Below are 199,899 nucleotides of genomic sequence, written 5' to 3'. Positions count from 1 at the left end.
TCGGGGGCGGCGCGCGGGGCGGCGGGCCGCGGGGCGCGCGCCCCCCCCCCCCGCCCCCCGCCACTACCGCCTTGGAACCGGCCGCTGGCCGGCACCATTCCGCGGCGGTCCTGACCGGCCGGTGAAGTCCGCCCGCGGCCGGGGTGGCAGCGGCCACCGGAAACCCGGATAATGCACAAAAGCCGGACGGGCACTCTGTTTCAGAGTCACTCGTCCGGCTTTTTCCGTGTCTGGGTACCCCAGCGTCGGCGCGCTCCCCGCTGGAGCCCGCCACCCCGCGCTGATCGGCCCCCCCGGCATGGTCCCAAACCCGCGGCCCCGATGGCCGCACAAAAACCAGGAGTTACCCGTCATGGGTCAGTCAGTTGTCGTGTTGGGTGCCCAGTGGGGCGATGAAGGCAAGGGCAAGATCGTCGATCTGCTCACCGAGGAAATCGGCGCTGTCGTGCGCTTCCAGGGCGGCCACAATGCCGGCCACACGCTGGTCATCAATGGCAAGAAGACCGTCCTGCACCTGATTCCGTCGGGCATCCTGCGTGAAGACGCGCTGTGCCTGATCGGCAACGGCGTGGTGATCTCGCCGGCCGCGCTGCAGAAGGAAATCGCCGAGCTGGAAACCTCCGGCGTGGAAGTGCGTTCGCGCCTGAAGATCTCCCCGGCCGCGCCGCTGATCATGCCGTACCACATCGCCCTGGACCAGGCGCGCGAACGCGCTGCCGGCGGCAAGGCGATCGGCACCACCGGCCGTGGCATCGGCCCGGCGTACGAAGACAAGGTGGCGCGTCGCGGCATCCGCATCGCCGACCTGCATTACCCGGCCCAGCTGGAAGAACTCCTGCGCACCGCGCTGGATTACCACAACTTCGTGCTGACCAATTACCTCAAGACCGACGCGGTCGACTTCCAGAAGACCTACGACGAAGCACTGGCCTTCGGCGAGTACGTCGAGCCGATGAAGTCCGACGTCGCCGGCATCCTGCACGACCTGCGCAAGCAGGGTAAGCGCGTGCTGTTCGAAGGCGCCCAGGGCGCGCTGCTGGACATCGACCACGGCACCTACCCGTACGTCACCAGCTCCAACACCACCGTCGGTGGTGCACTGGCCGGTGCCGGCGTGGGCGCCGATGCGATCGACTACGTGCTGGGTATCGCCAAGGCCTATGCGACCCGCGTCGGCGGTGGCCCGTTCCCGACCGAGCTGGACGATGAAGTCGGCCAGGGCATCCGCGACCGTGGCGCCGAGTACGGTGCCTCGACCGGCCGCCCGCGTCGCTGCGGCTGGATGGACATCGTCGCGCTCAAGCGCGCCGTGGCCATCAACGGCATCAGCGGCCTGTGCATCACCAAGCTGGACGTGCTCGACGGCATGGAAAAGCTGAAGGTCTGCATCGCCTACGAATACCGCGGCAAGCGTACCGAGTACGCCCCGCTGGACGCGCAGGGCTGGGAAGAATGCACGCCGGTGTACCTGGAGTTCCCGGGCTGGACCGAGAACACCCACGGCATCACCAACTGGGACGACCTGCCGCCGGCCGCCCGCGCTTACCTGCGCGCGCTGGAAGAGCTGGCCGGTTGCCCGGTCAGCATCGTCTCGACCGGCCCGGACCGCGACCACACCATGGTCCTGCAGGATCCGTTCGCCTGATCAGGCGCGTAGTGCCGGGCCATGCCCGGCATTGTGTGGAGCAGTAAGAAGAAGCCCCGCGCAAGCGGGGCTTCTTCGTGGGCCGCGAAAACGTCATCGTTGACCGATGCCCATCCGCAGCTCCGACAGCTCCAGATTGCCGTCGCGGTTCGCATCCAGGCGCTGGAAGCGCATCTCGGAAGAGCGACGCATCTCTTCGGCACTCAGTTCGCCATCGCCATTCTGGTCGGCGATGCGCAGCAGTTCCGCCGCCGGCAACTCACCGTCGCGTTGCGGGCCGAGCACCGCCTGCACTTCCTCCACGCTCACCCGGTAATTGTGGTCCGCATCGACCAGGCGGAAGAAAGCATCTCCGTCGTACTCATCGCGGCTGACCTTGCCGTCGCCATTGCGGTCCAGCATCGCGAAACGATCCGGCGCGGTGGCGGGCAGGTCCTGCGCCGCGGCGGTACTTGCGGCGACTCCGCCGCAGAGAAGGAGCAGGGCAACGCGGTGCGCGAGCATCATCACGGGTGTCTCCAGACCGCAGGGGTGGGGCATGTCTTCAGCACGCAGTGTCCGCCGCGTCGATACCCGGGGCAACGGCAATTTCCCGCATTCGCACCAGTAGTTTTACTGGTTGCCCGCGTCCATCGGACCGCAGTGACCACGCCCGCCAGCGCGGCGCCATGGCATGCTGTGCAGCCTCACCAATCAGCAGGGGCGACGCAGGGTGTCTGACGATCACGTGACCACCGGCATGAGCAGCGCGGACCGCGCGTTGCATGCGGTGGTGTCCGAGCTTGAAGCGCTGTTGCGCGGCGACGGGGAAACCCACTGGGCCGACTGGATGCAGCGGGTCATCACCCAGCTTGAGCAGGGCGATCCAGGCGCGCCGGAGAGCGTGCTGCGCGCCTATGGGGGCATGGGGTCGTTCAATGATGTTGCGTTGGGCCTGGATTACAGCAACGGCCACTTCCAGTGGCGCGCAGACGCGGGTGAACTCAATGAGCGCCTGGATGCACTGCGCGGTCGCGCCTGGCAACTGGCGCGGGCGATCCGGGACGCATCCCCCGGCGCGCGTTGATCAGAGCGCCTGCTGTCCCTTCAGCACCGGATACGGATTGATCGATTCGCCTTTCCACCACTGCTTTTCCGGACCCAGTACATGGATCTCGAAATGCAGGTGGGGCGCCTCCGGACTCGCGTTGCCGGTGCTGCCGACATAGCCGATCACCTCACCGCGCTTGATCGTCTTCTTCTCGGCCAGCCCGTCGGCGTAGCGGTCCAGATGCGCGTAGTAGTAGCAGTAGCGACCGCTCGGCTCGAACTGGTACACCGTCAGACCGCCCCGCACGCTGTCGAACAGTTTCTCCACCGTCCCGTCGGCGACGGCCAGCACCGGCGTCCCGGTCGGCGCCAGGATGTCGATCGCATCATGTACGCGGCCTTCGCTGCGCGCATCGGTGAAGGTGTCCTGCAGCTGATCGGCACCGATGCCCTGCACGGGCAGCAGCAGCGCGCCCGCCGCGCCGCTTGTCGGTGCGGGTGTCGAAACGCCCGCGTCCGGCGCGGGCGGTGTGGCTGAGGTGTCGGCGGGCACCGGTGTCGTGGCCGGCGCCGGTGGCGGCGGGGCATCAAGCGCAGCGCGGGCCGAACTGGTGGCCGATCCCACCTTGGCCGGTTCGGCGGCGCCAAGCCGGGATGAGGGGCCCGGCCCCAGCAGCCAGTACCCGACCACGCCGATTACCAGTCCTACTGCCAGTAGTCGAAAGGTCTTCATCCATTACTCCTGCATCACGACCGGCACCGAGGCGTCGACCGCAGCGGCGACCTGCAGCGCATCCCAGTTGGTCATGCGCACACAGCCGTGCGATTCGGTCTTGCCGACATGGCCGGGTTCGGGCGTGCCGTGCAGGCCGTAGTGGGGCTTGGAGATGTCGATCCAGACCACGCCGACCGGATTGTTCGGGCCCGGCGGCAGGACCGCCTTGCTGTCGCCCGCCTTGGCGTCCCAGAACAGCTTGGGGTTGTAGTGGAAGGTGGGATCGCGGGAGATGCCCAGGATCTTCCATTTCCCGATCGGCAGCGGGTCGTGCTTGCTGCCCGAGGACACCGGGAACTGCGCGTAGACTTTGCCGTCCGCATCGAACAGCCGCAGCGTGGAGTCGGATTTGTCGATCACCAGCTTGCTGGCCTTCGGCAGCGGGGCGGCCGCGATGTTCGGCACCTGGATCACGCTGCCGGCCTTGCCCAGGTCGACGCCCGGGTTGAGCGTCTTCAACAGCTCGGGGGAGGCATGGAAGCGCTCGCCCAGCGCTTCTTCGATCGAACCGAAGCCCAGGGTCTTCAGCTTGGCCTGCGCGGCCGGACCCTTGGGCACCGGCTGGAACGGACCGGCCACGTCTTCCGCGGTGAGCGTGTAGCGCACCAGGGGCGGGGCGGCATCCGGCTGCAGCGCCTGCCAGGTGGCATCGTCCAGTTCGCCGGTCACCTTGACGCCATGGGCGGCCTGGAAGCCGGCCACGGCGCGCTTCTGGTTGGAGCCGCGCTCCCCATCGATCTGGCCGGGGGAGAAGTGCGCGCGGTCCAGCAGCACCTGCGCATGCAGATCCGAGCGTGGACCGGTCGCCAGCGGCGTCGCGTCGGCGTCCGGGATCGCGGCGGGCGCGGGTGCCGTCTGTGCGACCGCCCAACCGGAGGAGACCCCCAGGGCGAGGGCGAGCGCGGTGAGGCGGGCGAGACGGTGCAGGCGAAGGGACATCGGCAACTCCAGCGGGAACGTGTTTCCACCATGCCTGCCGGGCGTGCGCACTTGCCGTGAAAAGCCTGACGGGGGGCTGAGCGGCGACGCGAGGGTAACGCCGACGTTATGTGAATCCATTCACAGCGGGCTCACGGCCGTCGGTCAAGGCGCTGCCACTGCCGCCGATACCAGCCCACCCCCCCACGTTTTTCGGATGTCTCATGGAATTTTTGCGGAACGTCAGCGTCGTCTGGCGTCTAGGTATGGGCTTTGGCCTGTTGTTGCTGCTGGTCGCGGCCGTGGTCGCCACCGGCGCCACCGGGAGTGCGGTACAGAAGCGCGCGATGCAGCAGGTGGTCGAGGTCAACGTGGCCAAGGTGCGGCTGCTCTCGGACATGCTCGATGCCAACAACCAGATGATGGTCGTGCGCCGGGAGATGCTGATCCGCCAGGGCGACGGTCTGGCCGAGGATGAGGCGCGCATCGCCGCGCTGGTCGCGCGCTATGAAGCCAGCTGGGCCGCCTACCAGGCCTTGCCCGCGCAGCCGGAAGACAAGGCCGTCGGCGACGCCATCGCGGCCGCCCGCGCGGTGGCGCGTCCGCTCAACAAGCAGATGAGCGAACAGCTGCAGCAGGGCGATTTTGCCGCTGCCACGGCCCTCACCCTGGGCGCCGTGCAGGCCGCCGCCAAGGGCTGGAACCAGGCGCTCAGCGAGGGTGTGGTCTACGAGGAAAAGGAAAGCCGCGAGGCCGCTGCCGAAGCGATCCGGCTCGGCGAGCGGACCCTGCTGCAGCTGCTGGTGCTGGGCGCGATCGCGCTGGTGGTCGGCATCGCCGCCTCCGTGCTGATCGGCCGCAGCCTGACCGGTCCGCTGGCCCGCGCCGTCGGCCTGGCCACCCGGATGGCCAAGGGTGATCTGGCCCATGACGTCCATCTGGGCGGTCGCGATGAGATCACCCAGCTCGGCAACGCGATGGCCACGGTCCGCCAGAGTGTCCAGGGCGCGATCACCGCACAGCTGGACATGGCCCGCCAGCATGAGGCCGGTGCCATCAGCCATCGCATGGACGAAACGGCCTTCCCGGGCGATTTCGGCCGGATGATCCGCGCCACCAACGAGCTGGTCGGTTCGCACGTGGCCGTCGAGTTCCATATGGTCGAGGTGATGCAGCGCTACGCGATCGGCGACCTGAGCCGTGATCTGGACAGCTACCCGGGCGAGAAGGCCGTGCTGACCACCACCATGGCCACCGTCAAGGCCAGCCTGATGGCGATCAACCAGCAGATCGAGACACTGGCCTCGGCCGCCCGTGCCGGCGACTTCTCCGTGCGCGGCGACGAGCCGGCGTTCCAGTTCCAGTTCCGCGCGATGGTCGCCCAGCTCAACGGGATGATGGCCAGCTCGCAGGCCAGCATCGCGGACCTGTCGCAGGTACTGCGCGCGATTTCCACCGGCGATCTGACCTCGCGCATGGACGGCCGGTACGAAGGTGTCTTTGCGCAGATGCGCGACGATGCCAACGTCACCGCGGTGCAGCTGACCGGCATCGTGCAGCAGATCCAGGGCGCGGCCGGCAGCATCAACGATGCCGCGCAGGAACTGGCGGCGGGCCACAATGACCTGTCGCGCCGTACCGAGCAGCAGGCAGCCAACCTGGAAGAAGCGGCGGCCTCGATGGAGGAGCTGACCTCCACGGTCCGGCAGAACGCCGAGCTGGCCAACCAGGCCGACCATGAAGCCCATGCGGCGGGTGCGGCGGTCAAGGCGACCGAGCAGGCGATCGCGCAGATGGCCGCGGTGATGAGCGAGATCGACCAGTCCTCGGCGCGTATCGGAGAGATTTCCTCGGTGATCGACGGCATCGCCTTCCAGACCAACATCCTCGCCCTGAACGCGGCCGTCGAAGCGGCGCGTGCCGGTGAGAACGGGCGCGGCTTCGCGGTGGTGGCCACCGAGGTACGCACGCTGGCGCAGCGCGCCGGCACGGCGGCCAAGGAGATCAAAGACCTGATCGATGAGTCCAGCAGCAAGGTCAAGACCGGACTGAGCGTCACCGTGCAGTCCGAAGCGGCGATCGCCCGCCTGACCCAGGCCAGCTCGCGCACCAATCAGCTGATGAGCGACATTGCCGCGGCGACCAAGGAACAGGCCGCCGGCATCGAGCAGGTCAACCAGGTGGTCGTGCAGATGGACCAGGTGACCCAGCAGAACGCGGCGCTGGTCGAAGAAGCCACCGCCGCCAGCCGCGCGCTGGAGCAGCAGGCGCACGCACTGACCGAATCGGTGGCGGTGTTCACGCTGGAGGACCCCGCGGCAGGCCTGCGGCGCCGGGGGGCACTGCAGGCCGCGTGACGGCACCTGCGCGCTGAGTTGGACGGAAAAGCCCCGCATCGGCGGGGCTTTTTTCATGCCGATCCAGCCGCCCGACGCAGCGGCGTGCCCCGCTCAGTCGTCGTTTTCTTCGGCGGCTTCGCGACCTTGCTGGCGGATAAGCGCTTCTTCGCGCGCATCGTTGATGGCGTGGCGCACGCCGTCCAGGTCGATGGTGCTTTCATCCTGCTCGAACTCGCCGGTCAGCACGCTGTCCGGGAGCAGATCGCCGGCCTCGAACAGCGCCCACATCTCCTCGCCGTACCAGGTCTCCAGCAGCTCCGGCGCCCAGCGGCCGAGGTAGGCGGTGAGGTTGTTGACGTCGCGCAGCAGCATCGTGCGTGCGGCGTTGTTGCCTGCCGCGCTGACCACCTGCGGGAAATCGATCACGACCGGGCCTTCCGGGCCGACCAGCACGTTGTACGGCGACAGATCGCCGTGGATCAGCCCGCAGCACAGCATGCGCACGACCTGGCGGACCAGGATCTGGTGGAATGCGCGCGCCTGTTCCGGGCTCAGTTCGACCTCACCCAGGCGCGCGGCGGAATAGCCCTCGGCATCGGTGACCAGCTCCATCACCAGCACGCCATGGAAGTAGCCATACGGCTCGGGCACGCGCACGCCGGCATCGCGCAGCTGGTACAGCGCATCGACCTCGGTGTTCTTCCAGGCCGCTTCCTGCTGCTTGCGGCCGTAATTGCTGGCCTTGCCCACGGCGCGCGCTTCGCGGCTGCCACGGACCTTGCGGCCTTCCTGGTACTGCACGCGCTGCTGGAAGCTGCGCTGGGCCATGTCCTTGTAGACCTTGGCGCAGCGCACATCGTCGCCGCTGCGGACCACGTATACCGCTGCTTCCTTGCCGCTCTTGAGCGGGCGGAGCACTTCATCGATCACGCCGTCGTCGATCAGCGCCTGCAAGCCTTGGGGGGTCTTCACGGTATCTCGGGAATCGGCGGGCGCGGGGCCTGCCCTGGAGGGGGAGGGATTTTCGCATCTTCGGGCCGAGGGAGCCATCGACACGGCACCCGGCGGCCGGGTTGTTCAGCTGTGTGCACGCCGGCGCCGGCTTGAAATCTGCTTCACATCCGCGCGGCAGGCTGGGGTCACTTCCCAAGGAGTGCCGCTCATGATGCTGTCCCTGCTGCGCCGCACCGGTGCCGTCCTGGCCCTGCTGCTGGCCGTCCCGACACTGCACGCCCACCCCGCGGCGTCCGATACGGTGCTGATCGTGGTCAGCGGCGAAGGACGCGATCACGGCAAGACCCGGCCTGGCTTCGAGATGGACGAGTTCGCCCAGGCCTACCTGATCTTCCGCGACAACGGCCTGGCCGTGCAGGTCGCCAGCCCGCGTGGCGGGCCGGTGGAAGCCGACAGATTCGATCCGAAGGAACCGTTCAACGCGCGGGTCCTGGCCGATCCGGCGGCGACCGCGTTGCTGGCCGATACCCGCGCCACCGCGACGCTCAGCGCGGCCGACTACGCGGCGGTCTACGTGGTCGGCGGCAAGGGCGCGATGTTCGACCTGCCCACCGATGGCGCACTGCGCGCTCTGCTGGGCACGGTGCACGACAGCGGCGGCGTGGTCGCGGCGGTCTGCCATGGCCCGGCGGCGCTGGTGGAGGTGCGGCAGGCGAACGGATCCCGGCTGGTCGCCGGGCGCCGCATGACCGGCTTCACCAACGCGGAGGAGGGCGTGTTCGGCAAACGCTGGGCGAAGGAGTTCCCGTTCCTGCTGGAAACCGCGCTGCGTGAGCGCGGTGCGCACTGGGAGCAGGCGCCGCTGATGATGCCCAAGCTGGTGGTGGACGGTCGGCTGATCACCGGGCAGAACCCGTACTCCACGCCCGCGGTCGCCGAAGCGATCGTGCGCGCCATCGGTCGCACCCCGGTCGCCCGCACCCCTTGGCGCGATGAAGCCAGCATGGCGCTGGTGCAGCGCCTGCTCGACGGCGAGGGCGACGCGGTCAGGCGCACGCTGGCCAGCGACCGCACCGGCTATCACGACCAGTTGATCGGGGTGCTCGGCTACTACCAGCTGCAGGCCGCGCAGGACGATGCCGCGGTGCGCGATGCGCTGGCGATCATGCAGTTGGCTGCGCCCTACATGAGCGAGCCGCAGCTGCCGCTGGGCATCGCGCAGGCACATTGGCGGCTGGGCGAGGTGGCGCAGGCGCGCAGCGTGCTCGGCAAACTGCTGGAATCCCACCCGGACATGGCCGAAGCTAAGCAGCTCAAGGCCACGATCGAAGGCTGACCCGATGCACGACGGCCTGCACATCCTGGTCATCGAGGACAACCCGGCGCTGCGCGCCGGCATGGCCACGCTGCTGGAGGCGCGTGGCCATCGCGTGGCCTTTGCCGCCGATGGCCGCAGCGGCCTGCAGATGGCGCTGGACGAACCGCCCGACGTACTGGTGCTGGACCTGACCCTGCCGGGCATGGACGGCCTGCGCGTGTGCAGTCATCTGCGCGAACAGGCCGACCGCCACATCCCGATCCTGATGCTGACCGCGCGCGATACGCTGGGCGACAAACTGATCGGCTTCCAGGCCGGTGCCGATGACTACCTGGTCAAGCCGTTCGCCGGCGAGGAACTGTTGGCGCGATGCTTGGCGCTGGCCCATCGGCACGGCCGACGCGACGGGCACGTGCTGCGCATCGGGTCGCTCGGCATCGACCGCCGCAGCGGCGCCGTCTGCCGCGGTGGGCAGACGATCGAGTTGCCGCAGACGGCCTATCGGCTGCTGGTGCTGCTCGCCGAAGCCTGGCCGCGCACGGTGACCCGCAGCGAGTTGATCCGCCGTCTCTGGGGCGATGAGGCGCCACCGTCGGACCCGTTGCGTTCGCATCTCTACCTGCTGCGGCAGGCCCTGGACAAGCCGTTTGAGTGGCCGATGCTCAAGACCGTGCACGATGTCGGCTTCAAGCTGGAGGCCGACGCATGACCGCACCGGTGCACGGCCTGCGCAACCGGTTGATGCTGGCTTTCTCGGTGTTCGCGCTCGCGGTGGCCAGCCTGTTCGGCCTGTACGTGGCGGTGTTCGTGTACAGCGTGGAGGATCGCTTCTTCGAGGCGATGCTCGAACAGGAAGCACGGCAGCAGCTGGACCAGCGGGCTGCGAGTGGCACGTGGTCGCCGCCGCGCAATGCCTTCATGACGATCCACGACAGCCCTGCCACGTTCCCGGCGGACCTCAAGGTCGCCTTCGATACTGAGCCGTGGCGCCGCGAGATCGCCGGCACCGAGGAACGGCACTATCACCTGCGTGCGCTGCAGCCGGGCGGATCCGGTGCACCGGGGTGGCTGGTCGCCGAGGTCAGCCAGCAGCTGGTGGTCCGGCCGATGCGCCGCCAGATACTGGCGTTGCTGGCCTGGTCCGGCGTGGCCGTGGTCGTGGTCGCCGTGCTGGCCGGTGCGTGGCTGGCGCGACGTACCACGCGGCCGTTGTCGAAACTCGCGGCACTGGTGGATGACATGGCACCGGATCGTTTGCCGGTCGGGTTCGCGGCTGATTTCCCCGATGACGAGGTCGGTGTGCTGGCCCGTGGCCTGGACAGGCTGAGCGGGCAGGTGCGCGCCTTCGTTGCACGCGAACATGCGTTCACCCGCGATGCCAGCCATGAGCTGCGCACGCCATTGGCCGTGATCCGCAGCGCGACCGAACAGCTGGCCCGCGAACCGGGGCTGTCTGCGGCCGGGCGGTTGCAGCTCGACCATGTACAACAGTCCGCGCGTCACCTCGAACAGACCGTGATCACTCTGCTAACGCTGGCCCGCGAAGAGAACGTGGAACGGGACGCGACGCCGCTGGCGGTACTGCCGGTGCTGGAACAGGTGGTGGTCGAGCAGGCGGCGCTGCTGGAGGGCAAGCCGGTGGCGGTGCGGGTCGATGTGCCCGGCGACGCGCGCCTGACGGTGCCCGGTCCGGTCCTGCACATGCTGCTGGCCAATCTGGTGGGCAATGCATTCGCGCACACGCGGGCCGGGGAGGTGCACATCGACGTCGCAGCCGGACGGCTGCGCATCCGCAACACGGCGCCGGCAGGCGACCCCGACGCGATCGTGCGGCCCTTCGCGAAAGGGGAGGGCAGTGCCGGCTTCGGGCTCGGCCTGGCGATCGTGCACCGGCTGTGCGACCGCTTCGCCATCGACCTGCGCATCGAAGGCACCGAGCACGCTACGGTCGCCAGTTTCAGCGTGCAATAAGGCCGCGCTCAGGGCTGCCCCACGCAGGGCGTGGCGCCGGGGGCCGGCCCGCTTCCGTCGACCGCAAAAGTACGCGATGCTCTGCCGAACGGGGGAGGGGCGCATGGGAAACAGGGACGAGGGCAGCATCCACGGTGACGTACCGGCGGGCATCGCGACCACCGCTGGCGGTGAGTCGCGGGCACCGGTGGATGATCAGGCACCGACCGACTGGTCGCTGCTGCCGGTCACGCACGGCAATGAAGATTCGATGGTCGCAGTCATCTGGCGCCTGCTGCGGCAGGAGCCGGCGCTGATGGTGAGTGCGGGCTACGTGTTCCTTTCCTTGCTGGGGCTGTGGTCGAGCTACTTCTTCTACTTCAAGTTCCGGCTGTCGATCCTGGACTACCTGCAGGTCAGCGACTTCCTGGTCGCCGGGCTGCGCGATCCGGCCTACGTCCTGATTCTGCTGCTGGGGGCGCTGCTGGCAGTGCTGCTGGGCTGGCCGGAAACACTGCGGCGGCGCAACCCGGCCAGGGTGGCACGCCTGCGTGCGCGGCACTGGGGATGGCGGATGCTGTTCTCGGAGTCGCCGTGGATGAACTGGGAATTCTCCGGGCTGCGTCCGCTGACCGGTATGTGCATTGCGGTGGTCTGCTTCATGGCATTCGGCGCGGCGCTGTATGCCCTGAGCTCGGCCGAGAAGATCCTCGAGGGCCGGGGCGGTACGTCGGTGCAGGTCGTGCTCGGTGATGACGCGGCGGCGCTTCCGGGCACCGCGAAACTGCTGGGATCCAGCAGTGCCTTCGTGTTCCTGTGGTGGCCGGAGCAGCGGCGCGCCGAAGCAGTGCCGATCGGCTCGATCCGTCGACTGCAGTCGATGCCTGTGCCGGGCAAGCCCGTTGCGGCAAAGGTCGCACCATTGCAGACACCGCTGGCGCCGTCCGCAGCAGCGGAACCGCGATGAACGCAGCATTGGCGGTACCGCGTGCTGCCTTGGAACAGCACGCGGTAGACCTGCGAGCGAGCGAGCTGCTGATGCTCAGCGCTGGCTCCGGGCCGCTTTGCGGGCGGCCGTCTTCTTCGTCGTCTTTTTAGCGGTTTTTTTCGCTGCTTTTTTTGCTGTTTTCTTTGTTGCCGTCTTCTTTGTTGCTTTCTTCGCGGTTTTCTTTCCGGCGGTTTTCGTTGTCGCCTTCTTGGCGACCTTCTTCGTCGCTTTCTTCGCCGTCTTCTTTACTGCCTTCCTGGTCGTCTTTGTCGCTGATTTCGTTGCCGCACTCTTCGCGGCCGCCTTCTTGGCTGGGGCCTTCTTTGCCGCCGACTTTTTCGTTGTCTTCCTGGTGGACTTCTTCGCGCCGCTACTTTTCTTGCCGCCACCATCCTGTTTGTTGACGGTGGCCCAGGCGATCCGCTCGGCGGCGGTCTCGCTGCGGCCCTTCTCTTTCTCGCTTTCTTCGATATGTTCTGCCTGGCGCTTCTGCTTGTCGGTGTAGCTGGATTTGTCACCACGGGGCATGGCAGTTCTCCTGTCTACTGTCAAAGAGGGGGAGCGCTCAGGCGAGCGTGCGCACCTTCGGTTCGCGGGCCCACTGGCGGGTGGCGGCAGCAGCGAGGAAGGCCTTGGCATCCTCGGCCTCGACCACGCCGGCATCGTTGCCGACGCGGGCCACCTTCAGCAGCGCCTGTGCACCGTCGTCGGCGGCGATCGCCTTCAGATGCGCCCACGCGTCGCTGACGAAGTCGATCGCGGCCGACTCCCTGCTCAGCTTCTTGGCCGCGTCATTGCTGAGCACGACGGCGACCGCATCGAAGATCACCGACGGCGTGCCTGCCAGCTGACCGTCCGCCGCCAGCGTCTTGCCGTCACTGAGCTTGGCGCCACCGATCTTCGGCGCCACCAGCTTGACGCTGGCGCCGGCCTTGTCGGCGGCCTTGCGCAGGTTGGCGATCAGCGCCGCATCGGAGCCCTCGTCGAACAGGATGCCGATGCAGCGGCCCTTGAGCAGGTCCTTGGTGCGGCCGATGATGCGCACTTCCGGCGCCTTCGGGAAATCCTGCGCCGGGGTCTGCGTGGCGGCCGGCTCGGGCAGGGCGGGCATCGCCAGGCCGTCGGCCACGCGCTTGGCCAGCGTCTCGTCGATGTTGCGCAGGTGGCTCACGGTGCGCTCGCGCACCTTGACCGTCTCCACCTTGGACAGCTCGAACACCAGTGCCGAGGCCAGGTGCGCCTGCTCCGGGGCTTCCAGGCTGCGGAAGAACATCCGGGCCTGGCTGTAGTGATCGGCGAAACTCTCCGCACGCACGCGGCCTTTGCGGCCATCATCCGGCGCGGTGGCGTGGCTGGGGAAACCGTCGGGGGTTTCGCGCGGGGTGTCGCCCTGCAGGGAGCTGGGATCGTAGGCAACCCGCCCCTTCGGGATGTTCATCTGCATGTGGCCGTCGCGCTGGTGGTTGGCGAACGGGCACTTGGGGGCGTTGACCGGAATCTGGTGGAAGTTCGGACCGCCCAGGCGGCTGAGCTGGGTATCCAGATACGAGAACAGGCGCCCCTGCAGCAGCGGATCGTTGCTGAAATCGATGCCCGGCGGCACGTTGGCCGGGCAGTAGGCGACCTGCTCGGTCTCGGCGAAGAAGTTGTCCGGCCAGCGGTCCAGCACCATGCGCCCGATGACGGTCAGCGGGACCAGCGACTCGGGGATGATCTTGGTCGAATCCAGGTGGTCGAACGGGAACGATTCGGCCTGTTCCTCGCTGAACAGCTGCACGGCCAGCTCCCACTCGGGGAAGTCGCCGGCGGTGATCGCCTCGAACAGATCGCGCCGGTGGAAGTCGTTGTCCGCGCTCTGCAGCTTGACCGCCTCGTCCCATACCGTGGACTGGATGCCCAGCTTCGGCCGCCAGTGGAATTTGACGAAGGTCGATTCGCCGGCATCGTTGATCAGCCGGAAACTGTGGATGCCGAAGCCTTCGATGGTGCGCAGCGAGCGCGGGATCGTGCGGTCGCTCATCGCCCACATGATCATGTGCATCGACTCGGGCATCAGCGACACGAAGTCCCAGAAGGTGTCGTGCGCGCTGGCCGCCTGCGGGAAGGCGCGGTCCGGCTCCATCTTCACGGCATGGATCAGGTCCGGGAATTTGATCGCGTCCTGGATGAAGAACACCGGGATGTTGTTGCCGACCAGGTCCCAGTTGCCTTCCTTGGTATAGAACTTCACCGCGAAGCCGCGCACATCGCGCGGGGTGTCGACCGAACCGGCGCCGCCGGCCACGGTGGAGAAGCGGGTGAACAGCGGGGTGCGCACCCCCACTTCGCTGAGGATGCGGGCACGGGTGTACTCGCCGAGCGAGCGGGTCAGCTCGAAGTAACCGTGCGCTGCGCTGCCGCGGGCATGCACGATGCGCTCGGGGATGCGCTCATGGTCGAAGTGGGTGATCTTCTCGCGCAGGATGAAGTCTTCCAGCAGGGTCGGCCCGCGCGGGGTCGCCCGCAGCGAGTTCTGGTTGTCACCGACCGGGATGCCCTGGTTGGTGGTCAGCACCGGGTGGCCGTTGCCCGCACGCTGGTGCAGTTCATCCCCCTCGCCGCGGACATCGGTGGCGGGTGCAGGGGCGTTCTTGGTGCTTTTCTTGCTGGCGGCCATGAGGCGACTCCGGGAGCTGGCGGGAAGGGGATCGCTTCACACTGGCGGCCGGGGCGTTAATCGAGGGTGCGAATACGCGGCCCTGCTTGCACCCGCGCTTCACATGCCGCGTCCGGCGGCTGTGTGGGCGGGGCCCGGGCAGGTATCCTTGGGCGCGTCTTCTCCTGTGTTTCCCAGCCGCATGCGCGTTGAACCCGCCGACATCGAAGCCCTGTTTGATGCGATCCCCGACGTCCTGTTCTTCATGAAGGACTGCGACGGGCGCTATACGCACATCAACCAGACCATGCTGCGCCGGCTCGGCCTGAAGTCGCGCAAGGAGGTGATCGGGCGCACCGCGGCGGAGATCTATCCCACCGGGCTGGGCGCGGATTACGCGACCCAGGACGAACAGGTGCTGGCCGGCAAGGTCATCGAGAACCTGATGGAGCTGCATCTGTTCGCCAACCGCGAACCGGGCTGGTGCCTGACCTGCAAGCGGCCGCTGCTGGTCGACGGGCAGATCCGCGGGCTGATCGGGATCTCGCGCGACCTGGGGCAGAAGGACAGCCTGGGCACCCAGTACGAACAGCTGCGCCTGGCCCTTGCCCATCTGAATGCGCATTACGCGGAGAACGTGCGCATGCAGACCCTGCTCGACATCACCGGATTCTCGCTGTCCAAGCTGGAGCGCACCTTCCGCAAGGTGTTCCAGATGACCCCGCAGCAGGTCCTGACCCGCCTGCGCATCCAGATGGCGGTGCACCTGCTGCATGGCCCGGACAGCATCGCCAGCATCGGCCAGGCCTGCGGCTTCACCGACCAGAGTGCCTTCACCCGCAAGTTCAAGGCCGAAGTCGGGCTGTCGCCCCGGGCCTACCGCGCCCAGATCGGCGAGCGCGCCGCCGCCTGAGGCGGGGAGGGGCTTCCGGCCTATGCCGCCGCGCGGCCGACAGGGTATGGTGTCGCACTTGTTGCCCGCCAATCGATTCCGATGCCCGCATCCCAGACTCCGGCTCCCGCCACTCCGCCCGCCGCTGCCCGCCTCGGGCACGCGCTGAAGCCCCGCCAGTTGATCATGATGGGGCTGGGCAGCGCGATCGGCGCCGGCCTGTTCCTCGGCTCCGGTGTGGGTGTCCAGGCCGCCGGCCCGGCGGTCCTGTTGTCGTATCTCGTCGCCGGCGCGCTGGTGATCATCGTGATGAACGCGCTGGGCGAAATGGCCGCGGCCAAGCCGACCAGCGGTGCGTTCTCGGTGTATGCCGCCGACGCGATGGGGGCCACCGCCGGCGCAACGGTGGGTTGGCTGTGGTGGGTGCAGCTGGTGATCGTGATCGCCGCCGAGGCGGTCGGTGCGGCCGGCCTGCTCGCCACGGTATGGCCGGCGATTCCGGTCCCGATGGCGGCGCTGGCCTTCATGCTGTTCTTCACCGCGATCAACCTGCTCGGAGTGAAGAACTTCGGCGAGTTCGAATTCTGGTTTGCGATCCTCAAGGTCGCCGCGATCGTCGGCTTCATCCTGATCGGCGTGGCGCTGCTGATGGGCTGGCTGCCGGACGTGGCCTCGCCGGGCCTGCGCAACTTCACGGAGCACGGCGGCTTCATGCCCACGGGGCTGGCCGGCATCGGCGCGGCCCTGCTGGTGGTGATATTCGCCTTTGGCGGCACCGAGATCGTGGCGGTGGCCGCGGCCGAGACCGAGGATCCCGAGCGCAGCATCGCCCGGGCGATCCGCACCGTGGCCTGGCGCATCCTGGTGTTCTACATCGGCTCGTTGAGCGTGATCATCGCGGTGGTGCCGTGGACCAGCGAGGCGCTGAAGTCGCCGTTCGCGGCGGTGCTGGAAGCGGCCAAGATTCCGGGCGCGGCGACGGCGATCACGCTGATCGCGGTGATCGCGCTGTTGTCGGCGTTGAACGCCAATCTCTACGGTGCGTCGCGGATGATGTATTCGCTGGCGCAGCGTCGCGAGGCGCCGGCGGTGCTGGGCTGGGCCGACCCGCGCCAGGTGCCGATCATCGCGGTGCTGGCCAGTGTGCTGTTCGGTTTCGCGGCGACGGTGATGGAGCTGCTGTTCCCGGACAAGGTGCTGCCGGTGCTGCTCAATATCGTGGGTTCGACGTGTCTGCTGGTGTGGACGATTTCGCTGTTGTCCCAGTTGATCCTGCGCCATCGTGCGAACCGCGATGGGACGCGTCTGCCGTTCCGGATGGCAGGGTATCCGTATCTGACGGTGTTCGGGTTGGGGGTGCTGGCGCTGATCTTCGGTCTGTTGCTGTCCGAGGCGCACACGCGGGTGCAGTTCCTGTCGATGGCGGCGCTGACGGTGGTGATTGCGGCGAGCAGTGAGATTTCGCGTCGGGTGCGTGCTGGTCGGGGCAGCTGACGGCCGACAGCCAACGGCCAAAAGCCAACAGCCAACAGCCAACAGCCAACAGCCAACAGCCAACAGCCAACAGCCAACAGCCAACAGCCAACAGCCGCAGGTTTAAGCCTCCGCTCGCTTGGGCGGGCACGGGTGGGTTGTCGGGACCCGCTGCAAGTACGTCCATGTAAGCTCGTATGCCGCCATCCATGGCGGCATACGGTCCCGCCAACCCACCCGTGCCCACCCTTTGACAGGGGGCTGGTGGGCAAGGGAAAGCCCAACGCAGAACGCAGCCAAGCTGGCGCTGCGCTGCTCGCTTCTCGAATCTGGATACTCAGCGCTCAGCGCTCAATGCACGATGCACGACGCACGACGCACGACGCACGATGCTCAGTGCTCAACGCCAACGCCAACGCCAACGTCGATGCAGATGCTGATGCTGATGCCTAGGTGATTGACTGCAACGTGACGCGACGACTGCATGACGTACTGACGCTCGTCTCCGTCGCGCAGCATCTGCGTTTGTTTTCTCATAGGCGCCCGACCCACTGTCGAGGGGCGGGGGTGTGTGGGTTGGCGGGACCATGAGCGCCATGGATGGCGCGACATGAGCCTCCATGGATGGATTCACGGCGTGTCCCGCGAACCCACACACCCCCGCCCAGCCTGCAGAATCTGAGGGCCGCTCTCCTTCAAAAGCGCGCGGGAACCGGGAGTCGGGAGGCGGGGAGTCGGCAGCAGCCCATAACAAAAACGGCCCGCTTGCGCGGGCCGTCTGCTGTTGCCTCAGGGCAGGAGGGCTTAGACCTCCACGCCCTCGTCTTCCTTGTACGCATCGACCGGGATGCAGGCGCACATCACGTTCTTGTCGCCGTAGACGTTGTCCACGCGCGCCACCGGCGGCCAGTACTTCTGCTGGCGCAGGCTGGCCAGCGGGAAGGCCGCCAGCTCGCGCGGGTAGGCGTGGGCCCACTCGCTGGCCGAGACCGCCGTGGCGGTGTGCGGGGCGTGCTTGAGCGGGTTGTCCTCGCGATCCAGGCGGCCGTCTTCGATCGCGGCGATTTCCTCGCGGATCTGGATCATCGCGTTGATGAAGCGATCCAGCTCGTGCAGCGATTCGCTTTCGGTCGGTTCCACCATCAGCGTGCCGGCGACCGGGAAGCTCAGGGTCGGAGCGTGGAAGCCGAAGTCGATCAGGCGCTTGGCCACGTCCTCGGCGCCGATGCCGGAGGTCTTCTCCAGCGGACGCACGTCCAGGATGCACTCGTGTGCCACCAGCCCGTTGCGGCCGGTGTACAGGGTCTTGAAGTGCGGGGCCAGGCGCTTGGCGATGTAGTTGGCGTTGAGCAGGGCGACCTGAGTCGCCTTGCGCAGGCCGGCGGTGCCCATCAGCGTGATGTACATCCAGCTGATCGGCAGGATCGAGGCGCTGCCGAAGCTGGCCGCGCTGACCATGCCGACATCGCCTTCGCCGCCCAGCACCTTCGGCAGGAACGGGGCGAGGTGCGACTTGACCGCACACGGGCCGACGCCCGGGCCGCCGCCGCCGTGCGGGATGCAGAAGGTCTTGTGCAGGTTCAGGTGCGACACGTCCGAGCCCCACTTGCCGGGCTTGGCTACGCCGACCAGGGCGTTCATGTTGGCGCCGTCGGTGTACACCTGGCCGCCGTGCTTGTGCACGATCTCGCAGATGTCCACCACCTCTTCCTCGAACACGCCATGCGTGGACGGGTAGGTGATCATCAGCGCGGCCAGGCGGTCGCTGTACTTCTCCGCATTGATGCGGATGTCGTCCAGGTCGACGTTGCCGTTGGCATCGGTCTTGGTCACCACGACCTTCATGCCGCACATCTGCGCCGAGGCCGGGTTGGTGCCGTGCGCCGAATCCGGGATCAGGCAGACGTCGCGGTGGCCTTCGCCGCGCGAGCGGTGGTAGGCGCGGATCGCCAGCAGGCCGGCGTATTCGCCCTGCGCACCGGAGTTCGGCTGCAGGCTGACCGCGTCGTAGCCGGTGCACTCGACCAGCATCGCTTCGAGGCCGTCGATCAGTTCCTTGTAGCCGGTGGCCTGGTCGGCCGGGGCCAGCGGATGGATGTTGGCGAACTCCGGCCAGGTCACCGGGATCATTTCGGCGGTGGCGTTGAGCTTCATGGTGCAGCTGCCCAGCGGGATCATGGTGCGATCCATGGCCAGGTCCTTGTCCGCCAGCGAACGCAGGTAACGCAGCAGTTCGTGTTCGCTGTGGTGGGTGTTGAACACCGGGTGGGTCAGGAAGGCGCTGGTGCGCACCAGATCGGCCGGCAACGCATCGGCGGTGGCCGCATCCAGTGCGTCCACGTCGACGGTCGCACCGAACAGCTGGCCGAGCGCGACGATGTCGGCGCGGGTGGCGGTTTCATCCAGGCTGATGCCGACCGCGTCGCTGTCGATCGCACGCAGGTTGATGCGCGCCGCGGCGGCCTTGGCGTGGATCGCCTTGGCGTCGATGTCCTTGACGTGCAGGGTGTCGAAGAAGTGCTCGCCCACGTTGACGCCGGCGCTGCGCAGGGCAGCGGCCAGGATCGCGGCCAGGCGGTGGGTGCGGCGGGCGATGCGGGTCAGGCCTTCCGGACCGTGGTACACGGCATACATCGAGGCCATCACCGCCAGCAGCACCTGGGCGGTACAGATGTTGGAGGTCGCCTTCTCGCGGCGGATGTGCTGCTCGCGGGTCTGCAGGGTCAGGCGGTAGGCGGCATTGCCCTGCGCATCGACCGAGACGCCGATCAGGCGGCCCGGCATCGAGCGCTTGTACGCATCGCGGCAGGCCATGAAGGCGGCGTGCGGGCCGCCGAAGCCGAACGGCACGCCGAACCGCTGCGAGTTGCCGACCACGATGTCCGCGCCCCATTCGCCGGGGGCGGCGATCAGGGTCAACGCCAGCAGGTCGGTCGCCACCGCGACCAGGCCGCCGCGCGCGTGCACGGCATCGGCCAGCGCCTTGTAGTCGCCGATATGGCCGAAGGTATCCGGGTACTGCAGCAGCACGCCGTAGGCTTCGGCGTCCATCGCCTCGGCCGGGGTGCCCACGCGCAGCACGATGCCCATCGGCTCGGCGCGGGTGCGCAGCAGTTCCAGCGTCTGCGGGTGCACCGCGTCGTGCACGAAGAAGGTGTCCGACTTCGACTTGGCCGAGCGCTTGGCCAGCGTCATCGCTTCAGCGGCGGCGGTGGCTTCATCCAGCAGCGAGGCGTTGGCGATCTCCATGCCGGTCAGGTCGGCGCACAGGGTCTGGAAGTTGATCAGCGCTTCCATGCGGCCCTGCGAGATCTCGGCCTGGTACGGGGTGTAGGCGGTGTACCACGCCGGGTTTTCCAGCACGTTGCGCAGGATGACGTTCGGGGTAAGCGTGCCGTAGTAGCCCTGGCCGATGAAGGTGCGGAAGACCTGGTTCTTGTCGGCGATGGCGCGGATCTTGGCCAGTGCCTGCACTTCGGTCAGCGACTCGGGCAGGTCCAGCGGTGCCGGCGACTTGATCCCGGCCGGGACGATCGCATCGGTCAGCGCGTCCAGCGAGGCGTGGCCGACCACGTCGAGCATCTGCGCGATTTCGGCGTCGTTGGGGCCGATGTGGCGTTCGACGAACGCGTGGCTGTGTTCAAGCTCGCGCAGGGAGGGGGTGTTCTGGGACATGGCTGGCATCTCGGAGAGTGGGCACGCACGTTCGGAAGGCGGTCGGGCCAGGGCGCGTCGCGGGCGACAGCGATCCACCGGACCTTGCGGTCTTCCTGGGTGCCCCTCTGTCCTTTTGCCTGAGAGTTTAAAAGCGCGCATCTGCGTGCTTCGTGCCCCTTCGGCGCCGGCATTCGCCGGTCTCTCCAGAGTTTTGATGCGGGTGGTATCGGGCCTGAGCGATTACGGGCGTTGCGCCTTCGGCAGCGGGTGTCCGCTTCTCCCACCATGTAGCCCGGCGATTATAGCCCAGCGCTTTCGGCCGCTGGGCCTTTCCAGCACATGAATACGGGGCCATCCGAACCCCGGAAACGTGCCCCCGGGCATGGTGCCGGGCGCGGCAAAGGCCTATGATCGCTGGATCCTCGTATTCATCTGGCGCCGCCCGTACCGGGCTGGCGCCCGCCGCGCATTGCGCACGGCCGCTGACGGAAGCCCGCATGACGCCCGCCTCACCCTCGACCCGCCGTCTGGCCCTGCTGCTTGCAGGCCTGGCGATGTTCGGTCCGTTCTCGATCGACACCATTTTCCCGGCCTTCCTGCTGCTGGGCGACCGCATGCAGGTGGACCAGGTCGCGGTGCAGCAGACCATCAGCGTGTACCTGCTGTTCTACGGCCTGATGAGCCTGGCGCACGGCCCGCTCTCGGATGCGTTCGGCCGCCGGCGGGTGATCATCGGCGGGCTGGTGCTGTTCATCGGCGCCTCGATTGGTTGTGCGCTGTCGCGCGACATGACCACGCTGCTGGTGTTCCGCGCGCTGCAGGGCGTGACCGCCGGTGTCGGCGTGATCGTGGGCCGCGCGGTGATCCGTGATCTGTACCACGGTGCCGATGCGCAGCGGTTGATGAGCCAGGTCTCGATGATCTTCGGTGTCGCGCCGGCGATCGCGCCGATCATCGGTGGCTGGATCCTGCTGGGCGGCGGCGACTGGCCGTTGATCTTCTGGTTCCTGGTGCTGTTCGGCGTGGTGCTGCTGCTGGCCACCAGCAAGTGGCTGCCCGAAACCCACCCGGTGGAAGCACGCACGCCGCTGTCGATGCGCGAACTGCTGCGCAGCTACGCGCGCATGGGATCCAACCCGCGCCTGCTGCGCCTGGCCGCGGCCGGTGCGTTCAATTTCTCCGGCATCTTCCTGTACATCGCCTCGGCGCCGGTGTTCGTGATGCAGCACCTGCAACTGGGCGAGGGCGGCTTTGCGTGGCTGTTCATTCCGACCATCGGCGGCATGACCGTGGGCTCGTTCCTGTCCGGTCGCATGGCCGGGCGGATCGTGCCGCAGCGGCAGATCGCGATCGGCTTCGCGCTGTGCGCGGTCTCGGCGCTGCTGAACTTCGGCTACGTGGTGTCGGTGCCGCAGATCGCATTGCCGTGGGCGGTGATGCCGATCTTCCTGGGCGGTGTCGGCATGGCGCTGATCTTCCCGATCCTGGCGCTGGCCGTGCTGGACATGTATCCGCATCAGCGCGGCCTGGCCTCGTCCATGCAGATGTTCATCCAGCTGATGATCAACACGGTGGTGGCCGGCGTGGTCTCGCCGATGCTCAGCAGCAACCCCCTGCATCTGGCCCTGGGCTACGCGGCGTTCTTCGCCATCGGTGGCAGCTTCTGGTACTGGGAGCGGCACGCCGAGCGCCGCCGTGAAGTACTGACGCCCATCGAGTGACCCCCCTGCCGCACAGGCCCGCCAGGGGCCGTGCGGTATCCTTGGCGCTTTGACGCAGTCCGGATTTTCCCATGTCGACCACCTCCAAACTGCGCCGCGACATCCGCCGGCGCCGCGAAACCCAGGCCGCCAACCGCGAGCAGGCCACCGCCACGCCGGTTGAGCCGCATGCCGAACTGCGGGACCAGCAGCGCACGCTGCTGGCCGGCATCGTCCGCCGGGACGGCGAGTGGGTGCTGGGCATGGATGGTCGCATCGCCGGCCAGACGCCGAGCGCGGCGCGGGTGCTGGCCCTGATCATGCAGGCCGCCGAACTGCACGAACGCCAGGGAACGCCGGTGCGCCTGGTGTATTCGGATGCACTGAAGGACGCCGCGCATGCCGAGGCGAAAGCGGACGGCATGGATTTCGAGCAGTTCAAGGTCGAGCTGGCGGCAGCCCTGAAACCGAAGTCATAACGCCGCGCCCTGCGCGGATGCGTTGGGTGGCCGTGCCCGTCCCCCGGCTGCAGTCCCCGATGTGCGCATAAAAAAACCGGCCTTGCGGCCGGTTTTTCGTTTTACCGCTGTCGCCGGGCGGGCCCCGGCGGCAGCCGTTACGGTGCCTTGGGGGCCACCGGTGCAGCCGCGGCCGTCGGAGCCTGCCAGCCACACATCTGGCCCTGGTTCTGCTGCTTGAGCCACTCGTTGACCGGGGTGAAGTACTCGATCATCGGGCCGGCATCGAGCTTGTCGCCGCCGGTGATTTCCTTCAGCGTGGCCTGCCACGGCTGGCTGGCGCCCTTGCTCAGCATCGCCCAGAACTTCTGGCCGGCTTCCTTGTTGCCGTAGAAGCTGCACTGGTGCAGCGGGCCCTTGTAGCCGGACGCATCGCACAGGCCCTTGTAGAACTGGAACTGCAGGATGCGCGCCAGGAAGTAGCGGGTGTAGGGGGTGTTGCCCGGCACGTGGTACTTGGCACCCGCGTCGAAGAATTCCTCACCGCGCGCGCTGGCCGGGGCCACGCCCTGGTACTTGGCCTTCAGGTCCCACCAGGCCTGGTTGTAGTGGTCCGGGGTGATCGAACCGTCGAACACGCCCCAGCGCCAGCGGTCGATCATCAGGCCGAACGGCAGGAACGACACACCGCTCAGGGCCATGCGCATCTGCGCGTTGATGGTGGCTTCGCGGCTTTCCTGCGGCGTGTCGACCAGGCCGATCGAGTTGAGGTACTGCGGCGTCATCGCGAGCACGATGGTGTCGCCGATCGCTTCGTGGAAGCCGTCGTTGGCGCCGCCCTGGAACAACGGCGGCAGCGGGTTGTAGGCCAGGTCGTAATAGATATGGCCCAGCTCGTGGTAGATCGTGGTGAAGTTCTCTTCGTTGGGCTTGATGCACATCTTGGTGCGCACGTCGCCGTCCATGTTCATGTCCCACGCGCTGGCGTGGCAGACCACATCACGGTCCAGCGGCTTGATGAACTGGGTCTTGTCCCAGTACGACTTCGGCAGGGCCGGCATGCCGAGCGAGACGTAGAAGTCCTGCGCGCGCTCGGTCATCTGCTTGGCGGTGCGCAGTTCGGCCTCACGCTGCGCCTTGTACAGCGCCTCCACGTTCGCGCCGCTGCCGGCCTTGGCCAACGCGCCGCTGAGGTTGGTCTGGTACTGCTTTTCCAGTGCGGCGGTGATGTCCAGGTTGCCGGCGCCGGGGTACGGTTCCAGCTGGTCCCACAGGTTGGACCAGTCCTGCTGCCACATGTTGCCGGTCAGGTGCGCGGCGATCAGGCCGCCGTTGACCTCGGCTTTGTCCTTGCCGTAGGTGGCGTCGAGCTTGGTACGTGCATAGCAGTGCAGCTGCTCGTACATCGGCTTGACCTGGTCCCACAGGCGGTCGGTTTCCGGTCCGATCTGGTCGGCGGGCATGTCGTAGCCGCTGCGCCACATCTGGCCGGCGTCGGCGAAGCCCATTTCCTTGGCCCCTTCATTGACCAGGCTGACGAAGCGTTCGTAATCGGCGCGCATCGGCTTGGTGGTGCCGTGCCAGCCCTGCCAGGCGTCGAGCTGCGCGTCGTAGTCGCGGCTGCGGGCGAGCACCTGTTCCAGATCGCCGAGCTGGCGACAGGTCTGCGGGTTGGCTTCGTCGGTGCAGTACTTGCCGGAGCCGTAGGCGCCTTCCATGCGGCTGGCGATGCGGGTCAGCTCGGAGAGCTTGGCCGGGTCGCGCGGGGCGGGCATGGAGGTCATCAGCTTGAGCAGGTGGATCTGGCGCTTGGTGTCTTCGCTCATGGGCTGGCCGTCGTACTGGCCGGCCTGGGTGATCCAGCCGTTGAGGACGGTGAGCCAGCGTTCGTTGGCCTTGGCCGCGACGCGCTCGGAATCGTCATTGATGTAGGTGGAGGACAGCCACTGCGCCGAGGTCATTTCCGGGTACATGGCCTTGTACTCGGCGTTGACGCGGGCGATGAACTGGTCCGCGGTTTCCTTGGACTGGGTGGCGCCCGCAGCCGGTGCATCGGCGGGGGACGGTTCCTTCTGGCAGGCCGCCAGCGTCAGTGCGGCAGCACTGACTGCCAGGGCCAGCAGGAGCGGGCGGTGGTTCACGGGCACATCCTTGGGTGGTGACAGACCGGCGAAGGCTAGTGAAGCGCCGGGCGCACCGCAAGGGGCAGGGCAGCAGGGTTCGGTTCAATCGTCAACGTCAACGTCAACGGCGAGGAGTCATTGCATCGTGGTTTGGGTCGGTGCGGGTGGGTTGTCGGGACCCGCCGTGAACCCGTCCATGGGGGCTCGATATGCGCCATCCATGGCGCATAACGGTCCCGCCAACCCACCCACACCGCCCCGTCGACAGTGGGTCGGTGCTCATGGGAACAACAACGGCGCTCAGAGCGAAGGTTGGCTGTCTCAGCGAATGTTCTGCCTTTGCCTGCCTCGACCCAAACGGAAGACCGAAAAGCTGGGCAGCTCTTCGCTGAAGGCACCGGACCCTATGCGCCGAACGGATCAAACCTCGCACGACGCAAACAGATCCCGGTCACGTTCATACACCGACGTCTTGACCTGCATCAGTCCGAGTACCGACGGGAACAGATTGTCGTGATCGGTGTACTTGCCCGCGCGCTCCCGCACGCAGGCCAGGTTGAGCCCACGGTTGGCGGCGAAGGACGGGGAGAACCACATCGTCATCGGCACGCGGGTCTGTTCCTGCGGCGCGATCGCGTACGGAACGCCATGCAGGTACAGACCCTTCTCGCCCAGCGATTCGCCGTGATCGGAGAGGTAGATCATCGCGGTGTCGTAGTCGTCCATGCCCTTGAGGGTGCCGATCGTGCGCGAGAGCAGGTGATCGGTGTACAGCAGCGCGTTGTCGTAACTGTTGGTGATCTGCGCGCGGCTGCACTTGCCGAGGTCCGGTGTATCGCAGGTGGGGGTGAAGCGGCGGAAGCGTGCCGGATAGCGTTCGAAGTAGCTCGGCCCGTGGTTGCCCAGCTGATGCAGCACCACCACGCGGTCGCCGGGTCTGGCGCGGACCTGGGCGGCGAGGTCGTCGATCAGGATTTCATCCATGCAGCGCCCGTTGGTGCACAGGGTCGGGTGCTTGGCATCGTCCAGTGCCTGCATCTCCAGGCCCTCGCAGACGCCCTTGCAACCGGACTGGTTGTCGCGCCACAACGTGGCGATGCCGGCGTGGTCCAGTACGTGCAACAGCGACTGGTGCGCGCGGATCTTCTTCTCGTCGTAGTCGTGGCGACCGTAGGGCGAGAACAGGCAGGGCAGCGAGACTTCGGTGCTGGTGCCGCACGAATGCATGTCGGGGAAGTTGATCACCCCGGCCTGGGCCAGTTCCGGCGTGGTCTGCCTGGTGTAGCCGTTGAGCCCCCAGTTCTGCGCGCGCGCGGTTTCACCCATGACGATCACCAGCAGGCGCGGGCGGCTGCCGGCGGCATGCGGGGTCGCCTTGGCATCCATGCCGATCGGCAGCTTGGGGGCGCGCTGGATCGGATTGTCACCGCGCAGTGCCTTGGGCAGGCCGAGCAGGACGTTGCCGGGCGTGGCCAGGTAGCGCACTTCGCGTTGGTTGCGCATCAGCGACGACATTTCCTGGAAGGACAGCATCGCCCCGCCGAAGGCGATCAACGCCGAGAGCAGCAGAAAACCGATACGCCACAGCAGCGCCGCGCCCAGCGTGCGCCGGCGCAGCTGCACGCGCCACAGCAGCAGCATGGGTGCGAAGGCCAACAGCAGCAACGGCAGGATCAGGGTGGGCGTGATCAATTCCCGGCTTTCCTTGTGATCGGTCGCCAGCACGTTGCGCAGCATGTCCGCATCCAGATAGATGTGGTAACTGCCCATGTAGTGCGCAGCCAGTGCGGTGCAGATCAGCAGCACGCTGAGGACCACTTTGGCATTCCAGCGCCAGACCAGCAGCCCCATCAGCAGGCTGTGCGCGCCGACCAGGAACAGGAACAGCGAGAGTGCGAATCCAATGCTGCCCGGGTGGGTCGCCATCGCGCTGTGCCAGAACAAGCCGTTGCAGGCGACCGCGAAGAACACGCTGGTGAGCAGGATCAGGGTCTCGGTGGTGCACTGCGGGCGCCAGGCGCGCAGGGTGGCCAGCGCCGGGAAGCGTGTAGCACGCGGGAGGGCGGCGCTCATGCCACGTCTCCCTGCGCACTGACGGGCGCCGCGCTGCGTTCGAGCACGCGGATGCGTTCCACCAGCAGGTACAGGGCCAGCGACACCCCCCAGCAGGTGGCCAGCGTCCACAGATCATGCGAGAGGAAATGCGCGCCACGCAGCTGCTGCGAGATCCCGAACACGCCGCCGGCCAGCAGGCCGACCGCGAGGCCGCGCCAGCGCCAGGCGGGGCGCACCATCAGGGCGAAGAAGTACAGGCTGATCCATGCAAAGCCTGCGCTGGAGTGCCCGCCCGGGAAGCACACCCCGCGCGGCATGCCCGGTGGGCGGGTGGCGAATAGGCCGATGAACGCGCGGGTGCCGCCGTAGCGGGTCAGATCCCACGGGCAGTCCATGTTGGTGAATGACTTGAGCAGCGAGACCAGACCGGTGCCCAGCGCGACCGCCAGCACCAGGTACAGCAGCGGCCAGCGCCACCCGGCCGCACGCTCGCTGCGCCACGCGTGGAAGCACAGCACGATCGCCACGAGCGCCGCCACACTGCTGGCCCATTTGCCGGCCTGATGGATCAGATGCGTGGTGAGCCAGGCGTTCTGCAGCGCCCACTGCTGGCCTTCCAGGCGATACCACTGGTCGGCCAGCCACTGGTCGCCCCCGGCGCCCATCAGCACCGCACTGGCGAGCAGGGTCAACGCCAGCGGAGCCCAGAGGTGGTTGCGGAGGAAACCCGGCGTGGCCGTGGCAACGGGCGCGGAGGAAAGAGCAACGGTGGACGCTGGGAACATGGACAAAGGGGCCGGCGGAGATTCCGGCGCCATGGTCGTCAGCGGGGTGTCGGAGAGCGGTCGGAGCGATGTTGGCCGCCGGTTAAGCGCGACCGGCCGTTCAGTCTTCCTCGTCCTGCGCGGTGTCGGTCGCGGTCACCGCCGCGTGGCAGTCGGCCTGCCACGCGGTGCCCGGGAACAGCAGCCAGCGGTTGCGGTTCGCGCTGCCGATCTCGATCACGGCCGCGGGGTCCACGCAGGGACTGATCGCTTCATCCAGCACCAGCAGCCAGCGCTGCGCGGGCGCCTGCGCCAGCCACGGGCCGGCGGCCTGCCATTGCTGCTCCCACGGTGTCTTGAAACCGAAGTCGGTGACGGGGCGGTCGGCCTGCAGCAGGTTCTGCTCGCGCCAGGCGACCACGCCCAGTTCGGCCTGCGGGCCGATCCGCGCGCCCACCTGCCGCATCACGGCGGAGGCGGAGCTGTACGGATCCAGCGTGGGCATCAGCACCCAGCCATACAGATTCCAGAGCAGGCATGACGTCGCCACCACCAGCGCGCCGACACGGCGTGGCCGCCACCACAGTGCCAAGGCCAGCAGCAGCACGCCGAAGGCGAGCAGCCAGCCGCCGAGCACCGGCAGCAGGCTGTCGGGCATGGCGCGCCGTGCCAGTTGCGCATGCGCCCACGCACTGCCGTTCCAGAGCTGCAGGCCGATGTACAACCCGGCCGCGCCAAGCAGAACGACATAGGCCCACAGCAGCCAACGCAGCCCGGCACGACGCAGCAGCCCGGGCAGCAGGGGCGCGGCGGCCACGCACAGCGCGGGCAGCATCGGGAAGATGTAGACCTCGCGCTTGCCAGGGCTGGCGCTGAAGAAGGCCAGCACCAGCAGGGCCCAGCCCAGCAGCAGCCACCAGCGCCCGTCCAGGCGCTTGAGTCGCCGCCACAATGCCGGCATCAGCGCGGGCAGCAGCAGGCTGCCGGGCAGCCACAAGGTCGCCATCACCTGCAGGTAGTACCAGGCCGGCTTTACGTGGTGCCAGGCGTTGGCGTAGCGGGTGCCGGTCTGTTTGAACAGCAGTTCACGCGCATACGCGTGCAGGGCCGGATCGGGCGAGTGCAGCAGTGCCACCCCCAACGGCGCCAGCCAGACCGCGGTGCCGAGCAGGAACGCCGGCAGCAGCCACCACAGATCGCGCGCGGCGCCCGGCGGCAGCGCCGTGGCACGGGTGCGCCAGCGCCAGAGGGCAAACGGCACCAGCACCAGCAGAGGCAGGAAGCCGACGCCCTTGGTCACCGTGCCGAGACCGGCCGCGAAGCCGGCCAGCCACAGCGCCGGCCGGTTGCGACCCTCCAGCAGGTGGCGCAGCAGCCCCCACAGCGACAGGGTGGTCATCGCCACCAGCACCATGTCGATCTGGGCCCGTTTGGCCATCAGGCCGAACTGCAGGCAGCTGAACAAGGCGAGCATCGCCCACCCGCCGACGCGCCGGCTCCACAGCCGCCGACCCAGATCCCAGGTCAGCCACAGGGTCAGCAGGGCAGCCAGCAGCGAGGGCACCAGGAAGGCAAGGGACCAGCCGCCGAACAACTGGTGGCTGGCCGCCTGCATCCACATGAAAACAGGGGGTTTTTCCGCATACAGTTCGCTGCCGCGGTGGGGCAGCAGCCACTGGCCGGAGTCGACCATGGCACGGGCCGCCAGCACGAAACGCGGCTCATCCGGCGGCGAGGGCTGGCGCAGGCCGATGCCGGCCGCCAGCGCCACCAGCAGGGCAAGGCAGACCAGCACACGCGGCCAGCGCCGCAGGAAGAAGGATTCGGTCACGCCCAGGCTCATCGGCAAAACAGCCACTGTCTCCCCGACAGCGTAGGAAAAGCGTCGTAACCACCCCATTGCGACCGGATTCCGACACGGTTCCCGCTACCATGCGCCCAACCGGTCAAGAGAGTCTCCCATGCGGCTGCTGGTCATTGAAGACAACCGTCAGCTGGTTGCCAATCTTTTCGATTACTTCGAATCCCGGGGCCATGTGCTCGATGTCGCGCCCGACGGCGTGACCGGGCTGCATCTGGCCGTGTCGCAGCCCTATGACGCGCTGATCCTGGACTGGATGCTGCCGCGCATGGAAGGCCCGGAAGTGCTGCGACGGCTGCGCGCCGACCACGGTTCCGAAGTGCCGGTGATCATGCTGACCGCCCGCGACGAGCTGCCGGACAAGATCGCCGGTTTCCGCGCAGGCGCCGATGATTACCTGACCAAGCCGTTCGCGCTGCCGGAGCTGGAAGTGCGCCTGGAAGCATTGATGGTGCGTGCCAAAGGGCGCAACCCGCGCAAGCTGCTGGAGGTGGCCGACCTCAGGCTGGATCTGGCCACGCTGGAGGCGCAGCGCGACGGCAAGCCGCTGCACCTGTATCCGGCCTGCCGCAAACTGCTGGAAGTGCTGATGCGTGCCAGCCCGGGGGCGGTCACCCGCCAGCAGCTGGAGTTCGCGCTGTGGGGCGACGAGCTGCCCGACGGCGACCTGCTGCGCTCGCATGTCTACGAGCTGCGCCGCAGCGTGGATGGCCCGTTCCAGCAGAAGCTGATCCATACCCTGCCGCGGGTGGGGTACCGCCTGGGCGTGTCGGCTGCGGACAGTTCCGATGCAGTGGCATAAGCGCGTGGCCAAGCCAGCGCCGATGCACCGGCGCATGGTGTGGTGGCTGCTGGGCTATCTGGCGCTGATCTCGCTGGCGGTGTTCAGCGTGGGCAACTATGTGCATGAACACGCCGAGCACTCGGCATGGCGCGCGCTGCTCAATTCCGAGCTGGACAGCATCGTCAACCACATCGAACACGAGCCGCACTACCGCTGGCAGGATTCGGACACCCTGCGGCTGTTCCATATCAACGGCAGCCCTGCGGTGCCGGAGAGCCTGCGCACGCTGCACCCGGGCCTGCACGACGGGGTGATGGTCAATGACCGCCAGAGTGCGGTGATGATCCGCGAGACCCCGCAGCTGGGGCGGCTGGCGCTGGTGCTGGACATCAACGATTTCCATGAGCTGGAACAGTTCGCCACGCGCTGGGTGTTGCTGGCCGGCGTGCTGATGATCATCGTCACGGTGCTGATGGCGTCCTTCGGCGTCGGCCGGTTGGTGCGCCCGCTGAGCTCGCTGGCCAGGCGCATCGATGAGCTGCACCCGGGTGTTCCCGGGCAGCGGGTGGAGGTGGACCCGCGTGCCAGCTCGGAGCTGTACGTCATCGCCAATGCGCTCAATGACTACCTGGCGCGCAACGAACAGTTCGTCGAGCGCGAGCGCGTCTTCATCAGCACGGCCAGCCATGAGCTGCGTACGCCGATCGCGGTGATCACCGGGGCCTCGGAGCTGGCACTCGGCCAGCCTGACATCCCGGAGCGTGCACGACAGCAGATGCAGCGCGTGCATCGCACGGCCCAGGGCGTGGAGCAGCTGATCCAGCTGCTGCTGGTGCTCGCGCGCGATCCTGCGCGGTTGGCCGCACTGGGCGAACGCATTCCCTTGGACCTGCTGGTACCGGACATCATTGAAGACCATCGTCACCTGATGGGCGACAAGGACCTGCGCATCGAGATCGATGGCCTGGCGCGGGTGGACATCATCGCCCCGCTGGGCGTGGTGCAGGCAGCGATCGGCAACCTGCTGCGCAACGCGATCGAGAACAGTGGCCGCGGCACCATCCACATCCAGGTCTCCGACCAGGCGGTGGTGACCCTGCAGGATCCGGGGCTCGGCATGAGCCCGGAGGAGATCGCGGCGGTGCACGCGCGCATGGCGCGGGGCGACCGCAACGAACTGAGCGGGATCGGCCTGGAGCTGATCGCCCGGCTCTGCGAACACCTGGGCTGGGCGCTGCAGATCCAGCCCTGCGTGCCGCGCGGAACCTGCGTGATCCTCGATCTGGGTGCTTCGCTGCCGGAACGCAGTGACAGGGGCTCGCTGCCAGCGTCGTCACCGCCCTGATCGCTGCGCTGCAAAGTGTGGCCTCGTGAAGACAATGTTAAGCTCCGGAGGCGCCGCTCTATGCGGCGCTTTTTTTTATCCCTTCGATCGACAGAGGATGGCGTGATGCCGACCGAACCCAGTACTGCCCTGATCACCAATGACATCGTCGGCCTCGGCCTGATCGCCGCCACGCTCGCCGTGATTTTCTGGGCCGCCAGCGGCCCGACGCCGTTGCTCAAGAAGGTGTTTGCCTGGGTGCCGGCGCTGCTGCTGTGCTACTTCATCCCGGCCATCTACAACACCGCCGGCCTCATCGACGGCCATAACACCTCGCTCTACAACCCGATCGCCCGTGACGTGCTGCTGCCCGCCGCGCTGGTGCTGCTGACGCTCTCGATCGACCTGAAGGGCATCATGAAGCTCGGCCCGAAGCTGCTGGTGATGTTCTGCGCCGGCACGCTGGGCATCATCCTCGGCGCCATCGTGTCGTTCCAGGCGATGTCCTGGATCCACCCGGCCACCGTGGCCGGTGATACCTGGAAAGGCATGGCGGCCCTGGCCGGCAGCTGGATCGGCGGCGGCGCCAACATGGTGGCGATGCGTGAAGTGTTCGGCACCGATGCGACGACCTTCGGCCAGTTCGCCGTGGTCGATGTGGCCTGCGCGAGCCTGTGGATGGCGGTGCTGCTGTTCCTGGCCAACCGCGCCCAGCAGATCGATGCGCGCAACGGGGCCGATACCCGCGCCATCGATGAGATGAAGGCCCGGATTTCCGCTTACGAAGCGCAGAACGCGCGCATTCCCAGCCTCACCGACCTGATGGTGATCGTCGGTGTGGCACTGGGCGGTGTCGGCCTGGCGCATGCCATCGCGGCACCGCTGAGCGGCTGGTTCAAGGCCAACGTGAGCTGGGCCAGCCAGTTCAGCCTGGACAGCGCGTTCGTCTGGGTGGTGCTGTTGTCCACCGCGCTCGGCCTGGGCCTGAGCTTCACCCGCGCGCGGCGCCTGGAGTCGGCCGGTGCGTCGCGTCTTGGCACGCTGTTCCTGTATTTCCTGATCGCCTGCATCGGCATGCAGATGGATCTGCTCTCGCTGCTCGACCGTCCGTGGCTGTTCGCGCTCGGTGCGATCTGGATGCTCACGCACATCCTGGTGCTGTGGATCGCCGCCAAGCTGCTGCGCGCACCGCTGTTCTTCTTCGCGATCGGCTCGCAGGGCAACATCGGTGCAGCCGCATCGGCCCCGGTGGTCGCCGCGGCATTCCATCCGTCGCTGGCCCCGGTCGGCGTGCTGCTGGGCACCGTGGGCTATGCCACCGGGACCGGGCTGGCCTATGTGACCGGCCTGATCCTGAAGTGGATGGCCGGCGCGTAAGGCGGGATCGAGGCGTCACGACCCCACGGTCGTGGCGGGTCCCGGCCGCAGGGCGGCCCAACAAAAACGGCGGCGCTTTCGCGCCGCCGTTTTTTTGTAGCGGTGATCCCGATCAACGGTCGGGACCGTGCGGACGCTGCAGCCTCAGCAGCAACGTCCTCCGTTCTTGCCGCTGTAACGCGCCTCCTGGCGCTCGCGGAAGAACGTCTTGTAGTCCATCGGCACGCGGTCCGGATGCTTCTCCAGCACATGCCGGACGTAGTTGTCGTAGTCGGGAATGCCGCAGCACAGCCGCGCGGTCTGCACCAGGCGCCGCCAGATGCGGCGGTGGGCCTGGTACTGACCGGCGGGGACGAGTTCGGTACTCATCACAGGTCCGCCATCTGGTGCGGCTCAAGTGCCACGTACGGGGTTTCCCTGTCGGTCCGCTGCGGGGTGCGGCGGGCCATGAAGATGGTCTTGATCGCGTAGAACAGGATCGAGAACACCACGAACAGGAACAGCACGGTCAGGCCGGTGTTGACGTAGGCGTTGACCACGATCTGGTGCATCTGGCCGACGGTCTTGGCCGGCGCGGTCAGGGTGCCGGTGGCGATCGCGTCCTGGTACTTGTGTGCCTGGGCCAGGAAGCCCTGTGCCGGGTTGCTGTCGAAGATCTTGATCAGGCCCGCATAGGTGGTGCAGATCAGCAGCCACACCGCCGGCACGCCGGTCACCCAGGCGAAGCGGTCACGCTTCATCTTGAACAGCACCACGGTGCCGAGCATCAGTGCGATACCCGCCAGCATCTGGTTGGAGATGCCGAACAGCGGCCACAGGGTCTGGATACCACCGAAGGGATCGACCACGCCCGTATAGAGCAGGTAGCCCCACAGCGCCACGCAGCCGGCGGTGGCGATGATGTTGGCGGTCCACGATTCGGTCTTCTTCAGGGCCGGGATGAAGTTGCCCAGCAGGTCCTGCAGCATGAAGCGACCGGCACGCGTACCGGCATCGACCGCGGTGAGGATGAACAAGGCTTCGAACAGGATCGCGAAGTGGTACCAGAACGCCATCATCGCGTTGCTGCCGCTCGGGATCGCCTCGTGCAGGATCTGCGCGATGCCCACCGCCAGCGTCGGTGCGCCACCGGCACGGTGCAGGATGGTCGGCTCACCGATGGCCGCGGCCGTCGCCTCCAGCTGCTCGGGGGTGATGATGAAGCCCCACGTATTGCTGATGTAGGCCGCAGCGGAGACCGCATCCGGACCGATCACGGCGGCCGGCGCGTTCATGGCGAAGTAGATGCCCGGATCGATGATCGAGGCGGCCACCAGCGCCATCACCGCGACGAACGATTCCATCAGCATGCCGCCGTAGCCGATGTAGCGCATGTGGCGCTCATTGGCGAGCAGCTTGGGCGTGGTGCCCGAGGCGATCAGCGCATGGAAACCGGACACCGCGCCGCAGGCGATGGTGATGAACAGGAACGGGAACATCCCGCCTTTCCAGACCGGGCCGTCGCCACTGGCGGCGAACTGGGTCAGCGCCGGCATCTTCAGTTCCGGCATGACGATCAGGATGCCGATCGCCAGCGCCACGATGGTGCCGATCTTGAGGAAGGTGGACAGGTAATCGCGCGGCGCCAGCAGCAGCCACACCGGCAGCACCGAGGCGACGAAGCCGTAGCCGATCAGCATCCAGGTGATCTGGATGCCGGTGAAGGTGAAGGCCGGGCCCCAGACCGGATCGGCGGCGACCTTGCCACCGAACCAGATCGCGGCCAGCAGCAGGATCAGGCCGACCACGGAAATCTCACCGATCTTGCCCGGGCGGATGTAGCGCATGTACACGCCCATCAGGATCGCGATCGGCATGGTCGCGATGACCGTGAACATGCCCCAGGGGCTTTCGGCCAGCGCCTTGACCACCACCATCGCCAGCACCGCGAGGATGATGATCATGATCAGGAAGGCACCGAACAAGGCGATGGTGCCGGGCACCGGCCCCATTTCCTCGCGCACCAGATCGCCCAGCGAGCGACCGTTGCGACGGCTGGAGAGGAACAGGATCATGAAATCCTGCACCGCGCCGGCCACGACCACGCCCACCACCAGCCAGAGCAGGCCGGGCAGGTAGCCCATCTGCGCGGCCAGCACCGGCCCGACCAGCGGGCCCGCACCGGCGATGGCGGCGAAGTGGTGGCCGAACAGCACGTGCTTGTTGGTCGGGACGTAATCCAGGCCATCGTTGTTGATCACCGCGGGCGTGGCCCGGGTCGGATCGAGCTGCATCACCTTGTCGGCGATGAACAGGCTGTAGAAGCGATACGCGATGAGATAGATGGAGACCGCAGCGACGACGATCCACAGCGCATTGATGGGTTCACCCCGGCGCAGCGCGACGGTGCCTAGACAGAATGCGCCAAGCAGTGCGATGACTGCCCAACCCAGTTTCGAAAAACCTTTCATGAGATTGCGTCTCCCTGGAGATCGTCGTAAGAGTCCGCCTTGGCACTGACGGGGTCAATGCAATGGCGGGGGCTTGCCGCTAGTACTTTGGTCGTAGGGTGGGTGGGGAGCGTGCCCGTGCACGTCATCGGAACATCACGCTTGGAACAATCGGTTGCGGGCATGACGGTTGGCCGGCGGGGCCGGCGAGGCCATCTTGTCGATAGATCACCGACCCTGGAGTCACCATGAGCAGCCCAACCCCGGTGCGCGTGCTGCGCACCATCCGTGGCATGGCCACCTCCGATGGCGCCGGCGTCCGCCTGACGCGGGTCATCGGTGGGCCATCGCTGCCCGACCTGGATCCGTTCCTGCTGCTGGATGAATTCGGCACGGACCGTGCCGAGGACTACATCGCCGGCTTCCCCAGCCATCCGCACCGCGGGTTCGAGACCGTCACCTACATGCTCGACGGCCGGATGCGGCACAAGGACAACCACGGCAACGAGGGCCTGCTCACGCCGGGCAGCGTGCAGTGGATGACCGCCGGACGCGGCCTGATCCACTCGGAGATGCCCGAGCAGGAATCCGGCCAGATGCGCGGTTTCCAGCTGTGGGTGAACCTCCCGGCGCGCGACAAGATGACGGACCCGAAATACCAGGAGTTCGCGCCGGACCACATCCCGGTGACGGCGCCGGCCGAGGGCGTGCAGGTCAAGGTGATCGCCGGGCAGGTGGGTGACACCGTCGGGCCGATCGTGCAGCCGGCCACCGACCCGGTGTATCTGGACATCACCCTGGAGGCGCGCGCGGGCTGGAGCTACACGCTGCCTGATGGCCACAACGCGTTTGCCTACGTGTTCGAAGGGGGGCTGGAGATCGGCGAGGGCGACGATGCGCGCCCGGTGGCCAAGCAGGAAATGGCGGTGCTGGGCGGCGGTGAGCAGCTGACCCTGCGCGCGGGCGAAACCGGTGCGCGCCTGATCCTGGTGGCGGGCCGTCCGCTGCGCGAGCCGGTCATGCGGCACGGGCCGTTCGTGATGAACACCAAGCAGGAGCTGATGCAGGCCTTCGTGGATTTCCAGGAAGGCCGCTTCTGAGACACATGCGCACCGGTCGCAGGCCGGCAGCCGCATGACACCTGACAGGGTGGGAGGCGCCGACCAGCGGTCGGCGCTACCGTTGCTTCCGGGATGTGTGCGGTGCACCGTCCCGGCCTCTTCCTCAGCGCCCGGCGGCGACAGCCGAGGGCGTCAGGTTCATGCCCTGCGCCAGCGACTGCAGCGAACCCAGTTCGCTCCTGTCGCCCGCGTACAACGCAATCTGCGCGAAGCGGTTCCTGTCGAACTTCACCACGGTAATGCGGCGGGTGTCGTAGCCCGGCGGTTTCTGGCCGCCCAGGTCGGGCTGGTACCAGTACAGCGTTTCACCCGCGAAGCTGCCTTTTTCCTGGCGCAGCGCGCGGTTCAACGGCAGCTCGGGGTTGCGGGCACTCAGGGTGAGGCTGAGCACTTCACGCCCATCGGCGGTCCTGGCCTTGCACAGGATCAGGTCCCGCTGGGCCAGTTCCTGCCACTGCAAGCCGCTGCTGGCGGGCAGGGACGGACACTCGCTGGTTGACTGCGCCGCAACGGCGCCGGCAGACATCAGCAGACACACACACACGACAGCGCGCAGGACGTTCATGGTTCCCCCAGGGTCGATGATCGCGTCCGTCGCTGACAGGCATTCCGGCGGCCGTCGACAACCCAGGCCGTGGTGGCGCATTCCCCGCGCGCATACCGGATGACTCGCTGCCGTCAGTGTCGGACGAGTGATCCGGACCTTAACGGAATGTGACTCAGTGTACAAATAACGGTTTCAGGTGAACCTTTCCGCACCGCGGGCCGGGAAGCGCGAGGCCGCCCGGCCGGATCCTCAGCGGGGCGCCGCGCCCATCCATTTGTAGACGATGCCGCCGATCAGGCCGCCCAGCAGCGGCGCCAGCCAGAACAGCCAGAGCTGGCTCAGCGCACCGCTGCCGGCGAACAGGGCCACGGCGGTGGAGCGGGCCGGATTGACCGAGGTGTTGGTGACCGGAATGCTGATCAGGTGGATCAGGGTCAGGGCCAGCCCGATCGCGATCGGGGCAAAGCCCGCCGGTGCGTTGCCGTGGGTCGAGCCCATGATGACGATCAGGAAGAAGGCGGTCAGCACCACTTCGCACAGGAACGCGGCCGCGAAGCTGTAGCTTCCCGGTGAGAGTGCGCCATACCCGTTGCTGGCGAACGCGCCGGCTTGGCTGCCATCGATCTGGAAGCCGGGCGCGCCGGAGGCGATCTGCAGCAGGATGAAGCCCGCAAGCGCACCGCCGAGCACCTGCGCGACGATGTAGGGGAGCAGGTCACGGGCCGGGAAGCGGCCGCCGGCCCACAGGCCGACGCTGACCGCCGGATTGAAGTGCGCGCCGGAGACATGCCCGAACGCATAGGCGCCGGTCAGCACGGTCAGGCCGAAGGCCAGGGCGACGCCCACGAAACCGATCCCCAGCGGATTGCCATCGCCACCGAAGTTGGCGGCCAGTACCGCGCTGCCACACCCGCCCAACACCAGCCAGAACGTGCCCAGGAACTCGGCGGCCAGACGTTTGCCCATGCTCATCGACGTGCTCCACGTTATGCCCGGGGTGGGCAGGCGCAACGTAGCTGAATCCGGGTTCATCGGGGTGACGGTCGCGTCAAGACCCGACGAACGGTTGGCCGCCGGGTGTGCGGTTCAGTACGTGGGCAGCGGAATGAACTCTTTGTCGTCCCCCGGGATCGTGCCGAAGCGGCCGGATTCCCAGTCGTGCTTGGCCTGCTCGATCCGCTCGGTGGAGCTGGAGACGAAGTTCCACCAGAGATGGCGCGGGCCATCGAGCGGCTCGCCGCCCATCAGCATCGCCTTGATCGGGGTCTTGGCGCGCAGGCGGCCGCGGGCGCCGGGTTCGGGGATGATCAGGTGCTGGGCGGGAACGTCCACGCCGTCGAGCTGGGCCTGGCCTTCGAGGATGTACAGCGAACGCTCGGCGTGGCCGGTATCCAGGTCGATTTCCGCATCGGCATCGAGATCGATGGCGACGTTGAGGGTATCGGCGAACACCTTGACCGGGGATTCTTCGCCGTACGCGCGGCCGGCGATGACGCGCAGCCACGCACCGTTGCGGCGCTGCTGGGGCAGGGTGTCGGCGGCATGGTGGTAGAACGCGGGATCGGTCTCTTCGGCACTCTTCGGCAGCGCCAGCCAGGTCTGCATGCCGTGCAGCGGATGGTCGTGTTCGCGCTCGATGGCGGGCGTGCGTTCGGAGTGGGCGATGCCGCGGCCGGCGGTCATCCAGTTGACGTCACCGGGGCGGATGACCTGGTCCGAGCCGAGCGTGTCGCGGTGGCCGATGGCGCCGGACCACAGGAAGGTGACGGTGGCCAGGCCGATGTGCGGGTGCGGGCGCACGTCGATGCCGGTGCCGGGGGAGAGCACGGCCGGGCCCATCTGGTCGACGAAGACGAAGGGGCCGACGCTGCGCGCCTGCAGGGTCGGCACGGCGCGGCGCACCTGCAGGCCACCGATGTCATGGATACGGGGGGCGATGATGGTCGTCATGCGGGCGGTCTCGCTGGCGGGGACAGAGCGGGAGGATCGCATGCGGGGTGTGGGGGTGGGAGGCCTGTATCGGTAACAGGGTGTTCTGGTTGCGCGCCGGCGGCGGAAACAACAACGCCACCCTGCGGTGGCGTCGTCGTTTCAGGTCACGGCGATCCTCAGATCACCGGTTCGCGCAGCACCGGCGAATCCCAGCCCGGTCGCGGGGCGAAACGGTCGCCATGGCGCTGCTGCAGGACCTTGAGGCGTTCGACCAGGGCGTCGGCACCGGTGGCGCGGATGTACTGGATCGGGCCGCCGCGGAACGGGGCGAAACCGGTCCCGAAGATCACGCCGGCATCGAGCAGATCGGCGTCGGCGACGACGCCGTCGTGCAGGCAGGCCACCGCTTCGTTGAGCAGCGGCAGGATCAGGCGGTCCTCCAGATCGGCCGGCACCTCGTAGTTGGCGGGAACGTCCGGCTTCTGCGCGCGGCCGTTCTCCCACTTGTACAGGCCCTGGCCGTCCTTCTTGCCGCGCTTGCCCTGTTCCACGGTCGCCAGTGCGGCCGGCACCTGCAGGCCGAGGAAGGGCGCCAGTTCCTTGCCCACGCCGGCCGCCACATCCAGGCCGACGGTGTCGAGCAGTTCGATCGGGCCCATCGGCATGCCGAACTTGACCGCGGCCTTGTCCAGCACCGGGCCCGGCACGCCTTCGGCATACGCGGTGGCGGCTTCAAGCATGTACGGGAACAGCACCCGGTTGACCAGGAAGCCGGGCGTGCCGGCAACCGGTACCGGGAACTTGCCCAGCGCCTTGCAGAACGAGGCCAGGCGACGCTCGGTCTCCGGCGCCATGCCGTCGTGATGGATGATTTCCACCAGCGGCATCTGCGCGACCGGATTGAAGTAATGCAGGCCGGCGAACTGCGCCGGACGCTGGATGTGGTCGCGCAGTTCGTCCAGCGGGATCGAGGAGGTGTTGGTGGTCAGCAGCGCATCGGCCTTCATCTTCGGCTCCAGCGACTGGTACAACTCGCGCTTGGCCTCCGGGTTCTCGATGATGGCTTCGATCACCAGATCGGCCTGGGCCACGCCCTCGCCGGCGAGATCGGCTTTCAGGCGCGCGGCCACGGCCGGGCGCTTGCTGTCGTCCTTCACCCGCTTGGCGAACAGCGCCTGCGCGCGTTCCATGGCCGGGTCGATGAAGCGCTGCTCGCGATCCTGCAGGGTCACGTTGAAGCCCTTGTAGGCCGACCACGCGGCGATGTCGCCGCCCATCACACCGGCACCGACGACGTGCACGTGCTGGATGCCGTGGTCCTTGCCTCCGAGGGCCTTCAGGCGTTCGGTCAGGAAGAAGATGCGGATCAGGTTGCGGGCGGTCGGGGTGCCGGCCAGCTTGACCACCGCGCGGCGTTCGGCATCCAGACGGGTCTGGATCGGGCTGCCACCGGTGCGTGCCCAGGTGTTGATCAGCGCGTACGGCGCCGGGTAATGCTCCTTGCGCGCCTTGCGGGCGACCTGCTTGGCCATCTGCGGGGCGAGCAGCCTGCGGGCCAGCCAGGTGTTGGTGATCCAGGCGGTCGCGCGCTGTTTGAACGGGCGGGTGGTGCCCTTCAGCGCGAGCGACACGGCGGTATCGAGCAGCACGGCCGGTGCGACCACCTTGTCGACCAGGCCGATGTTGCGTGCGGCCGAGGCCGACAGGTTGCGGCCGGTCAGCATCATGTCCATCGCGGCCGGTGCGCCGACCAGTTGCGGCAGGCGCGAGCTGCCGCCCCAGCCCGGGAAGATGCCCAGCTGGGTCTCCGGCAGGCCGATCCGGCTGGAGGGATCGTTCGACGCCACGCGGTAACGACAGGCCAGGGCCAGCTCGGTGCCGCCGCCCAGGCAATGGCCGTGGATCGCGGCGACGGTCGGGCAGGGCAGCTCGGCCAGCTTCTGGTAGGTGCTCTGGCCCCGGCGGATCGCGTCATTGACGGTGCCGCGGCGGTCGAATTCCTGGAATTCCTTCAGGTCCGCCCCGGCGATGAAGCCGGCCGCCTTGATCGACTGGATCACCACCGCCTTCGGCGGGTCCATCGCGATCCGCTCGATCAGGTCGCCCAGTTCGAGCAGCACGTCCTGCGACATCGCATTGACGCTGCTGTCCTGGCGGTCGAGGCTGAGCACGACGACGCCATCGTCACGGATCTGCGGGTGCCAATGCGAGAAGCGGAGCCCATCGAAGCCTGAGAGCATGGGAACGTTCCATCCGGTTGTGTATGGAGAAGGGGGCTATGATCCAGAGGTTGTTTCCTCCCCGTCAAATCCCTATAGCTGGGGGAGAGAAGCCGTCGATCCATTGCCTGGATCGGAAACCTTAACGGAACGGTGGTTAAAAGCTGGTGCGGCGCGGTGTGATCGCGCGCTGAACTTTTCCCGGGATTGGCAGTCTCATTGCCCGACGTCGGTTGGGCTGACAGGAGTGCGGCCCCCCATGGCCGAGGTTGAAACACCACAGGAGCTGGACCTGGAGCTGGTCCGACGTGTGCAGCGTGGCGAGAGCGCGGCGTTCGATGTCCTGGTACGCAAGTACCAGCATCGGATCATCGCGCTGATCGGGCGCTACATCGCGGACTGGAGTGAATGTCAGGACGTGGCCCAGGACACTTTCGTCCGCGCGTATCGCGCGATCGGCAGTTTCCGGGGCGACGCCCAGTTCTATACCTGGCTGCACAGGATCGCCGTGAACACTGCCAAGAACCATCTCGCCGCCCACAACCGCCGCCCGCCCACCGATGACATCGAGATCGGGGACGCCGAGCAGTACGACAGCGGCACGCGCCTGCGCGACACCGACACGCCCGAGCGCGAGTTGATGCGCCAGGAGCTGGAGCAGACGGTGATGAAGGCGGTCTCCGCGCTGCCTGAAGAACTGCGCTCGGCCATCACCATGCGCGAGGTGGAGGGTCTGAGTTATGACGAAATCGCGCAGAAGATGGGGTGCCCGATCGGCACCGTGCGGTCGCGGATCTTCCGTGCCCGCGAGGCGATCGACACTGAACTTCGGCCGCTGCTCGATGTGGGCAGCGCCACCCGCGAGAAGAGCCGCGCATGAGCCACGATATGTCCAATGATGCTTCCCGGGGCGCGTCCCCCGATAAATTCGACGCCCATTACCGGCAGCAGCTGTCGTCGTTGATCGACGGCGAGCTGTCGGCCGATGAAGCCCGTTTCATGCTGCGTCGGCTGGAACACGATGAGACCTTGTCCAGCTGCAACGAGCGCTGGCAGATGCTCGGTGATGTGCTGCGCGGGCAGGCCTGCGCACCGGCGCCGGTCGATTTCGCCGAGCGGGTCCGCGTTTCCGTGGTCGCTGAGCCGGCACCAGCGATGCAGGCCAATGTCGAGCGCAGCCAGGACCGCAAGGAACGCCGTGGCGGCTGGCGTCGTTGGGGCGGTGGCGCGGCACTGGCCGCTTCCGTCGCGGCCGTGGCGATGTTCATGACCCGCGAGCAGCTGCCGGACCCGGCGCTGGACGCGCCGACCACCATCATCGCCAGCCAGGCCGAGCTGCCGCCCGCGCCCGCGCCGGCGACCGAGGCCTCTGCCGCCGAGCAGGCGCTGGCGGTAGCGGCGGTTCCGGCTGCAGCCGTGGCGGCCGCCAGCCGCCGCCAGGACGTGGCCAATGCGCGCCGCGCCAGTGCCACCCGCACCCAGCAGGCGGCACGCAGCGCTGCCGAGCGCAGTGCCGAGCCGCAGCGTGCGGTCGCCAGCCAGGCGCCGCTGACGCCGGCCGTACCGGCGGCCACTGCGCGCCAGTTCCCGTTCGGTGAGGTGGGCAATCTGCAGGCCAAACCGTGGCCGCGCTCCAGCCTGGCCCCGGCCGCGGGCGGCGCGCTCAATGCCAGCTTCTCCACGCAGGCACCGCAGGCCGCGTTCTATCCGTTCGAGCCGCGTCTTCAGGAATCGGCCGACACGGCCGAACCTGCGCGCCGGCACCGCGACTGAACATCGTTGCCCTGACGTTCCGCTCCGGCCTGTGCGCCGGAGCGCTCCCCCCCGCTTTGTTCCCTGACCCGGAGGTTCGTGTCTGATGACCGCCCGTATCCGTACCCATGCCCTGGCGCTGATCGCCATGACCCTGCCGCTGGTGGCCTGCGCTCAGTCGCCATCGCCGACGACCCCGGCCGCACCGGCCGCCGCCGCACCGCGGGCACCTGCGCCGCAGTTGGTCAGTGGCCTGCCGGACTTCACCAACCTGGTCGAACAGGTCGGGCCGGGCGTGGTCAATGTCGAAACCACCATCGTGCGCAGCAACCGCCAGGCCCGGACCATGGGCCCGGGCGGCGACGATGAAATGCCCGAGTTCTTCCGCCGCTTCTTCGGGCCGGACTTCCAGATGCCGGGGCAGGGCCCCGGTGGCCAGGACGACAGCCCGCGCATCCAGGGCCGTGGCATGGGCTCGGGCTTCATCATCTCGGCAGATGGCTATGTGCTGACCAACTATCACGTGGTCGCCGACGCCAGCGAAGTGAAGGTCAAGCTCGGCGACCGCCGCGAGTTCACCGCCAAGGTGATCGGCAGCGATCAGCAGTACGACGTGGCGTTGCTCAAGATCGACGGCAAGAATCTGCCGACCGTGCGTGTGGGGGATTCCAACACCCTCAAGCCGGGCCAGTGGGTGGTCGCGATCGGCTCGCCGTTCGGCCTGGATCATTCGGTCACCGCGGGCGTGGTCAGCGCGGTCGGCCGCAGCACCGGCGGCCCGGACCAGCGCTACGTGCCCTTCATCCAGACCGATGTGGCGATCAACCAGGGCAACTCCGGCGGCCCGCTGCTCAACACCCGCGGTGAAGTGGTCGGCATCAACTCGCAGATCTTCTCCGCTTCGGGCGGCTACATGGGCATCAGCTTCGCGATCCCGATCGACCTGGCCATGGGCGCGGTCGAACAGATCAAGAAGACCGGCCGGGTCAGCCGCGGCCAGCTCGGCGCGGCGGTCGGCCCGATCGATGGCCTGAAGGCCCAGGGGCTGGGCCTGCCGGACAGCCGCGGCGCGCTGGTCAACGAAGTGGTCGCGGGCAGCGCGGCGCTCAAGGCCGGCATCGAGCCGGGCGATGTGATCCGCTCGGTCAACGGCAGCCCGATCACTACCTTCAGCGATCTGCCGCCGGCCATCGGCGCGCTGCCGCCGGGCAGCAAGGTGCGCCTGAGCGTGCTGCGCGATGGCAAGGAGCGGGAGATCACCGCCACCCTGACCGAGCTGGCCGAAGACGCCGAGCGCGGTCCGGCCCGTCCGGCCGCGGAAGCGGCCAAGCCGGAGACCGGTGCCAATGCTCTGCTGGGGCTGGAGGTGGCCGATCTGACCGCCCCGCAGCGCCAGCAGCTGGGCCTGTCGGCGGGCGAGGGCGTGCGCATCACCCGGGTCAATGGCCAGTCGGCGCGTGACGCCGGGCTGTCGCCGGGCCTGGTGGTGCTGCAGGTCGGCCGGACCCCGGTCGGCAGCGTGGCCGCGCTGAACAAGGCGTTGGGCGGTTACTCCAAGGGCGATGTGGTCATGCTGCTGATCCGCGCCAACGGCAACAGCGCCTTCGTGGCGGTCAAGGCCGGGCAGTAAGCCCCGCCCCGCCTGCGTTTCCGGGCCCGCTTCGGCGGGCCCGGTCGTTTCTGGCGGGCCGATCACGCCAATCGCGGGCGGCCGCACGCGGGACCGGGCCGGCCATGCGATAATCCGCAGTCATCCTGACGACGCGACGCGCCGCCGCCACCTATGTCTTCTGATTCGATGCGGTTCATCCGCAACTTCTCCATCATCGCCCACGTCGACCACGGCAAGTCCACGCTGGCCGATCGCATCATCCAGCTTTGCGGCGGCCTCCAGGCCCGTGAGATGGAGGCGCAGGTGCTCGACTCGAACCCGATCGAGCGCGAGCGTGGCATCACCATCAAGGCCCAGTCGGTCTCGCTGCCGTATGTCGCCAAAGACGGCCACACCTACCACCTGAACTTCATCGACACCCCCGGGCATGTCGACTTCTCCTATGAAGTCAGCCGCTCGCTGGCCGCCTGCGAAGGCGCGCTGCTGGTGGTCGATGCGGCCCAGGGCGTGGAAGCGCAGTCCGTGGCCAACTGCTACACGGCGGTCGAACAGGGGCTGGAAGTGGTGCCGGTGATCAACAAGATCGACCTCCCCACCGCCGATATCGACCGTGCCAAGGCCGAGATCGAGGCCGTGATCGGCATCGATGCGACCGACGCCGTGGCGGTCAGCGCCAAGACCGGCCTGAACGTGGGCGACGTGCTGGAAGCGATCGTGCATCGCATCCCGCCGCCGGTGCCGCGCGATACCGACAAGCTGCAGGCGCTGATCATCGACTCGTGGTTCGACAACTACCTGGGCGTGGTCTCGCTGGTGCGCGTGATGCAGGGCCAGATCAAGGCCGGCGACAAGCTGCAGGTGATGTCCACCGGCCGCAACCACCAGGTCGACAACGTCGGCGTGTTCACCCCCAAGCGCAAGGTGCTGCCGGCACTGAACGCCGGTGAGGTGGGCTGGGTGACGGCCAGCATCAAGGACGTGCACGGTGCGCCGGTCGGCGACACCCTGACCCTGGCCGCCGATCCGGCCGCCAAGCCGCTGCCGGGCTTCCAGGAAATGCAGCCGCGCGTGTTCGCCGGCCTGTTCCCGGTCGATGCCGAGGATTACCCGGACCTGCGCGAAGCGCTGGACAAGCTGCGCCTGAACGATGCCGCGCTGCGCTTCGAGCCGGAAAGCTCCGAAGCGATGGGCTTCGGCTTCCGCTGCGGCTTCCTGGGCATGCTGCACATGGAAATCGTGCAGGAGCGCCTGGAGCGCGAGTACAACCTGGACCTGATCAGCACCGCGCCGACCGTGGTCTATGAAGTGCTCAAGACCGACGGCACCATCATCAACATGGACAACCCGGCCAAGCTGCCGCCGGTGAACATGGTCGATGAGATCCGCGAGCCGATCATCCGCGCCAACGTACTCACCCCCGAGGAGTACATCGGCAACATCATCAAGCTGTGCGAGGAAAAGCGCGGCAGCCAGATCGGCATCAACTACCTGGGCAGCCAGGTGCAGATCAGCTATGAGCTGCCGATGGCCGAAGTGGTGCTGGACTTCTTCGACAAGCTCAAGTCGGTCAGCCGTGGCTATGCCTCGCTGGATTATCACTTCGTGCGCTTCGATGCCGGCCCGTTCGTCCGCGTGGACGTGCTGATCAACGGCGACAAGGTCGATGCGCTGTCGCTGATCGTGCACCGCAGCCATGCCGACCGCCGCGGCCGCGAGCTGTGCGAGAAGATGAAGGAACTGATCCCGCGCCAGCAGTTCGACGTGGCGATCCAGGCTGCCGTCGGCTCGCAGATCATCTCGCGCACCACGGTCAAGGCGATGCGCAAGAACGTGCTGGCCAAGTGCTATGGTGGCGACGTTTCGCGCAAGAAGAAGCTGCTCGAGAAACAGAAGGAAGGCAAGAAGCGCATGAAGCAGGTCGGCCGCGTGGAAATCCCGCAGGAAGCCTTCCTGGCCGTGCTGCAGATGGACAAGTAAGGCCGGATGGCTTTCCCGGCAGCGGCGGGCGGCACCGGATCGGTGTCGCCGGACGCGCAGGGGCACACCACACCGCTGCAATCGTTCCCAAGGACACTGCATGAAATTGTTTGAGCTCCTCCTGGTCGTACTGACGTTGGCCTCGGGCCTGATCCTGCTGGCCGAGAAGCTGTACTTCGCCAAGCGCCGCGCCCAGCGCGCCGGCCTGCTGGACACCGAGCCGGTGATGGTCGACTACGCGCGGGCGTTCTTCCCGGTGCTGGCGATCGTGCTGGTGGTGCGCAGCTTCATCGCCGAACCGTACAAGATCCCGTCCAGCTCGATGATGCCCAACCTGCTGATCGGCGATTTCATCCTGGTCAACAAGTTCTCCTACGGCCTGCGCCTGCCGCTGAACAACGCCAAGGTGATCCCGTTCGGCGAGCCCAAGCGTGGCGACGTGGTGGTGTTCCACTTCCCGGGCCATTCGGACAACGATCCGGCCAAGGGCGAGAACTTCATCAAGCGCGTGATCGGTGTGCCGGGCGACCAGATCGAGTTCCAGGGCAACGGCCTGATCCTCAATGGCGAGCCGGTCAAATACGACAACAAGGGCCTGTACGCCGGCCACAACGGCCAGGGCGAGGGCAGTTCGCTGCTGGTCGAGCACCTGCCGGGCCGCACGCATACCGTGCTGGAGACCGATTACGCCCGCGGCGAAGGGCAGTGGACCGTCCCGGCCGGCAGGTACCTGGTGATGGGCGACAATCGCGACAACAGTGACGACGGCCGTTTCTGGGGCCTGCTGCCGGAAGAGAACCTCCGCGGCAAGGCGTTCCTGATCTGGCTGAACTGCTCGGGCTGGTTCTGCAAGGACGGCTTCGAACCGTCGCGGATCGGCACGGCTATCCATTGATTCATGGCACACGCGTATCTGGGGAGAACGCAATGAAGAACATGACATCGCAGCGCGGCATCACCTTGATCTCGTTCCTGGTGGTGCTGATCGTGGTCGCCTTCGGCCTGTACATCGGCATGAAGCTGTTCCCGATGTACCAGGAGTACTACGCCGTCCGTTCGGCGATGAAGAGCCTGGCCAAGGAGCCCGGCGTGGGCAACATGGAGCCGCGCCGCATCCAGGACATGTTCTTCAAGCGCCTGTACATCAACTACTCCGAAAACGTGAAACCCGCCGACGTGAAGTTCGATCGCATCGATGGCGGCTGGAACATGAAGGTCTACTACGAAGTGCGCCGTGAAATGATCGGCAACCTGGACGTGGTGGGCAAATTTGATTCAAACCAGGAATTGACCCGTAGCGGTGCCGACTAAGACCTTCCAACGCGGTGACCTGATCGGTCACGCCTTCAACGATCCGGGCCTGCTCCAGCAGGCGCTGACGCATCGCAGCGCCGGCACGCCCAACAATGAGCGGCTGGAATTCCTCGGCGACAGCATCGTCAACATGATGGTGGCCCAGGCGCTCTACGAACGCTGGCCCAAGGCCGACGAGGGCGCGCTGACCCGTGCCCGCGCCGAGCTGGTGCGTGAAGGCGCGCTGGCGGTGATCGCGCGCGAGCTGCAGCTGGGCGAGCGCCTGATCCTGGGCCCCGGCGAGATGAAGACCGGCGGCCATCGCCGCGACTCCATCCTGGCCGATGCACTGGAGGCCGTCGTCGCCGCGATCTACCTCGATGCCGGGTTTGCCGCCTGCGGCACGGTGGTGCTGCCCTGGTTCAGCGCCTCGATGCAGGCCCTGCCGGCCACCGGCAAGCCCGAGAAAGACCCCAAGACGCGGCTGCAGGAATGGCTGCAGGCCCGACAGAAGGCGCTGCCCCAGTACGAGCTGGTGTCAGAATCGGGTGACGATCATGCCAAGACCTTCCGGGTACGCTGCGGCGTAACCGACCCCGCTGTCAGCACCGAAGGCGAAGGTGCCTCGCGACGGCTGGCCGAACAACAAGCGGCTGCCGCCGCCCTTGAGCAACTGGATTCCAAGTGAACGAAGCAACCCCCCATCGTTCCGGCAGCGTGGCCGTCATCGGTCGCCCCAACGTCGGCAAATCCACCCTGACCAACGCCCTGGTGGGCGCCAAGGTCAGCATCGTCTCCAACCGCCCGCAGACCACGCGGCACCGGTTGCTGGGCATTGCCAGCTACCCGGACGGCCAGATCGTACTGGTCGACACCCCCGGCCTGCACCGCGCGCAGAAGCGCGCTATGAACCGGGTGATGAACCGCGCCGCGCGCGGCTCGCTCGAGGGCGTGGACGCCGGCATGCTGGTGATCGAGGCCGGCCGCTGGGATGACGAAGACACCCTGGCCTTCAACGTGCTCAGCGACTCCGGCATCCCGGTGGTGCTGGTGGTCAACAAGATCGACCGCCTCAAGGACAAGGGCGCCCTGCTGCCGTTCCTGCAGCAGGTCACCGAAGGCCGCACGTTCGCGGCCGTGCATCCGATCTCGGCGCAGAAGCGCAACGGCCTGGAGTCGCTGGTCCGCGACCTGATGAAGCTGTTGCCGGAAGCCCCGCCGATGTTCGGCGAGGACGAGATCACCGACCGCAGCCAGCGTTTCCTGGCCGGTGAACTGGTGCGCGAGCAGCTGATGCGCCAGCTCGGTGAGGAACTGCCGTATGCGACCACGGTCGAGATCGAGCGCTTCGTCGAAGACGGCAACCTGCTGCGCATCGGCGCGGTGATCTGGGTCGAGCGCGAAGGCCAGAAGGCGATCGTGATCGGCAAGGCCGGCACCCGCCTGAAGGAAATCGGGGCCAAGTCGCGCCTGCAGATGGAGCGCCTGTTCGGGGCCAAGGTCTTCCTGGAAACCTGGGTCCGCGTGCGCGAAGGCTGGTCCGACGACGAAGCCGCGCTCAAGGCGTTCGGCTACGAATAATGCCTCCCTCCGCGGGCGGTTGAGTCATGCGCATCGACGATGAGCCGGCGTTCGTACTGCATGCCCGGGCGTGGCGGGAGACCAGCCTGCTGGTTGAAGTGCTGACCGAGCAGTACGGCCGGATCGGGGTGCTCGCCCGGGGTGTCTCCAGCCCGCGCAGCCAGGCGCTGCGCGCGGCCCTGCAGCCGTTGCAGTGGATCCGCCTGACCGCCGTGCAGCGGGGCGAACTGGCCCAGCTGCGTGGGGCCGAAGCGCTCGATGCCGCGCCGCGGCTGACCGGCGAGGCGATGCTGGCCGGGTTCTACATCAACGAACTGATGATGCGGCTGGCGCCCCGCCAGGACCCGCTGCCCGAGCTCTATGACCACTACGCGCAGGTGCGTGCCCGGTTGCGCGATGGCGAGCCGTTGGCCTGGACGCTGCGGCGCTTCGAGCGCGATCTGCTGGAGGCGCTGGGGTTCGGCTTCGATCTGCTGCATGGCAGCGATGACGAGCCGGTCGACCCGGCCGCGCGCTACGAACTGGACCCGCAGGAGGGGCCGCGTCGGCTGCTCAGCGACCGCGGTGTCGATCAGCGCCGCGGCACGGCAACTGGCAGCGCCTTGCTGGCGCTGGCCGCCGACGCGATGCCCGGGCCCGAGGATCTGGGCAGCCTGCGCAGGCCGATGCGCGCGGTGCTGATGCACCACCTGGGCGGACGCGGCCTGAAATCCTGGGAAATGCTCGAGGATCTGGCCCGGCGCCGCCCGTAGCGCCGGCGGGGATCTACTGCAGCAGCGCGTCGACCGCGACGCGGAAGCGGCCCTGGGCACCGGTGGATTCCGGGGCCTGGTGCAGCTGGCGGACCGCCCGCGCCAGGCGTGCGGCGCCGACGAACCCGCAGCTGGCCTGCAGCCGATGCAGCTGCCCCCGCAGGGCCCGCACATCGTCCTCGCGCAGGGCCTGGGCCACGGCGTCGCGCACCCCCGGCAACTCGGCCAGGAACAGTTCGCGCAGGGCGATCAGGTGGTGGCGCTGCCCATTCAGCGCAGCCAGGGCAGTGGTCTCGTCCCAATCCTGGCGCAGGCTGTCGGCATCGTCCGCGTCCGGGTCGAGCGGGGCCGACAGGCTGCCGGCGGTATGTACCAGCGCACGACGGACCGCCTTGAGCAGGTGTTCGCGGCTCAGCGGCTTGACCAGGGTCTCGCTGAAGCCGGCGTCGCGCAGGCGCGAGTGGATCGAGGTATCGCCGTCGGCAGTATGCGCCAGCGCCGGGGTGTCCGGCCGCGAGCGGCGCAGTTCCTGCAGCAGCTCGGTGCCGTTGCCGTCGGGCAGGTTGACGTCGATCAGCCACAGGTCATGCTGGCTGCCGCGGGCGCGGTCCATGGCCGTGGCCAGTGAATCGGCGGTATCGACCTGGGCCGGCAGGGTTTCCAGCGCGGCCTTGAAGAAGCCGCGGCTGATGGTGTCGTCCTCGACGAGCAGGAATCGGGGCATGGGATCCCTCGGGGTCATCTGCATATGGGCTGCCTCCATGTCAGCTGCCTCCATAGTAAACGCGAAGGCTCGGCCTGCAAGCGGTTTCATCGGGCGGCAAGTCAGTTGGCAGTTGGTATCTGCGACAATACGCACCCTTTTTGCCCGCAGCCTGTTGCCACGTGGCCCGAACCCGCTCCCGCCTCGACCGTACCCCCTTCCAGACCGACATCCTCGACCTCAGCCATGATGGCCGTGGCGTTGCCCGCCGCGACGGCGAGGGTGGCAAGGTCACCTTCATCACCGGCGCGCTGCCGGGCGAGGTGGTGACCGCCGAACCGACCGCGCGCAACCGCCATTTCGATGAAGCCCGGACCCTCGAGGTGGTACAGGCCTCGCCGCAGCGGGTGACCCCGCGCTGCCCGCATTTCGGCGTCTGCGCCGGCTGCGTGCTGCAGCACCTGGAGGAGTCGCAGCAGATCGTGGCCAAGCAGCGCGTGCTGATCGACAACCTGACCCGGATCGGCCACGTCAGCCCCGGCACCGTGCTGCCGCCGCTGGTCGGCGACAGCTGGGGCTACCGCCGCAAGGGCCGCTTCTCGGTGCGCCGCGTCGAGAAGAAAGACAAGACCCTGGTCGGCTTCCGCGAGCTGGATCCGCGTTTCGTCGCGGACCTGAGCCAGTGCCTGACGGTCATTCCCGAGATCGGCATGAAGGTCGGCGTGCTGTCCGAGTTCATCGAAACGCTCGATGGCAAACGCGATATCCCCCAGATCGAATTCATCGCCGGCGATGACGCGATCGTCCTGACCATCCGCCACATGCAGCCGCTCAGCGACGCTGACCGCGCGGCCTGGACCGCCTTCGGGCAGGAGCACGGCTTCGCGATCTCGCTGCAGCCCGGTGGCGTGGAGTCCGTGCATCCGCTGTGGCCGGCCGAAGTACCGCTGTCGTTCAAGCTGGCGCCGTGGGACGTCGAGCTGGCGTTCCGCCCGCTGGACTTCATCCAGGTCAACGCCAAGCTCAACGTGCAGATGATCGCGCACGCGCTGGCGCTGCTGGATGCCGGCCCGGACGAGCGCGTGCTCGATCTGTTCTGCGGCCTGGGCAACTTCACGCTGCCGCTGGCGCGTACCGTACGCAACGTCGTCGGCGTGGAAGGTGATGCCGGCCTGGTCGCGCGTGCGAAAGAGAACGCCGTGCGCAACGGCTTGGAGAACGCCGAGTTCCATGCCGCCGACCTGACCCAGGACCAGCGCCAGGCGTCGTGGATGCGCCAGGGCTTCGACAAGCTGCTGCTGGATCCGCCGCGCTCGGGCGCGATTGAAGTGCTGCAGCAGCTGCCGCTGAAGCAGTTCAAGCGGATCGTCTACGTGAGCTGCCATCCCGGCTCGCTGGCGCGCGACGCCGGCTACCTGGTCAACGAGCAGGGTTTCACCCTGGTCTCGGCCGGCGCGATGGACATGTTCCCGCACACCGCGCACGTGGAAAGCATCGCGGTGTTCGAAAAGCGCTGACCGCGTTCGGGCTCAGCGGCGGTCTTCCGCCGCGGCGTTCTGCCACAGGCCCTGTGCATCGAACACATAGGTCTGCGGGTCGGTACCGCGCTCGGTGCCGTCCCCGGCGGTGACATCGCAGCGGATCTCCGCGGCCTCCGTGCTGCGCAGTTCGCAGTCGTCGATCGCCAGGATCTGCAGGCGCTGCTGGAAGGCACGCAGTTCCTCTCGGGCAGCGGCATCGTCGATGGCCGCGGCACGATGATCGAGCTGCTCGATGAGCAGTTCGCGGACACGCTCACGCGGCGGCACCGGCGCGTCGACATCGGCGCGCTGCATCGCCCAGCCCATCCCCTGCGGGACGAAGCGCAGCATCCGGTAGCGGTTCTTGAGCCCGATCTCCATGCCGACCAGGCACTCGTACGCGCCGGTCACCGTCGTGCTGGCAAAGCATGGCCCATGCTCGAACCCGCGCGGGGTGAACATCGACTGCAGCAGCAGATCCTGGGCGGAGGCGGCCGGTTTCTTCTCGGCCTCGATCATGGCCATGATGGCCGCTTCGATCTGCGCGTGCGTGGGCGGCGCGGCGGCCGACACGGTCAGGGGCAGCAGCGACAGCAGCAGGGTGGGGAAAAAGGGTTTCATCGGGCGTCCTTGCAGGGCAGCCGGCCAGTATAGAAGCAGCACGTGGCCGCCGTGCCGGGATCGCCGCATACTGTGCGCATGGGCATCGAAATCGAACGCAAATACCTCGTCACCGGCGAAGGCTGGCGCACCGCCGCACACGCGGTGATCCCGATGGCGCAGGGCTATCTCAACGACACCGCCTCGCTCGACAGTGGCGCACAGAAGGCCTCGGTGCGCGTGCGCATCCAGGGCGAGCAGGCCTTCCTCAACATGAAATCGCGCGAGATCGGGCATACCCGGCAGGAGTTCGATTACCCGATCCCGGTGGACGATGCGCGCGCGCTGCTGGCGCTGTGTGTCGGCGGGCTGATCGACAAGCGCCGGCATCTGGTCGAGCACGAAGGGCTGCTCTGGGAAGTGGACGAGTTCCTGGGCGAGAACGCCGGGCTGGTGGTGGCCGAAGTCGAGCTCGAGCACGCCGATCAGGCGATCACGCTGCCCGACTGGGCCGGCGCTGAAGTGACCGACGAGGTCCGTTATTACAATCTGGCGCTGGCCGCGCACCCGTTTTCACGCTGGTCCAGCGCTGGACGCGGCTGACCGCCAGACCTTGTAAACGCCCCGCGGCACCCACAGTCTGGCCAGATGAAAATCGATATCTGGTCGGATGTGGTGTGCCCCTGGTGCTGGATCGGCAAGCACCGGTTCCAGCAGGGCCTGGCGTTGCTGGGCGATGATGCGCCCGAGGTGGAGGTGCACTGGCACCCGTTCCTGCTCGACCCCGACGCGGGAACCACGCCCGTCCCGCTGCGCGAGGCCTACGCGGCCAAGTTCGGCAGCGCCGAGCGCACCGAACAGATCCTGGCCCAGACCCAGACCGCGGCGCGCGCCGAAGGCCTGCCGATGAACTTCGACCAGGGCCAGGTCCGGGTCACCACGCTGCCGGCGCACCGTCTGATGTGGCTGGCCGGGCGTGAAGGCGTCCAGGCGGCGGTCGGCGAGGCGCTGTTCCGCGCGCATTTCGTCGAAGGCCGCAACCTGGCCGACCCGCAGACCCTGATCGCCGCCGGCGCTGCCGGTGGTCTCGACGCCGGGCGCATCACCGCGCTGCTGGCGGGCGAGGAGGGGCTGGAGGAAATACAGGCGCAGCTGGCACAGGCGCAGCGGTTTGGCATTCAGTCGGTGCCCACCTTTGTGATCGACGACACGTATGCCATCCAGGGCGCCCAGCCGCCGGAGGCCTTCGCCCAGGCACTGCGCCAGATCGCGGCGGAGCGTTCGCCCGCAGGGGCTGCCGGGCAGGGCGACGGCTGCGGCCCGGACGGCTGCGAGGTCTGACGCTGCGCGCGGGTTCTGCGACAATGCGGCGGTGCGCCATGGTGGCGCCCCGTATTGGAGACACCCCATGCTCGTGATCGGCGTTGCCGGGACCGAACTCACCGCCCAGGAACGCGAATGGCTGCAGCACGACGCCGTGGCCGGCGTCATCCTGTTCAAGCGCAACTTCGCCTCGCGCGAGCAGGTGGCCGAGCTGTCGGCGGCGATCCGTGCCGCCGCGCCGCGCCCGCAGTTGATCTGCGTGGACCAGGAGGGCGGGCGCGTGCAGCGCTTCCGTGAGGGCTACAGTGCCCTGCCGCCGCTGCAGGGCTTCGATGCGCTGCATGCCACCGATCCGCAGGCTGCGCTGGCCTTGGCCGAGCAGCACGCCTGGCTGATGGCCAGCGAAGTGCGCGCCAGCGGCGTGGACCTCAGCTTCGCCCCCGTGGTCGATCTGGGTCGCGGCAACCGGGCCATCGGCGATCGCGCCTTCAGCGCCGATCCGAAGGTGGTGGCCGCGTTCACCGCGGCCTATGTGCGCGGGATGCACAGCGTCGGCATGGCCGCCACGCTCAAGCATTTCCCGGGCCACGGCACCGTGCTGGAAGACACCCATTTCGACGATGCCAGCGACCCGCGCACGCTCGATGAACTGCGCGCGCTGGACCTGGTCCCGTTCGCGGCCGGCATCCGCGCCGGCGCCGATGCGGTGATGATGGCCCACGTGGTCTACCCGCAGGTCGCGCCGGAGCCGGCCGGCTACTCGCCGCGCTGGATCCAGCAGATCCTGCGCGAGGAGATGGGTTTCGGCGGCGTGGTCTTCTCCGATGACATCGGCATGGCGGCCTCGTTCTCGGCCGGTGGCGTCAAGGCGCGCGTGGATGCGCACCTGGACGCCGGCTGCGACGTGGTGCTGGTCTGCCACCCCGAACTGGTGGAAGAATCGCTGCGCGCGGTCGAAGGCCGCACCCTCAACACTGCTGCGCTGCTCGGCCTGATCGGTCGCGGCGCGCTGGGCTGGGACGGCCTGCTGGCCGATTCCCGCCATGGCACCACCCAATCCCGTTTGCTTGACACCCTTGGAAGAACCGTCTGATGCCCAACCTCACCATTTCCCAGGCCCTGGCCCAGGCCGACCTGCTGGTCGACCGTCCCACCATCGACAAGGCCATCGCTGGCATCGCCGACGCCATCGCGCGCGATTACAAGGGCGAGGTCCCGCTGTTCCTGTCGATCATGCACGGTGCGCTGCCGTTCGCCGGCCAGCTTGCGCTGGAACTGGGCGCACGCGGCCAGGATGTGCAGTTCGATTACCTGCACGCCACCCGCTACCGCGGTGAAACCACCGGCGGCGACCTGGTCTGGAAGCACAAGCCGGCCACCGCGCTGTTCGGCCGCCGCGTGCTGCTGGTCGATGACATCCTCGACGAGGGCTACACGCTGCAGGGCGTGCGCACCTGGTGCCTGGAGCAGGGCGCGACCGACGTGCGCATCGCCGCGCTGACGGTCAAGCTGCACGACCGCGCGCTGCCGGACGTCAAGGCCGACTACGCCGGCATCGACCTGCCGGACCGCTATGTGTTCGGTTTCGGCATGGACGTCAACGAGACGCTGCGCTGCGTGCCGGCCATCTACGCGATGAAGGAATGATGGAACACATTTCCCTCGCCGTCATCGGCGGCACCGGCGTCTACAAGCTGGCCCAGCTCGACGACGTGAGCAGCCACCAGGTCGAGACCCGTTACGGCACGCCGTCCGGTCCGATCCGCGTCGGCACGCTGCTGGGCCAGCGCGTGGCCTTCCTCGCGCGCCATGGCGAAGGCCATTCGCTGCCGCCGCACAAGATCAACTACCGCGCCAACCTCGCTGCGCTCCAGCAGATCGGCGCGCAGCGCGTGCTTGCGCTCAACACGGTCGGCGGGATCACCGAGCACTTCGGCCCGCGCGTGCTGGCCTGCCCGGACCAGCTGATCGACTACACCTGGGGGCGCATCTCGACCCTGTGCGAAGAGCCGGGTACCGACGTGCTGCATGTCGACTTCGGCCATCCGTACACGCCGATGCTGCGCAGCAAGGTGCTGGCCGCGGCGAAAGTCACCGGCGTACGCCTGCAGGACGGGGGCTGCTACGGCGCCACCCAGGGCCCGCGGCTGGAAACCAATGCGGAAATCGCGCGCATGCGCCGTGATGGCTGCGATCTGGTCGGCATGACCGGCATGCCCGAAGCCAGCCTGGCCCGCGAGCTTGGGCTGGACTACGCCTGCCTGGCGATCGTGGCCAACTGGGCCGCCGGCTGTGGCGATGGCGATGAGATCACGATGGCCGAAGTGCTGGCCAATGTGGACGCTGCCTCCTCCGGCCTGCCCGAATTGATCGGTGAATTGGCACGGGGGTGATTGTCATTCCGGTACAAGGTTTGCATACTCCGCCAGTGCGCTGGTTGAGCGTACACCACCCATTCATAGAAGAAGGTCTCGCATCACCATGCCGAACGGTACCGTCAAGTGGTTCAACGACGCCAAGGGATTTGGCTTTATCTCGCCGGAGGACGGCAGCGCCGACGTCTTCGCGCACTTCTCCGCGATCAACTCCAAGGGCTTCCGCAGTCTGCAGGAAGGCCAGAAGGTCACCTATGACGTGACCCAGGGCCCGAAGGGCGCCCAAGCCTCGAACATCGTGCCGGCTGAGTGATTTTTTCAGCTGCGCATTGAAAACCCCGCTTCGGCGGGGTTTTTTTTATCAGTGAGTCCGCGCATGACCCCTCGTCGCACCATCGCCATCGTCGGCTACGGCACGGCTGGCCAAGCCTTGTCGATCCTGCTTTCACGTGACCATCACGACGTGCACGTCTTCGAACGTGCCACCACGCCCGGTCCGGTCGGGGCGGGGTTCCTGCTCCAGCCCAGCGGCCTGGACGTGCTGTGGCAGATGGAGCTGCTGCCGGCGGTGCTCCGTCATGGCGCCGCCGTGCGCCGGCTGTACGGCGAGACCCCGTGCGGACGCGCGGTGATGGACATGCGCTATGCCGACCTGGATCCATCGCTGCACGGGGTGGGCATGCAGCGCGGCGCGCTGTTCTCGCTGCTGGCCGACGCGTGGGAGCACCCGGGCAACCTGCAGGCCGACACCGCCATCGTCGCGGTGGACGCCGCACAGGGGCGCCTGCGCGACGCACGCGGGCACTGGCATGGCCCTTACGATCTGGTGATCGCCGCCGATGGCGCCGCCTCGTCGCTGCGCGCGCAGGTGCAGGGCACCACGCTGGACCGCGAATACCCGTGGGGCGCGCTGTGGTGCCTGCTGCCGCGCGGCGATTGGCCGCACATCGATGAACTGCGGCAGCGCTACGTGGCCGCGCGCAGGATGATCGGCCTGCTGCCGGTGGGGACGCGACCAGGCAACGACACGCCGCAGCTGAGTTTCTTCTGGAGCCTGCCCCGCGACCGGTTCGCGCAGTGGGAGCGTGACGGCATGGCGCGCTGGCTCGATGAGGTTGCCGCGCTGTGGCCGCAGGCGCACGAGCGGCTCGCCGGCGTGACCGGACCGGCGCAACTTGCCCGCGCCGGCTATCGCGATGCGGTGCTCTCGCGTTGGCATCGCGAGCGGCTGGTGCTGGTCGGCGATGCCGCCCACGCGATGAGTCCCCAGCTGGGGCAGGGCGTGAACATGGCCCTGATGGACGCGATGGCGCTGCGCGATGCGCTGCGCACCCATGCCGATCGCGACACCGCGCTGCAGGCCTACCAGGCACAGCGCCGGGCCCACGTCGCGATCTACCAGTACTGGAGCCGCTGGCTGACGCCGTTGTTCCAGTCCGAGCGCGACGGCTGGGCGCGCGCACGCGATCTGCTGTTCCAGCCGATGGGCCGCGTCCCGGGCGGGCGCGGGCACATGCTCCGCGTGCTCAGCGGCACCCAGCACGGCTGGCTCGGCAGACTGCCGTTGTCGCCCAGCTTCGCGCAGGCGATGCGCGCGTTGCACGCACCCGATGGCATCCGCTGATAACGCGGCGTAGTGGTGCCTGCGCGCCGATGTGAGGACGTGAATAACATTCATTGACGGTGGACTCACCGTCGGCATGGGACAACAGCGTGGCAAACGCAGCGTACGCGGCTTTTCATCCTGCGCCCCGTGCTGCTCACGCCGAAGCGGTGTCCGATTCCTGATCGCTTGGAGGCCCGCGACTGACGGGTGGTAGGGTGGTGCTGCGTTTGCGACCTACGGTCCGGTGGACCGATCGCAACCCAAGGAGATTGAAATGCTGTTCTCGGCCGAAACTCTGGAAAGTGAAATCCGCAAACTGCGCGGACTACTGCAGATGCTGCATGAGGATCAGCCGGACGTGATGGAAGACGTGTTCGAGTTCCATGTGACCAGCCTCATCACGCACGCGGCGCCGGAGCACCATCCGCGCATCCGTGCCGCCGCCCACGAGATGTTGACCGCGATCCAGCGGCAACCGGTGCGTCCCAATCCGCACGCGCCGGACATGCGGTTGATGCCGGACCTGCTGGTCTCGGCGGCCTGATCCACACACGTTGACTGAGTGACTGTTGTCGCGCGCTGCTCGACCTAGCGCGCCGGCAACGCGATGGCCTGGTTTTCGACGCAGGCCACCAGTCTTTCGCCCGTGCCCAGCACCGGCGCGATACCTGCGGTGAATCCCGAGAAAGCGGGCAGGATCGTCATACCCTCGCGCAGCCAGAACGATGGCCAGCGCCGCTGCATGCCCGGCAGCCGGGCCAGCGGATGCAGGTGGCCGCACAGCACGTGCAGGCCGGGCTGACGCTGCGGTGCGTGACGCAGCAGGAACGGTCCCTCCTCGACACGTTCACCCAGCAGGTCGATGCCCAGATCGGCCTTGGGCAGCACACGGTCATGATTGCCCTCCAGCGCGCCGATCCAGAGCCCGGGATGTTGTTCGCGCCAGCCCTGCCATTGCCGGTACCACGCGGCGCGGTGTGCAGCGCCATGCAGTACATCGCCGAGTATCCACAGCTGGCGCACCGCGTGCTGCTGCACCATCGCGCCGAGACGCTGCAGATCATCGGAGGTGCCCCCGCTGGGCAGGCCGATGCCCGAGCGCCGGAACAGGTCCGCCTTGCCCAGGTGCAGATCGGCGATCATCAGGCCCTGCCGCGCGGGCCAATACAGCGCACGCGCGCCAAGCAGCTGGACGGTTTCGCCGGCGAGGGTGATCGGCAGTTCAGGCGCCATGGCGTTTCTCCAGTTGCTGTGCGGCGCGCAGGACGCGGGTCTTCCAGTCTTCGTTGCTGAGCTGGCCGCGCAGTCGTTCGGCCCACAACGGGAAGGACAGCGGGCCCAGGCTGGTAGGGTGCTGCAGGCTCAACGTGCGTGCCTGGCAGGACGCCAGCGCACGCGCCAGGCTGTCGAGATCGAGTTGATCGTGCAGCACCTCGTGTTCGGCCAGCGTCAGCAGGATGTGATCCGGATCATGCTGGCGCAGCACGTCGTACAGCAGCCCGCTGGAGGCCTGCAGCTGGCGCAGGCTGCGTGGCGTACGGCCGGGCAGTGCCGGCACCAGCATGCCGGACACGCGCGCGATGTCGCGGAACTGGCGTCGCGCCAGTTCGCCCAGGTTGAGGCTCTCGCGCAGATCCGTGAGCAGTCCTTCCGGTTCCAGCAGGGTGCGCACGCGCGCGGCATCGATCTCGACGGCACGCGCCGGCGCCAGCACGAACCCGTAGTCGTTGGCCGCGTAGCCGAACGTATTGGTGTGCACGCGCGTCCAGCGCATTGCCATCAACGCGGCCAGCCCTTCATTGACCTGGCGGCCGGCGAAGGGATACACGAACACGAACTGACCTTCGCGGCGGCGGACGTGTTCCACCAGCAGCAGCTCGGGCGCGGGCAACGCCGACAGGCGCGTCTGCAACGACAGCAGCGGCGCCAGCCACTGCATCTCCGGGCTCTCCGGTGGGCGGGCCAGCACCGCTTCCATTTCATGCCCGAGCGCCTCCGAGAGCGGCAGCCGCCCGCCCTGCCAACGAGGCACCACACCGTCGCCGCCGCGTGCCAGCCGCACGTACGCGGTCAGATTCTCCAGGCGCACCAGTTCGAGCAGGCGCCCGGCGAACTGGAAGCGATCCCCCGGGCGCAGCCGGCTGAGGAACTGTTCCTCCACCGCGCCGAGCCGGCCGCCGCGCAGGAACTGGACCATGACGCTGCCATCGCTGGTGATGGTGCCGATCGACAAACGATGTCGCAGCGCGACGCGACGGTCATGCACGCGGTAGATGCCATCGTCATCGCGCACGACTTTGTGGAAATCCGGATACTGCGACAGCGCGCGACCGCCCTGCACGATGAACTCCAGCACGCCCTCCCAGTGCGCGTGGTCCAGCGCGGCGAAGGCATGCGTACGTCGTACCTGCGCGAACAGCGCATCGGGATCGAAGCCACCGCCGAGCGCGCAGCTCACCGCGTGCTGCGCCAGGACGTCCAGCGACAGCCGCAGCGGCCGGCGGGCCTCGATATGACCCTGGGCCAGCGCACGTCGCGCCGCGGCGTACTCGACCAGCTCCAGCGCATGCGAGGGCACGCACACGATGTGCCCGGATTCGCCGGGGCGATGTCTGGCGCGGCCGGCACGTTGCAGCAGCCGGGCAATACCCTTGGGGCTGCCGATCTGCAGGACCTGGTCGACACTGGGGAAGTCGACGCCGAGATCAAGGCTCGACGTGGCGACCACGCAGCGCAGCCGGCCTTCGCGCAGGCCTTGTTCCGCGGCGCGGCGCAGGGCCGGGTCGAGCGAGCCGTGATGCAGGGCGAGGGTATCCGGATCTTCCGGCCACACCGCCGACAGTGCCTGGTGCCACAGTTCGGCGTGGGCGCGCGTGTTGGTGAACAGCAGGCTGGTGCGCACCGCCAGCAGTTTTTCCAGGACGCGCTGCAGCTGCGACAGGCCCAGGTGACCGGCCCAGGGGAAACGCTCGCCCTGGGCCGGCAACAGCGTCTCCACGCTGACCGGGCGCGGCCGCGCGCCGGCCACCAGCGGCGCGTCGGGCACGTCGGGCAACAACACCTCGCGTGCCTCGTCCAAATTGCCGAGCGTCGCCGAGAGCCCCCACACCTGCAGGGTGGGCAGGGCATCGCGCAGCCGGCGCAGGTTCAACTGCAGCAGCACGCCACGCTTGTTGCCCAGCAGTTCGTGCCACTCATCCACGACCACGCAGCGCAGGTGCTGCAGGCGCGCCATCGTGTCGGGATAGCTCAGCAACAACGCCAGCGACTCCGGTGTGGTCACCAGTACATCGAGCCGGCCCTCGCGCGCCAGGCGCTTGTCGCGCGCGCTGGCATCGCCGGTGCGCAGGCCCACCTGCCAGTCCAGCCCGAGCGCGTCCAGCGGCTCGCGCAGCGCGCGCGCGGTGTCGGCGGCCAGCGCACGCAGCGGCGTGATCCACAGGACCTGCAGGACCGGCACCGGTGTCTTCGCACGGCCGCGGGTCGTCCGTGGTGGCGGATCGTGCAGCGCCTGCAGCAGCGGGCCGCCGAACATCGCCAGTGTCTTGCCGCTGCCGGTCGGTGTGTGCAGCAGGCCGGACTCGCCGGCCAGATAGTGCCGCCACATCGCTTTCTGGAAGGGCAGCGGCGCCCAGCCCCGGCTGGCGAACCACGCCGTCAGGCGGGCCATGGCCTCCCGTCGCGTCACCGCGCCAGCGCCTGCAGCTGGGCCAGGGTGTCGGCCTCGCTGGCCGGCTTGTCGTGCCGCCAGCGCAGGATGCGGGGGAAGCGCACCGCGATGCCGGACTTGTGGCGCTTGCTGCGGTTCACCGCTTCGAAGCCGAGTTCGAACACCTGTTCGCCACGGACACTGCGCACCGGCCCGAACCGTTCGATCGTGTTCGCGCGGATCCAGCGGTCCAGCGCGAGGATTTCCTTGTCGTCCAGGCCCGAGTACGCCTTGGCCACCGGCACCAGGGTTTCGCCATCCCACACCCCGAAGGTGTAATCGGTGTACAGCGTGCTGCGCCGGCCATGGCCGGACTGCGCATAGATCATCACCGCATCGATGGTCAATGGATCGATTTTCCATTTCCACCAGTCGCCGCGCCGGCGTCCCGCCTGGTAGACCGAATCGCGGCGCTTGAGCATCAACCCTTCCACACCACGCTCGCGGGCGAGATCGCGGCGCAGGGCGGCGGCGCTCCAGTCCGCGACGCTGACCTCCGGCGACAGCATCAGGCGCGGGTCGTCCAGCGTGGCGAGTACGTCGGCCAGGCGCGCACGCCGTTGCGAAAGCGGCAGCGCGCGCAGGTCTTCACCGCCCAGCTCGAGCAGATCGTAGGCGAGCACGCGTACCGGTGTATCGCGCAGTGTCTTCGGCCCGGGCTTGAGCCGCTGGATGCGGGTCTGCAGCGCGGTGAACGGCAGCGGCAGTGCGTCGCCGTCGGCCCAGGCCAGCAGCTCGCCATCGATCACGCAGCCATCGGGCAACGCCATCGCCGCCGCGTCGATTTCGGGGAAGCGGCCATCCAGCCGCTCTTCGCCGCGCGACCACAGCGCGACCTCGCCCTGGCGACGCAGCACCTGCAGGCGGATGCCGTCCCACTTCCACTCCAGCAGCCAGTCCTCGATCGGACCGAGCGTGTCGACCTCCGCCTCCAGCGGCGAGGCCAGGAAGAACGGGTAGGGCTGCTGGCGATCTTCAGGGCGCTCTTCGGGTGACAGCAGGGCCGCCAGCAATCCGGGCGTCGGCACCCAGCTGCCGAGCATGCGCTGGGCGATGCGCGCGATATCGATCCCCGACCACTCCGCCAGTGCCTGCTGCACCAGCCGCTGCGACACGCCCACGCGCAGCGCACCCGTCAGCAGCTTGTTGAACACCAGACGCTCGTCGAAGGCGAGCTGTTGCCATGCCCCGGTGATGGCTGCGTGGCGTACCGGTTCGGGTTGATTGGCGACCGGCAGCAGTTTCTGCTCGATCCAGTCGGCCAGCGCGATATCCGCGCCGACCCGCAGCGGATCGTCCATCAGCAGGGTCAGCGTCTCGGCCAGGTCGCCGACCTGGTCGTAGCTGTCGTCCACCAGCCAGGCCGGCGTGTCGGAGATTTCCGCGACCCACGCGCGCAGCTCGGCGTTGCCGGCGATCTTCCGGCGCGCGCTGGTGACCTTGCCGCCGGCCAGCAGGAACAGCGCCCACGCCGCGTCGTGCGGGGGCGCCTGCTGGAAGTAGCGCACCAGCGCGGCGCGCTTGTCGCCGGTGGCGGTGCTGCGGTCGAGTTCGCTGTAGAGCGCGGCGAAGCGTTTCATTCTTCGTCCCCGTAGCCGGTGGCGAAGGCCTCGGCGGCGACGCCGCGCTCGCGCAGGAACCGGATCAGCGCGTCGGTGTTGCCGTGGGTGGCGATGACGCGACGGGCACCGGTCTCGGCGATGGTGCGCAGCAGGTCGGGCCAGTCGGCATGATCGGAGACGACGAAGCCACGGTCGTAGTTGCGGCGGCGGCGGTTGCCACGCACCCGCATCCATCCGGACGCGAAACCAAGCTGCGCGCGCTTGAAGCGGCGCATCCACGCACTCCCCGCCGCCGAGGGCGGGGCCAGGATCAGCTTGCCGGCGAACTCCGCACCGCGGGCCTGCTCGCTGACCGGCTCGGTGGCGAGCATCGGAATCCCGGCCTCACGATAGACCGCCACGCCGGTGGCGATCGCGCCATGCAGCAGCGCCGGCTGCGTATCCAGCGGCAGCAGTTCGGCCAGGATCCGCTGTGCCTTGCCCAGCGCGTAGCAGAGCAGCACGGCCGCCTCGCCGCGCGCTTCGCATTCGCGCCGCCAGGCCACGATGTCCGCCGCGACCTGCGACGTGTCCGGCCAGCGGTACACCGGCAGGCCGAAGGTCGCCTCGGTGATGAAGGTGTCGCAGGGCACCACCTCGAACGGGTCGCAGCTTGGATCGTGCTGCCGCTTGTAGTCGCCGGAGGCGACCCAGACCCGTCCCGCATGCGCGATCCGCACCTGGGCCGAGCCGAGCACGTGCCCGGCCGAATGCAGGGAGACCTCGGTGTCGCCGAGGGTGAAGCGTTCGCCGTATGCGTGCGCGCTGCAGTCCACATCGCCCAGCCGCCAGCGCAGGATCGGCAGGGTCTGCGTGGTGCAGTGGTAGTGGCCCATGCCGTTGCGCGCGTGATCGCCATGGCCGTGCGTGATCACCGCCCGCGGCACCGGTCGCCACGGGTCGATGTGGAAATCACCAGCCGGGCAGTACAGCCCCTCGGGCCGGAGCACCACCAGGTCGTCGTTGTCGGCATCCGCGTTCATGCCTGCACTGTGCCGCCGCGCTCGTGCAGGAGGTGAGAATCCGCATGAACGGCAGCCTGCAGGGGGATGCGGCAGAATCGGTGCATCTGTCTGCAAGGAGCTCGCCGTGATGACGTCAGCACTGCCCGCGTTCGAAACGCACGAGGTGGGCAACCAGCCGCCACCTTTCGGGGGGCGCAATCTGTGGGCCGACGACGTCGCACTGGCCGAGGCAGTGCAGCGCGAAGGAGGCGCCGCGTTCACGGGCCAGCTGGCGCGCTATGGCGGCCTCGCCGGCGATGAGCTGTACCGGATCGGCTTCGATGCCAATCGCGATCGGCCGCGCCTGCGCACCCACGATGCGCAGGGCCATCGCATCGATACGGTCGAGTTCCATCCGGCGTACCACCAGCTGCTGACGGCGGCGAAGACGCACGGCGTGGCCGGGCTGTCCTGGCACGACGGGCGGCCGGGTGCGCATGTCGCGCGCGCGGCATTGAGTTACCTGCATCACCAGGCCGAGGCGGGGACCAGTTGTCCGCTGACGATGACCCACGCCGCTGTCGCCGTGCTGCGCCAGGATCCTTCTCTCGCCGCCTGGGCGGACAAGGCGGCGGCCCCGCATTACGACCCGCGTGACGTGCCGATCGCGGACAAGGCCGGGATCACCCTGGGCATGGGCATGACCGAGAAGCAGGGCGGCTCGGACGTGCGCAGCAACACCACGCGGGCCGAGCCCCAGGCCGATGGCAGCTATGCGCTGGTCGGCCACAAGTGGTTCTTCTCCGCGCCGATGTCCGATGGCTTCCTGGTGCTGGCGCAGGCGCCGGGCGGCCTGAGTTGCTTCCTGATGCCGCGACGCCTGCCCGATGGCAACCGCAACGCGTTCCGGCTGATGCGCTTGAAAGACAAACTTGGCGACTGGTCCAACGCCTCCAGCGAGGTGGAGCTGTGCGGTGCCTGGGCGCAGCGTGTCGGCGAAGAAGGGCGCGGGGTGGCCACCATCATCGGCATGGTCATGATGACGCGGCTGGACTGCATGCTCGGTGCCGCCGCCGAGATGCGCATGGCCCTGGCCCAGGCGCTGCACCACACACGGCACCGGAGCAGCTTCGGCACGCGGCTGAGCGAGCACCCGCTGATGGCCAACGTCCTGGCCGATCTGGCGATCGAATCCGAAGCGGCCACGGTGTTCGCCATGCGTGTGGCACGCGCGGTGGACCAGTCCGGGGCCGATCCGCAGCAGGCCGCGTTCGCGCGCATCGCCACGGCCGTGGGCAAGTACTGGGTGTGCAAGCGCGCGGCCGTGTTCGTCAATGAAGCGCAGGAGTGCCTCGGCGGCGCGGGCTATGTGGAGGAGTCGATGCTGCCGCGCCTGTACCGGCAGGCGCCGTTGAATTCGATCTGGGAAGGCAGCGGAAACATCCAGTGTCTGGACGTACTGCGTGCCTTGTCACGCGAACCGCAGGTGCTGCACGCGCTGGATGCGGAATTGAATGCGGTGGCCGGTGCCGATGCGATCTATGACGCCGCACTGCGGGCGTTGCGCGTCCAGCTCGCGGCCACGCCGGAGCAGGCACAGGCCCGCCGTATCACCGAACGCCTGGCGCTGCTGTTGCAGGCCGCGGTCCTGCTGCGGGCGCAGAGTCCGAACACATCCGCCTTCATCCGTTCACGGCTTGGGGCCGAGCACGGGATGGCCTTCGGCACGCTGCCGGCGGATATCGATGTCGCGGCCGTGCTGGGCCGCGCACTGCCCTGACGCAGACGCCCCCTCCAAGGGAGGGGGCGTCGTGACCCACGTGATGCCCTTGAAGGGGCGGCCGGACTCAGCGCTTGGCTTCGTTGGCGTTCTTGTTGGCATCGTCCGCGACGTCGCGCGCCTTGTCGGCGACCTTCTGCGCGGCATCGGCGGTGGACTCGCTGGCGTGGGCAGCCGCATCCTTGGCGGCGACCTTGGCTTCGCCGGCAGCCTCGGAGGTGGCCGCAGCAGCGCGGTCGAGCGCCTGTTGGGTATCGGCGGCAGCGCGCTCGGAGGCGGCCGCGGCATCATCGGCAGCACTGCGGGTGGCCGCAGCAGCCTTGTCGACGGCTTCGCGCGCGGCGGCATTGGTGCTGTCGGCGGCCTGCGCGGCGTCACGGCGGGCCTGTTCGGCCTCCGGGCCCTTGCACGCGGCCAGGCCGAGCAGCAGGGAAGCGGCCAGCAGGGAGGTGGTCAGCGGACGGATCTTCATGTGGCGCTCCAGAACGGCGATGGATGGGAGGCCAGCCTAGTCATGCGCCTGTGAAGACGCGGTGCGCGCGGCAGCGCGGCAAAGAACACCCAAAGAAAAAGCCGCTGGCGAACCAGCGGCTTCTTCAGACGTGCTTGAAGAAAGAAGTGATTACTTCTTGGCTTCTTCAGCAGCGTCCTTGGCCTGCTCAGCGGTGTTTTCCGCAGTCTTGGCAGCGTCCTTCGCCTGCTCAGCAGCAGCGTCGGTGGCAGCGCCAGCAGCCTGGGCAGCGGCATCAGCCGAAGCGTCAGCAGCGGTGGTGGCGGTGTCAGCAGCAGCCTGGGCAGCGTCAGCAGCCGGGGCGCCAGCAGCAGCGGCCTGGTCAGCAGCGGCCTGGGCGTCAGCGGCGGCTTCGTTGGCCGAAGCGGCGGCGTCAGCAGCCTGCTCCTGCTTCGAGCAGGCGGTCAGAGCCAGGCCCAGGGCCATTGCGATCAGCAGCTTGTTGATGCTCATTGTTGTGAATCCTCGTCGTTAGATTAGGCAACGCGCTATTGCGCGCCCGGCAACATGATGACAAGCCACGATTTGCTGTCAAGCGATCGCGCATTCAGTTTTGAGAAATGCGCGTTAAACCAAATCAAATCAATTCGATAGCGATGGCGGTTGCTTCGCCGCCGCCAATGCACAGGGTAGCAATTCCGCGCTTGGCGTCGCGCTTGCGCAACGCGTTCACCAGCGTGACCACCAAGCGTGCACCCGACGCACCGATGGGATGACCCAATGCGCAGGCACCGCCATTGACGTTGACCTTGTCATGCGGAATGCCCAGCTCGCGGATCGGCGCCATCGCGACCACGGCGAAGGCTTCGTTGATCTCGAACAGATCCACCTGGTCCAGCGTCCAGCCGGTCTTTTCCAGCAGCTTGTGGATCGCACCGATCGGCGCGGTGGTGAACCACTCCGGCGCCTGCGAATGGGTGGCGTGGCCGACGATGCGGGCCAGCGGCTGCAGGCCACGGGCGGCGGCGTCTTCCTCGGCGAGCAGCACGACCGCGGCGGCGCCGTCGGAGATGCTCGAGGAGCTGGCGGCGGTGACCGTGCCGTCCTTCTTGAACGCCGGGCGCAGGGTCGGGATCTTGGCGATGTCCGAGCGGCTCGGCTGTTCGTCCTGTGCGTACTCGACCTCACCCTTGCGGGTGCTGACCTTCACCGGCACGATTTCACCGTCGAAGGCGCCGTTGGCCTGCGCGGCCTGCGCGCGGCGGACCGATTCGATGGCGAAGGCATCCTGGTCCTCGCGGCTGACCTGGTACTTCTCCACCGTGCATTCGGCGAACTCGCCCATGGCCTTGCCGTCGTAGGCATTGACCAGGCCGTCGTGCGCCATGTGGTCGATCACCTGGAAGTTGCCGAAGCGGTTGCCGGTGCGCGAGTTGGGGATCATGTGCGGGGCGTTGGACATCGACTCCATGCCGCCGGCGACCACGATGCTGGCCGAGCCGGCCTTGATCAGGTCATGCCCCAGCATGATGGCCTTCATGCCCGAGCCGCACACCTTGTTGAGGGTGGTGGCGCCGGTGGAGACCGGAATCCCGGCGGCGATCGCGGCCTGGCGGGCCGGCGCCTGGCCGAGATTGGCCGGCAGCACGCAGCCCATGATCACTTCGGAAACGTCCGCAGCCGGTACTCCGGACTGCTCCAGGGCCGCTGCGATCACGGTGGCCCCCAGGGTCGGGGACGGCACGCCGTTGAACTGGCCCAGGAAGGAGCCGATGGCGGTGCGCTTGGCGGCGGCGATGACGATGTTGGACATGTGCAATCTCTTTGGTGCGTGAGCGAAGAGCGGAATGGGAACGCGGGCGTTGGAAGCCGACGCATTTCCCGGCAGACTGCGTGGGGGTCGGTCCAGTATAGAGGGTCGGCATTGACTGCCGGTGTCTGCCCGGGAGGCAGGCAGGTGGGGAAGGTCCATTCACAAGGGGAGCAGGGATGAAGCAGGTTGTGATCGGCAGGTCGGCCTTGGCCGCGGCATTGGCGTTGGCACTGAGTGCCTGCGGAGGCGGAGGCAGCAATGTCCGCGGGGATCTGGAGCCGTCGCCGCCTCCGACCCAGCCCCCGTCGCCGCCCCCCACCACGCCACCTTCTCCACCACCGCCGACGGCGCCGACGCCGCAGCCGGCGATCGACGCGCACCTGGCCATCGTCCAGGCGGGGCCGGCGCAGTCCGCCGGCTGGACCGGTGCCGGCGTGCGCATCGGCATCGTCGATTCGGGCGTGAACCGTGAGCATCCCGCGCTCAGCGGGCGGGTGCTGGCGAACTACACCTACGTCGATCCGCGCGTGAACAACGTCAATGTGGACGACGTGGTCGGCCACGGCACCGTCGTCGCCGAACTGGCCGCCGGTCGCAGGGTAGGCAGCTGGCCGGGCGGCGTGGCCAGCGAAGCCCAGATCGTCTCGGCGCGGATCATCGCCGACAAGCGCCCCGTCGATGACGGCTCGGGCAGTGGCAACGAAGTGAACGGTGCGATCGGCCTGGACGGCGTGCATCAGGACCTGATCGCGGCCGGCGTCAAGATCATGAACAACTCGTGGGGCGGCCTGTACTGGACCAACCCGTCGGCCACCGCGCCGATCGCCCAGGAATACCGGCCCTTCATCATCAGCAACGGCGGCCTGGTGGTGTTCGCCACCGGCAACGAGAGCAAGCCCAATCCCTCCAGCATGGCTGCGCTGCCCAGCCAGGTTGGGCCGGGCGGCAGCCTGCCCGCGGCGGATCTGGAACGCGGCTGGCTGAGCGTGACCGCGGTCGATACCGCAGACCCGGGCAAGCTGGCTTCGTATGCCAACGCCTGCGGCGTCGCGGCGCAGTATTGCCTCGCCGCACCGGGCACGGTGGCCTATGTCGATCCGGCCAACAAGGGCGGCACGCCGGAGTACTACTATGGCTCGGGCACGTCCTATGCGGCGCCGCTGGTCTCCGGCGCGGCGGCCCTGGTGTGGCAGAAGTATCCGTATTTCACCAACGACCTGGTGCGCCAGACGCTGCTGGGCACCGCGACCGATCTCGGCGCGGCCGGCGTGGACCGGACGTTCGGCTACGGCCTGCTCAACATCGCCAAGGCGATCAATGGTCCGGCCAGGCTGGACTGGGGCGATGTGACGGTCAACGTCGCCACGCTGGGGCTGGATTCGGTGTGGAGCAACGACATCAGCGGCAACGGCGGCCTGACCAAGCAGGGTGCGGGTGCGTTGACCCTGGCCGGCGCCAATACCTACACCGGTGACACCATCATCGAGCGCGGCACCCTCGCGCTGCGCGGCGGTGCGTCGCTGCGGTCCAACGTGCTCATCGCGCCGCAGGCCGGCAATCCCAATGCCGCGGCGCTGCAGTTCATGAACGGCACCACGCGGGTCAGCGGCAACGTGGACAACGGCGCCAGCGTGATCCTGCGCAGCGACAACATCGATGCCGCGATCGAGGGCAATTACCTCCAGCGTGCCGGCGCGCAACTGGTGGTCGCACTGGGTGCCAACGCGCTCATGGTGACCGGCACCGCCACGCTGGCCGGCACGGTGCGTGTGGACAGCATCATCGCCGGTTACGTCCCCCGGGATGGACGCACGCAGCCGCTGCTGCACGCGGATGGCGGGGTGACCGGCAGCTTTGACAGCGTCACCAACGGGCTGGCGCCCGGCACCCTGCTCCAGGCCAGCCTGCTGCATGCGAACAACGACGTCACCCTGGTCATCGACCGCGTCAGCGTGACCAGCGCGAGCCTGCAGGCCGGCCTCGGTGGAACCGCGCTGGCGTCGGCGGCGCGCGTGGAATCCGCGTTCGAGGTGCTCGATGGCAACGGGGCGGCGCTGGACGGGTTCGCGGACGCGGCCGGCCAGCTGCAGCAGGTCGATGGGGCCAGCGCCTTGCAGGCGAGCCTGGACAGCCTGTCCGGCAAGGCGCATGCGCTGGCGACGGCGGCGACCTTCGACAGCATCGACATGAACCGTCGTGCGCTGTCGGCACGGGTCGGTGACGTGCAGGCCGCACCGCGCCTGCGCGGTGCCTGGCAGAGTGCGTTGGGCGAGGCGGGGCAGGGCAGCTTCGCCGGCAACGGGGTGGCGACCCGAGGCTGGATGATGGGCCAGGACATGGCGCTGGGCAGCTACGGCATGCTCGGTTTCGCGTTCGGTGAAACGCGCAGCTACGGCAGCCGGGAGTGGGGCAGTGACCGCGGCCGCGATCGTCAATCGCAGGCGCAGGTCTATGCGGGCTGGGGGACCGGCCGTGCGTATGCGATGGGCCAGATCGGCGCCGGCCAGTTCACCCGTGAGATCGATCGCCAGCTGCTGCTGGGGGCCGGCCAGTACGGCGTCAACGCGCGCTACGGCGGCAGCTTCAGCGCGGCCAGCGTGGAATCGGGCTACCGCTTCGGCAGTGCCACCGCCTCGCTGACGCCTTACCTGGGTGCCGAGTACGCCCGGGTGGACAGTGACGGTTTCAGCGAAGCGGGCGGCATGGGCTTTGGCCTGCGCGCGCACGATACCGTGAGCACGCGCAGCCAGGCCCTGGCCGGTCTGCGTGCCGAGCGTCGCTGGGGCGGCTGGTCGCTGCGCGGCTACGCCGAGTGGCAACAGCATCTGTCCAGCGACGGCCTGGCCTTGGACGCCAGCTTCGTCGGGGTCGAGGCCTGGGCACCGGTGGCCGGGTTGCAGCCGGCCCGCTCGGGCGGTCTGTTCGGGCTTTCGGTGGAATCGTGGCTGAGCCGCACCAGCCGCCTGGCCTTCGGCTACGACCAGCGCTTCGGCCCGCGGGGCGATCTGCGCCAGGTGCAGCTGCGCTATTCGGCCGGGTTCTGACAGCCGGTCTCACTGTGACGTGTGTAAAAAAAGAGGGCGCGATCGATGATCGCGCCCTCTTTCGTTGTATCGCCCAACGGCTCAGTTGCCGCGCAGGGTGCCCCGGCGCGGCGTGCTGGGACCCAGCGGCATCTTCAGTTTGCCGATCGACAGGATGCGCGATTCGGCGATCTGGTCGGCGGCGCGCTGCGGAGCGATGCCCTCGCTCTGCGACAGCGCGAAGATGCGGCCGAGGTTGTGGTAAATGCTGCGGATCAAGCGCATCGCACGCTCGCGGTTGTAGCCGTCGATTTCCAGCGAGACGTTCATGACACCGCCGGCGTTGACCGCGTAATCCGGTGCGTAGAGGATGCCGCGCGCATGCAGTTCGTCACCCACTTCCAGGCTCGAGAGCTGGTTGTTGGCGGTGCCGCAGACGATCCTGCACTTCAGGCGCGGCAGCGTGTCCGGATTGATCGCCCCTTCCAGCGCGCACGGGGCGAAGATGTCCGCGTTGACGTCGTAGATGTCCTCGGGCCTGACCGCTTCGGCACCGTATTCGGTGACCGCGCGGTCAACGCGCGCGCTGTCCAGGTCGCTGACGTACAGCTTGGCGCCGCGGTCGCGCAGCAGCTTCACCAGTTCCATGCCGATATGGCCCAGGCCCTGCACCGCGATGCTGGCCTTGCCGACTTCCTCGTGGCCCAGCTTGTGCTGCATCGACGCCATCAGCGCCTGCAGGGCGCCATATGCGGTGAACGGTGCCGGATCGCCGGAGCCGCCATGCACCTGGTGTACGCCGGTGACGTACTCGCTCTCCAGGTAGATGTTCTCCATGTCGTTGACATCGGTGCCGACGTCCTCGGCAGTGATGTAGCGGCCACCCAGCGAATCCACGTAACGGCCGAACGCGCGGAACAGCACCTCGGACTTGTCGCGCTTCGGGTCGCCGATGATCACCGCCTTGCCACCGCCCACGTTCAGACCGGCCAGCGCGTTCTTGTAGGTCATGGTGCGGCTCAGCCGCAGCGCGTCGGCGAGGGCCTCGTCGGTGCTGGCGTAGGGGCGCATGCGCACACCGCCCAAGGCCGGGCCGAGCGTGGTGTTGTGGATGGCGATGATCGCCCTCAGACCGGCGTCGCGGTTGTGGCAGAACACCACTTGTTCGTGACCGGTGGTTTCGAGGGTTTCAAATAACATGGTGGCTCCGATGGTGCGAACGGTGGCGAACAGCGGCGAACGCGCCAGCAAAAGGTGGGTTGTAAAACAAAAAAAGCGACGTCGTCGGGTCTCGGACGGGTCGCGCGGCGCCATTCTAGTGCATTCCGGCGGAGGGTGTTGTCAGGGCTCTCCCGTCGCGTCGCCATTAAAGTTGCTGAAGCGCAGGCCGATGCCGTGGCAACGGTGTGGATGGCCGGTCATCGCAGGAAGGATCACGTGGGCGCAGTCGCAACAAGGCAAGTGCGGGATCCGGCGTGTCCAGGGCCATGGGCGTGATCGGCGTGATGCTGGTTGGCGCCGCCGTGCTGGCCTTGCTGGGGGTGATCGGCCTGGTCCGCCACCGGCGTGCCGTGGCGCAGCCATCGAGGGCGCGTGTCGCCGCCGGGCAGGCGGGGGCGACGGCAGTGCCTGCCGCCGCTCTGTCGCCGGGCACCGATCCGGTCGCGGTGCTGCAGGGCGGGCTGCACACGCTCGCGCTGGTGCCCCGCAGTGGCGATGCCGCCGATGCCGCGGCGCCGCACACGGTGGAGCTGCGCGATGCCGTCACGGCGTCGCTGCTGGCCCGTGACTGGTCGGCCAAGCACCTGCCGCGCCGGCCGCAGCTGCTGCCGCAGCTGATCCAGACCGTCAACGACAGCGATGCATCGGCACGTGCGATGGCCGCGATCATCAGCCAGGATCCGGTGCTGACCGGCAACCTGCTGCGCATCGCCAACAGCCCGGTCTACCGGGTGCAGGCGCGCCCGGTGGAGACGCTGCAGCGCGCGGTCACTCTGGTGGGGACCGATGGCATCCGCCAGATCATCAGTGCGGTGCTGGTGCAGCCGGTGATGCAGCTGCAGTGCGATGCGTTTCCGCAGTTCAGTGCGGTGATCTGGGAGCACGCGCTGCTGGCCTCGCGCGCGGCCGCCGACCACGCCCGCACGGTGACCCACGAAGATGGCTTCGCCGCGCAGTGGCTGGGCCTGACCCAGGGCCTGGGGGCGGCGCTGGTGATGCGCCACCTGCTCGATGCCTGTGCGCAGCAGTCGGTGGCCGCGCCGCCGCGTGCGCTGGCGGCGGACCTGCTCGACAGCTGGACCCTGCCGGTGGCCAGTCGCATCGCGGCGGCATGGGAGCTGCCCAAGGCCGTGCACGACGCCTTGATCCGCCAGAGCGGCAGTGGACTGGCGGCGAGCCTGCGTTTCGCCCGCGCGGCGGCGGCGGCCAGCCTGCTGTGCCGGCACGGCCAGATCGGCCAGGTCCAGGCGCTGGCCCTGCTGGAACAGCTGGACGGCACGCCGCCGCATGCGCTGCAGTGGATCTGGCGGCGCGTGCACGGGCGCGCGGTGGAGACCCTGGACGGTGAAGAAGCCGAGCTCGAGGTCGCCGGGGCCGGCTGAGCTAGAGCTGCGATTCCAGCGGCAGCCAGCTGATCGCGCGCGCGCTGGCGCGCAACCAGAACCCGGTGTCCGGTTCGGTATACAACCACTGCGGTGGCTGGGCATCGCGTTCCAGCCAGCGGACGTCACCGTCCGGCCCCAGGGCCACCCAGTAGCTCTGGCTCGGGCTGGCCAGGCGCAGGTACTCCTGGCGCAGCTGCCCGGCCAGCACGGGGTCGTCGAACAGCACGCCCATCTCGGTGTTGAGATAGGCCGAACGCGGGTCGAGGTTGAACGAGCCCACGAAGCCCCGCCGGTCATCGACCATGAAGGCCTTGGTGTGCAGGCTGGCGCCGCTGCTGCCGAACAGGCCGCCGCCATCGACGTTGCCGCGCGATTTGAGTTCGTACAGCTGCACGCCACTGCGCAGCAGCGGCGCCCGGTAGTGCATGTAGCCACTGTGCACGGCGGCCACGTCATTGGCGGCCAGTGAGTTGGTGACCACCCCGACCTGGGCACCACGCGCGACCATCGCGCCCAGCCCTTCGGTGCCTTCCTCGCCGGGCACGAAGTAGGGCGAGATCAACAGCGCCTTGTGCTGTGCGCTTTCCAGTTCCTGGACCAGGCGCGTCACCAGCCAGCCGGCCTGGTCGTCGCGGCGATGCTTCATCGGCGGATCCGAGGCGATCTCCACGTTGGGCGTCCAGTGCAGGTCGAGTGCGTCGCGGTAATATGAGCGCTCCGCCTGCGAACGCGCTACGCGCGCCAGGTACGGCTTGGCACTGTCCAGCCGCGCTTCGTGTTCGCTTTCGCGGATCAGCAGGCGCAGCTGCGGTTCGGTGTAGAACGCCAGGGCGCGGATCGGCACCGCGGTGTCGCTGTTCCAGTAGTCGTCGAAGATCGTGTTGGCCTGCTGCACCGCTGCACCGGCCACCAGCAGGTCCAGGTCGCGGAAGTTGACGTCGGGGCGTGCGCTGAAATACTCCTCGCCGATGTTGCGGCCGCCGACGATCGCCACGCGTCCGTCGGCGATCCAGGACTTGTTGTGCATGCGGTGGTTGACGCTGAAAACGCGCTGCACCATCTCGACCAGGCGCCAGAGCCCGCTGCGGTTGCGGAAAGGGTTGTACAGGCGGATCTCGATGTTGGGATGCGCATCGAGCGCCATCATCAGCGCGTCCTTGTCCTGCGCGTTCATGTCGTCGAGCAGGATCCGCACGCGTACGCCGCGCTCGGCCGCGCGGTACAGCTCGTTGGCCATGAGATGGCCGATCAGATCGTCGTGCCAGATGTAGTACTGCAGGTCGAGGCTGCGGCCGGCGTGCTGGGTGATCACCGCGCGTGCGGCGTACGCGTCCAGCCCGTCGGACAGGAAGGCCACACCGGTCTGGCCGGGGTGTTCGGCCTGCAGGCGGACCAGCTCTCGATCGATCGGGGTCTGGTCGGCCTGGGTGGGCAGCACCATGGAACGCTCGCCCACGGCCCGCGGGGTCAGGTGATCGGCCAGCAGCAGGCCGCTGAGCACCAGCAGGATCAGCAGGGCGACAACGATCCCCAGCCAGCGCAGCAGCCGGCGCCAGAACGGTTTTTTCTCGGTCATGCCCCGATCGTAAGCGGCCGGGGCGTGCAGGGCGAGTGCTGGCGCGGTTTAGAAGCGCTCGTCGGGCGCCAGGTAACGCCACTGGCCCGGTACCAGCTTGCCCATCGCCACGCGGCCGATGCGCAGGCGGCGGATGCTGATGACCTCCAGCCCGACCTGGGCGCACATGTCGCGCAGCTGGCCCGGATGCACCGGCTTGATCGCAAAGCGCAGGCGGGTTTCGTTCTGCCAGCTCACCTTGCACGGTGGCAACGGCCAGCTGCGGAAGCTGAGGCCGTGCGCGAGGCGCTTCATGCCGTAGGGCGCCAGTTCGCCACTGACTTCGACCAGGTATTCCTGCTCCAGCGTCGCACCGCGATCCTTCAGGTGCGAGATCACGCGTCCGTCCTGGCTGACCACCACCAGGCCGCTCTCGTCGTCGGACAGCGGCATCACCAGCTGCAGGGCGTGGAAATGCCGCTGCAGCAGGGTCACGCCGGTGGCATCGAGGTCGCTGCGGCTCTCCGGGGTGACCAGCGCGCACAGTTCGTCCGAGCGCATGCCGGCCGGCTTGTGCAGCAGCATGCTCACGGTTTCGGTACGGGTGGCTTCGGCGTTCTCGCGCAGCACAATCGTCTCGTCGGTGACCATCGTCTGCGGTTGTTCGACCACCTGGCCGTTGACGGTCACCCAGCCGCCCTCGATGTAGCGCTGGGCGTCGCCACGGGAGCAGCCGATCAGGCTGGTCAGGCGTTTGTCGAGTCGGATCGGGTCGGTCATCGGGCAGGCAACATAAAACGGGAAGCGGGCGGGGAGTGTACTGGCTGGGGCGCGGCGCTGCGCGATGACGGCCGCCGCAGCTCAGCCCGGCGTGCGTTCCAGGTGGGTCAGGTACAGGCGCAGGTCGAACTCCAGCTGGTGGTAGTCCGCTTCCATGTGGGTGCACAACTGGTAGAAGGCCTTGTTGTGGTCCGATTCCTTCAGGTGGGCCAGTTCATGCACCACGATCATCTTCAGGAACGGCGCCGGGGCCTCGCGGAACACCGTGGCGATGCGGATCTCGCGGCTGGCCTTGAGCCGGCTGCCCTGCACCCGCGAGACCGTGGTGTGGGTGCCCAGTGCGTGCTTGAGGACCTGGAGCCTGCTGTCGTAGATCACCTTGGACAGCGGCGCGGACTGGCGCAGGTAGCGCTCTTTCAGGCCCTGGGTGTAGTCGTACAGCTGGCGGTCGTTGCGCACCGTGTGCAGCTCGGCGTAGCGGCGTTCCAGCCATGGCCCCAGCCGGTCGCCCGCGATCAGCTCGCGCACCTGCTGCTGCAGGGCGTCGGGATAGCCGGCGAGGTACTTCAGGGCGGTCATGCAGGCGGTTGGGGCGGGGCGGGCAGACCAGTATGATGGGCTCCGGAATCCCGCAACAACAGATGCTAGGCGTATGGCGAAGGCAAATCCCCTGCAGGAGCAGCTGCTCAAGGCTGGGCTGGTCAAGAAATCCCAGGTCTCCCAGGCCGCCCGTGAACAGGTGAAAGCCCGTCACGGCAAGGCTCCGGCCGCGCCCAGCGAAAGCCAGCGCGAGGCCGAGCGCCTGCGCGCCGAAAAGGCCGAGCGCGATCGCGCGCTGGAAGCCGAGCGCAAAGCCAAGGCCCACGCCCAGGAACTGCAGGCCCAGGTCCGCCAGATCGTCGAGGCGCACAAGGTCAAGCGTGAAGGCGAGAGCGAGTACCGCTTCAACGATGGCACGCTGATCCGCACCCTGCTGGTCAACAACGTGCTGCGCCGCCAGCTGGCCTCGGGCAGCCTGGTGATCGTGCGCCATGGCGACGGCTTCGAACTGCTGCCGCGGGCGGCGGCCGAGAAGGTCCGCGAGCGCGATGCCAGCGTGATCGTGCTCGACAACAGCCAGCCCGGCAGCGAGCCCAGCACCGGCAACGCCGAGGACGATGCGTACTACGCCCGGTTCCAGGTGCCGGACGACCTGGTCTGGTAAGCCCCGTCTGAAGCGTTCACCCGGCGCCGCGGGCGTTCAGCCCCACGTCGGCTGGACGTCGTGGGCCGGGTCTATGCTGGTGGCCTGACACCGGCATGGGAGACACATCATGGCGACAGGTTGGGCAGGCGACGGCGCCGTCCAGGATCAGATCGACGCCACCGTCGATGACGCCATCCAGCGGGCCCGCGCACAGTTGCGCGACGGCCCCGGATTGACCCACTGCGAGCACTGTGACGCGCCCATTCCCGAGGCGCGGCGGAAGGCCGTGCCCGGCGTACGACTATGCGTGCGCTGCCAGGAAGACGAAGACGCCGCCCAGCACGAAGGCAGCGGCTACAACCGCCGCGGCAGCAAGGACAGCCAGCTTCGGTAGGTGCCGACCGTTGGTCGGCACGCAATAACGCATACCGACCAACGGTCGGTATCTACAACCGGCGTGGCACGCGCCCTCAACCGTCCCCCTGGATCCCGCCGGGTGCCTGCGACGGATCCCGCCACCGGCGTACCGTGCGCTGGAAGAACATGTTGTTCGGCATCTGCAGCACCGTGCCTTCATGGCCGTTGCCGGTTTCCTGCAGCGTGGTGTAGATCAGGTTGATGTCGATCACCCGGCCCTTGAGCCCGGGTTTCTCGCCGTTCTCCAGCAGCTCGATGTAGTCGTGCAGGCGGAACGGACGGGTGGTGAAGATCAGCAGCGTGCAGAAGATGTTGGACAGCACGCTCCACGCGGCGAAGAACGCCACCGCGCCGACGGCGGCGAAACCGGTGAAGGCAGTCCACAGCACCGAGGCCGATGCGCCGACGATGCTCAGCACGATCAGCACCGCACCGAAGTTGATCACGAAGCTGCTGATGCGGCGCGCGCCCATCACCATTTCCGGCGGCAGGGTGTAGTGCTCGCCGAGGCGGCGGATCAGCCGACGGGCGATCAGGCGCAGCAGCCAGGCCACCAGCACGGTCACCAGGATCTGCAGGGCAGGGACGCCGTATTGCAGCCAGTCGTGGGTCCAGGCGGGCAGATGGTCTTTCATGGGGGCGGAATTCCTTTGCAGCGATAGTGCCGATCCCGCCATGGTAATGCCGATGCGCATCAGCGCATCGTGGTGCCCGCTTACTGCACGGGCCTGCCGTACACGTCGAACGCAGCGATCATGGTGGAGACGCACAGCGGCGCATTCTGTGCGTACTGCACACAGACATCCGGCGCCTCGGGCGCCAGCGTGACCCGGATCTGCAAGGGGCTCCACGGCAGCGTGCAGCCGGTGGCCAGTGAGAGCAGCAGGGCCAGGCAACTGGAAGGCATGGGGATACTCCTTGGCGGGGCCGGTAGTGACAAGGGATTGGATGCCGCTGCCACCGGAAAGGTTTAAAGACCGCGCGGAAAAAGAAATCCATCGGCGGCTTAAACCTTTTCCATGCCCCCCGCATCCAACGGATATGCTCGACACGACCATGCCCACTTCCAGCGCCCCGACCGAGGCCGATGCCGCCGATGACCATGCCCTGGTGCGTGCCGCGGCAGCCGGTGACGTCACGGCGTACGAGCGGATCTACCGGCGCCATTCGCCACGGGTGTACGCCGTGCTCTGGCGCCTGTGTGGCGGCCATGCGGCCCGCGCCGAGGATGCCCTGCAGGAGGCCTTCCTGCAGGCATGGCGCGCGCTGCCGGGCTTCCGTTTCGAAAGCAGCCTGGGCACCTGGCTGCACCGCCTGGGCGTCAACGCCGCACTGATGGAGCTGCGTGCCAACGCCACCGGCGATGCACGCGATGCCGGCGAGGAGGGCTGGGAGTCACTGGCGATGCTGCCGGCCCAGGACCGCTGCGCCGGCACCTCGATGGACCTGGAGCGGGCGCTGGAAACGTTGCCGCCACGGGCCCGGGCGGTGCTGGTCCTGCATGACATCGAAGGGTGGAAACACCAGGAAATCGCCGACCAGCTGCAGATGGCCGTCGGCAGTTCCAAAGCACAGTTGCACCGTGCGCGCGGCCTGCTGCGTGCGCGCCTAGGAGAAACCGCATGAACCCCCATGATTCCGATCACGACGAGCTGACTGCACGCCTGCATGCCCTGCCGGCCGAGCGCGTCCCGCCGGCGCGGGTGTGGCAGGCCATCGCCGCCCAACTGCCGGCCCAGAGCGCGGCCCCGTCCCCGGCGGCGACCGTGCCCACGTTGTCAACGCGTCACCGGCGTCGGCGCTGGCCGCTGCGCATCGGGCTCGGCCTGGCGGCCGCGCTGGCGGTGCTGATGGTGGTGCCGACCCCGGTCCCGCATACGCCGGCACCGTCGCTGCTGCAGCGCCAGGCCGATGCGATGGCCGGCGAGTACCAGCAGGCCATCGCGGCCCTGCCCAATGCCGAGGTCACCGAGGAATGGCGCCCGGCCCTGCACGAACTCGACGCCAGTGCGGACAACATCCGTGCGGCCATCGCTGAAAATCCCCGCTCGCGCTATCTGCTCGGGCAACTGCAGCGTACCTATGCGCTGCGGCTGGAACTGACCCAGCAGGCGGTGTTGTCCACCGGCCTGCCCACCTGAAGGAGAACCCCATGCGTATTCCTCTGTCCCTGATCGCCGCGCTCGCCCTGTGCCTGCCGCTTGTCGCCCAGGCCGCTACCAGCATCAACGAGCGCCATCCCCTGGGCGCTGGCGGGCGCGTGGAAATCAGCAACATCTCCGGCAAGGTCACTGTCCGTGGCTGGGATCGCAGTGACGTGGCGCTGACCGGCTCATTGGCCGACGGGCTCACCCTCAAGCAGGACAAGAGCAGCAACCGCGTGCGCTGGGAAGTGGAGTATCCGCGCGGCCGCAGCAACGGCGGGGCGACCCTGGAACTGCGCGTGCCGCGTTCGGTGGAAGTGCAGCTGGGCACCGTCAGCGCCGACATCGACGTGGCCGATATCGACGTGCGCCGCCTGCAGGCCAACAGTGTCAGCGGCAGCATCACTGCGGCCGGGCGCAGTGGCGAGACCACGTTGAACACGGTCAGTGGTGGCATCCGCTCGCAGCTGCAGACCGCACGCCTGGATGCGCGCACGGTCAGTGGCCAGTTGCTGGCCGGCGGTGGGGCGTCAGGGGAAGTGGCGGCCGAATCGGTCTCCGGCCGGGTCAATGTCAATGCCGGGCGGATCCAGCGGCTGGCGGTGGAAACCGTCTCGGGCAGCCTGGACGTGAGCGCGACCGGCATGGCGCCGGGCGGCAAGGTGACGATGCAGACGGTCAGCGGTTCGGTCGCGCTGAAGCTGCCGGTGAACGTATCGGCGCAGTTGAACGTCAAGACGTTCAGTGGCGGAATCCAGTCCGATGCCGGGCAGGTGGAGAAGCCGCGCTATGGTCCGGGCAGCAGCCTGGATGCGCGTCTTGGCTCGGGCGATGGGGATATTTCGATCAACGCCCATTCCGGGAGCGTGCGGGTCAGCCTGGGCCGCTGAGTGCGGCCACCGCACCGGCCGATGCCGGTGCGGTCGGCAGCAATGTCAGCCGGCTTTTTTCAGCGCCAGGGTATTGCCCAGCACTTCTATCTTGCCGCCACCCTTGCGGAAGGCAGCCAGATCCGCAGCGATGCTCTGGCTGCTGACGGCGGAATTGGACCCTTGCTTGCGGTCGACGCGAACGGTGTTGCTTGCCTTGGGGGAGGTCTTTGGCGTACGAGCCATGGATGCTCCTGCTATGGATGAAGCGTGGAAGAAAACGTCGACAGATCCTGCTGTTGTCGACGGTAGTCCTGCCGCACGAGGCGGCAATCATCGCCGCCCATGTCGAACTGGCGGCAGATCGCGGGTCGCTGCGAGTAGATCGTGCAGCGCAGGTGATAGGGGTCGATCGCGGCGCACCAGCCTTCTTCGTTGCGTGCCATCACCGTGCCGCCACGCGCATCGGTGTCCAGCAGATAGCCGGGCACGTTGTCGTCGGGCATCACGGTGACGGTGAGCCGGCAACACACCGCATCGCAACGACGGCAGTCGATGGGGTCGGGCTCGGACGATGTAAGGAGTGCAGCCAGGCGTTCGCCCAATCTGAGTGTCTCTTTGGCGGCTCGGGGTGAAGCATGCTGTGAACGAGCCGGATCACAGCGATGAGCGATCCCGGCACCGCGGACAGGCCGACGGTGGCAGTATCGAAGAGGACGGTGGCCAGTCAGGCCCGGAAGACGATGCTGGGTGCGTCAAGCGCATTGCGCTTTGAAGCCGAAAGATGATAGCGCTTTCGGCGTAACGTTTTGTTAATAAGGCCTTTCACGCCTCTTCAGGCCTTGTGGGACAAGGCCTGGCGCAACAGCGGGGTCAGTGGGCGGCGGCCAGTGCCAGCCCGTGGACCACACCGAAGGACGGATTGCCGCGGACCAGGGTCGAGCCCGGGAAGGCGTTGGCTACCGCCTGCTGCAGATAGCCGGCGCGCGACATGCCGCCGGTCAGGAACACGGCGGCCGGGTCGTGGCCGATATCGCTCCGCACCTGCTCCAGCAGGGCGGTCAGCTCGCCGAGGTAGCCGCCGGCGGCGGTTTCCAGCCGCGCGGCGTCGATCTGCACCTGCAGGCCACGCTCGATGAAGTCCAGCGCACTGTCATGGCGGGTCACGCTGCTCAGGGCGATCTTGCAGCGCTCGACCTCGCGGTACAGGCGCGCGGTATTGCCGGTGTCCTGCAGGGCGGTCAGGCGCGGGCCGAACGGCGCATCCACGTCGCGGTAGGTGTGCTGGCGGAAATCGCGCTGGCGGGTCATGTCCTGGACCATCGCCGCCTCCACGTAATGGTGGGCCGGCACCCGGGTGATGCCGCGGCCGAACAGCGGCATGTAGCCACCCAGGCTGAGGGCCAGGTCGATATCGGTACCGCCGCGGGCGATGCCCCAGGCGCGGTGGATGGTCGGGGCCTGGCCACCGCCGACGCGGGCATGCGCGACGTCGGTGGTACCACCGCCGATATCCACCACCACCGCGTCGTGCTCCTGCGGGCTCTCGGCGTGGTAATGCATCGCGGCGGCCGCCGGCTCTTCGAGGAAATCGATGCTGTCGAAGCCGGCTGCGATCGCCGCGCCGTGCAGGATCTCCAGCGCCTGCGCGTTGCCGGCCTCGCCGATCGAGCTGCGGAACTGGACCGGGCGGCCCAGCGTGGCGGTGCGGATCGGCGTGTCCAGCTGGCGCGAGGCGGTCAGGCGGATGTGCTCGAGGATGTGCGTGGCGATGCCGGCAATCGTCTGGCGCGCACGCGGGTGCAGGTTGTAGCCGAGCATCGACTTGGGGCTCTGCACCAGGTTGCCTTCGTTCTCTTCGAAGTAGGCCTCCAGCGCGTCATCGCCATAGACCGCGTTCTGCAGCAGGGTGGTGGAGCTGAGCGGCGCGCGCATCTGCTCTTCCATCCACTGCCGGCGCACCACGCGCAGGGCCTCGCGGCGCAGTGCATCGGGCGTGCGCTCCTGGCCGGCGGCGCGGGCATCGCGCGCGGCCGCATCGACCAGCCGGGCCAGATCGTGCTCCAGCGCCGGGGTCAGTTCGAAGTCATTCGGGTCGCGCATCACCTCGGGGAAATACACGGTGGTGCGGAACTGTTCGGCCTGGCCGAACTGGATCGGCACGACCTTGCCGTCGATCACCACGGCGGCGGCGGAGTTGCTGGTGCCAAAGTCGATGCCGAGTTTCATGCGCGGGCCGGGCCGGTGGTCAGGGGGCGCGCACTTTGCGGCAACAGGACCGCCGACGCAAGGGCAGGGGGTAACGGGCGGTTACAATGGCGGCCGTTTCGTTACCGAAGAGCTGTCGATGTCCGCCATTCCCGCCTGCCCGCAGTGCACCCTGGAAAACACCTATGCCGATGGCGCGCTGTTCATCTGCGCGGACTGCGGCCACGAGTGGGCGGCCGGCGACGGCGCGGGCGAGGCCCTGGTGGTACGTGACAGCAACGGCAACGTGCTGGCCGCCGGCGACACCGTCACCGTGATCAAGGACCTGAAGGTGAAGGGCTCCTCGATCCCGCTCAAGCAGGGCACCGTGATCCGCAACATCCGCCTGGTCGAGGACGATGCCGAGCACATCGAAGGCAACTCGGAGAAGATCAAGGGCCTGGTCCTGAAGACCTGCTTCCTCAAGAAGGCCTGATCGGCCTCAGTCGGCGTGGGTGCCGCGCTGGCGCCAGCGCTGCAGGCTGTCCAGCTTGGCCTGGTAGCGGGACTGCAGCGCATCGCCGTTTTCCGCGGCCAGGTCGCGCGCGCGCTGCATCTCTTCCGAGGCGCGGTTCGGGTTGCCGGCGAGGAAGTAGGCGCGGGCCAGGGCGAAGTGGAACGGGTGGGCCGTGTCATACAGGCGCACCGCGCGGCGGTAGTAGCGGACGGCCCCCGCATAATCGCGTCGCTGTTCCGCGCGCGCCCCGAGGATGTACTGCGCGAAGGGGTCGCTGTGCTGCACCCGGGCCAGGCGGTCGTCCAGCCGCTCGGCCTCGCGGGTGTCGCCCAGCCGACGGTAGAGCGCGCTGGCGTTGCTCAGGCTGACGCCGTGCCGCGGCTGCAGCCGCAGCGCGGTTTCATAGTCCCGGCGGGCCTGGGCCATGTCGCCCACGCGCGCATCGAGCACGCCGAGGTTGTTCCAGCTCCCGACGAAGTCCGGCGCCATGCGCAGGGCGGCCTGGAAGTAGGCGCGCGCGCCGGCGGCATCCCCGGCGGCCATCCGGTCGGCCCCCCGGTTGTTGTAGAAGTGGGCCAGCGCCCGTTGCCGGGTGATCTTCTGCGGCCCGTACCGGTCATACAGCACGCTGTGGTCCAGATCGACGGTGCCGCTGCGCCCGTCCAGCGCGATGCCGGCATTGACGTGGCCGACGCTGTAGATCACCCCGGAGGCCTGGTACCAGCTCACCACCTGGGCCACCTCCTGGACATGCGCGTCGATGCCGGCCAGGTTGGCCAGAGTGACGAACAGCAGGGTGAACGACAGGCAGTTGGCGCGCCGGGTCTGCCAAGTCTCGCCGATCGTGTAGGTTGCATCGGCGTCGTAGGCCAGGTGCAGTCCCTGCGCGTCGAAGATCATCTCGACCAGCCGCTCCAGGCGGCGCTCGCGCGAGTAACCGGGATCGATGACCCGCTCGTGCAGCAGGGCCAGCAGCGGGGGCGGCACGTCCAGAATCTGCGCCGGCGTGGGCAGGGCGGTGGCGGCGCCCGGTTCGGTGGCGATGGACGGCGGCGTGGTGTTTGCCGCCCAGACCGGCGCGGCGGCCAGGGCCATCCACACGATAAGTACTCTGCATGCGGTCATCGCCGTCACCTCGCGGGGCGCTGGGGTCCGTCAGGCCCAGTCTAGGCGCGTTGTCGGGCGGCGGCGCGCCGTTCATCGGCTGTCGGCGCCATCCACAGAGGATGTGGACCAGCGGTCGACAAACATGTGGATAACCGTGTGCAGCCACTGCGCGGCAACGGGTCTTTGAGGGTGGTCAAAAAAACACCGCCCGGCTTGCCAGCGTCGCCGAGACGACCAATCATGGCGGCATGCACTTTGAACCGATCCCCCTCCCTGCCGGACAGCTCGCCGCGCTGGAAACCGCCTACGCCGTGCCGCCGCGGGCGTACCACAACTGGTCGCACGTCCAGGCCGTCCTGCAGCACTGCCGCACGGTCGCCGACGCCGGCCCCGGCTGGAGCCGGCCGCGCGAGGTGCAGCTGGCCGCGCTCTACCACGACGCCATCTACGACGCGGGCCGTGGCGACAACGAAGCGCGCTCGGCGGCCATGGCGCGCGAGGCCATCGCGCGCTGGTTGCCGGATGCCGGGATCGATGCGGCGCGCGTGGTCGAGCTGATCGAACTGACCGCGCGCCACAGCAGACTCGCGCCTGGCGATGTGGACCCCGAGGCCGCGCTGTTCCTGGACTGCGACATGGCCATTCTGGGTGCGCCGGCGGCGGTGTTCGATGCCTACGACCGGGGCATCGCGGAGGAATACGCCGGCCACGTGCCGGGCTTCCTGTTCCGGCTGAATCGACGACGCTTCCTGAGGCAGGTGCTGGGCCAGCCGCGCATCTTCCTGAGCGACTTCTTCCACCAGCGCCTGGATGCGCCGGCGCGCGACAATCTGCGTCGCCGGGTTGAGCGCTGAACCACGCCCGCTACACTGTGCGCGCTGTTTTCCCTCCGTGTGTGGCCATGCCCGTGTCCGTTCCAGATCCCGATCCGCGTCCGCAGCCGCCGGAAGAACCCGGCCCCAACGAGTGCTGCGGCAGCGGCTGCCCGCTGTGCGTGCTGGATCTGTACAGCGATGAGCTGCAGCGCTACCGCGCTGCGCTGGCGGCGTGGAAACAGCGCCACCCCGAGGCCACCGACTGAGCAAAGGTGCTGCGATGTCGCTACCCCTGCCACGCCCCTCCCGCTGGCCGCCGACGCATCACGCACGGGTCGCCCTGGCCACGCTGCTGGCCTTGGGACTGTTCATAGGCACCGCGCTGTGGACGCAATGGGCACGGGATGACCTGGACTGGGTGCAGGCCACGCTGAGCCTGTACCTGCACGGGCCGTGGGGGCTGGCGTTGCGCAGCGCCTACTGTGTCCTGGCGCTGGCGATCATGCTGCTGGCCCTGTCCCTGCATGCCAACAGCCGTTCACCGCGCCGCAGTGCGGCCGCACCACTGCTGTTCTCGGTCGCCGCGCTGGGGCTGATGGGGGTGGCGATCGGCGACAGCTGGTTGCCCGGGCGCGCGCCCCTGCTGGCACCGCTGGTGCACGGGGTGTCGGCCAATACCGCCTTCCTGTGCGTGAGCGTGGCGATGCTGCTGCAGAGCTGGTACCTGCGCGCCGACCCCCGCTGGCGCGACTGGGCCGGTCCCGCATGGTGGTGGGCCTGGCTGTGCTTCGTGCTGTTGTGGCTGCACGTGCTCTGGCGCGGGCCGCCGCGCGGCGCCGGCCAGAAACTGGTGATCGCGGCGGTGCTGGTCTGGCTGGTGTCGGTGGCCTGGCAGCTGTGGCGGCAGGCACGCCGCGACGCGCGCTGAGCGTCCGGCCACGCTGTGTACATGCCCTTGGCAGGGCAGGGGCGTATCGTTGGTGCACTAGTCATGGGATGCGCGACGATGCGGCGAGCCGGTTGGGGGATGATGCTGGGTGTGGTGCTGGCGGGGATGTCCGGACAGGCGCTGGCCGCGCCGCCGCAGCAGCTCAGTCACGGGCGTTTCGAGAACGTGCCGGTGTACCTGCCGGACGGTCGTCCGCAACGGGTGGTGGTGTGGTTCGACGGCACCGCCGGCCATGCCGACAGCCAGCAGCGCATCGATGCACTGCGCGCCGAGGGCGCCCTGGTCGCGCAGGTCGATGTCGCGCATCTGCGCCAGGTGCTGGCCCGCGAGAAGAGCGGTGACTGCGCGTTCGGTGCCGGTGATGTGGAGAATTTCTCGCGCTGGTTCCAGGCCTACCTGCACGTGCCGGGCTACCACCTGCCGCTGATCGGCGGCGATGGCGAGGGCGCCGCGCTGGCCTATGCCGTGGCCGCCGAGGCCGACACCCAGGTGTTTGCCGGGCTGCTCACCACCGGCTTCTGCCCATCGGGGGTACGCGAGCGCAAGGTCTGCGGCGCCGGCAGCAGCCATGGCCGCCTGCAGCCGGCCGAACTGAATTTCCCGTGGTTGAACGCGGGCGGCGATGTGCATTGCCCGGCCGGCGAATCGGCCGCGTTCGTGCGCAGGGTCGGCATGGGGCGCCAGTTCGAGCGCACCGCACGGGGCGATGCGTTGCCCGGCCTGTTGGCCGCGGCAAAGGTGATCGGGGCACAGAAGGGCGTCAGCCTGGCGCCGCCGCCGGATGATCTCAAGGGCCTGCCCGTGGTCGACGTGCCCTCGAGCAAGGCCGGCGATACCTTCGCCATCTTCGTCTCCGGCGACGGCGGCTGGGCAGGCCTGGACAAAGAGGTGGCCGCCTCGTTGAGCGAGGCCGGGGTGCCGGTGGTCGGCGTGGATTCGCTGCGTTACTTCTGGACCGCACGCACCCCCGAAGGCTTCGCGCGCGACCTGGAGCGCATCGCCACGCACTACAGCCGCCAGTGGCAGCGCCGCAACGTGGTGCTGGTCGGTTTCTCGCAGGGCGCCGATGTGCTGCCGGCGGCGATCAATCAGCTGTCACCGGCCACGCGGGAGTCGGTGTCGATGATTGCGCTGTTGTCGGTCGGCAAGACCGCGGACTACGAATTCCATGTCAGCAACTGGCTCGGCGGCGGTGGCGATGGCCTGCCGATCGCGCCGGAGGTGGCCCGGCTGCCGGCCGGCAGGACGTTGTGCGTGTACGGCCAGGACGATGGCGACGCGCTCTGCCCGTCGCTCCCGCCCGGTGGCAACGCGCAGATCATCGCGCTGCCCGGCGACCACCATTTCAAGGGCGATTACGATCGTCTCGCGGATACCATCGTGCAGCACCTGCCCGCGCGTTGAGCGCCAGCGGCAGCGGACAGCACCCACGCTGCGTGCCGGCACGGGATCAATCGTGCCGGCGCGGGTCCAGCGAGATCAGCCGGGTTGCATCGAGCAGGGCGGCAGGCAGGTGCACGCCGCCTGGCGCGGCCAGATAGCGGGCCCGCCAGACCGGCGCGAACTTCGACTTGAAGCGACGCAGCCCGCTGAAGCCATAGAAGCGCTCACCGTGCCGCGCCACCACATTGGCGAAGCGGTTCCAGCGCCCGGCCAGGCGATGCTGGGCGAGCCCGGACAGCGGCGCCATGCCCAGCGAGAACCGGTGGAAGCCCTGTTGGCGCCCCCACAGGAACAGCTCGATGAACAGGAAATCCATGGTCCCCTTGGGCGCGTCATCGACATGTCGCATCAGGTCGACCGACAGTTCGTTCCCGGCCGGCGCCTGCCACAGATTGGCGAAGGCCACGATACGCCCCTCGGCCTCGACCAGCGCCACCGGGAAGCGTGACAGGTAGGCCGCATCGAAGCTGCCCAGCGAGAAACCCTTTTCATCGCCGGCCTTGTCATCCAGCCACTGCTGGGAGACCACCGACAATGCAGGCAGCAATGCAGGTACGTCCTCGGGCGTCGCAACCCGGAAGCTCAAGCCACCGCGCTTGCCGCGGTTCCAGGCCTGGCGCAGATCGGCGCGATCGCGGCCTTCCAGCGTGAAGTCCTGCAGCGGCACCATTGCCTCTTCGCCAAGCTTGACCAGGGTCAGGCCCAGGTCGAGGTAGGTCTGCCAGTGCGCTTCACCGACCTGGTAGAACACCGGGCGCAGGCCCAGCCGGTCGGCCTCCTCGCGGAAGCGCCAGATCAGCGCGCGCACCACCTCCGGTGGGCCGACCGGATCGCCCATCGCGATCAGCGAACCGCCGTAGCGCTGCATCATCACGAAGCCGCGCTGCGAATCATCACGCAGCACCGCCTTGTCCGCGGTGAGCACCAGGCAGGCCTGGGTGTCCTCGGCGGCGGCCAGGATCGGGGCGAGCGCGTCCAGCGTGGACGCATCGGCGGCTGGCAGCGGACTGCGCGTGCTGTGCAACAACCGCGCCAGGCCGAAGATGGTCAGCGCGATCGCCACCAGCAGCAACGCACGCAACGCACGTGGCGCGTTGCCCTGCAGCGCGAACTGCCACCACAGCTCGTTCTGGTATTCCACGTGGCTGTAGACGAAGAACAGCAGCCAGATCACGGCGACCAGGACCAGCCCGAGGTTGCGGATCCACGGCCATGACCAGGCTTCATCCAGCAACGCGCCCTGGCGGTAGAACTCGCGGCGCGAGGCCCACAGCGCCGCGGCCACCAGCAGCGCCGACAGCGCGATCAGTACCTGCCCACCGCGCAGCCAGATCGGCAAGGGGGAGAGCACACAGATGCCGAGTGCGAGCATCCACGCGGCATGGCTGCGTCGCTGCAGGCCCTGGCCGATCAGCAGCAGCGCGACACCCGCCAGACTGCCCAGCAGGTGCGAGGTCTCCAGGATCGGCAGCGAGGCGGTGACCAGGTGCCGGCGCGACGTCGGCAGTGTGCCGTCGATCACCAGCGCGGCGCCGACGCTGAACACCGCCAGCGCGATGATCTGGGGCAGCCACGGGCGCAGCGCGGTCCAGCCGACCCGGGTCGCCCCGGCACCGGCGCGCAGCGGGCGGCGCAGTGCGGGCGCGACCGCCAGCACCGTGGCCAGCAACAGCGGCAGCACGTAATAGGTGACACGGTAGATCAACGCGGCGGCCAGCACCGCGGCCGGGGCCACCTGCGGCAGCAGCTTGAGCAGGCTCCACTCGAACACGCCCAGGCCGGCCGGCACGCTGGAGATCAGGCCGGCCAGCACCGCGACCAGATACAGCCCGACGAAACCGGGCAGACCGATCGGGGTATCCATCGGCAGCAGCACATAGAAGGCCGCGCTGGCCAGCACCAGCTCGACCACGCTCAGCGCGGTGACGCCCAGCATGGTGCGCCGGTCGGGCAGCCACAGCGCGTGCCCGCGGATCTGGAAACTGCGGCCCTCGCGGCCGACCAGCAGCACCGTGCCCGCATACGCGAGCAGGCCCGCAATGCCGATCGCGCGCACCGCCTGCACCGGGATCGGCAGGGCCAGCGCCGCCGCACCCGGTTCAAGCACGAAGGCCAGCGCCAGCAGCAGCCACGCGCCGAACACGAAGCCCAGGGTGCTCATCAACACGACCTGGCCGATCTCGCCCAGGCTCAGGCCGGCACGGCCATAGCCGCGCAGGCGCACCGCACCCCCGGTGAGCGCGGCAAAGCCCAGCGTCTGCCCCAGCGTATGCGCGAGGAACGCGGTGATGCCGACCCGTGCCGGATGCAGGCGCTTGCCGCTGCGGCGCAGGCCGATCGCATCGAAGCCGATCAGGCACGCATAGCTGGCCAGCCCGAGCAGCACGGTCAGCGCGATCTGTCCGGCGCCGAGATGGTGGAAGGCCTCGCGGATCGCGCGGTAGCCGTGCGCGTCGAATTCGTTGGCAAGGCCGCGCAGGGCCAGGGCCAGGATCACCAGCGGGATGACGACGGTGGCAGCGCGGCGCCAGGGGGCGCGGGCCGGGGTCGGAGCAGGGGCGGTGTCGGTCATCGGTACAGCGTGCTCCGGGGTGGGCGATGAAGGAGTCAACGCAGGCGTGGCCGCCTGGCCGGCAAATCGTGCGCCTGATGCCGACGCTTGCCAAGCGGGTGCGCTGTGCATGCTGTGGCCGCTTTGCAGGCAGGGCCCGGCACGCGCGCGCCGCATCGGTGACAATGCCGTTTCATCCAGAGGAGCAATCGCCATGTTGGAACGTTTCGATGTCGGCCCGCGCATGTCCGAAATGACCGTGCACAACAAGGTCGCCTATCTCTCCGGGCAGATCCCCGAAGACACCAGCCAAGACATCACCGGGCAGACCCGCCAGGTGCTGGAAGAAATCGACAAGCTGCTGGCGCTGGTGGCCAGCGACAAGCAGCACATCCTGCGTGCGGAGATTTTCCTCGCCGACATCGGCGATTTCGCCGGCATGAATGCCGCGTGGGATGAGTGGGTGGTGGCAGGCATGACCCCGGCACGCGCCACGGTGGAAGCCAAGCTGGCCGATCCGAGCTGGAAAGTAGAGATCGTGGTGACGGCGGCCCTGCCGTAACCGTACCCTCCCGCCGCCGTCGCGAGGCGTCCAGCGCCCCGCGTTACGGCCGGGGCGCGCTGACCAGGTCGATGCAGTCCACCGGACACGGTGGGATGCAGAGCTCGCAGCCGGTGCACAGATCGGCGATGACGGTGTGCATGTACTTGGCGCCGCCGACGATCGCATCGACCGGGCAGGCCTGGATGCATTTGGTGCAGCCGATGCAGTCCGCTTCGATCACCACCGCGACCTGCGGTGCCTTGTGTTCGCCGCGCGAGCGGTCGAATGGCACCGCCGGCACGCCCAGTACATCCGCCAGCGCGCGCGCGCCGGCATCGCCGCCGGGCGGGCAGTGATCGATGCCCGCCGCGCCACGCGCCATGGCCTCGGCATACGGGCGGCAGCCGTCGTAGCCGCATTGCCCGCATTGGGTCTGCGGCAACAGTCGATCGAGGCGTTCGGTCAGGGTGTCGATGGTGGGGCTCATGGCGTGGCGGTGGCTGCGCGGCGGGGCATCAGGCCCGGCTGTGCCGGGCAGGGGGCGTGCTCGCCGGTTCCGCCCGACGGGACTTGATGGGCTTGCCGCGATACCAGGGCTCGTGGGCGAGCGCGAGCATCGGGCGGTCTTCGCGGCTGTCGCCGTAGGCGTGGATGCGCAGGTAGCGCGCGAGGTCGTAACGCCGGCGGATGTGCTCCACCTTGCGCGGCCCGCAGTCGCCCTCGGCATAGCGCCCGGTGAGGCGTCCGTCGCGGCTTTCCAGCCGGTTGCAGATCAGGTCCAGCCCCAGCGCCTCGCACCACGGGCGCAGATACAGGTCCAGCGAGCCGGACACGATCACCACGGTGTGCTGCTGCGTGAGGTGCCAGTGGATCTGGTCGAGCATCTCCGGCCGCATCAGCTCGGGCAGCACGTCACGCGCATAGCCCGCGGCCTGGGCGGTGATGTCCTCGACATGGCGGTCGGTGAAGGTCAGGCGGGTGACGCGCGCGCGCAGGCGCTCGGCCGAGATCAGCTTGAGGCGGTAGGCCAGCAGCCACGGACCCACTTTCCACCAGGCCCGTGCAAGCTGTTCGGGGGTGGCCACGCGGCGCAGGAAGCGGCCGTAGGTATCGCAGGTGGTGACCGTGTGGTCGAAATCGAACAGCGCCAGTTCCAACCCACACCTCCAGGCAGAAGAGCGTGGCAGGGCGACCGCGTGGCCGCCCTGCCGCCGCGGTCAGCGGACCGGCATGCCCGGCAGCGCGGCGCTGTCGGCGTCCAGCAGGGCGAGCGCGCCACCGTCGAAACCGGCCGACAGGATCATGCCTTCGCTCAGGCCGAAGCGCATCTTGCGCGGGGCCAGGTTGGCGATGAACACCACGCTGCGGCCCACCAGCTGTTCCGGCTCGCCGTAGCTGGCGCGGATGCCGGAGAAGATCTGGCGCTTGCCCAGGTCACCGGCATCGAGTTCGAAGCGCAGCAGCTTGTCCGAGCCTTCCACGAATTCGCAGACCAGCACCTTGCCGATGCGCAGATCCAGCTTGGCGAAGTCGTCGATGCCGATGTAGGCCGGTGCGGCCTCGCCATCGGCCGCAGCGACCGGTGCCGGTGCGGCAGCGGGCTTGGCCGGTTTGGCCGGGGCGGCGGGGGCCGGGGTGGCGGCCTGCAGGGTGTCTTTGGAAGCGTCGGTCATGGCGTCGATTTTTTTCGGGTCGATACGGGTAAACAGGGGCTCGTACACCGCGATGGTGTGCGCGGTCAGCGGGGCGGCGATGTCGGTCCAGGCGTGCACCGGCGCGGCCAGGAAGGCCTCGGCCTGCGCGGCGGTGGCCGGCAGTACCGGCTTGAGCGCGGTGACCAGCACGCGGAACAGGTTCAGGCCCTGGGTGCAGACCGACTGCAGCTGCGCGTCCGCGCCCTCCTGCTTGGCGATCACCCACGGCTTTTCATCGTCGATGTAGCGGTTGGCCTCGTCGGCCAGTGCCATGGTCTGGCGCAGCGCGCTGGCCGGATCGTTGCGCTCGTACGCCTCGCGGATCGGCGCCAGTGCGGCGACGAAGCGGTCGTACTGGGCCGCATCGGGCAGCGCAGCGGCCAGGCGGCCTTCGAAGCGCTTGCTGATGAAGCCGGCGCAGCGGCTGGCCAGGTTGACGAACTTGCCGACCAGGTCCGCGTTGACGCGCGCGATGAAGTCGCCCAGGTTCAGGTCGAGATCGTCGACGCCGCCGGAGGACTTGGCCGCGAAGTAATAGCGCAGCGCTTCCGGTTCAAGCCCTTCATCCAGGTAGGTGCGGGCCATCACGAAGGTGCCGCGCGACTTGGACATCTTGGCGCCGTCCACGGTCAGGTACCCGTTGACGTGCAGGCGGGTCGGCGCGCGGTGGCCGGTGCCCTGCAGCACCGCCGGCCAGAACAGACCGTGGAAGTTCACGATGTCCTTGCCGATGAAGTGGTGCAGCTCGGTGCTGGTGCCGGCGCGCAGGTGCGCGTCGAAGTCTTCGCCGGTCTTCGCGCAAAGGGCCTGGAAGCTGGACAGGTAACCGATCGGCGCGTCGAGCCAGACGTAGAAGTACTTGCCCGGGTGGCCCGGAATCTGGAAGCCGAAGTACGGCGCATCGCGCGAAATGTCCCACGCGCGCAGGCCGCCTTCGGCGTTGAGCCACTCACCCAGCTTGGCCTTGACGCCGGGCAGGGCGACGTCGCCGGCCAGCCACTCGCGCAGGAAGCCTTCGAAGCGGCCGACCTCGAAGAAGAAATGCTCCGAATCGCGGATTTCCGGCGTGGCGCCGGAGATCACCGATTTCGGGTCCTTCAGGTCGGTCGGGCTGTAGGTGGCGCCACACACTTCGCAGTTGTCGCCGTACTGGTCCGGGGTGCCACAGTTCGGGCAGATGCCCTTGATGTAGCGGTCCGGCAGGAACATGCCTTTGGCCGGGTCGTAGAACTGGGCCACGGAGCGGCGCGCGATATGGCCTTCGGCCTCGAGCTTGAGGTAGAAGGCTTCGGTCAGCGCCTTGTTGGCCGCCGAGTTGGTCGAGTCGTAGTGGTCGAACGCGACGCCGAACGCGGCGAAATCGCGCTCATGGCTGGCCTGGATGTTGGCGATGAAGGCCTCCGGGGTCACGCCGGCCTTTTCGGCCGCGAGCATGATCGGGGTGCCATGGGTGTCATCGGCGCAGACGAACCAGGTCTTGCCGCCGCTCATTCGACGCGCGCGCACCCAGATGTCAGCCTGGATGTAGCCGACCAGGTGGCCCAGGTGCAGCGGGCCGTTGGCGTAGGGCAGGGCGGTGGTGACGAGAGCGGTGCGGGTCATGATGGGCGCTGTTGCCAGGGGAACCGGGGATTATCGCACGCCAAAACGCAGTAACCCGGCCGAAGCCGGGTTACGGCGGCTGGAACCCGCGCGGGGCTTACTCGCGGACCCAGGTCTGGGCGCGGCAGATGAAGGCCACGCAGCCGGACACGTCCAGCTTGGCGCCGCCGGTCTGCAGCTTCATCTTGGACTTGTAGGTCTTGCCGTTGCCCGGGTCCAGGATGGTGCCGCCGGACCAGGCGTTGGCGCCATCGGCCTTCAGGTTCCACAGGATGGTCATGCCCTTGACCGGCTTGTTCTTGTTGGCGCCCTCGCAGCCGTCGCAGACCGGATTGGGGCCCTTGTCCGAGTGCAGGATGTCCACGACCTTGCCGGTCAGGGTGCCGTTGGTGGCCTGGGTGATCTCCACGATCGACTTCACCTTGCCGGTCTTGTCGTCGATGGTCTTCCAGCGGCCGACGGCGCCGTCGGCGGCGCTGGCCGACATCGCGGCCATCATCAGCGGCAGCGCCAGCAACAGGGTCTTGAAAGTCTTGCGCATGTTCCCCTCCCAGGGATGTCCGTGAACGCCGGCGCAGGCGGCCGGTACAGGGCCGACTGTATACCCATTCGCTCCGGTACGGAACGTGCCCGGCGCACGGTTCAGCCGGCGTCGGCCGGGATCTCGTACAGCTCCAGCGGCAGGTCGTCCGGGTCGGCGAAGAAGGTGAACCGGCGGCCGGTGTACTCGTCCACCCGGATCGGCTCGCAGGCCACGCCGGCCGCGGTCAGCCGCTCGATCATCGGTTCCAGCGCGTGCACGCGGAAGGCCAGGTGGCGCAGGCCCTGCGCCTCCGGGCGGCTGGGGCGGGGCGGTGCGCCCGGGAAGGAGAACAGCTCCAGCTGGCTGCCGTCGGGCAGGGCCAGGTCGAGCTTCCAGGAGTCGCGCGCCTGCCGGTAGTTTTCGGCGATCACCCGCAGCCCGAGCACGCGCGTGTAGAACGCCTTCGAGCGCGCGTAGTCCGCGGCGATCAACGCTACGTGGTGCACGCCGATCAAGGAAGAAGCATGCGTATCGTTCATTGCAGGGTGTCCAGCCAGCGCCGGGCGATCTGCAGCGCCAGCGGATAGGGTTCGGGGGCGTTGCGGTTGCTGAGCACGATCACCGTGAGGCGCTGCGCCGGATAGCGCAGGATCACGTTGCGGAAGCCGATGCTCTCGCCGCTGTGCCACTGCGCGCCACCGTTGAGCCGCCAGCCGAAACCGTAGAACGGCACGTCCGGCTCGGCGGTGCGCGTGGCAGGCGAGAACATCTGCTTCAACGATGTCGCCTTCAGCAGGCGCTGGTCATACAGCGCCGCGTCCCAGCGGGCCAGGTCATCCAGCGACGAATACACGCCGCCATCGCCGAGCACCGCACTGGTCGGGCTCTGGTCGGTGCGCTGCCAGCGCCCGTCGCGCTCGGTGTAACCGTAGGCGCGGCGCGCGATGTCGTCCACGCCGTCCTGGTGGGCAACGCTGTCGCGCATGCCGAGCGGCAGGAAGATGCGCTGGCGCAGGAAGCGGGCGAAATCGGTGCCGGAGGCCTTGCCGACGACCAGCGCCAGCAGCGCGTAACCGCTGTTGCTGTAGCGGTAGGCCGTGCCCGGTGCGAAGTACGTTCGATCCTGCCCTTCCAGTAGATGCAGGACATCCTGGTCATGCACCTGCGCGGTCGCGTCGGCGGCCATCAGGTCTTCGTAGTCGAGCAGGCCGCCGGTGTGGCTGAGCAGCTGGCGCAGGGTGATGGCATCCGCCGCGGCCGGCAGCGAGGGCAGCCAGCGCTTCACCGGATCGTCCAGGGTCAGCGCGCCATCTTCGGCCAGCAGCAGGATCGCCGCGGCGGTGAACTGCTTGCTGACCGAGGCCAGGCGGAAATTGGTCTGCGCGGTCACCGCGGTGCCATCTTCCAATACCGCCAACCCGTAGCCGCGACGGAACACCGGTTTGCCGTCGTGCAGCACCAGCACCGCCGCACCCGGAACCTGGCCGTCGTAGCGCTGCATCAGCGCATCGATGCCCGGGTCCGGTGGCGTCAGCACCGGCGCTGCCGCGACAGCACCGCTCCCGGCGATGCACATCGCACTGATCCACACACGCAGATGCCGGACGATGTGCATGCTCGTTTCCTTCGGGGGTCAGGGCGCAGGTGTTGTCGCACCATTTGGGCTGGCGATCCAGCGGGCGATCTTGGCATCCAGGATGTCCAGCGGCATCGAGCCGTCGCGCAGCACTTCCTCGTGGAAGCGACGCGCATCGAAACGTGGTCCCAGCGCCGCCTTTGCCTTGTCGCGCAGCTCCATCATCTTCAGCTCGCCCAGTCCATTGGCCAGGGTCTGGCCGGGCAGGGCCATGAAGCGCTCGACTTCGGCGGTGGCATCGGCGGCGCTCATGTCCGCGGTCTTGACCAGGTAATCGACCGCCTGGCGCTTGCTCCAGCCCTGCGCGTGCACGCCGGTGTCGGCGGACATGCGCGCGGCGCGGGTCAGCGCGGCCTGCAGGTAGCCGATGCGCTCGTACGGATCCCGGTAGACGCCCAGTTCCTCGCCCAGCGATTCGGCGTACAGGCCCCAGCCCTCGACGAAGGCGATATCGCCGCCCAGGCGACGGAAGCGCGGCAGCTTGTCCAGTTCCTGCTGCAGGCCCAGCTGCACGTGATGGCCCGGGATGCCCTCATGCAGGAACTGCATCGGCGCGGACCAGCGGCGGCGGCTCGGCAGATCGCCGGTGTTGATGTACAGCACGCCCGGGCGCATCCCGTCCGGCAGCGGCTGCTGGTAGCTCACCGCGCCGGCGGTGGCCGCGCGCTCGGGCTCGACCGCGCGGATCTCCATCGGTGCCTTCGGCAGCGTGCCGAGCAGGGTCGGCAGGCGCGCATTGACCTGGCTCTGCAGCTGCTTGTACCGGTTGATCAGCGCATCGGCGTTGGCGTACTGGAAATTGCGATCAGTACGCATGGTGCGCAGCAGCTTCTGCTGCGAGCCGCGGAGCCTGTTCTCTTTCATGATCGTGGCGATCTGCGCCTGCAGCGAGGCCACGCGCTGTTCGGCCAGTGCATGGATCTGCTCGGGCGTCAGCGTGGAGGCGGTGCTCTGCACGATGGTCTGCGCATACCAGGCCTTGCCGCCGGGCAGGCCGGCCAGGCCATCGGTGCTGCGCGCGGCGGGCAGGTACTCGGTGGCGATGAAACCGCGCAGGGCGCGGTAGGACGGCATGATGCGGAACTCGATCATGCGCTTGTACTCGGCGGTGATCCGCGCCTTGTCGGCCGCCGGAAAATCCTCGGGCAGGTTGCGCACCGGCGCCCAGAAGATGCTCTCTTCGGCGGTCGGCTTGATCACCGCATCCAGCTGCGGCAGCACTTTTTCCATCAGATCGCGCGGCTGCACCACGCCGGCGGCCATGCCCTGGCGCATGTTCGCGATGGCCTGCTCGAACAGGGCGGGAATGCCCAGCGAGCGGCGCGACCAGCCGTCGTAATCCTGCACCGTGTTGAACGGTTGCGCGCCGGAGCCGGAGCCGAGGATGGCCATGATGCTGCCCAGGTTGTAGTACTGGCTCACCGGCAGCATCCAGCCGGGGAACTGCTCGGCCGCCAGCGACATGCGCGCATCGCGCACGAAGATCTCGTAGCTGAGCAGGTCCTGGCCGGTCAGGCCGTCCGGACCGATCTTCTCGACCTTGCCCAGCCATTCCACGGTGAAGTCATGCGACTGCTGCCGATAGGCGGCCGAGAGGATGTTGGGGAGCTGGTCGTTGTGGCGGCTGTCGCCCTGGAAGGTGGCCTGCAGCGGATTGAGCCGCATCGAGGCATCCCAGTACTCGTCGTAGATGCGGTCCAGCTGGGCGGCCTTGCTCTGCTGGCGCACCAGCGGCTGGCGGGCCGGGGCGGCGGCCGGGCGTGCACGCGGCTTGGCCTTGGGCTTGGCGGCGGGCCGGGACTGCGTCGCGGCGGGCCGGGTGGCCTTTTTCTTGGCAGCTTCGGCCGGGGCGGCGGCGCTGAAGGCCATCAATGCGGCGATGGCAAGCGCCAGGGCGCGGGCGGGGTGGGGCATCGGCTGTTTCCGTAAACGCACAGACACGGGAGCTTGCCCGATTCGCCTGCGTACGGCCAGCATCGCTCCCCGGTCAGCTTTGTCATGTACGGCGCCCAGTCAGCTGCGGCAGCGCAGGGCTGCCGCAGGAATCAGCGATCGCCGGCGCGGGTGAACGGCATGGTTTCCGGGGCGACCGCGCCGCCGGAGATGATGAAGCTCATCGCCTGGTCCACGGTCCAGTCGGTGGGCGTCAACAGCTCGACCGGCACGATTTCCAGATAGCCCGAGGTCGGATTCGGGGTGGTGGGTACGTAGACGGCGGCCAGCTCGCGGCCGCTGCCTTCTTCCTTCATCACCCGCGTCACCAGGCCGACCGACTTCATGTCGCGATGCGGGAAGTCGATCAGCACCACGCGCTGGGTGCTGCCCGGTTCGGTCTGCAGCATGTCCAGCAGCTTCTTGGCGCTGTCATAGATGATGCTTGCCAGCGGGATGCGCTTGATCACCGCACCGAACCAGCGCAGCAGGCGCTGGCCGATCACGCGGCGGCTGAGCACGCCCACCGACAGGATCACCAGCAGGGTGGCGGCCAGGGCGATGATGTCCTGCATCCATTCGACCTTGATCCAGCCCAGGTAATGCGGGAACGAGGCGGCGATCTGCTCGGACAGCGGCACCACCAGCGGGCTGGAAATGCCCGAAAGCAGCACGAACACGAATTTGACCACCACCCAGGTCAGCCAGATCGGCAGCAGGGTCAGCAGGCCGGTCAGGAACAGCCGCTGCAGGGAGGGACGCGGAACGAGTTGGGGGGCTTCGGGCGACATCCGCGCATTGTAGCGGGGGCGATGCCCGGTTTACGCTGCCGGTCCCCGCAGGACGCGGGGTCCGGGGAGAACACTGTGGTGAGGAATGGACTGAAATGGGTGGTCGTCTCGATCCTGAGCCTGCTGTTGGCCGTGGTCGGACTCTGGGCGGCCTCGCGGTTCTGGCCGCTGCCGGCCGAGCAGCGCGAGGCGATGCGGCTGCTGCAGGCACCGTTGCCCACGCCCGGCGCGAATGGCTTCAGCGCGTTGTGGACCCTGCGCCATGACGGCCTGGATGCCGCCGGCCGCGAGGCCGTGATGGCGCAGGATGCCGCGCGTTGGCGGCAGGGGACGCCCGGCCAGCGGCCCCAGGACTCCAGCGCGGACGGGCGCTACCCCACGACCGCGCTTTCGGGCTCGGCGAGCTGCGGCCGCCGGGCCGTCGGCTGTCTCGAGGCGGTGCGCGCCGACCCCGACCGTTTCGAGGCCGCGCACGCCGGCCATGAAGCGCTGCACCAGCGCGTGGCCGCGATCGCCGGCTACGGTCACTTCGTCTCCCCGTTCGCACTGTTCGACACCGACCCGATGGCGCCGCTGCCGGCCTTCCAGCCGGTGTTCGATCCGGTGTCCGCGCATGCGCTTGCCCATGTGCGTGGCAACAGTGGCGCCGCACTCGCCGGTGCCTGTGGGGACATCCTCAGTGGGCGCCGGATGGCGGGGCAGGGCGACACCCTGGTCACCAGCATCATCGGCGCGGCGATGGTGGAGAGCAACGCGCGGGTGCTGGCCGACATCCTGGTCGAACTGCCCGCCGATGCGCCCGTGCCTGCGGTCTGCGACGCTGCACTGGCGCCAATGACGCCCGACGAGCAGAGCCTGTGCACCGCGATGCGCGGTGAGTTCGCGCTGGCCGGGGCGGGCCTGCGCCTGTCGAGTGGGGATGTGGAGGGAAATCGCCTGCTGTTGGATGTGCCACGCACCCAGGCACGGATCGCGCCGCGCTACGCGTGGGCATGCGCCGCCAGCGCCGAGCTGGTGGCCGCGCGGGATGCGCCCATGCCGATTCCCGGACCGGCACAGGATCGCTTTGCCTGCATCGCCAATCCGCTGGGCTGCACCCTGGCCAATATCAGCGGACCGGACATGCGGCAGTACGCGGGCCGCCCGCAGGACGCCGCCGCGATGCTGCGCCTGGTGGCGGCGCAGCGCTGGCTGCGGCAACAGCCGGTGGCGGTGTCCGTGGCGCTGCAGACGTTGCCCGAGGCGCTGCGTTCGCCCACGCGCACGCCGGTACTCAGCGAAGAGGGGCAGTGGTTGCAGGTGGATCGGCGCGTGGTCGTGGGCGAGCTGGGGCCGACGCTGCGGGTGCCGATGCGCGCGCCGGCACGATGAGCGGCGCGCGGTTGGCGGTGTTCTAGCGGTCGTCCATCACTTCCAGCGGCTGGAATGCACTGCCATCGCCCACCGTCTCCAGCGTCCAGCGGCGTGGCGAGGTGAGCGTCTCCCAGCGCACGCTGTCTTCGTCCGAGTCGATGCTGCCTTCGGTGTAGCGCACGCGGCGGGTCGCGTAGTTGATGCTCAGGCTTTCGGTGTGCCCCGAGTTGCGCATCAGCGAGCTGTTGTCGTAGCCGATCAACGCAAAGGCGCCGTCCTGCCAGCGGAACGTGAAGCTGGCCGAACCGGTCGACCAGCTGCCGGCATTGGAGAAGAAGAACAGCGTGGTGCGCAGCGTGCCGCGCACGATCGAGACGCCGGGGCCGTCTTCGAAGACATCGGACAGGTTGGGCGCCTCGTGGCGGGTGATCAACGTGTGGTTCTGCGCGGCGAGCGTGTACCCCCCCGCCGGACCGGCGAACGCAATGGCGAGCATGCGCGGGTTGCTGTCCAGCGGGCTGATGCCGAAGCCATCGTGTTCGACGATGTTGCGCGGATCCTGCTGGCGCAGCACCAGCACGAGATCATCGCGCTGGTCGCCGTTGAGATCGCCGCTGAGCTGTTCCTCGATGCGCCACCCGGACGGCAGGAAATCCTCGGCCGTGGTGGCGCGCGCCGGCAGCACCGGATAGTCGACCGGCGGTATCAGCAGTTCCTGCGCAGACGCGGTCAGGGCGGTGAGCAGCAGCGGGGTCAACAGGAGCAGGCGCATGGTCTTCCGGGGCGTGGATCAGGCGCGCGAGCATAGCAAGCGCGACATGACTCACCCCGCGCGCTGGCGTGCTTCGGGCTTGAGCCGCAGGTAGACCTGCTTGCGCACGCGGGCGATCACCTCGCCGTTGGCATCGACGATGTCATTGCTGAACCAGTGCAGGTATTTCCCGCCGCTGGCGGTGGCGGCACGCAGCTGGTCCAGCAGTGTCTCGTCCAGCCGGAACTCGGCCACCACCGTGCCGCGGCCCGGCTTGAGGAACTCGATCTCGCCGGCGCGATCCCAGACGTAGTAATCGCGTCCCAGGTTCTGCATCACGGTGAGCATCCAGAATGGATCGGTCATCGCGAACAGGCTGCCGCCGAAATGCGTGCCCACGTAGTTGCGGTTCCACGGGCGCATGCGCAGCTCGACGCGCACATGGCGGTAGTCCGGGCTGACATCGGTCACGTGGATGCCGGTGAACAGGAACGGCGGCCATAGATTGATGCCGTGGCGGAAGACGGAGGCCTTCATTCGGATCACGTCACGCTGGGGAGGTGACCGGAGTCTACCATTCGCTTGCGTATGGTGGGCGGTGGGAGCTCAGCCGGGGCCGCCGTCGTCGACCGCATAGCCGTTGCGCCCCGCGGCCTTGGCCTGGTACAGCGCCGCGTCGGCCCCTTCGAAATAATGCCGCGGTTCCGTGCCGGGGCTCGGGACGCGGGTGAACACGCCGGCGCTCAGGGTGATATGCGTGGTCGCGCCACGGCCGGCCGGAATCTCCAGGCCCTGCGCCCGCGCCACCAGGTCCTGCACCACCTGCACCGCGCCTTCCGGCGTGGTGTCGGGCAGGATCAGCGCGAACTCGTCGCCGCCGAAGCGGGCGGCCATGTCACGCGGTCGACGCGCGTGCGCACGGATTTCCTGGGCGATCCGGCGCAGCACGGTGTCGCCGGCCTGATGACCGAACTCATCGTTGTGGCGCTTGAAGTGGTCCACGTCGATCAGCACCAGGCTCAGCGGCCGCCCGCTGCGGCGGCCGGCGTCGTGCTCGGCCTGCAGGGTCTGCTCGAAGCGCAGCCGGTTGCCCAACCCGGTGAGCGCATCGCTGTTGGCCTGGCGCCGCCAGGCGCTCACCCGCCACAGCGTCCACCCCAGCAGGACGGTCAACATGCCGGTCAAGGCCGCGGCCGGTGCGAACCACAGATGGCCCGCACGCAGCAGCACGAAGCTGAGCAGCAGCGTCAGCGGCAGGGCGAGCACCCCGCTCAGCCACGCCCGCGGCAGCGTCAGCAACAGGCAGCACAGCGCCACCAGCAGCCCGGTGAGGGCGCTCTGCCACGCCGGCGGCAGCGGGTTGATCACCTTGTCGGCAAGCAGCATCGAGGCGACATTGGCCTGGTACTCGCTGCCACTCATCCAGCGCTCGCGGGTGGTCGGGGTGAGCAGTCGCGTCGCGACGCCGCTGGCGGTCATGCCGACCAGCACCAGGCGCCCGCGCAGCAGCGCCGGGTCGACGTCGCCGTCGAGCACATCCGCGTAGGACGCCTGCGGGAAGCGTTCGGGCGGTCCGGCGTAGCGCACGCGCACGTAATGGTCGCGGCGCCACTGGTAGGGTGAGGCCACCGTCGGCTGGTCGTCGTGCAGGCCGGGCAGCGGACCCTGCGTGTCGGCCAGTGCCAGTCCAAGCGCCGGCCAGTGCGGTGCGCCGATCCCGGCGGTGAGGTACAGCCCACGCGCGACGCCATCGCCGTCGACTTCGATATCAGTGTGGCCCAGGCCGGCTGCGTTGGCGGCGATCAGCGGGATCGGCAGCAGTTCCTCGGCCATGCGCGGGCCACTGGCGGGCGCGGCCAGCACCGGCAGCACCACGTGTCCGTTGCGGCGGATCGCCGCCGCCAGTTCCGCATCCTGGGTGCTGTCCTGGCGGTCCGGTTCGGACAGCACCAGGTCCAGCACCACGCGCTCGGCGCCGGCGTCGGTGAGCCGGTCCAGCAGGCGTGCGTGGGTGCCGCGCGGCCACGGCCACTGCCCAAGCTGCTGCAGGCTGTTGTCGTCGATCGCCACGATCAGCAGGCGCGCATCCGGCGTGTACTCCCAGCCGCCGACGTACGCGTCGTAGACCGCCTCATCCTGTTTCCAGAACCACTGCCCGTGACTGGCCACGACCGCCAGCGCACCGACCAGGGCGGCCAGCACGATGCGTTGCGGCCAGGGCAGGTGCAGGGGAGTCACAACAGCAGCCACAACAGCAGTGCACCACCCCCGGCGGCGTAACAGGTGCGGCACGGCAGGGCGATCTGCTGCGCCGGCGAAAACGGACCGGCGTACCCGTCCTCGTCGATGTACTGGACGCGCACGTGCAGCGTGCCGCGCCAGGGGCGCTTGATCGACACCTCCGGCTGGTCGAGCTCGCGGTCGAGCAGCGGCGCGCTGAAATCGCCGCGACGGTCCAGCTGCACGCGGTAGCGCTGGCCGGGTTCGCCGGCCTGCCAGCGCAGGGTCAGCTGGCCTTTGGCGGCTTCGGGCGGCTGCAGGGCCGGGTCGACCGGCAGATCGGTGAGGGTCAGCGGGAGGGGCTGGCCGAACCGGCCGCGATGGCCGTTGCGGTCCACCGACGCCACCCGCCAGACATAGTCACCCGGCGCCAGGTCCTGGCCCGGGCGCAGCTGCGTGCCGCGGCCGTCCTGCTCCAGCACCGGGGCGAGGAACTGCGGATCGCGGGCGATCTGCAGCACGGTGCGCTCGGCATCGGCAACGCGGGCCCACTCGAAGCGCGGTCGCGCGCTGTTGACGGTCTGGCCATGCAGCGGGCGCACGGTCAGCGGTGCGACCGGCTGGTCACGCACCTCGAAATCCTGCCCGGCATCCAGGCCTTCCACCTGCGCCGCGCTGACCGCGCGCACCAGCACGCGCAGATCGCCCGGCGGCAGGTCGGGCAGGGTGAGCGCGGTGGCGTCGGTGTCGCGCGCGAACAGCAGCACGTCGGGTTGATCGGCACGGACGACTTCGATCCGGTAGCCGACGGCGTCCGTCACCGGCTGCCAGGCCAGGGCTGCGGGCAGGGTGGCCAGCCGCTGCGGATCGGTGGAGAGCACGGGCGCGGGCAGCAGGGCCTCCAGGCCAGCGGGTCGCGTATCCAGCGAGGGGCTGCGCGTGGCCTGGCCACGGGTGACCAGGCGCTGGCCGCGGCGGTTGCCGACCTGCACGCGCCCTTCCAGCACTTCGGTCGCCGCGCCGCGGCCCTCAAGGCCGGCGCTGACCCGGAACACGGTGCCACGCACGCTGCTGGTCGCGGTGGGGGCATCGATGATGTAGCGCGACGCCGGGCCGTTGGCCGGCGTCACCCGGTTGCTGGCGCGGCCCTGCTCCAGGCGCAGGCGGGTGTCGACCATGCCGGTGTGACCGTAGCGGGAGAGCTGATCGAAGCGCAGGCGCGAACGTTCGCGCAGCTGCAGGCGCGAGTCATCGGCGAACACCACGGTGACGCTGGCATCCTCGCCGGTGACAAGTTCCTGGCCGATCCGCAGCAGATCGCCTTCCAGCACATCGCGGCGAGGCTGACCGTCGGCCTGGCTCTGCACCGGGCCGCGGACGGCGAGCACCCGCGCCGGGGCGGGCTGTACCTGCAGCCAGGCCACCGGGAAGCGCAGCTGGCTGCCGGGCGGCAGGCGGTACGGATCGGCGATGCGGTTGTGCGACTGCAGCTGTTCCCAGGCGATGGTCGGCTTGAGGTAGCGGGCGCTGAGGTCCCAGATCGTATCGCCGGGCCGGACCCGGTAGGTCCAGTCCTGGGCCAGGAGCGGCGCGGCGGACAGCATCAAGGCCACCAGCACCAGCAGGCGGGCAACCAAAGAGAAACAAGGCAATCGGGTCAATCTCACGGTCGTTCACGGCCCTGCAAGGCGGGGCGCAGCCAAGTAGGCCGCCATGGCCCAGACCTCATCCTCCCCGATGGATCGCGGCCTCCAATGGGCCGCGGCGGCATTATTGCCCGGGAGCCGTGCAGGGTTTCTGAACGTGATTCACGTCACACATCGAACAAGAGTGTTCGGATAGGCATCTTCGCTAGGCCAGCGCCCCGGCAGGCGCCGGCCCTGATCGATCAGAACAGCAGCGACGCCATCCGGCGGCGGTACTGGCCGACAAGATCTTCATCCTCGATCACCTTGAAGGCGTCGATCAGCAGCTTGCGCGGGCGACCGTCGTCATACGTGCGGTCCCTGCGCAGCATGTCCAGGAACTGCTCCAGCGCGGCGGCGTCCTGTCCGGACAGCAGCAGTTGCACGCCACGCAGATGGCGGGCCTGCAGGTCATCGCCATTGGCCGCGATGCGGGCGTCCAGTACTTCGGCGGCCGGGGCATCCTGCAGCGCGCTGGCGAACTCCAGGCGGGCCCGGGCGCGCACGGCGCGATCATCGGTGGACAGATTGGCCGGCAGCGCATCGATCAGTGCCGTGGCTTCGGCGGTGGCGCCGGTCTGCAGCAGGGCCAGGGCAAGGTCGAGCTTGAGTTCTTCCTTGTCCGGCTCGGCGGCGATGGCCGCGCGCAGCACGTCGACCTGCGCCTGCGGATCGAGCGGGGCGGATTCGGCTACCTCCTCGGCCTCGGGAGCGGCCTCCAGCGGCACCACGCCATGCTGGCTCAGGAACTCGCGCAGTTGACCTTCCGGTACCGCGCCGGGGAAACCATCGACGATCTGCCCGCCCTTGACCAGGAACACGGTCGGCACCGAGCGGATCTGGAAGGCGGCCGCGATCTGCTGTTCCTTGTCGACATCGACCTTGGCCAGCTCGAAGGCACCGTGGTATTCGCCGGCCAGCTTTTCCAGCATCGGGCCCAGGGTCTTGCAGGGGCCGCACCAGGTGGCCCAGAAATCGACCAGCACGGGGGTCTGCAGGGATTTCTGCAGGACCTCGGTCTCGAAGGTCTCGGTGGTGGCGTCAAATACGTGCGGCAGATCGCTCATGGTTTCAGATCAACGGGAAACTGGAGAGGAAGTGTATGGTGCCGCCCGCCGCCGGACGCAACCCCACGGGCGGAATCGGCCGGGAACGGCGACAATGCAGGCCTTGTGAACAGGCCGGGTGCAGCATGTCGGGACTTCATCGTTGGGAACGTGCGCTCGGCATTGCCGCCGCCGTGTTGTTCGTGGGCGCAGTGCTGGGCTTCGGCGCAGCGCTGCCGCTGTTCGATCCGATCGGCCACCCGGTCGCGCTGCTCGGCGCGATGGGCGTGCCGCATGCGCTGGCGTTCAACATCGTCGGCTTCGCGCTGCCGGGCCTGCTCGCCAGCCTCGTCGCCCTGCGCCTGCTGCTGCGTGTGCCGCGGACGGCGCCGTGGTCGATGCGGGTGGGCGCGCAGCTGCTGATGCTGGCCGGGGTCGGCTTCACCGCGATGGGGGTGTTGCCGCTGGATACCAGCGATCTGGACAATCCCGCCAGCCAGTACCACGCCAGTGCGTGGATGGTCTGGGTGCTGGCCTTCGTGCCCGGGGCGGTGATGTCCGGGATCGGCGCGCTGCGGCTGCCGGCGTGGCGGGCCGTGGGCGCGCTGCACCTGGCCTGCGGGCTGGGCGTGCTGCTGTCGGCCTTCGCGCTGCAGGTGCTGCTGCCGGCGCCGCTGGCCCAGCGGGTGGCCTTCGGTGTGTGGCTGGTCTGGCTGGTCGCGGTGCTGCCGCTGGCCCCGGGCGCGCGCCGCGCCTGAGCGTGGTTCGCCTGCCGCTGCGCCCCGGCACCGCGCCGGAGCCGGGGCAGGGCGATGACGTATTCGGCCAATCTCCAGTCAATTCAATGAGATGACGGGTTTGGGCGATGCGGTGGGCACCGTCGATTGGAGCCCTTTGCCGCACTGCGGTACCCTGTGCCGCTTTGCCGCCGCACTAGCGTTTTTATGACCAGCGTCGAACCCAACGTTTACGATCCGCAGCAGGTTGAATCCGCCGCCCAGCAGTATTGGGATGCCACCCGTGCCTTCGAGGTCACCGAGACTTCGGAGAAGCCGAAGTTCTACTGCCTTTCGATGCTGCCGTATCCGTCCGGTGCGCTGCACATGGGCCACGTGCGCAACTACACGATCGGCGACGTGATCAGCCGCTACAAGCGGATGACCGGTCACAACGTGCTGCAGCCGATGGGCTGGGATGCGTTCGGCCTGCCGGCCGAGAACGCGGCGATCAAGAACAAGACCGCGCCGGCCAAGTGGACCTACGCCAACATCGAGCACATGCGGGGCCAGTTCAAGGCCATGGGCTATGCGATCGACTGGTCGCGCGAGTTCGCCACCTGCACGCCCGAGTACTACGTGCACGAGCAGCGCATGTTCACCCGCCTGATGCGCAAGGGCCTGGCCTACCGCCGCAACGCGGTGGTGAACTGGGACCCGATCGACCAGACCGTGCTGGCCAACGAGCAGGTCATCGACGGCCGTGGCTGGCGCTCCGGCGCACTGGTGGAAAAGCGCGAGATCCCGCAGTGGTTCCTGCGCATCACCGATTACGCCCAGGAGCTGCTGGACGGCCTGGACGAACTGCCGGGCTGGCCGGATTCGGTCAAGACCATGCAGCGCAACTGGATCGGCCGCTCGGAAGGGCTGGAGATCCAGTTCGACGTGCGCGATGCCGACGGCAGCACGCTGGACCCGCTGCGCGTGTTCACCACCCGTCCGGACACCGTGATGGGCGTGACCTTCGTGTCCATCGCCGGCGAGCATCCGCTGGCCCAGCACGCGGCGAAGTCCAACCCGGCGCTGGCCGCGCTGCTGGCCGAGATGAAGCAGGGCGGCGTGTCCGAGGCTGAACTGGAAACCCAGGAAAAGCGCGGCATGGACACCGGCCTGCGTGCCATCCATCCGGTCACCGGTGCCCAGGTGCCGGTGTGGGTCGCCAACTTCGTGCTGATGGGCTACGGCACCGGCGCGGTGATGGCCGTCCCCGGCCACGACCAGCGCGACAATGAATTCGCCAACAAGTACGGCCTGCCGATCCGCCAGGTCATCGCGTTGAAGTCGCTGCGCAAGGAAGAAAGCGCGTACGACGCCACCCGCTGGCAGGACTGGTACGGCGACAAGACCCGCGAGACCGAGCTGGTCAACTCCGAAGAGTTCGACGGGCTGGATTTCCAGGGCGCCTTCGAGGCACTGGCCGAGCGTTTCGAGCGCAAGGCCCAGGGCCAGCGTCGCGTCAACTATCGCCTGCGCGACTGGGGCGTGAGCCGCCAGCGCTACTGGGGCTGCCCGATCCCGGTGATCTACTGCCCGAAGTGCGGCGCCCTGCCGGTACCGGAAGAGCAGCTGCCGGTGATCCTGCCGGAGAACGTCAACTTCGTCGGCACCGGTTCGCCGATCAAGGCCGATCCGGAATGGCGCAAGACCACCTGCCCGGACTGCGGCGGCGCGGCCGAGCGCGAGACCGACACCTTCGACACCTTCATGGAGTCGAGCTGGTACTACGCGCGGTACACCTCGCCGGGTGCCCGTGATGCGGTCGACAAGCGCGGCAACTACTGGCTGCCGGTCGATCAGTACATCGGCGGCATCGAGCACGCGATCCTGCACCTGATGTACTTCCGTTTCTTCCACAAGCTGCTGCGTGATGCGCGCATGGTGGACAGCAACGAGCCGGCGCAGAACCTGCTGTGCCAGGGCATGGTGATCGCCGAAACCTACTACCGCCCGAACCCGGACGGCTCCAAGGACTGGATCAACCCGGCCGATGTCGATGTGCAGCGCGACGAGCGCGGCCGCATCGTCGGCGCGACCCTGATCGCCGACGGCCAGCCGGTGGTGATCGGTGGTACCGAGAAGATGTCCAAGTCCAAGAACAACGGCGTGGACCCGCAGGTGATGGTGGGCAAGTACGGCGCCGATACCGTGCGCCTGTTCTCGATGTTCGCCGCGCCGCCGGAACAGTCGCTGGAGTGGAACGAAGCCGGCGTGGACGGCATGGCCCGCTTCCTGCGCCGCCTGTGGGCACAGGTGCAGAAGCACGCCGCCGACGGTGCCGCCCCGGCGCTGGACGTGGCCGCACTGAACGCCGAGCAGAAGGCGCTGCGTCGCAAGACGCATGAAACCATCGGCAAGGTCGGCGACGACTACGGCCGCCGCCACAGCTTCAACACCGCGATCGCCGCGGTGATGGAACTGATGAACGCGCTGGCCAAGTTCGATGACGTCAGCGAGCAGGGCCGTGCGGTCCGCCAGGAAGCGCTGCGTGCCACCGTGCTGCTGCTCAATCCGATCACCCCGCATGCCAGCCACGCGCTGTGGCAGGTGCTGGGCCACGCCGAGGAACTGCTGGAAGACCAGGCGTTCCCGCAGGCCGATCCGGCCGCGCTGGTGCGCGACGCGGTGACGCTGGCGGTGCAGGTCAACGGCAAGCTGCGCGGCACCATCGACGTCGCCGCCGATGCCCCGCGCGACCAGATCGAAGCACTGGGCCTGGCCGAGCCGAACGCAGCCAAGTTCCTGGAAGGTCTGACCGTGCGCAAGATCATCATCGTGCCCGGCAAGATCGTGAACATCGTGGCGGCCCCGCAGGGCTGATCCTGTCGTGCTACCGGGTGCCTGCGCGCCCGGTGGCACGGATCTCCAGGGACCGATACGGGCGGCGCCGCGCGGGCGGTCCGGTATCAAGTCCTGTTCACGCGGCATCCGGCACGATCACTGCTTGTTGCCGCGACCGCCCGGCTCCTACAGACTGTGTCCATGACCCGATTCCTGCTTGCCCTTGTCCTGACCGCAACCCTCGCCGGGTGCGGCTTCCATCTGCGCAACAAGTTGATGCTGCCGGCTGATACCGCGGCGGTGCAGGTGGTCTCCACCGCGCCTTACAGCGAACTGGTCAAGTTGCTGCGCCGTGGCCTGCAGGCCTCCGGGGCGCAGATCGCCGACAGCGACAGCAGCGAGCCGGCGGCCCAGCTGCAGGTGCTGTCCGAGCGTTGGGGCGATCTGCCGATCGCGATCGATGCCCAGGGCCGTGCCCAGGAATACAGCCTGCGCTACGCGGTGATCTTCATCTTCCGCCGCGAAGATGGCAGTGAACTGGTGCCGCAGCAGGTGATCGAACTCTCGCGCGATTATGTGTCGCCGCCGACCGACGCCACCGGTACAACCACCGAGCGCGAAATCCTCGCCGACGAACTGCGTCGCGAGATGTCCGCCTCGATCATGCGCCGCATCGACAGCGTGGTCCGCGCCGAGCTGGAGCACGGTCGTGCCCCGGCCAAGCCGGGTACCGCGCCGGTGGAGACGCCGGTCGAGCTGCCGGCGGCCACCCCGGCCACCCCGACGTCGACGACCCCGACGCCGGCGGTACCCGCCGACGTTCCGCAGGGGCGCTGAGTCCGGTCCGCCTGCGGATCGGCCTGCCCGCATGGAACTTCGCCCCGAACAGCTCGCCAGCCAACCGGCCAGCCAGCCGTTGGCATCGGTCTACCTGATCGCGGGGCCCGAGACGCTGCGCGTGCTTGAAGCGGCCGATGCCGTGCGGGCACGTGCCCGCGCCGATGGCGTCAACGAACGGGAAGTGTTCGATGCCGATGGCCGCGACTTCGACTGGAACCAGCTCGATGCCAGCTTCAACGCGCCCAGCCTGTTCAGTGCGCGTCGCCTGATGGAACTGCGCCTGCCCAGCGGCAAGCCGGGCAAGGAAGGCGCGGAGGTGATCAGCCAGTTCTGCGCCAATCCGGCCCCGGACGTGATCCTGCTCATCACCTGCAACGAATGGAGCAAGGCGCACCAGACCAAGTGGGCCGATGCCGTCGGCCGCGCCGGGGTGATCTCGGTGGCCTGGGCGATCAAGCCGCATGAACTGACCGAGTGGATCGAACGCCGCCTGCGCGGCAAGGGCCTGCGCGCCGATCCACAGGCCGTGCAGCGCCTGGCCGAGCGGGTGGAGGGCAATCTGCTGGCCGCCGCCCAGGAAATCGACAAGCTGGCCCTGCTGGCCGATGGCCAGACCCTGGACGTGGAGACCATGGAGTCGCTGGTGGCCGATGCCGCCCGTTACGACGTGTTCCGCCTGGTCGAAGCGACCTTCTCCGGCCAGCCCGCCGCGGTGCTGCGCATGATCGCCGGCCTGCGTGCCGAAGGCGAAGCCGTGGCCGCGCTGACCCCGATCGTGATCCGCGAACTGCTCTCGACCGCCGGCCTGGCGCGGGTGCAGGCGCGCGGTGGCAACCTGGCCGCGGAAATGAAGAGCCGTGGCATCTGGGAATCGCGGCAGGCGCCCTTCAAGCGCGCGCTGCAGCGTCACCCCGAGGTCAAGCGCTGGGAGCGCTTCGTGGCCGAGGCCGGGCTGGTGGACCGCATCGCCAAGGGGCGCGCCGACGGCGATGCCTGGCTGGCGCTGGAGCGGTTGCTGATCGCCGTGTCCGAAGCCCGTGCCGTGCGCCTGCTCGCCCGGGCCTGAGCCCATGGGGCTGCGCATCTATTACGGCGGGACCTTCGATCCCGTCCATCTGGGCCACCTGGCCATCGCCCGTGCCGCACGCGACCAGCTGCAGGTCGCCGTGCGCCTGCTGCCGGCCGCCGATCCGCCGCACCGCGCCACCCCCGGCGCCGACGCCGCGCAACGCCTGGCGATGCTGGGCCTGGCCATCGGCGACGAGCCCGGCCTGCTGCTCGACCGCCGCGAGCTGGACCGGGCCGCGCGCAGCCCCGGCGTGCCGTCCTATACCGTCGATACGTTGCGCGAGCTGCGCGCCGAGCTGGGGCCGCGCCAACCGATCGCCTGGCTGGTCGGCGCCGACAGCCTGCTCGCCCTGCCCAGCTGGCACGCGTGGACCGCGCTGTTCGATCTGGCGCATTTCATCGTCGCCGACCGCCCCGGCAGCCCCTTGGCCGACACGCCCGACCCGGTCCTGGCACAGGCCCTGGACGGGCGCTGGGCCAGTCACGAGCGCGCGCTGTTCACCGCCCCGGCCGGGCGCCTGCTGCGCCTGCAGGCCCCGCTGCGCGAGGAATCGGCCACCGCCGTGCGGACCCGGATCCAGGCCGGTGGCCCCTGGCAGCAGCTGCTGCCCGAGCCGGTGGCCGGCTATATCCTCGACCACCGCCTGTACGGCGCAACACCGTCGTGAATACGCGCGGGCGCGCTGCCCCGTATAATCGACCCCACATTTATCGAGTTGACCCGCTTTGAGCAACCAAGCCCAGCCCCAGACCATCAAGGTCCAACTGCCCAATCCGGCGCCCTCCGTTCTGCAGCTGCTCGAGTGCGTGCGCGGGGCCACCGAAGAACTGAAGGCGAAGGATCTCGTTGAGATCGACGTCATCGGCCGCTCCAGCGTCGCCGATTACATGGTGATCGCGTCGGGTACCTCCAGCCGTCACGTCAAGTCGATCGCCGACGAAGTGGTGAGGTTCGCCAAGAAGCTGGGTGTGATGCCGCTGGGCGTGGAAGGCGAGCGCGAAGCCGAGTGGGTGCTGGTCGACCTGGGCGACGTGATCGTCCACGTGATGCTGCCGCGCGTGCGCGAGTTCTACGCGCTCGAGCGCCTGTGGACCGTGGGCGACCAGCCGCCGATCGAACTGCTCGACGATGCGGACGACGACTACGACGCGCGCTGATCGCAGCGTGCAGGGTCACGACGACGGCGCCGATGGCGCCGTTGTCTTTTGCGGCGCCGCGTGCGGTGCCTGCCGAGGACAGAGATGAAAGCCAAGTTGATCGCCACCGGCGAACGTGCCCCGTCCTGGGTCGCGCAGGGCTTTGCCGAGTACCAGAAGCGGCTCTCGCACTGGTTGCCGTTCGAGCTGGTCGAGATCGAGCCCGGCCTGCGTGGCAAAGGGCGCGACGCGCGCCGCGCCACCGATGACGAAGGCAAGCGCGTGATCGCGGCGCTGCCGAAGAATGCCTACGTGGTCGCGCTCGATGTGCCGGGACGCCCGCTCAGTTCCGAACAGCTGGCGCAGCGCCTGGAGCATTGGCGCGGGCAGGGCAGGGACCTGGCCTTCCTGATCGGCGGGCCGGAAGGCCATTCCGCCGAGGTGTCGGCGATGGCCGACGAGAAATGGTCGATCGGGCCGCTGACCCTGCCGCACATGCTGGTGCGCCTGGTGGTCGCCGAGCAGCTGTACCGCGCCGCGGCGATGCTGGCCAACCATCCGTATCACCGCGCGTGAAATAGTTGTCGCCAGATGGGTTACATCCCGCGAAAAACGGGCTACAATGCGCACCCCGCCCGAATAGCTCAGCCGGTTAGAGCACTTGACTGTTAATCAGGGGGTCGTTGGTTCGAGTCCAACTTCGGGCGCCAAGATTTGAAAAAAGCCTCGCAGCGATGCGGGGCTTTTTTTTGTCCGCGATCCGCGCGGCACGCATGACCGGCCAACAAAAAGCCCGGGCACTGCCCGGGCTCCTTGTTCCCCAAATGCGGCTACCTCATTCGAAGGTGTACTTGGCACCGACGGTGAAGTAACGGCCGATCGCGCCGCTGAAGTGCAGCGGGTTGTAGTTCACGCCACCGTAGGTGGTCGGATCCAGCGGAGCGATGCGGTCGAACAGGTTCTGCACCGACGCGTTCAACTCGAAGGCCTCGGTGATGTTCCAGCGACCGGAGAGGTCGAAGGTGGTGAACGAGGAGATCTTGGTGACGTCGGTACCGTCGGCGTAGGAGAACTGGTATTCGCCGTCCGGACCGCGGAAGTCGGTGTTCTCCATCTTGGAGATGTAGTTGGCCACGCCGCTGACGCTCCACGGGCCCTGCTTCCAGGTGGTGCCGAAGTTGATGCGGTCCTTCGGCGTGCCGATGCAGTTGGTGACGTCGCAGTTGCCGTGGGTACCGGCGTAGTCGACGGTCACGTCCGAATCGGTGCGCTCGAACTTGAGCACGTGGCTCCACTGCAGGTCCATTTCCAGCTGGCCCGGACCGATGTCGAAGGTCTGGCGGATGTCGGTATCGATACCGCGCACGCGGGTCGATGCGGCATTGATGTACGCGGTGTTGACCGCCAGGATGGTGCCGGTACCGGGAATGCCGTTGATCAGGTCGCTGTCACGCAGCACGTTGCCTGCTGCGATCGCGTCGGCGGTGGAGCCCTGCGCGATTTCATTGGTGCGTTTGATCTGCCACGCATCGACGGTCATCGAGGTGCTGGAGGTGGGCTGCAGCACCACGCCGAACGAGTAGCTCTTGGATTCCTCCGGCTTCAGGTCGGGATTGGGGCGGGTGATGATCGCCACCGGTCGCGAACTGCAGTTGGTCCCGTTCGGCTGCAGGTCGCAGCGAAGTGCATCGCGGGCATTGGAGAAGGCGGCCAGGCCACCGTCACCATTCTCGGCCGGGTTCGGTGCACGGAAGCCTTCGGCATAGCTGCCGCGGACCGCGATCCAGTCGGCCGGCGTCCACTTCACACCGAGCTTCGGCGTTGCCTTGCCTTCACCACTTTCATATTTGTCGTAGCGGACCGCGCCGGACAGCTCCAACTGCTCCAGTACCGGGGCGGACAGTTCGACATATCCGGCATACACATTCTGCGTGCCGTCGTAGGCCGAGTAGCCCAAGCCGATGATCTGGCCCTGATCGGTGAACGTCTGCGGAGTCAGGCTGTTGCTGGTCTTGCGCCATTCGGTACCCAGCGCCAAGCCCAGCGGGCCGCCCTTGAGGTCGGCCAGGCTGCGCGACACGGTGAAGTCGAACATGTCCAGGCTGGATTTGGCGCGTGCGCTGATGTCCGGCGAGATGTAGTCATACAGTGCCTGTGAGTTCAGGCCTGCGTTGTCGCCGATGCGCCACACACCTGCCGGGCAGGCCGGGTTGCCGAGCACGCAACGAACCGCGTCGTAATTCAGGAAGCCGGTGCGCTTGTTGACCAGATCGGTGCCCGAATGCAGGTAGGCGGTGTCGTAGCTCCACTCGCCCCAATTGCCCTTGACCCCGACCAGGAAGCGGTTGAACTCGTTGGTGTTCTCGGTCACGCGCGGACCCACGTCCCAGGCCGAATAGCGCAGGCGCGAGGCCTGGCCCGGGATCGGGTTGTCCGGATGGGTCGGGCTGAGGACGGTGGCGCCGGGGCCGCTGTTGGCGTTGACCGGGCCCTCGGGATAGCCCCAGCCACCGGACACGCCGGAAGGTGTGTTACTGAAGGTGGTTTCCTTCTTCGAGTAGCCGATCTCGGTGTAGATCTCACCGCCCTCGCCGAAGGCGAAGCTGGCGCGGCCGAACACGTTGACGTACTTCTCTTCCGGGGTCAGGTCACGGTACAGCTGCGCGGGATCCCAGAGGCAGCCCTGCTGCTGCGCGGTGACATCGTTCTGGCCGGGGATGGTGGTCAGGCCAGCACACCCCGGCAGCGCAACGAGGAAGGCGGGATTGTCATCGGTCACGGCACGGTCGTCGAACACCGAGCCGTTCGGCCCTACGCCACCGCTGGTGCCGCCATTGAGGAAGGCACCGCCCAGGAACTGCGCATTGTTGCCATAGCCGTAGCGACGGATGTCACCGGTGCCGATCCACTTGCGGTCCTTGCGGTCGCTGATCTTGATCGCGTCGGTCTTGCCCACGTCCAGGCTGAAGAACGCATTCCAGCCGTCGGTGGCCAGATCGCCGGTACCGGCGGTCAGGGTGGCCTTCTTGGCATCGCCGTCGCTGTCGCCGGACAGGCCGTAGGAGGCGCGCAGGATGGCGCCGTTGAAGTCGCTGCGCAGGATGATGTTGACCACGCCGGCGATGGCGTCCGAACCGTAGATCGCAGAAGCGCCGTCCTTGAGGACTTCAATGCGCTCGACCGCATCCAGCGGAATGGTGCTCAGGTCGGTGAAGACTTTCTGGCCGTCATCGGCCAGGCCGTAGGTCGCCATGCGGCGGCCGTTCAACAGGACCAGCGTGGAGCCGGCGCCCAGGCCGCGCAGCGAGATGCCCGCGCCGCCGCCGGCAAAGCCGTTGCCGAAGGTCTTGGGAATGGAGCCCGAGCCGTCCGCGGTCAGGGTCTGCAGGTACTCGGCGACCGTGGTCTTGCCGGTGCGGTCGATTTCCTGGCGGGTGACCACCTGGACGGGGGAGGGGGTTTCGGTATTGGTGCGGGGGATGTTCGACCCGGTGACGGTGATCCGGTCAAGGTTGGTCGCCTGCTCCTGCGCGAACGCGGAGGACGACGCCATGGCGCCCACCAGCAGCAGCGCGCCGCCGGCAAGGATCGTGGAAATGGAATTGGCCAGGCTGGTGCGGCGGCTGTCGTCGCGGCGTTGGATCGGGTGTTTCACAGCTTCTCTCCTGACTGGGAAAACCTAGATGTCAATAAGTCGACACCAGAACGGTGGCAACGGCGCCAATCTAGGTTTCCGGCAGGTGACGCAAGTGTGAAAAATTGCTTAATTCGCGAAAGAGCGTGTGATGACCCTGGATGAATGGGGAGAGCCCATTGCAGGCTCTCCCCGGCACATTCAACGCGGCAACGTGAATTCCACCGGGACCAGGCCATCGGCCTCGACGACCTGGCCATTGACGGTGGCGGGCACGAAGCGCCAGCGGCGCAGGACCTGCTGGCGCGCGGCCTGGTCGAGCACGCGCGAGCCGCTGCTCTTCTCGATGTCGACCGCCAGCGGACGGCCATCGGTACCGACCCGGATGCGCAGCACCACCGTGCCCTGTTGGCCGAGGCGGATCGCGGTGATCGGATACGGCGGCGGCGGGGCGCTGCGGTACTGGAGCTGGGCCCCCTGCGCCGGTGCGGCCGGGCCAGGCGCTGGCGCCAGCAACGGCGGTGACGCCTCGCTGGCCGGTAGCGGGGACACCGCCAGCGCGTCATCGACGGCGGCAGTGGGCGTCGGCAGGGGCGCCGGCGGTCGCTGCGTGTTCACCGGTGCCGTCGGAACCTTCGGCGGTGCCGGATCGGCATGGATCGGTCTCGGCGGTTGCGGAGGCGGCGGCAGCACCCAGCTCACCCGCATGCGCTCGCGCGGGGCCGTGATCAGCGGCTGTGCGGCAGGAATCAACAACAGCATCAGGGCCAGCGCATGGACCGCGATGGCAGTGCTCCACCCGAGCACGCGGGACGCTTCGATGTGCAGCGGGACAACCGGGGACGGGGTACGGACCATGCTCCACTCTCCTTGCCAGATGTGCGGAAACACCAACGTGCCTGCGCGGCGGATGGGGTCGGGCGGGGCCGCGCAATGACAGCAATACCCGAGCCCGGCACGGGCCGGAAGTCAGGGGCAGGGTGGGGAGTTGGCTGGCAGTCAGAATCGGACCGCGCACAGCATGACGGCGCCCCGCGGGCGCCGTCATGGAAAACGGGTGGCCGCGCGGATCAGCGGCCCAGATCGAACACCACGTCCAGGTTGACCGACACGGTGGATTCGCCCGGCGAAACCGGCGTCGACACATCGGCCGCCATCGGCGCCGCCTGGGCACGCATCATCACCGGACGGAAGTTGCCGCCACCGCTCTCGGAGATGCTCACGATCCGGCGCACGCGCAGGCCCAACGATTTGGCGTACGTCTCTGCGCGGGCCTGGGCCTTCTTCAGCGCGGCGAGGCGGGCCTCGTCATAGACCGGTTCGGGCTGGTCGATCTCGAACTGCGGGCCGTTGATCTGGTTGGCGCCCTGGGCGGCCAGCGCGTCGAGCACTTTGCCCAGCTTGGCGATGTCGCGCACCTTCAGGCTGACCGTGTTGCTGGCCTGGTAACCGGTGATCTTCGGCGCTTCGTTGTCGGCGTAACGGTACTGCGGGCTCAGGTTGACGCCGCTGGTCTGCACATCACGCTCGGCGATGCCGGCCGCCTTGATCGCGGCCAGTACCTTGGTCATCTGCTCGGCGTTCTGGCGCATGGCGGTGTTGCCGTCCACGGCCTGGGTGACCACACCGGCCGAGAGCGTGGCCACGTCCGGCACGCGCCGGGCCTCGGCGTTGGCCGAGATGTTGAGCAGGGTGCCGTCGGCCGGCACGGCGATGGTGGGCTGGGACTGGGCGTGGGCGGTCATCGAAGCTCCCAGGGCAAGGGACAGGGCGAGCAGCAACGGGGACAGGGACGGGCGGCGCATGTACATCTCCTTGTGAAGGCGTTGAGGTTGGTGTCGGGGCGATGAACGCGTCGTGAGGTTTGATGGGGTCGATCACGATTCAAGCGTGTTGCTCGCGATTCAGACAGTAGGCTCAGGTTATGCTTCCTCGATGCTTTATCTCGCCTCTCGATCCCCCCGACGAAACGAACTGCTTGCGCGCCTGGACCGACCGTTCCAGGTGCTCGACCTTCACGTGCCCGAAGTCCGTGCCGCCGACGAGTCGGCCGCCGACTACGTGCAGCGCGTCGCCGCCGACAAGGCGCGCGCCGGGCTGGCGCTGGTCACGCACGACCCGGACGCGGTGGTGCTGGGCTCGGACACCGAGGTGGTGCTGGACGGGCGCGTGTTCGGCAAGCCGGCCGATGCCGCCGACGCCTGCGCGATGCTGCGCACCCTGGCCGGGCGCACCCACCAGGTGATGACCGCCGTGGCGCTGGTCGCCGCGGGCCGGGAGCAGGGCGTGCTGGTGGTCTCGGAGGTGACGTTCGCGGCGATCGATGAGGATCGGATCGCGGCCTACGTGGCCAGCGGCGAGCCGATGGACAAGGCCGGCGCCTATGCGATCCAGGGCGGCGCCGAACGATACATCCGCCATCTGGCGGGAAGCTATTCGGGTGTGATGGGTTTGCCCCTGCAACAGACCGAGCAGTTGCTGCAGACGTTTGAACTGAAGGGAGTCGCCCATGTCTGAAGAAATCCTGGTCAATGTCACCCCGCGGGAAACCCGCGTCGCCGTCATCGAAAACGGCATGCTGCAGGAACTGCATATCGAACGCGGCTGGCGCCGTGGCGTGGTCGGCAACATCTACAAGGGCAAGGTGCAGCGGGTGATGCCGGGCATGCAGGCGGCCTTCGTCGAAGTCGGGCTGGAGCGCGCGGCGTTCCTGCACGCCAACGATGTGATCCGGCCGGCCCCGGTGGCCAGCCCCGATACCGAAGGCACGACCCTGCCGCCGCCGTCCTCGGTGCCGATCGTGGAGCTGCTGCGCGACGGCCAGGACATCGTGGTGCAGGTGGTCAAGGACCCGATCGGGACCAAGGGCGCCCGCCTGACCACCCAGATCAGCATTCCCTCGCGCTACATGGTGCTGCTGCCGCAGTCCAAGGTGGTCGGCGTGTCGGCCCGGATCGAGGACGAGACCGAGCGCGCGCGCCTGAAGACGCTGGTGACCGAGCTGTCGGCCCAGCACGGCGGCTATGGCTACATCGTGCGCACCAATGCCGAAGGCCAGCCGGCCGAGGCGATCGCCGAGGACGTGGCCTATCTGTCGCGCGTCTGGAACGTGGTGGAGCGCCGTGGCCGCGATGCCGCCCCGCTCAGCGTGATCTATGAAGACCTCAGCCTGCCGCTGCGCTCGGTGCGCGACCTGATCCGCAAGGACGTGGACAAGGTCAAGGTCGATTCCAAGGAGACCTTCAACCAGCTGCAGGCGTTCGTGGCCAAGTACATGCCGGTGCTGGCCGAGAAGATCGAGCTGTACAGCGGCGATCGCCCGATCTTCGACATGTTCGGGGTGGAGGACGAGATCGGCCGCGCGCTGGACAAGCAGGTGCCGCTGAAGTCCGGTGGCTACCTGGTCATCGACCAGACCGAGGCGATGACCACGATCGATGTGAACACGGGTTCCTTCCTGGGCCAGCGCAACCTCGAAGAGACGGTGTTCCGCACCAATCTGGAGGCCGCGCAGGCGGTCGCGCGCCAGCTGCGGCTGCGCAACCTGGGCGGCATCATCATCATCGACTTCATCGACATGGACGATGCCGAACACCGCCGCCAGGTGCTGCGCACGCTGGAGAAGGCGCTGGCCCGCGACCATGCCAAGACCACCGTCTACGATTTCTCGCCGCTCGGCCTGGTCGAGATGACCCGCAAGCGCACCGTGGAAAGCCTGGAGCGCCAGCTGTCCGAGCCGTGCCCGGAGTGCAGCGGGCGTGGCTCGATCAAGACCGCGGAAACGGTGACTTACGAAATCTTCCGCGAGATCACCCGGGCGGTGCGCCAGTTCGATGCGGCGCGCCTGCTGGTGATCGCCTCCTCCAAGGTGGTGGCGCGCATCACCGACGAGGAATCCTCGGCGGTGGCCGAACTGGAGGAGTTCCTGGGCAAGAGCATCCGCTTCCAGGCGGACGAGCAGTACCTGCAGGAGCAGTTCGATGTCGTGCTGCTCTGATCGCGGCCGGTCCGGCATTCCCACGTTCCGATGAGCACACCGCTCCGCCTGCGCCTGCGCCGGATTCGCCGCCATGCCGTGTATGCGGTGGCGATCCTGCTCGTGGGCGTGGCCCTGCTGGTCGGCACTGCCAGCCAGCTGCTGCCCCTGGCCGAGCGTCACCCGGACAAGGTGGCGGCGTGGTTGAGTGCGCGCGCCGGGCAGCCGGTGCGTTTCGACGCGCTGGATACCGCCTGGACCCGGCGCGGTCCGCTGCTGCAGCTCAAGGGGCTGCGCATCGGTGAAGGCCAGGGCCTGCGCATCGGCGAGGCGGAAGTACTGGTGTCCATGTATGCCGGCCTGCTGCCGGGGCACTCGCTGACCGAGCTGCGCCTGCGCGGCCTTGCACTGGTACTGCAGCGTGCCGACGACGGCCGCTGGTCGGTGCAGGGCCTCCCGCAGTCCACCGCGGGCGACCCGCTGGACACCCTGCGCCGGCTGGGCGAGCTGCAGGTGATCGGGGGCCGGCTGAGGGTGGATGCGCCCTCGCTGGGCGTCAACGCGACGCTGCCGCGGATCGACCTGCGCCTGCGCGTCAACGGCCAGCGCCTGCGCGTCGGCGCACGTGCCTGGGCCAACCCGGCCGCGCAGCCGCTGACGGCGGTGCTGGACTTCGACCGCAAGCGCGGAGACGGGCAGGCGTGGCTCTCGGCCGACCCGGCCGATTTCCGTGCGTGGTCCTCGCTGCTGCAGTTCGGTGGCATCGGACTGCAACAGGGCACCGGCGAGTTCAATGCATGGGTGGACCTGCGCGATCATCGGGTGGTGATGGTCACCACCGACGCGGACCTGCAGAACGTACAGGTGCGTGGCGTGAAGCTGGCGGACGGCACGCATCCGCAGCTCGCGCTGCAGACGCTGGAGCTGCGCGCGCGCTGGCGCTGGGTGCAGGGCGGCTGGCGCGCGGATGCACCGCGCCTGCGGATCGGCCTGGAGGGCAGCACCCAGCAGCTGGATGGCCTGCTGCTGGCCGGCGGCCAGCACTTCGCGCTGTCCGGCGACAACATCGATGCCACCGCGTTGCTGCGCGGGCTGGCACTGACCGACCGGATCGACCCGGGCCTGCGCGAGTGGCTGCATGAGGCCGCACCGCAGGTGCGCATGACCCGCGTGCGGATGGCGGGCGAGCAGGGCGGCGCGCTGTCGATCGAGGGCGACCTGGAGGACATCCGCTTCGCCGCGGTCGGCCATTCGCCCGGACTCAGCGGCGTGGGCGGACGCTTCAACGGCGATGCCGACGGCTTCACGCTGGATCTGCAGCCGCAACGGGTGATGCATTTCGATTGGCCGAGCGGGTTCGGCGAGCGCCACGACGTGCGCCTGGGCGGCCAGCTGGTCGGCTGGCGTGACGAGGCCGGCGGCTGGCGGATCGGCACGGCGGCGCTGCGCGTGCAGGGCACCGACTACGCCGCCGACGTGCGCGGCGGCATCTGGTTCCAGAACAACGGCACCCGCCCGTGGCTGGAACTGGCGGCCAAGATCGACGATGTGCCGATGACCGCCGCCAAGCGTTTCTGGATCCATTCCAAGATGAGCAGGGCCGCCACCGACTGGCTGGATGCCGCGCTGGTCTCCGGGCAGGTCCGCGGCGGCGTGGGCCTGGTCACCGGCGATCTGGAAGACTGGCCGTTCGACAAAAACAATGGCCGCTTCGAAGCGACCGGGCACATTGACGCCGGCAGCATCCGTTTCCAGCACGACTGGCCGACGATGGACAAGGTGGACGCGGACATCGCTTTCATCGGCCCGGGCTTCGAGCTGCATGGCAAAGGCGATCTGGCCGGCGTGGCGGTGGACCACTTCGATGCCGGCATTCCGGATTTCGGCGTGACCGCGCTGTACGTCAAGGCGGCCAGCCGCAGCGATGCCGGTGCACTGCTGGCCATGCTCAAGCAGAGCCCGCTGCAGGCCACCTACGGCGAGACGCTGGACAACCTCACCGCGAAGGGGCCCGCAGCGGTCACCTTCGACCTGCTGCAGCCGCTGCACCATGTTGAAGGCAGCGGTCACCTGCAGGGCACGGTCGATCTGGATGGCGCGACCCTCGCCGAGAAACGCTTCGATCTTCTGTTCGAGAACATGCGCGGCACCGCCCGCTATGGCCATGGTGGCTTCGATGCGGAGCACCTGGCCGTGCGCCACCAGGGCCAGGACGGGCTGCTCAGCCTGCGCGCCGGCGAATTCGTGCGCGATCCGCAGCAGGCGTTTGAATCCGAACTCACCGCCTCGCTGGAGGCCGGTGCGCTGCTCGACCGCGCGCCGGAACTGAACTGGCTCAAGCCTTACATCCAGGGCACCTCGCGCTGGACCATCGGGGTGACCCTGCCCAAGGTCGCGGCCGGCAGCAAGGTCGAGCCGCCGACCGTGCTCAAGCTGCATTCGGATCTGGTCGGCACCACGCTGGAACTGCCCGCACCGCTGGACAAGCCCGCTGCTACACCGCTGGCGACGGACGTCACCGCGCAGCTGCCGATGGGCAGCGGCCGGGTCGATGTCGCGTTCGGGCAGAGGCTGGCCTTGGCTGCGCGCACACGTGACAACCAGACCGGCGTGCAGGTCACCCTGGGCAGCGACCATGTGGATCGCGATCCGCCGGCCAGCGGGCTGGTGGTGAATGGTCGCAGCGGCTCACTGGATGCGCTGGAGTGGATCGGCCTGGCGCGCTCGCCCGAGGGCGGCGATGACAAGGACCCGATGCCGCTGCGGCATGTGGATGTGCAGGTGGGCCAGCTGCTGCTGGCCGGCGGTGTCTTCCCGCAGACCCGGCTGCAGCTGCGTCCGACCGGCAACAGCGTGGACGTGCGCATGGACGGCCCGTCGCTGGCCGGCACCCTGAGCGTCCCCAATGCCGAGGGCGGCACCATCGTCGGCAAGCTCAGCCGCGTGCACTGGCAATCGCTGCCCACGCCGGTGAAAGCGCCGAGCGACGGCGCGCCGATCCTGCTGCCGCCGGACGTGACGCTGCCGGCACGGGTCCAGGCCAGTGCCAACGACACCAACCCGGCCAAGGTGCCGCCGCTGTCGCTGGACATCGACGACCTGCAGTTCGGCAAGGCCAAACTGGGCCAGGCGGTGCTGCGCACCCGCCCGATGGCCAACGGCCTGAGCGTGGACCAGCTGCAGTTCCGCGCGCCCAAGCAGGAGATCGACGTCAGCGGGCGTTGGATGGGCATGGGCGAGACCGCGCGCAGCCAGTTCAACGTGCAGGTCAACAGCGAGGACCTGGGCGGGCTGATGCAGAACCTCGATTACGGGGGCCAGCTGCGGGGTGGCCAGGGCCAGCTGACCATGACCGCCGGCTGGCAGGGCGGCCCGTCGGACTTCCAGCTCGGCGCGCTGCAGGGCCAGCTCGACGTGCAGGCCCGCAACGGCCAGCTGCTGGAACTGGAACCCGGCGCCGGGCGCGTGCTTGGCCTGCTCAGCGTGACCCAGCTGCCGCGCCGGCTCATGTTCGATTTCCGCGATTTCTTCTCCAAGGGCTTCGCCTTCAACCAGGTCGAGGGCCGCGTGGCCTTCAGCGACGGCATGGCCACCACCGACAAGGTGCTGATCGAAGGCCCGGCGGCCAACATCACCATCCGTGGCCAGACCGACCTGCGCCAGCAGCGCTTCGACCAGACCATCGACGTCAACCCGCGCGCGGGCAACCTGCTCACCGTGGTCGGTGCGGTTGCCGGCGGCCCGGTCGGCGCGGCGGTGGGCGCGGCGGCCAATGCGGTGCTGTCCAAGCCGCTGGGCGAGATCGGTGCCAAAACCTACCGCGTGACCGGCCCCTGGGCCGAACCCAAGGTCGACGTGATCGACCGCGACGCAGCGCCCAAGCCGGCCCCGGCCGCACCGCCGGCACGCTGACCCCTTTCCCGCGCCCGGGTTGCGATCGCGCCCGACGCCCATAGATCAAAGAGCATGAACAACAACGCACTTTCGCTGGCCACCGACCGTCTGCTGCTGCCCGCCGGGCTGGATGCGAACGGTCTGGAACGCACGTTCGGCACCCTGCTGGGGCCGGGCATCGACTTCGGGGATCTCTATTTCCAGCACGCCCGCCGCGAGAGCTGGAGCGTGGAGGACGGCATCGTCAAGGACGGTGCGCATTCGATCGAGCAGGGCGTGGGCGTACGCGCCATCGCCGGTGAGAAGACCGGCTTCGCCTACTCCGACGACATCCACAGCGACGCGCTGCTGGCCGCGGCCCACTCGGCCCGCGCCATCTCCCGCGAGGGCGGGGCGCAGTCGGCCCGCTCGCTGGTGCGCGGCAGTGGCCGCGCGCTGTACCCGGCGCTGGACCCCATCGACGGTATGGGCAACGAGGCCAAGGTCGAGATGCTCAAGCGCCTGGACCGCTACCTGCGCGCCGCGGACCCGCGCGTGCAGCAGGTGATGGTCAGCCTCTCCGGTGGCGTGGACACGGTGCTGATCGCGCGCAGCGATGGCGTGCTCGCGGCCGATGTCCGCCCGCTGGTGCGGTTGAACGTGCAGGTGATCGTCGAGCAGCACGGCCGTCGCGAGTCCGGCTACTCCGGTGGCGGCGGTCGTTACAGCTATGAAGAACTGTTCGCCGACGGGCGCCCGGAGGGCTTCGCGCGCGAGGCGCTGCGCCAGGCGCTGGTGAACCTGGAGGCGATCCCGGCCCCGGCCGGGGTGATGACCGTGGTACTCGGCCCGGGCTGGCCCGGCGTGCTGCTGCACGAAGCGGTCGGCCACGGCCTGGAAGGCGACTTCAACCGCAAGGGCACCAGCGTCTATGCCGGCCGGATCGGCGAGCGCGTGGCCGCACCGGGCGTGACCATCGTCGACGACGGCACCCTGGACGGTCGTCGCGGCTCGTTGAACATCGATGACGAGGGCCACCCGACCCAGTGCACCACGCTGATCGAGGACGGCATCCTGGTCGGCTACATGCAGGATTCGCTCAATGCGCGCCTGATGGGCGTGGCGCCGACCGGCAACGGCCGTCGCGAGTCGTTCGCGCACATGACCATGCCGCGCATGACCAACACCTACATGCGCGCCGGCCAGCACGATCCCGAAGAAATGATCCGCTCGGTCAAGCGTGGCCTGTACGCGGTCAACTTCGGGGGTGGCCAGGTCGACATCACCAGCGGCAAGTACGTGTTCTCGGCCACCGAGGCCTACCTGATCGAGGATGGCAGAATCACCGCGCCGGTGAAGGGCGCCACCCTGATCGGCAACGGCCCGGAGACCATGCAGAAGGTGCGCATGATCGGCAACGACCTGGCCCTGGACGAGGGCGTGGGCATCTGCGGCAAGGATGGCCAGAGCGTACCGGTCGGTGTGGGCCAGCCGTCGCTGCTGATCGATGGCATCACCGTGGGCGGCACCCAGGCCTGAGCCGGATGCGTACGCCCGTGCTGACCGATCACGCGGCCGCCAGCAGGGTGCTGGCGCCGCCGCGTGAGCGCCGGGACTCAGTCCTCGGCGTTCTCGTCGCTGTCGCTGTCCGTGTCGGCCACGTCGTCCAGATCGTCCTCGGACGCGGCGTTCACGCCTTCCAGACCCAGCGCGGCGGGCAGCAGCAGCGTACGCAGCACCTGGAAGATCTCACGGTAGGCGCGCGGCGGCTTGTTCTTGGCCTTTTCGGCCTGGGCGTTGCGCACCAGCGTGCGCAGCTCCTGGCGGTCGGCATGCGGGTACTCGTCCAGCAGGGCGCCCAGCGCCTTGTCGCCGTCCTTGAGCAGGCGCTCGCGCCAGTCTTCGACGCGGTGCATGGTCGCCACTTCCCGGCGCGAGGTCTCGCTGTTGGCGTCGAGCGCGTCGCGGATCGCATCCAGCACGGCGTCGTCTTCGCGGCGCATGTGCTTGGCCAGGAACGCCAGCTGGCGCTTGTGGGCGATATGCGCGGTGATGCGCTTGGCCTCGGCGATGTGCGGCAGCAGATCTTCGGGCACCGGCAGGCGCGCCAGCTGGGCCGGGGTCAGCGAGACCAGCTTCTCGCCCAGGGCCAGCACGTCCAGCGCAGCCCGGCGGTTCTGGCTGCGGCTGATATCAAGGAATTCACCGGTTTCTTCGTCGCGTCCGCGCATCGTCTTATTTCCACATCCGTAAACTGTGCCGGCGTCGCGCCGGGCACTCACCTGTACAGGATAAAGCATTGAACGTGATCTCCCCTGAAGTCTCCCCGGCCGACGACAGCCTGCAGCGCCTGGAGCAGCTGGCCGACATCTCCCAGCGCCTGCTGGAGCGGGCCAAGGCCCTGGGCGCCACCCAGGCCGAGGTCAGCTGCAGCGATGAGCGCGGTCTGGATGTGAACGTGCGCCTGGGCGAGGTCGAAACGGTCGAATCCACCCGCGACCGCGGCATTGCCGTGACCGTCTACTTCGGCCAGCGCAAGGGCAGTGCCAGCACCGCCGACCTGCGCGAGAGCAGCCTGGAGTCGACCGTGGCCCAGGCCTGCGCGATTGCCCGCCACACCGAGGACGACGAGGCGGCCGGCCTGGCCGAGGCGGCGCTGATGGCCCGCGAGTTCCCGGACCTGGACGGCTGGCACCCGTGGGAGCTCAGCGCCGATGCGGCGCTGGACCTGGCACTGGCCTGCGAAGCGGCCGGCCGCGAGGCCGACGCCCGGATCAGCAACTCCGACGGCGCCTCGGCCGCGACCGCGCAGAGTCTCTCCGTGTATGCGAACTCGCATGGCTTCATCGGCCGCGAGCGCAGCAGCCATCACTCGATCGGCTGCGCGCTGATCGCCGGGCAGGGCGATGGCATGCAGCGCGACGGCTGGTACAGCAGCGCGCTGGCCCGCGAGGATCTGGACGATGCGGCCTCGATCGGCCGCCGGGCCGCCGAGCGCACGGTCGCCCGGCTGGACCCGCGCTCGATGGCCACCGCGCAGATGCCGGTGCTGTATTCGCCGGAGGTGGCCCGCTCGCTGATCGGCCATCTGCTCGGCGCGGTCTCCGGTGGCGCGCTGTACCGCCGCGCCAGCTTCCTGCTCGACAGCGTCGGCACCCGCCTGTTCCCGGACTGGTTCGGTATCGAGGAGCTGCCGCTGCTGCGCCGTGGGCTGCGCTCGGCCGCCTTCGATGGCGATGGCGTGGCCACCCGCAACTCCTCCCTGATCCGCGACGGCATCCTGGAGCGTTACATCCTGGGCAGCTATTCGGCGCGCAAGCTCGGCCTGCCGACCACCGGCAACGCCGGCGGCGTGCACAACCTCAAGGTCCGCGCCAATGCGGGCGACCTGGTCTCGATCGCCCGCCAGATGGGCAACGGCCTGCTGGTCACCGAGCTGATGGGGCAGGGCGTCAACAGCGTGACCGGTGACTACTCGCGAGGCGCCGGCGGCTTCCGCGTGGAGAACGGCGAGATCACCTACCCGGTGGACGGCATCACCATCGCCGGCAACCTCAAGGACATGTTCGCCAGCATCGAGGCGGTGGGTACGGACATCGACACGCGCTCGCACGTGCATACCGGCTCCATCCTTGTAGGACGAATGACCGTTGCCGGTAACGATTGACGTATTCTATGGAGGCTGCCCTGGCAGGCGGGGAGCCTGCCGCGTGCACTACCCATTACCTCGAACAAGGAGTTTCACGTGAGCGATTTCGATACCGTCACCCCGCCGCCTGTCGGTGCCCCGGCCCCGGCCGACCAGCGCACCATGGCCCTGGTGGCGCACCTGCTGGGCATCTTCACCTGGTTCATCGGCCCGCTGATCATCTGGATGATCAACAAGGACGACAGCAGCAAGGGCTTCGTCATCGACCAGGCCAAGGAAGCGCTGAACTTCCAGATCACCATCACCATCGCGATGCTGATCTGCATCGTGCTGATGATCGTCATCATCGGCGGCCTGTTGGCCCCGCTGGTCGGCCTGCTGAACCTCGTGTTCTGCATCATCGCCGCAGTGAAGGCCAACAACGGTGAGTACTACCGCTATCCGTTCACCCTGCGCCTGATCAAGTAATCGATCCGCAGCGCTGGAACGAAAAACGCCCGGGATTCCCGGGCGTTTTTTTTATGTCTCGGCGTTGTAGAGCCACGCCACGCGTGGCTGCCCTCACGATCGATCAATGATCCCGCTCGACCGCCAGCTTCGCCAGCGCCCGCAGTGCATCCGCCGCGTCGCCATACCCGGCCAGACCGTCGAACATCTGCTCGCTCAGCGTGCGCAGATGCGCCTTGGCACCGTCCATGCCCAGCAGCGCCGGGAAGGTCGACTTGGCCTGCGCCTCGTCCTTGCCGGCGGTCTTGCCGAGCTGTTCGGAACTGGCCTCGACATCGAGGATGTCGTCACGCACCTGGAAGGCCAGGCCCAGCGACGCGGCAACGGTATCCAGCGTCGCCAGATCGGCGTCAGCTGCCTCGCCACACAGCGCGCCCATGCGAACCGCCGCGCGGATCAGCGCGCCGGTCTTGAGCGCATGCATGCGTTCCAGATCCTGCAACGGCTGCTGATGGCCGGTGGCATCGATATCCAGCGCCTGGCCGCCGCACATGCCGGCCGCGCCGGAGGCGTGCGCCAGGGTCTGCAGGCAGGCCACGCGCAGCGCGGCCGGCTGGGCCGCATCGGCGATCAGGCCGAACGCACGGGTCTGCAATGCATCACCGGCGAGGATGGCGGTGGCCTCATCGAAGGCGATGTGCGTGGTCGGTCGGCCGCGACGCAATGCGTCGTCGTCCATCGCCGGCAGATCGTCGTGCACCAGCGAATAGGCGTGGATCAGTTCCACCGCCATCGCAGGGGCGTCCAGCGTGCTTTCATCCGCACCGAAGATCCGGCCGCTCGCATACACCAGCAGCGGCCGCATGCGCTTGCCGCCACCGAGCACCGCATAGCGCATCGCCTGGTGCAGGCCACGCGGGGCATCGGTCGGGGAGGGCAGGCTGGCGTCTAGATGATGTTCGATCCGGTCGCGCCAACGCGCGAACGTGGCCTCAACCGTCATGGCCGGGCGGGTCGAACGGGACGGCGGTGTCGGGCTGGGCCGGATCGCTGAGCAGGCGCACGCGCAGTTCGGCCTGTTCCAGCGCCTGCTGGCACTGGCGGTACAGACCGACACCACGTTCGTAGGCGCTGAGCGATTGTTCCAGGCTCATTTCGCCGGTTTCCATCTTCTCCACCAGCTGCTCCAGCTCTTCCAGCGACTGCTCGAAGTGGGCGACCGGGGAGGTTTCATTGGGGGACTTCTTTGCCATGCGCCAAGTGTGGGCCGCCGGCCCGGCGGGGTCAATTCACGCCGCGCCCGGCGTCCACTGCAACTGCGCATGATGGGCGTGCAGCCACGGCTGCAGGGCGGCACCGATCACGCGGTCGCCGGCCGCCAGCAGCGTGTCTTCATCGAACAGCAACGGCAGCTGGCGGCGTTGCCACGGCGGCAGGCCCTGCTGCTGCAGGAGGTCTTTGAGGGCGTGCGAATGCGCGCGCCCGGGCAGCTGGATGCGCTCGCCGCCACGCCGCGCACGGATCTGCACCGGCGTATCGAAGCCATCGACTGCACCGATCAGGCGCAGCTCACCGCCATCGGGCAGGGCCAGCGGCACGCGCCCATCCCAGTGCACGCTCCAGTCGGCCGGCAGCGCCAGGCTGGCCGAGAGCAGGTGCAGTTGCCCGCGCCAGCGACGGATGCGGGCACCCTGCCAGGCGAACTGCGCATCGGCATGGTGCGCGGCCGGCAGCAGCTCGCGTTCGACCGCCTCGACGCCCGCGGCCGGCAGCGGTGGCAGGCCGCTGCCACGCACCCAGTGCCGCAGCAGGCGCGCACGCCGTTCGACCGGCTGCCGCATCAGGCGCGCGCAGTCGATCACGCCGGGGCCCACGCTGCAGCGTTCCAGCGCGTCGCGGTCGGCACTGTCGAGCAGATGCTGGGATTGCGCGCACAACGCCGCGCTGCGCGCGAAGGCCGCGTCCGCCTGCGGCCAGCGCTGGCGCAGTTGGGGCAGCACGTGCAGGCGCAGGAAGTTGCGGTCGGCGTCGTCGCTGGCATTGCTGGGGTCTTCGATCCAGTCCAGCCCTTCGGCCTGCGCATGCGCGCGCAGGCTGCCGCGCGGAACCTCCAGCAAGGGCCGCCACACGGTGCCGGCGCCGAACGCGCTGGTCACCTGCATGGAGGCCAATCCATCCACGCCGGAGCCGCGCAGCGCCCGCAGCAGGAAGGTCTCGGCCTGGTCATCGCGATGATGGGCCAGCGCCAGCTGTTCGCCGGGCAGCAGCTGCGACGCGAAGGCGTCGCGCCGCGCATGCCGCGCGGCCGCTTCCAGCCCCTGTCCCCGGTTGCGCGGTACCTGCACGCGGATCACCCGCAGCGGGATGTTCCAGCGGGCGCAGACCTGCGTGCAGTGCACGGTCCAGGCATCGGCCTGGGCCTGCAGGCCGTGATGGATATGTACGGCGCGCAGGCCAGCCGTGCGTTGCGCCGGCGAGGTGGCCAGCCAATGCAGCAGCACGGTGGAATCCAGCCCACCGCTGAAGCCCACCAGGACTGGATGGACGACAGAGGGCGGTGACGGAAGCAGGGAAGTCATGGGGAAAGCAGCCTCAGGCAGACCGGCAGTATCGGCGCTGCGTGGTGGCGATGCCACGCGGAGCCTTCATGGCGTCTCTGCGTCCATTGCCGAGCGGCCCTGGCGGTCGATGCGATACCAGGTGCCGCCGACCATGGCGGTATGGCCGTGATCATCCGGCGTCCCCTTCCGGCAGCCCTCGCAGACGCGGGCCACGCCGTCTTCGAAGGCCCAGCCGAAATCGAACGTGGCCGGGAAGGCCTGACGCAGCTCGGTATCGAAGTAGCCGATGCGCGCGCCGACGCGGCCGCGCACCAACCCTTCCACCACATAGTCCGGGCCGTTGTCGAAAGTGATCACCGGCAGCTGCCGGCCATCGGCGCGGACATAATGGAATCCGCCGCCCGCATGGACCGCCGCCAACCCGTCCTGATCGTAGGACAGCGAGGCCAACGCCTTGGGCGCGAGCGCAAGACGGCCGTCGGCCCACTGGCACCCGGCCAAGGGTTGCAGGCCGTCTTCCTCGGTGAGCGCGGTGCACCCGGTGTCGGCGCCCCAGGCGATGCCGGAGGCGAACAGGCCGGCCACCAGCAGCAGGGACCGCTCATGGCGGCCCCTGTGCGTTGCGTTGCGGAGAGGCAGACGCATTACTTCGTATCGCCTGCCTGGCGCTCGAACGCGGTCGGCTTGGGCAGCTCCACCGGCACGCCCTTGGCGTCGCAGGTGCCGGCCTCGCACAGGCGCTGGCGCAGGCGCGGGGTGGCCTGCACGATCATGTGGTAGATCGCGTTCTGCTCCATCGTGCCGCGCACCGCCTTGCTGCCCGGGCCACGTGCCCAGATGCCCACGTCTTCGCCGCCATGGGATTCGCTCTTGGCCGGCACCAGCGCTTCCTGCATGTAATCGGGATGCTCGGTATCCACTGCGGTGAGGTCAGGCCGGCCGGTGGTCGGATCGAAGCTGCTCGGGTTGTGCGGATATCGCTTCGGCCCGATCGGCTGCTGGTTGGTGGCACCGGTGTAGCCCGGGCCGTTGGCGTAGGTCAGCGTCGTGTAAGGCAGGCCCAGGCCATCGCGGGCCAGCTCCAGCTTGCCGGCGCCGTCTTCGCCCCCCTTGTCCTTCACCTTGCCGAGGATCGGATTGCCACGCGCCGGATAGCCGACGAAGTTCAGCGTGTGCGAGTGGTCGGCGGTGACGATGATCAGGGTTTCCTGGTCCGAGGTCGCCTCGACCGCGGCACGCACCGCATCGGACAGCGCCACCGTGTCGGTCAGGGCGCGGTAGGCATTGCCGCTGTGATTGGCGTGGTCGATGCGCGCGCCTTCCACCATCAGCACATAGCCTTCCTGGTGGCGCGACAGGTTGGCGATCGCCGCCTTGGTCAGCTCGGCCAGACTCGGCTCACCGGCCGGATCCTCCTTGCGCTCGGCCTCGTAACGCATGTGGTCCGGCTCGAACAGGCCGAGGATCGCCGGTGCGTTCGCGGCGGCCTGCAGCTGCGTGGCGTTCCAGACATACGCACCCTGCGGGTGGGCCTGCTGCCACTCGGTCACCAGGCTGCGCCCATCCAGGCGCTGGCCGACCTTGTCGTCGTATTCCGGATCGCGTTCTTCCACGGTGGTGAACTCGCCGCGGCCGCCGCCGAGGGCGACCAGCGGGCCGCGCCCGAAGCGCGCGGTCGACAGCAGCTGCTGGGCGATATCGCGGCAGCCGGCAGCCTTGGCCTCCTCGGGCACGTCGGTATCGTTTTCCCAGTTGCGCTCCGGGGAGTGCGCATAGGTCGCTGCCGGGGTGGCATGGGTCAGGCGCGCGGTGGAGACCACGCCGGTCGCCATGCCGGCGCTGTCGGCCAGCTGCAGCCAGGTCAACAGCCCCTTGTCCAGGCTGTCGGCGCAGTCATTGCGGGTGCCTGCGCTCACGCCGATGGCGCCCATGTGGGTCTTCACGCCGGTGGTGATCGCCGTCATCGTGCCCGCCGAATCCGGCGTCTGCGAATCGGTGTTGTAGGTCTTGCTGAACGCCGTGGCCGGGAAGCGCTCCCAGGACAGGAGGTTTTCCTCGCCCGGGTGGCCGTTGCGCTGGCCCTCGAAGATGCGCGCCGCCGCCACTGTGGTCAGGCTCATCCCATCCCCCAGGAACAGGATGACGTTCCTGGCCTTGCCGTCCATCGCCCCGGTACTGGCCGCACGTGCCGCTCCGCTGCGGTACCACCACTGCGGGGTCTCCCCGGCGGGGTGGGCAATGGCCGGCACATCGACCTGGACCGCGCCGGCAGAGGCGCTGGAGGAGGGAGCGGTACTGGCGCAGGCGCCGAGCAGCAGGGTGGTGACGGCGGCCACCAGAGGCGTGAAACGGGACATGGACAGGAAAATCTCACATGTGAAACGGGCGTTCATTATGCAGAACGCCGCAAGGCACGCCGATGACACGCTGATTTTCCGTGCGCGCCTCGTTCCAGGGCCCCGCTTGGGCTAAGGTGCCTAGCTGTCAAATTACCTCTGGAACGCGCATGAAGCTGGTCTCTGCCTGGTTGCGGATCCCCTTCTGGCAACGGGTCCTCGGCGGCTTCGTCCTCGGCGCACTGGCCGGCTGGCTGCTCGGGCCGGCCGCTGAAACCTGGTTCGGGCCCCTGGGCGACCTCTACGTCACCCTGATCAAGATGATCGCGGTGCCGCTGGTGTTCTTCGCCGTGATCAACGCCATTTCCTCGCTGCACGGGCAGAAGTCCGTGGCGGCCCTGGGCGGGCGCACCTTCCTGTGGTTCATCATCACCGCCGCGCTGGCGGTCTGCGTGGGCCTGGCCGTCGGCACCGTCATGCAGCCCGGCAGCGGCGCGCTCAGCCTGAGCATGGACCACAGCTACACCCCGCGCGAAGTGCCCAGCGTGATCAAGGTGCTGATGGATGTCGTGCCCTCCAACGTGTTCTACGCGTTGACCGGCATCGGCACCCGTATCAATGCCGCCGGTGAAACCGTCCTCGCCGCGGGCCGTGGCTCGATCCTGCCGGTGATCTTCTTCGCCGGCCTGCTCGGCTTTGCCATGGTCAAGCTGGGCGACAAGGTCAGCGAAGCACGCAAGCTGACCGGGCAGATGAGCGAGATCATGATCCAGGTGACCCGCTTCGTGCTGGAGATCACTCCACTGGGCACCTTCGGCCTGATCGCCGGCCTGGTCGGCAGCTACGGCTTCGAGAAACTGCTGCCGCTCGGCAACTTCGTCCTCGCCCTGTACATCGCCTGCGCCGTGCACATCGTGGTGGTCTACGGCAGCCTGCTGCTCATGCATGGCCTGAACCCGCTGAAATTCTTCCGCGGCGCCGCACCCGGCATGCAGGTCGCCTTCGTCAGCTCCTCCAGCTTCGCCGCGATGCCTGCCGCGATGCGCTCGATCACCCACAACCTCGGCGTCAACAAGGACTATGCCTCCTTCGCCGTTCCCTTGGGCGCCAGCATCAAGATGGACGGCTGCGGCGCGATCTATCCCGCCCTGTGCGCGGTCTTCATCGCCCAGTACACCGGCGTCCCGCTCACCCCCGAGCAGTACATCGTCGTACTGATCGCCTCGGTGCTGGGCAGCTTCGGCACCGCCGGCGTCCCCGGCACCGCCGTGGTCATGGCGACCGTCGTCCTCAGCGCCGCCAATCTCCCGCTGGAAACCATCGGCTACCTCTACGCCATCGACCGCATCCTCGACATGATGCGCACGATGACGAACGTCACCGGCCAGATGCTGGTCCCGGTCATCGTCGCCAAGGAAACCGGCCTGCTCGACCGCGCGGTCTACGACAACCCATCGACCAACCTCGGCGTGGATGAAGGCGAAGAACGAACGTCCTGATGCAGGCACCAACGCAGCACCCAAAGACCGGCGAGAGCCGGTCTTTTTTTTCCGCTTGGGGTCGCCGCGAGCGTTACGCCCCGAAGCGACCGGCAGGCCCCTCGGCAAATGTCCCCCGGCCGCCGCCTGGCGGCGACGGCCTCCTCCTTGATTTTGCCCAGGAGCCTACCGGCCGCTTCGGGGCTCGTGCGCGGTGCTAGGCGTACTGCAAACCTGTGCTTGCTGAGGGGGGGCGCCAGTGGCTGGACACGATGGGCCTCGCTGCGCTTGTGGGCGAAATCAAGGAGGAGGGGACGGCCGCAGGCCGGTACCGGGGGACATTCGCCGACAAGCGTAGCGAGGCCCAGCGCTCGACACACCGGCCGCCCCGCCAATGAACAGTTGAAGCGTTGCGCGCGCCAGGCAACCACCCTGAATCCGCACCGTAAACCCCTGTATCACCCGGTGTAACACCCGTGATACACCCGCACCGCGCCTACCTGTCAGCGCCACGTGATCACCGCACCAACCCATTCATCCGCTCCAACGCCAACGCCCCTGTAACAGCAATGTTGCGTGCGGATAACACGAACGCACAGAAACCCCGCAAACACAGGCGTTCCGAACTTGGCACGAATGCTGCTCCATCCCTCCGCATGTCATCGGAGGTCGCCATGGACAGCGTTGCCGCATACCGCATACGACACACCACACTCTGGCTGCTCGCCGCCGCACTCATCCTGCCGGCCGCCGCCCACGCCTCCGGCGCGCGCCAGGGCGTCAAAGCCCAGCCCGGCGAAATCGTCCTCCTGCGTGACGTCTCCGCACGTCCCGCCTACCGCCCCGCACCGCCGGGCATGGCCCTCATCGCCGATCCCTCACCGCGGCGCGAAGTCGGCCAGGCCCTGGGTACCTCCACCGGCATGGACGAACTCAGCGACGACGACTACGCCTCGCTCGGCTCCAATACCGGGGCCGGCATTCCCCGCGGGGCCACCACGATCGAACGCGTCACCGGCCACACCGTCAACAGCACCCTGGGCAAAGCCACCGACAGCGGCATGCTCTCCAGCGGCCAGTTCAGCAACACCATCGGCGGGCCCATGGGCGCGGTCGGCAACGCCACGCGCGGCATCGGCGACCAGGTCCGCGGCGCACTCGCGCAGTTCCCGCTGGGCCAGCCTGCCGGTGGGCCGGGCAAATGAACACCGTCCTGCGCGCCAGCCTGCTCAGCTGCCTGCTGCTCGCTCCGCTGGCCGTGCATGCCCAGCAGAGCAACGACTACGCCGCGATGCTCTCCTACCTCAACCAGAGCCGCATCGACGGGCGCACGCTGGCCGGCGCCGATGGCGCCATCACCGTCAACATGGCCGCCGGTGATCTCAACCAGCAGGCCAACCTGATGGGCATCGCCAACGGCCGCAATGCCCACATCACCGTGGACGCGCGCCAGCAGCAGTCCAACAACGTCAGCCTCAGCGACACCGCCATGGACGCCAGCGCCACGCTCGGTGGCCAGGCACTCAATGGCGCCCGAGGCGTGGCATCGATCAACCAGGCCAGCGGCAACGGCAACGCGACGCTCAACGTCGTCACCGCCACGCTGGCGCAACAGGGCATACGCGAAACGAACGACGAGGCCTTGGCCGCGTCGGGCGCGCTCGCGTCAGCAGGGGGGCAGGGGGCCGTCAACAGCGGTCGGTCGGCCGGAACTCGCAGGGTGGCGGTCGAAGCCTCCGCGCTGCAGGGATTCGACGGCGTCCTGCAACTCAATCAGATCGCGGGATCCGGCAACGCCACCGCAAACCAACTGAGCATCTCGGTGCAGTCCACCCCGTGAGTAGTCACATCCACCCGATTGTCTGTGATGAGAGAGAGGGCACCATGAACACCAACATGAAACGGACCGTACTGGCCATCGCCGTTGCCGCCGCATCCGCCTCCGCCGGCGCCAATGGCTGGGGCAATGACCGCGACAACCAGAACCAGAGCGCCAACATCAACCACCTGCACAACGTGGCTGAAACGCGCACCAACACCAACACCGATACCAACACCGAAACCAATACGAACACCAACACCGATTCGCGTACCTGGAACCGGACCTGGAACAACACCCGCAACAACAACAGCACCACCAACACCACCATCAACGACAACGTGACGAGCAACACCAACGTCACCAGCAACCGCGACGTGACCAGCAATCGCAACGTCACCGAGAACGTCAACAAGACCAGCAGCATCCAGGCCGACGAACGCCAGGAAAAGAACAACCACGGTGTTGACGTCAACATCGAAAAAGACCTGCGCCTGAGCTCGGACATCCGCTTCTCGGGTGATCCGGAAATCACCGGCTCGATCGATATCGATTCGGCCGCCATCGCCGTCATCGACAACCGCCAGTCCGTCACCAACAACCTGGCTGGCAACAGCCTGGTGACCAACAGCGCCTCGATCGCCGACGACGTCGGTGCCGATGCCTCCGGCAACCTGGGCTTCAACGTCGCCGCCGGTGACAACAACGCGCAGGACAACGCTGCTTCGCTGTCCGCGGCGGACGCGTCCTTCAGCTTCGGCATGGCCGATGCGGAAGTCTTCGTCAACCAGTTCGGCGGTGGCAACACCACCCTCAACTCCGGCGTAACCAACGCCGCGGGCCTGGGTGGCAATGCCTTCAGCGGCGCGTCCGGCAACATCGGCGCCAACGTCGCCTCCGGCAACAACAACGAGCAGAAGAATGCGCTCGCTGCGTCGGTGGCCACCAGCGCCTATGCGACCTCGAGCATCAGCTCCAACCAGGTGTCCTCCGGCAACACCGTCAGCAACGCCGGCTACCTGCAGTCGATGACCGACACCGTGGACGTGAACCTCAGTGGTCGCGTTGCCGGTGCGACGTTGGCCGTGGGTGCAGGCCGTTACAGCGGCTCGGGTAGTGCCTACCAGAAAGACAACTACTACCTGGATACCTGGAGCGGCGCGCTGGACCATCCGAGCGGCAGCGAAACCGGTCATATCGACATGGATAGCGATATCCAGAATGCCACCGCCAACCCGAATCGTCCGGGCGTGGGCGGCATTGCGTTCGACACCGATGAGCGCGGCACCAGCCAGTTCGTTGAACTGGGCGTGGCCGACCTCTACGCGAGCCTGAGCGGCACCGTGTCCACCACCCGCTGGGTGAACGTGGATGCGACCAATACCGCGGCGTTGTCCGGCAGTGCGTTCTCCGGCGCCTCCGGCAACATCGGGGTGAACGTGGCCTCCGGTACCGGCAACCTGCAGGCCAACAGTCTGGCCCTGGCGGTTGCGCAGCCCTCCACCGGCGGCGGTGGTGGCGGCGGTCCGGAACAGTAAGTCTGTCCGTTTTCGCAAGCAGTACGCGTTGAGCGCAACAAACCCGGTCATCCGCCAATGACCGGGCTCCCCGGGAGCCCCTGTCCCTTCTCCCCCTTGGGGCAGGGGCTCCTTCCTGAGCCGGAGTACACGATGTCCACCCGAATGCGCACCTGGATGCTGGCCTGGGCACTGTCGATGCTGATGATGCCGATGGGTCTCGTGCGTGCCGGCGATGTCGGCTTCAGTGGCGTGCTGCCCAACGGGGCGGTGCTCACCCAGCGCGTGGAAAGCATGCAGGAACGGCGCTTCCGCAACGTGGTGAGGCAACACACCGATTACAGCTGTGGCGCGGCTGCGCTGGCCACGATCCTGCGCTACGCCTACCACCTGGAGGCGGATGAGGGCACGGTGATCGAAGGGATGATGGGGGTTTCGGATCCACAACTGGTCCACCAGCGCGGTTTCTCGCTGCTGGACATCAAGCGTTACGTCGAATCGATGGGCATGCGCGGCCGCGGCTACCGCGTCAACGAAGAGCGCCTGCGCTCACTGCGCGTGCCCGGGCTGGTGCTGATGGATGTGCGGGGCTTCCGCCATTTCGTGGTCCTCAAACAGGTCCGTGGCGATGTGGTGGATGTAGCCGACCCGATCCTGGGCAACCGCAGCATTCCCGTCAGCGAATTTCTCCAGGCGTGGCCGTCGCGCGCCGTGTTTGTCGTGATCGGCAGTGACTTCGATCGCAACACGGTACTGCTGCAGCCCGGTGAACGGCCGAGTGCCCGTTCGCTGTATGCCAGGCAGGGACCGATCACCGATGCCGAACTGGTCGACTTCGGATTCACCCATGCCGATCTGTTTTAAGGAGGCACCATGAACATCGCAACCTGGACGCCCGGCATCGTGTTGCTCGCGCTGCTGGGCATCGCGCCGGCGCACGCCGACGACAGCCGGCCCGGCAAGGGATTGAGCGAGATCCCCGATCCGGAATTGAACCTCATGCGTGGCCGCTACACCGTCGGTGGCAACACCGTGGCGTGGTTCGGCGTCACCATGGTCTCGCAGTGGCAGACCGCCGGCGGGCAGTCGGCGCAGAGCGCGCTGAAGCTGGGCATGGACTTCAGCCACGGCGGCAGCACACCGAAGATCAGCTTCGCACCAAGCGTGAGCGTGACCGCCGCCGATGCGCCGCTGCCGGTGACACCCGGGCGCAGCGTGGAGTCCAGCGGGCTGCAGAACGTGGCCGGCCTGAGCCAGAGCATCCAGGTCGCCGGTGACGGCAACCTGGCCAGCAACGCCACCCAGTTGACCGTACGCGAAGGCACCGCACCCACGCCCACCGGCGAAGGCGCGCACCTGGCCAGCGTGCAGCAGGGCGGTGTCAGTGCGTTGGCACAACTGGAAGGCAACACCGCCAGGGTGCAGCTGCAGATCGAGGGTGTCGGTGCGGTCCAGCAGTGGATCCGCAACGGCAGCGTCGGCCAGAGCATCGCGCTGGGCAGTGATGGACAGTCGGTCACCAACCGGCTGCAGATCGACCTCGTGAGGCAGTCGCTGGCCAACAACGTTCCGCTCAACCAGAACGTGGCGCAGGCGATGACGCTGGTACGCGGGGTAGGCATGGGGCCGGGCCAGTGATCCATCGGCACGGCAGGGGGAGCGTCAACACAACGGTGGGCCAAGGCAATGCACACGATGATCCGCGCAACACCGCTGGCGCTGGCGGCGCTGGCACTCATGGCGGCTGCGTCCGCCCATGCACAGGCGCAGCAACCTGCGCCGAATGACGCGGCCGACGTCAAGGCGCCGAATGACGCGGCCGACGTCAAGGCGCTGATGGCGCAGCTGGAAAGTCTCAAGGCCAACTACGCGCAGGAAGTACGACGCCTGCGCGAACTGGACATGCAGGTGCAGGCCATGCAGGCACGACTGACCGGCAAGACCGCACCGGTCGCCGGTGCCGAACCTTCACCCCAACAGGCACTGCCGGCCGGCACGCCCGCGGCACCGGCCAGCGCCGACGGCTATGCCAGCTCGGCGGCCGAAGCGCAGCAGGCGAAGCAGGAATCGCGGCGCAGCGTGGACGACGTCAAGCAGCAGCAGGCCGCGCTCTTCAGCCGCCGCTTCACGCTGGAAAACAGCCTCTCCTACGCCCGCTATGACCGCAAGCAGCTCAGCCTCAACGGCTTCCTGGCGCTGGATGCGATCTTCCTGGGCAACATCGCCATCGAGAATGTCGAGTCGGACACGTTGACCTACAACCTGGCCGCGCGCTGGGGCGTCAGCCCACGCCTGACCTTGAACCTGGACGTCCCCTATCTGGCGCGCAAGACCGTGTTCCAGAAGGGCGGCGCCGGCGGTTCGGCCGCGGCGATCGCGCAGGAAGAAACCACCGGCAACGGCATCGGCGATGTGGGCGTGAGCGCCAACTACCGGCTGTTCGCCGAACGTGGGCGGTTGCCGGAAACCGTGCTGACCGTGGGCGCGACCGCACCGACCGGGCGTGCACCGTACGGGCTGGACTGGAAGGTGCTCGAGCGCGACGACGATGACTTCATCCGCTTCGCCGTGCCCGAGCAGCAACCCACCGGCAACGGGGTGTGGCAGGCCAACGTCGGCCTGTCGGCGGTGAAGACCGCCGATCCGGCGATCCTGTTCGCCAACATCGGCTACATCCATTCCTTCCCGCGCAGTTTCGACGACATCGACGCCAACCCGGACACCACCAACCCGGGCGACGTGAAGCTCGGCGGCTCGTACTACTTCGGTGCCGGCGTGGCCTTCGCGTTCAACGAGCGCACCAGCCTGAGCATCTCCTTCAGCGACAAGCTGAGCGCGCGCGCCTCCACCCGCTACAAGAATGGCCAGTGGCTCAAGGTGATCGGCAGCGATGCCAACGCGGGCACGCTCAACCTGGGCATCACCTATGCCCTCAACCAGAAGACCACCCTGGTGAGCCTGCTCGGCATCGGCCTGACCCCGGACGCACCGGACTTCACCCTGGCCTTCAAGGTGCCGTACAGCTTGTGAGCGCGACTGCTCACACGCTGTACGGTCGGCGTCAGCGCAGTTCGGGCAGCGCGAGCTGGTGCTTGCGGCACAGCCGGTAGACCGTCACCCGCGAGACCTGCATGTGGCGGGCGCAGGCGGTGATGTTGAAATCGCTCTGGCGCAGCGCATGCAGCAGGGTCTCGCGTTCGGCGACCTGCTTTGCCCCCTGCAGGCCACGCTCGGCGGTGGGCAGCAGCGGTTGGCTCAGCTCCAGGTCGGCCGCGCTGATGAGCTCGGCATCGCTGACGATCGCCGCACGCTGCACCCGGTTGAGCAGCTCGCGCACATTGCCCGGCCAGGCGAAGCATTCCAGCGCCTGGATCGCCTCGGCGGTGAAGCCGCGCGCACGGGTGACGTGCCGGTGCCGGAAGCTGGCGAGGAAGTGGTGGGCCAGCAGCGCGATGTCGCTGCCGCGCTCGCGCAGGGTCGGAAGGGGCAGGCGCAGCACATTGAGCCGGTAGAACAGGTCGCGACGGAAGTGGCCCTGTTCGACCGCCTTCTCAAGGTCCACGTGGGTGGCGGCGAGCACGCGCACGTCCACCTTCAGCGGCCGATTGCTGCCGATGCGCTCGACCGTCCCCTCCTGCAGCACGCGCAGCAGGTTGGTCTGCGCATCCAGCGGCAGGTCGCCGATTTCGTCGAGGAACACGGTGCCGCCACTGGCCGATTCGAACAGGCCCAGGCGCCGCGTGGCCGCACCGGTGAAGGCGCCGCGCTCGTGGCCGAACAGCTCGGACTGCACCAGCGCGGCCGGGATGGCGCCGCAGTTCACCGCCAGGAACGGGCGCGCGTGGCGTGCCGACAGCGCATGCAGCGCCTGGGCAGCCAGCTCCTTGCCGGTGCCGGTTTCGCCGGTGATCAGCACCGGCAGGTCCACCGGCGCGTACTTGCGGATCGCCGCGCGGGTCACCTGCAGCACGGCGCTGTCGCCGATCAGGGACTGCGGGCCATGTTTGGCGGGCAGCGGGTCCGCGCCCGCCAGTTGCTGCAGCCGCTGCACGACCCGCGGCAGGTCGATCGGCGCGGTGTAAGTATCCACGCAGGCAGCGAGCAGCGCGTCCAGCACCGGCGAGGCGCGCAGGGGGGCGGCCGGCAACAGGGCCAGCAGGCTCATGTGGCGGTGGTCGACCAGCAACTGCTGGAGATGGGCCAGGTTGGCCGGGACCGCGGTGCGCAGGTCCAGCAGGCCCACGATCTGGTCGCTGCCGCGCATGCCGATGCCGGCGCACTGTTCGGGGGCCACGCCGCGGACCTGCCAACCGGCCGCAGCGAGGGTCGCCCGTTCAAGCGTGAGGGGGTGCCCAAACCAGATCACACACCGGGCAGGAAAATCGGGGACAGCCGCCATGCGTCACCTTGTCGACGAGGATCGCGGGCGGTGTCTGCTGCCTGATCGGTTGCCACGGACGTGCCGCCCCACGTCCGGGTCCGTCCCCCGCCACGGTGCACAAGCGCCGGGCGCGTCGCCGGCCGGGAAAACGGCGGTGACAGAGAAGGGAACGCGGGTTGGGCCGGTCAGCGGCCAGTGCCGGTCGCCCGACGAAAAAGGCCGCTGCAGGGCAGCGGCCTTCGATCGGGCGGTTCAGCAGGGCGCGTCAGAGGTCGACGCGGCGGGCCTGCATGAACTTGCCGCCCCAGTAGCCGCTGACCAGGCTGTCGACGCGGACGTCCTTGCCGGTGCTCGGGGCATGCAGGAAGCGGCCTTCGCCGACATAGATGCCGACATGGTCGACCCGGCCCTTGCGGCCGAAGAACACCAGGTCGCCGGCCGCCAGCGCGTTGCGGTCATTGATCAGTTCGGCAGCGCCGTCATGGGCCATCTCGCGGGAAACGCGCGGCAGTTCGACGCCCAGCGCGGTCCGGAACACATAGCCGACCAGGCCACTGCAGTCGAAACCGCTGTCCGGCGAGGTGCCGCCCCAGCGGTACGGCGTGCCGAGCAGGGTCATCGCACGGCGCAGCAGGGACTGGACCTTGCCGTTGTCGGCGGCGTCGCCGACCACGGCAGTGGCGCCGGTGCTGGCGTCGTAATTGGCGAGCAGGCGGCTCAGATCGCCGGCGAACATCGCCGAGCGGTCCATGAGCGGGATGGTGTCGTTGGCCGCCAGGTGCGGAAGCAGGGCGGCGAGGGTGGCGCTGGCAGCGGCATCGGCCTTGCTGCGGGCCGGCGCATCAGCCTTGGGCTTGGCCGGCGCGGAAGAATCAGGGGTGACAGTGACGGGGGATGCAGCAACCTCGGGAGCGGTCGTCGGTGCGGACTGCGCCCAGGCCGGAAGGCTGGCCAGGCAGAGTGCTGCAGCGAGGAAAGCAGGTCGGGCGCGTCGCCGGGTTGCGGCGGTCTGGCCTTTGCACGTCAGGTCGTCTGTCGTCACGCGGCGGTCACTGAATAAAAACGATGGGTGATGATGCCGTGTAAGCGCAGTGATTAGGTACAAATTTCGTTAATTTTTCGTTTACAACTACGTGACTTCGGTCACAAATTTGGACGTTACCCCTGTTCAGCTTAGTTAAGGACGCGTTTCGCTCCCGTGTAGTGGTCTTTCCAATAGGGGCCGCCGAGCGAGTCCAGCCGCACCGTGCCGCCGGTGCTGGGGGCGTGCACGAAGCGGCCTTCCCCGACATAGATGCCGACATGGAAGACGTTGCCCTTGTTGCCGAAAAACACCAGATCGCCGGGCGCCAGGCGTTTGGGATCTATCTTCGGCCCCTGCACGGCGGCCAGATCGCGCGAGGTGCGCGGCAGGCGCAGGTCGAGCATCTCGCGGTACACGTACGCGACCAGCCCGCTGCAGTCGAAACCGGATTCGGGGGTGTTGCCGCCGTAGCGGTAGGGCGTGCCGACCAGGCCGATCGCGCGCATCAGCACGGCGTTGGCGGCCTGCGGATCGTTCGGGGCCACGCTGGGCCAGACCTGGGTCGAGGCGGGCGGCGGGGCCGGGCGGGTGGTCTTGCCGCCGCCGCAGGCGCTCAGCAGGGCGATGATCGCCAGCAGGGCCAGCTGGCCGGGCAGGCGGGTCAGGCGCGAAACTGGCGTCATGTGCATGTTGTCCGGATAATGCGCGACCTTAGAAGGCCGTCATGATGGCGGCGTATCCGGCAGGCCACAACCCGCCTCACCCGTCTGCCCTCGGCAGTCTCCAGACCAGAGTTGCGCATGAAGATCGAAAAAGACCGCGTCGTCCGTTTCCATTACACCGTCGCCGAGCAGGGCCAGGAGCCGATCGAGAGCTCCAAGGACCGTGATCCGCTGGCGATCCTGATCGGCCACGGCAACATCATCCCGGGCCTGGAAAACGCCATGATGGACAAGGAAGCCGGTGCCACCTTCGAAGTGGACGTCAAGGCGACCGACGCCTACGGCGAGCGCCGCGAAGGCCTGACCCAGCGCGTGCCCAAGAAGCACTTCGGCACCAGCAAGCTGGTCCCGGGCCAGCAGGTCGTGCTGCAGACCAACTTCGGCCCGCGTGCGGTCACCGTCGAGAAGGTCGGCATGAGCGTGGTCGACGTCGACCTGAACCATCCGATGGCCGGCAAGGACCTGCACTTCAACGTCGAGATCGTTGACGTCCGCGAAGCCAGCAAGGAAGAAATCGAGCACGGCCACGTGCACGGCGACGGCGGCCACCAGCACTGAGTGCGGTGACCCTTCGTTGATCCAACGGCCCGCTTCGGCGGGCCGTTTTCGTTTGTGCGGCAGGCCCGCGCGCGCACGGCATAATGGCGGACCTGGTCAGCGGATTGCCTGTGAACGCAGCTTCTTCTCCTTTGCAGCCGGTGGGCGCCCACGAGCGCATCGCCGTCATCGACATCCTGCGCGGGTTCGCGCTGCTGGGCATCCTGCTGATGAACATGGAGGCGTTCAGCAGTCCGCTGGATCTGTCGTTCACCGGCATCGATCCGCATTGGCAGGGCGCCGACTACTGGGCCGACGCAGCCATCTACGTGCTGGTCCAGGGCAAGTTCTTCACCCTGTTCTCGCTGCTGTTCGGCGCGGGGTTCTCGGTGATGGCGCAGCGCGCCGATCTCGCCGGCCGCGCGTTCGCGCCGTTCTATCTGCGCCGCAGCGCGGCGCTGCTGCTGATCGGCCTGTGCCACGCGCTGCTGGTGTGGTCGGGCGACATCCTGGTCATCTATGCGCTGATCTCAGTGCTGTTGCTGGCCTGCCGCGAGGCGCCGCGCAGCTGGCTGCCGGCGATGGGCGCGATCAGCTACCTGGGCGCGGCCGCCCTGGTGATGGTGCTGGGTGCCTTGATGAGCTGGATGGCCAGCATGGAGCATACCCAAGCGCCGCTGCGCGAAGCCATGGCACAGGCCGAACAGACGATCGAACTGCAGCGTCAGGCCTACGCGCACGGCAGCTGGGCGCAGGCCGTGGGTCAGCGCCTGCGTGATCTGGGCGCGATGCTGTCCGGGATCTTCGTCATCGGCCCGGAAGTACTGGGCATGTTCCTGATCGGCAGCTGGTTCGCCCGCAGCGGCGCGCTGGCCGAGCCGGAGCGTTTCGCGCGGCTGTATGCACGGCTGCGCTGGGTTGCGCTGCCGAGCGGGCTGGCACTGATGCTGGGCAGTGCGATCTGGCACCCCTACCAGGCGCCCGGCACCCTGGATCTGCCCGGTGGCGCAGCGTATGCGATCAGTGCGCTGGCCGGATTGCTGATGTGCCTGGGGTATCTGGCCTGGATCGTGCACTGGCGCGCGCGCCTGCAGCTGCTGGCACCGATGGGGCGGATGGCGCTGACCCATTACATCGGCCAGTCGCTGGTCTGCACCTGGGTGTTCTACGGCTACGGACTGGGGGCGTTCGAGACGATGCCGCGGCTGTGGCAGATCCCGTTCGCGCTGGCACTGTTCGCGGTGCAGGTCGCGATCAGCCATGCGTGGCTGCGATATTTCCGCTTTGGTCCGCTGGAGTGGATCTGGCGCGCGATGACCTATCTGCAGTGGCCGCCGCTGCGTCGGGCCTGACACGGCGGCGCCACGTCCCCTCACGTCTGGATCGCGGCCGGTCGTGGCATGCTGGAGATGCGCATGAGCGTCGGCACCGGCCCGTTGATGGCAGACCTGATCAACGACGCACGCCGGCGTTTGATCCTGCCCCTTACCGAGTTGAGCGATGCCAATGACGACGCAATACGACTATGACCTGATCGTGCTGGGCGGTGGTTCCGGCGGCCTGGCCGCGGCCTTCCGCGCGGCGCAGCACGGCCAGCGGGTGGCGATGCTGGAGCCGGGTGAACTCGGCGGCACCTGCGTCAACGTCGGCTGCGTGCCGAAGAAGGCGATGTGGCTGGCCGCCGATCTGTCCGGGCGGATCGGCCTGGCCGCGGCGATGGGCTTCGATGTCCCGGTGCGCCCGTCGCTGGACTGGAAGGAACTGGTGGTGCATCGCCAGGCCTACATCGCCAACATCCATGCCAGCTATCTCAAGCGCCTGGATGAAAACAAGGTAGTGCGCGTGCCGCGCCGCGGTCGGCTGGTCGATGCGCACACGGTGGAATGCAGCGATGGCGTGCGCATCAGTGCCGCGCACCTCCTGATCGCGACCGGCGCACATCCGCAGCGCCCCGATATTCCCGGTGCCGGACTGGGGCTGGTCTCCGATGATTTCTTCAACCTGTGCAGCGCGCCGGCGCGGGTCGCGATCGTCGGCGGCGGCTACATCGCGGTGGAACTGGCCGGGCTGCTGCAGGCGCTGGGCAGCCGCGTGAGCCTGCTGGTGCGGGGTGAGCGCCTGCTGGAGCGTTTCGATGCGGAACTCACCGCGCAGCTTGCCGAAAACCTGCGGCATCAGGGCGTGCAGGTCCACTTCGGCTATCGCCTGCGCGAGCTGCAGCGTGACGGCGAGGCCGTGGTCGCGCTCGGCCATGACGGGCCCGCCGACGGTCACTTCGATGCCGTGTTCTTCGCCACCGGCCGACGCGGCAACAGTGCCGATCTGGGGCTGGAAGCGGTGGGCGTGGTGGTGGGTGACAAGGGCGAGGTGGAGGTCGACGAGTGGCAGACCACCGCGGTGCCGAGCATTCATGCCGTGGGCGATATCGCCGGGAAGGTGGGCCTGACCCCGGTCGCGATCGCCGCCGCGCGCAAGCTGATGGACCGCCTGTTCGGCGGCCAACCGCAGGCGAAGATGGACTATGAGCACGTGGCCAGCGTGGTGTTCTCGCACCCGGCGCTGGGCGCGGTGGGGCTGAGCGAAGAAGAGGCCTGCGCGAGGTACGGCGACGTCCGCGTGTACCGCAGCAATTTCCGCCCGATGCTGCAGGCGCTGGCCGATGGCACCCAGCGCAGCCTGTTCAAACTGGTCTGCGTGGGCGAAGAGGAGCGGGTGGTCGGTGTGCACCTGCTCGGCGAGGCGGCGGATGAAATCCTGCAGGGGTTCGCGCTGGCGGTGAAGATGGGCGTGACCAAGGCCCAGTTCGACGACACCGTGGCGATCCATCCGACCTCCGCAGAAGAAGTCGTACTGATGCGGTAGCAACGCGCATTCGCGCATCGCTCCCAAGGTTTGCGATGCAATCCTTGGGCCCCGCCTCACCATCACCCACATCCCCGCGCCTGTCGGCGCGCCCCCTTGACTCAAGGGGGCTGCTCCACCCGCCTGGTATCCGTGGGTGTCGAGCATGCGACAATTCCAGTTCCCCCGCTGCCCAGCCGCCTCCGTGCGGCTGTCCGCCGTCCTGATGTCGTCACCCGTTTCCCCGCTGCCCACGTCCTCCAGCCGCATCGCCGCCGGCGGCATCGCCTTGGCCGCGATCGGCGCCATTGCCGCCTCGGGCAAGGCGGTCATCGTCAAGCTGGCGTATCGGCATGGCGTGGATGCCACCACGCTGCTGGCGCTGCGGATGTTGATGGCCTTCCCGCTGTTCGCCCTGCTGGCCGTCTGGTCCGCGCGGCGCGCGCCGGCGCTGTCATGGGGCGATCGCGGGCGGGTGGTGTGGCTGGGTTTGACCGGCTATTACCTGTCCAGCCTGCTGGACTTCCAGGGCCTGCAGTACATCAGCGTTACCCTGGAACGGCTGATCCTGTACTTGAACCCGACGCTGGTCCTGCTGATCAGCCTGGTGCTGCTGAAAAAACGCCCCGGGCGCTGGCAGGTCGCCGCACTGGTGCTCAGCTATCTCGGCGTACTGCTGGCCTTCGGCCATGACCTGCAGCTGGAAGGCGGGCGCATCGTGCTGGGCAGCGCGCTGGTGTTCGCCAGTGCGCTGAGCTATGCGTTGTATCTGTTCGGCAGTGGCCAGGTGGTGGCGCGGATCGGTGCCATCCGGCTGACCGCCTATGCCAGCTGCGTGGCCTGCGTGCTGTGCGTGCTGCACTTCGCGGTGCTGCATCCGATGTCGGCGCTGGGCCAGGCACCGGTGCCGGTGTACTGGCTCTCGCTGATCAACGCGACGCTGTGCACGGTCCTGCCGGTGATGGCGATCATGCTCGCGGTGAAGCGGATCGGCTCGTCGCTGGCCGCGCAGGTGGGTATGCTCGGTCCAGTCTCCACCATCGTGATGAGTCTATGGCTGCTCGACGAACCCATGGGGCCGTGGCAGATCCTCGGCACGGCGCTGGTCCTGCTCGGCGTGCTGCTGGTCAGCCGGGTCCGCGCGTGAACGCGGCCGCGATGATCGGCGATGACCCGGCGGCACAGGCGCGTGCGCGCATCCTGGCGGTGATCCGCGCGATCCCGCGCGGGCAGGTGATGGGCTATGGCCAGGTCGCCGCCAAGGCGGGGCTGCCGGGCAGGGCGCGGCTGACCGCGCGCGTGCTGGGCATGAATGACGACCCGGAACTGCCATGGCACCGCGTGCTGCGCTCGGACGGGCGCATCGCGATGCCGGAAGGCTCGGCCGGCTGGAAGGAACAGAGCCAGCGGCTGCGCGCCGAGGGCGTGGCGATCGAGCGGGGGCGGGTCAAGGGCATGCCGGCGGCCGGCGCGGACGATCTGGATGCCGCCCTGTGGGGACCGGGCTGACACTGCCTGGGCGTTGAACAGGCGCGCTGGCGCGCAGCGTGCGGTCGGGTGCTGCGGCTATGATGGGCGCAGTTCCAAAGGATGCCCCCATGTTTCCGCGACTGCCTACCGTCACCAAAGCGTTGTTGATCGCCAACGTCCTGCTGTTCCTGCTGCAGCAGCCGTTCCTGCTCGGCAATGCCACGTTCGAGCCCTTCATGCTGCAACCTCTGGGCGGCGGTTTCGATCCGTTCTCGCCCGGTGGCAACTTCCAGCCCTGGCAGCTGCTCACCTATGGCTTCCTGCATGGCAGCTTCGGCCATCTGTTCTTCAACATGCTCGCGCTCTTCATGTTCGGGGCGCCGCTGGAACAGACCTGGGGCGAAAAGCGCTTCCTGACCTATTACCTGGTGTGCGTGGCCGGTGCCGGCCTGTGCCAGCTGCTGGTCGGGATGATGCTGGCCGACCCGGCCACGGTGCTGGGCGCTTCCGGTGGCGTGTTCGGCCTGTTGCTGGCCTACGGCATGCTGTTCCCGAACCAGCGGGTGATGCTGCTGTTCCCGCCGATCCCGATGAAGGCACGTACCTTCGTGATCGTCTTCGGCGCGATGGAACTGATGCTGGGCGCCACCGGCTGGCAGCCGGGCGTGGCCCACTTCGCCCACCTGGGCGGCATGCTGTTCGGCTGGCTGTTGATCCGCTACTGGCGCGGCCAACCGCCGTTCAACAACCGGCGTCCACCGGGACCTCCGAAGCGCCCCAACCACCTGCGCAGCATCAAATAACAGGGACGGAGGTGGTTAATAACCACCTCCGTCCCCATTAAAAAAAAGGGCGCCCCGTGGGCGCCCTTTTTCGTTGACCAGTGCCAGGGGCAGGACTCAGCGCCAGACCTTGATCTGGTCGTTGTCCACGCGCTGCATCGGCTGGCCCGGCTTGCAGGTGAAGGTCGCACCGAAGGCCGGCAGGTTGGACAGCGGGCCGTTGGTGCGCCAGCGGCCCGGGGCCAGGATGTCGGAGGTCACGCGCTGCGCGGCGACGTTCGGCGACAGCTGCTGCGGCCACAGGCTGGCCCAGGCGCGGAAGAAGCCCTGCTGGGCGGCCGGCTTGGCAGCTGGTTCGACGGCCTTGTAAGCCTCCCACGCCAGTTCGAGGCCGGCCAGATCGGCCAGGTTCTCTTCGCGGGTGAGTTCGCCGTTGACCTTGGCCCCCTTGACGCCCGGGTAGTCGTAGCCGCTGTACTGCGCGGCGACGCGGTTGCCGAACAGGGTCCAGGCGGTCTTGTCGGCCGGGGTCCACCAGCTGCGCAGTTCGCCCTTGGCATCGACCAGCGCGCCCTTCGCGTCGATCGCACGGGTCAGCTCGTGGGCGACCAGCGCGCCGTAGCTGCCGAACAGCTCGGCGGTATCGCCCTTGGCGTTGAACACCGGGCCCTGCAGCACGGCGGCGGTGACGATCAGGCGGTTCTGCGCGATGTCATAGGCCAGCGCCGGCTGCTGCGGCAGCACGTCCCAGCGGCGGTCGGCGTTGCCCTTGCCAATGCGCTTCATTTCTTCGCGGTGGCGCCAGGTGGAGGCGATCAGCATGTTGCCGCCGAAGCTGCCACGGCCCATCGGCTGCACGGTGTAATCCAGATCGCGCAGCGGGGTGCCGATCTCGATCTTCAGCGCGGCCAGCTTGGCCTGCGCTTCGGTCTTGGCTTCATCGCTCATCCAGGTGCTGCGCTTGACCGCGTCGATCTGCACTTCGCGGATCTTGTCCACGACCAGGGCGGCCTTGCGCCGGTCGTCGGCGGACAGATGCCTGGCCGCGTACTCACGGCCGACCATCGGACCGGCAGCGACGTTGATCGCGTCCAGCACCTGCTCCCAGCGCGCCGGCGGCAGGGTCTGGCCACGGATCACGCGGCCGCGGAATTCGAACTCGGCGTCGCGGTAGGCCTTGGACAGGTACGGTGCCATGGCGTCACCCACGCGCCAGCGCAGGTAGACCTTCCACTGCTCCGGCTTGATCCGCGTGACCATGCCGTCGAGCTGCTTGAACAGCGCCGGATCGGCCAGCGAGACCAGGTCGTCGTTGACGCCCTGTGCCTTCAGGAAGGCATCCAGCTGCAGGTTGCGATAGCGGCTGTTGAGCTCCTTGGTGGAGATCGGCGCGTAGTTGTTGAACGGGTTGTTGATGCCGGCCAGCGACTGCGCGTTGCGCGCCAGTTCGGTTTCCAGCGCGATCACCGACTGCGACTCGGCATCGAGCTTGTCGGCCGGGGTGCCGGTCAGGGCCAGCACCTGCTTGACGTAATTGCGGTAGCGCCCCATCAGCGCGACGGTGTCGGCATCGGTGCGGGTGTAGAACGCCGGGTCCGGCAGGCCCATGCCACCCTGCATGAAGTAGCCGATGTGGCGGTCCAGCGCCTTCAGGTCCACGTCCGGCGCGAAGTTGAAGGCCACCGGGATACCGACCTGGTGCAGCGCGGCGATCGAGGCCGGCACGTCCTTGGCCTTCTTGATCGCGTTGATGCGGGTCAGCAGCGGGGCGATCGGGTTGGAGCCGTCGGCTTCCACCGCCGCTTCGTCCAGGCCGCTGGCCCAGAAATCGCCGAGCAGCTTCTGCACGTTGCCCTGCGGTGCGGTCATCGCCGCATCCAGCAGTTCACGCTGCTGCTGGCGGGTACGGTCGGCGAGCTGGCCCAGCGCGGTGGTGGCGCCGGTCTGCGGTACCGGGTTGGCCTTCAACCAGGTCGCATTGGTGGCCTCGTAGAAGTCGCTGCACTGCGCGCTGACGGCCGGCGCGCGGGCGGCGGCCTTCTTCTTCGGCGCGGCATGCGCATCGTGTGCGATGACCAGGGAGGCCAGGCTCAGGCCCAGGGCAATGGCGAGCGGACGGAGGTTGGACATGTAAAGCGAATCCAGCGGGGATGAGATCGCGCGAGTGTACCAAGCAAAGCGAAACGAGCGTGATGGCAAGCGCGCGCCCCAAAAAACAAAGGCCCGGGAAAATCCCGGGCCTCTGCATGGATCACATCACGCCGGGGCGCGATGGCTTACCAGATCACGACCTGCTGGTCGCCTGCGCGCACCATCGGCGAGCCGGCCTTGCACTGGAACGCAGCGGCGAAGGTCGGCAGGTTCGACGGGGCACCCATCGCACGGAACTGCGCCGGGGCATGCGGGTCGGTCGCCAGACGGACCTTCATGTTCTCCGGGGTGTACTTGGTGCGCCACACGGTGGCCCAGTTGAAGAAGAAGCGCTGGTCGCGGGTGAAGCCGTCGACCTTCGGGTCATCCTTGCCGGCCGAGGCCTTCTGCAGGGCGTCGTAGGCGGTCGCCAGGCCGCCCAGATCGGCGATGTTCTCGCCCAGGGTCAGCTTGCCGTTGACCGCCTGGCCGTCCACCTTGTAACCGTCGAACTGCTTGATCAGCTTGCCGGTCAGGCCGCTGAAGTTCTTGGTGTCGGCGTCGGTCCACCAGTTCTCGAAGTTGCCGGTCGGCCCGAAGCGGCTGCCCTGGTCGTCGTAACCGTGGGTCATTTCGTGGCCGATCACCGCACCGATGCCGCCGTAGTTCAGCGCGTCATCGGCCTTCGGATCGAAGAACGGCGGCTGCAGGATGGCGGCCGGGAACACGATCTCGTTCTGCAGCGGGTTGTAGTAGGCATTGACCGTCTGCGGGGTCATGCCCCACTCGGTCTTGTCCACCGGCTGGCCGATCTTGGACAGCGCGAACTTGTAGTTGAACGCGTTGGCGGCGCGGACGTTGCCCAGGTAGCTGTCGCGCCCGGTGCTCAGGCCGCTCCAGTCACGCCACTTGTCCGGGTAGCCGATCTTCGGGGTGAAGGTCTCCCACTTGGCGATCGCCTTGGCCTTGGTCTCGTCGCTCATCCAGGTCAGGCCCTGGATACGCTCCTTGAGCGCGGCGGCGAGATTCTTGACCAGTTCTTCCATCTTCGCCTTGGCTTCCGGCGAGAAGGCGACCTTGACGTACAGCTGGCCGAAGGCATCGCCGGCATCGTTCTCGATGGTGCCCAGCACGCGCTTCCAGCGCGGCTTCTGCTCCTTCTGGCCGTTGAGGGTCTTGCCGTAGAAGTTGTAGCTCTCGTTGACGAACGCATCGGCCAGGTACGGCGAGGCGCTGTCCACGGTGTGGAAGCGCAGGTAGGCGCGCCACACCGACGGATCGGTATCACCCAGCGCCTTGCTCACTTCCTGGTGGAAGCTCGGCATGGCCAGCGAGAATTTCTCCGGCGTGGCGATGCCCTGGGCCTTGAAGAACTCGCTCCAGCTGAAGTTCGGGGTCAGCTTGTCCGCATCGGCCACGGTGACCGGGTTGTAGAACAGCGAGACATCGCGCGACAGCTCGACGCTGGACTTGGAGGCCTTGGCCAGGCGGGTTTCGAACTTGACCACGTCGGCGGCCTGCTTTTCAGCATCGGCGGTCGCCACGCCGGCCAGTTCCAGCACCTTGGCCACGTGGGCCTGGTAGGCCTTGAGCTTGTCGGCGTTCTTGGCGTCGGTGTAGTAGGTGGTGTCCGGCAGGCCCAGGCCGCCCTGGCTGGCGTAGGCCAGGTTCATGCTGGAATTCTTGAAGTCCGCTTCCGGACCGAAGCCGAACAGCACGTTCTCGCCCTTGGCTGCGCTGGTGCGCAGGTAGTTGGCGATCGCGTCCTTGTCCTGCAGGCCGTCGATGGCGGCCAGGTCGGCCTTGATCGGCTCGATGCCCTGGGCATTGATCTTGGCTTCGTCCATGCCGGTGGCCCAGAAGTCGCCGACGATCTTCTCGATGCCGGCCGGGTTCTTGACCGCCGCGACCTGCTCGGCGAGCTGGTGCTGCACGGCGACCGAGCGCTCGTCCAGGATGGTGAAGGCGCCCCAGCTGGTGCGGTCGGCCGGGATTTCATTGGCGGCCAGCCACTTGCTGTTGACGTAGTCGCCGAACGCGCCGCAGGCGTCCATGCTGGTGTCCAGGTCGGACGGGTGGAAGGCGTTGTAGGCCGGCAGCTTGCTCTCGTCGAGCTTGTACTCGGTGGCGGCCGTGGCGGCCGGCGCGGCGGTGGAGGCTGCGCTGTCCGTCGCCGGGGTTTCGTTCTTGCCGCAGCCGACCAGCGCGGCCGAAACGGCCAGGGTCAGCAGTACCAGTTTGGGTGTACGAGCGATCACGTGATTGGCCTCCAGGCCGGAAAGTCATGCAGGAATGGCCCGCAAGGGCCTGTGGGCCAGACGATACGCCGCTGGCCCGGCCTGCAAGGGTGTCGAAGGTCATGGCCGATGGCAAGCGGCCTGATCCGGTCAATCGCGGACCGGCGCCCGGCCCGGTGACGGCCAAGGAAAAGCCCCGCCTTGCGGCGGGGCCCGGGGGTGTCATCCCTGGTGCGGCTTAGTTGGTCTTGGTGCCGAAATCGTACTTGGCCTGCACGTACACCGCGCGACCGTACGGGTTGTAGATGCTGCTGTTGTACGGCGAGGCGACGTTGCCGGCGTAGCTGTGGGCCTGGCCGTCGGGCATCTTGTTGAACACGTTGTTGACCATCAGCGAGAGGGTCAGGTTGTCCAGCGCCTGGTAGTTCACGCTCAGGTTGTACGTGGTGTACGAGCCCCACTTGCCCGCCTTGTAGCCGGACGAATGCACGTAGTCGTAGCTCTCGCCCAGGTAGGACATGTAGTTCGGCGTCTTGCCGATGTAGTTGAAGTACAGCGTGGTGGTCCAGCGGTCCTTGGCCCAGCCCACCGAACCATCGGTACGGACCTTGGCGTAGGCGTCGTAGTACCACATCGCATACGGGTCGCGCAGCAGATCCAGATAGCCGTCGCCCGGCTGCGGCTGCAGCTCGCGCTTGAGGATGTTGGTGTAGTTGCTGGCGAACTGCAGCGAGCCGAAGCGGCCGATGTCCTGCACGTACTTGAAGCTGGCCGTCAGGGCCTGCAGGTTCTGGCGCGCCACGTTGAGCTTCGGCGTGAAGATCTGCTCGATGTTGCCGGCCGCATCGCGGGTGATCCAGTCGGCGACGTTGTCGCAGCTGGCCGAGGTCGGGTTGTCCTGCCCGTTGCGGCAGTAGTACTCCGCACGCAGCAACTGGTCCGAGCTCAGGGTGTCGACTTCGTTGTCGATCTTCCAGTTGTAGTAGTCCACCGAGACCGACAAATTGTTGATCGGTGCCCAGACCACGCCGGCATTCCAGACATCGGCGGTGATCGGTTCCAGCTCGGTGTTGCCGGCCTGCACGCCGAACACCGACTCGTTGCCGTACGGGCAGGCGAGGGTATCGGCCGGCGCATAGCCGAGCTGGCCGCAACGGTAGTAATCGACCGCGCCGTTGGCGTAGTAACCGCTCTCGCCCTGGAAAGCGTCGGGCAGGGTGGGGGCACGGAACGCGGTGCCGTACTTGCCGCGGAACAGCAGGCTTTCGATCGGCCGGAACTCGACACCCACGCTGTAGGTGGCCTTGTCGACGGTGTTGTCGGCGATCTTGTAGGCGTCATAACGGCCGGAACCGGTGACGGTCAGCGAATCGATCAGCGGCAGGCGCAGTTCGGAGGTCAGCGCGTAGTTGCTGCGATGGCCATTGCCGGCCACCGAGGTGGTGCCCCACACGCTGCCGTCCATCAGCCGCTCGTCCGGGCGGTAATCCCAGCCTTCGCTGCCGGCTTCGGCGACGAGGGCAAAACCGGCATCGCCACCGGGCAGGGTGAACAGCGAGCCGTTGGTGATCTGGAAGCGGCCCAGGTTCTGCCAGGTCTTGCTCTCGTTGTAGGTGTAGCCGGTGAAGCTCTGGAAATCGCCGGCCGGCAGCTGCGAATAGAACGCGCCCCAGTTCGGGCTGTAGATGTTGTAGCCGTCATCGGTGGTGCCGAGCACCGGACCGAGCACGCGGTTCTCGAAGTAGCTGTCGATGTCATCGGCCCAGCGCACGAAGCCGCGCTCGGTCAGCTTGTATTCGCCACGGCTGAAGCTGGCGCTGTAGTCCCAGTTGCCGAACGTGCCACGCCCGCCCAGAGTGACCTGGTAGGCCTTGTTGCGGTCGGTGTTGAGGATGTCCTTGTAGCCGTTCGGCCCGATGTCCTCCGGCGCGAACGCGCGCTGCAGGTTCATGTACTGATCGGTGTCCTGGTCATAGAACGCGCCGAAACTCAGGTCGCTGCCCCAGAACGTATAGCCCGAACCCGGGGTGTACTTGACCTCTTCAAGGCTGTACAGCGCATCGGCGAACAGGGTGAAGTTGTCGTTCACATCGAACGTCATCGAGCTGTAGAACTGGCTGCTTTCCTTGTCGTTCTTCAGCGTGCGGTAGCCGGCGCCGTAGGCCGAACCGCACGACTCGCCCGCCGCGCGGGTGCCGAGCACGGTGGTGCCGCCGAACTGGCCGGCGACGCTGGCGCAGCGGGTCGGATCCATCATCACGAACGCGTTGTTGTCCGCCGGCAGGTAGACCAGGAAGTCATTGGCCGGCACCTGCGCGCTGTAACCGACGCGGTTGTTGGTGCGGGTCAGGTCGCGCTGGTAGCCCCAGATCGGGTTGCTCTTTTCGTACTGGACGTTGACCAGCGCATTGAAGCGGTCATCGGCACTGTTGAAGCCCTTGGCGCCGCTGACGCGGATGTTGTTGCCACCGCCCTCGGTGGTGGCGCCGCCACGGACGTTGAGCACACCGCCTTCCATGCGCTCTTTCAGGATGATGTTGACCACGCCGGCGATCGCATCCGAACCGTACAGCGAGGACTGGCCGCCCGGCAGGATTTCAATGCGCTCGACGATGTCGATCGGGATGCCGCTGAGGTTGTTGAACGCATCGCTGCCGTTGTAGAGCGCCGGGTACTGCAGCATCGGGCGGCCATTGATCAGGTACTTGGTGTACCCCGGATCCAGGCCGAACATGCCGGCCGCTTCGGCGCCCTGGGTGAAGGAGGCCGCGGTCTGGCCGCCCTGCAGGCCGCCGGTGGTCAGCGAGGACTGCTGCAGGACTTCGGAAATGCTGGTGAAGCCGCGGGTCTGGATGTCCTCGGCGGTGACGGTCAGCACCGGCGTGTGGTTCTCGATCTCGGTCTGCGGGATCAGCGAACCGGTGACGGTGACGCGGTCGAGATTGGTGGCGCCGTTGTCCTGTGCGAAGACGGTAGCGCTGGTGAGCAGCAGGCCGGTGAGGACGGCGGCGGCAAGCGGGTGACGCGAGATCGAAGTACCTTGGCGAGACATGTGTAACCCCGTGTAGTGGTGATGTCGTGGCTTTCCCTTCCGTGGGACGTCTTGATGGTGTTCAACGGTGACCGGTCCCAGGCCTGTGACCATCCTTGGCTGTTTCATTCTGCGTTCAGTTGAAACCGGTGTGCGGCGAACGTAACACACGCTTAACGTGAAATTCGCTGAATGGTCATCCTCGGACGGTGAGGAATATCGACCCGCTCTGAAATCGTTTGAAAAACAATCGCCTGGGCATGCATGAAATTTTATTCATGTTGCGCGGATGAGCGAGTGCTGAATATGGCGATGTTTAACAAGTGAGATTAAAAGCCGATTCGCATTTCGAAACCCGGGGTCCGGACATGAAAAAAGCCCCGCCTTGCGGCGGGGCTCCAGGGTCCATCCCGGGACGTGGAACTTACTTCGCGCCGAATTCGTACTTGGCCTGCACATACACGGCACGGCCGTAGATGTTGTAGAAGTAATTGTTGTACGGCGTACCCGAGGTGCCCGGGTAGTTGCTCGCCTGGTTGTCGGGCATCTTGTTGAACACGTTGTTGACCATGACCGAGAAGGTCATGTTCTCCGCCGCGCGGTAGTTCACGCTCAGGTTGTAGGTGGTGTAGGAACCCCACTTGCCGGCCTTGGCGCCCGAGGAGTGCACGTAGTCATAGCCGTTGCCGGCGTAGGCCAGGTAGTTCGGGGTCTTGCCGACGTAGTTGAAGTACAGCGTGGTGGTCCACTTGTCCAGGGCCCAGGCCAGCGAGCCATCGGCGCGCACCTTGGCGTAGGAGTCGTAGATCCACATGTTGTACGGATCGCGCAGCAGGTCCAGGTACTCATCGCCCGGCTGCGGCTGCAGCTCGCGCTTGATCATGTTGGTGTAGTTGGTGGAGAACTGCAGCGCACCGAAACGACCCAGTTCCTGCACGTACTTGGCGCTGGCGGTGATGGCCTGCAGGTTCTGGCTGGCCACGTTCATCTTCGGGGTGTAGATCTCGTCCAGCACGCCGGAGGCATCGCGGGTGATCCAGTCGTTGACGTTGTCGCAGCTGGCCGACGTGTTGTTGACCTGGCCGTTGCGGCAGTAGTACTCGGCCAGCAGCAGCTGGTCCGAGCTCAGCGTGTCCACTTCGTTCTTGATCTTCCAGTTGTAGTAGTCGACCGAGAAGGACAGGTTGCTGAGCGGTGCCCAGACCACGCCGGCATTCCACACATCGGCGGTGATCGGCTCCAGGTCCGGGTTGCCGGCGCGCTGGCCGAACACCGAGACGCTGTCATACGCGCAGCCGGTGGTGTCGGTCGGCGCGTAGCCGAGCTGGCCGCAGCGGTAGTAATCGGTCGCACCGTTGGCGTAGTAGCCGCTCAGGCCCTGGAAGGCATCGGACAGGCTGGGCGCGCGGAACGCGGTGCCGTACTTGCCGCGGAACAGCAGGCTCTCGATCGGGCGGAACTCGACGCCGATGCTGTAGGTGGCCTTGTCGACGGTGCTGTCCCCGATCTTGAACGCGTCATAGCGGCCCGAGCCGGTGACGGTGAGCGAGTCGAGCAGCGGCAGGCGCAGCTCGGAGGTCAGCGCGTAGTTGCTGCGGTGACCCGCGCCGGCGACCGCGGTCGTGCCCCACACGCTGCCATCCATCAGGCGCTCGTCCGGGGTGTAGTCCCAGCCTTCGCTGCCGGCTTCGGCGACGACGGCGAAACCCGCATCACCGCCCGGCAGCGAGAACAGCGTGCCGTTGGTGATCTGGAAACGACCCAGGTTCTGCCAGGTGCGGCTCTGGCTCTCGGTGTAACCGGTGAATGTGGCGAAGTCGCCGGCCGGGATCGGCGCGTAGAAGGCCTCCCAGTTCGGCGCGAACACGGCGTAACCGCTGCGGGTGCCGAGCTGCGGGCCCAGCACGTGTTCTTCGAAGTAGCTGTTGATCGGGTCGGCCCAGCGCACGAAGTTGCGCTCGGTCAGCTTGTACTCGCCGCGGGTGAAGCTGGCGCTGTAATCCCAGTTGCCGAGCGTGCCGCGGCCGCCCAGGGTGACCTGGTAGGCCTTGTTGCGGTCGGTGTTGAGGATGTCCTTGTAGCCGTTGGCGCTGATGTCTTCCGGCGCGAACGCGCGCTGCAGGTTCATCCACTGGCCACTGGTCTGATCCCAGAAGCGGCCGTAGCCCGACGCGGTGCCCCACCAGGTGTAGTTGGAACCGGTGGCGTACTTCACGTCTTCATAGCTGTAGAGCACATCGCCGAACAGCTGCAGGCTGTCGTTCGCGTCGAAGGTGAACGAGCTGTAGATCTGCGCGCTGTCCTTGCCGTTCTTGACCGTCTTGTAGCCCGGGCTGTAGATCGAGCCGCAGGACTGGCCGGCCGCACGCGTGCCGAGCACGGTGGTGCCACCGAACTGCCCGGCCACGTTGGCGCACAGGTTCGGGTCCATCATCAGGTAGGCGTTGCCGGCGGCCGGATTGACGACCAGGAAGTCGTTGGTCGGCACCTGCGCGGTGTAGCCGTTGCCGTTGGTGGTCCTGGTGACGTCGCGCTGGTAGCCCCAGATCGGATTGCTCGATTCGAACTGGGCATTGACCAGTACGTTGAGGCGATCATCGGCGCTGTTGAAGCCGGTGGCCCCGCTGACGCGGAAGGTGCTGCCGCCGCCTTCGGTATAGGTGCCGCCGCGCACGTTCAGCACGCTGCCGTCCATCCGCTCCTTCAGGATGATGTTGACCACGCCGGCGATCGCATCCGAGCCGTACAGGGAGGACTGGCCGCCCGGCAGGATCTCGATGCGTTCGACGATGTCGATCGGGATGCCGCTGATGTTGTTGAACGTGTCGCCGCCGTTGTACAGGGCGGGGTAGGACAGCATCGGCCGGCCGTTGATGAGGTACTTGGTGTAGCTCGGGCTCAGGCCGAACATGCCGGCCGCTTCGGCACCCTGGGTGAACGAGGCGGAGGTCTGGCCGCCCTGGAGGCCGCCGGTGGTCAGCGAGGACTGCTGGAGCACATCGGCCACGCTGGTGAAGCCGCGCGTCTGGATGTCTTCGGCGGTGATGGTCACGACCGGGGTATGGGTTTCGATCTCGGTCTGCGGGATCAGCGAACCGGTGACGGTGACCTTGTCCAGGTTGGTGGTGCTGCTGTCCTGGGCGAAGGCGGTGACGGCGCTGGTCAGCAGCATGCCGGTCAGTACGGCCGCGGTCAGCGGGTGGCGCGAGAGAGTGGAGCGGTGGCGAGACATGGGCATCCCCGAGTGCAGTTTCGACGTGGGTGAGGCCATCCGTGGGGGCGGTGACATGCGATGTGAAGACTTCCTTGCTTCGTCATCGAACGTAACACAGCCTTAACGAGGCTTACACGAAGCGGTCACATGACGATCAGGAATAAGGGCGGATTTCCAGTAAAAAATCCTTGATAAACAATCGTGTACAAAAATGTATCAATTTGTAACGCCCTGGTTGCTGACTATGAAGTGAATGGTTCCGGCTGAAAACGATTCCTGTTTGCGGTGCTTCCGGTGTTTCGTGTGACGTCTTACAGGCATGGGCGTTTCTCTTCCTGAGCCGCCGGAGCCGGAAACGAACAAGCCCGGCATCAGCCGGGCTTGTTGGTGTTGCCGTTCTGGATGGATCAGAACTTGTAGGACGCGCCCATGTAGAAGTAGCGGCCGACGTTGTCGTACATCGAGTGCCCGACATCGGCACCGAAGTAGTTGCGCGGCGGATCCTTGTCGAAGGCGTTGTCGATGCCCAGGTACACGTCGATCTTGTCACCCGGGAACTGATAGCCCAGCTGGAAGTTGTGGTACGTGTACGAGCCATTGCGGATCGGGCTGGCCGAGCCGGGGTTGCTGGCGTAGCTGCTCGGGGTCACGCGCAGGTTGCCGTCGACGTAGTTCAGGTCCCACGAAGCGCGCCACTGGCCCAGCGAGTACTTGCTCTGCAAGGTGGCGCGCCAGCGCGGATCGGTCACGTAGGTGACGTACTCGTTGTACTCGTCCGGGAACTCCTGGAACGCCCATTCACGCGACTGGATCAGACGGCTGCCGACGAACCGGACGACGGCATCGCCGCCGGCCATGTTCCAGCGATAGTCCATCTCCACGTCCACGCCGATCCGGCGCGAGCGTGCCAGGTTCTCGTTCAGTGCGCTCCAGCGGACGATCGAGTACTCGGGGAAGAACCGGCCCTGTGCATCGGTGAAGCCGCCGACCGGTGCACGCACGACCTGGCCGCAGAACGAGTTGCCCACGCCGCCGGGGGAATCCACGCAGCGGCTGGCGTTGGTCTGCGCCGTGACCGCGCCGATGGCGTCTTCCAGGTTGATGTTCCAATAGTCCACCGACATGCCGAAGCCCGGCAGGAAATCAGGCTGCCACACGAAGCCGTAGGTGAAGCTGCGCGCACGTTCCGGCTTCAGATCCGGATTGCCGCCGCTGACGCCCGGGCGAGTAGCACTGTAGGTATCGATCCAGCCCACCGGCACGCCCAGCGCGGAGCAGTTGGCCTGGCGCAGTGCCGGGTCCTTCGCGGTCGACGGACGGTTGGTGTTGGTCACCAGGTAGTTGCAGGGATCGTTGATGGTGGCGAAGTTCTCGCTCTGCGGGTTGTACAGCTCGCCGATGCTCGGCGCGCGTACGGCCTGCGACAGCGTGCCGCGCACGCGCAGCGAGGGGATCACGGTCCAGTCCAGGCCCACCTTCCAGGTGGTGGTTTCGCCGATGCTGCTGTAGTCCGAGTAACGGCCTGCGGCATCCACGGTCAGCGAGTAGATGCCCGGGATGTCGGCCAGCAGCGGAACGCTGGTTTCGAGGAAGACTTCCTTGACGTTGTACTGGCCCATCCGGTTCGGGATGGCGTTGAGGAAGGTCAGGCCCTGGGCGGCCAGCGGATCGGTGATCTCGCGGCTCTTCTCCTTGCGATACTCCACGCCGCCGGCGATGCCGACGTCACCCGCCGGCAGGCTGAACAGCGATGCATTCGCCACGGAGGCGCTGAACACCGACTGCTGGATGCGCGAGAAGTTGAACGAATCCACGTTCATCCAGTCCTGCGCGGCCTGCGTCACACCGCCATTGCCGAGCACGCTGAACGGTACGCAGCCTTCGCGCGCGAAGCCGGAGTACACGCGGCCGGTGTGCGGATTGACCGCGTTCGGGTTGAGCGTGGTACGGCAGGCGACATTGCCGGTGGCCGGGTCGATGACCGCGTCCAGGCCGGCCTGCCAGCGCTCATTGATACGGTTGTTGAGGTTCCAGCGCTTGACCTCGGTCTGGCCCCAGTTGCCGTAGGCTTCGTAGGTCCAGTTCTCGCTCAGGTTGCCTTCAATGCCGAACACGAAGCGCTGGGTGGTGCGCTCGACATGCTCGCCACGCTGGCCGGCGTCGACGTTGAAGCGGTTCAGCGTCAGCTGGGACACGCCGTTGGCCGCCATCAGAGCGCGCAGCTCCGGGGTGACGAAGGCATTGTCGCGCTGGACGCGGATGGTGGTATCGAACGACGGCTGGCCCAGGAAGTCGGACACCGTTTCGGTGTACTTGCCTTCGAAGTACAGGCGGTGATTGTCATTGAGGTCGAAGTTGACGACCGTATTGACGCTCTTGCGGTCAAAGCCCGGCTGCAGATCGGCGACCGAGTTCAGGTCGGCAAAGTCGCAGTTGACGCACGAGTTGTTGCTCACCATGACGCCGTCATAGCGCTGCTTGCGGAACGTGCCATCCGGGTTGAACTGGTAACGGTTGCCCCAGGTCGACTGGTCGCGGGAGTCGAACGCGCCCAGGGTGAAGGTGCCGCCGAAGGAGATCGAGTGGTTGCCGCCCGGGCCGCTCAGAACGGTCTGCGGATTGCTTTCGCTCGGTGCCTGGCTGGCGTCGTACGCCGGATTGGGGACCGCGACGAGGAATTCATTGCCGATCGCGCGGTCGCTGCGACGGAAACGGTCCTGCTTGCTGTATTCCAGCGCGATGGCGGCGTTACCGCGACCATCGGCGAAATCGGTGCCGGTGGAGAAGCTGACGAACGAACGGTTGAAGCCGCCTTCGTCGGCCATGCCGGTCTGGGCGCGCAGCTCTGCGCCGTCGAACGACTTCTTCATGATGAAGTTGACCACGCCGGCGACTGCGTCGGCGCCGTACACGGCGGATGCGCCGCCGGTGATGACTTCAACGCGTTCGATCCACTCGACCGGAATGGTGTTCACGTCAACCGAAGTGGAGCCGGAGGTGGCGCCGACGTGGCGGCGGCCATTGACCAGCACCAGGGTGCGCGAGGTGCCCATGCCACGCAGGTCCATCAGGCCAACGCCTGCGGTACCGATGAAGCGCGTGGAGTTGCCCAGCGTGTAGGTCGGGGACAGGGCGGGCAGGCGCGACATCAGGTCGCCGATATTGGTCGCGCCGGTGGCGCGGATCTCTTCGGCGGTGATGGCGGTGGTCGGCGAGGGGGTGACGAAGCCGGTACGCGCGATGCGCGAGCCGGTTACGGTGACTTTGTCGAGCTCGGTCGTGGCGCTGCCGGCTTCCTGTGCCATGACGGGTGCGACGCCGAAGGCCATCAGGCCGGCCATCAGCGCGGACGTGAGCGGATGGCGCAGAGGCGCAGAACGTTGATTCATCATTTGGATCCCCACTGGATAATGTGCATGTCTCTCTTCCCTGAGTCCGTTACGGCGACGTTCATGAGCATTCCCTGCTCTCACTCGAACGTAACACAACGTTAACGATATTCACATGATGTCGTCACGTGATATCCGTAATTGAGACGTGTTGCCGCGCAACATCTCATTGATTACAGTCGGTTACCGAGCGTTGGCTGTGCGGAGTTTGCCCGTCTGAGCTTTGGCTGAATGTGCGTCGCCTTTGAAAATGCGTGAAATGCGACGTACGGCTTCACCAGCGGCCGCCGGCCCTGTGGCCCGGCAGGACCGGCTGTCCGGAGCTTGTATAGTGTTCTGTTCCCAGAGCCCCTTCCGGAGCCCCCGCAGTGAGTGCCAACCAACCCCGTCGTCCCCACGCCAGCCAAGTGCAGAAGGGCCTGTCGCCGCACCCGCGCGTCCGCAACGTGATCGCGGTGGGCTCGGGCAAGGGCGGGGTGGGCAAGTCCACCACCGCGGTCAACCTGGCGGTCGCGCTGGCCAGGCTCGGTGCGCGCGTGGGCCTGCTCGATGCCGACATCTATGGTCCCAGCGTGCCGGCGATGCTCGGCCTGAGCGGCCGCCCGGAAAGCCCGGACAACAAGTCGATCGAGCCGATGCGTGCGTTCGGGGTGGAGACCATGTCGATCGGTTACCTGATCGAGGACGAGACGCCGATGATCTGGCGCGGCCCGATGGCGACCTCGGCGATGACGCAGTTCTTCAACGACACGCTGTGGGACGATCTGGACTACCTGCTGATCGACCTGCCGCCGGGCACCGGTGACATCCAGCTGACCCTGACCCAGAAGATTCCGCTGGCCGGCGCGGTGATCGTCACCACGCCGCAGGATATCGCCACGCTGGATGCGAGGAAGGCGCTGAAGATGTTCGAGAAGGTCGAGGTGCCGGTGCTGGGCATCGTCGAGAACATGGCCGTGCATACCTGCAGCAACTGCGGGCAGGTCGAGCATCTGTTCGGCGAAGGTGGCGGCGAGCGCATGGCCGCCCAGTACGGCGTGCCGCTGCTGGGTTCGCTGCCGCTGGAGATCGGCATCCGCGAGCAGGGCGATGCCGGCACGCCGATCACCGCCGCCGCGCCGGAGTCCCTGGCCGCCCAGGCTTACGTGCGGGCCGCCGAGCGCCTGATCGAGGAAGTGGCCAAACGCCCGCGGGCCAGCATCCCGATCCTGTCTTCGCTGATCTGATTAGAATCGACACCCGGGCGCCCGTTGGCGGTGCCGTTGTCCCTTTACGCACCCAGGACCCCCCATGAGCATCAAGAGTGACCGCTGGATCCGTCAGATGGCCGAGCAGCACGGCATGATCGAGCCGTTCGAAGCCGGCCAGGTCAAGCAGGCCAACGGCCAGCGCATCGTCAGCTACGGCACCTCCAGCTACGGCTACGACGTGCGTTGCTCGCGCGAGTTCAAGGTGTTCACCAACATCAATTCCACGATCGTGGACCCGAAGCACTTCGATCCGGGCAGCTTCGTGGATATCGTCGGCGATGAGTGCATCATCCCGCCCAACAGCTTCGCGCTGGCGCGCACCGTGGAGTACTTCCGCATCCCGCGCGACACCCTGGTGGTGTGCCTGGGCAAGAGCACCTACGCGCGCTGCGGCATCATCGTCAACGTGACCCCGCTGGAGCCGGAGTGGGAAGGCCACGTCACCCTGGAATTCAGCAACACCACGCCGCTGCCGGCGCGCATCTATGCCAACGAAGGCGTGGCGCAGATGCTGTTCTTCCAGGCTGACAAGGACGATATCTGCGAGACCTCCTACAAGGATCGCGGCGGAAAGTACCAGGGCCAGACCGGCGTCACCCTGCCGCGTACCTGAGCCCACGTCCCCGGTAGTGCCGGCCGCTGGCCGGCAGCCGACCAGAAACACGTAGTGCCGGCCGCTGGCCGGCAGCAGGCAGCAGACAAAAAAAAGCGCGGATCGCTCCGCGCTTTTTTTATTTCACCGGTTGCCGGCCAGCGGCCGGCGTTACTTGCGGCCGAACAGCAACCCGATGCCGACCGCCACCAGGACCACCGGCCACCAGGTGAGAATCAGCTTTCCCATGTTCATGTTGGTCCAGCCCAGATTGCTGGCCAGCAGGAACAGGCCAACGAGGATCAGGACGATGGCGGCGACAAGGTTGGAACGCATCAGGGGCAGGGTCCGCTAGGGCTGGGGCGAATATCCTAGCCGTTCCTTCCAGTGTGCGACACGCTCGGCCAGCACGCCCGGATCAAAACGGTGCGCCTGCCCCTGGCCCCAGACCGGGCCCGGCCACGCCGGATCGCCGACATGGCGGCCGATCACGTGGAAATGCAGCTGGCGGACAATGTTGCCCAGCGAGCCGATGTTGATCTTCTCGACCCCATCGGTGCCTTTGAGCGCCTTGCACGCCCGGTTCAATTCGGTGCGCAGCTTGTCCTGCTGCTCGCCGTCCAGGTCGATCCATTCGGTCACGCCGGCCAGGCGCGGGACCAGGATCAGCCAGGGATACCTTTCATCGTTCATCAATCGCACTTGCGATAACGGCCCTTCTGCTACCAGTACGCTGTCGGTGGCCAGGCGTGAATCCAGTTCGAACTCGCTCATCCAAGATGCTCCGCAAAGAAGTCCAGGGTGCGTTCCAGCGCCAGGTGGGCGCTGTCTGGATCATACGCATGTCCGACGCTGCGGTTGAAGGCGTGATCGGCCGGGTAGACGAAGGTGGCCATCTGCGGGAGCTTTTCGCGGTGGGCCTTGATCGCCTCCGGCGGGATGCTCTTGTCCTGGGCGCCGAAGTGGAACATGACCGGTGCCTTGGGCGTTTCGTCCAGGTACTTCACGTTGCGGGCGCCGTAATAGCTGACCGAGGGCAGCCCCAGCCGCAGTGCGGAGAGCAGGGCGATGCTGCCGCCCCAGCAATAGCCGACCGTGCCGACCTTGCCGGCCGGGGCCAGCCGCGAGGCGGCCGCGCGGACAATCTCCAGCGCCTTTTCGACCCCGAGCGCGTCGACCATGGCCAGGCCGGCGGCCACGCCATCGCTGTCGTAAGGCAGTTCCGGCGGTTCGGTGCCGTCCGGGGCCGACGCGGCCAGATCGAAGAACGACGGGGCCAGCACTGCATAGCCCTTGGCGGCGTAGTCGTCTGCCACCGCGCGGATGTGCGGGTTGGCGCCGAAGATCTCCTGGATCACCACCAGGCCCCCGCGCGGCTTGCCTTCCGGCGTTGCCTGCCAGGCGCGGACCGGTCCGTAATGCGTATCGAGCGTGACCCACTCACCCATGGTGCGAGACTCCAGTTGGTTCAGGCATTCATTATCGGCCCCGCGCGGGTTAGCGCGATGTCAGGGGGGATGCCGCATCTGGCGGGATCGGCCCGATCCGGTTCAGGGGCGCGGACTGAACGCCGGTATACTTGCCGCCGTTTCCGGCCCCAGGTCCCCACGCCATTCCGGCATGGGCCCAGGCCCCCAGAGTCCTTGCGATCCATGTCCCAGCTGAACCCCAAAGTCGGCTTCGTCAGCCTTGGCTGCCCGAAGGCCCTTGTCGATTCCGAGCGCATCCTCACCCAGCTGCGGTCCGAGGGTTACGACATCGTTCCCTCCTACGACTCGGCCGACGTGGTGGTGGTCAACACCTGCGGCTTCATCGATTCGGCCGTGACCGAGTCGCTGGATGCGATCGGCGAGGCGATGAACGCCAACGGCAAGGTGATCGTCACCGGCTGCCTGGGCAAGCGCCCGGAGCAGATCCGCGAGGCCTACCCGAACGTGCTGGCGGTCTCCGGTCCGCAGGACTACATGAGCGTGATGGAGGCCGTGCATGCCGCGCTGCCGCCCAAGCACGATCCTTTCGTGGACCTGGTGCCCGATTACGGCATCAAGCTGACCCCGCGCCATTACGCGTATCTGAAGATTTCCGAAGGCTGCAACCACAAGTGCAGCTTCTGCATCATCCCCTCGATGCGCGGCAAGCTGGTCTCGCGCCCGGTCGATGAGGTGCTGCGCGAGGCCGAGCGGCTGGTGCGCGGTGGCGTCAAGGAACTGCTGGTGGTCTCGCAGGACACCTCGGCCTACGGCGTGGACGTCAAGTACGCTGAACGCATGTGGCGCGACAAGGCCTACCAGACCCGGTTGAAGGCGCTCTGCGAAGGCCTGTCCGAGCTCGATGCCTGGACCCGCATGCATTACGTCTACCCGTACCCGCACGTGGACGAGATTGTGCCACTCATGGCCGAGAACCGGATCCTGCCGTACCTGGACATCCCGTTCCAGCACGCCAGCCCGCGCATCCTCAAGCTGATGAAGCGGCCGGGCGCGGTCGACAAGACCCTGGAGCGCGTGCAGCGCTGGCGCCAGCTGTGCCCGGACATCACCGTGCGCTCGACCTTCATCGTCGGCTTCCCGGGCGAGACCGATGCCGAGTTCGAGGAGCTGCTCAGCTTCCTGGACGAGGCGCAGCTGGATCGCGTCGGTGCGTTCGCCTACTCGCCGGTCACCGGTGCGACCGCCAATGACCTGCCCGGTGCGGTGCCCGAAGAAGTGAAGCAGGAGCGGCTGGCCCGCTTCATGGAGCGCCAGGCGGAGATTTCCGCCGCGCGCCTGGAAGCCAAGATCGGCACCGTGCAGCAGTGCCTGGTCGATGCCATCGAAGACGGCATCGCGGTGGCGCGTTCGAAGGCGGATGCGCCGGAGATCGACGGCCTGGTGCATATCCAGAATGCCGACGAAGCCAAGCTGCGTGTCGGCCAGTTCGTCGATGTCGAGATCACCGAGAGCGACGATCACGACCTCTTCGGTGACGCGATCATCGCCGCCGAAGCGCGCAAGCCGTTCGATCTGCAGGTGCTGTGACCGCATCGGCGTCGACGGCCGATAGCGGCGGTCGACGCCGTTTCATCGCGCCGCCGTGCGATGCGGTGGAGGCGGCCTGCTTCGCACAGCCGATCTACGCGGGGCTGGGCGGGTTCCAGGACCTGATGGTCGCGCCCGACTGGCCCACCGTCGCCGCGCTGGACGCGCGCCTCGCATTGCCGGACAAACAACTGGTCGAGCAGGACGCGGCGCTGCTCGCCGACGGCATGCACTATGAAACGCGCATCGCCGGGCGCGGCCGGATCGCTACCCGTGCGGATAACTGGCACGACCTGTTCAATGCCCTGGTCTGGGCGCGTTACCCGTCCATCAAACAGGCGCTCAACCGGCAGCAGTGCCGGCATATCGCGGCGATGGCACCGGGGCAGCGCAACCGCGCGCAGGCGGCACTGACCCAGTTCGACGAGACCGGCGTGATCGTGCGTGTGCGCGATCCGGCGCTGCTGGGCGCATGGGACCGGCACGACTGGCCGGCGCTGTTCGTGGAGGGGGCAGGGCACTGGCGCACCGGTGGGATCGCGGTCGCGGCGGTGATCGGGCATGCGCTGATGGAGCAGGCCCTGTTGCCGGAGCGCCTGCTGGTCGGCAAGTGCGTGGTGGTGCAGGGCGATGACGATGCCGCCGCGATCGCTGTGGCAGCGCGGGCGATCACGGACGGTGCGGTGCTCACTGATCCGCTGGAGCTGCGGCCCTTGCCGCTGGCCGGGATACCCGGGTGGCACGTCCACCAGGATGGGGGGTTCTACGCGCAGATCGAGTACTTCCGGCCGCTGCGCGAAGGGCGCGTGTATCCCGCAGCGCTGCGGTAGATCCACGCCATGCGTGGATGCGCTCCCGGTCAGCCCGGATACGCCACCGACAGGATCGCGAACCCGTGGCGCCCGCTCGGCAGCTCCACCTCGAACTCATCGTCCACGCGCTTTTTCAACAGCGCACGCGCCAACGGCGAATCGATGCTGATCCAGCCCGCACCGGCGTCGGTCTCGTCCGGGCCCACGATGCGATACACGTGGATGTCGCCCGAGTCGACGTTCTCCAGCTCGACCGTCGCACCGAAGAACACCGCGTTCGGATCGGTCGGCGCGGTGTCGACGATCCGCAGCGCCTCCAGCCGCTTGGTCAGATAGCGCACGCGCCGATCGATCTCACCCAGCTGCTTCTTGCGGTAGGTGTACTCGGCATTCTCGGAGCGGTCGCCTTCCGCGGCGGCCGCCGCCAGTGCCTTCACCACTTCGGGGCGCTTGTGACGCCACAGCTCATCCAGTTCGGTCTTCAACCGCTGGTGGCCCTGTGCGGTGATCAGGGCCGTGCTTTTTTCCGCGGGGGGACGCCAACGCGACATCAGGTCTGCTTGTGCTCGTCAAAAGGTGCCGCGCCACAGGGCGCGACACGCAGTATCAACGCTTTCCGCCGAAAATGCCGCCGAGCAGGCCGCGCACGATCTGGTTGCCCAGCCGGGTGCCGACGGTGCGCGTGGTCTGCTTGGCCATGGTTTCAATCATGCCCTGGCGGCGCTTGGTGCCGAAGATCGCATCCTTGATCGACTGCCCGAAGCCCCCTTCCTGCGCCTCGTCCTGCTGGCGGGTGCGGGCCTTCGGTGCATCGGCCTGCTCGACGGTCTTCTGCGCGCGCTGCGCCAACAGTTCCGCGGCGGATTCGCGGTTGATCGCGGTGTCGTAACGGGTGCCGGCCGGGCTGCCGGCGCGTACCTGGGCACGTTCGGCCTCGGTGATCGCGCCCATCCGGCAGCGCGGCGGTGCGATCTGGGTCTGCTGCACGGGCGAGGGAATACCCTTGTCCTGCAGCGTGGACACCAGCGCTTCACCGGTACCCAGCTTGGCCAGCGTTGCGGCCACATCCAGTTTCGGATTGGGCACGAAGGTTTCGGCGGCGACCTTCACCGCTTTCTGGTCGCGCGGCGTGAACGCACGCAGCGCATGCTGCACGCGGTTGCCGAGCTGGCCGAGGATGTTGGCCGGCACGTCATCCGGGAACTGCGAGCAGAAGTACACACCCACGCCCTTGGAGCGGATCAGCCGGACCACCTGCTCGATGCGCTGCACCAGCGCCGGCGGTGCGTCATCGAACAGCAGGTGCGCCTCATCGAAGATGAAGACCAGCTTGGGCTTCTCCAGGTCGCCGACTTCCGGCAGCGTTTCGAACAGCTCCGAGAGCAGCCACAACAGGAAGGTCGAATAGAGCCGCGGCTTGAGCACCAGCTGGTCGGCGGCGAGGATGCCGATCACGCCGCGGCCATCATGGTTGACCCGCATGATGTCGGCCAGCTCCAGCGCCGGCTCGCCGAAGAAGGCTTCGCCGCCATCCTGGGACAGGCGCAGCAGCGAGCGCTGGATCGCCGCGACCGTCTGCGCACTCACCAGGCCGTACTCGGTGGAGATGTCCTTGCGCTCCTCGGCGACCAGGCCGAGCAGGGCGCGCAGGTCATCCAGGTCGAGCAGCAGCAGGCCGCGGTCGTCGGCGAGCTTGAACACGATGTCCAGCACGCCGGCCTGGGTGTCGTTGAGCTCCAGGATGCGGGCGAGCAGGGTCGGGCCCATTTCGCTCACCGTGGTGCGCACCGGGTGGCCGAGCTTGCCGTACAGATCCCAGAATATGGTCGGGCTGGCGGCAGGCGCATAGTCGGCCACGCCCAGGTCCTTCGCGCGCTGCAGCAGTGCATCCGTCCCGGCACCGGCTACGGCGAGGCCGGAGACGTCACCCTTCACATCGGCCAGGAACACCGGCACGCCGATCCGCGAGAAGCCCTCGGCCAGCGTCATCAGGGTGACGGTCTTGCCGGTGCCGGTCGCGCCGGCCACCAGGCCGTGCCGGTTGCCCAGCCGCGGCAACAGGGTGACGGGGATATCGTCGGTGATGCCTTTGCCGAGCAGAATCGGATCCATGGTCAACTCGCAGTGTGAATAGGCGGGATTCTAAACGTCGGCATGGGCCGGCCGGCAGACGGGTTGCCCCGATGCAAGCGGCACGGCTACTCTGCCCCATCGTTCGCACACAGTGCCAAAAATGCCCGTTCCTGTCTTGCTTGTCCGTGGTTGGCCGTTGCTTGCCGTCGCCGCGATGCTGTCGTTCGTCCCCGAGGCCCATGCCCAGCGCGTCTCCGCCCGCGACAAGGCCAAGGTGGAAGCGCTCGATCAGCGCATGACGGCCGCCGAGAAGCGCTACAACGCGGCGCTGGTGCTGGTGAACAACGCCGACCCCAAGGGCACCAACGAGGCTGACGCCGCGCTGGAGGACATGGAGGATGTGATCAGCGCCTGCGTGGCCCAGAAGGGCTGCCAGGTCAGCAATCTGCTGCCGACCTACAAGCGCCTGCTCAAGAGCAACGCCGACAGCCAGCAGGACAGCGAAGACGGCGCGGCGATCGCCGACGGCACCCTGCTGGAGGCCGACCCGGACCATGTCGGGCCACTGGCTGCCGATGTCCCCGAAGCTGCCCGCGCCGCGGCGCTGCTCAATGACAAGCGGCACGCCTTCGACACCATGGTCGAGTACAACCCGGCCGTGCAGGCCGGCATCCGCCGCTGGCTGACCGACATGCGCCCGGCGCTGCTCACCAGCTACGAGAATTACCAGAACCTGCGCGCGGTGATGTGGCCGGAGTGGGAGAAGCGCGGCCTGCCCGAGGCGCTGCTGTTCGGCATCCTGGCCAAGGAATCCAACGGCCGCGTGCATGCGTCCTCGCGCGCCGGCGCGGCCGGGCTGATGCAGTTCATGCCGGCGACCGGCCGTCGTTTCGGGCTGGGCCCGGACGGTACCGGCTTCGATACCCGGTTCGATGCGCGCAGTGCCGCCGAGGCCAGCGCGACGTACCTCAACGAACGCATGCGCGAGCTCAACAACAGCGTCGAGCTGTCGCTGGCCGGGTACAACGGCGGTGAAGGCCGCGCCATCCGCGTGTTCCGGCAGTACCCGGGGCAGGGCTTCTGGACCGACAGCGTCTACAACCAGTTCCCGGGCGAGACCAAGGACTACGTGCCGATGGTGATCGCCGCGGCATGGATCTACCTGCACCCGCAGCAGTACGGCGTGGAGTTCCCGAAGATCAGCGCGCAGCCGGCCACGATCCGCCTGGCCAAGTCGACCACGATCTACGAGCTGACCATCTGCCTGGGCAGCAGCGGCACCCGCGACGGTTACATGCGCGCGCTGCGCAACCTCAATCCGCGCTATGAGGCGGACGGCTGGATTCCCGCTGGGACGATCATCAACGCGACCACCCGCATCGCCGGCCTGTACAACCGCTTCTGCGTCAGCGGTCCGCGCGCCGATCTGGCCCGCACCCTGATCACCGCCGATCTGAATGCCGCGATCGTGCGGCCCACCGCGGTCAGCTATACCGGCAACGTGGCGGTGGGCAGCGTGGTCCCGGTCGCCCAGGCCCAGGCCATGCCGGCCGTGACCCCGGCCGCGCCTGTCGCCGTTCCGGCCGCCAAGCCGAAGGCCAGGCCGGCCCGCAGTTACAAGGTCGGCAAAGGCGAGACCCTGGGCAGGATCGCGGCAAAGTTCCAGTGCGATGTGCCCACCCTGGCGCGGGCCAACGGCCTCAAGGCACCGGCCTATTCGCTCCGGCAGGGCCAGAGCATCAAGCTGCAGGGCTGCGACAGGGACAAGTAAGCCATAACCGGGTAGGCTCGCCGGCATCACGCCTGCGGCCGCCCGGCCCAGCACATCCATCGCAGCGCCGGCCGTGCCCGGCGCTCACCGCAACACGCATACAGGACAGCAAGATGGATATCACCGCGATCAACGAGATGTTCGCCAACATCCGTGAAAACACCGACTGGGACCTCAACGGCCCGATGCTGTGGGGTTACTTCTTCGTCAACACCACTCCGGAGCCGCTGCACGGCCTGGGCGAGAAGCTGGTCGAGCTCGGCTACACCCTGGTGGAAGTGTTCGAACCGGACCTGGAAGAGGGTGAAGCCCCGTACCACGTGCTGCACGTGGAGCGCGCCGAGGTGCACACCGAAGCCTCGCTGGACGCCCGCAACCATGAGCTGCAGGCCCTGGCCGAAGCGAACGGCGTGGAAGACTACGACGGCATGGATGTCGGCCCGGTCGAGATCTGATCGGCGCGATCCGATCGAACCGGACACAACGAAAAACGCCCCGGTTTCCCGGGGCGTTTTTTTGTGGGCGCCGATCGCGCACTTGTGCGATGCCGGCCAGCGGCCGGCACTACCGTTACTTCAGGGTCGCCAGCGCCTGCCCCAGCTGCACCGCATGCTCGGCATCCAGATGCGGCGCGAACTCGGCGACGCCGGGCGGCAGCAGCACGATCACGGTCGAGCCGTAATTGAAGCGCGCCATCTCCGCGAAGCGCTCCAGGGTGATGCCCTTGCCGCGGTAATCCTTGCGCGTGATGGTATCGCCGTAGGCCGGAATCTCCTCGCCGCCCCACACCGTCTCCACGCCGGAGACCAGCAGCGCGCCGACCATCACCGAGACCATCGGGCCGAAATCGGTATCGAAGTGGCAGACCAGGCGCTCGTTGCGGGCGAACAGCCCCGGTACCTTGTTCACCGCAGCCGGGCCGACACTGAACAACCGCCCCGGCACATGCACGGTCTCGCGCAGGGTGCCGGTCCACGGCATGTGCACGCGGTGGTAATCCTTCGGCGACAGGTACACCGTGGCGAACAGGCCGTGGTGGAAGACTTCGGCATCCTTGGCGTCACCCAGCAGTTCGGCGGCGGTGAAGGACTGGCCTTTGGCCTGGAAGATGCGCCCGTCTTCGATCGTGCCCAGCTGGCTGATCCGGCCATCGGCCGGCATCACCAGCGTGCGCGGATCGGCATCGGCCACGCGCGCGCCCGGCTTCAGCGCCCGGGTGAAGAACTGATTGAAGGTCGGGTAGCTGCGCGGGTCCGGATGGGCCGCTTCAGCGAGGTTCACGCCGAACTTCGTGGTCACGGTGTCGATCAGCCAGCGCGAGATCCGCGGGTTGCTGGAATACGCCAGTCTGCGCGCCATGGACGACAGCAGGCGGTGGGGCAGGGCGTAGCTCAGCGTGGTCATCAGACTCATGGGGCGGATTTCTCGGTCAGCAGGTGCAGGTCGCGGGCGATGGCCTGCGCTTGGAAAGGAGGGCGGATCAGGCCGGCCAGGCGGCCTTGCGGGTCCAGCACGGCCAGGCTGGCCGAGTGTTCGAGGGTGTAATCCTCGGGATTTTCATCGAAGTGCTTGCCCGGCACCTTCTGGAACACGAAGCCCAGCGAGGTGGCGAAGCGCTCCAGCGACGGCACATCGGCGGTCGCGGCCAGGGTGTCCTTGTGGAAGGCGTGCACGTACTCGCCCAGCCGTGCCGGGGTGTCGCGCTCGGGATCGACCGAAATGAAGACCAGCCGCGGACGCAGCGTCTCGGGCAGGGCTTCCCACTGTTTCTGGGCCTGGGCCAGGTCGGCGAGGGTGGTCGGGCAGACGTCCGGGCAGAAGGTGAAGCCCAGGAACACCAGGGTCCAATGGCCCTTCAGCTCGCCCGGGATCAGGCGGGTGCCGTCGGACTGGCCCAGGTTGAAATCGGGCAATGGGCGCGGTTGCGGATAGAACGTGATCGACTCGGTGGCGGGGCGGTCACCGCCCGGCGTGGGCGCGAAGACCTTCTGCGCCACGACCAGGCCCAGCCCGGCGGCGAGGGCGATCAGCAGGATGATGCCGACATTGCGATTGAACATAAGGGCCCCGTCCCGGAAGTGGCCACCATGATAGAGGGATGGGGGCGGCGGCGTCCTGTGGGTGGCCCGTCCACCGTTTCGACTGCAACGGATGCCCCGGCCCGCCCCAGCGCCTATAATCGAGGGCCACATTGTCTGTTGCCCCGCCATGACTGCCGAAACGGCCGCCGAACTCCACACGATCATCGATCTGATCCGCTACGGCACCAGCCGTTTCAACGCCGCCGGGCTGACCTTCGGGCACAGCTATGACAACGCCCTGGATGAAGCCACCCAGCTCGTCCTGCACAGCCTGCACCTGCCGCATGACCTCGGCCCGGCCTATGGCCAGGCGCGGCTGCTGCAGGAAGAGAAGGTGCGCGTGCTGGACCTGTTCCAGCGTCGCATCGACGAGCGTGTCCCGGCCGCCTACCTGACCGGTGAGGCCTGGTTCGCCGGCCTGAGCTTCAAGAGCGACACGCGCGCGCTGGTGCCGCGCTCCCCGATCGCCGAGCTGATCGAATGTGGCTTCGAACCCTGGCTGGCGGGCCGCGACGTCCATCGCGCGCTGGACCTGTGCACCGGCTCGGGCTGCATCGCCATCGCCATGGGCCACTACTACCCGAACTGGGAAGTGGACGGTGTCGACCTCAGCGACGAGGCGCTGTCGCTGGCCGAAGAGAACAAGGAACGTCTCCAGGCGCACAACGTCACCCTGCTCAAGTCCGACCTGTTCAACGGCCTGACCGGCCGTCACTACGACCTGATCGTCACCAATCCGCCGTACGTCACCAACGACGAGACCGATGCCCTGCCGCGGGAATACTCCTACGAGCCGGACATGGGCCTGCGCGCCGGCGACGATGGCCTGGACCTGGTGCTGAAGATCCTGCGCGACGCCCCGCTGCACCTGAGCGAGGACGGCCTGCTGATCTGTGAAGTGGGCGAGTCCGAACAGCACCTGATCAAGCTGCTGCCGGAAGTCGACTTTGCCTGGGTCGAGTTCAAGGTCGGCCAGATGGGCATCTTCGCGGTCGAGTGCCGCGAACTGATCGCGCACAGCGCCCGCATCACCGAGCTGGCGGCGCAGCGGCCGTGAGTTCCAACAGCTTCGGCAAACTGCTGACCGTCACCACCTTCGGCGAATCGCACGGTCCGGCGATCGGCTGCGTGGTGGACGGCTGTCCGCCGGGGCTGGAGATCAGCGCCGACGAATTCGCCCACGACCTGCAGCGGCGGGCCACCGGCAAGAGCCGGCATACCTCCGCGCGACGCGAAGCCGATGAGATCGAGATCCTGTCCGGTGTGTACGAAGGCCGTACCACCGGCACCCCGATCGGGCTGCTGATCCGCAATACCGATCAGCGCAGCAAGGATTACACCACGATCGCCCAGCAGTTCCGTCCGGGCCATGCCGACTACAGCTACTGGCAGAAGTACGGCATCCGCGATCCCCGCGGCGGCGGGCGCTCCTCCGCGCGCGAAACCACCATGCGCGTCGCCGCCGGCGTGATCGCCAAGAAGTGGCTGCTGCAGCGTCATGGCGTCACCGTGCGCGGCTACCTCTCGCAGCTGGGCGAGATCACCCCGACCGGTTTCGACTGGTCGGCGGTGGAAGACAATCCGTTCTTCTGGCCGGTCGCCGATCAGGTGCCTGCGCTGGAGAGCTACATGGACGCGCTGCGCAAGTCCGGCGACTCGGTCGGCGCGCGTGTCAACGTCGTGGCCGATGGTGTGCCGCCGGGCTGGGGTGAACCCATCTACGGCAAGCTCGATGGCGATCTGGCGGCGGCGCTGATGAGCATCAACGCGGTCAAGGGCGTGGAGATCGGCGACGGCTTTGCCAGCGCTGCGCAGAAGGGCACCGAACACCGTGACCTGCTGACCCCGCAGGGCTTTGCCAGCAACCATGCCGGCGGCATCCTCGGTGGCATCTCCACCGGCCAGCAGGTCACCGCCTCGATCGTGCTCAAGCCGACCTCGAGCCTGCGCCTGCCCGGTGCCACGGTGGACGCCAGCGGCGCCTCGGTCGAGGTGATCACCACCGGCCGTCACGATCCCTGCGTCGGCATCCGCGCCACCCCGATCGCCGAGGCGATGATGGCGCTGGTGCTGATGGACCAGGCGCTGCGCCACCGCGCCCAGTGCGGCGATGTCGGCGAGATCACGCCGCGTATTCCGGGCACGATCGATGGCTGATCGGCGCCCCAAGGTCTGGGTCAGCCAGCCCCTGTTCGACGATGTCGTCGAACAGCTCGGGCAGCATTTCGACCTGACCATGACCGGCGACGTCACCCGCTATACGCCGCAGATGCTGGCCGAACAGCTGGCCCACGTCGACGGCGCGCTGATCACCCTCAACGAACGCATCGGCGCGGCCGAGATCACGCATGCGCCGCAGCTGCGTGCGATCGCCAACGTCGGCGTCGGCTACAACAACCTGGATATCGACGCGCTCAGCGCCGCCGGCATCCTGGCCAGCAATACGCCGGATGTGCTGACCGAAACCACCGCCGATCTCGGCTTCGCGCTGTTGATGGCCACCGCGCGCCGCATCACCGAATCCGAACGCTGGCTGCGTGACGGCCAGTGGGGGCAGTGGTCGTTCCAGACCATGCTCGGCGCCGACATCCACGGCAGCACACTGGGCATCCTCGGCATGGGCCGCATCGGCCAGGGCATCGCCCGCCGCGGCGCGCACGGCTTCGGCATGCGCGTGCTGTACCACAACCGTTCGCGGCTGCCCGAGGCCACCGAGGCCGAGGTCGGCGCGCAGTACGTGGACCTGGATACCCTGCTGGCGCAGGTCGATCACCTCGTGCTCGTGCTGCCCTACAACGCCTCCTCGCACCACATCATCGATGCCGATGCACTGGCGAAGATGAAGCCGACCGCCACCCTGGTCAACATCGCCCGCGGCGGCATCGTCGACGAGCTGGCGCTCGCCGATGCGCTGGCCAACGGGCGCCTGGCCGCCGCCGGGCTGGACGTGTTCGAAGGCGAGCCCACGGTGCGCCCCGAACTGCTCGCCCTGCACAACATCGTGCTGACCCCGCATATCGGCAGCGCCAGCCAGGCCACCCGCCGGGCGATGGTGCAGCTGGCCGTGGACAACCTGACCGCCGCACTGGGGCAGGGCCCGGATGCCGGCCACCCGCCGAGCGCGATCAACGCCGATGCTGTCGCCGTCGCGAAAGCCGGCGGCGCGACCGTGGGCGGCAAAAAAATCGACGACGCAAAACGATAGGGAACCGCGCCGGCCAACAGGCGAGGTTCCCGAACCGGTAGGTACCGACCGTGGGTCGGTGCAGATCTCCAAGGCATGGCAGGTACCGATCGTTGGTCGGCACGCACATTCAACATTCCGGCAGGTACCGACCGTGGGTCGGTACACATCCCCAAACAAGGTAGCTACCGACCGTTGGTCGGTGCACATCCCCAAATCAAGGTAGGTACCGACCGTTGGTCGGTACACCCAACAGAGGTTCTCATGAGCAATCCAGATCGTCGTTTCCACGTCGCCGTCGTCGGCGCCACCGGTGCTGTCGGTGAAACCATGCTGGCCATCCTGGCCGAGCGCAACTTCCCGATCGCCACGCTGAGCCTGCTCGCGTCCTCGCGTTCGGCCGGTGGCGAGATCGAGTACCAGGGCGAGAAGATCAAGGTCCAGGACCTGAGCACGTTCGATCCGAACGGCGTGGACATCGCGCTGTTCTCCGCCGGTGGCAGCGTCTCCAAGGAGTTCGGTCCGAAGTTCGCCGCCGCCGGTGCGGTGGTCATCGACAACTCGTCGGCCTTCCGTTACGACGATGACGTGCCGCTGGTCGTCTCCGAAGTGAACCCGGAGGCGCTGAAGAACCGCCCGCGCGGCATCATCGCCAACCCGAACTGCTCGACCATGCAGATGCTGGTCGCGCTCGCCCCGCTGCACCGCCAGTACGGCATCGAGCGCATCAACGTGGCCACCTACCAGTCCGTCTCCGGCGGTGGCCGCTCGGCGCTGGAAGAACTCGGCAAGCAGACCGGCCAGCTGCTCAGCTTCCAGGAAATCGACCCGCAGCGCTTCCCGGTGCAGATCGCGTTCAACCTGATCCCGCACATCGATGATTTCCAGGAGAACGGCTACACCAAGGAAGAAATGAAGCTGGTCTGGGAAACCCGCAAGATCCTCGGCGATGACAGCATCCTGGTGAACCCCACCGCCGTGCGCGTGCCCGTGTTCTATGGCCACTCCGAAGCGGTCACCATCGAAACCCGCGACAAGGTCACCCCGGATGCCGCGCGCGAGCTGCTGGCACGTTCGCCGGGCGTGGAAGTGGTCGACCGGCATGAAGCCGGCGGCTACCCGACCCCGGTCACCCATGCCTCGGGTACCGATGCGGTGTATGTCGGCCGCATCCGCGAGGATCTGTCGCATCCGCGCGGCCTGAACCTGTGGATTGTCTCGGACAACATCCGCAAGGGCGCGGCCCTCAATGCCGTGCAGCTGGCCGAACTGGTCGCTGCCGAAGGCTGATCGCAGGGCGGCCGGCGGCATGGGGATGCCGCCGGCCGCCCGCATCGAAACATCGCCGATCACGGGGGGAGCCGCTATATTGGCCGCCATGAAGAACCGGGCTCCGGGCGCAATGCGTCCGCTCAAGTATGTGTCGACGCTGTTGCTGGCCCTGGCCAGCAGTTCCGCCCTGGCCCTGGGCCTGGGCGATATCCGGGTGCTGTCCAAGCCGGGGCAGCCACTGCTGGCCGAAATCCCCGTCATCTCCGCCGATCCGGCGGAGCTGGAAAACCTCCGTGTGGCGCTGGCCTCGCCGGCGACCTTCGCCCGGGTCGGGCTGGAACGGCCGTCCGGGCTGGTCAGCGAGCTGCAGTTCGAGTTGACCCGCAATGCGCAGGGTCGCGCCGTGGTGCGTGTCAGCAGCCAGAGCTCGGTGGTGACCCCGTCGCTGAACTTCCTGATCGAAGCCGATTGGGGGCAGGGCCGTCTGATCCGTGAATATTCCGCGCTGGTGGACGCGCCCAACAGCGCGGCCGCCGTGGCCGAACCGGAGATCGTCGCCCCGGCGGGCGCGATGTCCAATGCCATCATCCGCGAGCCGGCACCGGCGGCAGCACCCGTCGCTGCGACGCCGCCGCGCCGTGCGGAGCCGGCTGCCACGCCGCGCCCGGCCGCGCCGCGCGCAGCTCCCGGCACACCGGCGGCCGCTGATGGCAGCGTCACCGTGCAACGGGGACAGACGCTGTCGCAGATCGCCGGTTCGCTGGCGCGCGAGCAGGGCGTCAACCGCGACCAGGCGATGATCGCGCTGCTGCGGGCCAATCCCGAAGCCTTCATCCGGGGCAACGTGAACCTGCTCAAGCAGGGCGCCGTGCTGCGCACGCCGGGCGCCGAGGGCGTGGCCGAGATCGATGCACAGCAGGCCGCGGCGATCGTCCGCGAGCACACCGCGCAGTGGCGGCAGTCGCGCGCCGCCATCCCGCAACCGGCAGACAGTGGCGTCGCCGCTGCGCCGACACCTGCCACCGCGACCGCGGCAGCGAGCCAGGGCGCGCGCCTGGAAATCGCGCCGGCCGTCGCCGCCGCCGGCACCACCGCAGGCACAACCACCGGCACCGCTGCCGGCACCGAGGGCGACATGCTGGGTAACGAACAACTGCGTCAGGCCAAGGAAGACGTCGCCACGCGCGATGCCGAGATCCAGGAACTGCGCGAGCGCGTGGCCGAGCTGGAAAAGCTCAAGGCCCAGCAGCAGTCGCTGATCGCAATGAAGGACAACGATCTGGCCGCCGCGCAGCAGCGGCTGGAGCAGGCACCCGGGGCGCGCGACAGCGCCAGCGGTGGCTGGTACTGGCTGGGCCTGGTGGTGCTGCTGCTGGTGGTCGGAGGCTGGGCGCTGGTTCGCCGGCGCAAGCCATCGCCATTGCCGCCGCTGTCGCGTGATGGGCTCGATGGCGCCTCGCTGGCGGCGGCCGTGCCGGCCGTCGATCCTGCGGATGCGCTGGCCGAGCAGCAGGATGATGCGCACCGCGCGCCCGACGAAGAGGCCATTGCGGAGGCCGACGTCTACGCCGGGCTGCGTCGCGAGCCGGTCTTCGCGCGCGCTGCTTCCTCGGATGAAACCGTCCCGCAGGACCGCATCGACGATACGCGCTGGAGCACCTCCGCGACGGATGAGGCGCCGGTGCTGCCGGAGGTCGAGGCAACTGCTGCGTCGGCCTACGGCATCGACGCCGATGCCCAGCATGTGAACGTGGACGACGCGCTGTTCCGCGAGCCGGCTCCGCTGATCGAGCCGCCGGCCCACGCGTTGGAAGCTGCGGCGCAGCCGTCGTTCCGCGGTGTGTTCGAGTTCCCGGACGAGTCGGTCACCGCCGAAGGACACGCTTCTGAGGCGAACGACGATCGCGCTGGCCACGACCCTGCGCCGGACGTCGCCAGCGCGGACGACACGCTCGACGTAGCCGATCCGGTCGCCGACGAGGCGCCCATCGCGCCCATCGGCAGTCCCGGCCGTGATCGCCTGGAACTGGCCATCGCGTACCTGGACCTGGGGGATGCGGAAACCGCGCGCACCCTGCTGCATGAAGTGGCCGTCGGCGCCGATCCGCACAGCCAGGCCGAAGCGCGCGAACTGCTGGCGCGGCTGGGATGAGCGACGCCCCCCCGGCAGCAGTGCGGGAGCGCCGCCTGGACTACGTGGAGTTCGCCTCGCGCGATCCCGCCGCCAGCCGCTGCTTCTTCGAACAGGTGTTCGGCTGGTCGTTCGTGGATTACGGCCCGGACTACACCGCCTTCGACGACGGCCGCTTCCAGGGCGGTTTCTTCCGTGCCGAGCCGCAGACCGCCTCCGCGGGTGGCGCACCGTTGCTGGTGATCCATGCCGACGACCTGCCGCCCATGCTCGAGGCCGTACTGGCCCAGGGCGGGCAGGTGGTCAAGCCGGTGTTCGCTTTCCCGGGCGGCAGCCGGTTCCAGTTCCTGGAGCCTGGCGGCAACGAGCTGGCCGTGTGGTCCGAGCGCGACGCCGCCTGATGCACTACCCGGCGCCCGCGCCGGTTCTCCCGAAAACACAGAGGTTCACCATGCGCTACGCACTGGGCGTGGAATACGACGGCAGCGAATTCAAAGGCTGGCAGCAGCTCGGTGAGAGTGGCTGCCCCAGCGTGCAGGCCAGCCTGCAGGAGGCGTTGTCCTCGGTGGCCAATGCGCCGATCCAGGTCGTGTGTGCCGGGCGTACCGATGCCGGCGTCCACGGCGAATGCCAGGTCGTGCACTTCGATACCGATGTCGTGCGCGATCCGCGCAGCTGGATGCTGGGGACCACCACCCGCCTGCCACGTTCCATTGCGGTGCGCTGGTGCGTGCCGGTGGCCGACGAGTTCCATGCGCGTTTCGCCGCGCGTGCGCGCCGCTACCGTTATCGCCTGCTCAATCGCCAGGTCCGCCCGGCGCTGTACCGGCAGACCCTGAGCTGGGAGCGCCGGCCGCTGGATGCCGGGCTGATGCACGCGGCCGGCCAGGCCCTGCTCGGCGAGAACGACTTCAGCGCCTTCCGCAGTGTGCAGTGCGAGGCCCTGCACGCACGCCGGAACATGCAGTCGCTCTCGGTGACCCGTCAGGGCGAGGTGGTGGAGGTCGCCGTTCAGGCCAATGCATTCCTTCATCACATGGTGCGCAATATCGTCGGTTCATTGATCCTGGTCGGTTGTGGTGAGCAGCCGGTCGCGTGGATGGGGCAACTGCTGGCCGGGCGCGACCGCACCGTGGCCGGCCCGACGGCTCCGCCACAGGGATTGGTCTTCGTTGGTCCCCTGTACCCCGACAACTGGCAGCTGCCTGCCGAGGTCACCTTATGAGCCGCTCCTTCTACCGCACCCGTATCAAGTTCTGCGGCATGACCCGTGCCGGCGACGTGCGCCTGGCCGGCGAACTCGGCGTGGACGCGGTCGGTTTCATCTTCGCCCGCGAGAGCAAGCGCCGGGTCGCGCCGGCCGAGGCCCGGGCCATGCGCCAGGCGATCGCGCCGATGGTCGACGTGGTGGCCCTGTTCCGCGACAACAGCAAGGAAGAGGTACGCGAGGTGCTGCGCACCGTGCGGCCGACCCTGCTGCAGTTCCATGGCGAGGAAGACGAATCGTTCTGCCGCAGCTTCAACATGCCGTACCTGAAGGCCGTGGCGATGGGCGGCAAGGACGAGGTCAATGCCCGCCAGCTGCAGCTGCGTTACCCAAGCGCGGCCGGCTTCCTGTTCGACAGCCATGCGCCCGGCGGTGGCGGTGGAACCGGCGTGGCCTTCGACTGGACCCGCCTGCCGACCGGCCTGCATCGGCCATTCCTGCTGGCCGGCGGGATCACCCCGGACAACGTGTTCGACGCGATCGTGGCCACCCTGCCGTGGGGCGTGGATGTGTCCAGTGGCATCGAATCGGAACCGGGCATCAAGGACGGCTACAAGATGCGCAAGTTCGTGGAGGAAGTACGGCGCGCCGACTGCCACGAAGCAGATTGATCAGCCGGCCCTGCGGGTAGGCCACGACCGTCGGTCGTGATGCGGTAGTGCCGGCCGCTGGCCGGCAACCTGATACATCTGCGGCCCACCGGTTGGCCCACGACCGTCGGTCGTGGCGCACTCATCCCTGCAGCTGCGCCTGCAGCCACCCGGCCAGCGCATCCACCCGCGGATCCGCCGCGCCCTCGGGCGTGGCCAGCACCCAGAACCCGCCGGTGGCGCCAAATCCCCAGGGGGCCAGCAGCCGCCCGGCCGCCAGTTCATCGGCCACCAGCGGCTCCGGCGCGATCGCCACGCCCAGTCCGGCCACCGCCGCTTCCAGCAGGTAATACAGATGCTCGAAGCCGCTGCCCACCTGCAGCTGCGCAGGCTCCAGCCCATGCGACAACGCCCACGCCGGCCACGCCTGCGGGCGTGAGGCGGTGTGCAGCAGCGGTTCGCCCAGCAGCGCGGAGGGCGGTTGATGCCGCAGCCGTGCTGCGGCCGGGTGCTGTGGACTGACCACCACGCCCACCCGCTCCGGCGCCAGCTCCCGCACCTGCCAGCCGCGCGGCCACGGTGGCTGGGCCAGCAGCAGGACCGCATCCAGACCCTGCTGCCCGGGGGTGAAGCTGCCGTCCTGCGCGGACCAGTGCAGCGGCAGCTGGGGCAGGGCAGTCTGCAGGGCCTGCAGGCGCGGGATCATCCAGCGCGCCAGGATGCTGCCGCTGCAGCCGAGCACCAGCGCTTCGGGCCGCTGTTGGCGCTTGAGGGCCACCACCGCCTCGCGGATCTGCTCGAAGGCGCCCTCGCAGGCGGCCTGCAGATCCTCGCCGGCGCGGGTCAGGCGCAGCCCACGCCCTTCGCGCTGGAACAGCACGACGCCCAGGTGGTCCTCCAGCAGGCGCAGCTGGCGGCTGATCGCGCCATGGGTGACATGCAGGGCGTCGGCGGCCCGACCGACGCCGCCCAGGCGGGCGGCCGCCTCGAAGCTGCGCAGGGCGTTGAGCGGAGGCAACGGTCCGTCGGTCATGTGAGTTTTCCTGACAGGTCGTGGCAGATATTATCGATATTCCTGTCATGACAGGTGCGTTAAATTGGCAGCCTGTCTCCACCGGCTGTCGCGCTATGTCTGCTTCCCCCGTCTCCCCCATCGTCGATTTCCACGCCTACCCCGATGCCAGCGGCCATTTCGGCCGCTACGGCGGGAGTTTCGTCGCCGAGACCCTGATCGGGCCGCTGCAGGAGCTGGCCGCCGCCTATGACGAAGCACGCCGTGATCCGGCCTTCATCGCCGCCTACGACAAGGACCTGACCCATTACGTGGGCCGTCCCAGCCCGATCTACCACGCCGAGCGGCTCAGCCAGCAGGTCGGCGGCGCGCAGATCCTGCTCAAGCGCGAGGACCTGAACCACACGGGCGCGCACAAGATCAACAACACCATCGGCCAGGCGCTGCTCGCCGCACGGATGGGCAAGACGCGCATCATCGCCGAGACCGGCGCCGGCCAGCACGGCGTGGCCAGTGCCACCGTGGCCGCGCGGCTGGGCCTGGAGTGCGTGGTGTACATGGGGGCCACCGACATCGAGCGGCAGAAGATCAATGTCTACCGCATGAAGCTGCTCGGGGCGACGGTGGTGCCGGTCACCTCCGGCTCCGCCACGCTGAAGGATGCGCTCAACGAAGCGATGCGCGACTGGGTCACCAACGTGCGCGACACCTTCTACATCATCGGCACCGTGGCCGGCCCTGACCCGTACCCGCGCATGGTGCGCGATTTCAATGCGATCGTCGGCCGCGAGGCGCGCGCGCAGATGCTCACCGACTACGGCCGCCTGCCCGATGCGATCACCGCCTGCGTGGGCGGTGGCAGCAATGCGATCGGCCTGTTCCATGCGTTCCTCAATGATCGCGATGTCCGCATCGTCGGTGCAGAAGCAGCCGGCGACGGCATCGAGACCGGGCGCCATGCGGCCTCGATCGCGGCCGGTCGCCCGGGCGTGCTGCACGGCAACCGCACCTATGTGATCTGCGACGACGACGGCCAGATCACCGAAACCCACTCGGTCTCGGCCGGCCTGGACTATCCGGGCGTTGGTCCGGAGCACGCCTTCCTGGCCGATGCCGGGCGCGCCGAGTATGTCGGCATCACCGATGACGAAGCCTTGGCGGCGTTCCACCAGCTGGCCCACAGCGAAGGCATCCTGGCGGCGCTGGAGTCCAGCCACGCGGTGGCCCAGGCGATCAAGATCGCGCGCGATCTGCCGCGCGACAAGCTGGTGCTGTGCAACCTGTCCGGGCGTGGCGACAAGGACGTGCACACCATCGCTGCCCGGGAGGGTCTGGTCCTGTGAATCCGCTGCTGCGCCAGGGAAGTGCGCTGCTGATGGTGGTCGGCCTGACCGGATGTGCGCCGCCGGACCCGCCGGTGTTGCCGGCCCCTGCGGCACCGCTCGGTGTGGTGGCGCCGGCACGCGAACAGGCCAGCAATGACGATGACATCGCCAACCGTCCGATCGAGGACGCACCGGCAGCGCCACCGGCCGCCGAGGCAGCCGTGGCGGACGACGCCGTGCCGTCGGTGGTCTCGGTCGCGCTGGATCATGCGGGCGATGTCGTGATCGGGCAGCGGTTCACTGAGCTCGCCGCCGACGGCCCCTGGCATTCGGCCGGCCTGAGCGAGGACGAGCCCGCCGGCGCCTGCGAGTATTACGAGCGGGGCAACCTGCCCGAAGGCGTGTCGATGATGGTCGAGGACGACCACGTGCAGCGCTTCGAGCTGGCCCCGATCGAAGATTCCTACGAGGCCATCACCCAGCCCGGGCCGTTCGGCCTGCGCCTGGGCATGACCCGTGACGAGGCGCTCCAGCGGTTGCCGCCCGGCAGTACGCGCGCACCGCACGCCTATGACCCGGAAACGGGCGAATACCTGACCTGGCAGGATCCCGGTTCGGATCTGGCGATCCGGCTGGAGATCTTCGACGGGGTGATATCGAAGCTGTACTGGGGCGCCAGTGGCGCCGTTGAACTGATTGAAGGATGTGCCTGAGATGTCCGTGGACCGTATCGATGCCTGTTTTGCCCGCCTGCGCGCTGAGCGTCGCAAGGCGCTGATTCCCTTCATCACCGCCGGTGATCCGGGCCTGGATGCCACCGTGCCGGTGATGCATGCACTCGCCGCCGCCGGCGCGGACGTGATCGAGCTCGGGGTGCCGTTCTCCGACCCGATGGCCGACGGCCCGACCATCCAGCGCAGCTCCGAGCGTGCGCTGGCCCGTGGAGCAGGGCTGCGCTATGTACTGGAGACAGTCGCCACGTTCCGCAAGGACGACGCCACCACCCCGGTGGTGCTGATGGGCTACCTCAACCCGATCGAGATCCACGGCACGGCCCGCTTCGCGCAGTCGGCCATCGCCGCCGGCGTGGACGGCATCCTGCTGGTCGACCTGCCGCCGGAGGAGGCCGCCGAAACCCGCGAGATCTTCACCGCCGCCGGCCTGGCGCTGATCCTGCTGGCCTCGCCGACCACGGCCGATGCGCGCCTGGATGCGCTGTCCGCGATGGCACAGGGCTATCTGTACTACGTCAGTTTCGCCGGCGTGACCGGGGCGTCGGATCGTTTGGACAGCAGTGCCGCCAGTGCCCGCCTGCGCGACCTGCGCAGCCGGTCGGCGGTACCGGTGGTGGCCGGCTTCGGCATCAAGGATGCGGCCAGTGCCGCGGCCATGGCCGTGGAGGCCGATGGCGTGGTGGTGGGCAGCGCGCTGGTGGCTGCGTTGGGCGAGGCCCCCGATGCCACGGCCGCCGCACAGGCCGCGGAGACATTCCTCACGCCGCTGCGACGCGCACTCGACGCCGCCTGAAGCACGCAAACGTACGTACCAGAATGGTTTACGCCAGCCCCCCGGCAACCGCCGGGGGGTGCCCGAGCATGGAAACGGTGAGCTAGACTGTCCGCCTTTGCGGCCCCCGGGCCGCCCTGAACGGAAGTAGCATCCCGCATGAGTTGGCTCAGCAAGTTGATGCCGTCTGGCATCCGCACCGACAACGTCCCCAGCAAGAAGCGCAGCGTCCCCGAGGGCCTGTGGGAGAAGTGCAGCAGCTGCGGCAGCGCGCTCTACCGTCCTGAGCTGGAAGAGAACCTGGAAGTCTGCCCCAAGTGTGGCCATCACATGGCCATCCGCGCGCGCGCGCGCCTGGCCGCGCTGTTCGACGCGGACAGCACCACCGAGATCGGTGCGCGCCTGGGCCCGACCGACCTGCTCAAGTTCAAGGACCAGAAAAAGTACAGCGAGCGGATCAAGGCCTCGCAGAAGAACACGGGCGAGTACGATGCCCTGATCGCCATGCAGGGCCTGATGAAGGGCCGCCCGCTGGTCGCCTCGGCCTTCGATTTCGCCTTCATGGGCGGCTCGATGGGTTCGGTGGTCGGTGAGCGCTTCTCGCTCGCCGCTGAAAAAGCGCTGGAGATCGGCGCCCCTTACGTGTGCTTCTCCGCCAGTGGCGGCGCGCGCATGCAGGAAGGCCTGTTCTCGCTGATGCAGATGGCGAAGACCTCGGCCGCGCTGGGTCGCCTGCGCGACGCCGGCCTGCCGTACATCTCGGTGCTGACCCATCCGACCACCGGCGGCGTGTCGGCCTCGTTCGCGATGCTGGGCGACATCAACATCGCCGAGCCGCAGGCGCTGATCGGCTTCGCAGGCCCGCGCGTGATCGAACAGACCGTGCGCGAAAAGCTGCCGGAAGGCTTCCAGCGCTCGGAGTTCCTGCTCGAGCACGGCGCGATCGACCAGATCTGCGACCGCCGCGAAATGCGTGATCGTCTGTCCGAGATCCTGGCCATGCTGGCGCGCCAGCCGGCGCCCGCACCGGATGCGGCCGCCTGATGGCCTCGCGCAAGTACTTCGGCACCGATGGCATCCGCGGCAAGGTCGGTGAAGGCGTCATCTCCGCCGATTTCGTGCTGCGCCTGGGCAATGCGCTCGGGCGCGCGCTGACCGAGCGCAACGGGCGCCGCCCGGTGGTGGTGATCGGCAAGGACACGCGCATCTCCGGCTACATGTTCGAAGCCGCACTCGAGGCCGGGCTGGTGGCGGCCGGTGCCGATGTGCAACTGCTCGGCCCGATGCCGACGCCGGCGGTGGCCTTCCTCACCCGCACCCTCGGTGCGGATGCGGGCATCGTCATCAGCGCCTCGCACAACCCGCACTACGACAACGGCATCAAGTTCTTCTCCGCCGATGGCGAGAAGCTGGATGACGCCACCGAGCTGGCGCTGGAAGCCGCGCTCGATGCACCGTTCACTACCGTCGAGTCCGAACGTCTGGGCAAGGCCATGCGCGCGCGCGATGCGGTCGGCCGCTACATCGAGTTCTGCAAGGCCAGCGTGCCGCGCGGCTTCGACCTGCGTGGCCTGAAGATCGTGCTCGACTGCGCGCACGGTGCCACCTACCACGTCGCCCCGCTGCTGTTCCGCGAGATGGGCGCCGAGGTGATCAGCATCGGTGATGCGCCCAACGGCCTGAACATCAACGATGGCGTCGGCTCGATGCACATCGACAATCTGGCGGCCAAAGTGCGCGAGGTCGGCGCCGATTTCGGCATCGCCTTCGACGGCGACGGCGACCGCGTGCTGATGGCCGACGACCAGGGCAACCCGGTCGACGGCGATGACCTGCTGTTCGTGCTGGCCCAGGCCTGGCAGCGCAGCGGGCGCCTGCATGGTCCGGTGGTCGGCACGCTGATGACCAACTTCGGCCTGGAGCAGGCACTGGAACGGTTGAACATCCCGTTCCAGCGCAGCAACGTCGGCGACCGCTACGTGCATCAGGCGCTGGTGGAAAACAACGGCGTGCTCGGCGGCGAAGCCTCCGGCCATCTGCTGTGCCTGGACCGTGCCACCACCGGTGATGCGATCGTCAGCGCGCTGCAGGTGCTGGAAGTGCTGCGTCGCGACGGTACCTCCCTGCGCCAGGTGCTGTCGGTGCTCACCAAGGTGCCGCAGAAGACCGTCAACGTGCGTCTGCAGGGCGCTGCCAAGGCGACCGTGCAGGCCGAGAGCGTGCAGGCCGCGCTGGTGGCCGCGCAGCAGGCGGTGAAGGGACGCGGTCGCGCGTTCCTGCGCCCCTCCGGCACCGAGCCGGTGGTGCGCGTCACCGTCGAAGCGGACAGCGCCGAGCTGATGCAGGCCACGCTGGACAGCCTGTCGGCGGCGGTGAAGGCGGCGGCTGCGGCCTGAGCCAGCCGAAACACGGCTGAATTGAAAACGCCCCGGGAGACCGGGGCGTTTTCGTTGCGGACCCGCTGCGGATCCGCTGCGGGTCAGGGCCCTGCCACCATCTTCTTTTTCTTCGCCTTGAAGCGGTTGAACAGCGGCGCGATCAGCGGGTGGTAGCTATAGGCGATGCGCTTGCGCAGCCAGCGGGCAGGACGGTCGCGGATCGCGAACCGGTAGATGTGCTCCGGATCGCCGCCGACCACGTTGCGGCCGAACGGGTGGGTGGTGTGCAGGTACTTGAAGCCCTGCGCCCGCGCGATCTGCACATAGTCCTCGTCGAAATCGCCGTAGGGCCAGCACAGCGTGTCCGATACGTCGCCCAGCTGCTGCCGGAGCACGTCGCGTGCCACCGACAGATCGCCGCTGATGCCCTGGCGCTTGTGTTCGCGGGAGATGTCCTGCTTGAGCCAGCGGGTATGCGTGTGCGTGTGGCAGTGCACCTCGAAGGTGCCGGCGGCGATCATCTCGCGCGCTTCGCTCCAGCGCATCATGACGTCGTCGGGGCGGTTCTCGTGCAGGATGGCCGCCTCGCATCCGCGATGGTCCGGCGTCGCGGGCAGGATAGCGCCGGGTTGCCCGGCATGCGGGCGGACCGCGCCTTCGCCCATCCAGCCGGTGACCACGAACACCACGGCGTGCATCCCGTACTTGGCCAGGATCGGGTGCGCGTAGACCCAGTTGTCCAGGTAGCCGTCATCGAAGGTGATCACGATCGACTTGGCCGGCGTCGGCTTGCCGGCGAGGAAACCGGCGTACTGGTCCAGGGTCAGCGAGGTCCAGCCGTTGGCTGCCAGCCAGGCGATCTGGCTTTCGAAGTTTTCCGGCGAGACCGTGATCATCCCCGGCGACGGGGAGACGTGGTGGTGCATCAGCACCGGGACGGATCTAGCGTTGGCCATGGCCCAGTTCCTTCAACCACTGGTGGTAATAGTATTCGGTCGCTTCAGTGTGACCGGTCGGGGTGAAGCGGTGGGCGCTGCGCATCCATTCCCAGCCGGCCAGCCCCATCTGCTGGCGGCGGTCGGGCTGTTCGATCAGCGTGCGCAGCGCGCCGGTCAGCGCGGCCTGGTCGCCCAGCGGCGCAAGCAGGGCATTGCTGCCTTCCACCACCATTTCCGGGACCCCGCCGACACGCGTGGCGACGATCGGCACGCCAACGTAGGCGGCCTCGAGAAACACCGTGCCGGCCGCTTCCTTGTGGGTGGCGAGGGCGAAGATATCGAAGGCGGTCATCAACCGGCAAGCACCCTGGCGGTAGCCGAGCAGGTGGACCTGCGCGGTGATGCCGAGCTGCTCGCGCAGGGCGATCAGGCGCTCCATCACCGGCTGGCCGTCGCCCACGATCACCAGCTGCACGCGTGGATCGGCGCGGCACAGCGGTGCCATGGCCTGCAGCAGCTCGAGGTGGCCCTTGGGTTCGCGCAGCACGGCGACGCAGCCGACCACGATCTGGTCGTCGCCGAAGCCCAGTTCGGCGCGCGTTTCCGCACGGGTATCCTGCCGACACTGCCACGGATCGCGCTTGGCGATCTGCGACCACTGCGGCGGCACCGCGATCGGCGGGACGATCCCCACGTGCGCGTCGTCGATGCCGCGGCTGACCATCAGCTTCTTGACGAAGCTGCTCACCGTCATCACCCGGTGCGGCAGGCCGGTATAGGTCAGCAGCGAGTTGATCGGGCTCATCAGGTGACGCGAGCGCACCACCAGTGGCGTACCCCCGAGCCGGGCGCCGGCCGCGGCGATCAGGCTGTCGCGGCGGCTGGTGGTGTTCACCACGTGGTAACCATGGCGGCGCACCAGGCGCGACACCGACCAGATCCCGCGCAGCATGCGCAGCAGGCCGCCCATCTTGAGCGCGTGGACGGTGAAGCCGGCTTCGCGCGCCAGCTCACCCAGGCGCGCGTCGGGCTGGCACAGCAGGGAGACGTCGTGGCCGCGGTCGCGCATCGCCAGCATGTGGCGGTAGATGTAGATCTCCTGCCCGCCAAATCCCTTGGCAGCCTCGGTATGGAGAATTTTCAGTGGAACGTTCATCGGTGGACAGTCCATGTGTGGAAACGCGCCCGCGGCGTGCGCGGGCGGCCGTCGTCATTGCCTGCGGGATCGCGCCAGCGCATCCCATGCGCTGTGCGGTGCCGTGGGTGGGAGGTCGTGCGGGGTCGGCAGCCACGGGCGCGGCCCTGCCGGCGTGGGCCAGCGCAACGCCGTCGGCGATGAGGGGGAGGGCAGGGCAACCATGGGGCGGACCGGGCGACGCAAGGAGTAAAGGGGGCGGCGCGTGAGCGTCGCCGGTGGCCCGTTGTGGCCGTCCGGGCGCGCGCATTGTATCGGTTTGTATCAATGTATCGGTGGCGGGGGTGGCCCGATCTGGCACAATGTTCAGCCGGGCCACAGCTGGCCCACCGACCACCATGAACAAGCAGGAATCGCTGTGAGCCAGATCCCCACCCTCGACATCACCCGTTTTGACACCGACCGCGACGCGTTCGTGGCCGAGCTGGGTGCGGCCTACCGCGAATGGGGCTTTGCTGGCATCCGCAACCACGGCATTCCGCAGGCCGACATCGACGCCGCGTATGAGGTCTTCAAGGCCTTCTTCGCGCTGCCGGAAGAGACCAAGCGCCAGTACCACGTGCCCGGCAGCGGCGGCGCCCGTGGCTACACCGCCTTCGGCGTGGAGACCGCCAAGGGCTCCCAGCACTTCGATCTGAAGGAGTTCTGGCACATCGGTCGCGAGATCCCGGACGACTCCAAGTACCGTGACGTGATGGCCCCGAACCTGTGGCCGAGCGAGGTCCCGGGCTTCCGTGAGCGTGGCTACGGCCTCTACCAGGCCCTGGACAAGCTGGGTTCGCGCGTCCTGTCGGCGCTGGCCCTGCATATCGGTCTGCCGGAAGATTTCTTCGCGGACAAGACCAACAACGGCAATTCGATCCTGCGCCCGATCCACTACCCGCCGATCACCGCGGAGAACATCCCGAATGTGCGCGCCGGTGCCCATGGCGACATCAACTTCATCACCCTGCTGGTCGGCGCCAGTGCGGCCGGGCTGGAAGTGCAGTCCCGCGAGGGCAAGTGGGTGCCCTTCACCTCGGACGCGGACACCATCGTGGTCAATATCGGCGACATGCTGCAGCGCCTGACCAACCATGTGTATCCGTCCACGATCCACCGCGTGGTCAACCCTCCGGGTGAGCAGGCGCGCCAGCCGCGCTATTCGGTGCCGTTCTTCCTGCACCCGAACCCGGATTTCCTGATCGACGTGCTGCCGACCTGCATCACCCCGGAAAACCAGAGTCGCTACCCGGAGCCGATCACCGCCCACGGCTTCTTGGAAGAGCGCCTGCGCGAGATCAAGCTGAAGTAAGCGATCCTGCCGGGACAAGAACGAAGGCCGCCGAAAGGCGGCCTTCTTCATTCCGTGTCATGCCGGCCGCTGGCCGGCTCCAGACATACTGGCCCTGCTGCATTCAGCTATTCGCTGCAACGTGTTGGGCGATCGCTGCCATGCCCAGCCGGGACGCGCCGTAAACCCCGCTCCGCGGCCCGGCCCAGCCGCTGGCGGCTGTGCGTTCGAACGCATGCGAGGCAGTGCCTCGCAAGCAATGCGCTCTCACCCATGGGGGCTCGACGTGCGCCATCCATGGCGCCCGACGGTCCCGGCTGGGCACGGCAGCGCTCGCCCCCGGCAGATTGCCTCGGCGGAGGGCAGGGCAGATTCAACGCCGCCCCGCCGCTTCGTCGCCGTCCCATGCAAGCCGACCCACTGTCAGAGGGTGGGCGTGGGTGGGTTGGCGGGACCGTTTTGCGCCATGGATGGCGCATAACGAGCCCCCATGGACGGGTTTACGGCGTGTCCCGCCAACCCACCCATGCCCGCCCAGCCCGGGGACGTCTCCCGCTGCCGTCGCCGTTGCTTTTGACTCGAGCCCGCAGCGAAAAATAAATATCCAATTGAAATGTAAGCGTTTTCCCGCCCACGCCATTTCGTTGCATCCGTTATCATGGCCGGCTGATACCCAAAGGAGCCATCGCCATGCGCCGCAAGATCGTCGCCGGTAACTGGAAGCTGCACGGCAGCCGCCAATTCGCCACCGACCTGGTCAGTGACCTGGTTGCCGACCTCCCGCTGCAGGGCGTCGAAGTCGTGGTCCTCCCGCCGCTCCCGTACCTGGGCGAACTGGTCGAAGCCTTCGAAGGCCGCGCCGTCGCCTTCGGCTCCCAGGATGTCAGCAGCAACGAAAAGGGCGCCTACACCGGTGAAGTCTCGGCCACCATGCTGGCCGAAGTCGGCGCCCGCTACGGCCTGGTCGGTCACTCCGAGCGCCGCCAGTACCATGCGGAAAGCAGTGAACTGGTCGCGCGCAAGTTCGCCGCCGCCCTGCATGCCGGCCTGACGCCCATCCTGTGCGTGGGCGAAACCCTCGAGCAGCGTGAGGCCGATCAGACCGAGGCGGTCATTGCGGCCCAGCTCGCCCCGGTGCTGGAACTGGTCGGCGCCGCCGGCTTTGCCCAGGCCGTGGTCGCCTACGAGCCGGTCTGGGCCATCGGTACCGGCCGGACCGCCTCCAAGGAGCAGGTCCAGCAGGTCCACGCGTTCATCCGTGGCGAAGTGGCCAAGCTGGATGCTAGAATTGCGGATTCACTGTCGATCCTCTATGGCGGCAGCGTGAAGCCTGACAACGCCGCGGAACTGTTCGCACAGCCCGATGTCGATGGTGGGCTGGTGGGCGGCGCCTCGCTGGTGGCCGCGGACTTCCTTGCCATCGCTGCCGCGGCGGCGGGGCGCTAATTAGTAATGTTGCCGGCCCAACCGCCGGCACGACATGTCCGAGGACGGATTCGAAATGCTGATGTTGATCCTCAATGTGGTCTACGTGCTGGTCGCAGTGGCCATGATCGCGCTCATCCTGATGCAGCGTGGTTCCGGCGCGGCCGCAGGGTCGGGTTTCGGTGCCGGCGCCTCGGGTACCGTGTTCGGCGCGCGTGGCGCGTCCAACTTCCTGTCCAAGTCGACCAAGTGGCTGGCCGTGGTGTTCTTCGGCATCAGCCTCTTCATGGCCTGGTACGCCAGCCATGGTTCGCGCCCGGCGGCGCAGCAGGACCTGGGTCTGATGTCGGCTCCGGCCGCATCCGCGCCGGCCGCACCGGCAGGCGAGCTTCCGGCCGTGCCGAAGGCCCCGGAAACCCCGGTCCAGCAGCCTGTTCCGTCGGCCACTGTGCCGGCTCAGGCGGAAACTCCGAAATCTGGTGAAGAAAAGCCTTCGGAAGGCACCCAGACTCGCTGAAGACGGTTACAATATGCGGCGCACTGGAGAACAACCGGTGCGATCGTAAGCCCAGGTGGCGGAATTGGTAGACGCACTACCTTGAGGTGGTAGCGACGAGAGTCGTAGGGGTTCGAGTCCCCTCTTGGGCACCATTTGTTTGTAAGCGGGTTCGTCTGGCGCGCAAAGCGCCAGGTAGCGGTATCCGTCCACTCCCCCATGCCAAAGCGCCTGCAGGCGCAGCGGCAGAGGCAAGAGAGAATCGCTGTGCTGGCCGAATATTTGCCGTCTCTGCTGTTTCTGATCGTTGCCACTGGTATCGGCGTTGCGCTGATGCTGGTTGGCCGATTCCTCGGTCCCCGACGTCCTGATCTGAAAAAGCTCTCGCCGTACGAATGCGGCTTCGAGGCTTTCGAGGACGCGCGCATGAAGTTCGATGTGCGCTACTACCTGATCGCGATTCAGTTCATCGTATTTGATCTGGAAATCATCTTCATCGTGCCGTGGACCCAGGTGTTCATGGAACTGGGCGCGCGTTCGCTGGTCACGATGGGCCTCTTCGTAGGCATGCTTTTCCTCGGTTTCATTTACGTCTGGAAGAAGGGAGCGCTGGAATGGGAGTAATTCAGACGCTCGACGGCCTGATGAACAACCCGGTCCCGGAAGGGCGGGTCGATGACATCCTGCGCCCCGAAGGCGACAACCCCCTGCTCGAAAAGGGCTACGTGACCACCAGCGTCGATGCGCTGTTGAATTGGGCGCGTACCGGTTCGATGTGGCCGATGACCTTTGGTCTGGCCTGCTGCGCAGTGGAAATGATGCACGCCGGCGCGGCGCGCCTGGACCTTGACCGCTACGGTGTGGTGTTCCGCCCGTCGCCGCGTCAGTCCGACGTGATGATCGTGGCCGGCACCCTGGTCAACAAGATGGCTCCGGCCCTGCGCAAGGTCTATGACCAGATGCCGGACCCGAAGTGGGTCATCTCGATGGGCAGCTGTGCCAACGGTGGCGGCTACTACCACTACTCGTATGCAGTAGTGCGTGGCTGTGACCGCGTCGTGCCGGTGGACATCTATGTCCCCGGCTGCCCACCTACCGCCGAAGCGCTGGTGTACGGGATCCTGCAATTGCAGAAGAAGATCTGGCGTACGCAGACCATCGCCCGCTGACATCCCTCCTGACAAGAGCACGCCAAGCCCCCATGGCAGAGCAAGCACCTTCCTTCATCGACCGACTTTCCGCACGTTTCGCAGGTGCGCAGGTCTTCGTGGTCGAACCCCGCGGCGAAGTGACGCTGGAAGTGCCCGCTGCTGACTGGCATGCCACCGCTCTGGCGCTGCGCGACGAATTCGGTTTCGAGCAGGCGGTTGACCTGTGCGGCCTGGATTACCTCGGCTATGGCAGCGACGAATGGGATACGGCCGATGTGTCGTCCCAGGGCTTCAGCCGTGGCGTCGAGGGCAAGTCCGTCGGTCGTTTCGCCTGGGGTGAATTCCCCACCCGCGAAACCAGCGATGGCGCCCAGCCGCAGCCGATCCCGCTACAGCGTTTCGCCGTGGTCGCCCAGCTGCGCTCCTACCAGCACAATCTCACGATGCGCATCCGTTGCTTTGCGCCGAACGAGGAACTGCCGGTGGTCGCGTCGTTGACCAACATCTGGCCGGGCCTGAACTGGTTCGAGCGCGAAGCGTTCGATCTGTTCGGCGTGATCTTCGAAGGCCACCCGGACCTGCGCCGGATCCTGACCGACTACGGTTTCGTCGGGCATCCGTTCCGCAAGGATTTCCCGCTGATCGGCAACGTTGAAGTGCGTTACGACGAAGAGAAGCAGCGCGTGATCTACGAGCCGGTGACCTCGGTCGAGCCGCGCGTCGGCGTGCCGCGTGTCATCCGTGACGACGCCCGTTTCCAGACCGCTGCCGGTGAATCCGCGCAGTCGGAGGCAAGCAAGTGAGCGAATTCACCCAGGCCCACCAGGCCTTTGCGAGCAACCCGGCCGAACTGCGCCAGGAAATCCGCAACTACACCATGAACTTCGGTCCCCAGCATCCGGCCGCGCACGGTGTGCTGCGCCTGATCCTGGAAATGGACGGCGAAACCATCATGCGTGCCGATCCGCACGTGGGTCTGCTGCACCGTGGTACCGAAAAGCTGGCCGAGTCCAAGCCGTTCAACCAGTCGATCGGCTACATGGATCGCCTGGATTACGTGTCGATGATGTGCAACGAGCACGCCTACGTGCGCGCGATCGAGACCCTGATGGGGATCGAGGCGCCGGAGCGTGCGCAGTACATCCGCACCATGTTCGACGAAATCACCCGCATCCTGAATCACCTGATGTGGCTGGGGTCCAACGCGCTCGATCTGGGCGCGATGGCGGTCATGTTGTACGCCTTCCGCGAACGCGAAGAGCTGATGGACTGCTACGAAGCGGTCTCCGGCGCGCGCATGCACGCGGCGTATTACCGTCCGGGCGGCGTCTACCGCGACCTGCCGGACCACATGCCGAAGTACAAGGAATCGCGCTGGCACAAGGGCAAGGCCCTGAAGAACCTCAACGCCTCGCGCGAAGGTTCGCTGCTGGACTTCCTGGAGAACTTCACCGTCGAGTTCCCCAAGCGCGTCGACGAATACGAAACCCTGCTCACCGACAACCGTATCTGGAAGCAGCGTACGGTCGGCATCGGCGTGGTCACCCCGGAACTGGCCCATGCGTGGGGCATGACCGGCGTGATGCTGCGCGGCTCGGGCGTTGCCTGGGATCTGCGCAAGAAGCAGCCGTATGCCAAGTACGACGCGGTCGAGTTCGACATCCCGCTCGGCAAGGAGGGTGACTGCTACGACCGTTACCTGTGCCGCGTGGCCGAGATGCGCGAATCCAACCGCATCATCAAGCAGTGCGTCACCTGGCTGAAGGCCAACCCGGGCCCGGTCATGGTCAAGAACTTCAAGGTCGCGCCGCCGAGCCGCGAAGACATGAAGGACGACATGGAAGCGCTGATCCATCACTTCAAGCTGTTCAGTGAAGGCTACTGCGTCCCGGCCGGCGAAACCTACGCCGCCGTCGAAGCGCCCAAGGGCGAGTTCGGCTGCTACCTGATGTCCGATGGTGCCAACAAGCCGTTCCGCGTGCACCTGCGCGCGCCGGGCTTCGCCCATCTGTCCTCGATCGACTCGATCGTGCGCGGGCACATGCTCGCCGACGTGGTGGCCATGATCGGCACCTACGATCTGGTGTTCGGTGAGGTGGACCGGTGATCGCATCCGCCTGCACGATGCCTGACACCCGCCGGCTGCTGCCGGCGCTGCAGGTTCTGGTTTTTAACGATTTCGTATTCGCTGAGGTCGGCCGATGAAGGCGACAGGTAATTTCGAGGCGGCGCGCGACGTCGACCCGATGGTGGTCTTGAATGACAAGACCCGTGCGCACATCGATCACTGGCTGGCCAAGTTCCCGCCGGATCGCAAGCGTTCGGCTGTCCTGCAGGGCCTGCACGCCGCACAGGAACAGAACGCAGGCTGGCTGACCGACGAGCTGATCGCCGGCGTCGCCAAGTACCTGGACCTGCCGCCGGTGTGGGCCTACGAGGTCGCCAGCTTCTACTCGATGTTCGAACTGGAGAAGGTCGGCCGCCACAACGTCGCCTTCTGCACCAACATCAGCTGCTGGTTGAACGGTGCCGAAGACCTGGTCGCGCACGCCGAGAAGAAGCTCGGCTGCAAGACCGGTCAGTCCACCGCCGATGGCCGCATCTACCTCAAGCGCGAAGAAGAATGCCTGGCCGGTTGCGCCGGTGCGCCGATGATGGTCATCAACGGCCATTACCACGAGCGCCTGACCGTCGAGAAAGTCGACGAGCTGCTGGACGGGTTGGAGTAAGACATGGCACATCATCACGCACCCAGTGGTCCGGTCGGTCCCGCACCGTTGCCGCACCAGGTGGTCTACACCACCCTGCATTACGACACTCCGTGGTCGTATGAGAGCTACCTCAAGACCGGTGGCTATGCCGCCCTGCGCAAGATCCTCGAAGAGAAGATCTCGCCGGAGCAGGTCATCGAGATGGTCAAGCAGTCCA

At 67.8% G+C, this 199,899-nt stretch carries 178 protein-coding genes, 2 tRNA genes, 1 pseudogene and 1 riboswitch (1 of these 182 cut by a window edge); of the genes and pseudogenes, 104 read left to right on the top strand and 77 right to left on the bottom strand.

Annotated elements, in window-relative coordinates:
* The first annotated feature begins 352 nt into the window (after positions 1 to 352).
* Positions 353 to 1,645, top strand: a complete 1,293-nt coding sequence (locus ABE424_RS09410; RefSeq protein WP_088432983.1) for an adenylosuccinate synthase — start codon at positions 353 to 355, stop codon at positions 1,643 to 1,645.
* Between the two features lie 93 nt (positions 1,646 to 1,738).
* Here the strand turns inward: ABE424_RS09410 and ABE424_RS09405 are convergent, their stop codons facing one another.
* Positions 1,739 to 2,152, bottom strand: a complete 414-nt coding sequence (locus tag ABE424_RS09405; protein ID WP_346492900.1) for a hypothetical protein — start codon at positions 2,150 to 2,152, stop codon at positions 1,739 to 1,741.
* A 205-nt stretch (positions 2,153 to 2,357) separates the two neighbouring features.
* Here ABE424_RS09405 and ABE424_RS09400 point away from each other — a divergent pair, with 205 nt between their 5' ends.
* On the top strand, positions 2,358 to 2,711 hold the full coding sequence (locus ABE424_RS09400) for a hypothetical protein (protein WP_346492901.1): 354 nt from the start codon (positions 2,358 to 2,360) through the stop codon (positions 2,709 to 2,711).
* Here the strand turns inward: ABE424_RS09400 and ABE424_RS09395 are convergent, their stop codons facing one another.
* A complete protein-coding gene (locus tag ABE424_RS09395; protein WP_346492903.1) occupies positions 2,712 to 3,407 on the bottom strand; it encodes a M23 family metallopeptidase in 696 nt (231 codons plus the stop codon).
* 3 nt (positions 3,408 to 3,410) lie between these two features.
* Positions 3,411 to 4,388 (bottom strand): L,D-transpeptidase, encoded by a 978-nt coding sequence (locus ABE424_RS09390; RefSeq protein ID WP_346492904.1) that lies wholly within the window; start codon positions 4,386 to 4,388, stop codon positions 3,411 to 3,413.
* A 203-nt stretch (positions 4,389 to 4,591) separates the two neighbouring features.
* Between ABE424_RS09390 and ABE424_RS09385 the strand changes: the two genes are divergently transcribed.
* Positions 4,592 to 6,724 (top strand): methyl-accepting chemotaxis protein, encoded by a 2,133-nt coding sequence (locus tag ABE424_RS09385; protein ID WP_346492905.1) that lies wholly within the window; start codon positions 4,592 to 4,594, stop codon positions 6,722 to 6,724.
* Between the two features lie 93 nt (positions 6,725 to 6,817).
* Here ABE424_RS09385 and ABE424_RS09380 read toward each other — a convergent pair whose 3' ends face one another.
* Positions 6,818 to 7,678: a PA4780 family RIO1-like protein kinase gene (locus tag ABE424_RS09380; protein WP_319212000.1), complete on the bottom strand. Its 861-nt coding sequence runs from the start codon at positions 7,676 to 7,678 to the stop codon at positions 6,818 to 6,820.
* Positions 7,679 to 7,868: 190 nt separating this feature from the next.
* Between ABE424_RS09380 and ABE424_RS09375 the strand changes: the two genes are divergently transcribed.
* The 4 genes from ABE424_RS09375 to ABE424_RS09360 all read left to right on the top strand — a co-directional run bounded on the left by ABE424_RS09375 (position 7,869) and on the right by ABE424_RS09360 (position 11,895).
* Entirely contained in the window at positions 7,869 to 8,996 is a 1,128-nt protein-coding gene (locus tag ABE424_RS09375; protein ID WP_346492906.1) for a DJ-1/PfpI family protein, read from the top strand.
* 4 nt (positions 8,997 to 9,000) lie between these two features.
* Entirely contained in the window at positions 9,001 to 9,687 is a 687-nt protein-coding gene (locus tag ABE424_RS09370) for a response regulator transcription factor (RefSeq protein ID WP_346492907.1), read from the top strand.
* Positions 9,684 to 10,949, top strand: coding sequence for a HAMP domain-containing sensor histidine kinase (locus ABE424_RS09365; protein WP_346492908.1), 1,266 nt, complete (start codon positions 9,684 to 9,686; stop codon positions 10,947 to 10,949). Before ABE424_RS09370 ends, ABE424_RS09365 begins: the two co-directional genes overlap by 4 nt.
* 103 nt (positions 10,950 to 11,052) lie before the next feature.
* Entirely contained in the window at positions 11,053 to 11,895 is an 843-nt protein-coding gene (locus ABE424_RS09360; RefSeq protein WP_346492909.1) for a hypothetical protein, read from the top strand.
* 75 nt (positions 11,896 to 11,970) lie between these two features.
* On the opposite strand, the gene ABE424_RS09355 is transcribed toward ABE424_RS09360, so the two are convergent.
* Complete coding sequence (locus ABE424_RS09355; protein WP_346492910.1) at positions 11,971 to 12,444, bottom strand: HupB; 474 nt, start codon at positions 12,442 to 12,444, stop codon at positions 11,971 to 11,973.
* 37 nt (positions 12,445 to 12,481) lie between these two features.
* Positions 12,482 to 14,572 carry a catalase gene (locus tag ABE424_RS09350; RefSeq protein ID WP_346492911.1) on the bottom strand — a complete coding sequence of 697 codons (2,091 nt, stop codon included), beginning with the start codon at positions 14,570 to 14,572 and terminating at the stop codon, positions 12,482 to 12,484.
* A 181-nt stretch (positions 14,573 to 14,753) separates the two neighbouring features.
* Here ABE424_RS09350 and ABE424_RS09345 point away from each other — a divergent pair, with 181 nt between their 5' ends.
* Together ABE424_RS09345 and ABE424_RS09340 are read left to right on the top strand one after the other, a co-directional pair.
* The gene (locus tag ABE424_RS09345; protein WP_019183477.1) at positions 14,754 to 15,464 is read left to right on the top strand and encodes an AraC family transcriptional regulator; all 711 of its coding nucleotides are present in this window, start codon (positions 14,754 to 14,756) and stop codon (positions 15,462 to 15,464) included.
* 75 nt (positions 15,465 to 15,539) lie between these two features.
* A complete protein-coding gene (locus tag ABE424_RS09340) occupies positions 15,540 to 16,937 on the top strand; it encodes an amino acid permease (RefSeq protein WP_346492912.1) in 1,398 nt (465 codons plus the stop codon).
* 783 nt (positions 16,938 to 17,720) lie between these two features.
* Here ABE424_RS09340 and gcvP read toward each other — a convergent pair.
* Positions 17,721 to 20,600: an aminomethyl-transferring glycine dehydrogenase gene (gcvP, locus tag ABE424_RS09335; RefSeq protein ID WP_346478666.1), complete on the bottom strand. Its 2,880-nt coding sequence runs from the start codon at positions 20,598 to 20,600 to the stop codon at positions 17,721 to 17,723.
* Positions 20,601 to 20,688: 88 nt separating this feature from the next.
* Positions 20,689 to 20,790, bottom strand: a riboswitch (glycine riboswitch).
* A gap of 280 nt (positions 20,791 to 21,070) precedes the next feature.
* Between gcvP and ABE424_RS09330 the strand changes: the two genes are divergently transcribed.
* Both ABE424_RS09330 and ABE424_RS09325 read left to right on the top strand, forming a co-directional pair.
* Positions 21,071 to 22,294: a multidrug effflux MFS transporter gene (locus tag ABE424_RS09330; RefSeq protein ID WP_346492410.1), complete on the top strand. Its 1,224-nt coding sequence runs from the start codon at positions 21,071 to 21,073 to the stop codon at positions 22,292 to 22,294.
* A 71-nt stretch (positions 22,295 to 22,365) separates the two neighbouring features.
* A complete protein-coding gene (locus ABE424_RS09325) occupies positions 22,366 to 22,752 on the top strand; it encodes a hypothetical protein (RefSeq protein WP_176989172.1) in 387 nt (128 codons plus the stop codon).
* Between the two features lie 137 nt (positions 22,753 to 22,889).
* Here the strand turns inward: ABE424_RS09325 and ABE424_RS09320 are convergent, their stop codons facing one another.
* From ABE424_RS09320 to ABE424_RS09305, 4 genes are all read right to left on the bottom strand, one after another.
* The gene (locus ABE424_RS09320; RefSeq protein WP_346478669.1) at positions 22,890 to 24,872 is read right to left on the bottom strand and encodes a M2 family metallopeptidase; all 1,983 of its coding nucleotides are present in this window, start codon (positions 24,870 to 24,872) and stop codon (positions 22,890 to 22,892) included.
* A gap of 402 nt (positions 24,873 to 25,274) precedes the next feature.
* Positions 25,275 to 26,927 (bottom strand): phosphoethanolamine--lipid A transferase, encoded by a 1,653-nt coding sequence (locus tag ABE424_RS09315; RefSeq protein ID WP_346492411.1) that lies wholly within the window; start codon positions 26,925 to 26,927, stop codon positions 25,275 to 25,277.
* Positions 26,924 to 27,574 (bottom strand): phosphatase PAP2 family protein, encoded by a 651-nt coding sequence (locus ABE424_RS09310; protein WP_346492461.1) that lies wholly within the window; start codon positions 27,572 to 27,574, stop codon positions 26,924 to 26,926. The genes ABE424_RS09315 and ABE424_RS09310 overlap by 4 nt, the downstream gene beginning before the upstream one ends.
* A gap of 220 nt (positions 27,575 to 27,794) precedes the next feature.
* Positions 27,795 to 29,516, bottom strand: a complete 1,722-nt coding sequence (locus ABE424_RS09305; protein ID WP_346501884.1) for a glycosyltransferase family 39 protein — start codon at positions 29,514 to 29,516, stop codon at positions 27,795 to 27,797.
* 118 nt (positions 29,517 to 29,634) lie between these two features.
* On the opposite strand from ABE424_RS09305, the gene ABE424_RS09300 reads away from it, so the two are divergent.
* The 3 genes from ABE424_RS09300 to ABE424_RS09290 all read left to right on the top strand — a co-directional run bounded on the left by ABE424_RS09300 (position 29,635) and on the right by ABE424_RS09290 (position 33,019).
* Positions 29,635 to 30,336 carry a response regulator transcription factor gene (locus tag ABE424_RS09300; protein ID WP_346492413.1) on the top strand — a complete coding sequence of 234 codons (702 nt, stop codon included), beginning with the start codon at positions 29,635 to 29,637 and terminating at the stop codon, positions 30,334 to 30,336.
* The gene (locus tag ABE424_RS09295) at positions 30,323 to 31,663 is read left to right on the top strand and encodes a HAMP domain-containing sensor histidine kinase (protein ID WP_346492414.1); all 1,341 of its coding nucleotides are present in this window, start codon (positions 30,323 to 30,325) and stop codon (positions 31,661 to 31,663) included. Before ABE424_RS09300 ends, ABE424_RS09295 begins: the two co-directional genes overlap by 14 nt.
* 105 nt (positions 31,664 to 31,768) lie before the next feature.
* Positions 31,769 to 33,019, top strand: coding sequence for a DUF819 family protein (locus ABE424_RS09290; protein WP_346492415.1), 1,251 nt, complete (start codon positions 31,769 to 31,771; stop codon positions 33,017 to 33,019).
* A gap of 144 nt (positions 33,020 to 33,163) precedes the next feature.
* On the opposite strand, the gene ABE424_RS09285 is transcribed toward ABE424_RS09290, so the two are convergent.
* Entirely contained in the window at positions 33,164 to 33,388 is a 225-nt protein-coding gene (locus tag ABE424_RS09285) for a CstA-like transporter-associated (seleno)protein (protein ID WP_019183464.1), read from the bottom strand.
* The gene (locus ABE424_RS09280) at positions 33,388 to 35,469 is read right to left on the bottom strand and encodes a carbon starvation CstA family protein (RefSeq protein ID WP_346478676.1); all 2,082 of its coding nucleotides are present in this window, start codon (positions 35,467 to 35,469) and stop codon (positions 33,388 to 33,390) included. Before ABE424_RS09280 ends, ABE424_RS09285 begins: the two co-directional genes overlap by 1 nt.
* Before the next feature lie 227 nt (positions 35,470 to 35,696).
* Here ABE424_RS09280 and ABE424_RS09275 point away from each other — a divergent pair, with 227 nt between their 5' ends.
* Positions 35,697 to 36,548, top strand: coding sequence for a pirin family protein (locus ABE424_RS09275; protein ID WP_346492416.1), 852 nt, complete (start codon positions 35,697 to 35,699; stop codon positions 36,546 to 36,548).
* 124 nt (positions 36,549 to 36,672) lie between these two features.
* Here the strand turns inward: ABE424_RS09275 and ABE424_RS09270 are convergent, their stop codons facing one another.
* The 4 genes from ABE424_RS09270 to ABE424_RS09255 all read right to left on the bottom strand — a co-directional run bounded on the left by ABE424_RS09270 (position 36,673) and on the right by ABE424_RS09255 (position 41,288).
* Entirely contained in the window at positions 36,673 to 37,134 is a 462-nt protein-coding gene (locus tag ABE424_RS09270) for a hypothetical protein (protein WP_346492417.1), read from the bottom strand.
* A gap of 231 nt (positions 37,135 to 37,365) precedes the next feature.
* Positions 37,366 to 38,088 (bottom strand): aquaporin Z, encoded by a 723-nt coding sequence (aqpZ, locus tag ABE424_RS09265; protein WP_346492418.1) that lies wholly within the window; start codon positions 38,086 to 38,088, stop codon positions 37,366 to 37,368.
* A gap of 114 nt (positions 38,089 to 38,202) precedes the next feature.
* The gene (locus ABE424_RS09260; RefSeq protein ID WP_346492419.1) at positions 38,203 to 39,066 is read right to left on the bottom strand and encodes a pirin family protein; all 864 of its coding nucleotides are present in this window, start codon (positions 39,064 to 39,066) and stop codon (positions 38,203 to 38,205) included.
* A gap of 158 nt (positions 39,067 to 39,224) precedes the next feature.
* Positions 39,225 to 41,288 (bottom strand): 3-hydroxyacyl-CoA dehydrogenase NAD-binding domain-containing protein, encoded by a 2,064-nt coding sequence (locus ABE424_RS09255; RefSeq protein WP_346492420.1) that lies wholly within the window; start codon positions 41,286 to 41,288, stop codon positions 39,225 to 39,227.
* Between the two features lie 238 nt (positions 41,289 to 41,526).
* Here ABE424_RS09255 and rpoE point away from each other — a divergent pair, with 238 nt between their 5' ends.
* The 9 genes from rpoE to recO all read left to right on the top strand — a co-directional run bounded on the left by rpoE (position 41,527) and on the right by recO (position 50,234).
* Positions 41,527 to 42,147, top strand: coding sequence for an RNA polymerase sigma factor RpoE (gene rpoE / locus ABE424_RS09250; protein WP_176989186.1), 621 nt, complete (start codon positions 41,527 to 41,529; stop codon positions 42,145 to 42,147).
* Positions 42,144 to 43,040, top strand: coding sequence for a sigma-E factor negative regulatory protein (locus ABE424_RS09245; protein WP_346492421.1), 897 nt, complete (start codon positions 42,144 to 42,146; stop codon positions 43,038 to 43,040). Before rpoE ends, ABE424_RS09245 begins: the two co-directional genes overlap by 4 nt.
* Before the next feature lie 85 nt (positions 43,041 to 43,125).
* Positions 43,126 to 44,649: a DegQ family serine endoprotease gene (locus ABE424_RS09240; RefSeq protein WP_346492422.1), complete on the top strand. Its 1,524-nt coding sequence runs from the start codon at positions 43,126 to 43,128 to the stop codon at positions 44,647 to 44,649.
* A gap of 168 nt (positions 44,650 to 44,817) precedes the next feature.
* Positions 44,818 to 46,608: a translation elongation factor 4 gene (gene lepA, locus ABE424_RS09235; protein ID WP_176989513.1), complete on the top strand. Its 1,791-nt coding sequence runs from the start codon at positions 44,818 to 44,820 to the stop codon at positions 46,606 to 46,608.
* Between the two features lie 100 nt (positions 46,609 to 46,708).
* Positions 46,709 to 47,503 (top strand): signal peptidase I, encoded by a 795-nt coding sequence (gene lepB, locus ABE424_RS09230; protein ID WP_176989189.1) that lies wholly within the window; start codon positions 46,709 to 46,711, stop codon positions 47,501 to 47,503.
* A 32-nt stretch (positions 47,504 to 47,535) separates the two neighbouring features.
* Entirely contained in the window at positions 47,536 to 47,919 is a 384-nt protein-coding gene (locus tag ABE424_RS09225; protein ID WP_346492423.1) for a DUF4845 domain-containing protein, read from the top strand.
* Positions 47,909 to 48,589: a ribonuclease III gene (rnc, locus tag ABE424_RS09220; protein ID WP_179458247.1), complete on the top strand. Its 681-nt coding sequence runs from the start codon at positions 47,909 to 47,911 to the stop codon at positions 48,587 to 48,589. The genes ABE424_RS09225 and rnc overlap by 11 nt, the downstream gene beginning before the upstream one ends.
* Positions 48,586 to 49,482, top strand: a complete 897-nt coding sequence (era, locus tag ABE424_RS09215) for a GTPase Era (protein ID WP_176989192.1) — start codon at positions 48,586 to 48,588, stop codon at positions 49,480 to 49,482. Before rnc ends, era begins: the two co-directional genes overlap by 4 nt.
* 26 nt (positions 49,483 to 49,508) lie before the next feature.
* Positions 49,509 to 50,234: a DNA repair protein RecO gene (gene recO / locus ABE424_RS09210; protein WP_346492424.1), complete on the top strand. Its 726-nt coding sequence runs from the start codon at positions 49,509 to 49,511 to the stop codon at positions 50,232 to 50,234.
* Positions 50,235 to 50,247: 13 nt separating this feature from the next.
* On the opposite strand, the gene ABE424_RS09205 is transcribed toward recO, so the two are convergent.
* Positions 50,248 to 50,982 carry a response regulator gene (locus tag ABE424_RS09205; protein ID WP_346489577.1) on the bottom strand — a complete coding sequence of 245 codons (735 nt, stop codon included), beginning with the start codon at positions 50,980 to 50,982 and terminating at the stop codon, positions 50,248 to 50,250.
* Between the two features lie 137 nt (positions 50,983 to 51,119).
* Between ABE424_RS09205 and rlmD the strand changes: the two genes are divergently transcribed.
* A complete protein-coding gene (rlmD, locus tag ABE424_RS09200) occupies positions 51,120 to 52,454 on the top strand; it encodes a 23S rRNA (uracil(1939)-C(5))-methyltransferase RlmD (protein WP_179458249.1) in 1,335 nt (444 codons plus the stop codon).
* 12 nt (positions 52,455 to 52,466) lie between these two features.
* Here rlmD and ABE424_RS09195 read toward each other — a convergent pair whose 3' ends face one another.
* Complete coding sequence (locus tag ABE424_RS09195) at positions 52,467 to 53,078, bottom strand: hypothetical protein (protein ID WP_346492425.1); 612 nt, start codon at positions 53,076 to 53,078, stop codon at positions 52,467 to 52,469.
* Positions 53,079 to 53,156: 78 nt separating this feature from the next.
* On the opposite strand from ABE424_RS09195, the gene ABE424_RS09190 reads away from it, so the two are divergent.
* From ABE424_RS09190 to ABE424_RS09155, 8 genes are all read left to right on the top strand, one after another.
* The gene (locus ABE424_RS09190) at positions 53,157 to 53,660 is read left to right on the top strand and encodes a CYTH domain-containing protein (RefSeq protein ID WP_346492426.1); all 504 of its coding nucleotides are present in this window, start codon (positions 53,157 to 53,159) and stop codon (positions 53,658 to 53,660) included.
* 45 nt (positions 53,661 to 53,705) lie between these two features.
* On the top strand, positions 53,706 to 54,398 hold the full coding sequence (locus ABE424_RS09185) for a DsbA family oxidoreductase (RefSeq protein WP_346492427.1): 693 nt from the start codon (positions 53,706 to 53,708) through the stop codon (positions 54,396 to 54,398).
* A gap of 67 nt (positions 54,399 to 54,465) precedes the next feature.
* Positions 54,466 to 55,473, top strand: coding sequence for a beta-N-acetylhexosaminidase (gene nagZ / locus ABE424_RS09180; RefSeq protein WP_346492428.1), 1,008 nt, complete (start codon positions 54,466 to 54,468; stop codon positions 55,471 to 55,473).
* The gene (locus ABE424_RS09175) at positions 55,473 to 56,027 is read left to right on the top strand and encodes a hypoxanthine-guanine phosphoribosyltransferase (protein ID WP_019183441.1); all 555 of its coding nucleotides are present in this window, start codon (positions 55,473 to 55,475) and stop codon (positions 56,025 to 56,027) included. The genes nagZ and ABE424_RS09175 overlap by 1 nt, the downstream gene beginning before the upstream one ends.
* Positions 56,027 to 56,773 carry an S-methyl-5'-thioinosine phosphorylase gene (locus ABE424_RS09170; RefSeq protein WP_176989199.1) on the top strand — a complete coding sequence of 249 codons (747 nt, stop codon included), beginning with the start codon at positions 56,027 to 56,029 and terminating at the stop codon, positions 56,771 to 56,773. The genes ABE424_RS09175 and ABE424_RS09170 overlap by 1 nt, the downstream gene beginning before the upstream one ends.
* A gap of 88 nt (positions 56,774 to 56,861) precedes the next feature.
* The gene (locus tag ABE424_RS09165) at positions 56,862 to 57,068 is read left to right on the top strand and encodes a cold-shock protein (protein ID WP_019183439.1); all 207 of its coding nucleotides are present in this window, start codon (positions 56,862 to 56,864) and stop codon (positions 57,066 to 57,068) included.
* A gap of 63 nt (positions 57,069 to 57,131) precedes the next feature.
* Positions 57,132 to 58,379, top strand: a complete 1,248-nt coding sequence (locus tag ABE424_RS09160) for an NAD(P)/FAD-dependent oxidoreductase (protein WP_346492429.1) — start codon at positions 57,132 to 57,134, stop codon at positions 58,377 to 58,379.
* A gap of 256 nt (positions 58,380 to 58,635) precedes the next feature.
* Positions 58,636 to 58,905 (top strand): hypothetical protein, encoded by a 270-nt coding sequence (locus tag ABE424_RS09155; RefSeq protein WP_346492430.1) that lies wholly within the window; start codon positions 58,636 to 58,638, stop codon positions 58,903 to 58,905.
* A gap of 44 nt (positions 58,906 to 58,949) precedes the next feature.
* Here ABE424_RS09155 and pdeM read toward each other — a convergent pair whose 3' ends face one another.
* Genes pdeM through ABE424_RS09135 form a run of 4 tightly spaced genes read right to left on the bottom strand, consistent with a single transcriptional unit; the run spans position 58,950 to position 64,654 of the window.
* Positions 58,950 to 59,594 carry a ligase-associated DNA damage response endonuclease PdeM gene (gene pdeM / locus ABE424_RS09150; RefSeq protein ID WP_346492431.1) on the bottom strand — a complete coding sequence of 215 codons (645 nt, stop codon included), beginning with the start codon at positions 59,592 to 59,594 and terminating at the stop codon, positions 58,950 to 58,952.
* Positions 59,584 to 62,031 carry a ligase-associated DNA damage response DEXH box helicase gene (locus tag ABE424_RS09145; RefSeq protein WP_346492432.1) on the bottom strand — a complete coding sequence of 816 codons (2,448 nt, stop codon included), beginning with the start codon at positions 62,029 to 62,031 and terminating at the stop codon, positions 59,584 to 59,586. Before ABE424_RS09145 ends, pdeM begins: the two co-directional genes overlap by 11 nt.
* 14 nt (positions 62,032 to 62,045) lie before the next feature.
* On the bottom strand, positions 62,046 to 63,650 hold the full coding sequence (locus ABE424_RS09140; protein WP_346492433.1) for an ATP-dependent DNA ligase: 1,605 nt from the start codon (positions 63,648 to 63,650) through the stop codon (positions 62,046 to 62,048).
* The gene (locus ABE424_RS09135) at positions 63,647 to 64,654 is read right to left on the bottom strand and encodes a ligase-associated DNA damage response exonuclease (protein WP_176989205.1); all 1,008 of its coding nucleotides are present in this window, start codon (positions 64,652 to 64,654) and stop codon (positions 63,647 to 63,649) included. The genes ABE424_RS09140 and ABE424_RS09135 overlap by 4 nt, the downstream gene beginning before the upstream one ends.
* A 109-nt stretch (positions 64,655 to 64,763) precedes the next feature.
* On the opposite strand from ABE424_RS09135, the gene ABE424_RS09130 reads away from it, so the two are divergent.
* Positions 64,764 to 66,395, top strand: a complete 1,632-nt coding sequence (locus ABE424_RS09130; protein ID WP_346492434.1) for an isovaleryl-CoA dehydrogenase — start codon at positions 64,764 to 64,766, stop codon at positions 66,393 to 66,395.
* Positions 66,396 to 66,462: 67 nt separating this feature from the next.
* Here ABE424_RS09130 and ABE424_RS09125 read toward each other — a convergent pair whose 3' ends face one another.
* From ABE424_RS09125 to ABE424_RS09115, 3 genes are all read right to left on the bottom strand, one after another.
* A complete protein-coding gene (locus ABE424_RS09125; protein WP_176989207.1) occupies positions 66,463 to 66,867 on the bottom strand; it encodes a hypothetical protein in 405 nt (134 codons plus the stop codon).
* Between the two features lie 150 nt (positions 66,868 to 67,017).
* On the bottom strand, positions 67,018 to 67,359 hold the full coding sequence (locus tag ABE424_RS09120; protein ID WP_019183430.1) for a hypothetical protein: 342 nt from the start codon (positions 67,357 to 67,359) through the stop codon (positions 67,018 to 67,020).
* 124 nt (positions 67,360 to 67,483) lie between these two features.
* Positions 67,484 to 68,659, bottom strand: coding sequence for a thiolase family protein (locus ABE424_RS09115; protein ID WP_346492435.1), 1,176 nt, complete (start codon positions 68,657 to 68,659; stop codon positions 67,484 to 67,486).
* Positions 68,660 to 68,835: 176 nt separating this feature from the next.
* On the opposite strand from ABE424_RS09115, the gene ABE424_RS09110 reads away from it, so the two are divergent.
* Positions 68,836 to 71,703, top strand: coding sequence for a S8 family serine peptidase (locus ABE424_RS09110; RefSeq protein ID WP_346492436.1), 2,868 nt, complete (start codon positions 68,836 to 68,838; stop codon positions 71,701 to 71,703).
* An 81-nt stretch (positions 71,704 to 71,784) separates the two neighbouring features.
* Here the strand turns inward: ABE424_RS09110 and ABE424_RS09105 are convergent, their stop codons facing one another.
* On the bottom strand, positions 71,785 to 72,882 hold the full coding sequence (locus tag ABE424_RS09105) for a Glu/Leu/Phe/Val dehydrogenase dimerization domain-containing protein (protein ID WP_346492437.1): 1,098 nt from the start codon (positions 72,880 to 72,882) through the stop codon (positions 71,785 to 71,787).
* A 287-nt stretch (positions 72,883 to 73,169) separates the two neighbouring features.
* Here ABE424_RS09105 and ABE424_RS09100 point away from each other — a divergent pair, with 287 nt between their 5' ends.
* Positions 73,170 to 74,285: an HDOD domain-containing protein gene (locus ABE424_RS09100; RefSeq protein ID WP_346492462.1), complete on the top strand. Its 1,116-nt coding sequence runs from the start codon at positions 73,170 to 73,172 to the stop codon at positions 74,283 to 74,285.
* Between the two features lies 1 nt (position 74,286).
* On the opposite strand, the gene ABE424_RS09095 is transcribed toward ABE424_RS09100, so the two are convergent.
* From ABE424_RS09095 to ABE424_RS09085, 3 genes are all read right to left on the bottom strand, one after another.
* Positions 74,287 to 75,864: a phospholipase D family protein gene (locus tag ABE424_RS09095; protein ID WP_346492438.1), complete on the bottom strand. Its 1,578-nt coding sequence runs from the start codon at positions 75,862 to 75,864 to the stop codon at positions 74,287 to 74,289.
* A 48-nt stretch (positions 75,865 to 75,912) separates the two neighbouring features.
* Positions 75,913 to 76,623 (bottom strand): rRNA pseudouridine synthase, encoded by a 711-nt coding sequence (locus ABE424_RS09090; RefSeq protein ID WP_176989212.1) that lies wholly within the window; start codon positions 76,621 to 76,623, stop codon positions 75,913 to 75,915.
* Between the two features lie 81 nt (positions 76,624 to 76,704).
* Positions 76,705 to 77,202 carry a M48 family metallopeptidase gene (locus ABE424_RS09085; protein ID WP_123730546.1) on the bottom strand — a complete coding sequence of 166 codons (498 nt, stop codon included), beginning with the start codon at positions 77,200 to 77,202 and terminating at the stop codon, positions 76,705 to 76,707.
* 73 nt (positions 77,203 to 77,275) lie between these two features.
* Here ABE424_RS09085 and ABE424_RS09080 point away from each other — a divergent pair, with 73 nt between their 5' ends.
* Entirely contained in the window at positions 77,276 to 77,827 is a 552-nt protein-coding gene (locus tag ABE424_RS09080; protein ID WP_346492439.1) for a DUF2058 domain-containing protein, read from the top strand.
* A gap of 109 nt (positions 77,828 to 77,936) precedes the next feature.
* Entirely contained in the window at positions 77,937 to 78,203 is a 267-nt protein-coding gene (locus tag ABE424_RS09075; RefSeq protein WP_346492440.1) for a DksA/TraR family C4-type zinc finger protein, read from the top strand.
* Between the two features lie 76 nt (positions 78,204 to 78,279).
* Here ABE424_RS09075 and ABE424_RS09070 read toward each other — a convergent pair whose 3' ends face one another.
* Positions 78,280 to 78,861, bottom strand: a complete 582-nt coding sequence (locus ABE424_RS09070) for a mechanosensitive ion channel family protein (protein ID WP_176989215.1) — start codon at positions 78,859 to 78,861, stop codon at positions 78,280 to 78,282.
* A gap of 80 nt (positions 78,862 to 78,941) precedes the next feature.
* The gene (locus ABE424_RS09065; protein ID WP_346478700.1) at positions 78,942 to 79,133 is read right to left on the bottom strand and encodes a hypothetical protein; all 192 of its coding nucleotides are present in this window, start codon (positions 79,131 to 79,133) and stop codon (positions 78,942 to 78,944) included.
* Between the two features lie 134 nt (positions 79,134 to 79,267).
* Between ABE424_RS09065 and ABE424_RS09060 the strand changes: the two genes are divergently transcribed.
* The 3 genes from ABE424_RS09060 to ABE424_RS09050 are packed head-to-tail and all read left to right on the top strand — an operon-like array spanning position 79,268 to position 81,260.
* Entirely contained in the window at positions 79,268 to 79,852 is a 585-nt protein-coding gene (locus ABE424_RS09060) for a sigma-70 family RNA polymerase sigma factor (RefSeq protein WP_346478701.1), read from the top strand.
* A complete protein-coding gene (locus ABE424_RS09055; protein WP_346492441.1) occupies positions 79,849 to 80,367 on the top strand; it encodes a hypothetical protein in 519 nt (172 codons plus the stop codon). Before ABE424_RS09060 ends, ABE424_RS09055 begins: the two co-directional genes overlap by 4 nt.
* A gap of 11 nt (positions 80,368 to 80,378) precedes the next feature.
* Positions 80,379 to 81,260, top strand: coding sequence for a DUF4097 family beta strand repeat-containing protein (locus ABE424_RS09050; protein WP_346492442.1), 882 nt, complete (start codon positions 80,379 to 80,381; stop codon positions 81,258 to 81,260).
* A gap of 45 nt (positions 81,261 to 81,305) precedes the next feature.
* On the opposite strand, the gene ABE424_RS09045 is transcribed toward ABE424_RS09050, so the two are convergent.
* The 3 genes from ABE424_RS09045 to ABE424_RS09035 all read right to left on the bottom strand — a co-directional run bounded on the left by ABE424_RS09045 (position 81,306) and on the right by ABE424_RS09035 (position 83,468).
* Entirely contained in the window at positions 81,306 to 81,485 is a 180-nt protein-coding gene (locus tag ABE424_RS09045) for a hypothetical protein (protein WP_019183415.1), read from the bottom strand.
* Between the two features lie 11 nt (positions 81,486 to 81,496).
* Positions 81,497 to 81,745 (bottom strand): YkgJ family cysteine cluster protein, encoded by a 249-nt coding sequence (locus tag ABE424_RS09040; protein WP_019183414.1) that lies wholly within the window; start codon positions 81,743 to 81,745, stop codon positions 81,497 to 81,499.
* 367 nt (positions 81,746 to 82,112) lie between these two features.
* Complete coding sequence (locus tag ABE424_RS09035; RefSeq protein ID WP_346492443.1) at positions 82,113 to 83,468, bottom strand: Hsp70 family protein; 1,356 nt, start codon at positions 83,466 to 83,468, stop codon at positions 82,113 to 82,115.
* A gap of 118 nt (positions 83,469 to 83,586) precedes the next feature.
* On the opposite strand from ABE424_RS09035, the gene ABE424_RS09030 reads away from it, so the two are divergent.
* Positions 83,587 to 83,922, top strand: coding sequence for a zinc ribbon domain-containing protein YjdM (locus ABE424_RS09030; RefSeq protein WP_179458273.1), 336 nt, complete (start codon positions 83,587 to 83,589; stop codon positions 83,920 to 83,922).
* Positions 83,923 to 83,928: 6 nt separating this feature from the next.
* Here ABE424_RS09030 and ABE424_RS09025 read toward each other — a convergent pair whose 3' ends face one another.
* Positions 83,929 to 85,068: a tetratricopeptide repeat protein gene (locus ABE424_RS09025; RefSeq protein ID WP_346492444.1), complete on the bottom strand. Its 1,140-nt coding sequence runs from the start codon at positions 85,066 to 85,068 to the stop codon at positions 83,929 to 83,931.
* A gap of 230 nt (positions 85,069 to 85,298) precedes the next feature.
* Between ABE424_RS09025 and ABE424_RS09020 the strand changes: the two genes are divergently transcribed.
* The 4 genes from ABE424_RS09020 (at position 85,299) to ABE424_RS09005 (ending at position 88,218) form a co-directional block, all read left to right on the top strand.
* Positions 85,299 to 85,904, top strand: a complete 606-nt coding sequence (locus ABE424_RS09020; RefSeq protein ID WP_346492445.1) for a hypothetical protein — start codon at positions 85,299 to 85,301, stop codon at positions 85,902 to 85,904.
* A gap of 47 nt (positions 85,905 to 85,951) precedes the next feature.
* Positions 85,952 to 86,131 (top strand): oxidoreductase-like domain-containing protein, encoded by a 180-nt coding sequence (locus ABE424_RS09015; protein WP_346492446.1) that lies wholly within the window; start codon positions 85,952 to 85,954, stop codon positions 86,129 to 86,131.
* 14 nt (positions 86,132 to 86,145) lie between these two features.
* Positions 86,146 to 86,793, top strand: coding sequence for a DUF998 domain-containing protein (locus tag ABE424_RS09010; protein WP_346492447.1), 648 nt, complete (start codon positions 86,146 to 86,148; stop codon positions 86,791 to 86,793).
* A gap of 78 nt (positions 86,794 to 86,871) precedes the next feature.
* Positions 86,872 to 88,218 (top strand): AcvB/VirJ family lysyl-phosphatidylglycerol hydrolase, encoded by a 1,347-nt coding sequence (locus ABE424_RS09005; RefSeq protein WP_346492448.1) that lies wholly within the window; start codon positions 86,872 to 86,874, stop codon positions 88,216 to 88,218.
* A 46-nt stretch (positions 88,219 to 88,264) separates the two neighbouring features.
* On the opposite strand, the gene mprF is transcribed toward ABE424_RS09005, so the two are convergent.
* Positions 88,265 to 90,829: a bifunctional lysylphosphatidylglycerol flippase/synthetase MprF gene (mprF, locus tag ABE424_RS09000; RefSeq protein WP_346492449.1), complete on the bottom strand. Its 2,565-nt coding sequence runs from the start codon at positions 90,827 to 90,829 to the stop codon at positions 88,265 to 88,267.
* Positions 90,830 to 91,022: 193 nt separating this feature from the next.
* Here mprF and ABE424_RS08995 point away from each other — a divergent pair, with 193 nt between their 5' ends.
* Positions 91,023 to 91,370 (top strand): RidA family protein, encoded by a 348-nt coding sequence (locus ABE424_RS08995; RefSeq protein ID WP_019183404.1) that lies wholly within the window; start codon positions 91,023 to 91,025, stop codon positions 91,368 to 91,370.
* 43 nt (positions 91,371 to 91,413) lie between these two features.
* Here ABE424_RS08995 and rnfB read toward each other — a convergent pair whose 3' ends face one another.
* From rnfB to ABE424_RS08955, 8 genes are all read right to left on the bottom strand, one after another.
* A complete protein-coding gene (gene rnfB, locus ABE424_RS08990) occupies positions 91,414 to 91,839 on the bottom strand; it encodes an Rnf electron transport complex subunit RnfB (RefSeq protein ID WP_346492450.1) in 426 nt (141 codons plus the stop codon).
* Between the two features lie 28 nt (positions 91,840 to 91,867).
* Positions 91,868 to 92,509 (bottom strand): HAD family hydrolase, encoded by a 642-nt coding sequence (locus ABE424_RS08985; RefSeq protein ID WP_346492451.1) that lies wholly within the window; start codon positions 92,507 to 92,509, stop codon positions 91,868 to 91,870.
* A gap of 60 nt (positions 92,510 to 92,569) precedes the next feature.
* On the bottom strand, positions 92,570 to 94,648 hold the full coding sequence (gene metG, locus ABE424_RS08980) for a methionine--tRNA ligase (RefSeq protein ID WP_346492452.1): 2,079 nt from the start codon (positions 94,646 to 94,648) through the stop codon (positions 92,570 to 92,572).
* 97 nt (positions 94,649 to 94,745) lie between these two features.
* Entirely contained in the window at positions 94,746 to 95,189 is a 444-nt protein-coding gene (locus ABE424_RS08975; RefSeq protein ID WP_070425636.1) for a DUF2147 domain-containing protein, read from the bottom strand.
* 101 nt (positions 95,190 to 95,290) lie between these two features.
* The gene (locus ABE424_RS08970; protein ID WP_346492453.1) at positions 95,291 to 95,710 is read right to left on the bottom strand and encodes a VOC family protein; all 420 of its coding nucleotides are present in this window, start codon (positions 95,708 to 95,710) and stop codon (positions 95,291 to 95,293) included.
* Positions 95,707 to 96,747 (bottom strand): serine hydrolase domain-containing protein, encoded by a 1,041-nt coding sequence (locus tag ABE424_RS08965; RefSeq protein WP_346492463.1) that lies wholly within the window; start codon positions 96,745 to 96,747, stop codon positions 95,707 to 95,709. The genes ABE424_RS08970 and ABE424_RS08965 overlap by 4 nt, the downstream gene beginning before the upstream one ends.
* Before the next feature lie 57 nt (positions 96,748 to 96,804).
* Entirely contained in the window at positions 96,805 to 98,721 is a 1,917-nt protein-coding gene (locus ABE424_RS08960) for a DUF885 family protein (protein WP_346492454.1), read from the bottom strand.
* 131 nt (positions 98,722 to 98,852) lie between these two features.
* The gene (locus tag ABE424_RS08955) at positions 98,853 to 99,530 is read right to left on the bottom strand and encodes a DUF502 domain-containing protein (RefSeq protein ID WP_070425632.1); all 678 of its coding nucleotides are present in this window, start codon (positions 99,528 to 99,530) and stop codon (positions 98,853 to 98,855) included.
* A gap of 99 nt (positions 99,531 to 99,629) precedes the next feature.
* Between ABE424_RS08955 and ABE424_RS08950 the strand changes: the two genes are divergently transcribed.
* On the top strand, positions 99,630 to 100,901 hold the full coding sequence (locus ABE424_RS08950) for a hypothetical protein (protein WP_346492455.1): 1,272 nt from the start codon (positions 99,630 to 99,632) through the stop codon (positions 100,899 to 100,901).
* 22 nt (positions 100,902 to 100,923) lie between these two features.
* Here the strand turns inward: ABE424_RS08950 and ABE424_RS08945 are convergent, their stop codons facing one another.
* The 5 genes from ABE424_RS08945 to trxA all read right to left on the bottom strand — a co-directional run bounded on the left by ABE424_RS08945 (position 100,924) and on the right by trxA (position 106,606).
* On the bottom strand, positions 100,924 to 101,655 hold the full coding sequence (locus ABE424_RS08945; protein ID WP_346492456.1) for a hypothetical protein: 732 nt from the start codon (positions 101,653 to 101,655) through the stop codon (positions 100,924 to 100,926).
* A gap of 51 nt (positions 101,656 to 101,706) precedes the next feature.
* The gene (locus tag ABE424_RS08940; RefSeq protein ID WP_346492457.1) at positions 101,707 to 102,171 is read right to left on the bottom strand and encodes a DUF4442 domain-containing protein; all 465 of its coding nucleotides are present in this window, start codon (positions 102,169 to 102,171) and stop codon (positions 101,707 to 101,709) included.
* Between the two features lie 69 nt (positions 102,172 to 102,240).
* Positions 102,241 to 103,872, bottom strand: coding sequence for a CHASE2 domain-containing protein (locus ABE424_RS08935; RefSeq protein WP_346492458.1), 1,632 nt, complete (start codon positions 103,870 to 103,872; stop codon positions 102,241 to 102,243).
* Positions 103,869 to 105,458 carry a FecR domain-containing protein gene (locus ABE424_RS08930; protein WP_346492464.1) on the bottom strand — a complete coding sequence of 530 codons (1,590 nt, stop codon included), beginning with the start codon at positions 105,456 to 105,458 and terminating at the stop codon, positions 103,869 to 103,871. Before ABE424_RS08930 ends, ABE424_RS08935 begins: the two co-directional genes overlap by 4 nt.
* Positions 105,459 to 105,742: 284 nt before the next feature.
* Positions 105,743 to 106,606 carry a thioredoxin gene (trxA, locus tag ABE424_RS08925; RefSeq protein ID WP_346492459.1) on the bottom strand — a complete coding sequence of 288 codons (864 nt, stop codon included), beginning with the start codon at positions 106,604 to 106,606 and terminating at the stop codon, positions 105,743 to 105,745.
* Between the two features lie 125 nt (positions 106,607 to 106,731).
* Here trxA and ABE424_RS08920 point away from each other — a divergent pair, with 125 nt between their 5' ends.
* The 8 genes from ABE424_RS08920 to ABE424_RS08885 all read left to right on the top strand — a co-directional run bounded on the left by ABE424_RS08920 (position 106,732) and on the right by ABE424_RS08885 (position 113,894).
* Positions 106,732 to 107,343 (top strand): DUF998 domain-containing protein, encoded by a 612-nt coding sequence (locus ABE424_RS08920; RefSeq protein ID WP_176989236.1) that lies wholly within the window; start codon positions 106,732 to 106,734, stop codon positions 107,341 to 107,343.
* A 186-nt stretch (positions 107,344 to 107,529) separates the two neighbouring features.
* Positions 107,530 to 110,178 carry a leucine--tRNA ligase gene (gene leuS, locus ABE424_RS08915; protein WP_346492460.1) on the top strand — a complete coding sequence of 883 codons (2,649 nt, stop codon included), beginning with the start codon at positions 107,530 to 107,532 and terminating at the stop codon, positions 110,176 to 110,178.
* A gap of 162 nt (positions 110,179 to 110,340) precedes the next feature.
* On the top strand, positions 110,341 to 110,976 hold the full coding sequence (gene lptE, locus ABE424_RS08910; protein ID WP_346491878.1) for an LPS assembly lipoprotein LptE: 636 nt from the start codon (positions 110,341 to 110,343) through the stop codon (positions 110,974 to 110,976).
* A 31-nt stretch (positions 110,977 to 111,007) separates the two neighbouring features.
* The gene (gene holA / locus ABE424_RS08905; protein ID WP_346491879.1) at positions 111,008 to 112,045 is read left to right on the top strand and encodes a DNA polymerase III subunit delta; all 1,038 of its coding nucleotides are present in this window, start codon (positions 111,008 to 111,010) and stop codon (positions 112,043 to 112,045) included.
* A 4-nt stretch (positions 112,046 to 112,049) separates the two neighbouring features.
* Positions 112,050 to 112,715, top strand: coding sequence for a nicotinate-nucleotide adenylyltransferase (nadD, locus tag ABE424_RS08900; RefSeq protein WP_346491880.1), 666 nt, complete (start codon positions 112,050 to 112,052; stop codon positions 112,713 to 112,715).
* A 58-nt stretch (positions 112,716 to 112,773) separates the two neighbouring features.
* Positions 112,774 to 113,205, top strand: a complete 432-nt coding sequence (gene rsfS / locus ABE424_RS08895) for a ribosome silencing factor (protein WP_179458296.1) — start codon at positions 112,774 to 112,776, stop codon at positions 113,203 to 113,205.
* A gap of 84 nt (positions 113,206 to 113,289) precedes the next feature.
* Entirely contained in the window at positions 113,290 to 113,760 is a 471-nt protein-coding gene (gene rlmH / locus ABE424_RS08890; RefSeq protein WP_088434465.1) for a 23S rRNA (pseudouridine(1915)-N(3))-methyltransferase RlmH, read from the top strand.
* Positions 113,761 to 113,817: 57 nt separating this feature from the next.
* Positions 113,818 to 113,894: transfer RNA gene (locus ABE424_RS08885), tRNA-Asn, on the top strand.
* 125 nt (positions 113,895 to 114,019) lie between these two features.
* On the opposite strand, the gene ABE424_RS08880 is transcribed toward ABE424_RS08885, so the two are convergent.
* The 3 genes from ABE424_RS08880 to ABE424_RS08870 all read right to left on the bottom strand — a co-directional run bounded on the left by ABE424_RS08880 (position 114,020) and on the right by ABE424_RS08870 (position 118,623).
* The gene (locus ABE424_RS08880; RefSeq protein WP_346491881.1) at positions 114,020 to 116,839 is read right to left on the bottom strand and encodes a TonB-dependent receptor; all 2,820 of its coding nucleotides are present in this window, start codon (positions 116,837 to 116,839) and stop codon (positions 114,020 to 114,022) included.
* A gap of 180 nt (positions 116,840 to 117,019) precedes the next feature.
* Complete coding sequence (locus ABE424_RS08875; RefSeq protein ID WP_346491882.1) at positions 117,020 to 117,676, bottom strand: energy transducer TonB; 657 nt, start codon at positions 117,674 to 117,676, stop codon at positions 117,020 to 117,022.
* Between the two features lie 212 nt (positions 117,677 to 117,888).
* Positions 117,889 to 118,623: an SIMPL domain-containing protein gene (locus ABE424_RS08870; protein ID WP_319210914.1), complete on the bottom strand. Its 735-nt coding sequence runs from the start codon at positions 118,621 to 118,623 to the stop codon at positions 117,889 to 117,891.
* 130 nt (positions 118,624 to 118,753) lie between these two features.
* Between ABE424_RS08870 and ABE424_RS08865 the strand changes: the two genes are divergently transcribed.
* From ABE424_RS08865 to tldD, 4 genes are read left to right on the top strand one after another with little or no spacing between them, the layout of a single operon-like run.
* On the top strand, positions 118,754 to 119,335 hold the full coding sequence (locus ABE424_RS08865; RefSeq protein WP_346491942.1) for a Maf-like protein: 582 nt from the start codon (positions 118,754 to 118,756) through the stop codon (positions 119,333 to 119,335).
* Positions 119,328 to 120,815, top strand: coding sequence for a ribonuclease G (gene rng / locus ABE424_RS08860; RefSeq protein WP_176989244.1), 1,488 nt, complete (start codon positions 119,328 to 119,330; stop codon positions 120,813 to 120,815). Before ABE424_RS08865 ends, rng begins: the two co-directional genes overlap by 8 nt.
* 30 nt (positions 120,816 to 120,845) lie before the next feature.
* Positions 120,846 to 124,706, top strand: a complete 3,861-nt coding sequence (locus ABE424_RS08855) for a YhdP family protein (RefSeq protein WP_346491883.1) — start codon at positions 120,846 to 120,848, stop codon at positions 124,704 to 124,706.
* Positions 124,707 to 124,760: 54 nt separating this feature from the next.
* Positions 124,761 to 126,206, top strand: coding sequence for a metalloprotease TldD (tldD, locus tag ABE424_RS08850; RefSeq protein ID WP_346491884.1), 1,446 nt, complete (start codon positions 124,761 to 124,763; stop codon positions 126,204 to 126,206).
* Between the two features lie 77 nt (positions 126,207 to 126,283).
* Here the strand turns inward: tldD and yjgA are convergent, their stop codons facing one another.
* Positions 126,284 to 126,898: a ribosome biogenesis factor YjgA gene (gene yjgA, locus ABE424_RS08845; RefSeq protein ID WP_346478727.1), complete on the bottom strand. Its 615-nt coding sequence runs from the start codon at positions 126,896 to 126,898 to the stop codon at positions 126,284 to 126,286.
* A 68-nt stretch (positions 126,899 to 126,966) separates the two neighbouring features.
* On the opposite strand from yjgA, the gene pmbA reads away from it, so the two are divergent.
* Entirely contained in the window at positions 126,967 to 128,334 is a 1,368-nt protein-coding gene (gene pmbA / locus ABE424_RS08840) for a metalloprotease PmbA (protein ID WP_346491885.1), read from the top strand.
* A gap of 78 nt (positions 128,335 to 128,412) precedes the next feature.
* A complete protein-coding gene (locus tag ABE424_RS08835) occupies positions 128,413 to 128,784 on the top strand; it encodes a DUF4870 domain-containing protein (protein WP_346478729.1) in 372 nt (123 codons plus the stop codon).
* Positions 128,785 to 128,887: 103 nt separating this feature from the next.
* On the opposite strand, the gene ABE424_RS08830 is transcribed toward ABE424_RS08835, so the two are convergent.
* The 5 genes from ABE424_RS08830 to ABE424_RS08810 all read right to left on the bottom strand — a co-directional run bounded on the left by ABE424_RS08830 (position 128,888) and on the right by ABE424_RS08810 (position 133,681).
* Entirely contained in the window at positions 128,888 to 129,766 is an 879-nt protein-coding gene (locus ABE424_RS08830; protein WP_346491886.1) for a farnesyl diphosphate synthase, read from the bottom strand.
* Positions 129,756 to 130,016, bottom strand: a complete 261-nt coding sequence (locus tag ABE424_RS08825) for an exodeoxyribonuclease VII small subunit (protein ID WP_176989251.1) — start codon at positions 130,014 to 130,016, stop codon at positions 129,756 to 129,758. The genes ABE424_RS08830 and ABE424_RS08825 overlap by 11 nt, the downstream gene beginning before the upstream one ends.
* A 36-nt stretch (positions 130,017 to 130,052) precedes the next feature.
* The gene (gene tilS, locus ABE424_RS08820; RefSeq protein ID WP_346491887.1) at positions 130,053 to 131,342 is read right to left on the bottom strand and encodes a tRNA lysidine(34) synthetase TilS; all 1,290 of its coding nucleotides are present in this window, start codon (positions 131,340 to 131,342) and stop codon (positions 130,053 to 130,055) included.
* A 66-nt stretch (positions 131,343 to 131,408) separates the two neighbouring features.
* Positions 131,409 to 131,969 (bottom strand): WG repeat-containing protein, encoded by a 561-nt coding sequence (locus ABE424_RS08815; protein ID WP_346491888.1) that lies wholly within the window; start codon positions 131,967 to 131,969, stop codon positions 131,409 to 131,411.
* Complete coding sequence (locus ABE424_RS08810) at positions 131,969 to 133,681, bottom strand: alkaline phosphatase (RefSeq protein ID WP_346491889.1); 1,713 nt, start codon at positions 133,679 to 133,681, stop codon at positions 131,969 to 131,971. Before ABE424_RS08810 ends, ABE424_RS08815 begins: the two co-directional genes overlap by 1 nt.
* A 149-nt stretch (positions 133,682 to 133,830) precedes the next feature.
* Between ABE424_RS08810 and ABE424_RS08805 the strand changes: the two genes are divergently transcribed.
* The 7 genes from ABE424_RS08805 (at position 133,831) to ABE424_RS08775 (ending at position 141,504) form a co-directional block, all read left to right on the top strand.
* Positions 133,831 to 135,159: a dicarboxylate/amino acid:cation symporter gene (locus ABE424_RS08805; protein ID WP_176989255.1), complete on the top strand. Its 1,329-nt coding sequence runs from the start codon at positions 133,831 to 133,833 to the stop codon at positions 135,157 to 135,159.
* Positions 135,160 to 135,812: 653 nt separating this feature from the next.
* Positions 135,813 to 136,343 (top strand): hypothetical protein, encoded by a 531-nt coding sequence (locus tag ABE424_RS08800; protein ID WP_346491890.1) that lies wholly within the window; start codon positions 135,813 to 135,815, stop codon positions 136,341 to 136,343.
* Positions 136,340 to 136,978 (top strand): hypothetical protein, encoded by a 639-nt coding sequence (locus ABE424_RS08795; RefSeq protein WP_346478735.1) that lies wholly within the window; start codon positions 136,340 to 136,342, stop codon positions 136,976 to 136,978. The genes ABE424_RS08800 and ABE424_RS08795 overlap by 4 nt, the downstream gene beginning before the upstream one ends.
* A gap of 56 nt (positions 136,979 to 137,034) precedes the next feature.
* Entirely contained in the window at positions 137,035 to 138,495 is a 1,461-nt protein-coding gene (locus tag ABE424_RS08790) for an adhesin (RefSeq protein ID WP_346491891.1), read from the top strand.
* A gap of 156 nt (positions 138,496 to 138,651) precedes the next feature.
* Positions 138,652 to 139,338 (top strand): C39 family peptidase, encoded by a 687-nt coding sequence (locus tag ABE424_RS08785; protein ID WP_176989521.1) that lies wholly within the window; start codon positions 138,652 to 138,654, stop codon positions 139,336 to 139,338.
* A gap of 9 nt (positions 139,339 to 139,347) precedes the next feature.
* Positions 139,348 to 140,112, top strand: coding sequence for a hypothetical protein (locus tag ABE424_RS08780; protein WP_346490111.1), 765 nt, complete (start codon positions 139,348 to 139,350; stop codon positions 140,110 to 140,112).
* A 48-nt stretch (positions 140,113 to 140,160) separates the two neighbouring features.
* Positions 140,161 to 141,504, top strand: coding sequence for a hypothetical protein (locus ABE424_RS08775; protein ID WP_346491892.1), 1,344 nt, complete (start codon positions 140,161 to 140,163; stop codon positions 141,502 to 141,504).
* 31 nt (positions 141,505 to 141,535) lie between these two features.
* Here the strand turns inward: ABE424_RS08775 and ABE424_RS08770 are convergent, their stop codons facing one another.
* From ABE424_RS08770 to ABE424_RS08760, 3 genes are all read right to left on the bottom strand, one after another.
* On the bottom strand, positions 141,536 to 142,873 hold the full coding sequence (locus tag ABE424_RS08770) for a sigma-54 dependent transcriptional regulator (RefSeq protein ID WP_346491893.1): 1,338 nt from the start codon (positions 142,871 to 142,873) through the stop codon (positions 141,536 to 141,538).
* A 247-nt stretch (positions 142,874 to 143,120) separates the two neighbouring features.
* Positions 143,121 to 143,882, bottom strand: coding sequence for a C40 family peptidase (locus ABE424_RS08765; protein ID WP_346478758.1), 762 nt, complete (start codon positions 143,880 to 143,882; stop codon positions 143,121 to 143,123).
* 146 nt (positions 143,883 to 144,028) lie between these two features.
* Positions 144,029 to 144,568 carry a C40 family peptidase gene (locus ABE424_RS08760; protein ID WP_346491894.1) on the bottom strand — a complete coding sequence of 180 codons (540 nt, stop codon included), beginning with the start codon at positions 144,566 to 144,568 and terminating at the stop codon, positions 144,029 to 144,031.
* 111 nt (positions 144,569 to 144,679) lie between these two features.
* Here ABE424_RS08760 and ABE424_RS08755 point away from each other — a divergent pair, with 111 nt between their 5' ends.
* The 6 genes and pseudogenes from ABE424_RS08755 to ABE424_RS08730 all read left to right on the top strand — a co-directional run bounded on the left by ABE424_RS08755 (position 144,680) and on the right by ABE424_RS08730 (position 150,252).
* Entirely contained in the window at positions 144,680 to 145,159 is a 480-nt protein-coding gene (locus ABE424_RS08755; RefSeq protein WP_088433264.1) for a peptidylprolyl isomerase, read from the top strand.
* Positions 145,160 to 145,299: 140 nt separating this feature from the next.
* A pseudogene (locus ABE424_RS08750) lies at positions 145,300 to 146,648 on the top strand (DUF418 domain-containing protein); the annotation flags it as partial.
* Positions 146,645 to 148,000 (top strand): glutathione-disulfide reductase, encoded by a 1,356-nt coding sequence (gene gorA, locus ABE424_RS08745; protein WP_346491895.1) that lies wholly within the window; start codon positions 146,645 to 146,647, stop codon positions 147,998 to 148,000. The pseudogene ABE424_RS08750 and the gene gorA, both read left to right, overlap by 4 nt.
* A gap of 205 nt (positions 148,001 to 148,205) precedes the next feature.
* Entirely contained in the window at positions 148,206 to 149,126 is a 921-nt protein-coding gene (locus ABE424_RS08740; RefSeq protein WP_346491896.1) for a DMT family transporter, read from the top strand.
* Positions 149,127 to 149,137: 11 nt separating this feature from the next.
* Positions 149,138 to 149,488, top strand: a complete 351-nt coding sequence (locus tag ABE424_RS08735) for an MGMT family protein (RefSeq protein WP_346491943.1) — start codon at positions 149,138 to 149,140, stop codon at positions 149,486 to 149,488.
* 89 nt (positions 149,489 to 149,577) lie between these two features.
* Positions 149,578 to 150,252, top strand: coding sequence for a rhomboid family intramembrane serine protease (locus tag ABE424_RS08730; protein ID WP_346478745.1), 675 nt, complete (start codon positions 149,578 to 149,580; stop codon positions 150,250 to 150,252).
* A gap of 96 nt (positions 150,253 to 150,348) precedes the next feature.
* On the opposite strand, the gene ABE424_RS08725 is transcribed toward ABE424_RS08730, so the two are convergent.
* From ABE424_RS08725 to ABE424_RS08705, 5 genes are all read right to left on the bottom strand, one after another.
* Positions 150,349 to 152,361, bottom strand: a complete 2,013-nt coding sequence (locus ABE424_RS08725; protein WP_346491897.1) for a M13 family metallopeptidase — start codon at positions 152,359 to 152,361, stop codon at positions 150,349 to 150,351.
* A 146-nt stretch (positions 152,362 to 152,507) separates the two neighbouring features.
* A complete protein-coding gene (locus ABE424_RS08720; RefSeq protein WP_346491944.1) occupies positions 152,508 to 154,616 on the bottom strand; it encodes a M13-type metalloendopeptidase in 2,109 nt (702 codons plus the stop codon).
* 220 nt (positions 154,617 to 154,836) lie between these two features.
* Entirely contained in the window at positions 154,837 to 157,650 is a 2,814-nt protein-coding gene (locus ABE424_RS08715) for a TonB-dependent receptor (RefSeq protein WP_346491898.1), read from the bottom strand.
* A 403-nt stretch (positions 157,651 to 158,053) separates the two neighbouring features.
* Positions 158,054 to 160,861, bottom strand: coding sequence for a TonB-dependent receptor (locus ABE424_RS08710; RefSeq protein WP_346491899.1), 2,808 nt, complete (start codon positions 160,859 to 160,861; stop codon positions 158,054 to 158,056).
* A 389-nt stretch (positions 160,862 to 161,250) separates the two neighbouring features.
* Positions 161,251 to 164,232, bottom strand: coding sequence for a TonB-dependent receptor (locus ABE424_RS08705; protein WP_346491900.1), 2,982 nt, complete (start codon positions 164,230 to 164,232; stop codon positions 161,251 to 161,253).
* A 368-nt stretch (positions 164,233 to 164,600) separates the two neighbouring features.
* Between ABE424_RS08705 and apbC the strand changes: the two genes are divergently transcribed.
* Positions 164,601 to 165,458, top strand: coding sequence for an iron-sulfur cluster carrier protein ApbC (gene apbC / locus ABE424_RS08700; protein ID WP_346478750.1), 858 nt, complete (start codon positions 164,601 to 164,603; stop codon positions 165,456 to 165,458).
* A gap of 64 nt (positions 165,459 to 165,522) precedes the next feature.
* The gene (gene dcd / locus ABE424_RS08695; protein ID WP_019182646.1) at positions 165,523 to 166,095 is read left to right on the top strand and encodes a dCTP deaminase; all 573 of its coding nucleotides are present in this window, start codon (positions 165,523 to 165,525) and stop codon (positions 166,093 to 166,095) included.
* Between the two features lie 150 nt (positions 166,096 to 166,245).
* Here dcd and ABE424_RS08690 read toward each other — a convergent pair whose 3' ends face one another.
* The 3 genes from ABE424_RS08690 to ABE424_RS08680 are packed head-to-tail and all read right to left on the bottom strand — an operon-like array spanning position 166,246 to position 167,522.
* Complete coding sequence (locus tag ABE424_RS08690; RefSeq protein ID WP_167390309.1) at positions 166,246 to 166,410, bottom strand: DUF5668 domain-containing protein; 165 nt, start codon at positions 166,408 to 166,410, stop codon at positions 166,246 to 166,248.
* Between the two features lie 15 nt (positions 166,411 to 166,425).
* Positions 166,426 to 166,848, bottom strand: coding sequence for an HIT family protein (locus ABE424_RS08685; RefSeq protein ID WP_176989270.1), 423 nt, complete (start codon positions 166,846 to 166,848; stop codon positions 166,426 to 166,428).
* On the bottom strand, positions 166,845 to 167,522 hold the full coding sequence (locus ABE424_RS08680) for a dienelactone hydrolase family protein (protein WP_346491901.1): 678 nt from the start codon (positions 167,520 to 167,522) through the stop codon (positions 166,845 to 166,847). The genes ABE424_RS08685 and ABE424_RS08680 overlap by 4 nt, the downstream gene beginning before the upstream one ends.
* A gap of 204 nt (positions 167,523 to 167,726) precedes the next feature.
* Here ABE424_RS08680 and rimO point away from each other — a divergent pair, with 204 nt between their 5' ends.
* Together rimO and ABE424_RS08670 are read left to right on the top strand one after the other, a co-directional pair.
* Positions 167,727 to 169,091: a 30S ribosomal protein S12 methylthiotransferase RimO gene (rimO, locus tag ABE424_RS08675; protein WP_176989272.1), complete on the top strand. Its 1,365-nt coding sequence runs from the start codon at positions 167,727 to 167,729 to the stop codon at positions 169,089 to 169,091.
* Positions 169,088 to 169,921 carry a DUF3025 domain-containing protein gene (locus ABE424_RS08670; RefSeq protein WP_346491902.1) on the top strand — a complete coding sequence of 278 codons (834 nt, stop codon included), beginning with the start codon at positions 169,088 to 169,090 and terminating at the stop codon, positions 169,919 to 169,921. Before rimO ends, ABE424_RS08670 begins: the two co-directional genes overlap by 4 nt.
* 29 nt (positions 169,922 to 169,950) lie before the next feature.
* On the opposite strand, the gene greB is transcribed toward ABE424_RS08670, so the two are convergent.
* Both greB and ABE424_RS08660 read right to left on the bottom strand, forming a co-directional pair.
* Entirely contained in the window at positions 169,951 to 170,454 is a 504-nt protein-coding gene (gene greB / locus ABE424_RS08665) for a transcription elongation factor GreB (RefSeq protein ID WP_019182651.1), read from the bottom strand.
* 55 nt (positions 170,455 to 170,509) lie between these two features.
* Positions 170,510 to 172,015, bottom strand: a complete 1,506-nt coding sequence (locus ABE424_RS08660; protein WP_346491903.1) for a helicase HerA-like domain-containing protein — start codon at positions 172,013 to 172,015, stop codon at positions 170,510 to 170,512.
* 121 nt (positions 172,016 to 172,136) lie between these two features.
* On the opposite strand from ABE424_RS08660, the gene ABE424_RS08655 reads away from it, so the two are divergent.
* Both ABE424_RS08655 and ABE424_RS08650 read left to right on the top strand, forming a co-directional pair.
* Positions 172,137 to 173,747 carry a transglycosylase SLT domain-containing protein gene (locus tag ABE424_RS08655; RefSeq protein ID WP_346491904.1) on the top strand — a complete coding sequence of 537 codons (1,611 nt, stop codon included), beginning with the start codon at positions 172,137 to 172,139 and terminating at the stop codon, positions 173,745 to 173,747.
* A gap of 113 nt (positions 173,748 to 173,860) precedes the next feature.
* On the top strand, positions 173,861 to 174,202 hold the full coding sequence (locus ABE424_RS08650) for a ribonuclease E inhibitor RraB (RefSeq protein WP_176989277.1): 342 nt from the start codon (positions 173,861 to 173,863) through the stop codon (positions 174,200 to 174,202).
* Positions 174,203 to 174,317: 115 nt separating this feature from the next.
* Here the strand turns inward: ABE424_RS08650 and asd are convergent, their stop codons facing one another.
* Both asd and ABE424_RS08640 read right to left on the bottom strand, forming a co-directional pair.
* Positions 174,318 to 175,160 carry an archaetidylserine decarboxylase gene (gene asd, locus ABE424_RS08645; protein ID WP_319212433.1) on the bottom strand — a complete coding sequence of 281 codons (843 nt, stop codon included), beginning with the start codon at positions 175,158 to 175,160 and terminating at the stop codon, positions 174,318 to 174,320.
* Positions 175,157 to 175,807 (bottom strand): SCO family protein, encoded by a 651-nt coding sequence (locus ABE424_RS08640; protein ID WP_176989279.1) that lies wholly within the window; start codon positions 175,805 to 175,807, stop codon positions 175,157 to 175,159. Before ABE424_RS08640 ends, asd begins: the two co-directional genes overlap by 4 nt.
* A gap of 148 nt (positions 175,808 to 175,955) precedes the next feature.
* Here ABE424_RS08640 and prmB point away from each other — a divergent pair, with 148 nt between their 5' ends.
* From prmB to ABE424_RS08600, 8 genes are all read left to right on the top strand, one after another.
* A complete protein-coding gene (gene prmB / locus ABE424_RS08635) occupies positions 175,956 to 176,885 on the top strand; it encodes a 50S ribosomal protein L3 N(5)-glutamine methyltransferase (RefSeq protein WP_176989280.1) in 930 nt (309 codons plus the stop codon).
* Positions 176,882 to 177,985 (top strand): chorismate synthase, encoded by a 1,104-nt coding sequence (aroC, locus tag ABE424_RS08630; protein ID WP_176989281.1) that lies wholly within the window; start codon positions 176,882 to 176,884, stop codon positions 177,983 to 177,985. Before prmB ends, aroC begins: the two co-directional genes overlap by 4 nt.
* Complete coding sequence (locus ABE424_RS08625) at positions 177,978 to 179,033, top strand: D-glycerate dehydrogenase (RefSeq protein ID WP_346491905.1); 1,056 nt, start codon at positions 177,978 to 177,980, stop codon at positions 179,031 to 179,033. The genes aroC and ABE424_RS08625 overlap by 8 nt, the downstream gene beginning before the upstream one ends.
* Positions 179,034 to 179,276: 243 nt before the next feature.
* Complete coding sequence (locus ABE424_RS08620; protein ID WP_319212422.1) at positions 179,277 to 180,302, top strand: aspartate-semialdehyde dehydrogenase; 1,026 nt, start codon at positions 179,277 to 179,279, stop codon at positions 180,300 to 180,302.
* Positions 180,303 to 180,390: 88 nt separating this feature from the next.
* The gene (locus ABE424_RS08615) at positions 180,391 to 182,436 is read left to right on the top strand and encodes a FimV/HubP family polar landmark protein (protein WP_346491906.1); all 2,046 of its coding nucleotides are present in this window, start codon (positions 180,391 to 180,393) and stop codon (positions 182,434 to 182,436) included.
* Positions 182,433 to 182,816, top strand: coding sequence for a VOC family protein (locus ABE424_RS08610; protein ID WP_346491907.1), 384 nt, complete (start codon positions 182,433 to 182,435; stop codon positions 182,814 to 182,816). Before ABE424_RS08615 ends, ABE424_RS08610 begins: the two co-directional genes overlap by 4 nt.
* A 50-nt stretch (positions 182,817 to 182,866) precedes the next feature.
* Complete coding sequence (gene truA, locus ABE424_RS08605) at positions 182,867 to 183,640, top strand: tRNA pseudouridine(38-40) synthase TruA (protein WP_346491908.1); 774 nt, start codon at positions 182,867 to 182,869, stop codon at positions 183,638 to 183,640.
* Complete coding sequence (locus tag ABE424_RS08600) at positions 183,637 to 184,293, top strand: phosphoribosylanthranilate isomerase (RefSeq protein WP_346478092.1); 657 nt, start codon at positions 183,637 to 183,639, stop codon at positions 184,291 to 184,293. The genes truA and ABE424_RS08600 overlap by 4 nt, the downstream gene beginning before the upstream one ends.
* A gap of 121 nt (positions 184,294 to 184,414) precedes the next feature.
* On the opposite strand, the gene ABE424_RS08595 is transcribed toward ABE424_RS08600, so the two are convergent.
* A complete protein-coding gene (locus ABE424_RS08595; protein ID WP_346491909.1) occupies positions 184,415 to 185,305 on the bottom strand; it encodes a LysR family transcriptional regulator in 891 nt (296 codons plus the stop codon).
* 95 nt (positions 185,306 to 185,400) lie between these two features.
* On the opposite strand from ABE424_RS08595, the gene trpB reads away from it, so the two are divergent.
* From trpB to glmM, 5 genes are all read left to right on the top strand, one after another.
* Positions 185,401 to 186,627: a tryptophan synthase subunit beta gene (trpB, locus tag ABE424_RS08590; RefSeq protein WP_346491910.1), complete on the top strand. Its 1,227-nt coding sequence runs from the start codon at positions 185,401 to 185,403 to the stop codon at positions 186,625 to 186,627.
* Entirely contained in the window at positions 186,624 to 187,322 is a 699-nt protein-coding gene (locus ABE424_RS08585; RefSeq protein ID WP_346491911.1) for a hypothetical protein, read from the top strand. The genes trpB and ABE424_RS08585 overlap by 4 nt, the downstream gene beginning before the upstream one ends.
* Position 187,323: 1 nt before the next feature.
* Positions 187,324 to 188,136: a tryptophan synthase subunit alpha gene (trpA, locus tag ABE424_RS08580; RefSeq protein WP_346491912.1), complete on the top strand. Its 813-nt coding sequence runs from the start codon at positions 187,324 to 187,326 to the stop codon at positions 188,134 to 188,136.
* Between the two features lie 138 nt (positions 188,137 to 188,274).
* Positions 188,275 to 189,159, top strand: a complete 885-nt coding sequence (gene accD, locus ABE424_RS08575; RefSeq protein ID WP_019182669.1) for an acetyl-CoA carboxylase, carboxyltransferase subunit beta — start codon at positions 188,275 to 188,277, stop codon at positions 189,157 to 189,159.
* Positions 189,159 to 190,511 carry a phosphoglucosamine mutase gene (gene glmM / locus ABE424_RS08570; RefSeq protein ID WP_346491913.1) on the top strand — a complete coding sequence of 451 codons (1,353 nt, stop codon included), beginning with the start codon at positions 189,159 to 189,161 and terminating at the stop codon, positions 190,509 to 190,511. The genes accD and glmM overlap by 1 nt, the downstream gene beginning before the upstream one ends.
* An 83-nt stretch (positions 190,512 to 190,594) precedes the next feature.
* Here the strand turns inward: glmM and ABE424_RS08565 are convergent, their stop codons facing one another.
* A complete protein-coding gene (locus ABE424_RS08565; RefSeq protein WP_346491914.1) occupies positions 190,595 to 191,449 on the bottom strand; it encodes a polysaccharide deacetylase family protein in 855 nt (284 codons plus the stop codon).
* Positions 191,436 to 192,587, bottom strand: a complete 1,152-nt coding sequence (locus ABE424_RS08560) for a glycosyltransferase family 4 protein (RefSeq protein ID WP_346491915.1) — start codon at positions 192,585 to 192,587, stop codon at positions 191,436 to 191,438. Before ABE424_RS08560 ends, ABE424_RS08565 begins: the two co-directional genes overlap by 14 nt.
* A gap of 397 nt (positions 192,588 to 192,984) precedes the next feature.
* Here ABE424_RS08560 and ABE424_RS08555 point away from each other — a divergent pair, with 397 nt between their 5' ends.
* The 10 genes from ABE424_RS08555 to nuoF form a co-directional block, all read left to right on the top strand.
* On the top strand, positions 192,985 to 193,920 hold the full coding sequence (locus ABE424_RS08555; protein ID WP_346491916.1) for a 2-oxoglutarate and iron-dependent oxygenase domain-containing protein: 936 nt from the start codon (positions 192,985 to 192,987) through the stop codon (positions 193,918 to 193,920).
* A 669-nt stretch (positions 193,921 to 194,589) separates the two neighbouring features.
* A complete protein-coding gene (tpiA, locus tag ABE424_RS08550; protein ID WP_346478100.1) occupies positions 194,590 to 195,345 on the top strand; it encodes a triose-phosphate isomerase in 756 nt (251 codons plus the stop codon).
* A 55-nt stretch (positions 195,346 to 195,400) separates the two neighbouring features.
* Entirely contained in the window at positions 195,401 to 195,841 is a 441-nt protein-coding gene (gene secG, locus ABE424_RS08545; RefSeq protein WP_346478101.1) for a preprotein translocase subunit SecG, read from the top strand.
* 49 nt (positions 195,842 to 195,890) lie between these two features.
* A tRNA-Leu gene (locus ABE424_RS08540) sits at positions 195,891 to 195,975 on the top strand.
* Between the two features lie 112 nt (positions 195,976 to 196,087).
* Positions 196,088 to 196,444, top strand: coding sequence for an NADH-quinone oxidoreductase subunit A (locus tag ABE424_RS08535; protein WP_026069699.1), 357 nt, complete (start codon positions 196,088 to 196,090; stop codon positions 196,442 to 196,444).
* Positions 196,435 to 196,989 (top strand): NADH-quinone oxidoreductase subunit B, encoded by a 555-nt coding sequence (locus ABE424_RS08530; RefSeq protein ID WP_019182677.1) that lies wholly within the window; start codon positions 196,435 to 196,437, stop codon positions 196,987 to 196,989. The genes ABE424_RS08535 and ABE424_RS08530 overlap by 10 nt, the downstream gene beginning before the upstream one ends.
* A gap of 32 nt (positions 196,990 to 197,021) precedes the next feature.
* The gene (locus ABE424_RS08525) at positions 197,022 to 197,774 is read left to right on the top strand and encodes an NADH-quinone oxidoreductase subunit C (RefSeq protein WP_346489753.1); all 753 of its coding nucleotides are present in this window, start codon (positions 197,022 to 197,024) and stop codon (positions 197,772 to 197,774) included.
* Entirely contained in the window at positions 197,771 to 199,078 is a 1,308-nt protein-coding gene (locus ABE424_RS08520) for an NADH-quinone oxidoreductase subunit D (RefSeq protein ID WP_346489752.1), read from the top strand. Before ABE424_RS08525 ends, ABE424_RS08520 begins: the two co-directional genes overlap by 4 nt.
* A 94-nt stretch (positions 199,079 to 199,172) precedes the next feature.
* Complete coding sequence (gene nuoE, locus ABE424_RS08515; protein WP_121038421.1) at positions 199,173 to 199,700, top strand: NADH-quinone oxidoreductase subunit NuoE; 528 nt, start codon at positions 199,173 to 199,175, stop codon at positions 199,698 to 199,700.
* A gap of 3 nt (positions 199,701 to 199,703) precedes the next feature.
* Positions 199,704 to 199,899, top strand: the start of a protein-coding gene (gene nuoF / locus ABE424_RS08510; protein WP_123730636.1) for an NADH-quinone oxidoreductase subunit NuoF. It continues 1,145 nt past the right edge of the window; only the first 196 of its 1,341 coding nucleotides appear in the window; its start codon is at positions 199,704 to 199,706; its stop codon lies off the right edge, out of view.

It is taken from the genome of Stenotrophomonas sp. TWI1149 (assembly GCF_039673155.1).
Taxonomy (GTDB): Bacteria; Pseudomonadota; Gammaproteobacteria; order Xanthomonadales; family Xanthomonadaceae; genus Stenotrophomonas; species Stenotrophomonas maltophilia_AA.
Note: the sequence above shows the minus strand (reverse complement) of the source record. Positions and strands in the feature narration are given on the sequence as shown.

Coding starts and splice junctions, on each gene's coding strand:
- ABE424_RS09410 (WP_088432983.1), top strand. CDS start 353: ATGGGTCAGTCAGTTGTCGTGTTGGGTGCCCAGTGGGGCGATGAAGGC.
- ABE424_RS09405 (WP_346492900.1), bottom strand. CDS start 2,152: ATGATGCTCGCGCACCGCGTTGCCCTGCTCCTTCTCTGCGGCGGAGTC.
- ABE424_RS09395 (WP_346492903.1), bottom strand. CDS start 3,407: ATGAAGACCTTTCGACTACTGGCAGTAGGACTGGTAATCGGCGTGGTC.
- ABE424_RS09390 (WP_346492904.1), bottom strand. CDS start 4,388: ATGTCCCTTCGCCTGCACCGTCTCGCCCGCCTCACCGCGCTCGCCCTC.
- ABE424_RS09385 (WP_346492905.1), top strand. CDS start 4,592: ATGGAATTTTTGCGGAACGTCAGCGTCGTCTGGCGTCTAGGTATGGGC.
- ABE424_RS09375 (WP_346492906.1), top strand. CDS start 7,869: ATGATGCTGTCCCTGCTGCGCCGCACCGGTGCCGTCCTGGCCCTGCTG.
- ABE424_RS09370 (WP_346492907.1), top strand. CDS start 9,001: ATGCACGACGGCCTGCACATCCTGGTCATCGAGGACAACCCGGCGCTG.
- ABE424_RS09365 (WP_346492908.1), top strand. CDS start 9,684: ATGACCGCACCGGTGCACGGCCTGCGCAACCGGTTGATGCTGGCTTTC.
- ABE424_RS09360 (WP_346492909.1), top strand. CDS start 11,053: ATGGGAAACAGGGACGAGGGCAGCATCCACGGTGACGTACCGGCGGGC.
- ABE424_RS09355 (WP_346492910.1), bottom strand. CDS start 12,444: ATGCCCCGTGGTGACAAATCCAGCTACACCGACAAGCAGAAGCGCCAG.
- ABE424_RS09350 (WP_346492911.1), bottom strand. CDS start 14,572: ATGGCCGCCAGCAAGAAAAGCACCAAGAACGCCCCTGCACCCGCCACC.
- ABE424_RS09345 (WP_019183477.1), top strand. CDS start 14,754: ATGCGCGTTGAACCCGCCGACATCGAAGCCCTGTTTGATGCGATCCCC.
- gcvP (WP_346478666.1), bottom strand. CDS start 20,600: ATGCCAGCCATGTCCCAGAACACCCCCTCCCTGCGCGAGCTTGAACAC.
- ABE424_RS09330 (WP_346492410.1), top strand. CDS start 21,071: ATGACGCCCGCCTCACCCTCGACCCGCCGTCTGGCCCTGCTGCTTGCA.
- ABE424_RS09325 (WP_176989172.1), top strand. CDS start 22,366: ATGTCGACCACCTCCAAACTGCGCCGCGACATCCGCCGGCGCCGCGAA.
- ABE424_RS09315 (WP_346492411.1), bottom strand. CDS start 26,927: ATGAGCGCCGCCCTCCCGCGTGCTACACGCTTCCCGGCGCTGGCCACC.
- ABE424_RS09310 (WP_346492461.1), bottom strand. CDS start 27,574: ATGGGCGCCGGGGGCGACCAGTGGCTGGCCGACCAGTGGTATCGCCTG.
- ABE424_RS09305 (WP_346501884.1), bottom strand. CDS start 29,516: ATGAGCCTGGGCGTGACCGAATCCTTCTTCCTGCGGCGCTGGCCGCGT.
- ABE424_RS09300 (WP_346492413.1), top strand. CDS start 29,635: ATGCGGCTGCTGGTCATTGAAGACAACCGTCAGCTGGTTGCCAATCTT.
- ABE424_RS09295 (WP_346492414.1), top strand. CDS start 30,323: ATGCAGTGGCATAAGCGCGTGGCCAAGCCAGCGCCGATGCACCGGCGC.
- ABE424_RS09290 (WP_346492415.1), top strand. CDS start 31,769: ATGCCGACCGAACCCAGTACTGCCCTGATCACCAATGACATCGTCGGC.
- ABE424_RS09285 (WP_019183464.1), bottom strand. CDS start 33,388: ATGAGTACCGAACTCGTCCCCGCCGGTCAGTACCAGGCCCACCGCCGC.
- ABE424_RS09280 (WP_346478676.1), bottom strand. CDS start 35,469: ATGAAAGGTTTTTCGAAACTGGGTTGGGCAGTCATCGCACTGCTTGGC.
- ABE424_RS09275 (WP_346492416.1), top strand. CDS start 35,697: ATGAGCAGCCCAACCCCGGTGCGCGTGCTGCGCACCATCCGTGGCATG.
- ABE424_RS09270 (WP_346492417.1), bottom strand. CDS start 37,134: ATGAACGTCCTGCGCGCTGTCGTGTGTGTGTGTCTGCTGATGTCTGCC.
- aqpZ (WP_346492418.1), bottom strand. CDS start 38,088: ATGAGCATGGGCAAACGTCTGGCCGCCGAGTTCCTGGGCACGTTCTGG.
- ABE424_RS09260 (WP_346492419.1), bottom strand. CDS start 39,066: ATGACGACCATCATCGCCCCCCGTATCCATGACATCGGTGGCCTGCAG.
- ABE424_RS09255 (WP_346492420.1), bottom strand. CDS start 41,288: ATGCTCTCAGGCTTCGATGGGCTCCGCTTCTCGCATTGGCACCCGCAG.
- rpoE (WP_176989186.1), top strand. CDS start 41,527: ATGGCCGAGGTTGAAACACCACAGGAGCTGGACCTGGAGCTGGTCCGA.
- ABE424_RS09245 (WP_346492421.1), top strand. CDS start 42,144: ATGAGCCACGATATGTCCAATGATGCTTCCCGGGGCGCGTCCCCCGAT.
- ABE424_RS09240 (WP_346492422.1), top strand. CDS start 43,126: ATGACCGCCCGTATCCGTACCCATGCCCTGGCGCTGATCGCCATGACC.
- lepA (WP_176989513.1), top strand. CDS start 44,818: ATGCGGTTCATCCGCAACTTCTCCATCATCGCCCACGTCGACCACGGC.
- lepB (WP_176989189.1), top strand. CDS start 46,709: ATGAAATTGTTTGAGCTCCTCCTGGTCGTACTGACGTTGGCCTCGGGC.
- ABE424_RS09225 (WP_346492423.1), top strand. CDS start 47,536: ATGAAGAACATGACATCGCAGCGCGGCATCACCTTGATCTCGTTCCTG.
- recO (WP_346492424.1), top strand. CDS start 49,509: ATGCGCATCGACGATGAGCCGGCGTTCGTACTGCATGCCCGGGCGTGG.
- ABE424_RS09205 (WP_346489577.1), bottom strand. CDS start 50,982: ATGCAGATGACCCCGAGGGATCCCATGCCCCGATTCCTGCTCGTCGAG.
- ABE424_RS09195 (WP_346492425.1), bottom strand. CDS start 53,078: ATGAAACCCTTTTTCCCCACCCTGCTGCTGTCGCTGCTGCCCCTGACC.
- ABE424_RS09190 (WP_346492426.1), top strand. CDS start 53,157: ATGGGCATCGAAATCGAACGCAAATACCTCGTCACCGGCGAAGGCTGG.
- ABE424_RS09185 (WP_346492427.1), top strand. CDS start 53,706: ATGAAAATCGATATCTGGTCGGATGTGGTGTGCCCCTGGTGCTGGATC.
- nagZ (WP_346492428.1), top strand. CDS start 54,466: ATGCTCGTGATCGGCGTTGCCGGGACCGAACTCACCGCCCAGGAACGC.
- ABE424_RS09175 (WP_019183441.1), top strand. CDS start 55,473: ATGCCCAACCTCACCATTTCCCAGGCCCTGGCCCAGGCCGACCTGCTG.
- ABE424_RS09170 (WP_176989199.1), top strand. CDS start 56,027: ATGGAACACATTTCCCTCGCCGTCATCGGCGGCACCGGCGTCTACAAG.
- ABE424_RS09165 (WP_019183439.1), top strand. CDS start 56,862: ATGCCGAACGGTACCGTCAAGTGGTTCAACGACGCCAAGGGATTTGGC.
- ABE424_RS09160 (WP_346492429.1), top strand. CDS start 57,132: ATGACCCCTCGTCGCACCATCGCCATCGTCGGCTACGGCACGGCTGGC.
- ABE424_RS09155 (WP_346492430.1), top strand. CDS start 58,636: ATGCTGTTCTCGGCCGAAACTCTGGAAAGTGAAATCCGCAAACTGCGC.
- pdeM (WP_346492431.1), bottom strand. CDS start 59,594: ATGGCGCCTGAACTGCCGATCACCCTCGCCGGCGAAACCGTCCAGCTG.
- ABE424_RS09145 (WP_346492432.1), bottom strand. CDS start 62,031: ATGGCCCGCCTGACGGCGTGGTTCGCCAGCCGGGGCTGGGCGCCGCTG.
- ABE424_RS09140 (WP_346492433.1), bottom strand. CDS start 63,650: ATGAAACGCTTCGCCGCGCTCTACAGCGAACTCGACCGCAGCACCGCC.
- ABE424_RS09135 (WP_176989205.1), bottom strand. CDS start 64,654: ATGAACGCGGATGCCGACAACGACGACCTGGTGGTGCTCCGGCCCGAG.
- ABE424_RS09130 (WP_346492434.1), top strand. CDS start 64,764: ATGACGTCAGCACTGCCCGCGTTCGAAACGCACGAGGTGGGCAACCAG.
- ABE424_RS09125 (WP_176989207.1), bottom strand. CDS start 66,867: ATGAAGATCCGTCCGCTGACCACCTCCCTGCTGGCCGCTTCCCTGCTG.
- ABE424_RS09120 (WP_019183430.1), bottom strand. CDS start 67,359: ATGAGCATCAACAAGCTGCTGATCGCAATGGCCCTGGGCCTGGCTCTG.
- ABE424_RS09115 (WP_346492435.1), bottom strand. CDS start 68,659: ATGTCCAACATCGTCATCGCCGCCGCCAAGCGCACCGCCATCGGCTCC.
- ABE424_RS09110 (WP_346492436.1), top strand. CDS start 68,836: ATGAAGCAGGTTGTGATCGGCAGGTCGGCCTTGGCCGCGGCATTGGCG.
- ABE424_RS09105 (WP_346492437.1), bottom strand. CDS start 72,882: ATGTTATTTGAAACCCTCGAAACCACCGGTCACGAACAAGTGGTGTTC.
- ABE424_RS09100 (WP_346492462.1), top strand. CDS start 73,170: ATGGGCGTGATCGGCGTGATGCTGGTTGGCGCCGCCGTGCTGGCCTTG.
- ABE424_RS09095 (WP_346492438.1), bottom strand. CDS start 75,864: ATGACCGAGAAAAAACCGTTCTGGCGCCGGCTGCTGCGCTGGCTGGGG.
- ABE424_RS09090 (WP_176989212.1), bottom strand. CDS start 76,623: ATGACCGACCCGATCCGACTCGACAAACGCCTGACCAGCCTGATCGGC.
- ABE424_RS09085 (WP_123730546.1), bottom strand. CDS start 77,202: ATGACCGCCCTGAAGTACCTCGCCGGCTATCCCGACGCCCTGCAGCAG.
- ABE424_RS09080 (WP_346492439.1), top strand. CDS start 77,276: ATGGCGAAGGCAAATCCCCTGCAGGAGCAGCTGCTCAAGGCTGGGCTG.
- ABE424_RS09075 (WP_346492440.1), top strand. CDS start 77,937: ATGGCGACAGGTTGGGCAGGCGACGGCGCCGTCCAGGATCAGATCGAC.
- ABE424_RS09070 (WP_176989215.1), bottom strand. CDS start 78,861: ATGAAAGACCATCTGCCCGCCTGGACCCACGACTGGCTGCAATACGGC.
- ABE424_RS09065 (WP_346478700.1), bottom strand. CDS start 79,133: ATGCCTTCCAGTTGCCTGGCCCTGCTGCTCTCACTGGCCACCGGCTGC.
- ABE424_RS09060 (WP_346478701.1), top strand. CDS start 79,268: ATGCTCGACACGACCATGCCCACTTCCAGCGCCCCGACCGAGGCCGAT.
- ABE424_RS09055 (WP_346492441.1), top strand. CDS start 79,849: ATGAACCCCCATGATTCCGATCACGACGAGCTGACTGCACGCCTGCAT.
- ABE424_RS09050 (WP_346492442.1), top strand. CDS start 80,379: ATGCGTATTCCTCTGTCCCTGATCGCCGCGCTCGCCCTGTGCCTGCCG.
- ABE424_RS09045 (WP_019183415.1), bottom strand. CDS start 81,485: ATGGCTCGTACGCCAAAGACCTCCCCCAAGGCAAGCAACACCGTTCGC.
- ABE424_RS09040 (WP_019183414.1), bottom strand. CDS start 81,745: ATGCCCGACGACAACGTGCCCGGCTATCTGCTGGACACCGATGCGCGT.
- ABE424_RS09035 (WP_346492443.1), bottom strand. CDS start 83,468: ATGAAACTCGGCATCGACTTTGGCACCAGCAACTCCGCCGCCGCCGTG.
- ABE424_RS09030 (WP_179458273.1), top strand. CDS start 83,587: ATGTCCGCCATTCCCGCCTGCCCGCAGTGCACCCTGGAAAACACCTAT.
- ABE424_RS09025 (WP_346492444.1), bottom strand. CDS start 85,068: ATGACCGCATGCAGAGTACTTATCGTGTGGATGGCCCTGGCCGCCGCG.
- ABE424_RS09020 (WP_346492445.1), top strand. CDS start 85,299: ATGCACTTTGAACCGATCCCCCTCCCTGCCGGACAGCTCGCCGCGCTG.
- ABE424_RS09015 (WP_346492446.1), top strand. CDS start 85,952: ATGCCCGTGTCCGTTCCAGATCCCGATCCGCGTCCGCAGCCGCCGGAA.
- ABE424_RS09010 (WP_346492447.1), top strand. CDS start 86,146: ATGTCGCTACCCCTGCCACGCCCCTCCCGCTGGCCGCCGACGCATCAC.
- ABE424_RS09005 (WP_346492448.1), top strand. CDS start 86,872: ATGCGGCGAGCCGGTTGGGGGATGATGCTGGGTGTGGTGCTGGCGGGG.
- mprF (WP_346492449.1), bottom strand. CDS start 90,829: ATGACCGACACCGCCCCTGCTCCGACCCCGGCCCGCGCCCCCTGGCGC.
- ABE424_RS08995 (WP_019183404.1), top strand. CDS start 91,023: ATGTTGGAACGTTTCGATGTCGGCCCGCGCATGTCCGAAATGACCGTG.
- rnfB (WP_346492450.1), bottom strand. CDS start 91,839: ATGAGCCCCACCATCGACACCCTGACCGAACGCCTCGATCGACTGTTG.
- metG (WP_346492452.1), bottom strand. CDS start 94,648: ATGACCCGCACCGCTCTCGTCACCACCGCCCTGCCCTACGCCAACGGC.
- ABE424_RS08975 (WP_070425636.1), bottom strand. CDS start 95,189: ATGCGCAAGACTTTCAAGACCCTGTTGCTGGCGCTGCCGCTGATGATG.
- ABE424_RS08970 (WP_346492453.1), bottom strand. CDS start 95,710: ATGAACGATACGCATGCTTCTTCCTTGATCGGCGTGCACCACGTAGCG.
- ABE424_RS08965 (WP_346492463.1), bottom strand. CDS start 96,747: ATGTGCATCGCCGGGAGCGGTGCTGTCGCGGCAGCGCCGGTGCTGACG.
- ABE424_RS08960 (WP_346492454.1), bottom strand. CDS start 98,721: ATGCCCCACCCCGCCCGCGCCCTGGCGCTTGCCATCGCCGCATTGATG.
- ABE424_RS08955 (WP_070425632.1), bottom strand. CDS start 99,530: ATGTCGCCCGAAGCCCCCCAACTCGTTCCGCGTCCCTCCCTGCAGCGG.
- ABE424_RS08945 (WP_346492456.1), bottom strand. CDS start 101,655: ATGCGCCTGCTCCTGTTGACCCCGCTGCTGCTCACCGCCCTGACCGCG.
- ABE424_RS08940 (WP_346492457.1), bottom strand. CDS start 102,171: ATGAAGGCCTCCGTCTTCCGCCACGGCATCAATCTATGGCCGCCGTTC.
- ABE424_RS08930 (WP_346492464.1), bottom strand. CDS start 105,458: ATGCTGTCCGCCGCGCCGCTCCTGGCCCAGGACTGGACCTACCGGGTC.
- trxA (WP_346492459.1), bottom strand. CDS start 106,606: ATGAGCGATCTGCCGCACGTATTTGACGCCACCACCGAGACCTTCGAG.
- ABE424_RS08920 (WP_176989236.1), top strand. CDS start 106,732: ATGTCGGGACTTCATCGTTGGGAACGTGCGCTCGGCATTGCCGCCGCC.
- leuS (WP_346492460.1), top strand. CDS start 107,530: ATGACCAGCGTCGAACCCAACGTTTACGATCCGCAGCAGGTTGAATCC.
- lptE (WP_346491878.1), top strand. CDS start 110,341: ATGACCCGATTCCTGCTTGCCCTTGTCCTGACCGCAACCCTCGCCGGG.
- holA (WP_346491879.1), top strand. CDS start 111,008: ATGGAACTTCGCCCCGAACAGCTCGCCAGCCAACCGGCCAGCCAGCCG.
- nadD (WP_346491880.1), top strand. CDS start 112,050: ATGGGGCTGCGCATCTATTACGGCGGGACCTTCGATCCCGTCCATCTG.
- rlmH (WP_088434465.1), top strand. CDS start 113,290: ATGAAAGCCAAGTTGATCGCCACCGGCGAACGTGCCCCGTCCTGGGTC.
- ABE424_RS08875 (WP_346491882.1), bottom strand. CDS start 117,676: ATGGTCCGTACCCCGTCCCCGGTTGTCCCGCTGCACATCGAAGCGTCC.
- ABE424_RS08870 (WP_319210914.1), bottom strand. CDS start 118,623: ATGCGCCGCCCGTCCCTGTCCCCGTTGCTGCTCGCCCTGTCCCTTGCC.
- ABE424_RS08865 (WP_346491942.1), top strand. CDS start 118,754: ATGCTTTATCTCGCCTCTCGATCCCCCCGACGAAACGAACTGCTTGCG.
- rng (WP_176989244.1), top strand. CDS start 119,328: ATGTCTGAAGAAATCCTGGTCAATGTCACCCCGCGGGAAACCCGCGTC.
- ABE424_RS08855 (WP_346491883.1), top strand. CDS start 120,846: ATGAGCACACCGCTCCGCCTGCGCCTGCGCCGGATTCGCCGCCATGCC.
- tldD (WP_346491884.1), top strand. CDS start 124,761: ATGAACAACAACGCACTTTCGCTGGCCACCGACCGTCTGCTGCTGCCC.
- yjgA (WP_346478727.1), bottom strand. CDS start 126,898: ATGCGCGGACGCGACGAAGAAACCGGTGAATTCCTTGATATCAGCCGC.
- ABE424_RS08830 (WP_346491886.1), bottom strand. CDS start 129,766: ATGACGGTTGAGGCCACGTTCGCGCGTTGGCGCGACCGGATCGAACAT.
- ABE424_RS08825 (WP_176989251.1), bottom strand. CDS start 130,016: ATGGCAAAGAAGTCCCCCAATGAAACCTCCCCGGTCGCCCACTTCGAG.
- tilS (WP_346491887.1), bottom strand. CDS start 131,342: ATGACTTCCCTGCTTCCGTCACCGCCCTCTGTCGTCCATCCAGTCCTG.
- ABE424_RS08815 (WP_346491888.1), bottom strand. CDS start 131,969: ATGCGTCTGCCTCTCCGCAACGCAACGCACAGGGGCCGCCATGAGCGG.
- ABE424_RS08810 (WP_346491889.1), bottom strand. CDS start 133,681: ATGTCCCGTTTCACGCCTCTGGTGGCCGCCGTCACCACCCTGCTGCTC.
- ABE424_RS08805 (WP_176989255.1), top strand. CDS start 133,831: ATGAAGCTGGTCTCTGCCTGGTTGCGGATCCCCTTCTGGCAACGGGTC.
- ABE424_RS08800 (WP_346491890.1), top strand. CDS start 135,813: ATGGACAGCGTTGCCGCATACCGCATACGACACACCACACTCTGGCTG.
- ABE424_RS08795 (WP_346478735.1), top strand. CDS start 136,340: ATGAACACCGTCCTGCGCGCCAGCCTGCTCAGCTGCCTGCTGCTCGCT.
- ABE424_RS08790 (WP_346491891.1), top strand. CDS start 137,035: ATGAAACGGACCGTACTGGCCATCGCCGTTGCCGCCGCATCCGCCTCC.
- ABE424_RS08785 (WP_176989521.1), top strand. CDS start 138,652: ATGCTGGCCTGGGCACTGTCGATGCTGATGATGCCGATGGGTCTCGTG.
- ABE424_RS08780 (WP_346490111.1), top strand. CDS start 139,348: ATGAACATCGCAACCTGGACGCCCGGCATCGTGTTGCTCGCGCTGCTG.
- ABE424_RS08775 (WP_346491892.1), top strand. CDS start 140,161: ATGCACACGATGATCCGCGCAACACCGCTGGCGCTGGCGGCGCTGGCA.
- ABE424_RS08770 (WP_346491893.1), bottom strand. CDS start 142,873: ATGGCGGCTGTCCCCGATTTTCCTGCCCGGTGTGTGATCTGGTTTGGG.
- ABE424_RS08760 (WP_346491894.1), bottom strand. CDS start 144,568: ATGCACATGACGCCAGTTTCGCGCCTGACCCGCCTGCCCGGCCAGCTG.
- ABE424_RS08755 (WP_088433264.1), top strand. CDS start 144,680: ATGAAGATCGAAAAAGACCGCGTCGTCCGTTTCCATTACACCGTCGCC.
- gorA (WP_346491895.1), top strand. CDS start 146,645: ATGACGACGCAATACGACTATGACCTGATCGTGCTGGGCGGTGGTTCC.
- ABE424_RS08740 (WP_346491896.1), top strand. CDS start 148,206: ATGTCGTCACCCGTTTCCCCGCTGCCCACGTCCTCCAGCCGCATCGCC.
- ABE424_RS08735 (WP_346491943.1), top strand. CDS start 149,138: ATGATCGGCGATGACCCGGCGGCACAGGCGCGTGCGCGCATCCTGGCG.
- ABE424_RS08730 (WP_346478745.1), top strand. CDS start 149,578: ATGTTTCCGCGACTGCCTACCGTCACCAAAGCGTTGTTGATCGCCAAC.
- ABE424_RS08725 (WP_346491897.1), bottom strand. CDS start 152,361: ATGTCCAACCTCCGTCCGCTCGCCATTGCCCTGGGCCTGAGCCTGGCC.
- ABE424_RS08715 (WP_346491898.1), bottom strand. CDS start 157,650: ATGTCTCGCCAAGGTACTTCGATCTCGCGTCACCCGCTTGCCGCCGCC.
- ABE424_RS08710 (WP_346491899.1), bottom strand. CDS start 160,861: ATGTCTCGCCACCGCTCCACTCTCTCGCGCCACCCGCTGACCGCGGCC.
- ABE424_RS08705 (WP_346491900.1), bottom strand. CDS start 164,232: ATGAATCAACGTTCTGCGCCTCTGCGCCATCCGCTCACGTCCGCGCTG.
- dcd (WP_019182646.1), top strand. CDS start 165,523: ATGAGCATCAAGAGTGACCGCTGGATCCGTCAGATGGCCGAGCAGCAC.
- ABE424_RS08690 (WP_167390309.1), bottom strand. CDS start 166,410: ATGCGTTCCAACCTTGTCGCCGCCATCGTCCTGATCCTCGTTGGCCTG.
- ABE424_RS08685 (WP_176989270.1), bottom strand. CDS start 166,848: ATGAGCGAGTTCGAACTGGATTCACGCCTGGCCACCGACAGCGTACTG.
- ABE424_RS08680 (WP_346491901.1), bottom strand. CDS start 167,522: ATGGGTGAGTGGGTCACGCTCGATACGCATTACGGACCGGTCCGCGCC.
- rimO (WP_176989272.1), top strand. CDS start 167,727: ATGTCCCAGCTGAACCCCAAAGTCGGCTTCGTCAGCCTTGGCTGCCCG.
- greB (WP_019182651.1), bottom strand. CDS start 170,454: ATGTCGCGTTGGCGTCCCCCCGCGGAAAAAAGCACGGCCCTGATCACC.
- ABE424_RS08660 (WP_346491903.1), bottom strand. CDS start 172,015: ATGGATCCGATTCTGCTCGGCAAAGGCATCACCGACGATATCCCCGTC.
- ABE424_RS08655 (WP_346491904.1), top strand. CDS start 172,137: ATGCCCGTTCCTGTCTTGCTTGTCCGTGGTTGGCCGTTGCTTGCCGTC.
- ABE424_RS08650 (WP_176989277.1), top strand. CDS start 173,861: ATGGATATCACCGCGATCAACGAGATGTTCGCCAACATCCGTGAAAAC.
- asd (WP_319212433.1), bottom strand. CDS start 175,160: ATGAGTCTGATGACCACGCTGAGCTACGCCCTGCCCCACCGCCTGCTG.
- ABE424_RS08640 (WP_176989279.1), bottom strand. CDS start 175,807: ATGTTCAATCGCAATGTCGGCATCATCCTGCTGATCGCCCTCGCCGCC.
- prmB (WP_176989280.1), top strand. CDS start 175,956: ATGACTGCCGAAACGGCCGCCGAACTCCACACGATCATCGATCTGATC.
- ABE424_RS08625 (WP_346491905.1), top strand. CDS start 177,978: ATGGCTGATCGGCGCCCCAAGGTCTGGGTCAGCCAGCCCCTGTTCGAC.
- ABE424_RS08620 (WP_319212422.1), top strand. CDS start 179,277: ATGAGCAATCCAGATCGTCGTTTCCACGTCGCCGTCGTCGGCGCCACC.
- ABE424_RS08615 (WP_346491906.1), top strand. CDS start 180,391: ATGAAGAACCGGGCTCCGGGCGCAATGCGTCCGCTCAAGTATGTGTCG.
- ABE424_RS08610 (WP_346491907.1), top strand. CDS start 182,433: ATGAGCGACGCCCCCCCGGCAGCAGTGCGGGAGCGCCGCCTGGACTAC.
- truA (WP_346491908.1), top strand. CDS start 182,867: ATGCGCTACGCACTGGGCGTGGAATACGACGGCAGCGAATTCAAAGGC.
- ABE424_RS08600 (WP_346478092.1), top strand. CDS start 183,637: ATGAGCCGCTCCTTCTACCGCACCCGTATCAAGTTCTGCGGCATGACC.
- ABE424_RS08595 (WP_346491909.1), bottom strand. CDS start 185,305: ATGACCGACGGACCGTTGCCTCCGCTCAACGCCCTGCGCAGCTTCGAG.
- trpB (WP_346491910.1), top strand. CDS start 185,401: ATGTCTGCTTCCCCCGTCTCCCCCATCGTCGATTTCCACGCCTACCCC.
- trpA (WP_346491912.1), top strand. CDS start 187,324: ATGTCCGTGGACCGTATCGATGCCTGTTTTGCCCGCCTGCGCGCTGAG.
- accD (WP_019182669.1), top strand. CDS start 188,275: ATGAGTTGGCTCAGCAAGTTGATGCCGTCTGGCATCCGCACCGACAAC.
- glmM (WP_346491913.1), top strand. CDS start 189,159: ATGGCCTCGCGCAAGTACTTCGGCACCGATGGCATCCGCGGCAAGGTC.
- ABE424_RS08565 (WP_346491914.1), bottom strand. CDS start 191,449: ATGGCCAACGCTAGATCCGTCCCGGTGCTGATGCACCACCACGTCTCC.
- ABE424_RS08560 (WP_346491915.1), bottom strand. CDS start 192,587: ATGAACGTTCCACTGAAAATTCTCCATACCGAGGCTGCCAAGGGATTT.
- tpiA (WP_346478100.1), top strand. CDS start 194,590: ATGCGCCGCAAGATCGTCGCCGGTAACTGGAAGCTGCACGGCAGCCGC.
- secG (WP_346478101.1), top strand. CDS start 195,401: ATGCTGATGTTGATCCTCAATGTGGTCTACGTGCTGGTCGCAGTGGCC.
- ABE424_RS08530 (WP_019182677.1), top strand. CDS start 196,435: ATGGGAGTAATTCAGACGCTCGACGGCCTGATGAACAACCCGGTCCCG.
- ABE424_RS08525 (WP_346489753.1), top strand. CDS start 197,022: ATGGCAGAGCAAGCACCTTCCTTCATCGACCGACTTTCCGCACGTTTC.
- nuoE (WP_121038421.1), top strand. CDS start 199,173: ATGAAGGCGACAGGTAATTTCGAGGCGGCGCGCGACGTCGACCCGATG.